Genomic DNA, 223,316 nt, shown 5'->3' with positions numbered 1-223,316 from the left:
CGTCTCGGGGGTGACGATGACCACCGGGGTGTGCGCCCAGTAGGCCGCGGCGATGCCGGTCACGGCGTTGGAGATGCCGGGGCCGTTCTGGCCGATCACCGTGCCGTGGCGGCCGGAGACGCGAGCATAGCCGTCGGCCATGTGCGCCGCGCCCTGCTCGTGGACCACCGGGATCAGGCGGATGCCGGCCGGGGCGAAGATGTCCATGGCGTCCATGAAGGCCGAGCCCATGATGCCGAACATGTCGGTCACCCCGTTGGCGACCAGGGTCTCCACGAAGGCCTCCGAGGGCGTCATCGTCTGCTTGCCTTTCACGACCTGGCGGGTGTCTGCGGTGTTATCGGTGCTCATGGGAACCTCCACGGGAGCGCTGGGTGTCGGATCTGGCGTTCGTGCGCCATATCGTTATTTTCTGATACCGAGTCTTTGTTTCTAATACCAAGGGTTCCGATATATGGAACCTGATTAAAACGTAGCGCTCCGCCGGCGGCTCGTCAACGAAATTCCATAAAACGGTACAAATTGATTTCTTTTCAGGAACAAATTACCTTTGAGGCCAAAGGGAGAGCCGATATGACGACCAAATCCGAGATGAGCCGCCTCGAGGGCGATACGCCGGCACAGCGCCTGCTGGCCCTGCTAGAGGTGATCGCGGGGAAGGACCAGTTCTTCACGCTCCAGAGCATGGTCGAGGAGACCGGCCTGCCCAAGCCCACCCTGCACCGCATGCTCCAGCAGCTCGAGACCTCGGGGATGCTGCAGCGCGAGGCCGATGGGCGCCACTACAGCAAGGGCAGCCGCCTGCGCCGCCTGGCCGAGTCGCTGCTGCTCAACGACACCGTGCATGGGGCCCGGCACGCGGTGCTGCGCAAGCTGGTCGACGACGTCGGCGAGAGCTGCAACATCACCGCGCTCTCCGGCGGCGAGGTGCTCTATCTCGATCGCGTGGAGACCTCGGCGCCGCTGCGCTTCTATCTGCACCCCGGCTCCCGGGTGCCGGTGCACTGCTCGGCCAGCGGCAAGCTCTTCCTCGCCCAGATGGCGCCCGCCCAGCGTCGGCGGCTGCTCAACGAGCTGACGCTGGAGGGCTTCACGCGCAACACCCTCGTCAACCCTGAGGCCCTCGAGGCCGAGATCGAGACCGTGGGGCGCCAGGGCTTCGCCTTCGACGACGAGGAGTTCCTGCCGGGACTGCTGTGCATCGCGGTGCTGGCGCCCAACCCCGACGGGCCCTCTAACACCGGCCTGGCGATTCAGGCGCCGATCATGCGCATGACCCGCGACAAGGCACTGGAGTGCCTGCCCGCCCTGCAGCGCGCCGCCGAGCAGATCGCCGCCATCAATCGCGAGGCGCTGTCCGACGCCGCCCAGGCCGTCGCCGGCGAGCGCTGAGCCGCCGCCCGTCAGACCGTCGCCGACTGGCCTGAGCGCGTGATTGCGAATATGCTCTGAGGCATACGCAATGGCCCGTACCACAACAGGGAGACCGCAATGGCCGGACTGCTACCCGATGTCGACCCCGATGGACTGCTCGAGTATTCGGTGGTCTATACCGATCGCGCACTGAACCACATGTCAAAGAGCTTCCAGGGCGTGATGCGCGACGTGTCCGCCACGCTGAAGGAGGTTTACCACGCGCACTCGACGGTCATCGTGCCCGGCAGCGGCACCTTCGCCATGGAAGCCGTGGCGCGCCAGTTCGCCAAGGACCGTCGCTGCCTGGTGATCCGCAACGGCTGGTTCAGCTACCGCTGGAGCCAGATCCTGTCGATGGGCAAGATCCCCTCCGACGTCAACGTGCTCAAGGCTCGCCGGGTGGACGAGGACGACGTCACCTCGCCCTTCGCGCCGCCGCCCATCGAGGACGTGGTCGAGGCAATCCGCGAACAGCAGCCGGACATCGTCTTCGCGCCCCACGTCGAGACCTCCTCGGGCATGCTGCTGCCGGACGACTACCTGCAGAAGATCGCCGACGCCATCCACGACCAGGGCGGCCTGCTGGTGCTCGACTGCATCGCCTCCGGCACCCTCTGGGTCGACATGCAGGACGTCGGCGTCGACGTGCTGGTCAGCGCTCCCCAGAAGGGCTGGAGCGGCAGCCCCTGCTGCGGCATGGTCATGCTCTCTCGCCAGGCGCGCGAGATCATCGAGGAGACCACCAGCACCAGCTTCGCCTGCGACCTGAAGAAGTGGCTGTCGATCATGGAGACCTACGAGGGCGGCGGGCACGCCTACCACGCCACCCTGCCCACCGACGGCCTGCGCCAGCTGCGCGACGTGATGAACGAGACCCGGCAGTACGGCTTCGATCGCGTCTACGAGGAGCAGCGCGAGGTCGGCCGCCTGGTGCGCGAGATGCTCGCCAAGCACGGCTACAAGAGCGTGGCCGCGCCGGGCTTCGAGGCGCCGGGCGTGGTGGTCAGCTACGCCGAGGACGAGGCGATCGTCGCCAAGTTCCTCGAGGCCGGCGTTCAGGTCGCCGCCGGCGTGCCGCTGATGTGCGACGAGGGCGATAACTTCCGCACCTTCCGCATCGGCCTGTTCGGCCTCGACAAGCTCCACCACCCGGAGCGCACCCTGGAGAGCCTGGAGACGGCGCTTTCCAAGGTGCACGCCGCCAAGGCGTAGTTTCACGATAGCGTTCGAGACGGCACGCCGCGGCACACAGCGGATGAACTGAAAGACAGCGGGGCGGCCTCTTGGCCGCCCCGCTGGCGTTGGTGTCGAGCTTGCGCGAACTAAGGACGAGCTCGGCGCGGTCGAGGGTCAGACCGCCCCGACGCCTCGCGGGACGAAGCCCAGGTTGTTCTCGATCTCCTTGACGCCGTCGATGTTCTCCGCGGCGACCTGCACGGCCCAGCGCTGCTCCTTGCTCTCGACGAGCCCCCACAGCTGCACCTTGCCATCGGCGACGATGACGTTGAGGCGATCGACCAGCACCCCGGTATTCTCGTCGACCTCCTTGAGGATGGCGTCGCGGATCGCGCGGTCGTCGTCGCCGCCGGCCGGCTGGCGCCCCACGGAGAAACCGCGCAGCAGGTTGGAGCGGCTGACGATGCCCACCAGCTTGCCGTCGCGCACCACCGGCACCCGCTTGATGCGGCGCTTCTCGAGCAGCGAGGCAATATGGTGCAGCGGCTCGTTCTCGCCCACGGTGAGGGGGTTGGGGGTCATGATCTGGCCCGCCTTGCGCCCGTGGGTCTTCACGTAGTCCACGGCGTCGCCGCCGCCGCTGAAGATCCTGAGCCACCAGGAGCGACGCTCGTCCTCCTTCGGCTCGATCCGTGCCATCAGGTCCCCCTCGCTCACGATGCCGAGCACTCGGTCGTCGGCATCGACCACCGGGACGGCGCTGATGCCGTGTTCCAGCAGCAGGCTGGCGATCTCGCCGACATCGCTGTCGGGGGTGACGGTGATCACGTTGGTCGTCATGACATCTGCGGCTTGCATAGGGCGTGTCTCCAGACGATGGGCAGTCGTTGTTCTCGGTGAGTCACCTTTAAAGTTAGCAATCCTTCGAGCGCCCTGCCTTGATACCGGACAGCTTTCCGCGCCCCCTGCAGCCAACACCTCAGGGCCGCGCGGCCGCGCCCGCAGCGAGGCGCTCGGCGCCCTCGCCGTCGCTGATGATCTCGTCGATGTCACCGAGCCCGGCGAAGCGCACCGGGCGGATGACGCCGAGCTTGCTCTCGTCCACCACCAGCAGGCGCCTCGCCGCGGTGGCGATGGCCGCCTGCTTGGGCGCCACCTCGTGGAAGTGGAAACAGGTCAGGCCCTGGCGCTCATGCACGCCCGCGGCGGAGAGGAAGGCCTGGTTGATGCCGAGGCGGCGGATGGCGGCGTCCACCTCGTCGCCAGAGAAGGAGCGCGACGAGCCGTGATAGAGCCCGCCCAGCAGGATCAGGCGCACCCCGGGGAGCAGGCTCACCGCCTCGGCCACGTTGAGGGCATAGGTCACCACGGTCAGCGACTGGTCGCGGGGGAGGCTGGCGGCGAGGGGCATCAGGGTCGTGCCGCAGTCGATGAACAGGGTGTCACCGGGCGCGATGCGCTCGAGCGCCAGCCGGCAAAGGCGGCGCTTGGCCGCGGCGTGGCGATCCTGCTGGGCGGCCAGGTCGTAGACCGGCGCATAGCGCGGATCGTCGCTGCGCACCAGGTGGCCCCCCATCAGCTGCAGCCCGCCCTCGGAGGCGGCCAGGTCGCGGCGGATGGTCATCGGCGAGACGCCGCACAGCACGGCGGCCTCGTGCAGCCGCAGGCTGCCGCCATGGGCGAGGGCCTCACTCAGCCGAGCGAGGCGCCGGGCACTGCGTTCGTTCATCGGCTGCGACTCTCCTGATGCCCCGTGTACAGCGCCGTTTTCAGTCCCGGAAAACGACCTACGATGACTGAAAGATGTTAAAAAAATAACACTGAATGTGATAGTTTTCACTTCACACTCAAGCGTCACATTCACCCGCCTGCCTGCCCTCCAGGCCGCCCCATCGGATAGGTGCCCCATGACCCTCTTCATGAGCGTGGTCGGCATGGTGACCCTGGTCGCCATCGCCCTGCTGTTCTCCTCCGACCGCCGCGCGATTCGCCTGCGTACCGTGCTGGGCGCCTTCGCCATCCAGGCCGGCATCGGCGCCTTCGTGCTCTACGTGCCGGTCGGCCAGGCGGTGCTCGCCACCGTCTCCGATGCCGTCAGCCAGGTGGTGCTCTACGTCAACGACGGCATCGACTTCGTGTTCGGCGGCCTGGCCGACGTCGAGGCCACCGGCTTCGTGTTCGCCATCAAGGTACTGCCGGTAATCATCTTCTTCTCCTCGCTGACCGCCGTGCTCTATTACCTGGGCATCATGCAGTGGATCATCCGCATCCTCGGCGGCGCCCTGCAGAAGGCGCTGGGCACCTCGCGCACCGAGTCGCTCTCCGCCACCGCCAACATCTTCGTCGGCCAGACCGAGGCGCCATTGGTGGTGCGGCCCTTCATCGAGCGCATGACCCCGTCGCAGCTGTTCGCGGTGATGTGCGGCGGGCTCGCCTCGGTGGCGGGCTCGGTGCTGGCCGGCTATGCCGCGCTCGGCATCCCCATGGAGTACCTGGTGGCGGCCTCCTTCATGGCGGCGCCCGGCGGGCTGCTGTTCGCCAAGCTACTGATGCCCGAGACCCAGGAGCCGGAGGACAGCGTCTCCGCCGCGGAGGAGCGCCTCGACGCGGACGAGGACCACCCCAGTAACGTGCTGGACGCCGCCGCGGCCGGCGCCAGCTCCGGCCTGATGCTGGCGGCCAACGTCGGCGCCATGCTGCTCGCCTTCATCGGCCTGATCGCCCTGCTCAACGGCATGCTCGGTGGCATCGGCGGCTGGTTTGGTATGGAGTCGCTGAGCCTGGAGCTGATCCTCGGCTGGCTCTTCTCGCCGCTCGCCTTCCTGCTCGGCGTGCCCTGGGAGGAGGCGACGCTCGCCGGCTCGTTCATCGGCCAGAAGCTGGTGGTCAACGAGTTCGTGGCCTATATCAACCTGGCCCCCTACCTCGAGGGCGAGCAGCTGGTGGCCGCCACCGGGCAGATCATGACGCCCCATACCATGGCGATCCTCTCCTTCGCCCTGTGCGGCTTCGCCAACCTCTCCTCGATCGCTATCCTGCTCGGGGGGCTGGGCAGCATCGCGCCGAGCCGCCGCCACGAGATCGCGCGCTTCGGCCTCAAGGCGGTGCTGGCCGGCACCCTCTCGAACCTGATGTCGGCATCCCTGGCCGGCTTCTTCCTGGCCCTGGCCGCCGCCTGACCGCGCCGTCGTCGGCCCTCTGCGGCGGGCGACGACGGCACTACAACGCCCCCATTTTTCACGCACTCTCTCGCCATACCGGAGCCCCCATGACCGAACTGCAACAGGCCGCACGCCAGGCCCTGGCGCTGATGGACCTCACCAGCCTCAACGACGACGACACCGACGCCACCATCGAGGCTCTGTGCCAGCGCGCCAGGACTCCGGCCGGCACCCCGGCGGCGATCTGCGTTTATCCGGACTTCGTGGTCACCGCACAGCGCGCGCTGAAGGCCCACGGCCTCCAGGGCATCGTCAAGGTGGCCACGGTCACCAACTTCCCCCACGGCGGCGACGACATCATGGCCGCCGCCCGAGCGACCCGCAGCGCCGCGGCGTCTGGCGCCGACGAGGTGGACGTGGTCTTCCCCTGGCGCGCCCTGCTGGCCGGCGACGAGGAGACCGGTCGCGACCTGGTCGCCTTCTGCAAGCAGGCCGCCGGTGACGCCGTGCTCAAGGTGATCCTCGAGACCGGCGAGCTCAAGGACCCGGCGCTGATCCGCCGCGCCAGCGAGCTGGCCCTCGAGGGCGGCGCCGACTTCCTCAAGACCTCCACCGGCAAGGTGGACGTCAACGCCACCCTCGAGGCCGCCGAGGTCATGCTGACCGCGATTCGCGACAGCGGCACCGACGCCGGCTTCAAGGCGGCCGGCGGCGTGCGCACCGTCGAGGACGCCCTGGCCTACCTGAAGCTCGCCGAGCGCCTGATGGGCGTGGCCTGGCTCACCCCGGCGCACTTCCGCTTCGGCGCATCAAGCCTGCTCGACGACCTGCTCGCGACCCTCGAGGTCGATACCGGGAAGGCCGGAGGCGCCTGATGAGCGCGGCCGCCCTGCCCTCTCCGTCGCTACCCCAGGAGCTGATCCGCGCCAAGCGCGACGGCCAGGCGCTCGATCGCGCGGCGATCGATGAGCTGGTCGCCGGCATCACCGACGGCCGGCTCTCCGATGCCCAGGTGGGGGCGCTCGCCATGGCGGTATTCCTCAAGGGCATGACCGCCGACGAGACGGTGGCCCTGACCGAGGCGATCCGCGACTCCGGCGAGGTGCTCGACTGGTCCGGCCTCGACCTCTCGGGGCCGGTGCTCGACAAGCACTCCACCGGCGGGGTGGGCGACCTGGTCTCGCTGGTGCTGGGGCCCTGGATCGCCGCCTGCGGCGGCCACGTGCCGATGGTCTCCGGGCGCGGCCTGGGTCACACCGGCGGCACCCTGGACAAGCTCGAGGCGATCCCGGGCTACTCGGTGAGCCCCGACACCGCCACCTTCCGCCGCCTGGTGCGCGAGGTCGGCGTGGCGATCATCGGCCAGACCGCCGACCTCGCCCCGGCCGACCGTCGCCTCTACGCGGTACGCGACGTCACCGCCACGGTGGAGTCGCTGCCGCTGATCGTGAGCTCGATCCTCGGCAAGAAGCTCGCCTGCGGCCTCGACGGCCTGGTGATGGACGTCAAGGTGGGCAGCGGCGCCTTCATGCCCGGCGCCAACGCCGCCCGGGAACTCGCCGCGACCATCGCCGAGGTGGCGAGTCGCGCCGGCACCCGCACCACGGCGCTGGTCACCGACATGAGCCAGCCGCTGGCGCCCCGCGCCGGCAATGCCCTGGAGGTGCACGAGGCGATCCGCCTGCTGAGCGGCGAGAAGCGCCACGGTCGGCTGCTCGAGGTGACGCGCACCCTGGCCGCCGAGCTGCTGATGGCCGGCCGCCTGGCCGAGTCTCACGAGGCCGCCCTGGCGCGCCTGGACGACACCCTCGCCTCCGGGGCGGCCGCCGAGCGCTTCGCGCGCATGGTGGCGGGGCTAGGCGGGCCGAGCGATCTGCTCGAGCGCCCCGCCGCCCACCTGCCGGAGGCCCCGGTGGTGCGCGCCATCTACGCCGAGCGGCCCGGGCGGGTGCAGGCCATCGACACCCGCGCGCTGGGCCTCGCCGTGGTGAGCCTCGGCGGGGGGCGGCGCACGCCGGGCGCGGCCATCGATCCCGCCGTCGGCCTCTCGCGCATCGCCTCGCTTGACGAGGTCGTCGACGGCGACCGCCCCCTGGCGCTGGTCCATGCCGCCAGCGTGGACGATGCTGAAACGGCCGGGCGACAGCTGCGCGACGCCATGAGCGTCGGCGACGAGCGGGTTGCCCTGCCCCCCCTGACCCACGACGTGATCCGTCGGGAGGTGCCATGAGCCGCGCCATCGTGCTGGTCCTCGACTCCTTCGGCATCGGCGCCACGCCGGATGCCGAACGCTTCGGCGATGCCGGCGCCGACACCCTGGGCCATATCGCCGCCGCCTGCGCCCGGGGGGAGGCCGATCTTGCAGCAGACGCAGACGGCCCGGGCCGCCACGGCCCGCTCGCGCTGCCGAACCTGGCTCGGCTCGGGCTCTTGCATGCCCACCGCGAGAGCACCGGCCGCTGGGCCGAGGGCGTTGCGGCGCCGGCCGAGGTGATCGGCGCCTACGGTCACGCCCGTGAACTCTCCTCGGGCAAGGACACCCCCTCCGGTCACTGGGAGATCGCCGGCGTGCCGGTGCGCTTCGACTGGGGCTATTTCCCGGATCGCGAGCAGAGCTTCCCCGCCGAGCTCATCAACGCCCTGATCGAGGCGGCCGAGCTGCCCGGCGTGCTCGGCGACTGCCACGCCTCCGGCACCGAGATCATCGCCCGGCTCGGCGAGGCGCACGTCGCGAGCGGCAAGCCCATCGTCTATACCTCGGCGGACTCGGTGTTCCAGATCGCCGCCCACGAGGAGGCCTTCGGCCTGGAGCGACTCTATGAGGTGTGCGAGATCGCAAGAGGGCTGCTCGAGCCCTACAACATCGGACGGGTGATCGCGCGCCCGTTTACTGGCGATCGCGAGGCGACCTTCGCCCGCACCGCCAATCGCCGCGACTACAGCGTCGAGCCGCCCGCCCCCACGGTGCTGCAGCGGCTGCATGACGACGGCGGCACGGTGATCGCCATCGGCAAGATCGCCGACATCTACGCCCACTGCGGCATCTCGCAAACGATCAAGGCGAGCGGCCACGACGCCCTGATGGACGCCACACTGGCGGCCATGGATGAGGCCGGCGAGCGCTCGCTGATCATGACCAACTTCGTCGACTTCGACATGCTCTTCGGCCATCGCCGCGACGTGGCCGGCTACGCCGCCGCGCTGGAGGCCTTCGATGCCCGGCTGCCGGAGCTGCTGGCCCGCCTCGAGGACGACGACCTGCTGATCCTCACCGCCGACCACGGCTGCGACCCCACCTGGGCCGGCACCGATCACACCCGCGAGCACATCCCGATGCTGGCCCTCGGCGCCGGGCTCGCCCCCGGCTCGCTGGGTGCGCGGGCGAGCTTCGCCGATATCGGCCAGAGCCTGGCGGCGCACCTGGGCCTGCCGCCCATGGACGACGGCGAGAGCTTTCTTCCCCATGCCGCGAAAAGCTTTCTCCGACCCGCTGACACAGGAGCCGACTGATGGCCACGCCCCATATCAACGCCGAACGCGGCGACTTCGCCGATACCGTGCTGATGCCCGGCGATCCGCTGCGCGCCCGCTACATCGCCGAGACCTTCCTCGAAGAGGTGCGCGAGGTGAACACGGTGCGCCGCATGTCCGGCTACACCGGCACCTACCGGGGCCGGCCGATCTCGGTGATGGGCCACGGCATGGGCATCCCGTCGGTGTCGATCTATGCCAAGGAGCTGATCACCGAGTACGGCGTGACGCGGCTGATCCGGGTCGGCTCCTGCGGCGCGGTGCGCGACGACGTGGCGGTGCGCGACGTGGTGATTGGCCTCGGCGCCTGCACCGATTCCGGCGTCAACCGCACGCGCTTTGCCGGCATGGACTTCGCCGCCACCGCCGACTTCGACCTGACCCGCCACGCGGCGGACGCGGCTGCGGCGCTGGGCGTGCCGGTGAAGGTGGGCAACCTCTTCTCGGCGGATCTCTTCTACGACCCGCGCCCCGAGACCGCCGCGCTGCTCAAGCGCTACGGCATCGTCGGCGTGGAGATGGAGGCCGCCGGCCTCTATGGCGTGGCCGCCGAGTTCGGCGCCCGGGCCGCGACCATCTGCACGGTATCGGATCACATCCTCAAGGGGGAGTCGCTCTCCAGCGAGGCGCGCGCCACCACCTTCGACGAGATGATGGAGATCGCGCTCGACAGCGTGCTGCGCGACGACGCGGCCCGGGAGGATAAGGCATGAGCGGCGAGATCGAGGCGGATATCGTCGGCGAGCTGATCGCCGTGCGCGAGCGCGCCTATGCCCCCTATTCGCACCATCCGGTGGGTGCGCTGGTGATCGGCGAGAGCGGGAGGCGCTACGCCGGCGCCAACGTCGAGGTCGCCCACTACAAGGGACTCTGCGCCGAGGCCTCGGCCATCGCCGCCCTGGTCAGCGCCGGTGAACGCGAGCTGCGCGAGGTCTACGTGATCGGCCCGGGCGAGCACCTCTGCACGCCCTGCGGCGACTGCCGCCAACGCATCCGCGAGTTCGCGACCCCCGAGACCCGCATCCGGGTGGTCGACGCCCGCGGCCGGCTGCTGCGCGACTACAGCATGGAGGCGCTGCTGCCGGACTCCTTCGGTCCCGAGAACCTGAAGCTCTAACACCTGAAGCGCTAGCACCAGTGTCTCGACGCCTGTACCCAGGCTCGAATGGCTGACGCACATCACCCGAACGAGCCGCGACCGATGCACCACTCAGACGCGGCTCGTTCGGGGGTGGCTCACTTAGCCTCTTCCTCGGGCCCCTCCTCGTGCACCAGCTCCACATCGACGATCTTCGAGCGGCTCATGACGATCTTCCAGCGCTGCAGCAGCGGCGTGCCGTTGCCCTCCACCTCGCGAATCACCAGGTTGATCAGGTGGCGCTTCTCCACCGGCTCGCGCACCACCTGCCCCTTCTCCTCGAGGCGATAGACGTGGTGGCTGCCCTTGCTCATCAGCCGCGCCAACGGCGACAGATCCAGGGTCAGCGTCTCGCGAGTGCGGTCGTAGCCGCTGAGAAAGCGCGTCGGCGACATCCGTGAGCTTGAGCGGTAGTGCAGCACCACCTCCTCGCGCTGGGCCATGTTGCGCTTGCGCACCCGGCGGATCTCCTCGTCGAGGCGCGGATAGCGCTGATAGTCGAACCACTCGAGCTGGCGCCCCAGCACGGCGTTGCTGTTTGCATCCAGGTACTGGCGTCGCCACTTGGGTCGCCCGCGGCGCAGCAGGCGCCAGAGGGTCACGCGCAGGTCGTCCTTGAACACCTCGCGCAGCGCGTAGAGCACCGCCAGGGCCAGCACGAACAGCGCGGTGATGTCGCCCAGCGCCGCGCGCGCCTCCAAGAGGCCCAGGGTGACGAAGACCATCACCACCGCCGTGGCCAGGCCCTTCACGGCCTTCTCCTCGCCGCCGCCGAGCTCCTGGCTGCGCTGCTTGAGGGTCACGGGATACTCGATCAGCCGGCGCAGCAGGCGCATCTTGTTGGACATCCGCGTCGGGTCGCGGGTGACCCGCTCGGCGTTGTACTCGCGCGCCCGGCGATGCTCGTCCTCCCCCCGGCAGACCCCCAGCAGGCGCTGGCGAATCTCGCGATAGTCGTTGCCCCGCGGCAGGTGGGCGATCAGCTCCAGCAGCCGCTGCTCGGTGAACCAGGAGAGGTAGTTGTCGATGTTGGCGTAGTAGCGATGCAGGCTCTCGTCGCTCGGCTCCTGGCGGCGCAGGCGACGCAGGATGCCGCTGGAGAGCTCGAGGGTCTCCTCGAGCTGCTCGCGCAGCCGCCCGGCCTGGGCGACCTCCTCCTCCGCGGCGTTCGACCGGGGAGCCTCCTCGGGCACCTCGGCCTTGTCGCCGACACGCTTCTCGGCCTTGCGCGTGCGCCGCGCCTGATCGAGCAGCGTCTGGGTCGAGCGCTCGAGCGCCACCACATACTGGTAGGCGTAGAGGCTCAGCCCCAGGCGATACTGGTCGGCGTCGAGGCGCTTGCCCGCCAGGCGGCTCATCACCAGCGGCAACCGGTGACGATCGCTGTAGTAGGTGCGCTTGACGTGGATCGAGCCGTGGTAGAACGCCTCTTCCGAGAGCACATGGGCATTGAGGCCGAGCTCGGCCGGCACGAAGAGATAGACATCGAGCCGGTGCGAGCTCTCCTCGCGCAGCACCCGGGAGATGCGCAGGTTCAGGCTGTCGCGGCGCTCGACCGAGACCTCATGGGTCGCCACGCCGGCTTACCCCGGATCCGGGGCGGCGCCCCGGGCGCTGGTGTCTCTGCCCGGGTCGGCGGCCCCCGCCTCGCCGGGCCGGCGGCCGCTGGCGTCGCGGCCCTCGGCGCCCTCGCCGGTGCCGTCCAGGCGACCGCCGCCCTGGCCCTCCATGCTGACGCTGAGCCGCGGCACGCCGAGATCGACCGACAGGGCCTCCATGCGCTGCTTGAGCAGCAGGTTGTAGGCGCGGGCCACGTCCCACTGCATCTCCGGCCCGGTGCGAAAGCGCATCCGCAGGATGGCGCAGCCGTCCTCGAAGCTGTCGATGCCCTGCATCTCCAGGGGCGACCAGATGTGGTGGCGCATCATCGGGTCCTTGCGCAGCTGCTGGGCCGTCTCCTGGATCAGCGTGGTCGCGTCATCGATCTTCATGTCGTAGGGGATGCGGATGCGCATCAAGGCGATGCCGAACTGGCGCGACATGTTATGGATCGACTCGATGCGGCTGAAGGTGATGATGTGCACGATGCCGTCCAGATCGCGCAGGCGCACGGTGCGCAGGGTCAGCCCTTCGACGGTGCCCATGTGGCCGTTGATCTTGACGAAGTCGTCCACCGCCAGCGAATCCTCGATGAGGATGAAGATGCCGGTGATCAGGTCCTGCACCAGGGTCTGGGCACCGAAACCGATGGCCAGGCCGATCACACCGGCACCGGCCAGCAGCGGCGTGACGTTCACGCCGAGATTGGCCAGGCCGACGATGGCGGCGATGATCACGATGGTGGCGAAGATGATGTTGCGGATCATCGGCGTGATCGTCTGCGCCCGCGCCAGGTTGACCCGCCGCCCGCGGGCGCGGGCCGGGCTGGTCAGGGCGCGCTGGATGGCGGTGTCGGCGAAGATCCAGGTCAGCCAGGCCAGCAGCAGGGTGAAGCCGATCGCCAGCAGCGCCTGGCCGATGCGCACGCTGGCCACGCCCTGCTGGCCGATACCGATCAGCGAGGCGCCCCACACCTGCAGCGAGAGCTCGGCGAAGGCGATCCAGGCCAGCACGTGGGCGAGCGCGTAGCCGAAGCGCTCCAGGCGCCGGCGGTAGTCGCTCAGGCGGCGCTGCTTGGAACGGCGCTGCCCATGGCGACGGATCAGGCCGGTCACCACCAGGGTCAGCACCAGCAGCGAGGCCGAGATGATCGAGCGCGCCAGCGCCGTGCCCACGTCGCCCACGGTGATGAAGATGGCCAGCAGCGAGCCGCCCACCAGCAGCATGGCCGGCACGTGCCACAGGCCGCCGACCAGCCGCATCACCTCGCCGATGGTGCCGCGGTCGCGGCGCAGGGCGTAGGGGCGGTTGCGGATCAGGTGCTGGATGGGGCGCTTGAAGCGGACGATGAAGCGCGCGCTGATCATCGCCGCCAGCATGTTGGACAGGATCGACATCAGGCTGGCCAGGTCGGTGCCGATGATGCCGGAGAGCCGCGCCGAGTTGAAGGCGTCGCCCAGCGCGATCAGGGCGCCGATGACGAACAGCGTGCGCAGGCTCTGGTGCTGCAGGATCTGCACCGCCGTGAAGCGATGGCCGCTGGTGAACACCGAGATCACCGTCTCCACCACCACCGACAGGGTGCGACCGCACAGCGCCACATAGGCGGTGACCAGGGTCGCGGTGCGCCCGGCGCTCGGCGGCACCAGCTGGGCGATGCCCAGCACCAGCAGAAAGGCCAGCGTCCAGGGCAGCATGCGGCGCAGGAAGTGGATCACCAGCAGCCCGCCGCGGGGCTCCCGGGGCAGGTCCAGGGGCCAGCCGCGGCGCCGGGCCAGCTGCCGCCCGAGGGCGATCAGGATCACCAGCAGGCCGGCCCAGATCGCCAGCAGCACGGCGAACTCGATGACGAAGCGCAACAGCTCGGCATTGCCGGTCTGGACCACCAGGTCGACCAGGTCGTTCCAGCCCTGGCGCAGCTGGCTGCGCCACTCGTCCACCGGCGAGTGGCCGGACTCGGCCTGCTCGCCAAGTTCGGTGATGGTCTCCGCCAGCGCCCCGAGCAGCCCCTGGGGGCGAGTCAGCCCACCCTCCTCGGCGGCCGCGACGTGGGCTTGCTGGAGCTGGCGCAGGTTCTCGAGCAGCGCCTGGCGCTGGGCGTCGTTCTCCAGGGTGCCGATCACCTCGTCAAGCGAGGCCTGGAAGGCCTCGGGGTCGTGGGTGCCCGCCTGCTCGCCGCCGTTGGCCAGGCCGGACAGCGGCAAGGTCTGGGCCGACGAGACTGCCGGAAGCAGCAGCACCGACAGCAGCAGCCAGACCAGCAGGCCGCGAAAGACAACAAACATCCGGTGCGCTACAGGCAAGATTCCCTCTCCACTCGCATAGGAACGCGACAGGCGTCGCGTCCGTGATTCTTGAGGCAGTATGTTAGGCTGCCGACAACATGCCCTACAGGATGCCGACATGACGCCGCAACCGCCACCCGAACCCCGCAATGCCGACGGCGAGACGCGTCGCGTCGGGGTGGAGATCGAGTTCGCCGGCCTGCCCCCGCAGCGCACCGCCGAGCTGGTGCAGTCGCTGTTCGGCGGCGACATCGAGGTATTGAGCCCCCATCGGCTCAAGGTCACGGGCGGTCGCTGGGGGGATTTCGGCATCGAACTCGACACCCAGTATGCCCACCCCGATCAGGAGGTGATGGCCGCCGAGGACGCCATCGACAGCGAGTGGGCGCGCATGCGTCGCGACTTCCACTCCCGCACCCGCGAGTTGATCGGCGACATGGTGACCGGCCTGGTGCCCACCGAGATCGTCTGTCCGCCGGTGCCCTGGGACGAGCTGGGCGAGCTGGACGCGCTGTTCGAGGCGCTGCGCCAGCACGGCGCCAAGGGCAGCGACGCCAGCCTGCTCTACGGCTTCGGCCTGCACCTCAACCCCGAGGTGCCGAGCCTCGAGGTCGAGAGCCTGCTGGCCTACTTGCGCGCCTATATGCTCACCGCCGTCTGGCTGCGCGAGCAGATCCACGTCGACATCACCCGGGAGGTGCTGCCGCATGCCAACCCCTTCCCCCGCGCCTACGCCCTCAAGATCCTCGACCCGGACTACGCCCCGGATCTCGAGACGCTGATCGCCGACTACCTGGCGGACAACCCGACCCGCAACCGGGAACTGGACATGCTGCCGCTGTTCGCCCATCTCGCGCCCGACTATCCCCATGAGCTGCTGCAGAATCGGCTGGTCAAGGCGCGGCCGACCCTCCACTACCGCCTGCCCAACGCCCAGCTCTCCGAGCCGGACTGGGGGGCCGTCACCGAGTGGAACCGCTGGCTCGAGGTCGAGCGGCTGGCCGACACCCCCGAGACCCTGGCCGAGCGCAGCGCCCAGTTTCTCGCCCGCCATCGCCCGTCGGCGCCCCGCCGACTGCTGATTCGCCTGCGTCGCTGGATCTCCGCCCGATGAGTCACTCGCCACGCCCACTGATCGGTATCACCACCTCCGACGCCAAGAGCCGGATCGCCTGGTGGTTCGACTGGTTCGCCGTGTGGCGCCACGGCGGCCGGCCGCAGCGACTGTCGCCCTCGCGCCCCGTCCCCGAGCACCTCGATGGCCTGATCATCGGCGGCGGCGACGACATCCAGGCCCACCTCTACGACGACGAGGTGCGCCTGGACGTGCGCGTCGACCCGCAGCGTGATGAGCTCGAGCTCGAGCTGCTGGAGCGCTTCATCCCCCAGGGCACGCCGACGCTCGGGATCTGCCGCGGCGCCCAGCTGATCAACGTGCACCTGGGCGGCACCCTCGACCCGGACATCTACACCACCCACGAGGGACTCAAGCGCCGCCGTACCGTGCTGCCGCGCAAGACCGTGGACATCGTCGCCGACAGCCAGCTCTACCGCATCCTCGAGGTCACCTGGTGTCGCATCAACAGCCTCCACCACCAGGCGGTGCAGAAGACCGGCCGCGGCATCGAGATCGTCGCCCGGGACCGCGACGGCCTGGTGCAGGGCATCGAGTCCCGCGAGCACGACTTCCTGATCGGCGTGCAGTGGCACCCCGAGTGGCTGATCTTCAACCGTCCCCAGCAGCGCCTGATCCGCGCCCTGGTGGACGCCGCCCGCCGCCACCGGGACTGAGCCCAGCCGGCACCCGCTCCGCGCCCCCGCACTCGTCCATACGCGCCAAACGCAAGAGGGCCGCCCGAAGGCGGCCCTCTTGCTTGCGCTTACCACCTGTTCACCACTTCGCCATCGCGCCGCTGACACCAGCCGTGGCGATAGGCTCCTCGACCCGCGCTCAGCCTTCGAGCTTGGCGTCCAAGGTGATCTCGGCGTTGAAAAGCTTCGAGACGGGGCACCCTTCCTTGGCCTTGTCGGCCGAATCCTGGAAGGCCGCCTCGTCGGCGCCCGGGATCTTCGCTACGGTGTCGAGGTGGATGGCGGAGATGGCAAAACCGCCCTCTACCTCCTCCAGGGAGACCTTGGCCTCGGTGGCGATGCGCTCGGCGGTCATGCCGACCTCGCCCAGGATCAGCGACAGGGCCATGGAGTAACAGCTCGCATGAGCGGCGCCGATCAGCTCCTCTGGGTTGGAGCCGGCCTCGCCCTCGAAGCGCTTGGCGAAGCTGTAGGGGACGTCCTGGAGCGCGCCGCTCTGGGTGGACACCGTCCCCTTGCCGTCCTTGAGGCCGCCCTGCCAGACGGCGCTACCGGATTTCTTGATGCTCATGTCGACTCCTACTCGTTGTAAGGGATTCGGTCAGGCAAGCCACTACACCATAGACCCGCAGGGCCGCCCGTGGCCACACCGCACGATTGCATCGTCGACGGCGTGCCACCAGAATAAATGGAAAATACTTCCAAGAACAGGAGATCCCATGTCGAGTACGCCTTACGTCACCCTCGCGGCGACCGCCCACGAGCCCGCCGTCACGCTGCCGGCCATCGGCCAGGGCACCTGGTTCATGGGCGAGGGGCTGGCCCCGCGCCGCGACGAGGTGCACGCCCTGCAGCATGGCCTGGAGTGCGGCCTGCGCCTGATCGATACCGCCGAGATGTACGGCGACGGCGGCGCCGAAGAGGTAGTGGGCGAGGCCCTCAAGGGGCGCCGCGACCAGGCCTTCCTGGTCTCCAAGGTCTACCCCTGGAACGCCGGGCGCGACAGCGCCATCGCCGCCTGCGAGGCGAGCCTTTCGCGCCTGGGCACCGACCACCTCGACCTCTACCTGCTGCACTGGCCCGGCGGCATCCCGCTGGAGGAGACCCTGGAGGCCTTCGAGCGGCTGCGCGAGGCGGGCAAGATCCGCCGCTTCGGGGTCTCGAACTTCGACGTCGAGGAGATGGCCACGCTCACCGGCCTGCCCGGCGGCGACGCCTGCGCGATAAACCAGGTGCTCTACCACCTGGGCTCGCGGGGCATCGAGCACTCGCTGCTGCCCTGGCAGCGCAAGCACGGCATTCCCACCATGGCCTACTGCCCGCTGGCCCAGGCCGGCAGCCTGCGCCGCGACCTGCTCGCTCATCCAGAGGTGACGGACATCGCCGCGGCGCTCGGCATCACCCCGGTCCAGCTGCTGCTGGCCTGGGCGATCCGCCCCGCCCGCGGCCAGGGCGGCGACGCCGCCCGCGACGTGATCGCCATTCCCAAGGCCACCGGCCTCGACCACGTGGCCCAGAACGCCGCTGCGCTGGGCGTCAAGCTGGACGAGGCGAGCCTCGCGCGCCTCGACGCCGCCTTCCCGGCACCGCACCGCAAGACGCCGCTGGATATCGTCTAGTAGCGGCCCTGCCTGGCGGCAGGCGGAGGGAGGAGCCTAGCCGCGCAGCTTGGCCAGCGCCTCGGCAAGCGCCTCATGGCCCAGCTCGCGCATCGCCTCGACGTTGCGCGCGGGGATGCCCGCAGGATCGGGATGATGCTCGAGCGCCCGCTCCAGGCCCGCCTCGCGCAGCAGGTGCCACATCGGATAGGGCGAGCGGTTGGTGAAGTTGGCGGGATCGTCCGGCTCGGCGTCGGCGAAGACGTAGTCCGGGTGGAAGCTCGCCAGCTGGAAGGTGCCCTCATAGCCCTGATCGGCCAGCAGCGCCTCGGCAATCTCCAGCAGGTCGAGATAGTCGTCGAAGTCCTCGAGCCCCTCGGTGAGCACCAGCAGGGTCGTCTCTACCTCGGGGGTCGCCTCCAGGTGGCGGCACTCGTCGAACAGCGCCAGCAGCGCCGCCTCGCGGTCGCGGGCCGGCACCGCCACGGTGCGGATGCTGTTGCGGGCCACCTCGCGGCCGGCGAAGGGGCAGACGTCACGGGCGACCACGAAGGTCTCCACCCAGGCGCGGGTGGCCGCGAGGGGATCGGGGCGAGAGGCGGTCATGGGCGCTCATCCAGGCTGGAAAGGGGCCGCCATGGTCCGCCGCCCGGCCGCCGTTGGCAAGCCGCTGTGCCACGACGCAGTGATAAGCCGAGGACAGGTCGAAGAGAGGGTCCTACGCCATGGGTGAGGAGGATTCCTCCGAACGGGCTGGCCATGGATGGCCAGCACCGGCCCTGCAAGCGGAGCAGGACGCGAGAGCGCAGCAGGGCGTCGGTAGCGCCCAGGGATGGGTTCACAGCGCCCTCTCGATGGTCCGACACTTCGGGACCTGTCGGCGGCTGACCGGGCTCCTCTTGTCATTCACCTTTCTTGAAGTCACGCCGCGAGGCGAGCCGATCGGCCAGCCGCGTAGGTTCCGGCAGCTTGGTGCGCCCAAGGCAGGCCACCACCCAGTCGAGCGCCGTGTGAAGCGACACCCGATGCCCCGGCGAGACGAAGATCGGCTTCACCTTCGCCCGCGAGCGCAGCACCGCGCCGATCGTCTCGTCCTCCGGGCCATCCACCAGCGGCACCCAGTCGCCCCGCGCGGGGCCAGGCTCGTCGTGACGGCCGCAGAGCCGCGTCTTGGCCACGCCGATGGTCGGCAGGTCGAGCCACAGCCCCAGGTGACTGGCCACCCCGATCCGCCGCGGATGGGCGATGCCCTGGCCGTCGACCATGGCGAGCTGCGGTCGGGTGGTGAGCTTCTCGAAGGCGCCGAGCGCCGCCGGCACCTCGCGAAACGAGAGCAGCCCCGGCACGTAGGGCATGCGGGTCGGCTCGCGATGCACCACCCGCTCCACCACCGTGAAGGCGCCCTCGGCCTCCGGCGGCCAGGCCAGCACCACCACCGCCGCCCGGGTGATCGCGCCATCCTGCTCGAAGCCGATGTCCACGCCGGCGAGGTGGCGCACCGTGTCGAGACGATCCTCGCGCTCCACGCGCCCCGCCAGTCGCTTCTGCAGGGCGATGGCCTCCTTCGGGGCGAGGTTCCAGTCGTGCAAGGCGGTATCGGGCATCGGGGCTCCCTGAAGTGACGGCGTCGCTCGGGTTAGACTACGGCTTTTGCCGCGTGACGGACCACCGGGGAGCCGACCTTGAGACTGATCCACACCGCCGACTGGCACCTGGGCCAGAGCTTCCACGGCCAGGAGCGCCACGTCGAGCATCGCGCCTTCCTTAACTGGCTGCTCGACACCCTGGTCGAGCGCAACGCCGACGCCCTGCTGGTGGCCGGCGACATCTTCGACGTGGTCAATCCGTCGCTGGCCGCCCAGGCGCTGCTCTACGACTTCATCGTCGACGCCCACCGGCGCCTGCCGGGCCTCGAGATCGTGCTGATCGCCGGCAACCACGACAGCGGCAACCGCATCGAGCTGCCCGCCCCACTGATGCGAAGGCTCAACACCCACGCCCTCGGCCGGGTCTACTGGCAGGACGACGGCGACCTCGACGCCGAGCGGTTGCTGGTGCCGCTCACCGACGCCGAGGGCGCGACCCGCGCCTGGTGCCTGGCGCTGCCCTTCCTGCGCCCCGCCGAGGTGACCGGCACCGGCGTGCGCGCCGACGAGGACGACGACGCGCCCAACGACTACGTCGCCGGCATCAACCGCGTGCACACCCGGCTGATCGAGGCCGCCCGCGCCCGGCGCGAGCCCGGCCAGGCGCTGGTGGCGATGAGCCACGCCCACCTGCACGGCGCCGCCGTCTCCGAGGCCAGCGAGCGGCCCATCGTGATCGGCGGCGAGGAGTCGATCTCCGCCGCCCTCTTCCCGGACGACATCGCCTACGTGGCGCTCGGTCACCTGCACCGCGCCCAGCAGGTCGGCGAGGCGCGGATTCGCTACAGCGGCAGCCCCCTGCCGCTGGACTTCAGCGAGGTCAGCTATCCCCACCAGGTGGTGGAGGTGATGCTCGAGGGCGAGGCGCTGGCGAATACGGAGGCCATCCCCGTGCCCCGCCCGGTGGCCATGCACCGCGTCGGACCCGCGCCGCTGGAGCAGGTGCTGGCCGAGCTCGCGGCGCTCGAGGACGATCCCGAACTGTCAGGCGCTCGGGGGCGGGAGCGTTCACGAGATACCTGGCCCTGGCTGGAGGTGCGCGTCACGCTCGAGGCCCCGATCCCCGACCTGCGCGCCCGGGTGGAGGCGGCGCTCGAGGGCAAGGCGCTGCGCCTGCTGCGCCTCGAGCGCCGCCTGCCCCGGGTCGAGGGCGAGGACGCCCCGGCGCGCATCGACCTGGAGAGCCTCGGCCCGCGCAAGCTCTTCGAGCGCACCTGGGCCGACCGCTGGGGAGAGCCGCCGGAGGCGGACGTGCTCGCCGACTTCGACCGGCTCTGCCAGGACGTGCTCGACGCCGACGAGGAGGTGACGTCATGAGAATCCTCGCCCTGCGCCTGGAGAACCTGGCCTCGCTGCCCGGCCCCCTCGAGCTCGACTTCACCACCGCGCCGCTGAACGATGCCGGGCTCTTCGCCATCACCGGCCCCACCGGCGCCGGCAAGAGCACCCTGCTCGATGCGCTCTGCCTGGCGCTCTACGGCGGCACGCCGCGGCTTCGCCAGGCCCCGGCCCGCGACAGCCAGGTCGACGACACCCCGGACTCCACCCTGACCACCAGCGACCCCCGCACCCTGCTGCGCCGTGGCACGGCGAGCGGCTACGCCGAGGTGGACTTCGTCGGCCGCGACGGGCGACGCTACCGCGCCCGCTGGGCGGTGCGCCGCGCCCGGGAGAAGGTCGGCGGCAAGCTGCAGAAGGCCGAGCAGTCGCTGCGCGACCTCGACGACGACCGCCTGCTGACCACCCAGAAGCGCGAGTTCGAACGCCTGCTGCCGGAGCGCCTGGGGCTCACCTTCGACCAGTTCACCCGCGCCGTGCTGCTCGCCCAGAGCGAGTTCGCCGCCTTCCTCCAGGCCGACGACAACGAGCGCAGCGACCTGCTCGAGCGCCTCACCGGCACCGCCGAGTACTCGGCGATCTCCAGGGCCGCCTACCAGCGCGCGAGCGCCGCCAGGAAGGCCGTCGAAGCCCTGGAGGCCAGGCTCGCCGACGACCGGCCCGCCGACGCCGAGGCTCGCGCCGAACTGGAGCAGGCGGCCGAGGCTACTCAGCGAGCGCTCACTGACCTGCAGAGCCAGGCGGCATCGCTCCAGGCCCGGCGCCGCTGGCACGACGACGATGCCAAGCTGCACGAGGCATATCGCCAGGGCGTGACCCAACAGCAGAGCGCCGAGGCCGAATGGCAGGCGCTGGCCGAGGCGCGCGCCGACCGCGAGTGGCGCCGGCTGATCGCCCCGCAGCGCCATGCGCTGGCCCGCCGGGCCGCCCTGCCCGACGAGATCGCCGCCCTGGAGGTGAGCCACGCCGAGACGAGGCGAGCGCTCACCAACGCCGAGCGCGAGCAGGCCGAGGCCCGCGAGGCCTTTGATGCCCGCGAGCGCGCCCTGGCCGAGGCCTCCGCGGCGCGCCGCGAGGCCGAGCCCGCCCTGCGCGAGGCCCGGGAGGAGGCCCAGCGCCTCGCCACTCAGGAGAAGCAGCTCGCCGACCTGGAGGCGGCCCGCACCCGGCAGCAGGCCGAGGCCACGCGGCTGGCCCGGGAGCACCGCACGGCCAGCGAGGCCCAGCAGGCGCGGCAGCGACAGCGCGATGACTGGCAGGCGACCCTCCAGCGGTTGGTGGGCACTCACCCTCGTCTCGACGACGCTCGCCAGGCCGCTCAGCAGATCCACGACCAGGCAGCCCATCGCCACCTGGCGCTGGGCGAGCTCGCCAGCCGCTGGCAGGAGCTCGGTCGCGCGGAGCAGGCCCTCGCCCAGCTCACCCGCCGGCTCGGCGACGACGAAACCCGCAAGAACCACTTGCTGACCGAGGGCCAGAACGCCCGCCAAGCCCTGGACCGCGCCCAGGCCCACCTCGACAGCGTCAGCGCACTGATCGATCGCAGCCGCGCCGTGCGCAGCGAGAGCGTAGCGCGGCTGCGCGAGGCCCTCGTCGAGGGCGAGCCCTGCCCCGTGTGCGGCGGCCACGATCACCCCTGGCGGCAGCACCCGCCGGCCACGCCGGAGGCCGCCCAGCTCGAGGCCCAGGAGGCGGAGGAAGCCCGCCAGCTCGACGCGGCCCGCGAGGCGCGCGACGCGGCTCAGCGGCAGCGCGACGAGCTTTTCGGCGAGTACCGCGCCGTGGAGGCCGCCCTCGCCCGCCACCGGCAGGATCGCGAGGCGGCCGAGCGGCAGCGCCACGCCGCCCAGGAGGCCCTGGAGGCACATCCGCTGCAACAAGAGCTCGCCGCCATCGAGGCGAGCGAGCGGAAGGAATGGCTCGATGCCGAGCGCGAGGCGAGCGAGACCCGCCGCCGCGAGGCGCGAGAGCGCCTGGACGAGCTGGCCCGGGCCGAGGCCGAGCTGGCCCCGCTGGAGCAGGCGCTGCAGGAGGGCCATGTCGCCCTGGCGCGCCTGGAGGCCGAGAAGCAGCACGCCGACACGGCGCTGGCCGACCTGGACGAGCGGCTGCCGCCGCTGCGCGACGAGCGCGAGCGGCTTTCCCGTGGGCTCGCCGCCCGGCTCGGCGATCACGCCTCGCCGGACGCCTGGCAGCAGCACCTCGACGCCCGCCAGGAGCAGGCCCGCCAGGCCCGCGACGCCGCCCAGGCACGCTGGCACGCCGCCCAGCAGGAGCAGCAACGCCTCGCCCAGCGGGTCGAACACGAGGCCGAGCGGCTCGAGGGGCTGCGCCGTGAGCGCGATACCCTCGCCCGCGAGCTCACCGACTGGCGAGCGGCGAACCCCGAGCTGACCGACGCCACCCTCACCCGGCTGCTTGCCCAGACCGAGGAGGCGGCCCGCAACGAGGAGCGCCAGATCGAGGCCGCCGACCAGGCCCGCCAGCGCGCCGCCGCTACCCTCGCCGAGCGGCGCGACGCCCTGCTGCGCCACCGCCGCGACCAGGGCCTGATCGAGGAGATCGAGGAAGCGAGTCGCGAAGAGGAGCGCGACGAGGCGCTGCTCGGTGACGCCGTGGCCGAGGCACTGCGCCGCCGCCGGGAGGCACTGGAGGAGGCCGAGGCCGAGCTGACCCCGCGCCTGGAGGAGGCCCAGCGGGCCCGCGACGAGGCCGCCTTCGCCCTGAGTGACGACGATCGGCGCCGCGAGCGGCGCAAGGCCGGCCAGACAGAGCTCGAGACCGCCCAGGCCGAGTTCCGCCGCTGGGGCCAGATCAACGAGCTGATCGGCTCCGCCGACGGCAAGGCCTTCCGGCGCATCGCCCAGGCCTACAACCTGGAGCAGCTACTGGAGCACGCCAACGCCCACCTGAGTGGGCTCTCCCGCCGCTACCGGCTGGTGCGCGGCGGCAGCCCCCTGGGCCTGCTGGTGGTGGATGTCGACATGGGCGACGAGCGCCGCTCGGTGCACTCGCTCTCCGGCGGCGAGACCTTCCTGGTCTCCCTCGCCCTGGCGCTGGGGCTCGCCTCCATGGCCTCCGGCGAGCTCACCATCGAGTCGCTGTTCATCGACGAGGGCTTCGGCAGCCTCGACCCACAATCCCTGGCGCTCGCCATGGAGGCGCTGGACGGCCTGCAGGCCCTGGGCCGCCGCGTCGGCGTGATCTCCCACGTGCAGGAGATGCACGAGCGCATCCCTGTGCAGATCCAGGTGGAGCCGCTGGGCAACGGCACCAGCCGGGCGAAGCTGGTCAGTCAGTAAGGGGAGAGAAACGGCTCGCTGACGTGGATGAATGCCTCGTCAGCGAGCCGGTATTTCTACTTCGAGCCGTCCGCCGTCGGCCACAAGCGAACATCATGTGAAGCTTCCCACCTAGGGTTCCCAGATTCACCGCGGCTGTTTCCGACCGACCACACCAGAAGATCCACATCGCCGATGGCTACGCATTCCAACGTTCAGTTCGGCTGCTGCGGCCTCACATCGGCAAGAAAATAGAGACCAAGCCAGGACCGAATGTTGCGCGTATAAGCCGAGGGCGCTACGACCTTTAACTTACCGCTATCACGGGCGTTGTTTATGGACAGGTCGCCCAACCATACCTCGGTCATGGTGCGTAGATCGGTGGTGATATTGACGTCCACGTCGACACAAGGATTGTCGATGCATAGATCGACGTCTTGACCGTTCACCTTGATCCACCAATGGTTGTATCTCTGCAGATCGGTATAGTGAAAATGGATGATGGTCCGGCCTCCGGGCAGTTTTTCCGGATCAATTCTCGATTGGACATTGTTCATCAGCAGCTGAACGTCCAGTTCATCGTCAGTCATCTGTCCGCGCGCCCAGCGCATTCCCCATTCGGCGATCTGGATGATAATAGGGTAAAGCTCACGACCAGCCTCGGTAAGCTGGTATTCCTGGCTTCGCTGATCAGGCACGCACCGCCGGATTATGAGCCCAGCTTCTTGCAGGGTGTGCAGACGCTTGTTCAATACGGTGGGGGATATCTTGCTCAATCCCTTCTGCAACTGACTGAAACGCGTCGCCCCAAGCAATAACTCTCTCAGGATCAGCAACGTCCACTTTTCCCCGAGTATTTCAGCTGCTTTGGCAACTGGACAAAACTGTCCGTATTTCAGCATGTTGTATCCCCATCGGCATCACTACGCAATACGTAGTCGATTACTACACATCACGCAGTATCTGCCATATCGGTCTGCTCCTACCTTCTGGATAGCCTAGCGCGAGGCTAAATCCCAACGAAAACGTCGCGAATGTGGAGATCAGACCATGACCATTCAAGCACAGCAGATCGAGGAATCACGGGGCAGTGAAGCCATCGCGGCCTTGAAGGCCCGGCAGAAGGCTACTTGGGAGGATGGGGATTACGCCCACTTTGCCAAGTATATGGAACAAGGCGCCATCGATATCGTTTCCAACTGGCACCTTACACCCGGACAGCGTCTCCTGGATGTTGCCTGCGGGAGCGGTCAGTCGGCACTGCCTGCTGCGCGTCTGGGGCTCAAGGTGACAGGCGTCGATATCGCTCAAAATCTTGTCGACTGTGCCAATCAGCGAGCGCGTGATGAAGGGCTGGATGCACGCTTCGATCAGGGAGATGCTGAGAAACTTCCCTTCGAAGAGGCCTCGTTCGACTCAGTCATCAGCATGATTGGTGCCATGTTCGCACCACGACCCGATCGGGTTACCAGCGAGTTTGCGCGGGTACTGCGTCCTGGCGGCACACTTTACATGTGCAACTGGACGCCCAGAAGCATGCCCGCGCAGCTGTTCCAGGCAGTAGCCAAGCGTGTACCGCCACCTCCGGGAGCGATATCCCCGGTATTGTGGGGAGATGAGTCCACCGCAAGGCAAAGGCTGACGGAACATTTCACCAACGTTAAGTTCCGGCGAAAACTTTATCCCAAGTGGCACTTCCCATTTTCAATCGATGAACTGGTGATGCTGTTCCATACCACCTTCGGCCCTGTAAAGAGAGCGTTCGAAGCCGTTGACGAGGCAGGGCAGCAGGCTCTATCGAGAGATCTGGCTGAAATCTATCGAACCTATAGCCTGCCAGCTGGTGAGGGTGGCCTCACCCTACAAGGTGAATACCTCGAAGTAATCGCCACACGACGTTAATGGTTTCCGATCAACATAAGGAGCGCATCATGGCACTTTTACCGAAAACACTCCGCTTTTGGCTGTTCGATACCCTATCGCTCAGGACCGTGCGCTACGTAGAGGCGGTTCCGCGCCACAAGGCGAGAGGGCTCGTCGCAGAAGTCTACGACATGATCACTGACGATTTTTTCATCAACGGCTCACTCACTAGCCGCTCCAAGGTGCCATTGCTTCTAGCGGCGATCTGGAGTGCCGGACGGGAAACCGCCTTGGTTGACGACCATCTCGATCGCACCACCAAGGAAGCGATGACCGCCACGCTATCCAGCATCAACGATTGCCCCTATTGCGGTGACATGCTGGTGAGCCTGGTGCATGCAGGCGACCGCCACGATGATGCCAGGCAGATTCTCAGCGAACGGGAGGATCAAATCACAGATCCCTTGCTCAGAGAACGCTTGCTGTGGGTACGAGCGGTTGCCACACCCGGCGCAGAGCCGCCCACGAGCGTCCCTTTTAACGACGATGAGTTGCCTGAAGCGATCGGGGCGCTGATGGCGTTGAGTGATATTAATCGCTTCAGCCATATCGTCATGGATGGTTCGCCGGTCAAAGCGCCCTGGAGCCTGGATGCTATCAAAGCGGCTGCACTATGGCTCTTCGGTGGCGAGCTGCGTGCGACACACACTTCCCCGCTCCAGCCGGGGCGAAGTCTGACTCTCTTGCCCCCCGCCGAACTGCCGGCCGACATGCACTGGGCGGCCTCCCACCCGCGTATCGCCCGAACACTCGCCCAATGGGCCGCTGCCGTGGAGCAACAGGCGCAGGGGGTGGTACCTGCGGAGACGCAGCAACTGGTTCATGCAAGGCTGAAAGGTTGGCAGAACGAAGCAATGCCCATCAGTCGTTACTGGGTGGAGGCTGAAACCGAAGGACTGGAAGGCGAAGCCCGAGACATCGGCCGTTTCGCACTGCTGGTGGCCAAGGCCTCATACCAGCTGGACGACGAGATCATCGAGACCATACTGGGCGACAAGCGTGATGATGAACGCTTCATTCGCATTCTGGCTTGGTCCACCTTCACAGCAGCGCGCCATTTTGCCAATCGCATTGCCGGCCTTTCAACGACACAGGCAACGGCTAGACAAGTTGCTTAGTGCAGGTGACCCTTCCCATCACACTGGAGATCATCGAAGGAAATAAAAAAGTAGACCTGGCGAGTTCCGGGTGCATGGTCCATCGATCATTGCACCCGGCTCGCAAAGAGATTCACTGAATCAGGAAAGGTCCTAGAAAGGTGATGGCATAAGACAATGAAAGCTGACTCCATTTACCTAGTGATTTTATCAAGGACAAACCAACATGCGAACATTACCGGACAGACCTCTTTCGGCCAGAATCAGACGTATAGAAGAAGCTTATGTAACGCCGCCATAAACGGCGCAAGCTTGCGAGCGTCGGGCGACCGTAGGGAGCGAATTTGATGGCTTTTTTATATACCATTTTCAAGATCAACTACCAAGTCTAAACATAGCGACTTATAGCTTTGGATGGTTTTTGGCGAAATACTTATTGAGTAGTATTTTAGCAGCGCCAAGGAAAGTGATGAAAAATACAGCCAAAACCAGTCATCATCAGGTAAATTTACGTCTTTTACGGTCGCTAGCCAGCGCCCATGAACAGGTGGGTGGCTTTCTGAACCGGCAAAACGGTCTTTTCCTGTTGCAAATAATATAAATGCGGATGCAAGGGCAACCCCCATCATTCGCTTCCTTATAACTTCATCCTCGGGATAACCACTCGACTCGGCGTACTGACGAATTTCAGATATCATCATTTCCTTAGCAAACTCATCACACCTATACTCTTCGATCCTAGGATCTTCAGGCGCATCACCTTCTGCAGAAAATATTACGTGTTTTAACTCATGCAAGAATACATATGCTGTTGCCATACATGTTAAATCAAAAACGGCGGCACGCTCAGCATCTTCGGGCCTTCCACTCTCTGGCTCCGGTATGTCTGAGGGCCAACTAAAGTCATCTTCATGAAATACTGAATTTAAATCTTTTACGGCATCTACTATTTTTTTGAATTTTTCATCTTCTTCTGCTTGACCAGGCATCCTGTTAACTTCATCAATTTCGAGCGTTTTATTCAAAGATTTAAGCAATACAATTAGTGAAGAATAACAATGCAGTGCCTGCATTCCCGCGTAGCCGAAAAGCCACATTTGGCGCGTTGACCTACTTGTGTATTGAATCGCAGAGAACCCGCCCGCATCTAAATTGAATCCTTCACGATCTGCGATCAATCTAAACTTATGATCATACTTCTGTGTAATAGCCTCAATATCTGTAGCTCTCTCAGGAACCACTCCATCAAATAATTTACGAACAATACTTGTGGCTTCCACCATTCCTCCTTTGGCATATAACGCTTTTTCTAAGCGGCGCGCAGTAGCAACGCTGCGGAGCATCTCACGGATGGTCGCAGGCCCGGAGTACGCTTGAGCAATTTAACTTAATAGTTGCGCATGCTTTCAATTTTAGCCTTCTTTCTATCCATGCTTTCTTTTCCGAAGTTTTCAAGCCTAAGCTTAAGAAAACCCTCAGGATTCATTTTACAGTGGTAGTGATGGTGTTCTTTAAGCTGCTTTTCTTTCTCTTTCTCGAGCTCTTTCGGCGATTTATGTTTTACGCCCCACAATTCAAGGCCTTTTCTTGCTGCCATGTACAAGCTATAGGCGAAAGCCAAAAAAGATACAACAGGACTCGCCCAGCCAAAATATGCAATTAATGCTGGAATTACACAAAGCCAGAAGATCAGGGCCATGCGTAATGTTTTTATGCCTCTTGCCTGGAGGCGAAGCTCGTTTTCAACCTGAGCACTTGTTTTAAATGGTAATTCTGAGTATATTTCAGCTAGTCTATCTTTAGATAGGTCAATATTTGGCTTATCGCCTTCTGGATAGTCTCCCCAGCAGTGATAAATTCCGCTTTTTCTCGGGTAGCCTAGCAAGTAATTTTCACCAGCTAAATCTTTTGTTGTCAACTTGATGTCGGTCAGGTTCTTTACTAAAACCATCAACGGTGCTGGGTACCTTTCAATCCAGTGTTTCAGCTCCGCCTCAGCAATCTCCTTAGTTTTCTCTACTAACTCAGGGGTGTATATATTAATAGTTAGCAGGGAAAACTCTTGGTCAGTAAAAACTGGCGAATAGTGTACATAGTATCCCTTTCTTTTTTCTTCAATATCTTCGTACCGAACCCAGTCTTTAATCACGAAGTCTTTGCCTCAAGTGAAAATAAAAGGTATTAGGTGGAGCGCTCTGATATTGAATGAGCGCGCCGTCACGTTCAACAATGTTATGCTGCGCACCGTTTTCAACATAACATACTTAAACTCGAAATATTAAGTATACCTTGGCAGTATAAAACTGATCACAGTTCCGGCTGTATAACACCGATGAGCGTGCTCGCTGCCTTATCCGGTGTGACCGCTTTGGGTCGATAGCTGACATAAAATCTCCCTCCCCTATACCTGCCGAAAGACCAGAAACTGCTGCGCGCATTTCCTACAGGTTCCGGTGTAATCCTGGCCATCCTTGGATACGCGCACGCTCTTCCAGCCGCAGGCGGGGCATGGCTGCTTCATCGAGGTGTTGGTGCTGCAGCGGCCGCATTTCACGTAGTAGCCGTACTGGCCGTACATGCCGGTGAGATGACGTGCCTCTCCGCACTGCTTGCAGGCCAGCAGGCTCTGGGGTTGTGCGGTGTGCTCGGTATGAAAGGAGACATTTTCCGGCGCTGGGGCAGCCGAATAGTGCGGTTCGGGCTCAGCAACGGGGGTGGCCGGTTCTGGTGTGGCGGTTGCGCTATCGCTGCCGGCCGGGGCAGTGCTCACCTGTGCGTAATGCTCGAGCAGGAAGCTGCCGATATTGTCGAGCTCCCCCGCGAAGAACCCGGCCCGCCCCTTGAGAAAGCCTACCTTCAAGTTGCCGACGAGTTCCTTCACCTTGCTGGCCACGAACTCGGTTTTCACAACCCTGTTCGCTACGTCCTTTGGCATCTTGTCGCGATGCAGGATGGCGGTGCTGGAAATGGCGCAGAGCGTGCGCCACTCGCGATGGGCCACTTGCGTCTGGATACCCAGCAGCTTGCCGAGAAAATGTTCAACATTATCGCTCAGCAGCGCCTTGAGTATGTCCAGTTGAAGCTCACCCTGGCGGATCGGCGACGGCATCCCCATCCAGTTGCCCTGGTAGCTGCGTGACCACTCGCCGGCAGCATTGACCGTGACCTCACCGACGATGCTCTTGGACTCGACGATGATGAAGCCGTAGGGGTGGAGGATCAGGTGGTCGATCTGCGCCCGCTCGCCGTGGTGCTCGAGACGCAGGTCGTTGATGACGTGGATCTGCTTGTGCTCGCCGAACTCGCGGCGCAGCTGGAAGGCGACGTCCTGCTCCTGCTTGTGGCCGTAGAAGGCGCGCTCGTCGCCGCCACGGCCCTCCCCGTTCGGGGAGGCATCCTTTTCCTTAAGGATCATGGGCTTGTCCCTGCATGTCGGCCCGATTGGCGGGCCATCGCTGACGCTTTGCAACATTTCGTTACCCGTCAGCCTGACACCAAAGCGGCCTGAGGGCCAGCCATGCGAAAGTCGCGAGGGGGCGAGACGCCGGGACTCGACGCTCCTTCAAGACCGTCAGGGCCTGCTCGCTCTCTCGGCCTGCACGGAGAGGTGACCGGGGGGCCGCCGGCCATGACGTTGGCGCTGATGTCATGCCTCACACCAGCAGCAGAATTGAGAGGGTAGCGACCGAGTTCACCAACCGCATGCAATGGCGATCTGTTTTTCCTGATGGGCATCACGTGCCCATCAGCTGGGCCTCGGTCAGGTTGGTTGTCCTGTTCTCGAAGGCATAGAACGATGGCTTCCTGTCGACACAGGATTGCTGCCTGAAGGTGAAAGCCGCCTGATGCTCGAAGAGCCCCACGGGAATGAAATGGGTATGGGTATCCTTCAGGCGGAAAAACAGATGACTACCACATACGTTACAGAAACCGCGCTCCGCCCATTCTGAAGATGGGTAAACCGAAATGTTTTTCTCGCCGTCGAAAGCGACGTCACTCCCACAGCGACTGACCATCAATGGCCCGCCTCCCCATGTCCTGCACATCCCGCAATGGCAGGCCTCGATGCCCTTGCGGGCGTTATTTGCGGTGAATGTCACTGCGCCGCAGAGACAGGCCCCTTTTCCTTCGAAGGTTTCCATCGCCAACTCCTCAGGTTGTTAACAAGGGGGAACCACATGGCCGGCGCTGGACGTCACGCTCGAAGGCCCCGTTGAACTGCACGCCGCCGGCTATCTCGTCTCAGTATGAAAGATTCCGCGCAAATGGGCTGACGCCAGAGCGGCCTGAGGGCCAGGCATGCAGAGGTCGCAGGGGTAAGACGGGGCGGGCTTCCCGGTGAGGTCAGCCCGCGAGGAAAGGCGTCAGACGGCTCGGCGGCCGCTGGGATCGAGGATCTCCCGGGCCATCTCCCGGCCCTGGGAGGTGAGGCGCAGGGCCTCGCCCTCGCGCACGATCAGCCGCTGGTCGCTGCTTCGCTGCACCACCCGGGCGGCCTTGGCGGCGTCCCAGCGCAGGTGGTCGCGCAGGGCGCGGATGACGTTCTCCTCGCCCTGCTCCGGCTCCCCTTCGTGGTTATAGAGGTGCACGGCGAGGGTGCGGATCTCGTTGTGGCGGCGCTGGCCGCGGCGGCGCAGCAGCTGGGCGACCAGGCCATAGCGCGGCCCGGCGAGGAAGGCCAGCATCAGGAAGGCGCCGGTCATCACCGCCATCATGCCGCCGATCGAGACGTCCCAGGCCACCGCCAGGGCGTAGCCGCTGACGCTCGAGCCGATGGAGACGGCGATGCCGTAGAGGAACATCAGCCACAGCCGGTCGGTGAGCAGGTAGGCCGTCGAGGGCGGCACGATGACGAAGGCGACGAAGAGCACCGCCCCCACCGCGTCGAAGGCCGCCACGGCGGTGCCGCTGGTCAGCAGCAGCAGCGCGTAAAACAGCAGCCCCGGCGCCAGGCCGAGGGCCTTGGCCAGCGCCTCGTCGAAGGTGGCGAGCTTGAGCTCCTTGAAGAACAGCACCACGAAGGCGGCGTTGAGCAGGGTCATGGCGCCCATGGAGAGCAGCGAGCGCGGCACCCGGTAGTCGCCGAGGGTCACGGTATCGAGCCACACGAAGCCGATCTCGCCGAGCAGCACGGTGTGGGTGTCGATGTGCACGTCCCGGGCGTAGAGGTTGAGCAGCAGCACGCCGATCGAGAACAGCACGGGGAAGACCAGGCCGATGGCGGCGTCCTTCTTGACCCGTCGGGTGCTGACCAGCAGCTCGGTGAGAAACACCGTGAGCACGCCGGCCAGGGCGGCGCCGAGGATCTGCACGGGCCCGCTCTGCTGATGGGTGATCAGCCAAACGATGACGATACCAAAGACGATGGAGTGGCCGATGGCGTCGGAGAGCATGCTGGTGCCGCGCAGCACCAGGAAGGTGCCCACCAGGGTGGAGGCGATGCCCACCAGGGCGCCCACCAGCATGATCTGCAGGGCCACGTTGTCGAGCAGGGCGGTGAGCATCAGGCGTCCTCCCGGCCGAGGGCGTCGAGCACACGCTCGGCCTCGTCGATGCCCGCCGAGGTCAGCACCCAGCGCCGGGCCGGCCCGGGCTCGCCGGGCGGCGAGGCCTGCCATTCGACGAGGCCCCGGCGCTCGAGCTGGCTCAGCACGGCGCGGGTGCGCAGGCCGTGGTAGGTGTCGAGCATGCCCTGCTCCGAGCGATAGACCGGGTCGGCGTGGTGCACGGCGAGCCGGTAGAGGGTGGTCAGCACCTGCTGGTAGCGCAGCCGGCGCCGCGCGCGAACCCGGCGCAGCGCCTCCCAGAGGAAGCCGCGCTCCGGCGCCAGGGTCAGCGACACCAGCACCACGCTGGAGACGCTCAGGATGATCAGCGGCCCGGTGGCAAGCCCCCGGGAGAGCGCGCTTAACAGCGCGCCGAAGATGCCGCCGGCCACGCCGATCAGCGCGGCCAGCAGCACCATGTCCTCGAGGCGGCGGCTCCACTGGCGGGCGGCCACCGCCGGGGCAATGATCATCGCCGCCATCAGCACCACCCCGACCATCTGCAGCCCGACCACCACGGCCAGCGCCACCATCACCGTGAGCAGCACCTCGAGCCAGGCCACCGGCATGCCCAGGGAGGTGGCGAACTCAGGGTCGAAGGAGACCAGCTTGAACTCCTTCCACAGTGCCGCGACCAGCGCGAGGGCCACGGCGGTGATGCCGCCCATGATCCACAGGTCGGAGCGCAGGGTCGCCGCCGCCTGGCCGAACAGGAAGGCATCGAGGCCGCCCTGGGAGGCGTTGTTCATGCCTTGGATGTGGGTCAGCAGCACCACGCCCATGGCGAAGAAGACGCTCAGGGTGATGCCGAGGCCGGCGTCGGTCTTGAGCCGGCTCATGCGGGTCAGCAGCAGCATCACCAGCGCGGCCAGCGCGCCGGTGGCCAGCGCCCCGAGCAGGATGCTGCCGATCTCCCGGGTGCCGGCGATGATGAAGCCCAGGCAGACCCCGGGCAGCGCGGCATGGGACATGGTGTCGCCGAGCAGGCTTTGCTGGCGTAGCACCGCGAAGGTGCCCAGCACCCCACTGACGAGCCCCAGCAGGGCCGCCCCGGCGACGACGTTCTGGATGGTGTAGTCGGAGAGCAGCTCGACGACGCTCATCCGGCCCGCTCCGCGGCCTCGGCGGCCGCCTCCCCGGAGCGGAAGGTATCCTGGTCGAGCAGGGCGATCTGGCCGCCGTAGGCCTGACGCAGGTGATCGGCGGTATAGACCTCGGCGACCGGCCCCTGGGCGATGACCCGCACGTTGAGGATCAGCAGCCAGTCGAAGTAGCTACGCACCGTTTGCAGGTCGTGGTGCACCACGATCACCGTCTTGCCCTCGTCGCGCAGGCGGCGAAGGATGTCGACGATGGCGCGTTCGGTGGTGGCGTCGACCCCGGCCATGGGCTCGTCGAGGAAGTAGACGTCGGCCTTCTGCACCAGCGCCCGGGCCAGGAACACCCGCTGCTGCTGGCCGCCGGAGAGCTGGCTGATCTGGCGCTTGGCGAGGTCGGCCATGCCGACCAGCTCCAGCGCCGCCATCGCCTCGTCGCGCTCGCGACGCCCCGGGCGACGCAGCCAGCCCAGCCGGCCGTAGAGCCCCATGGTCACCACATCCAGCGCGGTGGTGGGGAAGTCCCAGTCGACGCTCGAGCGCTGCGGCACGTAGCCGACCCGGCGACGCTGCGCCTTGTAGGGGCGGCCGTGCAGGGTGACGTGCCCCGCCACCGTGGGCACCAGCCCCAGCACGCTCTTGATCAGGGTGCTCTTGCCGGCGCCGTTGGGGCCGATGATGGCGGCCATCACCCCGGGCGGTACGTCGAAGTCGATGTCCCACAGCACCGGCTTGCTGTGGTAGCTGACGGTCAGGTCCTCGACGTGCAGGGCCAGATCCGGTTCGTGTAGCGACATGGGACACTCCTGTGGTGGGCGGCCGTCGGGGGAATCAGGACGCGGGGATGTCCCAGCGTTCGGCCCAGGCCTCGAGGGGGGCGGGCAGCGGGGCCAGCTCGCCGCCGAGGGCCTCGACGATATGCCGGGTATTGGCGTGGAGCATGCCGATGTAGGTGCCGCCGGCGGTGCCCGCCTCACCCATGGCGTCCGAATAGAGCTGGCCGCCGATCTCGACCTCGTGACCCTGGTCGCGGGCGGCATCGATCACCGCCTGGACGGTGCGCGGATTGATGGTGCTCTCGATGAACACCGCGGGCACCTCGCGCTCGATCACCACCTGGGTCATGCGGCGGATATCCGCCACCCCGGTCTCGGTCTCGGTGCTGATGCCCTGGATGCCGGCCACTTCGATGCCGTAGGCGCGGCCGTAGTAGTTGAAGGCGTCGTGGGCGGTGACCATGATGCGCTGCGCCTCAGGAATCGTCGCGATGCTCTGCTCGATCCAGCCGTGCAGCGCCTCGAGCTGGGTGTCGTAGGCGTCGGCGTTGGCCTGGATGGCCGCCTCGCAGTCGGGGCGCGCCTCGACGAAGGCCTCGGCGAGAGTGGGAATGATCTGCGCCCACAGCGAGACGTCCATCCACAGGTGCGGATCGATGCCGTAGACGTCCTGCACGGTGATCAGGCTCGCCGTGTCGATGGAGGATGGCGCCACCGCCACGGTCGGGGTGATCTCGGCGAAGCGTGCCAGCACGTTGCCGAGCTGACCCTCCAAGGAGTAGCCGGAGTAGAAGATCTGCTCGGCCTGCTGCAGGGTCGCCACGTCCCTGGCGCTCGCCTGGTAGAGGTGGGGATCGACTCCGGGACCCATGATCGCCGAGACGTCGGCGCACTCGCCGCCCACCTCGCTTGCCACGTCGGCGATCATGCCGATGGTGGTCACGGTGGTCACCGGCGGCTCGGCCGCCATCGTCTGGCCGCTCAGCGCCAGCGGCGCCAGCGGCGCCAGCAGGCCAAGTGTGCTCTTCCAGCGTGTCATATGCCCTTCCCCATCAACGTGGCCAGAGTGCGGTAATCGATCAAGTATAGCCTTTGCTATACGACAGGGTAACGCGGGAGTGCCTCCCCCGCCCAGCATGCCGTCGGCAGGCTCGTTGTCATTCCGTCCGGCAGGCGTCGCGCGGTGCGGCCCGAGGCGGCGTCGCGGTCGTTCAGCCCTCGTCGAGAAAGCGCTCGAGGGCGGCCAGGGTCTCGCCGCTGACGTGATGCTCGATGCCCTCGGCATCGAGGCGCGCGGTCTCGGCGCTCACCCCCAGCTTGCGCAGGCAGGCCTCGACGAGATGGTGGCGCCGCCGGCTCTCGGCGGCGAGGCGCTCCCCGGCCTCGGTCATGGAGATCCCCCGGTAGGGCCGCTTGACGATCAGCCCTTCCTCCGCCAGGCGCTTGAGCATCTTGGCCACGGTGGGCTGGGCGACGCCGAGGCGACGCGCGATATCGATCTGGCGGGCCTCGCCGCTGTCGGCGATCAGGTCCGAGATCAGCTCGACGTAGTCCTCCGCCAGCTCGGTGCGCCGCGCATCGCGCGCCTTGCGAAAGCCCTGCACGTGGCTATCCGGCTCGATGAGTCGCCCATGGCGAGGCTTAAGCGCTGATGTCATCGGATCCTGACCTGAGATAAGGAGCTGGCGGGAGAAGAGTGGGGGCGTGATGTCCTCATGATGCCTGGTGGCAGCGAGATTGCAATTTCGGCGGCGCGGGCGCCTCGCCCACAGCGGGCACCGGTTCACTCGCCAGGCACGCCCCATCATGCAGAATAAACCACTGCCTAATGAGCTTATATGCAGGCCATCTTTCTGCACTGCAGTGACACTCTGGTATGCTTATTGCTTGTGAGATCACGCGGGCCTACCCGGCCCGAGGGATCACGGCGCCCTACCCTGGCGCCGACCAAACGAGGAGCAACCCGATGTCATCCGATCCGGTTACCCTGATGGTGGCACGCCGCGTGGCCCGCGGCCGCTACCGCGACTTCAGCGCCTGGCTCGAGGAGGGCCGCGAGCTCGCCTGCGACTTCACCGGCTACCTGGGCTCCGGCGTGCTGGCCCCGCCGCCCGGCGAGGACGAGTACCAGATCATCTTCCGCTTCCGCGACGCCGAGACCCTGGCCGCCTGGGAGCACTCCGCCTCGCGCCGCGCCTGGCTGGCCCGCGGCGAGGGGCTCTTCGAGGCGCCCCACGAGCACCGCGCCACCGGCCTGGAGGGCTGGTTCCAGGACGCCACCGGCCAGGCGCCGCCGCGCTGGAAACAGGCGATCGCCATCTGGCTGGCCTTCTTCCCGGTCTCGCTGGTGTTCCAGGCGCTGTTCGGCGAGGTGCTCGCCCCCCTGCCGCTGCTGCCGAGGGTGCTGATCGGCACCCTGATGCTCACCCCGGTGATGGTCTTCATGTTCATCCCCCTCTCCATGCGCCTTCTGGGGCCGTGGCTGCGCGGCGAGCTCACACCCTTGGCGCTGTTCCGCCGCCGCCTGCACCAGCGCAGGGCATAAGCGCAGGGCATAAGCGAAAGCCATGCGATAGGATGTGACGCTGTTTCACCGTCGAGGGGTAGAACACCTTGCGTCACGATCCGCTGCTGTCACTCAGCCAGTATCACCCCGTGGTGATCGAGGGCATGGGCAGCCACGACAGGCGCGACCCCGATGCGGTCGCCGCCACCGTAGCTCGGCGGCTGCGCTCGCACTGGGCCCGGCGGCGCCTGGACAAGCCGGCGCTGATCGTGACGCAGGGCGATCCCCTGGAGGCCCGTGGCATCTCGGCCATCACCCCAAGGGTGGCCTGCGAGTTCCATCTGGCCCGGGGCCTGGTCTGTCTGGATGAGGAAATCGCCGATTACCATGCGCCCAACGCGGATCGCGACAACGTGACGGTGGAGCTGCGCTATTCCCAGCTCGCACGGGTATTGAACGCGCGCCAGCCCGACGCGATGACGCGGCTCGAGGCGGCCGTGGATCGCGACATCACGCGCAAGAACCAGCGCCGCCACGTCCTCGGCAAGGTCCCCCTGAAGGACTACTTTCGCGACTTTGCCCTGCTGCAGGAGGTCACCAAGGCCGGCTGCCGGCAGCTCTGCGGCGGCCTCACCGTGGCGCACACGGCAAGCGAGATCCACGAGTTTTCCGTGACCAGCTTCTACACCGTGGGCGTGGCGCTCGGCTGGGTCGAGCCCGACGACATGGTCGCGTATCCTTCCTGAGCGGCCCGCACCGCGCCGACGGCCCCTGACTCGACAGACGCTCGAGCCGACAAAGGCCCACGCGGGCAGTCGTAATTCAAAGGCATTGGCCATTCAGAGAAGGACCATGATCGGATGAGCGCTGAACAACATCGCATAGTGCTGCTGGACGGGGGCATGGGACAGGAGCTCAGGCGTCGCAGCGATCGACCCGCCACGCCGCTGTGGTCGGCGCAGGTCATGCTGGACGAACCTCAGCTCGTCGCCGCGGTGCACCGCGACTTCATCGACGCCGGCGCCCGGATCATCACCACCAACAACTACAGTGCGACGCCGCAGCGCCTGGCCCGCGACGGCGACCCCGCGCTGTTCGCGCCGCTGCAGGCCGCCGCGCTGGACGCCGCTCGCCAGGCCCGGGAGCAGAGCGGCCAGGCGGTGCGCATCGCCGGCTGCCTGCCGCCGCTGGTGGCGAGCTATCACCCCGAGGTAGTGCCGGATGATGCCACCTGCCTGCGCGACTATCGCCGCCTGGTGCAGGCCCAGGCCGACGGGGTCGACCTCTTTATCTGCGAGACCATGACGCTGACCCGGGAGGCGCTGGCCGCAACCCGCGCGGCGGTAGAGCACGGCGCCCCGGTGTGGGTCGGCTTCACGGTGGACGACAGCGACGGCATGCACCTGCGTTCCGGTGAGCCGCTGGCCGAGGCCGCCCGAGCGGTGGTGGAAGCCGGTGCAGAGGCGGTGCTGGTCAACTGCTCGGTTCCCGAGGCGGTCACCACCGCCATGGCGGCGCTGGCCGATCTCGGCGTGCCCTTCGGCGGCTACGCCAACGGCTTCACGGCGGCGGCGGATCTCGCGCCCGGCGGCACGGTCGAGGGATTGGAGACCCGCGAGGACCTGGATCCCGCGGGCTATGCCGAACATGCCTGTCGCTGGGTCGAGCAGGGCGCGACCATCGTCGGCGGCTGCTGCGAGGTCAGCCCGGCGCATATCGCCGCCCTGGCCGAGCGCCTCACCGCCGAGGGCTATCGCCTGGTCTCCGCCTGAGGGCGAGAGGCCGACCCGGGCCGGCCGTGATAGGCTCGGGGCCACTATCCATGTGAGGAGCGCGCCATGACCGCCGCCGAGCTACTCGATCGCCTGGTGGGCTTTGCCACCGTCTCCCGGGACTCGAACCTGGACCTGATCGCCTTCGTGGAGGGCTATCTGGACGAGCACGGCGTGGAGCACTGGCGCGTCGAGAGCGACGATGGCCGCAAGGCCAACCTGCTGGCGCGCATCGGGCCCAATGTGGCGGGCGGCGTGGTGCTCTCCGGTCATACCGACGTGGTGCCGGTGGATGGCCAGCCCTGGTCCAGCGATCCCTTCACGCTGACCGACAAGGGCGACGGCCGCCTCTATGGCCGCGGCACCTGCGACATGAAGGGCTTCATCGCCTGCGCGCTGGCCGAGGTGCCGCGCTGGGTGGGCCTCGAGCTCGAAACGCCGATCTGGCTGGCCCTCTCCTACGACGAGGAGGTGGGCTGCATCGGCGCCCCACGGATGATCGAGCGGCTGCTCGCCGATCACCCCCGCCCGGCGGCGGTGATCGTCGGCGAGCCGACGATGATGCATCCAGTGGTGGCCCACAAGGGCGCCACCAACCTGCGCACCACCGTCACCGGCCGCGCCTCCCACTCCAGCCAGGTCAACCAGGGGGTCTCGGCGATCCACGTGGCCGCGCGCCTGGTGACCCGCATCGAGGACGTGATGGCGGAGCTCAAGGCCGAGGGGCGCGTCGACGAGGCCTTCAACGTCGTGCACTCGAGCCTGCACGTGGGCAAGATCCAGGGCGGCACGGCGATCAACATCATGGCGCGGGAGTGCACCTTCGAGTGGGAGATCCGTCACCTGCCGAGCGACCGCTTCGAGGAGCTGCTGGGGCGCGTCAACGCCACCGCCACCGAGCTCGAGGCCGAGATGCGAAAACGCGCGCCGGAGGCCGGCATCGTCACCGAGGCGCTCAACACCACGGTGCCGGCGCTGGCCGACGACAACAACGCCGAGGTACTAGCGCTCTGCCGCGAGCTGCTCGACGAGCGCCCCGCCGGCGCCGTGGCCTACGCCACCGAGGCCGGCCAGTTCCAGCGCGAGGGGCTGCCCACGGTGATCTGCGGCCCGGGCAGCATCGGCCAGGCCCACCAGCCCGACGAGTACCTCGACATCGAACAGCTCGAGGCGGGCGCGCACTTCATGGCGGCACTGGGCGAGCGGCTTCAACGAAAGTAGAATGCCGGCTTCCTGCCCTCGTCTGGAGCCCCCATGCCGCGCCTGATGATCGTCAAGACCGGTGACAGCTTCGCCGACGTGGTCCGCGACCACGGCGACTTCGAAGACTTCTTTCTCACCGCCCTGGCCCCGATGGCCGAGGCGGACGACGAGCTTACCCTGACGGTCCACGATGCCCGCACCGAGGGCGTCCCGCCGCTGCCGGCGGCCGAGGACGGCGTGCTGATCACCGGCTCCCACGCCATGGTCAGCGAGGCCGAACCCTGGAGCGAGGCGCTCAAGCCCTGGCTCGTCGAGGCCCGCGCCCGCGGCGTCGCCATGCTCGGCGTCTGCTATGGCCACCAGCTGATGGCGGCGGCCTTCGGCGGCGAGAGCGGCTACCACCCGGGCGGCCGCGAGGTCGGCACCCGGCGGCTGCGCCTGACCACGGCCGGGCGCGCCGATCCGCTGCTCGGCACCCTGCCGACGGCCTTTCCGGCCCAGCTGACCCACTCCCAGTCGGTGCTCACCGCCCCGCCGGGCGCCGAGGTGCTGGCCGACAACGGCCACGACCCCTTCCAGGCGCTGCGTTACGGGCCGCGACAGTGGAGCGTGCAGTTCCACCCGGAGTTCAGCGCCGAGGTGATGCGGGCCTATCTCGCCCACCAGCATGAGGTCCTCGCCGCCCAGGGCGAGGAGCCCGAGGCGCTGCTGGCCGCGGTCGCGCCCACCCCCGAGGCCGGCGGCCTGCTGGCCCGCTTCGCCGAGCAACTCGCCCGCACGCCCACCCTCGCCTAAGCCCAGACACGCTGCGCTCGGGCAAGAGCGCGCCTCGAAAAAAGCCTCGGACATAAAAGCGCCCCCGCACCGAACGGTGCGGGGGCGCTTCGCTGTCATGGCAGCCGGCCTAGCGGCACGGGGCTAGCGGCAAGGGGCTAGCGGCGTGAGACCTCGGCCACCTCGCCGGCTGTCTCGTCCTCCAGGGCCTGCTGCTGGATGCGCCCGATGTCCGGGGCCCCGCCGGCGGCCTTGCGACGCTGGCGATGCAGGTCGCGCAGGGAACTGACCATCATGGTCACGACGATGATGCCGCCGCCGATCAGCGCCAGGTCAGTAGGCACCTCGCCGACCCACCACCACACCAGCAGCGAGCCGAGCAGGGTCTCCAGCAGCAGCACCAGGCTGACCTCGGCGCCGGGCAGGTAGCGAGCCCCGGTCTGGATCAGGAAGTAGGCGGCCGGCAGGAACAGCGCCATGATCGCCAACAGCGGCACGTCCTCGGCGGGCGGCAGGGTCGCGCCGCCGAACAGGGCGGCCGGCAGCAGCATCGCCAGGCAGCCCAGCGGCAGGATCACCGTGGTGTCGATGCCGCGGCGACGCTCACCCTTCTGGGCGCTGGCCACGGTGGTGTTGATGGCGATGGAGATCGGCACGAACAGCGCCACGCCCAGCCCCAGCAGGCTGCCTTGCCCCACCTCGCCGGCGGCCATCAGGCTGGCCCCGCCGACGCAGATGGCGATCACCACCCAGGTCTGGCGGCGCAGGCGCTGCCTGAAGAACACCAGGCCGATCAGCCCGGCCACCAAAGGCGCCAGGTTCATCATCACCAGCACGTTACCCGCCGAGGTGAAGCGGTTAGCGATGACAAAGGCCCAGCCGCTGGCGGCGAAGGCCAGCGGACACCACCAGGCGGCGGGCCCGCAGGCGCGGATCGCCTCGGGCAGGCGATGACCATAGCGCAGCAGGGCGATCATCAGCAGCACGATGCCCAGCAGCAGGCCACGCCAGAACAGGAAAGTGACCGGCGATACACCGGTCCCCTTGACCAGCAGGGCATCCGGCGAGAGCAGCAGCACCCCGGTCATGGTGATCAGGTAGCCCCGCAGCCGGAACGGCAAGCGCTTCCACATGCTCGTATCATTCCTCTTTCGATCTCATTAACGACAAGCAGGCCGGGGGGATCCCCGGCCTGCCATGGTCACGGACGTCGGCCGTCCCGGAGCTTCACCCCGGGCGGCGACGCTTTCCGGGCTCAGGCCCGTTCGCGACGCTTCACCGGTGCCTCGTCGTCACGACGACGGCGCGGAGCACGCTCCGGTGCGCCCTTGTCCTCGCTGATCTCCAGCGGACGACCGGCGACGCGGGCCCGGGCCATCTTGGCCAGGATGCTCTCCGGCAGCGAGCTCGGCAGCTCGACCACCGAGAAGGCGGTGCGGATATCGATGCGACCGATCCGGTTGCCCTCGATGCCGCCTTCGTTGGCCAGGGCGCCGACCAGCTGACCCGGCTTGACGCCGTCCTGGTGACCCACGGCGACGCGGTAGCGGGTCATGCCCTCGCGCGGCGCGCTGTCGCGACGCTTCGGCTTGGCATCACGCGCGTTGCGGTCGTTGTTGCGCTCGGCGCGGGGCGCCTGCAGGCGACCGATGGGCGCCTCGTCGGCACGTGCCATGCGCGAGAAGGCGCAGGCCAGCTCGATGGGATCGTGTCCCTCTTCGACCAGGCGCTCGATCAGCGCACGCTGCTCGTCTGCACCGGCGGTCAGGGCGGCGACCACGCGCTGGTGGAACATCTCGTCGCGATGGGCGCGAATGGCGGCCTCGTCGGGCAGCGGCATCTCGCTCATCTTCTGGCCGGTGGCCTGCTCGAGCCAGCCCACCTTGCGGCCTTCGCGGAAGCCGACGAAGGTTATCGCAATCCCGGTACGACCGGCACGGCCGGTACGACCGATGCGGTGGGTGTAGGCCTCGGCGTCCTGCGGCAGATCGTAGTTGATGACGTGGGTGATGCGCGGCACGTCGAGGCCGCGGGCGGCCACGTCGGTGGCAATCAGCACGTCGACCTTGCCGCGCTTGAGGCGCTGGATGGTGCGCTCACGCAGGCTCTGGTCCAGGTCACCGGACAGGCTGGCGACGCTCATGCCGCGGGCGGAGAGCTGCTCCATCAGGGTGGTGCAGGCGGCACGGGTACGCACGAAGACGATCGCGCCGTCGACGGGCTCGACCTCGAGGATGCGCGCCAGCGCCTCCTGCTTGGCCCCGCCGTCGACCCGCACCATGCGCTGGTCGATGCTGGCCGCGGTGCCGACCTTGGCCTCGATGGCCACCTTGACCGGATCGACGAGATAGCGATTGACGATGCGCTCGATCTCGGTCGGCAGGGTCGCGGAGAAGAAGACCCGCTGGGCGTTCTTGGGGGTATCGGCGACCACGCGCTTGACGTCATCGATGAAGCCCATGCGCAGCATTTCGTCGGCTTCGTCGAGCACCAGCGCGGAGAGGCCGTCGAGCTTGAGGCTGCCACGATCCAGGTGATCGATGATGCGACCCGGGGTGCCGACCACGACCTGGGCGCCACGGCGCAGGGCGGAGAGCTGCTCGCGATATTCCTGACCACCACACAGGGTGGCGACTTCCAGGCCCTTGAGGTTCTGACCGTACTTGCTGAAGGAGGCGGCCACCTGCTGAGCCAGTTCCCGCGTCGGGGCCATCACCAGCACCTGGGGCTCACGACGCGTCAGTTCGAGACGAGAGAGCAGCGGCAGGGCGAAGGCAGCGGTCTTGCCGGTGCCGGTCTGGGCCTGGCCCAGCATGTCGCGGCCTTCCAGCAGCGCGGGAATGGTCTGCGCCTGGATCGGCGACGGGACCGTGTAACCCTGGGATTCAACAGCAGTAAGAACGGCAGGCAGCAGGGCCAGTTCGCCGAAGGTCGGCGAGACGACAGAAGTCGAGGTCATGAATCACACCTTGGTAGGCCGGCATCGCCGGCAAATAACAACAGTGGCGCCCCTGACGCGGTCAAGTCATCAAGGCACCCTGCCAACCGTCGGCCCGAAGGCGGCGGAGCAGAGCGTAACATCGGAGTCGGGGACGCCGGTCGCACCTGGCATTCGGCCCATGCCATCGCAATCGATGGCCGCATGAGCCGCTGTGGCGACCGTTGGCGCCGATCTCGCCCGTGTGGCGGATCTCGGTGGCGCTCCATCTACACAATTCGAACGCGTGAGGCGCAGCTCTAGTGGCTGGGCTTCCCGCTTCGGCGCTTGCCTCTCCGCTAAGGAGGAGGTCGCGTCGTCATGATGGTGGGGTCAACACATGCGAGGAGCGCGCATGCTACCATCGTCGCGGTGACCTGGCCAGCCTTATTCGTTCCCCCCTTCAGGAGCCCTTCATGCCGAGCCTCTGGGTCGATGCCGACGCCTGCCCCCGGGTGGCGCGCGAGATCATCGTCCGCGCCGCCGAACGCACCGCCACACCGACCTGGTTCGTGGCCAACCACGCCGTGCCGCTGCCGCCCTCGAAGTGGGTCAGGGGCCTCGCGGTGAGCCAGGGCTTCGACGCCGCCGATAACGAGATCGTCGAGCGCCTCGTCAAGGGCGATCTGCTGATCACCTCGGACCTGCCGCTGGCCTTGGAGGCCATCGAGCGCGGCGCAAGGGTGATGACCACCCGCGGCGAGGCGCTGGACGCCAACAACATCCGCGCGCGGGTGCAGATGAGGGACTTCATGGAGACCCTGCGCGCCAGCGGCGAGCATACCGGCGGACCCAGCGGCTATTCCGACGCCGACCGTCGCGAGTTCGCCAACGCCCTGGATCGCTGGCTGGCCAAGAATCCCTGACAATGACGCATCTGCACCGGGTGCAGATGCGACTGAACCAGGACAGGCATGGAGACCCTTCGCGCCAGCGGCGAGCACACCGGCGGACCCGGCGGCTATTCCGACGCCGACCGTCGCGAGTTCGCCAACGCCCTGGATCGCTGGCTGGCCAAGAATCCCTGACAATGACACATCTGCACCGGGTGCAGATGCGACTGACACCAGGACAGGCATGGACACCCTTCGCGCCAGCGGCGAGCACACCGGCGGACCCGGCGGCTATTCCGACGCCAACCGTCGCGAGTTCGCCAACGCCCTGGATCTCTGGCTGGCGAGGCAGAAGGAACGGCAACGCCCCCGCCGTGGCCCCGGGGACGGCGCGAAGCAGAGGTCTTTTTCCAGGGATGGAAAAAGTAGCGCCCAGGGAAGGGTTCACAGCGCCTCCGCGCAGAGCCGTCGACGGCGACACACCCCACCGCTCGCTTGCCCCAGCCTCACGAGCGAACCCGCCCCAAATCGGTCCTTATGCCTTCTCGCGGATGCCCTGCCCCGGCAGGCGCTCGCGATCATGGGGCCGTTCCAACTCCAGGAGCGGGCCGGCGGGCACGATGCGGGTCGGGTTGATGTGCTCATGGCTCTCGTAGTAGTGGCGCTTGATGTGGTCGAAGTCCACCGTCTCCTTGATGCCCGGCCACTGGTAGAGCTCGCGCAGGTAGTTCGCGAGGTTCGGGTAGTCCTCGATGCGCCGCAGGTTGCACTTGAAGTGGCCGTGATAGACGGCATCGAAGCGCACCAGGGTGGTGAACAGGCGGATATCGGCCTCGGTCAGCCACTCGCCCGCCAGGTAGCGGCATTCGGCTAGGCGCGCCTCGAGCCGGTCGAGGGCAGAGAACAGCGCCATCACGTGCTTCTCGTAGACCTCCTGCTCGGTGGCGAAGCCCGACTTGTAGACGCCGTTGTTGACGTGCTCATAGACGTCGGCGTTGACGGCATCGATGGTCTCGCGCAGGTCGGCCGGATAGAGGTCCAGCCGGTTGCCGGTGAGGCCGTCGAAGGCCCCGTCGAGCATGCGAAGCAGGTCGGCCGACTCATTATTGACGATGCGGCCCTGCTGCTTGTCCCACAGGGCCGGCACGGTCACCCGGCCGGTGTAGTGCGGGTCGGTGAGGGTGTAGAGCTCACGATGGTAGTCGACGCCGTTGACGGCATCACCGCTGGAGCCCTCATCGCGGTGGTAACTCCAGCCCTGATCGAGCATCAGCGGGCTGGTGTGAGAGACGCCGATCAGTTCATCCAGGCCCTTGAGACGGCGCATGATCAGCGCGCGATGCGCCCAGGGACAGGCCAGGGACACATAGAGGTGGTAGCGCCCCGCCTCGGCTGGCAGCCCGGGCTGACCCTGAGGCCCCGGGGAGCCGTCGGGGGTGATCCAATCGCGCAGCTTCGCCGATTCCCGCACGAACTCCCCGCCGTGCTTCTTGGTGTCGTACCACTGGTCATGCCACTGTCCGTCGATCAAGAGTCCCATCTCGGCCTCCTCGGTTCTGAAAAGTTGCTACCAGCTTAAGACCAGAAAATCGAAGCTCAAGCGCACTTTTTCCGCCCAATCATTCGATTTTTTCAGGCTTCAGTCCTGGGCGCACAGGCCTGGACGGCCTCCTGCAGGTGGCGGGCCATGGCGCGGGTGGCCGGCCCGGCGCGATCCTGGTCACGGTGGATCAGCTGGATCGGCACCTCGCGCCTGCCGCCCGCCGCCAGCGGCAACGGCGCCAGGCGTCCCGCCTGCAGGGCCTCGGCGATGCGCGTCTCGGGCACCCAGGCGAAGCCGAGATTGCGCTCGAGCATGTCGATGGAGGTGTCGAGGTGACTCACCGTCCAGCGCTGCTCGGCCTTCAGCCAGCCGGCATCCAGCGACTGGCGCAGGGCGGAATCGCGCACCACGAGTTGCCGGTGCTGCTCCAGGTCACGCAAGTCCAGCACCCGCCCCAGGCGATGCAGTGCGTGATCGGGGTGGGATACGGCGATGAAGGCGACGGTCACCAGCGGCTCGCCCAGGAAGCCCTTGGCGGCGAGGCCCGAGATCAGCAGGTCGGCATGGCCGTCCTGGAGCATCTCGAGGCCCCCGTTGAGCACCGTCTCGTGCAGCTGCACCCGCACGTGGGGATAGGATTCGGAGAAGGCCTCCAGCGCTCGGGCCAGGGCATCCGGGGGAAAGATCTGGTCGATGGCCAGCACGATCTCCGCCTCCAGGCCCTCGGCCAGCCGAGTCGCAACGTCCTCCAGGGAGTGAGCGTTCTCGAGCAGCTGGCGGGCGCGGCGCAGCAGCATCTCGCCGGCCTCGGTCAGCCGCACCTGACGCCCCACGGGCTCCAGCACCCTCACGCCGAGCTGCTGCTCCAGCTTGTGCACCGCATGGTTGAGGGTCGAGGGACTCTTGTGGATGGCCTCGGCGGCGCGCGCGAAGCCGCCATGGTCGACCACGGCGGCCAGCATCTGCCATTGGGCCAGGGTGACACGCGACATTTCGATTTCCTCGAATATCAGTAGCGAAATATTGCGCTTAATCTTCGAAAAAACCGACCTAAAATGCCAGTAGTGATCCTGCGAATTATAGAGAGGAACCCATGGCCCCCACCCCGACGATCCGGCAGGTAGCTCGCCTGCTGAACACCCAACCGAGCCAGGACGGCGACGGCGTCAAGATCCAGCGCCTGCACGATTTCGGCGGAGGCCTGGATCCCTTCCTGATGCTCGACGAGCTGGCCTCTGACCAGCCGGATGACTATATCGGCGGGTTCCCGCCTCATCCCCACCGGGGCATCCAGACGCTGACCTACGTGATCAACGGGGGCCTGACCCACGAGGACCATCTCGGCCACTCGAGCACGATCCATCCGGGCGATGCCCAGTGGATGCACACCGGCCGCGGCATCATCCACTCCGAGATGCCGCTGACCGATCACCGGGGGCTCCACGCCTTCCAGCTGTGGCTGAACCTGGCGGCCAAGGACAAGCTCAGCGAGGCGACCTATCGGGACGTGCGCGCCGACGAGATGCCGGGGCTTTCGGGCAAGGATGCCTGCCTGACGGCCCTGGGCGGGCACTGGCAGACGCTGGCCGGTGACAGCGTCGCGGGCCCCCTGTCGCAGTTGGCCGGCCAGGGGGGTGTCGCTCATGCCAGGCTGGACGCCGGCGGCGAACTTGCGCTGGTGAATCACGCCACCACGCTGCTGGTCTATGTATTTGCAGGCAGCCTGGAGGTCGGCGGCACCCGCGTCGAAAAGGGACAGCTTGCCCGCCTGGGCGGCGGGGAAGCGCTCAGGCTGACCAGCGCCGAAGGCGGGCAGGCCCTGCTGCTGGCCGGCGAACCGCACGGCGAGCCGATTGCCCACTATGGCCCCTTCGTGATGAACCGGCAGGACGAGCTGGAACAGGCGCTCAGGGACTACCGCGACGGCACCCTCACCGATTGATCGTCCCGCGCGGGTTGAAAATCCCCGCATCGAGCTATTCAATACGCGAAGACAACGGCGTTCGCCCCCGATGCTCGCTTGATGACCGTCGTCCTGGCGCCTCAAGCGGGCATATCTGTATACCTATACAGACTAGGCATCTCATGCATCATAGAGTATGGTTCTAAGGCCATTTTTTTGTTTCCTTCTTCAACTGTCACGGCCTTTTTCCCATGATGCGAATTCTTCATTCGCTACCCCGCACCCATAAGCTGCTGCTGTTACCCGTTGCCACCATGGTGACCGTGCTGGGAGCCCAGAAGGTCCTCACTACCTTCGAAGATGTTCAGCGTGATCGACAGACGCTCGACACCGTTCTCGTTCCTCTCGATGCCGATGCCAGCCCGGGCCTGCCCTCTCTCGACACCAAGCGAGACGCGGTGAGCGGTGCCCTGGCGAAGGCCAACCAGGCACTCGACGCCACGCGCGGCCACGTGCCGATCTCCGCACTGACCGCCTCGGAAGTCGTCGACATCGACTTCATAGATGCCGCGCGGGCCAATCGGTCAGAGTCCGGGGTCCCCGCAACGCTGGCCATGCCCGCCCAGAACGATGCCTCGCCCCGAACCGGCCAGGCGCCGAGCGAGGGCGACACGGTTCGCCTCGACGAGGGGGCCCAGCACATGGCGATGGTCATCGGGACCATCGCCGCCGGCATGCTCGAGCTAGAGGACGGCATGGTGGCCGATGCCACCTCCTACGAGGACGTCACCGAGGATGAGCTCGCGCTGTTCGACGAGGGCCCGATCGTTCTCGACCAGGAGATCGTCGCCAACGAGCCCTTCGTCCCGCAGTGGCAGACCTACACCGTGCAGAGTGGCGACACCTTCGCCATCATGGCCCAGCAGCACCTCGAGATGGGCTACAGCGAGGTCATGGCCCTGCTCGACACCCTGCCCGAGCCGCGCCTGCTGACCCACTGGCGCGTCGGTGACCATTTCGAGTACCAGCTGGACGAACAGGGCGACCTGCTCGCCCTGCGGATGATGAAGAACGCCCGCGATGGCTATCTGGTCGAGCGCCAGCAGGACGACTTCGAGGTCGCCACCATCGAGCGCGCCGGAGAGGCCACTCAGCGCCTCTTCGCCGGCACCATCAGCGGCAGCTTCGCACGCTCGGCCAAGGCGACCGGCCTGACCAGCGCCGAGGTCTCGGAGCTCTCGCGGGTGCTGGAGAAGAAACTCGACTTTCGCCGCGACACCCGTCGCGGCGATCGCTTCCAGGTGCTGGTGGAATCCGACATCATCGACGGCAAGAGCCTCGATCCGCGCGTGCTGGCGGTGGAGTACGCCGGCGCGCGCATGAACCTCACCGTGGTGCGCAACGGTGAGGACAATCGCTTCTATACCCCCGAGGGCGAAAGCCTCGACCCGGCCTTCAACCGCTACCCCTTCGAGGGTCGCTACCGGCTGAGCTCGCACTTCAACCCCAACCGCCACCACCCGGTCACCGGTCGCATCAGCCCCCACAAGGGCACCGACTTCGCCATGCCGATCGGCACCACCGTCCGCGCGCCCGCCAACGGCCGCGTCGAGAAGGTCGGCAACCACCCGGCGGCGGGACGCTACGTGGTGATCCGCCACGACAACGGCTACAAGACCCGCTACCTGCACCTCTCCAAGCCGATGGTCAGCAACGGTCAGCGCGTCACCATGGGCGAGCGCATCGCCCTCTCCGGCAACACCGGGCGCAGCACCGGACCGCACCTGCACTACGAGGTCCTGGTCAACAACAGCCAGGTGAACGCCATGAAGGTCTCGCTGCCGGAGAACCAGAGCCTGCAGGGTGATCGCCTGGTGGCCTTCCAGCGTCAGGCGAAGCCGATGCTGGCGGCCCTGGAGAGCGGCCAGACCGGCAGCGTGGTGGCCAGCACCGAGCAGCCCGCCACCGATGACGACGAAGGCTGATCGCGCCTCGCGTTCCGCAACCACCTTCGGCACCCCACGGCGCCCCGCTCCTTGCGGGGCGCCGTCGTTTCGGGCCCGGTTCAGGCCAGGATCATCAGCACGCAGGCCGCGGTCAGAAGCCCCATCAGCGCATTGAAGGTCCGCCAGTGGCGCCGGGTCGTCATCAGCCGGCCGACGGCCACGCCGAACCCGGCCCAGAGGGCGATCGACGGCAGGTTGGTCATGCCCATCACCGCGATCACCACCACCGCCGAGGCCACGAAGGCATCGCCGGAGAGGGTAAAGGAGGCGATTCCCGAGATCGCCATCACCCACGCCTTGGGGTTGGCGAACTGGAAGGCGGCGGCCTGCCAGAAGGTCAGCGGCCGCACCTTCTCATCGACGCTTCGCTGGTTTGGCGGCGGCGCGGTGGCGATCCGGTAGGCCAGCCACAGCAGGTAGACGCTGCCAATCAGCTTGAGCCCCTGCTGCAGCGGCGGCCACTGCTCGAACAGGGCGCCGAGCCCCAGCGCCACGGCCCCCATCAGCCCCATCACGCCGATCGAGATGCCGAACATATGCGGCAGGGTGCGCAGGAAGCCGAAATTGGCCCCCGAGGCGGTCAGCATCATGTTGTTGGGGCCGGGCGTGGCGGACATGCTGATCGCGAACAGCATCATCGGGCCCACCAGGGCGAGCAGCTCGGGCAGCGGGAGGGTCATGGGGACTCCTTTCGTGCGGGCATCGCCTCGGACCAAAGCGAGTGCCGACTATTGTAGGGGTACAATTTCGCGCAAGCTACCTGACAGGATCGACAATTGCGCGCACAATCTCAGTATGCGCGGCCCGCTTCGCCGATCAAGGACGGCTTTGTCACCCCGACATTGTCTGCTCCCGAATCCGCCCGACCGCCCTGATTCGCACCGAGAGGATCGCCCGCCCGGCACCCTTTCACCCTTGCCCGATGGAGAGTCGCCGTATGGACATCCAGGCCCAGGCCCGCGCTCGCTGCCGGTGGCTGCCCGACCTCGAGGGTGCCGACACCCCGCGCTACCAGGCGCTGGTCGATCAACTGGCCGCCGATATCGCCGCCGGCACCCTCGCCCCCGGCGAGCGCCTGCCGCCTCAGCGCCTGCTGGCCGATGCGCTCAAGGTGACTGTGGGCACCATCACCCGCGCCTATCGCGAGGCCGAGCGCCGCGGCCTGGTCGAGGCCCGGGTCGGCAGCGGCACCCGGGTACGTTCGCCGTCGGCGGAGGCGCCTCGCTTCCACCACCTTTCCCGGGCGGAAGAGGGCAGCATCGACCTGTCGCTCAGCGTGCCGATTCCCCATCCCTGGCGGGCTGAGCAGCTCGCCGGCGTACTGTCGCGCTTGAGCCAGTCTGCGCAGGCCATCGAGTCCGCCCTGGCCTATCCGCCCGAGCAGGGCAGTCCGGCCAGCCGCGAGGCGCTGGCCGGCTGGCTGACCCGCCAGGGGCTGCCGCTGTCGGCCGAGGAGCTGATCCTCACCGCCGGCGGCCAGCACGCCGACTTCCTGGCCCTGCAGGCGCTGGTGCAGCCCGGCGAGGCCGTGGCCTCGGCGGCCCTCACCTACCCCGGCATGATCGCCACCGGCCGCCAGCTGGGCTTGAAGCACGTGGCGGTGCCAATGGATGCCGAGGGCATCCAGCCCGAGTCGCTGGAGCGCCTGTGCCAGCAGCAGCGCATCCGCCTGCTCTACCTGATGCCCGAGCACAACAACCCCACCGGCGCGCGGATGGGCGAGGCGCGGCGCCACGCCCTCGTCGAGGTCGCCAGGCGCCACGACCTGCTGCTGCTGGAAGACGGCGTGCAGTTCGTGACCGCCGCGACCCGCGGCACGCCCTTCTACCGCCTGGCCCCGGAGCGCGCGCTCTACATCTTCAGCGTCTCCAAGCTGCTCGCCGGAGGGCTGCGCCTGGGCGCCCTGCGGGCCCCCGCCAACCTGATGTCGCGCCTGACCGCCGCCCTGCGGGCCCAGTGCTGGGCGATGCCGGAGCTGATGACTCGCGCCGCCGTCGACTGGCTGACCAGCGCCGAGGCCACGACCCTGATCGAATGGCAGTGGCAGGAGGTGGCCGCGCGCCAGCGACTGCTCGCCGAGCGCCTCAAAGGCCATGAGATCGTCGCTCATCCCTGCGGCTTCCACGCCTGGCTGCGCCTGCCCGAGCCCTGGCGAGCGGTGGACGTGGTAGCCCGCGCCGCGGAACGCGGCGTCACCCTGCTCGGCGCCGACCCCTTCTGCGTGGGCAGCCAGCCCGCCCCCCAGGCGGTGCGCCTCTGCGTGACGCCGCCCGCCGAGCGTGCCCGGCTCGACGAGGGCCTGACCCGGCTGGCCGCGCTGCTCGAGGAAGAGCCCCGGCGAGTCTCGCCGCTGGTCTGACGCCCCCATTCCCTTCACTGCCAGGAGCCACGCGCTTGTCCTCTCCTCACGCTCACGCCCCTTCCGCGCCGCGCCCCGGCGGCATGCTCGCCAGCTTCATCGGCGTCTTTCGCTATAGCCGCCGCGCCCTGGCGCTGGTCTGGCAGACCTCTCGCCCGCTGACCCTGGGGCTCGCGCTCTGCACCCTGGTCGCCGGCGTGTTGCCGGCGGTGGCGGCCTGGATCGGCCAGCTGATCGTCGATGCCGTGGTCGCGGCGATGGCGGTGCATCGCGACACCGGTCGCGTCGAGTGGTGGGGGGTGCTGCGCTACGTGCTGGCGGAAGCCGGGGTGATCGCCACGATCGCCCTGGCCCAGCGCGGCCTCGCCGGCCAGCAGTCGCTGCTGCGCGCCCTGCTCGGCCAGAAGGTCAACGTGATGATCCTCGAGAAGGCCGGCACCCTGTCACTCGAGCAGTTCGAGGACTCCGAGTTCTACGACAAGCTGACTCGCGCCCGCCGCGAGGCCTCGACGCGCCCGCTGGGCCTGGTCAACAAGACCTTCGGCCTCGCCCAGAACGCCATCTCGCTGGCCAGCTTCGGCGTGCTGCTGGTGCAGTTCTCGCCCTGGGCGATACTCGTGCTGGTGATCGGCGCCCTGCCGGTGTTCGTCTCGGAGGCCAAGTTCTCGGGGGATGCCTTCCGGCTGTTCCGCTGGCGCTCGCCGCAGACGCGCATGCAGATGTACCTGGAGACGGTGCTGGCCCGCGAGGACAGCATCAAGGAGGTCAAGCTGTTCGGCCTGGAGCCGCTGCTGCTGGACCGCTACCGGACGATCTTCGACACCCTCTACGGCGAGGATCGGCGCCTGACCATCCGCCGCGAGACCTGGGGCTTCCTGCTCGGCCTGCTCGGCACCCTCGCCTTCTACGGCGCCTACGCCTGGGTGGTGATCGAGACGGTGACCGGCGCGCTGACCCTGGGCGAGATGACCATGTACCTGATGGTCTTCAAGCAGGGCCAGGCGGCACTCTCGGCGAGCCTCACGGCGATCGGCGGCATGTACGAGGACAACCTCTACCTGTCGAACCTCTACGAGTACCTCGAGCAGCCGGTGCCGGCGGAGCGCGGCACCCTGACCGAGGGCGCGCAGCCGGGCGACGGCATCCGCTTCGAGGCGGTGAGCTTCACCTATCCGGGCAGCGCGACGCCGGCCCTTGCGGGGATCTCGCTGCACCTGCAACCGGGACGTAGCCTCGCCCTGGTCGGAGCCAACGGCTCAGGCAAGACCACCCTGATCAAGCTGCTGACGCGCCTCTACGAGCCGACCGGGGGGCGCATCCTGCTCGACGGCAGCGACCTGCGCGACTGGGAGGTCCAGACCCTGCGCCGGCGCATCGGGGTGATCTTTCAGGACTTCGTGCGCTACCAGATGAAGGTGGGCGAGAACCTCGGCGCCGGGGACGTCGAGGCCTTCACCGACGAGGCGCGCTGGCAGGCGGCGGCGCGACGCGGCCTGGCCGATGACTTCATCGCCGAGATGCCGGGCGGCTACCACACCCAGCTGGGACGCTGGTTCAAGGGCGGCCAGGAGCTCTCCGGCGGCCAGTGGCAGAAGATTGCCCTGTCGCGGGCCCACATGCGCGAGGGCGCCGACATCCTGGTGCTCGACGAGCCCACCGCGGCCATGGACGCCGCGGCGGAGGCCGCCGTCTATGCCGACTTTCGCGAGCACAGCCGCGACCGCATGACCATCCTGATCTCCCACCGTTTCTCGACGGTGCGGGCCGCCGACTGGATCCTCGTGATCGATAACGGCGAGATCCTCGAGCAGGGCGATCACCCGAGCCTGATGGCCGCCAACGGTCGCTACGCGAGGCTGTTTCGCCTGCAGGCAAAGGGCTACGAGTGACCGGTAGCGCAGGGTGAACGACAGGCAAGAGCCCCTGGATACGACCTAGCCGGCCGGGAGCGCATCCAGGGCCGCGAGCAGCGCCGAATCGCGCTGGTAGATATCGGGGCGAAAGACCAGCTGTCCCGCCTCGTCCGGGTGCACCGTCCAGTAGTGCAGGATGACCGGCACGGGGCGTTCGAGGTGGACGTTGCGGGTCCGCCCGGCGGCGACCAGGGTGGACACCTGAGCCGCGGTGCCGGTGTCATCGAAGAGGTACTGGGCGAGCTCGAGCACGCCCTGCACGCGGATGCAGCCTGAGCTGAAGGCTCGCTGTTCCCGGGCGAAGAGCGCCTGCGCCGGGGTGTCGTGCAGGTAGACCAGGTGATCGTTGGGGAAGCGCAGCACCACCCGCCCCAGGGCGTTCTGGGGACCGGCGCGCTGGCGCAGGATGACGTTGCCGGGCCGCCACCAGTTGACGTCTCTCGGGTCGAGGCGTCGCCCGGACGGACTTAACACCATCAGATCCTGCTGCCACAGGTAACCGAGGTTGCGGCGCACCCTGGGCAGCACGTCTTCGCGCAGGATGGTCGGCGGCACCGTCCAGGTGGGGTTGATCGTCAGGTGGGTGATCCGTGAGCGCAGCGAGGGGGTACGGCGATAGGGCCGCCCCACCACGATGCGCGAGCGCCAGACGCCGCCGTCGGGGCGGTAGTAGCGAATCCGGTAGCCGGCGATGTCCACCAGCACGAAGGAGTCCGGCAGGCCATGGAGCAGCCAGCGAGCGCGCTCCAGGTTGACGCGGATCTGATCGATGCGGGTCGCCACGGGGACGTTCAGGGCTTCTCGGGTCGCGGGCCCGACGATACCGTCCACCTCCAGCAAGTGACGCTGCTGGAAGCGCTCCACCGCCGCTACCAGACGCTCATCGTAGCGGCGCGGATCGGTGACTTGAGAAGCAGGTGCATCGGAGACCCTCGCCATCACCTCGAGCTCGCCCAGGATCGCCAGGCGCTCACGCAGCAGCGGCACATCGTCATGGAGCTCCCCCGGGCGCAGCGACCGCGGGCGGGGAGGCATCATCGGCCAGCCACCCTGTCGCGCGATATGACGATAGCGCGCGAGGCTCGCCCGCAGGCGTTCGTAAGGGGCGACGGAGGGGCGCGCCGCGGCGAAGGCCTGCTCGAAACGACGGGCGTCCACCGCCTGTGAGATCGCCGCGAGATCGAGTGGGGGCGCCTCGATGGGCACCTCCCAGCCCGGATCGATGCGATAGGGATCCACCTTGCCGCGCTGAAGATGACGCAGGGCCGTCAGCAGGGTTTGACTGGTCTGCAGGTCGAAGCGCGCTTGCGCCGCCGGGGGGCTCTGCTCGGCGAGCGCCTGACGATGGGCGGCCACCAGGGTGTCCGGCCGATAGTCCTGCGGGCTCAGGCCATCGGCGTCCAGGGTGCGCAGAGCGTTGGCGAGGGCGGCCACGGTGGCGGCCTCCTGCCAGGCAGGCCGTCCATCGCGTGCCGCGTAGAACGCCCGCAGGGTCAGCTCCTGCTCAGCCAGTCGCTCGGCGAGGAGATCGTCCAGAGAGGGCTTGCCTTCCTCGGCCAGCGCCGAGGCGGCGGGCGACAGCGTCATCGCCGCCGCGAGAATCAGCGGCTTCCATCCGGTTGCCCAGGGCATGGCGACCTCCTCAAGGTTGATGTCGTTGGCTGGTTCGTTATTATGCACATCGTCATCATAGTGTCTGATATCGAGCCGCAGGGAAGCCGCTTGTCCGTTCGCGTGATCGCCCCTCCGTCCCGGAATGGACGTCGAGCAGGCCGCGCACCCCACCCGACAGGTTTCCCGAATGCCGATGAATGCCCCGAGCCGATGGCTGCCCGGCGCGGCCCTTTGCAGCGCCTTGCTGCTTGGCGCCCTACCCTCCCTGGCCAGCGACGACTTCCTGACCCAGGCCGACACGCCCGACACCCTGCACCAATCATCCCTCGACCAGACCCTGCAGCGGCTGGCCCCCGGCGCCGATACCCGGGTGATGCGTCTGGCGGCGCGAGCGCTATCCTGCGCCGACCCGGACGCCGAGCGACTGGCGGTGATCGATTTCTCGCTGCCCTCGACCGAGCCTCGCCTCTGGGTCTTCGACCTGAAAAATCAGCAGTTGTTGTTTAAGGAGCTGGTCTCTCACGGCCAGGGATCGGGCAATGCCGTGGCTCAAAGCTTCTCCAACGTCCCCGAGAGTCACCAGTCCAGCATCGGGCTGTTTCGCACCATGAACAGCTACCGGGGCAGCAACGGCTACTCCCTGCGTCTCGAGGGACTGGAGCCCGGCGTCAACGACCTGGCCTACGAGCGCGCCATCGTCATCCACGGCGCCGACTACGTCAGCGAGGACTTCATCGAGCAGACCGGCCGGCTCGGTCGCAGCCACGGCTGCCCGGCGGTTCGCGAGGAAGTGGCGACCCCGCTGATCGACAGCATCAAGGAAGATCAGTATCTCTTCACCTACTACCCGGATCCCGAGTGGCTGGCGAACTCGAACTTCTTCCGCTGCGACCGGAACGAGGCGCCCCTGGCCATGAACTAAGGACCTGCCCAGCCCCGGCGACGACCACTGAGGGAGCATGCCGCGCGCCGGGATTGCGCAGACGACGGTGACTGCGCCATTCTGCAATCTGGCGATTCATTAGCACAGGAGAGGACGATGAAGCATCGTGTATTACTGATCACCGGGGCCTCGAGCGGCATCGGCGCCGCCACGGCCCGCGCCGCCGCGCGTGAGAACTACAAGCTGGTGCTGGCGGCCCGTTCCCGAGACAAGCTGAACGCTCTGGCCGAGGAGCTGGGTCAGGAAAACGTCCTCGCTATCGGCTGTGACGTCACCTCCATGGACGACCAGCAGGCCATGGTCGAGCAGGCGCTGGAACGCTTTGGCCGGATCGATGCGGTGTTCGCCAACGCGGGGCGCGGCGGCTCGCCGGGCGGTTTCAGCGGCGCCGACCACGAGGCCTGGCGCGACATGATCCTGACCAACATCTATGGAGTGGGCCTGACCCTGCAGGCGACCCTGCCGGCGTTGAGGCACAGCCGCGGCCAGGTATTGCTCACGGGATCGGCCGCCGGCCGGGCCACCATTCCCGGCTCCATGTACAGCGCCACCAAATGGGCGGTCACCGGCATCGGCTACAACCTGCGTGAGGAGCTGCGCGGCAGCGGTATCCGAGTGACGCTGATCGAGCCCGGCATGGTCAACACCCCCTTCTTCGACGAGCCTCCGGAACACGCCATGGAAGACCGCGATATCGCCAACGCGGTGATCTACGCACTCAACCAACCGGCCCATGTGGATGTCAACGAGATCCTCATCCGCCCCACTCCCCCCGTGGAATAAGCCCTCCCCCTTCCCACCGTCCCCGATGCACTCCATCGCGGCCTGGCATCGCCCGCCAGGTCCTGCGCCACGGATGGCGGCTATCTCCCTGACAGGGCTTCAGCATGCGCGGCCTGTAAGGACACATCGGCATCCATACCGCGACAGGATCGATCGACGAGCGGCTTGATAGGGAGGCGCCGAGACGCTGGCTCGATGAGTCCACTCAGAAGCATTGATGATGCCTTCGCCTACCCAGGCACCGTTCCCACCTTTCCTACCACCCACAAGTACCAATTTCATGATGCACCTGGCCAGGCGCATTATCTCCCCTCGTCAGTCAGCCTTTCCCAATCCCATGAAAAACCACCATTTTCCGCTTGCATACCGGATAATTCAGGGAAAACGACGTCCGACAACGCTTTGTAACATGCCTTTACAATAATGTGAGAGCCGCCAACACTGGGAACGGCAGGCATCGGACAGTGATCGCCATGCCATCAATGCACCGCTATCCGCTCCCTTCCGCCAAGGGGGCATAAATGCCCACGTTCTGGACGGACATGGGCAACACATATTATGACAAGCGGGATAAGACCCGTGGCTATCAGCAGGCTCCGCAGGGCCCTGATCACCATCAACAATGGTTGCCAGCAACCATAAGGACAACTGATGATGGAGTCATCGCGGCAGATCATGGCAATCGGCAATCACTCGGCCTTGCAGGCCACCATAGAGGAGCTTTCTCACTACGACTGGTCAGTTTTTCAACCCGACAGCTTCCATGAAGCCCTGTCGATCATCGGCAAACATGATTGCAGGATTGGACTGGCCTTCCTCGAAGAAGACACCGCATCGCTCCCGCTCGAAATGGAAAAAGCCTCCGAACTCACGGCGCTTCACTGGGTAGTACTTGTCGAGGATGTCGATCGGTTGAGTGACAAGGCTCGCGACCTGATATACAGCTACTGCTTCGCCTATCGCGCTGCCCCCCTGGACTCCCGCAGCGTCAACGTGCTCCTCGAGGGTGCGCTGGGCATGGCCAAGCTTCAAGATCGCTACGATGCCTACCGAGAAGGCCATCAGAATCATGACTTGCGCATGGTTGGCGATACGCCGGTCATGCAGCACCTCTACCGCACCATTCACAAGGTGGCCTCCGTCGATGCCCCCGTACTGATTACCGGAGAGTCCGGAACGGGCAAGGAGCTCACTGCGCGAGCCATTCATGAGCTATCGTCTCGCCGTCAAGGGCCATTCAACGTCGTCAACTGCGGAGCACTTCCCGCAGGACTCATCCAGTCGGAGCTCTTCGGCCACGAGAAAGGCGCCTTCACCGGTGCCAGCCAACGAAAGACTGGCATCATAGAGAATTCACAGGACGGCACTCTTTTCCTGGATGAAATTGGTGACCTTCCCCTAGATATGCAGGTCAACCTTCTGAGATTTCTGGAAACCCTGACGGTGTTTCGTGTCGGCGGGCTAAAGGAGATCCCCGTAGATGTCAGAGTCCTGGCGGCCACCCATGTCGACCTCGAAAAGGCCGTCGAGAAAGGAGAGTTCAGAGAGGATCTCTTCCATCGCCTCAACGTCCTGCAAGTGCAAACCCCCGCCCTCAGGGAGCACCCGGAGGATATCGAACCGCTGGCCAACTTCTTCTTTCGCCGGTTCTCTTCCGACAAGCCAGTGAAGGTACGGGGTTTCAGCCATGAGAGCCTGGTGGTGATGCGACAGCATCGATGGCCGGGGAATATACGCGAAATGGTGAACAGGGTAAGACGCTCCATGATCATGTGCGAGCATCGCCTGATCAGCCCAACCGACCTGGGGCTGGAACGGCGCAATGGTCATTCCCGCGACACCGACACCCTGCAGCAGGTCCGCGACACGGCGGAATGCGAGGCGATCAAGGCCGCGCTGGTACGCAACAAGCACAAGGTCTTGCACGCGGCCAGGGAGCTGAGCATCTCACGGGTCACCCTCTACCGGTTACTCGAGAAGCATGGCATCGACAGAAACGGTAGCTCGGACGAGACAACGCCGGACTTTCCATCGACATCCAAGACCATTCAACTAACCTGAACATGAACCAGGACGGGGCGTCGCCGGCCCACGCAGCCTCGCCCTTGGGGAACAGTTTGATGCAAATGGGGATTATTGCGTGCCTTATCACGCTACTGGTGGGGCGCGGGACAAGCAACAAGAACAGGAAGGAAGCCATGAGCTCAGGAACCACGACCATCCGCTATGCTGCTGGCCTTATCACAGTGTTTGGCTGCCTGCCGGCCCTTGCTCAGGAAGCGGCACAGGACGCGACACAAGGAGCGCGACAGGAAGCGATACAGAACCTTCGGGGTAAACCCGTGGGTCAGGAGCCCGAACCTCAGGATGAGCGACCGCAGATTGGGGCTATCGCCGAGTACGGCGGGGTGCTCACCCCCAAGGGGCGGCTCATCCTGGAACCCGAATTCCAGTACTCCCACGAAAGCATCAACCGCATGACCTTCGAAGGGGTCAGCGTGCTCAGCACCCTGCTGATCGGGGTGTTCACGGCCCAGGACGTCGATCGCGACAACTACACCGCCTCTTTGACCGGCCGCCTGGGCTTCACTGATCGCCTGGAACTCGAGATGAAGGTGCCCTACGTCTACCGGGACGAGAACGAAAGGGTCAACGTCCCGATCGAGGAGAGCGAAGATGACGTCTTCAGCATCGACAGAGAGCTTTCCGGCGACAGCCTGGGCGATATTGAGCTGGCGGCCCACTATCAGCTGAACCGCGGCCAGAACGGCATGCCCTTCTTCATCGGCAACCTGCGCTACAAGACCACCACCGGCAATGGCCCCTTCGATATCGACCGCGACAGCTCCGGGAACCCACTGGAACTGTCTACCGGCACCGGATTCCACTCGATCGAACCCAGCATCACCATGCTGCTGCCCTCGGCCCCGGCGGTCTACTTCGCCAACTTGGGCTATGTCTTCCACCTGGAGGACAACGTAGACCAGAACCTATCCGGTGATGATGATGGTAGCCCAGTCAATGTCATTGTCGGCGACGTCGATCCTGGCGATGCCGTTCGCCTCAGCTTCGGCATGGCGTATGCCATCAATCCGCGCACCTCCTTCACCCTGGGCTACAAGAACGACTTCATCGGCAAGACCAAGACCGAATACGTCAATACGGATAACGGCAGCACCACCCAGGTAGAGTCACAGACGCTGAACGTCGGCTCCCTGCTGCTGGGCTGGAATTACTCGCTTAACCCAGATGTCAATATCAACCTGGGCCTCGAGCTCGGCATCACCGAGGATGCCCCGGACACCACCTTGACCCTGCGCATGCCCATCGGCATGAACGTCTTCTAGGCTGACACGCGCGGGGAGTATCAACGTACGGAAGGGTAATAATAGATATCACAACAATGAGGCTGCCCGTAAGGGGCAGCCTCATTGTTGTTCGCCCTATGGCTGGATGCGAGAACGAGGGAACAATCCGTGTCAGCGCAGGATGCCGGAGAAGGAATCCACGATCGCGGCCCGTTTCCTGGCGGCATCCAAGGCGCCCATGTTGTTGAGCCGAACATTGATATCGATCCGCTGCTGGATGTCTCGGCCCGAAGCGTTGCTGACCACGCTGCTGATAATGGCATTACGGGTGATATTATGCAGCGCGGAAGTAAAGCCCTTGGCATCGTTCAAGGCAATACCCGAAAAGTCGGCCAGGCCCGTCAGATTCACACCACCGGGTGTCACGTCGGTCACCGAGATCCCACCGTTACCCACCTGCATGGCGGCCCCGGCAGGGTCACTGAAGGTCTGCGAGACGATATTGGCGCCCGCCCGGGTGAAGTTCACGACGGAGATCATCTCGACGCGGTTGTCGATCAGCGTCTGGAGACGAGCCCCGAAGTCCACATCAATCCCACCAAGGTTGAAGCCGGCGCGCATCTGACCCATGTCCTCAGCCGCAATCACGGTGCCGCGGTAAAAACCGTCCCGGGCTCCGCGCGATCGCGATACCTCGGCATAGAGCCTGTCTGCGTCCTGGACCAAGGCAGGATCACGATACTGATGGGAGACCGCCGCAAACGCCGCTGCTGGCGCCCCTGGAGAAAGCGTAGCCGCCTGGGAGGCAGCCGCCAGAAATAGCGCAGTCGCACAGGCCCAACCAAGCCGGCATACTTTCGTTTGTCTAAAAGCCCGAGAGTTCATCGTGTCATCTCCTCATTACCTACCCAACTCGTTGTAAGCGGGCAAGGTCAGCAGGCTGGCACCGACGCTCGAGCGGTTCACGCCCCTGGCGAGCGGAGAATCGGGGCGCACGGCCCAGTCTTGGTCATTATTGAAATGCTGGCGGGCCAACTCGATCTCGGCCCGGGCACCGAGTACCGTCCCGTTCCACAAATTCTCGAAGTGCTCTCGAGGCACTACCAGGGTGCCGGCGGCAGGATCCCCCACCAGGATATTGTCGGAATCGATCCCCTTGACGACGACGAAATGCTTGTAGCCCCCGGTGTTTACCATGGTAATGGCAGGAACACCGATGTTAATGAAGTCGTCGAGCGCAATTCGAAAGCCATCGGCATTGAGTCCACGGCCATCCAGGTAGCGCTTCATGTCCAGCATGGAAAACCCATAACGCTGGATCTTCTCGGCATCCCCGGCGCGAATCATGGTCTCGAAGACCTCGGCCTCAGTGGTGTCACGCTGATAGTGGTAGGTCAACAAGGTAGCCACGGCGGCCGAACCGCAACTGAAGTCGTACTCTTGCCTGATCACCCTGTCCCAGCCCTTTTCCTGCAAGCTCTTGGCCTCTACCTGGAAGTTGCCAAATCGATTGGCGATGGTGACCTGGCCGGCGATGACTTCCATGCTGCCCGCGATGAGCAGCAGTGATGCCATGCCACAGCAAAGGCTCCGATACACGTTCATGGCGAATCATCTCTTGGTGGGTGCGTTGTGTGACGGACATCCATCGCGTTAGTCAGCGATGAACACACTGATACCCACCGCGTTGTTGATGGAGTTCCCACTACCGGTCACGGCGCTGAAGATACCGGTGCCGCTATAGCTACCCAACGCTTCCGGCGCGAAGGTGATATTCCCCGATACCATGTTTCCCCCGATATCGAAGGAGGTGTCGTTCACCGACGCCTTCATCTTCTGGACACTCTTCACCGTGTTGATATTAACGATCCTCTGCCCTTCCCGGGCCCTGGCCTGATCCATGGCGGTGAGATCCAGCTGCTCCATGGCCGCGAAGCCCCCTGTCAGGCTCTCACTAACGTCCCCACCGAACCCGGCGACTTCTTGGTACAGGGTCGTGCTGGTCTCCGCCTGGCTGTTCGACGCGCCCACCATCAGCAGCGCCGCAAGGAGGAATGACACCCTCGCCGTGTGGCGATAACGGCCCCTGCCGGAACATGAACTGGCTGTCGTGCTCTTCATTGCGTAAATCATGGCGTGAACTCCCGAACTCCAATCCATAGGGACGCTTCATCAAGGAGCCAGTGGAGTAGTCTCCACCGGCTCCCGATTCTTGCGTCGTATCAGCGCATCATGCGCTCCGGATCAGTTGCCGATGCTCACGTTGCTGTGAGCCGCCACGTTGGTACCGGACAGCTGGGAGTTGTAGAGGCCGGTGGACACGTTCATGTTGTTGATGCCACCGAACACGCCGCCACCCACGGACACATTGGCCGCGCCGGTGGCCAGGCTTGCTGCCCCACCGTTGCCGCCGTTACCGCCGGCACCGCCGTTGCCGGCAAAGGCATAGGCATCACCCGTAGTGGCACTACCGCCGCCACCGCCGCCGCCGTTGCCATTGCCGCCGTTGCCGGCCACCGCGCCGGCCGAACCGCTACCGGTGCCGTCGCCGCCGGCACCGGCGCCATTGCCGGTACCGCTGCCGCTACCGCTGCCGCTACCGCCGGTACCGGCCGTCGCCCCGGAAGAAGCCCCGGCCGAGGAGCCGGCAGACTGGGAACCACCCGCACCGCCGGGAGCGAGGAAGCCGCCTGCGCCGCCATCGCCGCTCTGGTCGTTGTCGGCATTGGAGCCGGCGAGCGCGCCGCTACCGGCATCAGCACTACCCCCGACGCCAAGTCCGACGCCGAGGCCGGTACCGGTACCGGTACCGTCACCGCCGGCCCCGGCCCCGAGGCCCAGCGCCCCGGCATCGCCGCCGTCACCGCCATCTCCATCTCCGCCACTACCGCCGACACCCAGACCGACGTTGAGGGAGAATGCCCCTCCGCCAGCGCCCCCGGTAGCTCCGGCAGCACCTGCACCACCAATGATAGTGATGGGGGATCCGGTAACGGTTGAGGTCATATCCTGGCGAGAAATAACACTAGTGGAAGTGTTGTAGGACTCGCTCATCGCCCAGGCGTCACCGCCACGGCCGGTTGAACCTCCCATTCCGCCTGCTCCATACCCGGCAGCCGAACCACCTGTGCCTGCACCACCGGTACCACCGTCACCACCACCGGCGCCGCCGCCGAAGAGCCCGCCGGAGTTATCATCACCCCCGTCGGCACTGCCACCGGTACCACCGCCCGCAAAGCCCAGACCGAATCCGGCTCCACCATTGGCACTACCGCTACTGCCGCCGGTAGCGGTTGCCGTTGAGTCCACATCCTGATCTACATCATCGGCATAACCGGCACTCGGATTCGCGTGCGCCGTGGAAATAGCCATCACCAGGGCCAGCAGGGGCGTACCCGCGAGTACAAGATACTTTTTCATGATCATGTCTCCATTTGTTGTGTCTGCTGCAGCCTGCGAACTCGCGCCATCGTCCTCATCACGCAGTGCCTGGACCCTTGAATGACGCTTCCCGCTCGCAGTCGTAAAGACAGGAGCAGGAAACATGCCAACGCCGTCTCGCCATAGATGTAAGCAACTGTAAGAGTAAGAAATTTATAACTCTCGGGGACTTCCGAGACGATGGGGATATCCAGCGGCCCATTTGTAGCCGAACCGTGAGTGCTCCATACACTGAACACTGGGGCGGGCGAGTTGCCGGAATACGCTTTTATTCTTTTTCAGAACAATCGGTTAACGACGTTCTGCAAAGTGACTCGAGAACGTTACAGTGCGAGCGGACCACCATCTCGGGCGATACGTGTCGCCGCCAGGGTCGACCGGGAAGACGGCGCTGCATCGGTGGAAGGGTGGAGAAAGGTGGGGTAAGTCGGTAGAGAGTGGGCAAACTGGCCGCTTTCCCCTCTCCACCTTTATGCTGAGCGTGACACCAGGCAGTCGCGTGCCGGCTCGCCGGCCGATGGAGAGGACATGAGCGAAAGAAAACGCATCGATCTGGCCCTGCAGGGGGGTGGTGCCCATGGCGCCTTCACCTGGGGCGTCATGGACCGCCTGCTCGAGGATGAGCGCATCGAGATCGAGGGCATCAGCGGCACCAGTGCCGGGGCCATGAACGGCGTGGTGATGGCCGACGCCCTGACCCGCGGTGACGAGGCGACCGCCCGCCTGGCGCTGCGCGACTTCTGGCGCGCGGTGAGCCGAGCGGGCATGACCAGCCCCGTTCGCCGGACCCCGCTGGACGTGATGACCGGCAACTGGAGCCTCGACCACTCTCCCGGATACATCGCCCTGGACTTGATGAGCCGGCTGGTCTCGCCCTATCACTTCAATCCCTTCAATCTCAATCCGCTGCGCGACATCGTCGCCGAGCGCGTCGATTTCGACCGGGTGCGCGCCTGCGACAACCTCAAGCTCTTCGTTACCGCCACCAACGTGAGAAGCGGCAAGCAGCGGATCTTTTCCCGGGAAGAGATGAGCCTCGATGCGGTGATGGCCTCGGCCTGCCTGCCCACCGTCTTCCAGGCCGTGGAGATCGATGGCGAGGCCTACTGGGACGGCGGCTACATGGGTAACCCCTCGTTGTCGCCCCTGCTGCACGACTGCACAGCGGGAGACATCCTGATGGTGCAGATCACCCCCATGCATCGTCAGGAACTGCCCACCAGCGCTGCGGACATCCTCAACCGGCTCAACGAGATCACCTTCAATGCCGCCCTGATCAAGGAGGTGCGCATGATCGCGATGCTGCAGAAGCTGCTCGGCGAGCATGACATCGACATCGGCTGCTATCGCGATGCCAGGCTTCACCACCTCAGCGGCGACGAGCCGCTCTCGCATCTCTCGGTGTCCAGCAAGCTCAACGCCGAGTGGGCCTTCCTGTGCCATCTGCACGACCTGGGACGCGCGACCACCGAGGCCTGGCTGGTCGATCACTTCGAGGCGTTGGGCAAGCACTCCACGCTGGATATGGAGCGCATCTTCCAGGAGGTCGAATCCGCTCGCTGAGCCAGCGTTGATGGCGCATCATGATATTGCATTGCAGCATCGACGAACGACGTCCATGCTCGAACCAGGCAGGTAATTACAAGTAAGTACCGATAAGGCCGGTACTTGGCAGGTCAGTACCTCGCCAGCTCCCACTATCACCAGGCCACCAGGAGGTGACACGACAGACATCGAGCGGGACGACAGCGCTTGCGCTCATGTCATTTCCCTGACATCGCGCGCCGGCAGTGTCGACACCATGACACCAGGAGAACTGCGCCGATGGTACGCATCGACAAGAAGGCCACCCGGCTCTACGTGCTGGACACCAATGTCCTGATCCACGACCCCGCCGCCCTCTACCAGTTCGACGAGCACGAGGTCGTCATCCCCATGACCGTGCTCGAGGAGCTCGACAAGCACAAGAACGGCATCCGCGAGATCGCCCGCACCGCCCGCCAAGTCAGCCGCACCCTCTCGGACCTCACCGCCAGCGTCGATATCGACCAGATTCGCGACGGCATTCCCATCCCTCGACTCGTCGGTCCCGAGGGTCGACTGCGCCTGCTCTGCTACAACGACCTGAGGCCGCTGGACCCGCTAGAGGAGAGCCCCGACAACCGGATTCTGGCCGAAACCTGCCGACTGCGCGACGAGCGACCGGATGCCTCGGTGATCCTCGTCACCAAGGACATCAACCTGCGGGTCAAGGCAGCGGCCCTCGAGGTGCCGGTCGAGGACTACCTCACCGATCGCGCCTTCGACGACAGCGACGCCATGATCGAGGGCGCGCGGATCTATCCCGATGCCGGCCACGACGGCAGCGGGCTGTGGGACAGCCTCGAGGTAGATGTGAAGGTCGAGCGCCAGGATCACCGCGTCGTCTATCGCCTCGCCGGCGACATGCCTCGCGAGTGGCACCTGGGGATGCTGGTGTCCGACAGCGACGAGGGCGCCAGCTTCGAAGCCATCGTGCGCGAGGTGGGACCGAAGCATGCCAACCTGGAGCTGCTGACCAACTATCGCCATGGCGCCAGCGTCTGGGGCGTTCATGCCCACGACAGCCGGCAGAACTTCACCCTCAACCTGCTGATGGACGAGGAGATCGACCTGGTCACCATCGCCGGCAGTGCCGGCACCGGCAAGACCTTCATGACGCTGGCCGCCGCCTTCCAGCAGACCCTGGACAGCAAGCGCTTCGAGCGCATCGTCTTCACCCGGGCGCCGATCTCCATGAGCGAGGACATCGGCTTCCTGCCCGGCACCGAGGAGGAGAAGATGTCGCCCTGGATGGGCGCCTTCCACGACAACATGGACAACCTGCTGCGCGACGAGCACGACGGCAGCAGCACCTGGAACCAGGAGGCCACCCGCCAGCTGCTGGGCTCGCGGGTGCAGATTCGTGCGCCCGGCTTCATGCGTGGACGCACGCTCAACCACACCTTCCTGATCATCGACGAGGCCCAGAACTTCACGCCCAAGCAGCTCAAGTCGCTGATCACCCGGGCCGGACGCAATACCAAGATCGTCTGCCTGGGCAACGTCGGGCAGATCGACACTCCCTACCTCACCGCCAACACCTGCGGCATGGCCGCAGTGGTCCAGCACTTCCGCGACTGGCCCCACGCCGGCCACGTCACCCTGAAGAGCGTCGAGCGCTCGCGCCTGGCCCTGGCCGGCGAGGAGCTTCTCTAGAAGGGTCTGCGTAAAAGGCACCGCTTTATTTAACCGCTCTATTTAAAAGGACCGCTCCAAAACACGAAGGGCCGGCGCCTCATGGCCCGGCCCTTCCTCATAGTCGCCTCTCGAAGACTCGTCTCGCGGTGGCCCGTCAGGCTCCGCGGTTGACCGCCTTCTCGATCAAGGCCTCGCTCTCGCTGCAGGGCCCCTTTCTCAGCACGGACTGCGCCTCGTGCCACAGGCAGACGAAACGATGACAGGAGGAGCAGTGCACCTGATCATCGGGGTTCTTGACGCTGGAGACTCGCATCAGATGACTGCCGCAACTCGGACAGGCGACAGGAAGGCGAAAGTCTTCCGACAGGGACATGGCATGACTCCTCGGGTTGCAAGTGCAGGTGATCCCCATCCTGCCGATCTAAGCGGCGTTTCTCCAGCCTTTCGGCTTGCGATCAGCAGGCGTGCACCCGGGGTTCGGGATAGCCCGGCGCCGAAACGAGGCGATTACGGCCCTCGTGTTTGGCGCTGTAGAGCGCGCTGTCGGCCTGGGAGAGCGCGAGCTCGAGGCTCCCCTGCGGTGGCATCAGCGCCAGGCCCAGGCTGACCGTCACGTCCAGGATCTCACCCTGCACGTCGAGCTCGATCGCCTCCACCGCGACGCGCAGGCGCTCCAGCACCCCCCAGGCTGCCTCTGGCGAGGTATCCACCAGCATGACGGCAAACTCCTCGCCGCCGATGCGCGCAAAGAGATCGTAGGGACGCAGGCAGTCGCGACAGGTCGTGGCGAACGCCTGCAGGACCAGGTCGCCGGCGGCATGGCCATGAGTATCGTTGAGGCACTTGAAATGGTCGATATCGAGCATGGCCAGGGGTACCGCCCGCCCATGACGCGCGGCGAGGGCCCGCACGGCCTCGCCATAGTCGAAGAAGGCGCGACGGTTGAGCACCCCAGTGAGCATGTCGGTGCTGACCAGCTTCTGGGTGCGCTGCTCTTCTTCCTTGCGCGCCGTGATATCCAGCAGCACGCCGTCCCACAGGGTGTCGCCGTCGCGCTGCCGACGGGGCACGGCCCGCCCCTCAATCCAGCGGACGTGATCGGCGAATTCGAGGCGAAACTCCAGCGCCAGGGGCGACAAGCTGACGGCCGACTGTGCCAGGGAGGTGCTGAGCCGTTGACGATCGTCGCCGTGGACCCTCGCCAGCAGCGCCTCGGCGCTATCCATCACGGTCTGCGACGATAGGCCCGCGAGGGCCTGAAGCCCGGCACTCAGGTAGCGGAACTCGAGATCGCCCCGCGCCGACTGGCGAAGCTGGAAGACCACGCCGGGGAGCCGGTCGAGCGTCCCCTGCAAGGATTCGAGCCGGGCATGATCGTGCAGGGCGCCCTGATGCAGTTCGGTGATGTCGTAGAGGGTCACCAGCAGGCGCAGAGGTTCTCCCGGGCCCCTCTCCAGTGGCTGGAAGACGCCCTGCTGATGGAGGGTCTGCCCATCGGCCCGGCGGCACAGCAGCACCCCTCGCCAGGGCGAACGACGTGCCACGCTGCACGCCAGGGCCCGGCCGATATCGCCGTGCAATGGGTCCACGTCCAGGCAGGTGATGCGACGACCGAGCATCGTGTGGGCCGGGTGACCGCTGTAGCGCTCGAAGCCGGGATTGACGCCCAGAATGACGCCGTCGACATCGACGAGCATCGCCACGCCCGGGAAACCCTCCAGTAGCGACGAGGCCAGCGATGCCTGCTGCCTCCGGGACGAGGCCCAGTGCCGCCAGTAATCCCTGATGCGTGCCATACCCCCCGTCCCGGGATTTCCCACGTCGATCATGAAGGATCTCCTGCCCCGCGTACCTCTCACACCTTAGCCCAGGATGGTAGGGGGCACATGCCCGATGCCCGACGAGCGGCAGGATCTCGGGGCCTTGGATGGCCGGCATGAGGTCGGCCAGCGAGCCCCCCGCCGACACACCGAAGCCAGGCGAGGCGAGGCCTCAGGCGGCGAGCCAGAGCCCCAGGTTGAGAAGCGAGAGGCTCGCCAACAGAAGCGCGACGTTGAGGCCCAGCAGCGGCAACAACCCCGTGCGCTCACCGGCGTCCACGTCGCTCGGCAGTTGCCAGAGGCCCTGGATGAGTCGAAATGCCGCAGGCGCGGCCAGCCACATCAGCCAGGTCTCGGCGGGCAGCCAGCCCGCGGCCCAGGCCAGCGGGATCACCAGGAAGGCGCCAAGCACCAGCACCGCCACCAGGCGTGCCGCCCGCCGGGCGCCCAGCATGATGGCCAGATGGAAGCGACCGACCTCACGGTCGGGCTCGATGTCCGGCAGCTGGTTGGCCAGCAGCAGGGCACTGACCATCAGGGTCGGCACCGCCGAGACGACCAGCGCCGTGGAGGAGAAGCCGCCGGTGAGGGCATGGTTCGCCCCGACCACCATCAGGGTGCCGAAGCCCACCCCCGGCGCCATCAGGCAGAGCCAGGGCCGGCGGGTCAGCCAGCCGGTGTAGGCCACCACCAGCGCCACGCCGAGCAGGCCGTAGGCGAGCAGCGCGGGACCCGCGCGCCACAGGCACCAGGCGCCGATGACCACGACCCCGGCCAGGCAGGCGAGCGCGGCACGATGCACCGCCCGGGCCGCCTCGGGATGCGCCGGCAGCGCGCCGCTGCCGCCGGAGAAGGACGTGCGCCGGGTGGTGGCATCCAGGCCGCTCGCGAAGTCGTGGTGCTCGTTGAACAGGTTCACCGCGGCGTGGGCCAGCAGCGCGGCGAGCAGCACCAGCAGGATCGCGCCACCCTCCGGCGCCCGGCCGTCGAGCCAGGCGCTGGTCACCGCGAGCCCCGCGCAGAGCGGCGCCAGCACCAGGAAATTGGGACGCGCGCATCGCCAGCAGACGCGCAGGACGCCCACCGGGGAGGCGGGCACCGTCACGCGAGCGTCACGACCGGGCACGGCCACCCGTTCAGCGCGCCAGTCGCTCGCCCAGCCAGCGGCCGATATCGCCGATCTGCTGCGGGCAGAGCGCGTGGGCCATGGGGTAGCGGCGGTAGTGTGCCGGATAGCCGAGCGAGAGCACGCGATCGTACCCGGCCTTGCCCAGCGACTCGGGTACCACCGGGTCGAAGCTGCCGTGATGGACCTCGATGGGCAGCGCGTGGTTGGCCTCGGCGAGCGTCACGCTGTCGGCCGTGGCGAAGTAGGTGGAGAGCGCCAGCAGGCCGCCCAGCGGCGCCTCGAACGAGAGCGCCGCCTGATAGGCCACCGCGCCCCCCTGGGAGAAGCCCGCCAGGATGATCCGGCGGCTGTCGATACCGTGCTCGATCTGCTCGCGCAGCATGGCCTGGATACGCTCGGCGGAGACCAGCAGCTGGGCCTCGTCGATCTGACGGTCGAGGCTCATCTCCTTGATGTCGTACCAGGCCGGCATGGTCATGCCGCCGTTGACGGTCACCGGGAGGCGCGGCGCATGGGGCAGGATGAAGCGCACCGCGGCCTCGTCGGGCAGGGGCAGCGCCGGCACCAGCGGCTCGAAGTCGCGGCCATCGGCGCCCAGGCCGTGCAGGATGATGACGCAGGCATCGGCCGGCTGGCCGTTTCTCGGCTCGATGATCAGTTCGCCGGGATGGTTCATTAAGTCGCCTCCAGGGCCGTAAATCGGGTCGGTCGAAGGACGACACCCTACCGCAAACGCCGCCCGGCGGCGAGCGCGCTCAGAAGGGCCAGAACAGCGGTATCAGGGTCAGGGCCACCAGGGCGATGAGCAGGTTCAAGGGGCCGCCGAGGCGCAGGAAGTCACCGAGGCGATAGCCCCCGGGCCCATGCACCATCAGGTTGGTCTGGTAGCCGATCGGCGTCAGGAAGCTCGCCGAGGCGGCGAACATCACCGCCACCACGAAGGGCATCGGACTCACACCGAGGCTCTCGGCACCCGCCATGACCACCGGGAAGGTGATCACCACGGCCGCGTTGTTGGTGACCAGCTCGGTGAGCAGGGCCACCAGCAGGTAGCTCCCTACCAGTAGCAGCCAGGGATTGCCGTCGGCCAGTTCAAGCGCCAGACCGGCCAGCGTGGCCGCGGCGCCCGAACTCTCCAGGGCCGCCCCGAGGCCGAAGGACGCGGCGATGGTCAACAGCACCTGGGTGTCGAGTCCGCGCCGCGCCGCGCCGACCGTGCAGCAGCCGGTGGCCAGCGCCAGCAGCGCCCCGAGCATGGCGGCCTTCATCATGCTCATCACCCCGAGGGTGGCCAGCGCCACCACCCCCGCCAGGATGGCCCAGGCCAGCCAGGCCTTCTCGTGGACCGGGCGCGCGGCGCCGTTGACCTTGCTGATCAGCAGGAAGTCCCGAGACTGGCGATGCCGCTCGATGAAGGGCGGGCGCGCCTCCAGCAGCAGCACGTCCGCGGGCTGCAGGCGGATCTGGCCGAGGTTTCCGGCGACCCGCTCGCCGCCGCGGCAGACCGCCAGCACCGCGGCGCCATAGAGAGTGCGGAAGTGGCCATCGCGAATGCGTCGGCCGATGAACTGGCACTGGCCGGAGACCACCGCCTCCACCAGGCGACGCTCCTTGAAGTCCTTCTCGAGGCTCGAGGCGCCCTGGCGGGTCGGCACGAGCCCGCGAATCTGCTGCAGTTCCACGGCCCCCTCGCTGGTCCCGGCGAACACCAGCCGGTCGCCGCCCTTGAGGTGCTCGCCGGGCCCCACCACGCTGACGACGTTGCCGTCGCGCTCGATCTCGACCAGGAACAGCGCCTGCAGGTGGCGCAGGCCGGCCTCCTCGACGGTGCGATCCACCAGCGGGCCATCGGGCGCCACCTCCATCTCGATAGTGAACTCGCGGGGATTGTCGAAGGCCGACTCGGCCCCCCGCCGCGCCGGCAGCAGGCGCGGCCCCAGCAGCAGCAGATAGAGCAGCCCCACCAGAGCCACCGGCACGCCGACCCAGGCGATGTCGAAGAGGCCCATGGCCAGGGAGGGATCGCGATCGACCAGCAGGCCGTGGACGACCAGGTTGGTGCTGGTCCCGAACAGGGTGATGGTGCCGCCGAGGATCGAGGCGAAACTGAGCGGCATCAGCAGGCGATGCGCCGGCACGCCGATGCGTCGACTCCAGCTCAGCACCGCCGGGATGAAGGTCGCCACGACCGGCGTATTGTTGAGCAGGGCGCTGAGCGAGGCGACCGGCAGCAGCAGGCGCAGCAGCGCCCTGCCCTCGCGGCGGGGACGCCCCAGCACGTGGCGGATGATCAGGTCGATGCCACCGGTCTCACGAATGCTGGTCACCAGCACGTACATGAAGGCAACGGTAAACAGGCCCGTGCTCGAGAAGCCCGCCAGCGCCTGCACCGGTTCGATCACGCCAAGGGTAAGCAGCAGGATCACCGCGCCGAGCAGCACGATGTCGGGACCGACGCGCGAGAAGGCCATCAGCGGGAAGACGGCGATGACGATGGCAAGGGAGAGCCAGGCATCCAGCGGCATGGAGGAGATCCGGTCGCGACAGAACGAAGCCCATTGTGAACGCCGCCGGTTATTCTAAAAAGTTATTTTTAGAAATCTAGAAATACTTATTTGGAATATAAACCTGAAAGGCTCACACGCAAAAAGGCCCGCGAAAGCGGGCCTTTTTCCGACTGCCGTGAGGCAGTCACATCAAGATCGGTCGACGTTTAGCCGATGACCTGGATGTTGGAAGCTTGGAGGCCTTTCTTGCCCTGGGTGACGTCGAAGGAGACCTTCTGACCGTCTTGCAGGGACTTGAAGCCTTCTGCCTTGATCTCGGAGAAGTGCGCGAACAGGTCGTCGCCGTTGTCGTCCGGAGAAATGAAGCCGAAGCCTTTAGTGTCGTTGAACCACTTGACGGTACCAGTAGCCATGATCGAATTCCTCGAATAGCGTTAGATTGTGCCGGGAAATACCCGAGTTGCAGTGGGTAAAACAAGAAACTTTCACCGGGAAATCGACGCTATGAGCTTTCGATGACCGCTTGGACGTTCCAATTGCTAACCAACTGCACGCATAGTGCTCCCTCCCCGAGGGCAGGTCAAACCTTATTTTCGTCGCGTGACGAGAAAGTGAGAGGAAAGTGATGCAAGGATGACAGGGCCGAGATGACCGTCGGCCCTGCCCCGAGCGGTAGAGGCATCAGGAGGACGCGAGAATCCAGGCCGCGGCCTTCTCGGCGATCATCAGCGTCGGCGAGTTGGTGTTGCCGCTGGTGATGGTCGGCATGATGCTGGCATCGACGACCCTCAGCCCCCGCACCCCCCTGACGCGCAGGCGGGAGTCGACGACCGCCATGGGGTCGTCGTCGCGCCCCATCTTCGCGGTGCCAACCGGGTGGAAGATGGTGGTGCCGATGTCGCCGGCCAGCCGCGCCAGGTCGTCGTCGCTCTGGTACTGCACGCCGGGCTTGAACTCCTCGGGCTGGTACTTGGTGAACGCCGGCTGCTCGGCGATGCGACGCGTGACGCGCAGCGAGTCGGCGGCCACCTGACGATCCTCCGGCGTGCTCAGGTAGTGAGGCGCGATGGCCGGTGCCTGGCGAGGATCGCGACTCTTGATGCGCACCGTGCCCCGGCTGGTCGGATTGAGATTGCACACGCTCGCCGTGATCGCCGAGAAGTCGTGCAGCGGCTGGCCGAAGGCCTCCAGGCTCAGCGGCTGGACGTGGTACTCGATATTGGGATGCGCATAGGCCTCGGAGCTGCGCGTGAAAGCACACAGCTGGGAGGGCGCCATGCTCATCGGCCCGGAGCGCTTGAGGGCATACTCCAGGCCGATCTTGGCCTTGCCGACCAGCGAGTTGGCCATGGTGTTGAGCGTCTTGGCCCCCGTGAGCTTGTAGACCGAGCGGATCTGCAGGTGATCCTGAAGGTTCTCGCCCACCCCGGGGAGCTCGACCACCACCGGGATGTCATGCTCGGCCAGCAGATCGGCCGGGCCTATCCCCGAGAGCTGCAGCAGCTGCGGCGAGCCGATGGCGCCGGCCGCCAGGATCACCTCGCGGCGGGCGCTCGCCGTGACGACCTCGCCGTCCCGTTCGACCGCGACGCCGCAGCAGCGCGGCTCGCTCCCCCGCCCCTTGGCGAACTCGAGCCCTCGCACCAGGGTGGAGTGCCACAGGGTCAGGTTGTCGCGCTTCTCAGCGCCGCGCAGGAAGGCCTTGGCGGTATTCCAGCGCCAGCCCGCGCGCTGGTTGACCTCGAAGTAGTCGACCCCCTCGTTGTCGCCGCGGTTGAAGTCGCGGGTGCGCGGGATACCGGCTTCCACGGCGGCGGTGGCGAAGTCGTCCAGCACCTGCCAGCTCAGACGCTGCTTCTCGACGCGCCACTCACCGCCATGGCCGTGGAAGTCACGATGGGAGGCATCGGCATCGCCCCCGTCGTCCAGGCGATAGTGATCCTCATGCTTCATGAAGTCAGGAAGGCAGCGCTCCCAGCGCCAGTCGTCATCGCCGGTGAGTTCGGCCCAGCCGTCGTAGTCGCGGGCCTGGCCCCGCATGTAGAGCATGCCGTTGATGCTGGAGCAGCCCCCGAGCGTCTTGCCGCGCGGATAGATCAGGGAACGGCCGTTCAGCCCCTGGTCGGGCTCGGTGCGAAACCGCCAGTCGGTGCGCGGGTTGTCGATGCAGTAGAGATAGCCTACCGGAATGTGGATCCAGTGGTAGTTATCGCGCCCCCCCGCCTCGATCAGCAGCACCCGATTGGCCGGGTCGGCGCTCAGGCGGTTGGCGAGCAGGCAGCCGGCGGTGCCGGCGCCCACCACGATGTAGTCGAATGCTTGGTTGTCTTGAAATTGTTCAGCCATGAGTGCTCTCGAGTCATAACCGACAAGAGGCTAACCCGTCGACCGCGTTGCGAGAGGGCGCTGTGAACCCCTCCTTGGGCGGTACCGATGCCATCTCTGGCATAGGACCCCCTCTTCACGCTATCACCGGCGCCTCTCGACGGAGCGAAAGGGTCGGACCTACTTGGCCGTCGGCATCGCGAATTCGGCGCCGTGCTCGATGGAGCTCGACCAGCGCTGCATGATCGACTTCTGCTTGGTGTAGAAGCGCACACCCTCCTCGCCGTAGGCGTGGGTGTCACCGAACATCGAGCGCTTCCAGCCGCCGAAGCCGTGCCAGGCCATGGGCACCGGAATCGGCACGTTGATGCCCACCATGCCCACCTGGATGCGACGGCCGAACTCGCGGGCCACGCTGCCACTCTCGGTAAAGCAGCTCGCCCCGTTGCCAAACTCATGGTCGTCGATCAGCTGGATGGCGGTGGCGATGTCGGGCACCCGCACGCAGACCAGCACCGGCCCGAAGATCTCTTCCTGGTAGATGGTCATCTCGGGGGTGACGTGATCGAACAGGGTGCCGCCCATCCAGAAGCCCTCGGCGCAGCCGTCGCCGGTCACGGCAGCGTCGAAGTCGCGTCCGTCGACCACCAGCTCGGCGTCCTCTTCCACGCCCTTCTCGATGTAGCCGGTGATGCGCCGGTGAGCATGGGCCGTGACGATGGGTCCCATCTCGGCGTCGAGCGCCAGGCCGTTCTTGATCGTCAGCGCCTTCGCCTGCTCGGCCAGGCGCGGCACGAGCTTGTCGGCCACGTCACCTACCAGCACCGCCACGCTGATCGCCATGCAACGCTCGCCGGCGGAGCCGTAGGCCGCACCGATCAGGGCGTCGACGGCCTTGTCGAGGTTGGCGTCGGGCATCACCACCATGTGGTTCTTGGCGCCGCCGAGGGCCTGGATGCGCTTGCCGTGGCGCGCGCCCCGCTCATAGATCAGGTTGGCGATCGGCGTCGAGCCGACGAACGACAGCGCCCTGACGTCGGGGTGGTCGAGCAGCGCCTCCACCGAATCCTTGTCGCCCTGCACCACGTTGAACACGCCAGCCGGCAGCCCGGCCTGCTGGAACAGGTCCGCCATCAGCAGCGAGGCACTGGGATCCAGCGGGCTGGGCTTCAAGATGAAGGTATTGCCGGCGGCGATGGCCAGCGGGAACATCCACATCGGCACCATGGCCGGGAAATTGAACGGGGTAATACCGGCCACCACCCCCAGCGGCTGGCGCGTCGTCCAGTTGTCGATGCCGGTGCTGACCTGCTCGGTGTAGTCGCCCTTGAGCAGCTGCGGAATGCCGCAGGCGAACTCGACGATGTCGATGCCACGGGCCACCTCGCCCTGGGCGTCGGTGAATACCTTGCCATGCTCCCGGGTGATCGCCTCGGCCAGCTCGTCCTTGTGGGCGTTGAGCAGTTCGAGAAACTTGAACAGCACTCGCGCGCGGCGGATCGGCGGGACCTCGGCCCAGGCCGGGAAGGCGGCCTTGGCGGCGGCCACGGCGCTGTCTACATCGGCGTGGGAGGCCAGGGCGACTCGGCCGGTCACCCGGCCGGTGGCCGGATTGAAGACGTCCTGGGCCTGACCGGACTCGCCGGCGAAGCGTTGACCGTTGATGTAGTGCTGGATCGGCTGGGGGCTCATGGGGGCCTCGATGTCGTGGTGATTCGGGGACGCTGGCGCGACGCATCACGGCGCAGAGTGGCCGCGATGCCATGACTGCCACGATGCGACCTGCCGTCATCGCGATCAATTGAGTAATGGCCCACCCGGGTATAAGTTCGGCTGATATCACCCGGACGAGGATGCTCCCATGCAGGACCTCCCGACCCTGCGCGCCTTCGTGACCGTGGCCCAGGAAGGCAGCGTCTCGCGGGCCGCCGAGCGGTTGAACCTGACCCAGCCGGCGGTCAGCCTCAAGCTCAAGCTGTTTCAGGAGGGCCTGGGCCTCACGCTGTTCCAGCGACACCCCAAGGGGCTGTCGCTGACCGACGATGGCCGAGCCCTGGTCCCCGCCGCCGAGAAGGCGCTGGCGGCCGTGGCCGCCTTCGAGCAGAGTGCGCTCACCCTGCACAGCACCCTGCGTGGCCGACTGAAGATCGGCACCATCGTGGACCCGGAATTCGTGCGCCTGGGCGCCTTCCTGCACCGCCTGGTGGAGCGGGCGCCGCAGCTCGAGACGGAGCTGCAACACGGCATGAGCGGGACGGTGCTGGAGTGGGTGCGCCGCGGGGAGCTCGACGTGGGCTTCTTCCTGGCCGCTCCCGGTGAAGGCCCTCAGGCGGCGGAGATCGCCCATCGCGAGCTAACCCACTTTCACTATCACGTGATCGCCCCGGCCGGCTGGGGACCTCGCCTGGCGGGAGCCGACTGGGCCGGCCTGGCCGCACTACCGTGGATCACCACGCCGCCCGACTCCGTGCATCATCGCCTGCTCCACGGCGTGCTCGACCCGCTGGGCGTGGCGCCGCGGGGCGTGGCCCAGGTGGATCAGGAGGCCTGCATGCTGGACCTGGTGCGCGCCGGGGTGGGGCTCAGCCTGGCGCGGGACGCCCTGGCCATGACGGAGCACCAGGAACGCGGCTTGACGGTCGCCGAAGGCGTGCGCCTGCCCTGCGCACTGAGCTTCATCTGGCGCCGTGACCGGGGCGAAGAGGCGATGATCGCCGAGGCGCTCGAGGTGCTCGCCCGCGTCTGGGGAAGCATCACATGAATGCCGCATGAACGCGGCGTTCAGGCTGCTGCAAGGCGAGGAGGCGTAAGACGGATCACGTACCCACCATGAAGGAGTGATCCCGATGAACTGGCTCGATACCGACCACCGCTACGGTCCCCTCTCCCGCGCCCTCCACTGGTCGATGGCCCTGCTGGTGCTGCTGATGCTGGTCAGCGACTGGTGGATGGAGGGCTTCGAGGGCCTCGGCGAAGCCGCCGCGATGACCCTGCACCAGAGCATCGGCGTGACGCTGCTGGCCCTGCTCGCCCTCCGCCTGGCCTGGCGCGCCGTCAACTGCGGCCGCCCGACCCCGCCCGCCCACTGGCGCCTGGCGGCACGCCTCGGCCATCTCTTCCTCTATGCCCTGCTGCTGCTGATTCCGCTGAGCGGCCTGCTGGCGGCCTGGGGCAGCGGCGAGGGCGTGACCCTCTTCGGCGCACCGCTTATCGCGGCGGGTGCCGAGATCGAATGGCTCGAGGAGGCCTTCGAGGAGACCCACGAGGTGCTCGCCAACCTGCTGTGGTTCGTGATCGTCGGCCATGTGCTCGCCGCGCTGGCTCACCAGTGGTGGCTCGGGGAACGCAGCCTGCAGCGCATGAGCTGAACCATCCCCACACGAAAGGGCCCGGCGCGAGGCTTCGCGCCGGGCCCTCTTCATGATGGACTCCCTGACGGACAGGGGCCTCGCCGGGACGAGGCCCCAGCGACAGACTCAGTCGCGTTCCATCTCGCGCATGTCGCGCTCGCCCTGGCGACTCCTGACCTCGAGCTCGCGCCCCTCACCATCGCGACCCTCGACCTCGACGCGGCCGTCACGGTCGACCTCGATCTCCTCGAACTCAGCCAGCCCCTCGGCCACCGCGACCTCCATGGCCAGACGGACGTCGTCCTCGCTCATCCCCCAGGCGCCCCCCTCGCGACGCTTGCGCTCTTCCTCGAGGGACTCGCCGCTCTGAAGCGACAGACGCATCTCGGCCTGCCACTCGTCATCGAGCCAGCCCTCGATCTCCACGCTCTCGGCGTTCTCCACCTCGATCTCGCGGAAGTGGGTGAAGCCGAAGGCGCTGGCCTTGGCCAGGACGTCGTCGAGGCGCTCCGCGGCCAGGCGATGGTCCTCTGCCTGGGCCAGAGTGGCAGCGGCCATCAGGCTGGCCAGGGTAGCGATCAGGATCATCTTGCGTTTCATGGGTGCCGCTCCGTTGTACCGGCACCGACCTTGCCACGAGGTGACGAGGCCATTCATGCTGCATTAATGTTCGGCCTGGCACGCTGTGGCCATGATGACGCGACACCTGCTCTTGCTCTTGCTCCTGCGCCGGCTGGTACCGGCCGCCCTTCTCGTCCTGTTGGCCGCCTCGCCCGTGCCGGCGGATGAACACTGGCACGACCTCCAGGAGGCGGTGCGCGAAGGGAAGATCGTGCCGCTGCCCGAGATCCTCGACTGGCTGGAGGCGCGCTACGCAGGCCAGGTGCTGGAGGTGGAGCTCGAGCGCGACGATGGCCGGAGCGTCTACGAGGTCGAGATGCTCGGCCCCCAGGGCCAGGTGGTGGAATTCGAGTTCGATGCCGCCAGTGGCGAGTTGATCGGCATGGAGGGCGTCAACATCAACGGCATGCGGCGTGAAGGACGCGAGCAATGAAGGTGCTGCTGGTGGAGGATGACCGGGCGCTGGCCGAGGCGCTCGCCGAGGCCCTGGGGGACGCCGGCGTGCTGCTGGAGACCGCCACCACCGGCGGCGAGGCGGACTTCCTGGTGCGCACCGAGGCCTACGACGCGGTGATTCTCGACCTGGGCCTGCCCGACGGCGACGGCAGCCGCTGGCTCGCCCAGTGGCGCGAGGACGCCATCGACACGCCGGTGCTGGTGCTCACGGCCCGCACCCGCTGGGCCGACAAGGCCGCCGGCTTCTCGGCCGGCGCCGACGACTACGTCACCAAGCCCTTCGAGACCGCCGAGGTGCTGTTTCGGCTGCGCGCCCTGGTGCGGCGCAGCCATGGCCATGCCCACCCGGTGCTGAAGGTGGGCGAGCTCTCCTTCGACACCCACGTCGGCAACGTCACCCTGGCCGGTCGCCCGGTGAGCCTGACCGCCCAGGAGTCGCGGCTGCTGGCCTACCTGGCCCACGCCGCGCCGCGCGTGGTAAGCCGCAGCGAGCTCGCCGAGCACGTCTACGATCGCGATCACGAGCCGGACTCCAACGTCATCGACGTCCAGATCAGCCGGCTGCGCCGGAAACTCGGTGCCGCCCGCATCCAGACCCACCGGGGCCAGGGGTATCGCCTGGTCGCAGGCGATGAGACACCATGAGGCGAGTGCGCCAGCTGTCGCTGGCCAGTCGCCTGCTGCTGGCCTCCCTGCTGACCCTCACGATCGCCCTGCCGCTGGCCGGCGTGGGCCTGTCCCAGCACTTCCGCACCACCGCCACGAACGCCTTCGACGAGCGCCTGGACGCCCTGCTCAATGTGGTCGTCGCCGGCCTCGCCTGGGAGCCGACCGAGCAGCGACTGATCCATGAACGCTCGCTGGGCGACCCGCGCTTCGAGCGAGTCTTCTCCGGCTGGTACTGGCAGATCAGCGACGGCGACGAGCGGGTGCTGACCTCCCGCTCGCTGTGGGACCAGCGGCTGCCGGTTCGCCATCATCAGGAGGTGGTGATCCGTGACCTGGCAGGCCCACGCGGCATGCCGCTGCGCGTGATCGAACGAGACATCCGCCTGGCGCCGCTGGACGGCCCCCTGCACGTCAGCGTGGCCGTCTCGCGGGCCACGCTGGATGCGGAACTCGCCCGCTTCACCCGGCTGGTCACGCTCTTCCTGGTCGGCCTGGGCGTCCTGCTGCTGGCCACCCTGGCCCTCCAGGTGCGCTGGGGTCTGGCCCCGCTACGCCGGCTTCAGGCCGACCTTCAGCAGGTGGAGAATGGCGACGTTGAACGCCTCGATACTCGCCTGTCGCCGGAACTCGCGCGCCTGGCGCGGGCCATGAACGGGGTACTGGACCGCGATCGACGACTGATGGCGCATGCCCGTCATGCCGCCGGCAACCTGGCGCATGCGCTGAAGACCCCGGTGAGCGTGCTGACCACCCTGGCCGACGGGATCGAGGAGCCGCGACGCACGCGCATCCGTGACGAGCTGACGCGCATCGATGCGGCCGTCAATCACCACCTGGCCCGCGCCTCGGCCACCGGGGACGCTGCCCTGGCCCCCCGGGTCGTCGCCGGCGAGGTGCTGGCACCCATCTTGGCGGGGCTCGGCCGCCTGGCCGAGCGGCGCGGCATCGCCCTGCATCACCGCCTGCCGGCCGAGATGCGCGTGCGCATGGAGGCCCAGGACCTGCAGGAGCTGATCGGCAACCTGCTGGATAACGCCCTGCGGTGGGCCGAGGGCCGGGTCGAGCTGCGCGGCGACGGCGATGCCGAGGGAAGCTGGCTGGAGATCGAGGACGACGGGCCCGGCATGGACGAAGCCCAGCGCCAGGCCGCCCTGGCCCGCGGTGCCCGGCTCGACGAGCAGCACCCGGGCAGCGGCTTGGGCCTGGCCATCGTGGCCGACCTGGTGAAGCTCAATGGCGGCCGGCTGGAACTCGCGCGCTCGCGCCTGGGCGGCCTGGCGGTTCGCGTCTGGCTGCCCGACCGCCCCTTCCAGCCCGCCGAGTGACGCGGCATGCGTGATTCAGTCGCGAGGCTCCCCGTCCACGGCGGGCTCGTCGACGCAGTGGTGGCGGCTCTCCAGCTGGACGGTGGCGTGGTGCAGGCCGTAGCGCTCCACCAGCAGGGCGCGGATCGCCACCAGGGTGGCCTGGCGATCCGCGCCCTCCTCGAGCGCCGCATGCAGCGAGACCAGGTGGCGCCCCGGCGTCAGCGACCAGACATGCACGTGATGCACGTTACAGACCGCCTCGAGCTGCTCGGGAATCTCGCGGCGCAGCGTTGATGGATCGACGCCCTCCGGCGCGCCCTCCAGCAGGATATGCCCGGACTCCCGGGTCAGCTTCCAGGCGCTGCGCAGGATCAGCAGCGCCACCAGCACCGAGAGCAGCGGATCGATGGGCATCCAGCCGGTGGCGAGTATCACCAGGGCCGCGACGATCGCCGCCACCGAGCCCAGCAGGTCCCCCAGCACGTGCAGGGCGGCCCCGCGGATATTGAGGTTATCGCGGTCGCCGAAGTGCAGGATGGCGAACACCATCACGTTGACCAAAAGCCCCAGGGCGGCGATCGCCAGCATGGTGCTGCCCATGACCTCCACCGGCGAGAGCAACCGGCGAATCGCCTCGATGAGGATCCACGCCACGATGGCGATCAGCGTCAGGCCGTTGACGAAGGCGGCGAGGATCTGCACCCGGTGGTAACCGAAGCTGCGCTTCTCGTCGGCAGGCCGGCGGCTGATGCGCGCGGCGAACCAGGCAAGCGCGAGGGCCGCGGTGTCGGTGAGCATGTGGCCGGCATCGGCCAGCAGGGCCAGCGAGCCGGAGAGGATGCCCCCGACCACTTCGGCGACCATGAAGCCGCCGGTCAGCAGGATCGCCCAGAACAGCCGACGCTGGCTGTCGTGCCCGGCATGATGTGAATGGTGATGGTGGTGATGGTGGTGATGGTGGTGATCGTGTGCCATGTGCCCTCCCTTGCCAGGCCCCCAGCATAGCGCAACGGGGGCCGGCGAAACGGCCCCTACCGCGCGCCGCCCGGCGTCGCGCCGATCCCGTCTTCTCTCAGGCGAGCGTCAGCCGATGAGGGGGGCTGCGAGCAGTCCACCGGCCAGCCAGGCCAGGGAGAGCGCCACCATGGCCTGCAGCACGCGATCGCCCAGGGAGGCACCACCGCCCCCGTGATCATGATGGTGATGACCGCCGGCCTGGCGCCCCCGCCACCACAGAAAGACCAGCGCCGCCGAGGCGACCAGGAAGAGCAGGTTTAGGACGAAGCCGTAGTTGAACGCGAAGAAGTCGCGCTCGGTGATCGCCCCCGAGCCGCTCCCCTGGGGCAGCCAGCCGAGCAGGTCCATGCCGACGTGCAGCAGCAGCGCCGTCACCACCAGGGTGCTGAGCAGCAGCGCCAGGATGTAGAGCGCCATGCGCCAGCCGTAGTAGGTGGCGTTGATGCGCAGCACCGGCAACACCACCAGGTCGGAGAAGATGAAGGCCATCACCCCGGCGAAGCTCACGCCGTTGTCGAAGAGCACGGCGGCCAGCGGAATGTTGCCCATGGAGCCGATGAAGGTGAAGAAGGCCGCCAGCGGGCCGACCAGCGCCTGCGCCAGCAGGGCGAGAAAGCCCGGGTCGTCGTCGCCGGCGCCGAGGAACAGGGCCTGGAAGAAGCTCTCCGGCACGAAGGCGGCGATCACGCCGGCCACGGTGAAGCCGATCAGCACGTCCTTCCAGACCATCTGCCACTCCATGACGTAGGTCTGGCCGATCCGGCGCCAGCCCTCGCGGCTCTTCAGCGTCTGCCGCCAGTCCGGCACCTGCTCCTCGTCGTGCTCGTCGTCGCCCTCCAGGCGTTCCCGCACCCGCGCGATCAGGGCCTCGGGACGGGTCAGGCGGATGAAGGCCCAGGCCAGCAGGATCAACAGGATGCCACCGGCGTACTCGCCGACCACGAAGGGCCAGCCCAGGAAGATCGCGATCACGAACCCGAGCTCCACCACCAGGTTGGTGGAGGCCAGCATGAAGGCCAGGGAGGGCGCCAGGCCGGCGCCCTTCTGGAAGAGCGTGCGGGTGGTCGCCAGGGCGGCGAAGCTGCAGGAGCTGGAGATGAAACCGAAGACGCTGGCCAGCAGCATGCTGCGCGGGCCGTCCGTGCCCATGGCTCGCTGCATGCGCTGCCGGGTCACCAGCACCTGGATCAGGCTACTGATCAGATAGCCCAGGGCGAAGGCCCAGAGCGCCATCCAGAAGAAGCCCAGGCTGGTGAGGGCCGCTTCGTGCCATAGCGAGAGAAAGTGCGCCGTCATCCGCGCCTCCTTTGACGGTCATCGAAAAGGCGGACCGGGTGACCCCGGCCCGCCATGGATGACGGCTAAGGCTAGCACCCTGGGGCGGCCCAAGGGTCAAGTCGGCGGCGCCCAGGGCTGCGACGGAAAAGGCGCTTAGCCCGCCGCGCCAGGAAAGTCACATCACCGACACGCCGATCAGCCACTGATGCAGGTAGAGGGCGAACACGACATAGGCCGCCAGGCCGATCGCCACGGTCGCGACGCTGCCGACCACGCTCGGGGCAGCGATCTGTGGCCGCGGGCGACGACGGGCCGCGCGGAAGTCGAACACCGCCCACAGCAGGAAGGCGCCAAAGAGCACGATATCGCCCAGCCGGCCGTTGGCCAGCAGGTGGGCGAAGGCCCACAGCTTCACCGCCAGGATCATCGGATGGCCGAGCTTCGCCTTGAGGTGGTTGCGCGGCACGTAGGCCGCCACCAGCAGCACGAAGGCAGGTATCATGAACAGCGAGACGGCATGGCGAAGGCCCAGCGGCGGCTGCCAGACCCACACCGGATCCAGTCGCGTCTGGCCGTAGCCCCAGATCGCCAGTGCCAGGCCGATGATCGAGACCACCGAGTAGGCCGCCTTCCAGGGCAGCTCGCCCATGCGCTGGATCTGGGCGCTTCGCCAGTCGTCCGCCAGGATGCGCACCGAGTGCGCACCGAGAAAGATCAACAGGCCGAGCAGCATCACGGTCATGGTCAGGGTCTCCATCAGGGGAAAGGGGGCAAGGTGGAACCTCACCGCCGCCAGCCTAGTCGGTTGACTCGACCGCGACCAGTGCCATCGGCCGCCACGGCTCATTGATGCAAAGGACTGCCATGTCTCGCGACACCGCTCCCCTGCCCGAGGTCCTCGCCGGGCCCATCCTGCGCCGCCTGAGTGCGCAGCGCCTGGTGATCTGGCTGGTGGGCTCACGCCCCCTCGCACCGAGCCTGATGCTGCACCCGGTCGGGCATACGCCGCGCCGGCTGGTGTTGAACGATTCGCGCTTGAGGCGGCTGCCGCTGGGTCGCCACGCCTTTCTGCACCTGATCGACGTCACCCTGGAGACGCCGCTGCCGCGCGGCGTGCGCATCGACTACGACCTGAAACTCCCCGGCGAGGCGGGCGCGACCGGCATCGCCGACTGGGCGCCCCACCTGCTGCACGAAGGCGCGGCGCATCCCTGCTTCGTGCTCGCCGAGCGCCACGGCCGGCTGCTCCACGGCTCATGCCGACGCCCCCACCACAAGGGCCCGGACGGCCTGGTGCGCGCCGACGCCTGGCTCGCCGAGCGCCGCGAGGCCCCCGAGGCCTGGCCGGCCTGGCTGCTGATGACCGGCGACCAGATCTACGCCGACGACGTGGCCGGTCCGATGCTGGTGGCCATCCACGCCCTGATCCGTCGCCTGGGTCTCGTCGACGAGGCCCTGGAGGGCGCCACCGTGGCCGACAGCCAGGCGCTCTACGACGACCCCGCCAGCTACTATCGCCGCGAGGAACTGCTGCCGGAGGCCGAGAGCAGCGAGAAGGTGCGCAAGGGCTTCTTCGGCGGGGCGCGCAAGCCAGTGTTCACCTCGGCCAACGCCCACAATCACCTGATGAGTTTCGCCGAGGTGATCGCCATGTACCTGCTGGCCTGGTCGCCGACCCCGTGGCGCCTGGTGGGGATGGAGGCGCCGGCGCTGGACGAGGCCCACGCCGAACGCTTTCGCGCCGAGAAGGCGGTGATCGAGCGCTTCGCCGCGGGCCTGCCCGCCGCCGCCCGGGTGATGGCCCATCTGCCCTCGCTGATGATCTTCGATGACCACGACATCACCGACGACTGGAACCTCACCGCGGACTGGGAAAGCACCGCCTACGGCCACCCCTTCTCGCGGCGGATCATCGGCAACGCCCTGCTCGCCTACCTGCTCTGCCAGGGCTGGGGCAACGACCCGGACCGCCTGGCCGCACCCCTCGACGACGCCGCCGCGCTGCTTGAGCGCGCCGCCGACCAGGAGGGCTGGCTGCCCGCCGGAGAGCAGGACGCCGTCCTCGAGCGGCTGCTGCGCTTCCAGGGCTGGGAGGTCGAGGTCGAAGGCGACCCGAAGCTCGTGATCCTCGACACCCGCACCCGACGCTGGCGCAGCGAGCGCAGCCCCACCCGCCCCTCCGGACTGATGGACTGGGAGGCGCTCTCGGAGCTGCAGCAGAACGTGCTGGGGGCGCAGTCGGTGGTGATCGTCTCGCCGGCGCCGATGTTCGGCGTCAAGCTGATCGAGACCATCCAGCGGCTCTTCACCCTGGCCGGCCGGCCGCTGCTGGTCGACGCCGAGAACTGGATGGCCCACCGCGGCGCGGCGAGCGTGATGATGAACATCTTCCGCCACTCCCGCACCCCGGGCCACTACGTGATCCTCTCCGGCGACGTGCACTACTCCTTCGCCTACGACATCCACATCCGCCACCGCCGCGAGGGGCCCAGGCTCTGGCAGATCACCTCCAGCGGGGTCAAGAACGCCTTCCCCGACACCCTGCTCGACTGGTTCGACCGCTTGAACCGCTGGCTCTATGCGCCGCGCTCGCCGCTCAACTGGCTCACCAAGCGGCGGCGCATGGTGATCTCGCCGCGGGATCCCGACCGCGCCAAGGCCGGCGAAAGGCTCTGGAACGGCAGCGGCATCGGCCTGGTGGCGCTCGATGACCAGGGCCGCCCCAGCGACATCCGCCAGCTCGATGCCCGCGGCTTCGACGTCAGCTTTCCCGAACCGGACCAGCGCTCGCCGCGCGACTGAGCCCGCCCGCTCTGGTCCTTCACCGCGCGATACGCCGGGCACTAAATTAAAATTAACGAGTGCATGAGCCGGTGTGCCCTGCGATGCTGTCGACTGACTTGTCGTCGTATAAAAGGAGCGCGCGGTGAAGGACGAGAGCGTACTGCTGGACGACCAGCTGGCCGTGCAGGAATTGATCGCCCGCGATACGCCCCTAGAAACCACCCTGGCGGCCATCGCGGGGGTGGTCGGTCGCCAGCTCGGCGACGCCCAGATCTCGATCATGATGTTCGACCCTGCAACGCACACCCTCGACATGGTGGCGGGCGAGGGCTTCTCGGCGGCCTTCCGACAGGCCGCGCAGCGTGTGCCGATCGATGCGCCGGCCGGTACCTGCGGGGCGGCCGCCGTGACGCGCCGGATCGCGATCACCGAGCACATCTCGACCGACTCACGCTGGCAGGGCCTGCAGGCGCTGGCGCGCGACGAGGGGCTGGCCGCCTGCTGGTCGGTACCGATGATCTCGGCCAGGGGCGACCTACTGGGCACTTTCGCGACCTATTACCCCACGCCCCGGGCGCCCAGCGAGGGCGAAAAGGCGCGGGTGCGTCGGGCCGCCGGCCTGGTGGCCCTGGCCATCGAGCGCCACCGTGATCGCCAGGCCCGCCTCGAGGTGGAGCAGCGCTTTCGCTCGCTGTTCACCCAGCACCCCGATGCGGTGTTCGAATTCGACCTCGACGGCCGGTTTCTCAGCTGCAACGCCTCGGCCACGCGGATCACCGGCTTCAGCGAGGCGTGGCTCAAGGGGCAGCCCTATGATCGCTTCGTCGCCGCGGAGGAGTTGCCGGCCATCGACGCCGCCTTCGCGCGGGTCTGCAAGGGAGAGACCCAGCAGCACGTCTACAACAGCACCGATGCCGAGGGGCGGGCCTATACCCTGGAGGTCACCAACCTGCCCATCGTCGTCGATGACCGGGTGGTCGGCGTCTATGGCGTGGGGCGCGACATCACGCAACGTCGCCAGCAGGAGCAGCAGCTGCGCCTGCTGGCCCGCGGCATCGATGCCAGCCGCAATGGCGTCATCATGGCGGATGTCAATCTGCCGGACATGCCGCTGGTGTTCGTCAACGAGACCTTCCTGGGCCTCACCGGCTACGCGCGTGACGAGGTCCTGGGCCGCAACTGCCGCTTCCTTCAGGGACCGGATACCGACCCTGTGACGGTGGCACGGCTGCGCCTGGCCGCGGCCGAACGCAGCGAGATCCAGGTGACGCTGCGCAACTATCGCAAGGACGGCTCGGCGTTCTGGAACCACCTCTACCTGGGGCCGGTCCTCGACGACGAGGGCCACTGCACCCATATCATCGGCATCCAGCAGGATGTCTCGCGGGTTCGAGAGTACGAGGACCGCCTCGCCCACCAGGCCAGCCACGATTCGCTCACCGGGCTACCCAACCGCCAGCAGTTCGTCTCGCGCCTGGCCCAGCATTTTCGACGCGCCTGCCGGGAGGACGGCTTCCTCGCCCTGCTCTACATCGACCTGGACGACTTCAAGCCGGTCAACGATGGCCTCGGGCATCACGTCGGCGACCGGCTGCTGGAACAGGTGGCCCATCGTCTCACCGCCCTGCTCGGCCAGGGGGACATCGCCTCGCGACTGGGCAGCGACGAGTTCGCCCTGCTGTTGACGGGCGTCGAGTGCGAGCGGGACGTGCTGGCGAGGGCCGAGGCGATCCTCTCCTCGCTGTCACGCCCCTTCGAACTCGAGGGGCACCGCCTGCATATCAGCGCCAGCATCGGCATCGCCTCGAGCCGGGAACCCCCGGGCCACGCCGCGGAACTGCTCCAGTACGCCGACCTCGCCATGCAGGAGGCCAAGCAGCAGGGCCGCAACACCTGGCAGTGGTATGGCGACGAGGCCTCGAGCCTGATGAGCGAGCACGTCGAGATGCGTCTCGAACTCCAGGAGGCGATCCGCGAGGGGCAATTCCTGCTGCATTATCAGCCCATCGTCGACACGCGCACCGGCGAAGTGCGCAGCGTCGAGGCGCTGGTGCGCTGGCAGCATCCCGAGAAGGGCATGATCTCGCCGGGACTGTTCATCCCGCTGGCCGAGCAGACGGGACAGATCGTCGCCATCGGGCGCTGGGTGCTGCAGCGAGCCTGCCAGGACATGGCCCGCCTGCACGCCGAGGGCGGGCCGGCGCTGCCGGTGGCGGTCAACATCTCGCCTCTGCAGTTCCGGCGGGCCGGCTTCCTCGCCCAGGTCGAGCAGGTCCTCGAGACCACGGGCTGGCCGGCCGAGCGGCTGGAGCTCGAGGTGACCGAGGGGGTGCTGATGTCCGGCACCGACCGGGCCATCGAGGTGCTGCATGCCCTGCGCCGACGCGGCGTGCAGGTGGCGATCGACGACTTCGGCAGCGGCTTCTCGAGCCTTCGCTACCTGCGCCAGCTGCCGATCAGCAAGGTCAAGCTCGACCGCAGCTTCATCCACGACATCACCCACAACGGCGACAATGCCGCCATCGTCCAGGGGGTGATCACCATGGCCCATCACCTGGGCCTGAAGGTGGTGGCCGAGGGCATCGAGGCCCCGGAACAGCAGCGCGACCTCATGGGCCGCGACTGCGACCTGCTACAGGGCTTCCTGTTCTCTCGCCCCGTGCCGCTCGATCGACTGGCAGGGCTGCCGACGCACCTGCCAGCCCCGAGGGCGTGATCTGCCGCTCCGACGGCGGCGGTTCAGCCGCTCCAATGACAGCGGTTCAGCCGCTCCAATGACAGCGGTTCAGCCGCTCCGATGACAGCGGTTCAGCCGCTCCGGCGGCGCCAGAGCGCCAGGCCGCCGGCCATGACCAGCCAGGTCATGGCCGCGGCGACTGTATCGTCGAGCACGATGCCGATGCCGCCGGGCAGCGATTCAGCCATGCTCACCGGCGCCGGCTTGGTGATATCGAATCCCCGATAGATCACGTAGGCCCCGGCCAGGGCCGCGGGGTGGCGAGCCGCGGACAGGCCGAGCACCGTCACCGGAAAGGCGACGATCTCGTCGAGCACGATGCGCCCGTCGTCCTTGATACCCAGCGCGGTCGCGGCCTGATGGCAGACCGGCATGGCCGCCACCAGCAGCGCCGCCGTGAGGCCGAGCTGCACCCGCCGCGTGCGACCCGAGAGCCACCAGGCGAGCGGCAGCCCCAGCAGCGAGCCGACCGTGCCCGGCGCCCAGGGCGAGAGCCCCAGGCCAAGCCCCGTCGAGAGGGCCATCAATAGCGTCTCCATCCCTGCTCCCTGTCTCTGAACGACTGCATCGAACGACATGCGCCAGACGGCCTGCGCCGAACGCTCGACACCTTACCCCCGGCTCGCATCGCCGTCGACGCCGGCTGGCGCCTCGGCCATCGGACTTCGACAAGCGCCGCCCGGCAACGCATCATGGAGCGTTCATCCACCGGACCCTGCGCGCACCGCCCATGAGCCACGACACCACGGCACGCAATCGACGCATGACCCACTTCGACGGCCACGACGCGCTCTGGCTGTTCGGCTACGGCTCGCTGATCTGGAAGGCCGACTTCCCCTTCCTCGAGCGGCGCCGGGCCCATATCCACGACTGGGTGCGACGCTTCTGGCAGGGCTCCCACGACCATCGCGGCACCCCGAAGGCCCCCGGCCGGGTGGCCACCCTGGTGCGCGAGCCGGGGGCCATCTGCCACGGCATGGCCTATCGCATCGCCCCCGAGGTGCTGGGCCCACTGGATATCCGCGAGAAGAACGGCTACCTGCGCGAGCTGACCCGGCTGCACTTCGACGATGGTGGCCAGCCGGCGGGCGCCGAGGGGCTGGTGTACCTCGCCACCGAAGACAACGCCGCCTTCCTCGGCGACGCCCCGCTCGACACCATCGCCGCGCAGATCGCCGCCGCCCACGGCCCCAGTGGCCCCAATCGTGACTACCTGGTCCACCTGGCCCGGGCCCTGCGCGAACTCGGTGTGGACGACCCCCACGTGTTCGCGCTGGCAGCGCGCCTGCCCCACCCGGCAGGCGCCGACTGTCCCCACGACCCCCATCAATAACAAGGAGAAGATCCTCCCATGAGCGTGACCCTCGACGACATCCGCCAGGCCGCCGCCCGCCTCGAGGGCAGCGTGGAGCATACCCCCTGCCTGCGCTCCGCGACCCTCTCCCGGCTCACCGGCTGCGAGGTCTACATCAAGTTCGAGAACCATCAGTTCACCGCCTCCTTCAAGGAGCGCGGCGCTTTGAACCACCTGCTCTCGCTGACACCGGAGGAGCGCGCCCGGGGCGTGATCGCCATGTCCGCCGGCAACCACGCCCAGGCGGTCGCCTACCACGCCGCCCGGCTGGGCATTCACGCCACCATCGTCATGCCCCGCCATACCCCCAACCTCAAGGTGCGCAACACCCGCGACTTCGGCGCCGAGGTGCACCTCGAGGGCAATGGCGTCGACGAGGCCGGCGCCTACGCCCAGCGCCTCGCCGAGGAGCGCCACCTGGTCTTCGTGCACCCCTACGACGATGAGCGGGTCATCGCCGGCCAGGGCACCATCGCCCCGGAGATGCTCGAGGCGGTACCCGACCTGGACTGCCTGGTGATCCCCATCGGCGGCGGCGGGCTGATCAGCGGCAACGCCGTGGCGGCCAAGGCCCTGAAGCCCGACATCGAGGTGATCGGGGTGCAGACCCAGCGCTTCCCGGCCATGCAGCAGGCGCTGGCCGGTGAGGAGGTCCACTGCGGCCTGGCCACCCTGGCCGAGGGCATCGCCGTGAAGCAGCCCGGCAAGCTGACCCTGGAGATCGTCCGCGAGCTGGTCAGCGACATCGTGCTGGTGGACGAGCCTGAGATCGAGCGCGCCATCCTGATGCTGCTGGAGATCGAGAAGAGCGTGGCCGAGGGCGCCGGCGCCGCGGGGCTCGCCGCCCTGCTCAGCGATCCCGAGCGCTTTCGCGGCCGCAAGGTGGGGCTGGTGCTGTGCGGTGGCAACATCGACATGCTGGCGCTCTCCTCGGTGATCCAGCGCGGCCTGGTGCGCTCCAACCGGATCGTGAGGGTGCGGGTCGGCATCCCCGACGTGCCCGGCTCGCTGGCCGAGCTGACTCAGCTGCTCGCCGAGCAGCGCGCCAACGTCATCCAGATCGCCCACCAGCGCACCTTCACCGACCTCTCGCTGCGCGCCACCGAGGTGGAAGCCACCCTGGAGACGCTGGGCAGCGACCACACCCGCGAGGTGATCGCCGCGCTGCGCGTCGAGGGCTACGACCCGGTGCTGCCCGCCAACGAGGTGCACCCGGACGAGCGCTGGGCCACCGACCCCGAGGGCCATCACTGAGATGACCACCCTGGCGATCTACGTCGCCGCCGCCCTGGCCGAGATCGCCGGCTGCTTCAGCGTCTGGGCCTGGTGGCGGCTGGACAAGTCGGCCCTGTGGCTGCTGCCGGGGCTCGCCAGCCTGGCGCTCTTCGCCTGGCTGCTGAGCCTCTCCGGGGCCGACTACGCCGGGCGCGCCTACGCCGCCTACGGCGGGGTCTACATCGCCACCTCGCTGGCCTGGCTATGGCTGGTCGAGCAGCGCCTGCCCGACCGCTGGGACCTGATCGGCGCGGGCCTGTGTGTGATGGGCGCCGGCATCATCCTGTTCGGGCCACGGCCCGCGGCGGGGTGACCTTCGGCACGGGGCGATCTCTGGCCCAGGGCGATCTCTGGCAGAGCTTCGACGGCAGGCGTACCCTATGAGCATTCGTTACCCTCCCATCCCATCACCTCAACCAAAGGAAGCGTGATGAGCAGCAAGATCAACGTGTCAGCCCCCCTGGTCATCCTGCATGGCGACGAGATGGCGCAGGTGGCCTTCGAGCGCATCCTCGAGACCTTCGTGACCTCCCGGCTGGACGTCGACCTCGTGGAGATCGACCTGACCGCAGAGAACCGCCTCGTCACCAACGGTCAGGCGGTGATCGATGCCATCGAGGCCCTCAAGCAGTACGGCGTGGGCGTGAAGAACGCGGGCATGACCGTGAACCGCTCCCAGCTCGGCGAGCTGCTGGCCGCCCACCCCGAGCTCGATGGCACCACCCTGCATCCGCTGGCCACCAAGTCGCCCAACGGCGCCATCCGCAAGGGCATCGGCGGCAACATCACCCGCGAGGACATCCAGTTCCGCAACCTCGAATTCAACACGCCCGAGTGGGTCGGCCGCGATATCGAGGTAGAGACCATGGACGGCGGCGGCATCAAGGACAGCTTCAACGAGCTCTCCAGCGCCACCGGCATCGTCAAGCTGCTGTTCGTGGGTGAAAGCGGCGACCCGGTGGAGCTGCACCGCCGTGAGGTGAAGAAGGGCGATCCCTGGCTGCTCGCCACCAACGAGATCGACCAGGTCAAGGCCTGGGCCCACCGCTTCTTTCAGCGCGCCGTCGACGAGAAGCGCGACATCTACCTGGGCCTGAAGGACACCGTGATCGCCGGCTACGACGGCGTGATGCGGGCCGCCATCGAGGAGATCTACCGCGATCACTACCAGGCGCAGGTCGAGGCGCTGGGGCTCGCCTATCACTACGAGCTGATCGACGCCCAGGCCGCGCGCCTCGTTGCCAACCCGCCCGAGCGGGCGCTGTGGGGCGTGCCGGACAACAACACCGGCCGCAAGCTCTACAAGCTGGTCGAGCAGCTCAAGATCCACGGCATTCCCAAGCGCAAGGCCCACGTCTCGCTGTCGCGGATGAGCGCTGGCGGCGGCGATCAGTACGGCAGCTACAACGCGCCCGCGCTGGAGGACGGCATCCTCAAGGTGGTGGTCGACGGCGAGGAGAAGCACGCGCGCCACGTCAAGCGCGGCGACCCCATCCTGCTGATGTCCAACGACCACGAGGCCATCAGGGACTGGGTCTTCCAGGTGTTCCGCGACGCCTCGCGCAAGGACAAGGAGGTCTACTTCGGCCTCAAGCGCGAGTACATGGAGTACGACGACGTCTTCAGCACCGCGATCACCGACGTGCGCCGCGAGCTGGCGAAAGCCGACACGCCGCCCCCGTCGTTCATGATCATGCGGCCCTCGCGGCAGCTCATCAAGATGATCACCGATCCGCCCCGTAACGCCCTCTACCCGGCGCAGAACCTCGACGGCGATATCTTCTCGGACATCTCCGCGGCACTCGGCGGCAGCCTGGCCACCGCCAGCTCGATCATCGAGAGCAAGAACGGCACCATGCTCTTCGAGGCGCCCCACGGCACCGCCCACGACCTCTACCTGAAGTACCTGGAGAGCGACGGCCGCGAGGCACACTTCAACTCCTCGGCGCTGATCTTCGCCGTGGCCAACGCCCTGGAGACTCTGGGCGAGCGCGAGGCCAACGCGGCCCTGGTCGACTACGCCACCGGCCTCAAGGCTGCGCTGATCGACACCGTCGCCGATGGCATCATCACTGGCGACCTCAAGGGCAAGACCACCGATCCGGCCGCCGAGACCCTCGTCGACATGCAGGGCTTCCTGGATGCCGTGGCCGAGCGGCTTCCCGCCTGACGCGCTCCCCCTGATGCGCTCTCCATAGCGCCCCCGCGACCTCGCCCGCTCGGGCGGGGTCGCATCACCTCCTGGCTCCTGCTTACCGCCTCCTGACTCCTGCCTACCGCCTCCTGCCTTCTGCGTTCTGCTTTCTACCTGCTATCTATCTACTTGCTGTCCTATCCACCTCCGGCCTCCCGGGCCTCGGGCTCGCGCCGCTCCACGCCGTGCCTTGCCGCGCCATGGCGATGAGACCCAGCCCTTTCGGCCACCGCCGATCGTCGCCTGAACAGTGGTACTGACTGAATTCTCTCGCTTAATCAGATAATTCGCCCATCCCGGCGATAATTGCTGCTAGAATCGCGCGCGCCACGCAGACGCCCCCTGTCTCGGCTACCCGCCTGGGGCGGCTCGCGCGGCGCGTCGCTGCGCTTATCGGCGCCGCCGACGCGACCGTTCGAGCCGTCCCGGCAGGGAGGCGTCTGTCCGCCCATTACAATTCCCGAGAGATCCTCCATGATCGCCACCCTGCAAACCCTCGGCCGCCCGCTGATGCGACTGGGGCTGATCCCCCAGATCGCCATCGGCATCGTCTGCGGCATTCTGCTCGCCATCCTCTCGCCAGAGACGGCCCAATCGGTCTCGCTGCTGGGCCAGCTGTTCATCTCCGCCCTGAAGGCGGTCGCCCCGATCCTGGTGTTCGTCCTGGTGGCTGCGGCCATCGCCAGCCACCAGAAGGGGCAGCCGACCCACATCCGCTCGGTGTTGGTGCTCTACGTGATCGGCACCCTGGTCGCCGCCCTGGTGGCCGTGGCGGCGAGCTTCGCGTTCCCCACCACCCTGGCGCTGGATCGCCCCGAGGTCAGCGGCAACCCGCCCGGTGACATCATCGAGATCCTCCAGAACCTGCTGCTCAACGCCGTTGCCAACCCAGTCACGGCGATCATGGAAGGCAACTTCATCGCCATCCTGGCGTGGGCCATCGGCCTTGGCATCATGCTGCGCCAGGCGAGCGACGCCACCCGCACGATGCTCGGCGACCTGTCCGACGCCGTCTCCAACATCGTGCGCCTGGTGATCCGCTTCGCCCCGCTGGGCATCTTCGGCCTGGTCGCCAACACCCTGGCGGAATCGGGAATGAGCGCCCTGCTCGACTATGGCCACCTGCTGGCGGTGATCGTCGGCTGCATGCTGTTCGTCGCCCTGGTCACCAACCCGCTGATCGTCTACTGGCAGACCCGCCAGAACCCCTATCCGCTGGTCTTCACCTGCCTGCGCGGCAGCGCCATCACCGCCTTCTTCACGCGCAGCTCGGCGGCCAACATCCCGGTCAACCTGGAACTGTGCAAGCGCCTGAAGCTGCACGCCGACACCTACGCCATCTCGATCCCGCTGGGCGCGACGGTCAACATGTGCGGCGCGGCGATCACCATCACCGTGATCACGCTCTCCGCCGCTCATACCCTGGGCATCGGCGTCGACTTCCCCACCGCCCTGCTGCTGTGTGTCGTCTCGGCGCTGGCCGCCTGCGGTGTCTCCGGCGTGGCCGGCGGCTCGCTGCTGCTGATTCCCATGGCCAGCAACCTGTTCGGCATCTCCACCGACGTGGCCATGCAGGTGGTGGCGATCGGCTTCGTGATCAGCGTGGTGCAGGACTCCACCGAGACGGCGCTGAACTCCTCCACCGACGTGCTGTTCACCGCGGCCGCCTGCCGCCGCGAGGAGAACGCCCAGGCCTGATCGACAAAGGCCTGATAGATAGTGAAACGCCTGCTGGATAAAACGCCGCGGCCCCGTGCTCATCACGGGGCCGCGCGCCATCGGCGGACTGGCCCGTCGATACCCCGCCCCAGCGGCGTCCTGCCGCGCTCCGGCTGTCGAAGTAATGAGTTTTACCATCCCTTGACAGCTCTCAATATTAATCAACGAATCATTATTAAGAATGATAAAGTTGAGGCAGAATCACGACTGAAGATAGACAGCGTCGGCGTCATTTAAGATAGTAAGGGCCTGTAGATACATTTCGTAACCGGTGTCGCGTGATCGGAGACCGGCACGCCGCCCACGACCGAACAGGAAGCGCTGACGCCATGCTCTCCCTCCTGCCCGCCTGCCGCCGCGTCAACCGCTCCCTCGCGCGCGCTCTGTTGCATCCCCTTCTGGGGCTGTCGCTGCTGCTGGCCATGAGCGCCCACGCCGCGGACGACGTCGCCCCGCACGCCCCGGTCCTGACCCTCACCCAGGGGAGCGACAGCCAAGGGTTCTCGCTCACGGCGATCGAGGCCACCGACGACCTGCATCACGTCCAGATGCAGCACCCCGAGGGACCCGAGGGCCGCTTCTCCGGCGTCTGGCTGAACGCCTTCCTGACGGCGAACGGCCTGGAAGACGCGCGACGCGTGCGTTTCATCGCCGACGATGGCTACACCACCTTCCTCACCCTGGCCCAGCGGCAGGAGAAGGCCTACCTGCTGGCAACGCGGCTCGACGGCGAGCCGATCGGGGTGGACCGGCTCGGCCCGCTGATGCTGGTGGTCCCCGAGGACGCCGAGGCCGTGATGGAAGGCAGCATGCCGATGAACCGTTGGATCTGGGCGCTCGAGGAAATCAGCGCGAGATGACGAACGCCCCGATCAGGGCCCTGCGCCGTCGTCTGCTGCTGGCCTTCGGCCTGCTCGCCTCGGTATGCGCGGTGGCGATCGTCTACTACGCCGCCCAGGCACGACAGCACGTCGGGGCCGACTACACCGCCATGGTCGCCGATGTGGTCCGCTCCCAGGAGGATCCCGCGCGCCTGCTCACGGCCTTGACGCGCCTGGAGAACGAGCACCCGGATCACCGGATCCATCAGGAGGAGCTCGGTGAGCTGCTGCTGCGCATCCCCCGGCGTATCGAGAACATCCGGATCCAGGTCCTGCGCAGCGACCTCGATCGGCGCGACTATGCGCCGCTGCTGGAGGAGCTGAGCCACGTCGAGACGCGCCTCGAGGCCCTGCTGGGCCAGTTCGTGCAGGTCCAGCGCGACGGCCTCGACGAGCGGGAGATCGAGCGGCTGCGCGAGCTCGGCCTGGAGATCGAAGGGGGGCTGGCCTGGAGCTACAGCGAGCTCAATCATCTCGTGCAACAGGCCTCGGCCGACCAGCGCCAGACCATGGGGTGGCTCACCCTGGCGGTGGTGTCGCTGCTGGTGATGGTGGTGCTCGCCGTCGGCGCGGTGATGCTGATGATGCTGCGCCTGCAGCGCCAGCGGGACGCGATGCGCCATCAGAGCCATACCGACGTGCTGACCGGGCTCTTCAACCGGCGGCGCCTGCAGGAGGTAGCCGAGCAGGAGTTTGCCCGCCGCCAACGTCACGACGCACCGCTAAGCCTCATGCTGCTGGACCTGGACCACTTCAAGCGCGTCAACGACGCCTACGGCCACCCGGTCGGCGACGAGGTGCTCACCTCCTTCGCCGAGACCCTCCAGCGCCAGGTGCGTCGCCTGGATACCGTGGCCCGCATGGGCGGCGAGGAGTTCGCGGTGTTGCTGCCGAACACCGATGGCCGGGCCGCGCGGCAGCTCGCCGAACGGATCCTCGGCGCCACCCGCGCCATGCCGCTGCCGGAGGAGGCCGGAGACCATCGGCTCACCGTCAGCATCGGCGTGAGCGAGGCCCGGCAAGGCGACAGCTTCGAACACCTCTATACCCGCGCCGACCGTCGCCTCTATGGCGCCAAGGAAGCCGGCAGGGATCGCGTGGTCAGCAGCGAAGCGCTGCCGAAAGTGGCCAATAGCGGCGCGCCCCTCGACGATGATGAGCTCGACAAGCTGCAGCAGCGTAACGCGCGATAGGCAACGCCGACTCGCGCCGTTTCCCTTCGATCACCTCGCTCGTCCCTTCCGCTACCCCCGCGCGCGTCGTTAACTCCGCTGCTCCCTTCGCCTCCTCTATCACCCCTCTTATCGCCCCGCTGCCGACGGGGCTGTCAGGGGGAGTCTAAAAATCAGTACACGATCCATCTTTCATTAGCGCAGGGGTCTTCACAATACTCGGATGGGTACGGTGCTGATAAAGCATAACTACAACTCCATCCGTAAAAAGGACGATTCATGCCCCTCTCAAGCCTGCTCGACTGGCGCCTGCATGCGCTGGTCGTCGTGACCGCCCTGCTTTCCGAATTCATCGGCATCCAGCGTCTTCCGCTGGGCCCCGGCACCCTGCTGCTGCTGCCGCTTTTCTATGCGTTCATCCTCGGCGTGCTGCTCAATCCCAACGTGACGCGGACCGCCGGGAGGTTCGTGCCGTCCCGGGTCAGCCACGCTGCCGGGCCGCTGATCCTGCTGTCGATCATGCCGTTCATCGCCCGCTTCGGCTCGACCATCGGCCCGGCCATCGAGGACCTGATTGACGCCGGTCCCGCGCTGATCCTGCAGGAGCTGGGCAATCTCGGCACCATGCTGATCGCCATGCCGTTGGCCGTGCTGGTGTTCAAGATGGGCCGCGAGGCCATCGGCGCCACCTACTCCATCGCCCGCGAGCCCAATATCGCCGTCATCTCCGACAAGTACGGCCTCAAGGGCCCGGAGGGCGTCGGCGTCATGGGCACCTACGTGGTCGGCACCATGTTCGGCACCCTGTGGTTCGCGCTGATGGCGGGCTACCTGACGTCGCTGGAGATCTTCGACCCGCGCGCCCTGGCCATGGCCTGCGGCGTGGGCAGCGGCAGCATGGTCGCCGCCTGCTCGGCGGCCATCGCCGGCACCCTGCCCGAGATGAAGGACGAGCTGCTGGCCTTCGCCGGCGCCAGCAACCTGATGACCTACGCCACGGGGCTTTACCTGTCGCTGTTCATCGCCCTGCCCGTCGCCGAGAAGCTCTACACCCTGCTGACCGCCGGCAAGCGCCAGGCCAAGCCCGCGGGCGCCCAGGTCACCGGCGGCCTCAGCGCCGACGACGCGCCGAGCGATGCCCCGCAAGAGGAGCGCCCGGAGAGCAACCTGCCGAAGACCGCCCTGGCCATGGCCGCGGCCTGTGTGGTGGGCTGGGTGGCCAACACCGTCAACGGTACCGACCTGATCACCGCCCTGCCGGGCATGCTGATCCTCTACGCCATGACCATGCTGGGCCTGGTGATCACGCGCTTCGCGCCCTTCTACCTGCCGGGCGTGGCCTGGGTGTCGCTGGTCAGCATCGTGATGACGCTGCCCTGGTTCCCGGGCAACGCCTGGCTGACCGAGCAGCTCAGCGCGGTGAACTTCCTGGCCATCGTGACCCCGGTGCTGGCCTACGCCGGCCTGGCGCTCAGCCCGCGTGAGCTCGTCATGTTCCGCAAGGCCGGCTGGAAGCTCGTGATCATCGCGATGCTGGTCTTCACCGGTACCTTCCTCGCCTCCGCCCTGATTGCCGACCTGCTGCTGTGAGCCCGACCATGACCGACAACGCGATATCCGCCCCCGACGTCGACACCCTGCGTGCCTGGCGCCACGACTTCCACCAGCACCCGGAGACCGCCTTCGAGGAGCATCGCACCAGCCGGCGCATCGCCGAGATCCTCACCGAGGCGGGCATTGAGTTCATCACCGGGCTGGGCGGCGGCACCGGCATCGTCGCCACCCTTCAAGGACGGCGCGGACCGGGGCGCAGCATCGGCCTGCGCGCCGACATCGACGCCCTGGACGTCACCGAGCTGAGCGACGCCGCCCACGCCTCCACCACCCCCGGCAAGATGCATGCGTGTGGCCATGATGGCCACACCACCATGCTGCTCGGCGCCGCCTGCCAGCTGGCTCGCGACCCCGACTTCGCCGGCCGCGTCCACTTCATCTTCCAGCCCGCGGAAGAGAGCGAGGGCGGCGGCCGGGTGATGGTCGAAGAGGGGCTCTTCGAGCGCTTCCCCATGGAAGCCGTCTACGGCGTGCACAACTGGCCGGGGCTCGCCATCGGCGAGGCGGCAGTGCACGACACCGCGGTGATGGCGGCCTTCGACGTCTTCACCCTCACCCTGCAAGGCAAGGGGTGTCATGCCGCCATGCCGCACCTGGGCACCGATGCGATCCTCGCCGCCTGCCAGCTGGTGTCGCAGCTGCAGGGGCTGATCAGCCGCGAGACGCCGGCCCACCAGACCGCGGTGCTGAGCGTGACCCAGTTCCACGCCGGCGACGCCTTCAACGTCATTCCCGAGACGGTCGAGCTGCGCGGCACCCTGCGCTGCTTCGACGAGCCGCTGCGCGCGCACCTGCAGCAGCGCTTCCACGAGGCCGTCGAGTCCCTGGCCCAGTTCCACGGCCTGAGCGCAAATCTCGACTATCAGCCCCGCTACCCGGCGACCATCAACGTGCCCGAGCATGCCGAGCGCTGCGCCGAGATCCTCGACTCGCTGCCCGGCATCACCCAGGTACATCGCGACCTGCCGCCGAGCATGGCCTCCGAGGATTTCGCCTTCATGCTCAACGCCCGCCCCGGCGCCTACATCTGGCTCGGCAACGGCGAGGAGAGCGCGGCTCTGCACAACCCGCACTACGACTTCGACGACCGGCTGACGCCGATCGGCGTGGATTACTGGGTGCAGCTGGTGCAGCACCTGCTCGGCGATCGTCCAGCACCCTGATCCCCGCCGCTCCTCGACCGAGCGACACCGCCACTTCAAGCAAGCCCACCCGTCCGGACGCCTCGCGTCCGGCACGGTTGGACGCCCCTGCGCGCCTGAACACGCCTGGCCATTCGTCCATCACCTCACCGCCATCACCTATCTCTCCGACTTACAACGACAAGGAGTGCACCTTGACCACGACCATCACCGTCATCGGACTCGGCAACATGGGCCGCGGCATGGCCCTGACCCTGCATCGCGCCGGTTTCACCGTGCAGGGCAGCGACATCGACGCCGCCGCCCGCCAGCGCCTCGCCGACGAGGGCGTCACCACCCTGGCGCCCGAGGCCCTGGGCGCCAGCGATATCTACCTGCTGTCGCTGCCCACCTCCGCCCATGTCGAGCGCGTGCTGAAGGAATCGCCGGGGCTGCTCGCCCTCGCCCCCGCGGGCAGCGTGATCATGGATACCTCAACGAGCGATCCCGGCGTGACCCGCCGACTCGCGGCAGAGGTCGAGGCCAAGGGCCTCGAATGGCTCGACGCCCCGGTGAGCGGCGGCCCGGCCGGCGCCATCAGCGGCCAGCTCGGCATGCTGCTGGGCGGCAGCGCCGCCACCGTGGCCCGCCTTCAGCCCGTGCTCGACGCCCTCTCGGCAAAGGCCACCCACGTCGGCGGTCCCGGCAGCGGCCACGTGGTCAAGCTCGCCAACAACTACCTGTGCGCCGCGCACCTGCTGACCACCGCCGAGGCCGTGGCCATGGCGAGCCGCGCCGGCGTCGACCCCGAAGCCTGCCTGCAGGGCCTGAACAGCGGCTCCGGGCGCAGCGCCGTCAGCGAGGTCAATTTCCCGCGCTGGATCCTCTCCGAGACCTTCGACTCGGGCTTCACCATGGGCCTGATGCGCAAGGACCTGCGCCTGGCCCGCCAGACCGCCGGCGATCTCGAGATGCCCGAGGGGCTGCTGGGCGCGGTGGTCGAGGCCTGGCACGCCGACGCCGAGAGCCTGCCCGACGGCGAGGACTTCAACGCCATCACCCGCTCGCTGCTCGACGCCGCTCACCGCTACGCCGCCACCGACCAGCCGTCCGCGACCACCGCCCCTTCCGAGGAGTCCTCATCATGAGTAATGCCCTGACCCAGCGCGCCCGTGAGGCCATCGCCCAGCATCTCGACGCCTTCGGCATCGATCCCGCCGCCCCGGCCAGCAACTGGATCGCCGGCCGCCTGATCGCGGGCGACGGCGAGACCATCACCCTGATCGATCCCGTCACCGGCGCGCCGCTGCTGAGCTACCGGGACGCCGGCGCGGCCCTGGTCGAGCAGGCGATCGAGGCGGCCGCGGCGGCCCAGGTCGAGTGGATGGCGCTCACCGCCAGCGAGCGCGGCCGCCGCCTGCAGGGCGCCGCCCGCGGCCTCGAGGGCCACGAGGAGGCCCTCGCCCGGCTCGAGAGCCTGATCGCCGGCAAGCCGGTGGGCGACTGCCGCGGCGAAGTTGCCAAGGTGCGCGAGATGTTCGAGTACTACGCCGGCTGGTGCGACAAGCAGCACGGCGAGGTGATCGACGTGCCCACCACCCACCTCAACTACGTGCAGCGCATCCCCTACGGCGTGGTCGGCCAGATCACCCCGTGGAACGCGCCGATGTTCACCTGCGGCTGGCAGCTCGCCCCGGCGCTCGCCGCGGGCAACGCGGCGGTGCTCAAGCCCTCGGAGCTGACCCCGCTGACCTCGGCGCTGATCGCCATGCTGGTCGAGCGCGGCGGTCGGCTGCCGGCGGGCCTGATCGGCATCGTCAACGGCCTGGGCCACACCACCGGCCAGGCGCTGACCGCTCACCCGCGCATCGCCAAGCTGGTGTTCGTCGGCTCCCCTGAGACCGGGCGGCGCATCGCCGAGGCCGGCGCCCAGCGCCTGGTGCCCAGCGTGCTGGAGCTGGGCGGCAAGTCGGCCAATATCGTGTTCGACGATGCCTCCCTCGAGGACGCGGTCAGCGGCGCCCAGGCCGCCATCTTCGCCGGGGCGGGACAGAGCTGCGTGGCGGGCTCGCGCCTGCTGCTCCAGGAGAGCCTGCTGCCCGCGTTCACCGAGCGCCTGGCCCGCGCCGCCGAGGCGATCGCCGTCGGCCTGCCCACCGATGACGCCACGCGCATGGGGCCGCTGCAGAACGCCGCCCAGTATCGGCGGGTTCACGCGCTGATCGACGAGGCCCTCGCCCAGGGCGCCACCCTGCTGACCGGCGGCAAGGCCCCGGCCGGCCTGCCGGAGGAGACCGCCGACGGCTACTTCCTGGCGCCGACCATCCTCACCGACGTCACCCCGGAGATGACCATCGCCAACGAGGAAGTGTTCGGCCCGGTGCTGGTGGTGATGACCTTCCGCGACGAGCAGGAGGCAGTGGCGCTGGCCAACGCCACCCGCTTCGGCCTGGCCGGCGCGGTATGGAGCCGCGACACCGCCAAGGCGCTGCGCATCGCCCACCAGCTGCGCGCCGGCACCGTCTGGGTCAACAGCTACAAGACCATCAACGTGATGTCGCCCTTCGGCGGGCTCGGCGAGAGCGGCTATGGTCGCTCCAGCGGCCTCGACGGCCTGCGCGAATACACCCTGCCGCGCAGCGTCTGGGTGGAGACCGCCGCCCACGCCACCGCCGCCATGGGCTACGGCGACGGTCAGACCGTCAAGGCGGGCGCCTGATGAGCTTCGGCATCGATCATCCGCTGATCGCCGTGCATGACCTTGCCGCCAGCGCCGAACAGGCGCGGCGGCTCGGCTTTCACGTGCAGCCACGTCATCAGCACCCCTGGGGTACCGATAACCATCTGCTGTTCTTCCCGCGCAACTTCATCGAGCTGATCGGTATCGGTCGCCCGGAACGGCTCGGCTATCGCGACGACAACGGCTTCGCCTTCGGCCAGCAGATCGCCGAGCGTCTGACCCTCGGCGAAGGCATCGCCATGGTGGCCATCGACAGCGAGGAGATGACCCGCGACCACCAGACGCTGGAGGCGCGGGGCGCCACGCCGCTAGCGCCGATCGTCTTTCGCCGCCTCGCCCACCTGCCGGACGGACGCGATGAGGAGGTGGGGGTCGCCCTGACCATCGTGCATCGGCCAGAAGCCCCGCTGCTGACCCAGTTCCTGTGCCAGCAACTGCGCCCCGAGCTCTTTCGCACCGCGACGACCCGCGAGCCTCACCCCAACACCGCCCGGGAGATCAACTCGCTGTGGTACGTCAGCGCCGACCCCGAGCGCGACGTCCACGCGCTGCGCGCCATTCATGGCGAGCAGAGCGTCAGTAGGTGCCAGGGGGGCTACTGCATCGAGACGGAAAAAGGCAACGCCTATCTACTGACGCCCGCGTCCATCGAGGAGCGTTTCCCGCTGCTGGGCGGCCTCGAGCCCGAGCCGACTCGCGCGGTGGCGCTGAGCCTCGCCTGCGCGTCGCTGGCCTCGGCCGAGGCCCACTGGGCCGCCCACGGGATCGCCTGGCAGCCGATCTCACCGGAGATCTGCGACATCGCTCCAACGGTGCTGGGCGGGACCCTGCTGCGCTTCGAGGAACACGCGGTGACCTAGGGCGACGGCGATCTCGTCGAGGCGCGCCGCTACACCGCCGGCGAGGACCTGGCCCTGAACGTCAAGACGGACCGCCTCGACCCCGCCTTCATGTACTCAACCGCCCCGATCGGGGCGGTTTTTTGGTTCGTGACCACCGCCGATGAGGCGTGAGCCCGCCTAGGCGTCGAGGGTGACGTCATCGCAGCGGAAGGCGCGCATCCAGTGCTGAAGGTGGCGCAGCAGCTGCAGCCCCGCCCGGGGCATGCGCCGGCCGACCCGCGTGACCATGTGGGCGTTGGCCTGGGTGAAGTGCTGGCCCAGCACGTCGCGGGCCACCAGCGAGCCCTCTTCAAGCTCGCGGGCGGCGGCGAAGCGCGGCAGCAGGGTCGCGCAGAGCCCGGCCCGCGCCGAGTGCTTGAGCACCTCCAGCGAGCCGGTCTGGATGCCGACCGTCAGCGGTTGATGGGCCTCGCGAAAGGCCAGGTCCACCAGCTCGCGCACCCCGTGGCCGGGATGCCACAGCGCCAGAGGGTGGTCGGCCAGCGCGGCCAGCGTGAGCGGATCGCTCCCCGACTCGGCCAGCGGATGATGCGGCGCCATCAGCAGCACCAGCGGCTGGCGGGTCGACTGCCAGAAGCGCAGGTGCGGATGCACCTGCTCGTGATACATCAGGCCGATATGCGCCTCGTCGTTGACCACCGCCTCGATGATCTCCCGGGTGCTGCCGGTATCGATCTTCAGGCGAATGCCGCGATGGCTCTCGGTGAACTCGCGCAGCGGATGGCCGATCAGGTCGCCGACGAAGCCCTCCCCCACGTAGAGCGTGATCTGCCCCGTTTCCAGGCGCTGGTAGGCGTCCAGGGCATCACTGAAGTGGCGATCCAGGCGGGTGCGCCGATGGCAGTAATCGAGCAGCAGCTCCCCTTCTGGCGTGGGACAGACGCCGTCGCGACGACGCTCCAGCAGCGTGGCGTCCACCGCGGTCTCGAGCAGCGCGATCTGGCGACTCACCGCCGAGGGCGCGATGGCAAGCCGCGACGCCGCGGCGCGGATCGAGCCCGTCTCGACGGTCAGCTGGAAATAGATCAGGCGCTGATGGGGAATTTCCATGGCGGGCGGGTGCTTATGACGGACGGGAAGCCCCAAGCCTACCAGCCGCCCCACGGGGGCGGTAGCAGGTCGCCTCAACGAGGGCTCGGTCTCAGCAGCGCCGCTCGAACCGCCCGGCACGGGCAACGCTCTCCCCGAGGCCTCCGGCCGCGGCCAGGAAGATAGTTGACAGGCGAACGTTCTCTAGATAGAACGTTCGATAAAAGGAACAACGAGATCGCCTGTCATGGATACCCCCTCCCTCAGCACCCTGGGGCAGCACCTGCAGACCCTGCGCAAGGCCCGAGGCTGGTCGCTGTCGCAGCTGGCCGCCGCCGCCGGCATCGCCAAGTCGAACCTGTCACGCCTCGAGCAGGGCAACGGCAACCCCACCCTGGACACCATCTGGCGGCTGGCGGTGCAGCTGAAGGTGCCCTTCGGCACCCTGGTCGCCCCCATCGCCGTGCCCCTCGGCGAGGACGGCGTGGAGGTGCGCCTGATCGATCAGGGCAAGGACAGCCCCCAGGTCGATGCCTACTGGATGCGCTGCGCGCCCTTCACGACCCGGGTCGCCGAGCCGCATACTCCCGGCGCCCGGGAGTCCCTGACCCTGATCAGCGGCCACCTCGAGGCCGGGCCGGAGGGCGACACCCGCCAGCTCGCCGCCGGCGATACCCTGACCTTCGCCGCCGACCGCGCGCACTGCTACCGCACCGGCGACGACTGGGCCACCCTGCTGGTCAGCGTGGTCTACCACGGGGAGGTGCCGCGATGAGCCAGCAGGCCGTCTCCTCGTCTCCGCGCCCCTGGCTGACCGGCATGCGCGAGGCGATCCCCCTGCTCGGCGGCTACGTGCCGGTGGCCATCTCCTTCGGGCTGGTCGCCATCCAGGCGGGCTTCACTGCCCAGGAGGCGGTGCTGATCTCGGCCCTCGTCTATGCGGGCGCCTCGCAGTTCCTGTTCGTCGGCATGGCCGCCGCCGGCTCGCCACTGTGGCTGGTGGTGGTCATGACGCTGCTGATCAACGTGCGCCACGTGGTCTATGCCCCCAACCTGGCGCCCTGGCTAACGGCGAGCCGCGCCTGGCCCTGGCTGATGCACGCCCTCACCGACCAGGTCTTCGCCCTGGCGCACACCCGCCTGCCGCAGCTGCCGGAAGCGCAGCGACTCGGCTGGTTCACCGGCGCCGCCCTGTTCGCCTGGGCAAGCTGGATCGCCGGCACCGCCCTGGGCGCCCTCGCCGGCGAGGAGCTGATGGCACGTTGGCCGCTGCTCGGCGAGATCATGCCTTTCGCCCTGCCGGCCCTCTTTCTCGTGCTGGTGGTGCCCCGCTTCACCTCACGGCGCTGGAGCCTGGCCCTGAGCCTGACCATCCTGAGCGCCCTCACCCTGACCGTAACGGGCTTCACCAACCTGGCGATTCCCCTCGCTGCCGCCTGCGGGGCGCTGTGCTTCCAGGCCGTGAAGTGCCGCCCCGCCGCGAAAGGAGCCCGCCATGAGTAGCGCCATGTGGATCGCCGTGATCGCCTCGGCCGTCGGTACCCTGCTGATGCGCCTGCTGCCGATGCTGTGGATGCGGCGTCGCCTGAAGCGGCTCGACCACGACGACGGCATCGACGCCATGCCCCAGTGGCTCGGCATCCTGGGACCGCTGATGATCGCCGCCGTGCTCGGCACCTCGCTGATGCCAAAGGCGCCGGACGCCGTCTCCTGGCTCGCGACCGGGATCGGCGTGCTCGCGACGCTGGCCGTGTGGTGGCGCACGCGTACCCTCGGCTGGCCGGTCGCCGCCGGCGTGGCGGCCTTCGGCGCCGTGGTGGTGCTGGCCAGCTGGGTATTTTAAGAGGGGTAATAAAAGGCGACGTGATTGCCAAATGGCATGGTGGGTCCAGTAGGTCTCAAACCAGCGAACAAGGGATTATGAGTTAGGCCCAAGACATGCCATTGTTTTCCAACACCAGCAACATCAATGACTTAAAACTCACTAACACGCCTATACCGACCTTCATGTGTCTATGGCGTCGACAGCATGTAGACACCGTTGCAAAACGCCAAGAAAAGGATCAACTCACTGCATTTATAACAAAATAACTCGATTCGTATTTTTCAATAACGCGATCCCTTTCCTCTTCTACATCTTCTTTTTTTATTTCTACTCCGTTACCTACAGCTATTTTTCTCTCAAGAAAAACATCATCAACAACAAGCTTATATCCTCCGCCTTCTTCAGGCTCAATCTCTCCTACAGCAACCACAAAAATCCCAACAATATAATTACCCAACGGGGATGTCACAAAGAAAACGCATGCCACAGGAGCATCAGGCTTCTCAGATCCAGAAAAACCTTCCAGACTTTCAAAGCTAACACCTAGCCCACTCTTATCTCCATTAACAATCCTGTCAATTGTTCTAACATACCCCTCTTGCTCAACTACATTTTTCGGAGTAATCATAGCACTATCAGAAATACTAAAATAGTCCACCAACCTTAGACAGCACTCCAAAGTTATCAAATCATCTTCACTTTCAAAAACCTTATTATTTTTACCAATTCTAAACGACCCAGAGCTCTCTCCATCAAGAACGAACTCTATAAAAAGATCACCATCAGAGGTAGTTAACAGCTTCATTAACATGACAGCATCACGAAGCTCTTTAACCCTATAACTCTTTTCCTCAGAAAAAGAAAAACTACAATTTGCACGATTAGCAAAAGGGTTCATTTTTATATCAAAAAAAACTACCTTTCAGGCGTATCGCCTTATAGCTATCTGGCACCCCCGGATTAAACGGCGACTTGTAAAGAGATGCTCTGAAAGAGAGTCCTGGCGAAAGCTTGCTTTCTTTAAAAATTAATATGCACTCTCCATCAGGTTCAACAGACAAGCTTAAAAAACCACGATCTTCATTTGTAAAAGGCTGCTTTGCCGGAATCCCGAAACGTTCTTCAAAACCTATGACATTTGATATTTCAACTTGATCTCTTAACCCAAGAGACATCTCCACAAGTGAATTTAGATCTTCACCACAATTTGCTTTGAAAGTTAGCTTTCCAGCCCCACTTTCATACCCACAGGTTTTTAGGTGCATCAACTTTTTTTCTACATAATCGTCGAGCCTTCCGGACACACAGCTTAAAATTTCTTTTTTTAAGCTTCTCCCGTTAGCAAACTCCATTTTATTTTGCTCACCATACTTTACAGTCATGGTAGTTTCGTTCAATTTTTTTACTTCCTCACCCTGCTCAATCTCGTGCAGCCTTTTCAAAACCCTAGAAACAAGCTCTTCGTCAAAGTGAACGAGATAAGCAGATTCAGCTTCATCATCTTCATCGTATTCGATAAAAACAATAAAAGCTGGCTTAGGATCTGTTGCGAGCCTCTTCAAATTAGAAAGCTCGATACTGAGTTTTCTGCGTCTGCTTTTGGTGGACTTAACTTGAACTTTACACTGAATGGGCGAGGTATGAATATCACGTATAGCAAGGGAACTTTCAAGTGGAAACTCAACGATAAAATCCCAACCCGTTTTATCAACAAAAGCTACATTTACTGCCAAATCGGCTTGATGGCACCACTTTTTAAAGTCAGCTTCGCCCACATTCCCTAAATCACTCATCCCTTAACTCCTCAAAACTACTAAAAAAGCAGACCACAGGATTATCATGTCAATACTTGTCTACCATCCTTAAGCCAGGCCTCTTTATTATAACTTTAACGATGCCTTAGCGACTAACTGGCATCCATCCCTGGCTGCTTCTACTTCCCTACATGAAGCTCTGCTTCGTATCTATCCCATTTTTCTCTAGCCTGTCTTTCAAAGCCAAAGACTCAAGCCTTATCTGTTCAGCCTTCGCCAGATTGTAGCTTTTCTCAGCACTTCTTATTTTCACATCCTCTTCAAACCAATCCCTTCGAGAGATTACGTATACGTATGAGCACCACCCAAAAAATATAAAAAAGGCGAGGATCAAAGCCCCCGCCATTAGCTCAAAGTAAAACATCGCGTTATAGAATTCTTGAAGTTCACGCATTTTGCCATCCTCCCTGGCACCACCTATCCACAGCCTTCCTGGCTAGTCGGCATCCGTCCCTATCTCTTTGAACGTCTTCCGCATACATTAAGGCTCAGTTGCTATAAAGCCCCATCATAACTAGTACTTTCTTTGTCATCTCAAATGGCCAAAACAGTATATTGGCATTTAGATTCAAGACAATCATGACAAACCAGAACGTAAAGAACCCCCCTGAAAAAAACGAAAGAAGAAGCTTCCATTGCTGCTTATTCACATCAGGGTGCACCTGGCCTGGCTTTCCAACTCCCGTGCGCCTCAATTCCTTGGGCCGGGAGTAGGTATCACTCTTATCGAACTTGTTTTCCCGACGCTTCCGGTCTTCCCAGTAGTACTCTCGATCTTCCATCCCCATCACGACTCCCTCCGTGTTGTCCCTGCGATGCTCAAGGCCGACCTCCTATCCCTGGAGCCTGCCGCCCTGGTACCACCTCGCCGCTGCTTTTCCAGCTAGTCGGTATCCGTCCCTGTCTGCTTGAGCGTCTTCTCGCTTTCATCTCCTGGCTTATGCCATTCGCAGCAAAAGCTCGAGGCGGATACTCGGAATCAGAACAAAGCATTAGGAAAATCTTGAGAATAGCAGGCACGGCAGGGGTTGCAATGCGGGCAGCACGAATTCTCCCGGCGAGGCGGGATCAGGAAGGAGAGGTAATGCGAAGTGGTGGGCCCAGCAGGGCTCGAACCTGCGACCAAGGGATTATGAGTCCCCTGCTCTAACCAACTGAGCTATAGGCCCTTTCCGGAAGCGCCGAGCGACGCAGCCGTATGATAGCGAAAGCCGATGGGCGAGGCCAGCGCCGAGGGCGATATCGCCCTCGGCGCGACGCATCCGCGATCGGCTCAGCCGCCGACCAACTTCAGAATGGTGTAGGGGGCCTCGCAGGCGTGGCGCTCGTCGCGCTCGTCCACGCTGCCGAGCCCGAAGTGGCGGTCGTTATCGTAGGCGACGAACAGGCGATCGTGATCGAGCACGGCGAGGCCCTCGGCCTTGTGCTCGAATTCCAGCGGCGTGCCCTCCGGAGTGGTCACCAGCCGCGGGGTCTCGCCGGCGCGGAACTCCGCGAGGCTCAGCTCCCAAAGATAGCCGCCGATGTGCTCTTCGCCCGCGTGCTCGGTCTCGAAGCTGGTCAGCAGGTAGAGCCGGGCATGGTAGGGGTCGTATTCGAGGCTCGAGAGGCCGCATTCGAAGCGCACCCCTTCATGGTGGCCCGGATCGAAGGCGAAGAACTCGCGCATCTCGTCGAGGAACTCGAGGTTGCCGCTCTCGCTGATCCGGTAGTGCGCGCCCACCACCCGGCTGACGTAGGCGAAGTCGTCATGGGCGTTGCCCTGCTCGCGAATGCCGAACAGCAGCAGGCCGTCGCCGCCCTCGCCGGGGATCGCCGCGAGTCCCTCGATCTTGTAGTAGGGAAAGCCGATGGCGCCGCTGAGCTTGCCGCGCAGCTCCAACGAGCCCTCCACGCCGTCGCGGGGGTCGGGATCCACCACCTGCACCTTGTCCGGCTCGCCCAGCGGCCAGATCAGCAGGTGGTTGTAGTCGTTCAACGCATGGCTCGCGTCGTCGATGCGATCAAAGCCGGTGGTGGCCAGCACGTTGCGGCCGTCGGCGGTGAGGGCGAAGTCCTCGTACTTCTCGGCCTGCTTGATCAGCGGTTGGGTGAAGTAGTCGAGGCGGGTGTCGTCGGGGCCCCTGTCGTAGATCGGCAGGGCGAAGCAGGCGGAGCGCGCCTCGCCGGGAATCGGCTTGTCGCTGGCCATCAGCAGGCGCTTGCCATCGAAGGCCACCGCCGAGACCTCGGCGTTCACCAGCCGGCCCTTCTCGTCGCGCAGGCCCGCGGGAAAGCAGTGGATGGTGCCCTGCTGGCGTATGCTCGCCTTGATCATGAGAACGCCTCCTCTCGAAGATGTGGTCATCACCCTAAATGTGCACACGCCCACCGCGATAGGGCGCGGGCCGTAACAGTCCGTTACCGCACAGCGGTGAACCCGCACGGCTCCGCTCCGCACAAAGGGACGCGGCGTCACGGCACGCCGCCGAATCTGGCTAAGCTACATAGCGATCCCGTAGCACCGGCCCTGTGGCAGCGACCCGGCTTCCAGGAGAGTGCTGCCAACGGCCTGTTAGAGAAGCCTGTAACAAGGAGAGAACACATGATTCACGGAAAGCCCCTGCATCACGCCACCCGTACCGCCACCCTCGGCGCCCTGCTCGCCGGCAGCCTGGCGCTATCCGCCGGCGCCATGGCCGCTCCCCAGGGCCTCTACTCCACCGATGAACTGCTCGATGCCGACGTCTACGCCGCCGGCAGCAGCGCCCAGGTCGGCGAGGTCCAGGACATCCTGCTCGACAACGACATGACCGTGCGCGCCCTGGTCATCGACACCGGCACCCTGCTCGACCTCAAGGGGGAGCAGCAGTTCGTGATCGAGGCCGGCAAGTTCACCGTCGAGACGCGAAACGGCCACGACCTCGAGGAGATCGAGTACCGGGTGAACGTCGAGTTGAGCGAGGCAGAGCTCGCCGAGCAGCCGGCCTACACCAACGACTGGTGGCAGAACGCCCGCGAGGGCGCCCAGAAGGCCTGGGAGCGGACCAAGGAGGGCGCCGCCAGCGCCTGGGAGAGCACCCAGGAAGGCGCCTCCCGCGCCCTGGATCGCATCGGCCAGGCGTTGGAAGACGTCGGCAAGAAGACCCAGGACGCCGCCAACCAATAGCGCCCCTCTCGATGAACCGCCCTTCTCGATGAGCTGAGGCCCCGTCCCGGACCGGGCCTCTTAGGTCGGCGCCAAGCCGGCCGCCTCCCCTTGCCGCGCCGGAAGCGCCTCCCCGCCCTGGCGAACCGAACCTCGCAGGCGTCGTTGAGCGCGATCCGTTCTGGCTGTTCTTCGATAGTGCCGTCTACGCTCACAGGGCTGGCATTTCGATCCTTGACCCTGCGCGTCGCACGCGCCGTTGGCGTCGCCGCAGGGCCTCTATTCTGATGCGGTTCTCGAGCCCTGCGTGACGCCCGATCGCGACGTCACGTCTCCATGTGCTGTGGTGAAGAGCTATGGAAGAGCCGTGGCGACGATCTATAGCTACGACCTGTCGCGCCGCCCTTTTGTGAAGCGCGGGGCGTTCCCCGGGTGTGCGGCGAGTCAGCCTTTGCTAAGATGGCCGCTTTTAATTAGCTTGCTATCTATAACAACCAGCTGGCACGACCATCCCTCACCACGATCTTCGGCGCGTCAGGAGCAGACATGGGCCTTCGGGAAATCGCTCTGGGCGGCATCTATCTCTCTCCCCTGCTGGGCTATGCCCTGCTGGGATTCCTGGTCGCGCTGATCCTGCGTGCCCTGCTGTATCGGCTGCCGGGCACTTCACGCCCATGGTTCGAGGCCTGGTTCGATACCGCCCTGTTCGTGATCTGCACCGCCGCCATCGCCTACCTCGCCGCCTTCACCGACGGAACGCTCTGATATGCACACACTGCTTCGCAGCCTCGTGACCCTGGCCGTCGTGGCCGCGGCCATCGCCGCCGGCCTGTGGCTCTGGCACTACTACCTGTATACCCCCTGGACCCGGGACGGCCGCGTGCGGGCCGAGGTGATCACCATCGCCCCGGACGTCGCCGGGCGCGTCGACACCCTGGCGATCACCGACAACCAGCGGGTCGAGGCGGGCGATACGCTGTTTGGCATCGACCCGACCCGCTATCGGGCGGCCGTGGATACCCACGAGGCGGTGGTGGCACAGCGCCAGGCAGAGCTCGAGCTGAGCCGACACGAGGCCTCGCGACGCAACCGCTTGAGCCGGCAGGCCATCAGCGCCGAGCGCCGGGAGTCGTCGCGCATCGACAACCGCGTGGCCGCCGCCTCCCTGGCCCAGGCGCAGGCTGAGCTCGAGCGCGCCCGCATCGACCTGGCGCGCACCACGGTCAGGGCCCCCGCCGCGGGCCACGTGCTCAACCTTCAGCTGGCCGAGGGCAACTACGTCAACGCGGGCTCGCCGGTGATGGCGCTGGTCGAGGCCGACTCGTTCTATGTCACCGGCTATTTCGAGGAGACCAAGATCGACGCGATCCGCGTGGGCGAGCCTGCCCGCATCACGCTGATGAGCGGCAATACCGAGCTTGCCGGGCGGGTCGACAGCATCGGCCGCGCCATCGCCGACACCAACACCGACCCCAACGCCCAGCTTCTGCCCCGGGTTCAGCCCAGCTTCAGCTGGGTGCGCCTCGCCCAGCGCATTCCGGTGCGCATCGCCCTGGACGACATCCCCGAGGGCATCATCCTGAGCGCCGGCATGACGGCCACGGTGCGCATCCTCGAGCCCGCGAAGTAGGCGCGCATGTCGCCCTGGGTCGAGGCCTACCTGACGCCGTCCGCGGCGTCGCTCAAGTTCGCCACCAAGGCGAGCCTGGCGATGCTGATGGCGCTCTATCTAGCGCTGTGGTTCGACCTGGAGCGCCCCTACTGGGCGCTGATCTCGGCCGCCTTCCTGCAGATTCGCCCGATGAGCGGCATGGTGATCGAGAAGGGCCTGAGCCAGCTCGGCGGCACCCTGGTCGGCTGCCTGGTGGGCGTGGCGATCATGGGGCTGTTCGGCCAGGCCCCGCTGCCGGCGCTGATCCTGCTGACGCTGTGGATCATGCTCTGCACCTACGCGAGCTCGCTGCGGCGCGGCAATGCCGCCTATGGCTGCATCATGGGCGCCGTCACCGCGATGCTGATCGTGGTGATCGGCGCCAGCCAGCCCGGCAGCATCTTCCCCATCGCCGTGGCTCGGCTGTCGGAACTGGCCCTGGGGGCGCTCTGCGCCACCCTGGTCAGCTCGCTGCTGTGGCCCATCAAGGTGCGCGACCATCTGGCCGAACAGGCCGACCGCGTCGTCAACCAGGCCTTCCGGCATGCGGCCCAGCGCCTCGCGAACAGCGCCGATCTCGCTGCGCTGCAGGAGAGCCTGACCGCGAGCCTCGCGCCGCTGACCCAGCTGGAGGCGGACAGCCAGGCCGCCCGCTTCGAGGGCCCGGAGGGCCCCGGCCGCATTCGCGCCAGCCACGTGCTGACCCGCCGCACCCTGCACCTGGTGGCGCGGCTTCACGCCCTGCAGCAGCTCCTTGAGCACGCGGAAACGCCGCTGGACCCGCGGCTACACCAGCTGGCCGCCGAGCTTGCCGACGGCTTTCGTGAGGCGGCCGAGGCGTCGGGCGTGGCCCCGGCGCGCAGCCGCCTGCAGGCGCTGCGCCGACGGGCCATGGTCGAAGGAGGAGAGGCCGACGAGGACGAAGCCGCCTCGCCGCTTGAGCAGCGCGTCATGCACGGCCTGCGCGAGATCCTCGGCCATGCCCTGGTCATGCTCGACGCCCGCGAGGCGATCGCCCACCCCATCGACCGGCGCCTGCGCGCCGCCCCCCTGGCCTGGCATCGCGACCGGCTGGCCGCCGCGCTGAATGCCCTGCGCGCCGGTGCCGTGTTCGTGACCCTCGCCGCCTTCTGGATCGCTAGCGGCTGGGACAACGGCCAGGTGGCGATGCTGATGGGCACCCTGGGCTCGGCCTTCTTCGCCAGCCGCGACGACCCCGCTGCGGCCTCGCTGACCTTCGCCAAGGGCATGCTGGCGGCGGTGCCCTGTGCCTTCCTGTTCGGTCACGTGCTGCTGGCTCAGGCCAGCGGCTTCCCGCTGCTGGTACTGCTCTTGCTTCCGCCGCTGTTTCTGGGCCTGCTCGGCGCCGCCGATCCGCGACTGATGGGCTACTGCCTCGCCTTCACCATCGGCAACATCCTGCTGACCATGCCCGGCAACGGCATGGATTTCTCCTTCGACGGTTTCCTCAATCGCGCCATCGCCGTGCTGGTCGGGCTGGGCACGGTGGTCGCGGGGTTCCGCATGATTCCCGCCCTCGGCCCCGGGCTTCGCAGGCGGCGGCTGGTCGGCGCCATCGCCCGCGACCTGCGCGCCCTGCCCGCCTCGACGATCCACGAGGCGGAGGGTCGCTTCATCGGCCACATGGCCGATCGCCTGCTGCACCTGGCGCGCCACGACGACACCCTGCCCGAGGAACGGCGCCATCTCTTCGCGCTGGGCCTGACCGGGCTGGACGTCGGCTACGCCTGCCTGCAGCTGCGACGCCGGCTCGACGACCTGCAGGGCGCGCCGATCGCCCGCGCGCGCCGGGGCTTCTTCGCCGCCCTGGCGGACGCTTTCGCCGACAGCGCCCGGGGGCGCACGCCCATCGACGTGCGGCGCACCGGCGACGCCCTGGTGGCGGCCCTCGAGGATCAGCAGGCCCTGAGCGCCCACCATCGCCTGATGATCGCCGGCCTGGTGGAACGCCTCGACCTGGCGCTGGCGCGACAGGCCGAGCGGGCTCGCGCCACGGTCCCCGCTGCCCCCGCGTCCATGAACGTGACCGGGAACGGGACCACCGCCGATCACGATCCCGAGAACGATAACGAGAACCAGAGCGCGACCGAGCCGCCCAGGCCCGCCTGAGCGCGGTCGGCGGTGTCGCCAGGAACCCGCCAGGCCGCGCGCAGTCCTTAGTGTTCGTGGAAGGTCCTGGCCTGTCCGTGGAACGTCCGGGATCGCCATCACCGAGGGAACACCGCATGTCGCCATCACGCCAGTCACTGACCATCGCCCTGCTCGCGGGCGCCCTGCTCGCCGCTGCGGCGACCGCGGCGGAGGTGATCGCGCCGCGCCTTGTTACCGAACACCATGACCTGCGCCTGGAACGTCTCGCCTCGGGGCTCGAGCATCCCTGGGCGGCGGCCGAGCTGCCGAGCGGAGAATGGCTGGTCACCGAGCGCCCGGGGCGCCTCGTGCGCATCGACGCGGACGGCCGCGTGACGCGCGTTACCGGCGTCCCCAAGGTCGCCTCCGGCAGCCAGGGCGGGCTCCTGGATGTCGTCCTGCACCCGGACTTTGGCCGGGGTGAGGGTGAAGGCCAGGGCCAAGGCGAGGGCCGCGACTGGGTCTATCTCACCTGGAGTCAGGCGGGCCAGGGCGGCCACGCCACCACCCTCTCCCGCGGGCGACTCGAGGGCGACGCCCTGGTGGCGCTGGAGACGCTCTTCACCCAGAACCGCTTCGCCCCGACGCGCCACCACTACGGCTCGCGCCTGGCCTGGCGCGCGGACGGCACCCTGCTGATGAGCGTCGGCGAGCGCGGTAGCCCGCCAAGCGCCCAGGACGGCGGCGACCATACCGGCAGCGTCGTGCGCCTCACCGAGGACGGCGGCGTGCCGGCGGACAACCCCTTCATCGATAATGAGGCCGTCCTCGACGAGATCTTCACCCTGGGCCACCGCAACCCCCAGGGCATGACCGTGGCGGCGGACGGCACCGCCTGGAGCACCGAACACGGCCCGCGCACCGGCGACGAGCTCAACCGCCTGGTGGCCGGCGAGAACTACGGCTGGCCGCTGGTCAGCCGCGGCAACGACTATGCCACCAACCGGCCCATCGGCGTCGACAGCGCGCCGGGCATGCGCGACCCCGTCCACGTCTTCGCCGGCCGCTTCGCCCCGTCGGGCCTGGCCGAGGTGACAGGCGATGCCTTCCCCGCCTGGCGCGGCGACCTGCTGGCCGGGGGGCTGCGCAGCGAGCGGCTGGTGCGCCTGTCCCTGGATGGCGACAGCGTGGTCGAGCGCGAGGTGATCCTCGAGGGGCAGATCGGCCGCATCCGCGATGTGCGCCTGGCCCGCGACGGCACCCTCACCCTGCTCACCGACAGCGCCGATGGCGGCCTGTATCGGCTGGTGCCCGCCGCTGCCGACTGACGGCGCCGTCTTCACGACACGCCCCGCCCCCTGGAACGCCCGCCGTTGACGGCTCGGCCGGGGTTACCCCGGCCGCATCGAGCGCCGGCATGCGACCAAAGTGGCGCCAGCCGTCGAACACATACCGTAGATTTTTTTGCTAGGCTCAAGGGCTTCCTTCCGCCCGTTTTGGCACCGCCAAGGCTAATGTTACTTAGCCTGGCACGGGTTTTTATTTGAATGGTCATTCAAATACCGCTAGGGTAGATCGCACTTCTTCGTCACCTGATGCCGCGGTCAACGGTACCGCATCGCACAGTTACGTCTTAATTTTGCGTCACTTCACTCGACCCTTCGGCCCCTCCCGCCGAACCGACGGGAAACCGAAATAAGGCAGAGCCAATGAACGAGAATCGAAACGTCAAGATTCGGGTGCGCAACCTGAGCAAGGTCTTCGGCAGTCAGCCCAAGAAGGCCCTCGAAATGCGCGACCAGGGACACAAGCGTCCCGAGATCCTCGACAAGACCGGCCAGACCCTGGGCCTGTCGAACATCGACTTCGATGTCTACGAGGGTGAACTCCTGGTGATCATGGGGCTGTCCGGGTCCGGCAAGTCGACCCTGATTCGCTGCCTCAACCGCCTGATCGAGCCCACCGAGGGCGAGATCGTCATCGACGGCGAGGACATCCCTCAGCTGGATGACAAGGCGCTGCTCGAGTGCCGGCGTCGGCACTTCTCCATGGTGTTCCAGAACTTCGCCCTCTTCCCGCATCGCACGGTGCAGCAGAACGCCGAATTCGGCCTCGAGATCCGCGGCGTCGATCCGACCGAGCGGGCCGATATTGCCGAGAAGGCGCTGAAGCAGGTGGGCCTCGAAGGTTGGGCGGACGCCTACCCCAACCAGCTCTCGGGCGGCATGCAGCAGCGCGTGGGCCTGGCCCGGGCACTGGCCAACGACTCCACCGTGCTGCTGATGGACGAGGCCTTCTCGGCCCTCGACCCGCTGATCCGCGGCGACATGCAGCAGGAGCTGCTCGAGCTGCAGCACCGCATGCAGAAGACCACGGTGTTCATCACCCACGACCTGGACGAGGCGCTGAACATCGGCGATCGCATCATCCTGCTCAAGGATGGCGAGATCGTGCAGATCGGCACGCCGGAGGAGATCCTCACCAACCCGGCCGACGAGTACGTCAAGCGCTTCATCGAGGGCGTCGACATGTCGAAGATCCTCACCGCCGAGCACGCCATGCGTCCGGTACGGGCCACCGCCCGCGAGGACGACGGCCCGCGCACCACGCTGCGCAAGATGAGCGAGCACGGCCTGGATTCGATCTATGTCACCAGCCGCGACCGCACCCTGATGGGTCTGGTGGAGGTCGATGCCCTCGAGCAGGCCGCCAAGGAGGGCAAGGACCACATCCGCGACGTGATGACCCATGACTTCCGTAGCGTCGGTCCCGAGGAACCGCTGCACAACCTCTTCGCCATGTTCAGCGAGCGGAGCTTCCCCATCGCCGTGGTGGATGCCGAGAAGCGGCTGCAGGGCGTGGTGGTCAAGGGCGCCGTCCTCGATGAACTGGCACAGGCAGGAGACAAGTAATGGCTATCGAAATCCCGAGCATCCCGCTGGGTCAGTGGATCGAGGGCGGTCTCGACTGGCTGACCACTGAATATTCCGGCGTGACCCGCGCCATCTCGCGGGTCACCCAGACCGGTATCGACGGGCTCAACGACGCCCTGTTCTGGCTGCCGCCCTGGGCGCTGCTGCTGATCATCGTCGGCCTGTGCTGGTGGGTGGCCAGCCATCGCCTGGCCATCGGCGCGGCGCTGGGCATGGCGCTGATCTGGAACCTGGACCTCTGGGACCCGATGATCGAGACCCTGACCCTGGTGGTGATCGCCACCCTGGTCGCGGTGGCCATCGCCATGCCGGTGGGCATCGCCGCGGCGCTCTCCGAACGGCTCTATCGGACGATCATGCCGGTGCTGGACTTCATGCAGACCATGCCCGCGTTCGTCTACCTGATCCCGGCGATCCCGTTCTTCGGCATCGGCTCGGTGTCGGCGATCTTCGCCACGGTGATCTTCTCCATGCCGCCGGCGATCCGCTTCACCACCCTCGGCATCCGCCAGGTGCCCAAGGACCTGATCGAGGCGGCCGACGCCTACGGCGCCACCCGCAGCCAGAAGCTGTTCAAGGTCCAGCTGCCGCTGTCGCTGCCCACGTTGATGGCCGGCATCAACCAGACCATCATGCTGGCCCTCTCCATGGTGGTGATCGCCGCCATGATCGGCGCCGACGGCCTGGGCAGCGAAGTGTGGCGCGCCATCCAGCGCCTGCGTCCGGGCGACGGCTTCGAGGCCGGCATCGCCGTGGTGATCCTGGCCATGCTGCTCGACCGCGTGACCCAGTCGCTGCGCAAGGGCCGTAAGTCATAAGCAAGGGCCGTAAGTCATAAGGCTGACGCCAAAACCTAATACCTATGTAGTAGAGGCGCGGCCTTGAAACGTTCGGGGTGGCGCCTCAGGTTGACAAGTTACACGCTCGAAAGAAGGACAATAGATGACTCAGCAACCGCTTAGCCGCCGTATCCGTGCCGCCAGCCTCGCCCTGATCGCCGGGACCGGCCTCGCCGCCGGCACCGCCCAGGCCGAGGAGAAGGGTACGGTGCACCTCGCCTACGTCGAATGGTCCTCCACCGTGGCCTCCACCAACGTTATGCGCGCCGTGCTGGAACAGGCCGGCTTCGAGGTGGACGTCTCCTCGCTCTCAGCCGCCGCCATGTGGCAGTCCGTCGCCACCGGCGATACCGACGCCCTGCTGGCCGGCTGGCTGCCGACCACCCACGAGGACTACTACGCGCGCCTCGAGGACAAGCTGGTCAACACCGGCGTGAACCTGGACGGCACCAAGCTCGGCCTGGTCGTGCCGGCCGATAGCGACGTCGAGTCCATCGCCGATCTGAACCAGCATGCCGACGCCTTCGATGACACCATCACCGGCATCGACCCGGGCGCCGGCATCATGCGCCTGACCGAAAACGTCGTCGACGCCTATGACCTGGAACTGGACCTGCAGAGCGGCAGCGGTGCCACCATGACCGCAGCCCTGGACAGCGCCCTCAAGAACGATGAAAACATCGTGGTCACCAGCTGGACGCCGCACTGGATGTTCGCGCGTTGGGACCTCAAGTATCTCGAGGATCCCAAGGGCGTCTACGGCGGCGCCGAGCAGATCCACACCATCACCCGCCAGGGGCTCGAGGAGGAGATGCCGGAGGCCTACGCCATCCTGGACGCCTTCGAATGGACCGCCGAGGACATGGGCGAGGTCATGCTCATGAACCAGGAGCCCGACACCGACCCCTACGAGAACGCCAAGCAGTGGGTCGCCGAGAACCAGGACCTGGTGAAGGAGTGGCTGCCGGCACAAAGCTGAGGGGCCAGCGCGCCGTCACCGCGGTGACGTGTGACGCGTGAAGAGACAAGGGGAGAGTCCGACAGGGCTCTCCCTTTTCTATGGGAGTGAGGGGCTATGGGACTGACGAACGATGGCGCTGACGGGCGACAGGGCCTTCGCGCCGCACATGGCGACGACCGCCCGGCGGTGGCCCACGGTTATCAGATTCAGGACTCTTGATTAAAATGCCCTATTGGACGCGCAATTTGTCGCGATTCGCATACGCTTAATGCGCTAATGGTGTAGGGTGTGCGCCGATTGACGGCAAGATACGTTGAAAGCGACGTATGCCCAAACACCCTTGACCGTCCACACTTGACGTGGCAACAGCCGACCCCATCAGAAGGAGCGCAGACATGTTCAAGAAGATCATGGTGCCAGTCGATCTGGCCCACCTCGATGTGATCGAGCCATCACTGAAGATCGTCGCCGACCAGGCGAAGCACTACGACGCGGAGGTCTGTTACGTCGGCGTCACCGCCACCACCCCCGGTTCCGTGGCCCGCACTCCGGAAGAGTACACTCAGAAGCTCGAGGCCTTCGCCCAGGAGCGCGCCAAGGTCCACGGCCAGCCGGTCAGCACCCACACCATCGTCAGCCCCGATCCCATCGCCGATCTCGACGACGATCTCATCGAGGCCATCGACAAGGTAGGCGCCGATCTGGTGGTCATGCCGACCCACCCGCCCAAGCATGTGGATGTGATCATGCCCTCCCATGGCGGCAAGGTGGCGACGCACACCAAGGCCTCGGTGTTCCTGGTGCGCCCGGGGGCCGGCGAGTAACCCCGTCGAGACATGAACCTACACCCATCGATAACCGCAAGGGAGACGTCTAGTGGCTAAGCAACCCAACGACGGTAAACCCAAGGTGCCGGAGGACACCGGCACCGAGGGGATTCCGGCGCCCGAGGGCGCGGCCAATCTGATCGATACCGATTACGTCATCGGCCAGGACAACATCACCGCCTCCCCCCTGGGGATCGACGTGGACCTGCACGGCAAGGTCTTCCTCTTCTCCTCGCTGGTGATTCTGTTCTTCGTGATCGCGACGCTGGCCCTCCAGGACCAGATGGAACCGATCTTCAACAGCATGTTCAGCTTCCTGACCACCAACCTGAGCTGGGTCTTCCTGCTGGGCGCCAACGTCTTCGTGATCCTGGCGATCGTGTTGATCTTCACGCCGATGGCCAGGGTGCGCATCGGCGGCGCCAACGCCACGCCCGACTTCAGCTATCTGGGCTGGTTCGCGATGCTGTTTGCCGCGGGCATGGGCATCGGGCTGATGTTCTACGGTGTGTCGGAGCCGCTGACGCACTTCGGCACCGCCATGGGCGGCACCTCCGTCGAGAACGGCGTGCGCACCGACTGGGCGCCGCTGGGCGCCGCCGCAGGCGACCAGGCCGCCGCCATCGACCTCTCCATGGCCGCCACCATCTTCCACTGGGGTCTGCACCCCTGGGGCGCCTACGCCATCGTCGGCCTGTCACTGGCGATCTTCGCCTACAACAAGGGTCTGCCGCTGACCATGCGCTCGATCTTCTACCCGATCCTCGGGGAGCGCGTGTGGGGCTGGCCGGGCCATGTGATCGACATCCTGGCGGTCTTCGCCACCCTGTTCGGCCTGACCACCTCGCTGGGGCTCGGCGCTACCCAGGCGTCCGCGGGTCTGAACTACCTGTTCGGCATTCCCGATACCAACACCACCCTGATCCTGCTGATCATGGGCATCACCGTGATCGCGCTGGGCTCGATCATGCTGGGTGTCGACAAGGGCGTGCAGCGCCTGTCGCAGATCAACATGGCGCTGGCCTTCCTGCTGCTGGCCTTCGTCATCGCCGTCGGCCCGACGCTGATGATCGCCGTCGGCGTGTTCGATAACCTGCTGGGCTACGTGAAGAACCTGCCGGGGCTCTCGATGCCCTTCGGGCGTGAGGATGCCAACTTCAGCCAGGGCTGGACCGCCTTCTACTGGGCCTGGTGGATCGCCTGGTCGCCCTTTGTCGGCATGTTCATCGCCCGCGTCAGCCGCGGACGCACCGTGCGCGAGTTCCTGATCGCCGTGCTGCTGGTGCCGTCGATGGCCTCGGTGGTGTGGATGACCGCCTTTGGCACCACGGCCATCGACCAGGTGGTCAACCAGGGCATCACCAAGGTGCAGGATGCCGCCCTGGAGCTGCAGCTGTTCACCATGCTCGAGACCCTGCCGCTGACCTCCATCACCTCCTTCGTCGGGATCGTGCTGGTGATCGTGTTCTTCGTGACCTCCTCCGACTCCGGCTCGCTGGTGATCGACTCGATCACCGCTGGCGGCAAGGTCGATGCGCCCAAGCCGCAGCGCATCTTCTGGGCGCTGATCGAGGGGGCGCTGGCCATCGCGCTGCTGCTTGGCGGCGGCCTCGGCGCCCTGCAGACGGCCGCCCTGACCACCGGCCTGCCCTTCACCATCGTGCTGCTGGTAGGCTGCTATGCGATCGTCAAGGGCCTGATGAGCGAGCCGCGCAGCACCTAACGGCCAGCTTCATCCCGGCGCACGGCACCCTGCCCGCTGCGTCGACAAGCCACGAAGAAGGCGGCCCGCGGGCCGCCTTCTTCGTGTCTGCTCCTGTGGTTCGCCGCTGCCGTCGCGCTGCGGGGCGCGGCTAGCTCCACAGCTCGCCCACCGGCGTCCCGGGGCCGAAGTGCGTGGCCACCTGCGCCTGCAGCAGCTCGGCGGTGGCCAGGGCATCGACCAGGGCATGGTGGCCCGAGTAGACCGGCAGCCCGTAGCGCTCGCGGCTGTCGTAGAGGCGGATGGAGGCCGGCGGCCGGCCGATCCAGCGCTTGAAGCGCGCCAGCAGCGACTGCCGGTGCCGGCGCGCCTCCAACGACATGGTGTCGATGACCGGGAACATCAGCCCCTCTCCGCGGCGTGTCTTCACGGCGGCATCCAGGAACGGACGCTCGATATGCCGATAGTGCACCACCACCAGGCGGCCCGCGATGGCCTCGAGGAGCTCCTCGAGAATATCGTCGAGGTCGGGGGCGCCCACGATGTCCGAGTGGGTGATGTGGTGAAAGGTCACCGACTTGGCGTTCAGCGGCCGGCGCGGCCTCAGCACCCAGTAGCGCCGCTCGGCGAGCCGGATGCGCCCCAGGGTGAAGGGCACCAGGCCGATGCTGACGATGGCATGGCGCCGCTCGTCGAGCCCGGTGGTCTCCATGTCCAGGGCGACCATGGGGGCCTCGGCGATGGGCGTGTCCGGCCCGGGCGTCCCGGCAGCGAAGCAGCGCGCCAGCAGCGGATCGCGGGCGAGCTCGGCGCGCTTCGCCAGGTACTCGGGCCAGCCCGGGGCCGGTAGTTTCCTGCGTCGGGGAAGGCGCATCTCAGCGCGACCGCGACGGCATGGGATAGCGGAACTTGAGGAACTTCTGGGCGTTGCTCAGCACCTGGAAGGCATCCTTGAGGTTGTGGCGCTCGGTGTCGGAGACGTCCTCCGGCTCGATATTGTTGTCCGGCTCCTGCTCGTGCTGCAGGTCGATCGTCTGGTGGCGAATCCGCGACATGCTCAGGAACTCGAGGGCATAGCGCAGCCGGTCGCTGACCCCGGGGGCCAGCAGCTGGGTGCGGTCTATGTCATCCAGGCGCTTGAAGCTGTTCTGGGCCCGCGAGCCACAGGCCAGGGCGTGGACGCGAATCAGGTCGACCATCGGTGCGGTGCCCCGGCGCTTGAGGTTGATGGAGTTGTTGTGCTTGCCGTCCTTCTCCATCACGAAGGTGCGGAAGAAGCCCAGCGGCGGGGTGCGATTGAGCGCGTTACGCGCCATGGCCGCCAGAAAGCGCGGATGCTTCGGCGCCTGCTCGGCGACCAGGTCCTGGAGCTGCTCGACGAGCGGGTTCTCTCCGAAGACGGTATCGAGGTCGAAGAAGATCGAGCTATGCAGCAGACGCTCCGGGGTGGGCTCCTGGATCCAGTCGCGAAAGTAGCCCTTCCAGACCGCGAGCGGCTGACGCCAGTGCGGGTTGGTGGCCATGATGTCGCCCTTGCAGTATTCGTAGCCGCAGGCGGCCAGACCGTCGCTCAGGCGCGTCGCCAGGGCCAGGAAGTAGTCGTCGTGACGAGCGGGGTCGAAGTCGTCGGAGAGCACCAGGGCGTTGTCCTGGTCGGTGACGATGGACTGCTCGTTGCGTGCCATGGAGCCCAGCGCCATCAGGCAGTAGGGCACCGGCGGCGGCCCCAGCTCCTCCTCGGCCAGCTCCAGCAGGCGCCGCGACAGGCTGCGCCCGATGGTGGAGAGCGCGCTGCCGATCATGCGCGAATCGGCGCCCTCCTCGACCATGCGCACGAAGGCCGCGTTGACGTCGGGCGTCAGCCGGGCGAGCCCTTCGCTGCTGGACTGGTGGAAGATGTTGCTGACCAGGTAGAGGCTCGACTGGGTCTCGTAGCGGATGATGTCGGAGAGGTGGACGATGCCGACCGGCGAGCGGCGGTGCATCACCGGCAGGTGGTGGATGTTGTTACGCAGCATGCAGAGCATGGCCTCGTGCACCGACTCGTCGGACTGCACGGCGATCAGCTTGTGGGCGATCACCTCCCCCACCGGGGTGTCGGCGGGGCGGCCCTCGGCCACCACGCGAGTGCGAAAGTCGCTGTCGGTGAGGATGCCTTTGACCTGCCAGGCGCGCCCCTCGCTGTCGCGGAAGGTGTAACGGGGGTTGTCGCTGGGCTCATCGAGCACCAGCACCGCCGAGGCCTGGTAGTCGCTGATCAGCCGGGCGGCCTCCTGGACGGTCGTGGTGGCCTCCACCATCACCGGGTAGCGCGACACCAGCTTGCGCACCCGGGTGATCATCATGTCGTTCTGCTTCTTGTGCTCCTCCACGGTCGACTCGAGCCGCGGGCGCTCCACCTCGACGAAGTCGGCGAAGTGCTCGTCCGCCTCGCAGAGCTGGAAGAAGATCGCCTCGGGAATGAAGTAGATCAGGCTGTCTTCCATGGCCTTGGCGGGGAAACGGGTGCGGCGGTTTCGCAGCAGGCTGAAGTGACCGAAGATGTCGCCCTCGCCCAGGCGATTGTAAAGCTCGCCGCCACGGCGGTAGACCTCCACCGCCCCGCTGCGGATGTAGCAGAAGTCGTGGACCTCCTGGTCGAGGGTCAAGATATCGCTGCCGGCCTTGAAGTAGGCCACCTCGACCTGGCCGGCCATCTCGTCGAGCAGGTCGTCGGAGATGCCATCGAAGGGCGGGAAGCGCCCCATGTGCTGGCGGATTTCCAGCAGTTCCACATCCATGTCCATGACTCCGAGCGGTGGGCAGACAACTAGTCTGGAATGACCCGCCGGCGCTGTAAAGCCGGCGCACCCGGCGAGCAGGGGCCTCGCGCGCGCAAGCACCCGCTGACGTCGGGGCTCGGTGGTGGGGGCAACACGACGAGGGCCGCCCCGTGCATCACGGGGCGGCCCTCTTTCAGCGCTATCGCTCAGCGCGATCGCAAGGCGTGTGTTACGAGGCCTGGTCGGTGCCGGCACCGCCAGCCTTGGCCATCTCCTGCACGCGCTGCATCAGCTCGGGATCCTGCTGGATCGCCTGGCCGATGGCGTTGAAGGTATTCACCTCGAGGCCGCTGTCCTGCACGGCCTTGACCATCTCGTCGTTGGCTTCCTGGCGAACCGTCTGCTTGGCCTCGTCACCTTCCGCCGACTGCAGCTGCTTGGTGTACTCCTGAGAGATCACGGCGATCTCCTTGGAAGCATCGGCGAACTGCTGGAGCTGAGCGTCGGAGAAGTCCTGTGCCGGGGCCGTCGCCTGCGACTGGTCGGCGCCGTTCGCGGCAGTGTCCTGCTGGGCCTGTGCCTGGGTGGCGGCAAGGCCGAGAGAGAGCAGCGCGGCCGAGAACAGTGCGGTCATCCGTTGCATGAATACCTCCTGAGGATCTTGTGTGTGCCCCCGCTGAGACGAGTGATCGTCCATAGGGTTCAGGTTTGTCGTGTAACGGTTTGAAAAGCGGCGCTCCCCGAGGGGAGCGCCGCATATTGTGGCAGCCGACGACCCCTCGGGTCGACTCGATCAGCCATAGGCCAGGTTGGGCAGCCAGGTGACCAGCGCCGGGAACATTATGACCAGCAGCAGGCCCACCGCCTGGATGCCCAGGAACGGGAAGGAAGACTTGAAGATCTGCCCCATGGTGATGTGCGGCGGGCACACCCCCTTGATGTAGAACAGCGCATAGCCGAACGGCGGGCTGAGGAAGGACATCTGCATGTTCACCAGGTAGATGACGCCGAACCACAGCGAGACATCGGCCGGGTCGACCCCGGGCAGGCCAAACACGCCGGTGAAGCTCAGTCCCTGGATCAGGGGCACGAAGATCGGCACGGCCAGCAGCAGGATGCCGACCCAGTCGAGGAACATGCCCAGCGCCACCAGCAGCACCATCATCAGGGCCAGCACCGCATAGGGACCGAGGCCTGCGCCGGAGATCAGGTCCTGCACGAACTGCTGACCGCCCTGCAGGATGTAGAAGCCGACGAAGATGCTGGCGCCGAAGATGATCCACATCACCATCGCCGAGGCCACCAGGGTGGTCATGCAGGCGGCATGCAGGTTCGGCCAGGTCAGGCGACGATGCATGGCGGCCACGATCAGGGAACCGAAGGTGCCGATGCCGGCCGCCTCCACGGGCGTCGCGATGCCGGTGAAGATGATGCCGAGCACCAGGACCACCAGGATGATCGGCGCCAGCATGTTGCGCAGCAGACGCAGCTTCTCCTTCATGTCGACCCGGTCCTCGACCGGCATCGGAGGCGCCATCTTGACGTTCAGCGTGCCGCGCAGCCAGCAGTAGAAGCCGTACATGAAGGCCAGCAGCAGGCCGGGAATCAGCGAGCCGAGGTAGAGCTCACCCACCGACTGCTGGGCGATGACGCCGTAGATGATCGCCAGGATCGACGGCGGGATCAGGATGCCCAGGGTACCGCCTGCCATGATCGAGCCGATGGCGATCTCCGGGTCGTAGTTGCGCTTGAGCATCGCCGGCAGGGCGATCAGGCCCATGGTCACCACCGCGGCGCCGATGACGCCGACCATGGCGGCCAGCAGGGTGGAGGCGATGACGGTGGCGATGGCCAGGCCCGCCTTGAGGCCGCCCATCCACTTGTAGACGACATCGAACAGCTCCTCGATGATGCCGGCCTTCTCCAGCACCGAGGCCATGAAGATGAACAGCGGGATGGCCGAGAGCTGGTAGTTGGTCATCATCGGGAAGATGCGCGACGGCATCAGGTTCAGCATGGCCTGGTCGCCCACCAGGTAGAGGAAGACCACGCCGAGGCCACCGGTGACGAAGGCCAGCGGCAGGCCCGCCACCAGCACCACCATCAGCGAGCCGAACATCACCAGCGTCAGGGCGCCGATGCCGACGGAGCCGAGGCTGTTCTCGATGCTTCCGGCCAGGCTGTCGTAGTCGGTCACCGCGACGTTGACCATCTCGAAGATCGTCCAGGCCGCCAGCAAGACGGCGATGGTCAGCAGCCCACGGGCAAAGTTTCGGGCGCCCTCGTGGAGGCGCCAGTGATGGCACAACGACTGGAAGTCGCGGACCAGCTGGCCGAAGCCCTGGAACAGCAGCAGCAGGGCCCCGAAGAAGAGCATGAACTTGACCGGGTAGAACTGGATGGCCCACTCGGTGAAGGAGGTCTCGTTGGCGTAGCTGGAGCCGAAGAAGTAAGCATCGCTCACGGACTGGGAGAAGAACTTCCAGCCGGTGACCATCAGCGCGACGGTGAAGATGAAGAAGAACACCGAGGTGGTCAGGTCCAGCGCCGCCCTGTTCAGGGGCCTGGCACGCTGATACAGGATGTCCACGCGGACATGACCGCCCTCGCGCAGGGCATAGGCCCCCGCGATCAGGTACTGCATGCCGAACATCAGGGTCATGGACTCATGCACCCAGTTGGTCGGCGAGTTGAAGGCGTAGCGGACCAGCACCTCGTAGGCGAAGGCGAAGGGAGCGATCAGTGCCCAGTAGGCCACGTAGCGGCCGGAGAACCCGGAAATGCGGTCGACGATGGCAGTGAACAGGTTGCCGGGAGGCTGGTAGCCAATCTCGACCTCCTCGCCGGCGGGCACCTCGGCGGTGTCACCGCCGTCGATGTGACCTCCTCGCCGGAAGCTGCGGTCGACGAAGAACATCACCACCAGCGGCAGCAACAGCAGCACCGACCAGTAGAGCCAGTGCGGCAGCACGAAATCTATCTCAAAATTCATGGATACTCCTCCGCGACACCATCACCTCCCGGCGATGGCAACGGAACATCGAGTCGACGGGATGCGGGATCAGTAGTGGTCACTCTACCCAAGCCGGGTGCTGCGGCCCGCAGGCAACAGCACCCGGCATGGTGGAGCAGGTCAGGTTACAGGTTGAGCTCGTAGTCCTTGATGTCTTCCGGTGTGATCAGCGCCACCGCCGGGTCCATCATGGTGTCGAGGTGAGCCTTGAAGAGCCGCGCGGCGTCAGGATCCTTGTTGGCCCACTTGAACCACAGCGGCACGGCGACCTCGCGGAAGCGGTCGGCATCGTTCTCGGTGAGGTGGATGATCTCGACGCCCTTCTCGCGGTACTTCGGCCAGGCCTCGGCGTTGGCCTTCTGGATCGCCGCGTAGTGCTCGCGGGAGTAGGCGGCCACCAGGTCGTGCATGAGGTCCTGGGTCTGGGTCGACATGCGCTCGAACACGCGGCGGTTGACCGAGATGTCCATCAGGTCGACGGCCTGGTGCAGGCAGGGCGTGGAGGGCGGGCCCATGATGATGTAGTCCGCGACCTGCCAGAAGCCCAGCTCGTAGTTGTTGGCTGCACCGGTGTAGTCGGCCGCGTCGATGGTGCCCTTCTCCAGGGCCGGATAGACCTCGGAGCCCGGCAGCAGGGTGGTACGCGCGCCGGCGGCGGCGAAGGTCTCGGCCACGATCCCGCCCGGCATGCGAAGCTTGACGCCCTTGAAGTCGTCGAAGCTGCGCAGCGGCTTCTTGGAGTGGATCAGGTTCATGTCGTGGTGGACATAGCCCAGCAGTTCCTGACCCTGCTTGCGGTACAGGTCCTTGGCGAGGTCGAAGCCGCCGTAGGCGCCGAACATGATGTCCCACTGGTGGGGCAGCGACAGGCCCATCGGGTAGGCGGTCAGGAACACGCCGGCCGGCATCTTGCCGGGCCAGTAGACGGTGAACCAGTTCTGGCCGTCGAGCACGCCGTTGCGCACGGCATCGGCGACCTCGAAGGCACCGGCCACGGCACCCGCCGGGAAGGGCTCGATGGTCACCTCGCCGCTGGTGGCCTCGCCCACGCCCGCGGCCCACTTCTCGAAGATGCGATAGCCGGGGGTGCCCGGCGGCCAGGATGACTGCATGCGAATGTTGATACCTGACTGGGCCTGGACGTTGCCGATCCAGGGGGCGGCGACGGCGGCGGCGGAGCCGACCGCGGCGGCCTTCAGGAAGTTGCGGCGATTGGGGGTCTTGAACGCGTCCTTGACGCCCTGGCTGTCGACGGAGGAGGAAGATGACGGCTGCTTGTCGTCCTGCATGGCATGGACTCCTGATTGGGTGGCCCGCTCATACCAGCGAGCGTCGGCCGGATCTTGTTGTTGTCGTCCCTGGGCCTTCGAGGGGCGGCCGGCGATCCGTGGATCGTCCGGCAGGCCGGTCTCACCGTCCCGGTGGACCTTGAGGATAGACCTGATGCGTCTTGAGAAGAGGACGCTGATATGAAAACGTCTTCCCTCGCGAAAGCTAGCGAAACGGCCGCTCATAGCCAATACGGCAATTCAACGCAACCCGACCGGTTTTACTGGTCAGACCAGCGGTCAATAAGGGGCAATCACCTGTTGGCACTGGTAAAACTCTGGTCTGACCAATTTGCCGGCGGCGCGAGGCCTACGACCAAAGCACGAGCCCTACGGTTGGCGTCCCGCGCCCTGGCCCGGGATGATGCTCACTCCCGCTCACCCTCATCACCACCACCCCGGACGATCTTTCATGACATCGGAACGTCACCGCCAGGCAGCGCTGGCTGCCATGCCCATCCTCTTCGTGGCGCTGTGGAGCACGGGCTTCATCGGCGCCAAGTTCGGCCTGCCCCACGCCGAGCCCTTCACCTTCCTGTTCGTGCGCTGCGTGCTGACCCTGATGCTGCTGGTGCCGCTGATCCTGCTGATGCGGGCCGACTGGCCGCGGGGGCCACGGCTGTGGGGCCACATCGCGATCTCGGGGCTGCTGGTGCACGGCGCCTACCTGGGGGGCGTCTTCTACGGCATCTACCAGGGCATGCCGGCGGGCCTGACGGCCCTGCTGGTGGGACTCCAGCCGCTGCTCACCGCGGCGCTGGCCGGCCCGCTGTTGAACGAGCGGCTGGGCAAGGTGCAGTGGCTGGGGCTGGTGATGGGCCTGGTCGGCATCGCCCTGGTGCTGGGCGGCAAGCTCGACCCGGGCGAGACGCTGTTCCAGGGCTTCGGCATCGGCGCCCTGGCCAGCGTCCTGGTGGCGCTGGCGGGCATCTCGCTGGGCACGCTCTACCAGAAGCGCTACTGCACCGGCATGCCACTGCTCTCCGGTACCGTGGTGCAGTACCTGGCCACCAGCGCGCTGGTGGGGCTTGGCGCGCTGCTGTTCGAGACGCGGGAGATCGAGTGGACCCCGACCTTCATGCTGACCCTGGGCTGGCTGGTACTGGTGCTGTCGATCAGCGCCATCCTGCTGTTGATGGCGCTGATTCGACGCGGCGAGGCCTCGCGGGTGGCGAGCCTCTTCTACCTGGTGCCGCCGGTGACCGCCCTGGAGGCGTGGTGGCTGTTCGACGAGCGCCTGCCGCCGCTGTCGCTTATCGGCATGGCCATCGCCATCGCCGGGGTGGTGCTGGTGGTGCGGGGACGCCGCTAGGGAGGCGCCCCGCGGCCGGGGAGATCAGTACTCCACCACCACGTCACCCACCGGCTTGCTGCAGCAGGAAAGGATATAGCCCTCGGCGACGTCATCGTCGGTGATGCCGCCGTTGTGGTCCATCTCGACCTGTCCGGAACGCAGCGGGACTCGGCAGGTGCCGCAGATGCCCATGCCACAGGCCTTGGGGATGTGCAGCCCCAGCTTGGCGGCGGCGGTGTGGACCGTCTCGCCAGGCTGGATACGCACGCTCTTGCCGGAGCTGCTGAACTCGACGCTGAGCATGTCGGCGGCGTCGAGTTCATCGGCCGCGGCCTCGGCCTGTTCGACGTGCTCGATCACCTCCTCCTGGACATCCAGCGGCGTGGCACCGAAGGACTCCTCATGGTAGCGGCTCATGTCGAAGCCGTTTTCCTTGAGCAGGTGCTTCACCGCATTCATGTAAGGCGTCGGGCCGCAGCAGAAGATCTCGCGGTCCATGAAGTCCGGCGCCATCAGCTCCAGCATCGGCTGGCTGAGATAGCCCCGGAAGCCCGACCAGGCCTCCCCCAGCTCGTCGCTGCGCTCGCAGACGATATGCAGCTTGAACTCGGGAATCCGCGAGAAGATGTGGTCCAGCTCGCGATGGAAGATCACGTCCCGGGGCGTGCGGGCACTGTGCACGAACTCCACGTTCACGGCGGCGTTGGTATCGAACAGCCAGCGCATCATCGACATCAGCGGCGTGATACCGACCCCCCCGGAGAGCATCAGCACCTTCTCGGCGGGATAGTCGATGATGTTGAAGTTGCCCACCGGGCCGTGCACCGCCAGTTCGTCGTTGACCTTGAGGTTGTCATGCAGCCAGTTGGAGACCTGGCCGCCCGGCATGCGCTTGACGGTGATCGAGAAACTGTAGGGCACCGACGGCGAACTGGAGATGGTGTAGGAGCGCATGATCGGCTGGCCGTCGATCTCCAGCTCCAGGGTCACGAACTGTCCCGGCTTGAAGAAGAACATGACCGGCTGCTCGGCCATGAAGCAGAAGGTACGGGTATCCGGGGTCTCCAGGATCACCTTGACGCAACGCACCAGGTGACGACCGTTGGTCCAGGTCTGGGTAGTGACGGGGTTCAGGAAGCTCATTGTCATGTTCTTGTCGCCTGGGCTGCAGCATGAAGGTCTCCGACCGCGGTGCCACCGCCTGCCGTTGAACGAATTCTGCGCACCCCCGCCGCCTGCCACTTGCCTGTCTGCGACATGGGCATACCCACCAGGTCCAGCCCCGGCACTTTTCGTTGCCCCCTCGTCGCTTCTGCATCATACCGCGTCGTCAGCAGACAACCGCCCCGGGGGGCGCTGTTACACACTCGCCTCACCCGCCACGGCTCTCCCGATGGGCGGTCCCGTACTCGGCAGTATCGAACAATTCCAACGCCGCCGCGGCGGCCCTGCAAGAGGATGTGCCTTCATGGACCCGCTGTCTTCCGCTCGTCTGGATGATCCCCTGACCCCGGCCCGCGAGGCCACGGTGGAAATGCTGCAGCAGCGTCGTCGCCACTACTCGCTGCCCCAGCCCTTTTACAATGACGAGCGGCTGTTCCACCTGGACATGCAGGAGATCTTCGAGAAGGAGTGGCTGTTCGCCGGCATGACCTGCGAGATCCCCGCCAAGGGCAACTTCATCACCCTCGAGGTGGGCGACAACCCGGTGGTGATCGTGCGCGGCAACGATGGTGAGGTGCACGCCTTCCACAACGTCTGCCGGCACCGCGGTTCACGGCTGTGCGTCACCGACAAGGGCAAGGTGGCCAAGCTGGTCTGCCCCTACCACCAGTGGACCTACGAGCTGGACGGCCGCCTGCTGTTCGCCGGCGCCGACATGGGCCAGGAGTTCGATCTCGCTGCCCACGGCCTCAAGCCGGTTCACGTGCGTACCGGCGGCGGCTTCATCTTCGTCAGCCTGGCCGACGAGGCCCCGGAGATCGACGGCTTGCTCGAGACGCTGGATCACTACCTGGCCCCCTACGACATGGCGAACCTCAAGGTCGCCGTGGAGTCCAGCATCGTCGAGCAGGCCAACTGGAAGCTGGTGATCGAGAACAACCGCGAGTGCTACCACTGCAACGGCGCCCACCCGGAACTGCTCAACTCCCTGCAGGAGTTCGACGACACCGACGACCCCCGCGCCACCCCGGCCTACAAGGCGCTGGTCGCGCGCAAGCAGGCCGACTGGGAAGCCCAGGGCGTGCCCTTCACCCTCACCCGCCTCGAGCGTCGCAACCGCCTGACCCGCACCCCGCTGCTGGACGGCGCGGTGTCGATGACCATGGACGGCAAGCAGGCCTGCCGGAAGCTGCTGGGCAACCTCGAGAGCGCCGATCTGGGCTCGCTGCGCATCCTGCACCTGCCCAACTCCTGGAACCACTTCATGGGCGACCATGCCGTGGTGTTCCGAGTCATGCCCCTCGGCCCCCAGCGGACCGTGGTGACCACCAAGTGGCTGGTCCACAAGGACGCCGTGGAAGGGGTCGATTATGATCCCGACCGGATGCGCAGGGTGTGGGACGCCACCAATGACCAGGACCGGCGCCTCGCCGAAGAGAATCAGCGCGGCATCAACTCCAAGGGCTACGAGCCGGGCCCCTACTCCGAGACCTTCGAGTTCGGCGTCATCGACTTCATCGACTGGTACAGCGAGCGCATGCTGGAGAACCTGGGCCACACCGCGCCGCAGCTGCGCCTCGCCCAGGGCTGAGTCGCCGTCCGCTCCCACGCAAAAGGCCCCGCCATTGAACTGCACCCCGAAAGTTGGACCCGAGCCGCCCCGCCCGCGGGGCGGGCGGGGCCGGGCGGAACCTAAGCTCAGCGCAGGCCGGGCAGCAGGAAGCGCTCGATCGCGGCGCGCACCGACGGCAGCATGACATCGGTGCGCGCCATCAGCTCGCGCACCAGGTCCTGCAGGCCCGGCACCCCGACCTCCATGTGCTTGAGCCGCGCCATGCGCGCACAGGTCTCGGGACAGGCCCCCTCCGGGATGCGGATGCCCAGGGCGACCAGCCGGTCGCGGAAGTCATCCCCATCGATGAGGTCGACGATCATCATGGTGGTCTCCTCTCTTGTCCGTGCCGCCTTCAGATCAGCGCCTCGACCGCCGCCGGCGCCAGCCGGCAGGCGGCATACTTGAACTCGGGAATCTTGCCGTAGGGGTCCAGCGCCGGGTTGGTCAGCACGTTGGCCGCCGCCTCGGCGTAGCAGAAGGGCACGAACACCATGCCCTCCGCCATCCCCGGATCGACGCGAGTCCGGAGCGTGATCTCGCCCCGCCGGGTGGTGATGCTCACCGACTCGCCGGGGGCGAGACCGAGACGCCGCAGCTCGCCCGGGGCCAGGCTCGCCACGGCCTCGGGTTCCAGGTCATCGAGGACCCGGGCACGCCGCGTCATCGACCCGGTATGCCAGTGCTCGAGCTGGCGACCGGTGGTCAGCACGGTGGGGTAATCGCGGTCGACCGGCTCGTCCGGGGGCAGCGGCAGGGTCGGCGAGAACTTCGCCTTCCCCGAGGCCGTGGGGAAGGCCTCGCTGAACACCACGTCGGCCCCCGGGGCGTCGTCCGCCGGACAGGGGTAGGTCACCGACTGCTCGCGCTCGAGGCGTTCCCAGGTGATGTGATCGAGGGACGGCATGCCGCGCGTCATCTCGGCGAAGACCGCCCGAGGATGGTCGTAGTCCCAGGCCAGGCCGAAGCGCCGGGCGATCTCCTGGATGATCCACCAGTCGGGCCTGGCCTCGCCGGGCAAGGGCATGGCCTGTCGACCCAGCTGCACCTGACGGTTGGTGTTGGTCACGCTGCCGTCCTTCTCCGGCCAGGCCGAGGCCGGCAGGATGACGTCGGCGAACTGGGCCGTCTCGGTGACGAAGAGATCCTGCACCACCAGGTGCTCGAGACGGGCCAGCGAGGCCCGGGCATGTGCCAGGTCCGGGTCGGACATGGCCGGGTTCTCGCCGAGGATGTACATCCCCTTGATGGTGCCTGCGGCGATGGCGTCCATGATCTCGACCACGGTGAGGCCCGGCCGCTCCTCCAGCGAGGTAGCCCACAACTCCTCGAAGGCGGCGCGCACCTGGGCGTCGCCCACCGGCTGGTAGTCCGGCAGGACCATCGGGATCATGCCCGCATCCGAGGCACCCTGGACGTTGTTCTGGCCACGCAGCGGGTGAAGCCCGGTGCCGGGCCGGCCGGTGTGGCCGCAGGCCAGGGCCAGGGAGATCAGGCAGCGGGCGTTGTCGGTGCCATGGACGTGCTGGGAGATGCCCATGCCCCAGAAGATCATGGCGCGCTCGGCGTTGGCATATTCCCGGGCCACCTCGCGGATCGCCTCGGCGGGCACGCCGCAGCTCTCTGCCATGGCCTCAGGCGTCAGGTCGCGGACGTGCTCCTTGAGCGCCTCGAAGCCTTCGGTGTGCTCGCGGATGTAGGCCTCGTCATAGAGCTCCTCGGTCACGATCACGTTGAGCATGGCATTGAATAGCGCCACGTCGGCCCCCGGGGTGAAGCGCAGGGTCTGGTGGGCATAGGCACCCAGCGCCTGGCCCCGGGGATCGATGATGATGATCCGGGTCCCCTGCTTGGCGGCCTGCTTGAAGAAGGTCGCCGCCACCGGATGGTTCACCGCCGGGTTGCAGCCGGTGAGGATCACCACGTCGGCCTCGAGGGCCTGCATGAAGGAGGCGGTCACGGCGCCGGAGCCGATGCACTCCATCAGCGCGGCCACCGAACTGGCGTGGCACAGCCGGGTGCAGTGATCGACGTGGTTGGAGCCGAAGCCGGTGCGCACCAGCTTCTGGAACAGCCAGGCCTCCTCGTTGGAGCACTTGGCGCTGCCGAAGCCGGCGAGGGCGTCGGGGCCATGGGCCGCCTTCAGGTCGACGAGCCCCTTGGCCGCCAGATCCAGGGCCTCGTCCCAGCTCGCCTCGCGGAAGTGAGTGGTCCGAGCGGCCGGATCGAAGGCCGGGTCGAGCCCCTTGGGCACCCCGGGCTTGCGGATCAGCGGGGTGGTCAGCCGCGAGGGATGGCGCGGGTAGTCGAAGCCGAAGCGCCCCTTGACGCACAGCCGGTTGTGGTTGGAGGGCCCGTCACGGCCGGAGACGTGCAGGATCTCCTCGTCCTTGATGTGGTAGGTGAGCTGACAGCCCACCCCACAGTAGGGACACACCGAATCGACCTGGCGGTCGGCAGCAGCTGAGTCGCCGCGCCCCACCTCGTCAACCAGGGTGGCCGGCATCAGGGCGCCCGTGGGGCAGGCCTGGACACACTCGCCGCAGGCCACACAGGTGCTGTCGCCCATGGGGTCGTCGAAATCGAAGACGATCTTCGACGCCGCCCCACGGTTTGCCAGGCCGATGACGTCGTTGACCTGGACCTCGCGACAGGCCCGCACGCAGAGGTTGCACTCGATGCAGGCATCGAGATTGACGGCCATCGCCGAGTGGGAGCGGTCATGCACCGGCGAGGCGGCCCGGTCGGGGACGTGATGGACGGTGGGCGCCTCACGCTCCTCCCGCCGCGGCAGCCACTGGCGCACGGCGTCGACATCGATGGCAAGCTGGTCGGCCATGTCCCAGAAGTGGCTCGAGCGGTCGGGACCGGCCTCGCGGTCCGGCTGGTCGGCGACCAGCAGCTCCATCACGCCCTCCCGGGCGGTGCGGGCCCGCTCCGAGGAGGCACTCTTGACCACCATGCCGGGACGCGCCTCGCGCAGGCAGCTGGCGGCCAGGGCGCGCTCGCCCTCGACCTCCACCATGCAGGCCCGGCAATTGCCGTCGGCCCGGTAGCCGTAGGCGTCCTTGAAGCACAGGTGCGGGATGGTCTCGCCGGCCCGCTTGGCCACCTGCCAGAGGGTCTCCCCGGGCTGGGCGCTGACGTCCACGCCGTCCAGGGTCAGGGTAAAGCTTTCGTTAACGCCTTGGTGGGTCGTCATGGTGTCTCTCCCTACCCTTTCACGATCACGTTCTGCGCAGCGAGCTCGTCGCGGAAGTCCCGGAGCAGTCCCAGCACCGGGTTCGGCGCGGCCTGACCGAGGCCGCAGATCGAGGCGTCCATCATCACCCGGGAGAGCCGCTCGAGGTCCGCGGCCTGCCAGGTGTCACCCTCGAGCAGGGTCAGCATCTTCTCGGTGCCCACCCGGCAGGGCGTGCACTGGCCGCAGGACTCGTCGGCGAAGAAGGCCAGCAGGTTGGTGGCGGCGGCGCGCAGGTCGTCCTGGTCGGAGAGCACGATGATGGCCGCCGAGCCGATGAAGCAGCCCTCGGCCTGCAAGGTATCGAAGTCGAGGGGAATATCCGCCTTGGAGGCCGGCAGGATGCCGCCGGAGGCGCCGCCGGGCAGGTAGGCGGCCAGGGTGTGGCCCTCGGGCATGCCGTCGCAGTACTCCTCGATCAGCTCGCCCAGGGTGATGCCCGCCGGGGCCAGGTGGACGCCGGGGCGCTTGACCCGGCCGGAGACCGAGAGGCTGCGCAGCCCCTTGCGCCCGTGGCGTCCCTGGTCGGCGAACCAGGCCGCGCCGCGGGCCCAGATCGTCGGGATCCAGTAGACGGTCTCGACATTGTTGACCAGGGTCGGGCGGTCGAAGAGCCCGCGCTGGGCGACGAAGGGCGGACGATGCCGGGGCTTGCCCGGCTTGCCCTCCAGCGATTCGATCATCGCCGACTCCTCGCCGCAGATGTAGGCCCCGGCGCCGCGGCGCATCACGATGTAGCCCGGTGCGACCAGGCCGGCGGCCTCCAGCTCGGCGATCGCCTCGTGGAGCACCCGGTGCAGGCCGGGATACTCGTCGCGCAGGTAGAGGTAGAGCGCCTCGGCCTCCACCGCCCAGGCGCTGACCAGGGCGCCCTCCAGGAAACGATGGGGCTCGCGCTCCAGGTAGTGGCGGTCCTTGAAGGTGCCGGGCTCGCCCTCGTCGGCATTGATCGCGCAGTAGCGCGGCCCCGCCTCGGCGCGCACGAAGTGCCACTTCTTGAAGGTCGGGAAGCCGGCGCCGCCCAGGCCGCGCAGGTTGGCGGCCTCCAGGGTCTGCATCAGGCGCTCCACGCTCACCTTGCCGGCCCGGCAGTCGGCCAGCAGGCGATAGCCGCCGGCCTCCCGGTAGGCCTCGATCCGCTGCCAGAGGATCGCCTCGGGATGGAAGTGGCCGGTATCCACCACCGCCTCCACCGCCTCCTGGGTGGCGTGGCTGACATGGCGATGACCCACCTCGACCACCGGGGCCACATCGCAGCGGCCCATGCAGGGCGCTCGCAGCACGCGGACCCGCGCCGGGTCGGCGCCGGCCTCGAGGGCGTCCTGGAGGCTGGCGGCGCCGGCCAGCTGGCAGGACAGCGAGTCGCAGACGCGCACGGTGATCGCCGGCGGCGGGGCCTGGTCGTCGTGGACCACATCGAAGTGAGCATAGAAGGTGGCGGTCTCGTAGACCGCCGCCATCGGCAGGTTCATGTAGGCGGCCAAGGCGCGCAGGTCGGCCAGCGAGAGGTGCCCGCGGGCGTCCTGGAGCACATGCAGGTGCTCGATGAGAAGGTCGCGACGAGCGAGCTCGGGGCGCTCGCGCTCGTCACCCAACAGCCGCCGCAGCGCGTCGAGCGTGGCGGGGTCGAGCTCACGGCCGCGGGGCTTGCCGCGAAAGCGGCGCTTGGGGGTCACGGTCTGGACGGTCATGGGACACTCGTTGTGATCTTTATCGGCATGCTAGTCGCATGTTGGCACCACGCCTCGGGGCTGACAACGCCGGGAGGCGCTACCGGCACCGCCACTGGCATGCCGATGTCGCCATCGGCTAGGCAGGGGCGTGAAAAGGCGACGGCGCCCCCGTGAGGACGCCGTCGCTGGGCCGGGCGGCACGATCAGGCGGCGACGCTGCCGTGCGGGTCGATACCCCCGAATCGGCTCGCCGCGCCGCCCTTTATCAAGCAGCCACGCTGCCGTGGGGGTCGATGACGAATTTCTTGGCCGCCCCGCCGTCGAAGTCGGCGTAGCCCTTGGGCGCCTCGTCCAGGGTGATCATCTGGACGTTGACCGCATCGGCGATGTTGACCTTGCCGAACAGAATCGCCTGCATCAGCGGCCGGTGGTACTTCATCACCGGGCACTGGCCGGTATGGAAGCTGTGGGACTTGGCCCAGCCGAGCCCGAAACGCATGCTCAGCGCCCCCTGCTTGGCCGCCTCGTCGGCCGCGCCCGGGTCCTCGGTCACGTAGAGCCCCGGGATGCCGATCTGGCCGCCGGCGCGGGTCAGCGACATGGCGGAGTTGAGCACTGTCGCCGGCGCCTCCTTGCCGTGGTTGCAGCCGCAGGCGTGAGCCTCGAAGCCGACGCAGTCGACGAAGGCATCGACCTCGCGCTCGCCGAGGATCACCTCGATCCTGTCGGCCATGTCGCCGTCCTGGGTCAGGTCGAGGGTCTCGCAGCCGAAGCTGCGGGCCTGGGCCAGGCGCTCCTCGATCATGTCACCGACGATCACGCAGGCCGCCCCCAGCAGCTGGGCGGACACGGCCGCGGCGAGGCCGACGGGGCCGGCCCCGGCGATGTAGACGGTGGAGCCCGGCCCGACACCGGCGGTGACGCAGCCATGGAAGCCGGTGGGGAAGATGTCCGACAGCAGGGTCAGGTCCTTGATCTTCTCCATGGCCTGGTCGGCGTCCGGGAACTTCAGCAGGTTGAAGTCGGCATAGGGGACCATGACGTACTCGGTCTGGCCGCCGACCCAGCCGCCCATGTCGACGTAGCCGTAAGCGGCGCCGGGACGCGATGGGTTGACGTTGAGGCAGATGCCGGTCCTGCCTTCCTTGCAGTTGCGACAGCGGCCGCAGGCGATGTTGAACGGCACCGAGACCAGGTCGCCCGGGGTGAGGAATTCGACGTCGCGCCCGCACTCGACCACCAGGCCGGTGATCTCGTGGCCCAGGACCAGCCCGGAGGGCGCGGTGGTGCGGCCACGCACCATGTGCTGGTCGCTGCCGCAGATGTTGGTGGTGACGACCTTGAGGATCACGCCGTGCTCGCACTTGCGGTTGCCCAGGGCGAGTTCCGGATAGGCGATGGATTCGACGGCGACCTCTCCCGGGCCCTTGTAGACGACGCCGCGGTTGGCTGTGCTCATGGCTGGCTTCCTTCGATGTTGTTGTTGGGGGCGGGGCTGGGCCGCCGCTCTTCGACGATAGCCCTTTCCCTCGGCCGGAATGTTCCGAACGAGTCATCGCCATGCCAATTCGAGACATCGCAAGCCCCGCGTGGCGGCGACGCCATGGCCCGAGACGCGAAAGCCCCGGCACCAGGCCGGGGCTTTGCGTTGCGAGGCGGGACGCCGAGCGGCTAGCGCAGGACACCCTCCTCCTTGAGCAGCTTGAAGATGGCCTCAGCCCCCTCCTGTGGGGTGACCTCGGTGAGTACCTTCCCGCCCCCACCCTCGGCCTTGGCCGCGGCGGCCTTGAAGCGGTCTCGAGCCGAGGCGGCCTTGACGATCTTCAGGCGCTTGGGCCGCTTGCGCGCCGGCTGGACCTGCCACTGGGCCATGTCGGCGTCGTCCATCACCGGGGCCGCCTGCACCTCCAGGCGACCCCGCCGGGCCGGGCCATAGGCACTCTGGCGCGGGGCCGGCGCCGCCGCGTCGACGGTGACGATGGCCGGCAGGCGCACCTGGAGCCGGCGGCGCTGGCCCCGGGGCAGGGCCTGCAGCAGCGTGGCGACGCCCTCCTTGACCTCTTCCACGGCCGCCAGGCCACTGACCAGTGGCCAGCCCAGGCGCTCGGCGAGCAGGTAGGGCAGCAGGCCCGATCCCTCGCCCTGCTCGGCCCGCTCGCCGGCAATCACCAGCTGCGGCCCCGCCGCCTCGAGGGCCTCGGCCAGGGCGGGCAGCACGTCGGCCCCGGCGGGCTGCTCGAGCAGCGACAGGGAATCGAAGCCCATGCCCAGGTAGCCGCGCAGGGCCGACTCGCTACCCTCGTCGAGGCGGCCGGCATGCAGCAGCTCGACCTCGGCGCCGGTCAGGGTATGCGCCAGCTCCACCCCGCGGGCATCCTGGTCGGCGCGCCGGTCGCGCCCGGTCAGCGGATGGCGTCCCACGGAGACCAGCACGGTCACCGCGAGGGATCCCTCATGATGAGACTCAGGCCGCATTGCGCTTCTCCTCCCTTGACTGCTCCACCAGGGCGACCAGGGCCTCGAGCACCTTGGCCGAGTCACCGATCACCGCCAGGTCGGCGCGCTTGATCATGTCGCAGCCGGGATCCATGTTGATGGCCACCACCCTGTCGCAGGTCTGGATGCCCTGCAGATGCTGGATGGCCCCGCTGATGCCCACCGCCACGTAGACCCGGGCGGTGACCCAGGTGCCGGTGGCCCCGACCTGCCGGTCGCGGGCCATGAAGCCATCGTCCACGGCCACCCGGGATGCCCCCTCCGTGGCCCCGAGCACCTCGGCGGCATGATGGAAGGCCGCCCAGTCACCCACGCCGTTGCCGGCGGAGAGGATGAACTCGGCCTCGGAGAGCGCCACCCCGGCGGGGTCGACCGCCACCTGGCCGAGATCCTGGATGCGCGAGAGCTGGACGGGCAGGGCCTCGGGCAGCGCCAGGGGCTCGGCGACATGGCGCGTCTCGCTGACCGGTTCGGCACACTCGGCCAGGGCCAGCACCAGGCGGGGCATGGCGCGCTGGAAATCCACGGTGCCCGCCGCCCCGCGGGCGGTGCAGCGCCAGCCCAGGGGCGCCTCGCCGTCGGCCTCGAGCTGCCAGACGCCGGTGGCCGGACGCTCGCCGAGCCGGGCCGCCAGGCGCCGGCCGAGATCGGCTCCGCCCAGCTTGGAATCCGGCAGCAGCCAGTGCCGCGGGGTCCAGGCCCGGTCCATGGCGACCAGCGCGCCGAGGCGAGCCTCGGGGGCGAAGCCGTCGACCTCGGGCCCGGTGAGATGCAACAGACGGTCGACACCGGCCCCCTCGAAGTCGTCCTCCTTGTGGTCACCGAAGACCACGGTCAGCACCGCCCCGCGAGCCGCCGGATCGGCATCGGCCAGCTGGCGGGCCAGCCCCAGCAGGTCGCGGTCGTGAGCGGTCAGGCGACCGCCCGCCATGTCCGGCACCACGGCCACCAGGAAGGCCGGCGCCTCGATCTCGACCCGCGGCTTGCGCTCGGCGGCCGAGGCCCGAGCCCCAGCCGTGCGCTGGCCCTGCTGGGCCCCGCTGCGATCGATGCGCTTCACGCCCTTGGGCCCGATGAAGCCGACGGCGTGGGGGTTCCGGCGGATCAGGCCCTGGGGCCCCATCCATTCGCTGACCGCCCTCTCGTCGATACCCTGGCCGGCACTTTCTCCAAGTGCCGCCAGCACCTCGAGGTGTTGGGGATGCAGGCGGTTGCGGGCGATCCACTCCTTGCGGGGATCGCGACGTCGGATGTCGCTCATGACACTACCTCCTCGGCCAGCGGACGGGGCGTCCGCGCCTGATCCTTGCCATGCTTGCCCGCGCCGGCCGGCGGCTCGACCAGGGCGTCGGCCACCAGCTCGGCGATATCGCGGACCTCGGCGGCGCTGTCGACCACGCCCTCCAGCATGGCGGTGCACTGGGGGCAGCCCACGGCCACCAGCTCGGCACCGGTCTCGCGCACGTCACCCATGCGCATGTCCGGGATCCGCTGCTTGCCGGGGATGTCGGTGATCGGGGCGCCGCCACCGCCGCCGCAGCACCGCGAGCGGAAGCCGGACCGCTCCATCTCGGCGACCTGGATCCCCAGGGCGCGCAGGACGTTGCGCGGGGCCTCGAATTCGCCGTTGTAGCGGCCCAGGTAGCAGGGATCGTGATAGGTCACGCTGCCGCCCTTCCAGGGCCGGAAGGCCAGGCGACCCGCCTCATGGAGCTCGGCGATGAAGGTGCTGTGGTGGTAGACCCGGTAGTGCCCCCCCAGCTCGCCGTACTCGTTGCCCAGCACGTGGAAGCTGTGCGGGTCACAGGTGACGATCTGCTGGAAGCGGTACTTGGCCAGGGTGGCGATGTTGCGCCTGGCCAGGCTCTGGAAGGTCGCCTCGTCGCCAAGGCGGCGCGCCACGTCGCCACTGTCACGCTCCTCGTTGCCGAGCACGGCGAAGTCGACGCCGGCGGCGCGCAGCACCTTGACCAGCGACCTCAGGGTGCGCTGGTTGCGCATGTCGTAGGCCCCGTCGCCCAGCCACAGCAGCACGTCGACCTGCTGCAGGTCCGCCATCAGCGGCAGTTCCAGGTCGGCGGCCCAGTGCATCCGCGCACCGGGATCGAAGCCGCCGGGGTTGTCGGTGGCGATCAGGTTGTCGAGCACCTCGGCGCCCTTGTTGGGCGTGTTGCCGTGCTCCAGGGTCAGGAAGCGGCGCATGTCGACGATGGCATCGACGTGCTCGATCATCATCGGGCACTCCTCGACGCAGGCCCGGCAGGTGGTGCAGGACCACAGGGTCTCGGCGTCCACCAGGGCCTGGCCCTCGCGCGCCACGATGGGCCCCTGGGCATGGCCTTCGTGCTCGCCCACCGGCTTGCCGGGATAGGGGCTGCCGGCATAGGCGGCGTCGCTGCCGCCGGCCATGCCGACGACCATGTCCTGGATCAGCTTCTTGGGGTTGAGTGGCTGGCCGGCGGCGAAGGCCGGACAGGCCGCCTCGCAGCGACCGCACTGCACGCAGGCATCGAAGCCTAGCAGCTGGTTCCAGGTGAAGTCGCTAGGCGTCTCGACGCCCAGCGGCGCCTCGGGATCGTCCAGGTCCAGGGCCTTGAGGCCGGTGGAGCGCCCGCTTCCGCCCGTCCTGGTGGAAAAGCGCTCGGCCCGACGGTGGAAGGCCAAATGCAGGGCACCGGCGAAGGCGTGCTTCATGGGCCCGCCCCAGGTCATGCCGAAGAACATCTCGCCCAGGCCCCAGACCAGCACGGCCAAGAGCGCCAGTGCCAGGATCCAGCTACCGAAATCCTGAGGCAGCAGGCCCACCGTGGGCAGGGTGATGGCGAAGACGCTCAGCGAGAAGGCCATCAGGCTCTTGGGCAGGCGCATCCACGGGCCCCTGGAGAGCCGTGATGGCGGGTGGCGGCGCCGACGGGCCACGAAGCAGCTGCCGACGAACATGGTCGCGCTGGCGGCGAGCAGCAGCCAGCCGAGCGCGCCCTCGGCGACCTCAGAGCCCAGGCCCAGCCCGTGCACCAGGATCATCAGCACGGCCGCGGCGACGAAGCCGCCGGCGGTGGCCACGTGGGTGTTGGACATCGCCTTGTCGCGGGCCACCACATGGTGAAGATCCACCAGGTAGCGCCGCGGCATGGCGGCGAGCCCCTTGAGCAGGGAGACCCGGGCGGGACGCCCCTGGCGCCACAGGCGGACACGCCGCCCGGCGCCGATCACCGCCAGCGCCAGGGCGGCGGCGATCAGGATCGGCAGGAGGGTATCGAGCATCTCGGCTCACCTCGCAATCTTGGAATTATTGGACGACCCGGTCATCGCGACCGGGTCGTTGAGGCCGCTTGTGTCGACGCCGCGCTCGGCTAGAAGTCCTTGCAGAGGCGCAGGGCGTCGTAGATCGCCGCATGGGTGTTGCGCGGGGCACTGCAGTCACCGAGCCGGAACAGCAGCGGTCCCTCGCCCTCCTCGCTCAGACACGGCTGGGGCTGGATGGCGTAGAGGGCCTCCAGGTCCACCTGGCCCCTGTTGCGGGAGCGGGGCTTCAGGGCGTAGTAGAGGGCCTCGTCGGGTCGCACGCCGTTCTCCACCACCACCTGGTCGACCACGCGCTCCTCCTGGGTGCCGGTGTACTCGTTCTCGAGTACCGCCACCAGGGAATCGCCCTCCCGGTAGACCTTGTGCAGCATCAGGTCGGAGGTCATGATCACCTCCTTCTTATAGAGGCTGCGGTAGTAGGTCGGGAAGGTGGTACCGCCCACCGCCGCACCCGGCTTGATGTCATCGGTGACGATCTCGACCTTGGCCCCCTTGTCGGCCAGGAAGTCCGCCGCGGACATGCCCGAGAACTCGCAGATGGCGTCGTAGATCAGCACGTTCTTGCCCGGCTCGACCCGGCCGTTGAGGATGTCCCAGGTGCTGACCACCAGGCTCTCCTCGGGATTCTCCGCATAGCCCCACTCGGGATGCTGCTCGAGGTAGGGATGCCCCCCGGTCGCCAGCACCACGATGTCCGGGCGCAGGTCCAGGATGGTGGCCTCGTCGGCCCGGGTGCCCAGGCGCTGGTCGACGCCAAGCCGCGCCAGCTCCAGCTGGTACCAGCGGGTGATACCGGCGATCTGGTCACGCTGGGGCGCCTTCGAGGCCGTGGTGATCTGCCCGCCCAGGCTATCGGCGGCCTCGAACAAGGTGACCGCATGGCCCCGCTCGGCGGCGACCCGTGCCGCCTCCATGCCGCCGGGTCCACCGCCGACCACCACGACCGTGCGCGTCGGCCCCTCGGAAGCCTCGATGATGTGCGGCAGGCCCATGTACTCCCGGGAGGTGGCGGCATTCTGGATGCACAGCACGTCCAGCCCCTGGTACTGGCGGTCGATGCAGTAGTTGGCCCCCACGCACTGCTTGATCTGGTCGACCTGGCCCATCTTGATCTTGGCGATCAGGTGCGGGTCGGCGATGTGCGCCCGGGTCATGCCGACCAGGTCGACGTAGCCGCCCTCGAGAATGCGCTCGGCCTGGTTGGGATCCTTGATGTTCTGGGCGTGGATCACCGGCGCCTTGACCACTTCCTTGATGCCGGCGGCCAGGTGCAGGAAGGGCTCCGGCGGATAGGCCATGTTGGGGATGACGTTGGCCAGGGTGTCATGGGTATCGCAGCCCGAGCCGATCACGCCGAAGAAGTCGACCTGGCCGGTGGCGTCGTAGTAGGCGGCGATCTGCTTCATGTCCTCGTGGGACAGGCCGTCCGGATGGAACTCGTCGCCACAGATGCGCATGCCCACCACGAAGTCGTCGCCGACCTCGGCGCGCACCGCCTTGAGCACCTCCATGCCGAAACGCATGCGATTCTCGAAGCTGCCGCCCCACTGGTCCTCGCGCTTGTTGACCCGCGGGCTCCAGAACTGGTCGATCAGGTGCTGGTGGACGGCGGACAGCTCGACGCCGTCCAGCCCCCCTGCCTTCGCCCGCCGCGCGGCCTGGGCGAAGTCGCCGATGATGCGCCAGATGTCCTCCTCCTCGATGGTCTTGCAGGTCGAGCGGTGGACCGGCTCACGGATCCCCGAGGGCGACACCAGGGTCGACCAGTCGAAGCCGTCCCAGCGCGAGCGGCGCCCCATGTGGGTGATCTGGATCATGATCTTGCCGCCATGCTTGTGCACGGCATCGGCGAGGTTCTGGAAGTGCGGGATGATGCGGTCAGTGGCGAGGTTGACCGAGCTCCACCAGCCCTGGGGGCTGTCGATGGAGACCACCGAGGAGCCGCCGCAGATGGAAAGCCCCACGCCGCCCTTGGCCTTCTCCTCGTAGTACTTGACGTAGCGGTCGGTGGTCATGCCGCCGTCGGTGGCATGCACCTCGGCATGGGCGGTGCTGACCACGCGGTTGCGGATGGTCAGGTTGCCGATCTGGATCGGCTGGAAGATCGCGTCGAATGCCATGGTGATGCCTCCTCAGGCCTGCCCGGTGGTAGTGAGCGCGTCGAGCGGACGGGTCACGAAGATTCCGACGTCGCAGCCTTGCTCGGCGCCGCTCTGGGTCTGTTCGGCGACGGTGCGCAGCTCGCTTCCGCGGGCGGCGAGGATCTGGTCCATGGCGCCGGCGAACCAGCCGGTGAACATGTACTCGACGCGGCGGCCCACCTTGCCCAATTGATAGACGAAGGCGCTATGCTCGAGGCGCACCCGGCAGGTCCCCGCCTCGAGGTCGATGGCCTCGGTCACAAACTTGCCCCAGCCGCGCTGGGACAGGCGCTTCATGTAGTGCTCGAAGACCGCCTCGCCCTCGAGGCCGTGGCATTCGGCCTCCTTCTCGCACCAGTGCCAGGCACTCTTGTAGCCGGCCTGATAGAGGATCTCGGCGTACTTCTCGGCGCCCAGCGCCTCTTCCACGGCCACGTGGTTGTTTATGAAGAAGTGCCGGGGCACGTAGAGCATGGGCAGCGCATCGGTGGTCCAGACGCCGGTCTCGGCATCCACGTCAATGGGCAGTTCGGGGGCCATCTTGGTCACGGTGTCACTCACTCGAATTGTTATTGGAAGCGTGGTCAGAGGGTGGGGCGATCATTCGCCCCAGACGTCGCGCAGCACGCGGACCCAGTTCTCGCCCATGATCTTGCGGACCTGGGCTTCGCTGAAGCCACGGCGCGAGAGCGCCTCGGTGAGGTTCCCGAATTCGCCGATGGTGCGAATGCCCTCGGGATTGATGATCTTGCCGAAGCGCGTCAGGCGACGGGCATAGCCCTTGTCGTGGGTCAGCCACTCGAAGAAGGCCTGGTCGTGGCCCTGGGTGAAGTCGGTGCCGATGCCGATGGCATCCTCGCCGACGATGTTCATCACGTACTCGATGGCCTCGACATAGTCGTCGACGGTGGCATCCACCCCGGCCCGCAGGAAGGGCGTGAACATGGTCACGCCGACGAAGCCGCCATGGTCGGCGATGAACTTGAGTTCCGCGTCGGACTTGTTGCGGGGATGCTCCTTGAGCCCGGAGGGCAGGCAGTGGGAGTAGCAGACCGGCTTCTCGGAGGCCTCGATGACCTCGCGGGAGGTGGTCTCGCCGACATGGGAGAGATCGCACATGATGCCCACGCGGTTCATCTCGGCGACGATCTCATGGCCGAAACCGGACAGGCCGCCGTCACGTTCGTAGCAGCCGGTGCCCACGAGATTCTGGGTGTTGTAGCACATCTGCACGATGCCCACGCCGAGCTTCTTGAAGATCTCGACGTAGCCGATCTGGTCCTCGAAGGCATGGGCATTCTGGAAGCCGTAGATGATCCCGGTCTTGCCCTCCTCCTTGGCCCGAGTGATGTCGGCGGCAGTCCGCACCGGGCGCACCAGGTCGCTGGACTCGGCCATCAGGGCATTGCTCCTGACGATATTGTCGACGGTGGCCTGGAAACCCTCCCAGACCGAGACCGTGCAGTTGGCGGCGGTCAGGCCGCCCCTGCGCATGTCCTCGAACAGCTCGCGGTTCCACTTGGCGATAACGAGGCCATCGATGACGATGGCGTCCTGGTGCAGCTCGGCTGGGGTCATGACGGGGCTCCGGAAGAATGCATGAACTTGCCGGCAGCATATCCCTCGCCCCCCGGGGCTCGGCGCCTGGAAGCGACCGGGAAGATTCCAAAAGCGTCATGGCCGTCGCGATCGCGACATGGCGGAAATCGGCAGGCTCCTAGAGCCGGTCGAGGTAGGCGGGACCGCCCAGGTTGTGCATCTGGCGACGAATCCAGGCGCTGCGGCGCAGCACGTGGTCCCCGGGACGGGAGGCGCTCCAGCCGCGGGGATTGGGCAGGATGGCGGCCAGGCGACTGGCCTGGACCACGCTGAGCTGCGACGCGGAGACTCCGAAGTAGTGGCGGGACGCGGCCTCCAGGCCGAAGACGCCGTCATCCCACTCGGCGATATTGAGGTAGACCTCGAGGATCCGCTCCTTGGGCCAGAGCATCTCGATGAGCAGGGTGAACCAGGCCTCCAGGCCCTTGCGTACCCAGCTGCGGTCGGTCCACAGGAAGAGGTTCTTGGCGGTCTGCTGACTGAGGGTACTGGCGCCGCGCAGGTCACCGCCGTTGAGACTGGCGGTCACGGCACGACGCAACTCGACCAGGTCGAAGCCGTGATGCACGGGGAAGCGCTGGTCCTCGGCGGCGATCACCGCCAGCTTGGCCTGGGGGGACAGCGCATCCCAGGGGCGCCACTCCTGGCGGATATCCAGCGACTCGCCGGCGCGCCAGGCCTCCACCTTGCGCTCGAACATCACCATGGAGCCGCCCAGCGGCACCACCCGAAGCATCAGCACCAGCAGGACCGACAGCCCCACCCAGCCCAGCAGGGCGAGTCCCAGGAAACGCGCCACCCGACGCCCCCAGTTGCGCATCAGGCCTCGCTCATATCATGAGCCGCACACTGGCATAGGTGGGCTCTCCACGAGCCTGGGCCAGGGCGTTCATGGCCGCGGACACCGGCTCGATGACCGGCTCGTAGGAGGCGGACTGCAGCAGGGCCGCCGCCTCCTTGCCCAGGGACACGGGCACCAGGTCCACGCGACTGCTGCCCAGCCGCTCGTCCCGGGGCGGGATGCCGAAGTATTCCCGGTAGCACTTGGAGAAGTGCGGCGTGGAGACGAAGCCGCAGGCCGACGACACCTCGATGATCGACATCGCAGTCTGCTTGAGCAGCTGGCGGGCCCGCGTCAGTCGCAGCTTGAGGTAGTAGCGCGACGGCGAGCAGTGCAGATTCTTCTGGAACAGCCGCTCGAGCTGGCGGCGCGAGACGTTCACGTAGTCGGCCAGCTCGTCGAGGCTGATGGGCTCCTCGAGGTTGGCCTCCATCAGCGCGACGATCTCCAGCAGGCGTGGCTGGGTGGTGCCCAGCACGTGCTTGAGCGGCACCCGCTGTTGATCCTGCTCGTTGCGCACCCGATCGTAGATGAACATCTCGGAGATGCCCGCCGCGAGCTCGCGCCCGTGGTCGCGGCCGATCAGGGTCAGCATCATGTCCAGCGGCGCGGTGCCGCCGGAGGAGGTGGCGCGATCGCGGTCGATGGAGAACAGCCGGGTGGTGAGCGCGACCTTGGGGAAGGCCTCCTGCATGGCGGCCAGGCATTCCCAGTGCACGCTGGCCTCGTAGCCGTCGAGCAGCCCCGCCCGGGCCAGGGCCCAGGTCCCCGTGCAGACCGCGCCCAGGCGACGCGACTGCCGGGCCTGGGACTGCAGCCAGGTGACATACTCGCGCGGGACGCTGCGCTGGGGCCCCACCCCGCCGCAGACGATCACCGTGTCCATCGCCAGCGGCACCGTGGTGCCCGCATCCGGGGTGACCTGGAGACCATCGCTGGCCTTCACCGGGGCGCCATCGAGGCTCAGGGTGAACCAGCGATAGAGCTCGCGGCCGGCCAGCTGGTTGGCCATGCGCAAGGGCTCGATGGCCGAGGCCAGGGAAATGAGGGTGAAGTCGTCCATCAGCAGGAAGCCGATAGTCTGGGGGGCGGCGGCAGTGCGTGAGACCTGGGGAGCGGCTGTCATTCGGGTACTCCAGCGCAAGTATCTTTATGCCCTGTCCGTTTGCCATTGCTCTTCGGAATGAGGGCGTTGGGCATGACGGCCGCGTCAGGTGTCGCTGTCAGGCATGCTCACTGCGAAATGTACCCCGCGTGTCGCTTTCTGGCATGTCAAATTTGCCTATCGCCTGGCCGTTCCCGGTGGACTGCGACAATCATGCCGCTCACGACCATCCGCATGTCGCTCCTGGCTACGCGCCGGCAGGGTAACACGCCGCCCCGCAGGGCGGCATGCTCCCGTCAGCGGGTCGCGTGCAGATGCCTGGCGTGGTAGCGCAGATGCTCCTCGATGAAGGTCGCGATGAAGAAATAGCTGTGGTCGTAGCCGGGCTGGCGGCGCAGGGTCAGCGGGTGGTCGTGCTCGGCGCACACGGCCTCGAGGCGCTCTGGGCAGAGCTGCTCCTCGAGGAAGTCGTCGGCCTCGCCCTGATCGATGAAGAGCGGCTGGCTCGAGGCGCCGCGGGCCACCAGCTCGCAGGCATCGTACTGGGTCCAGAGCCCGCGATCCTCACCCAGGTAGCCGGCGAAGGCCTTCTGCCCCCAGGGGCACTCGCTGGGATTGACGACCGGGGAGAAGGCCGACACCGCCCGATAGTGGCCGGGACGCCGCAGCGCCAGGATCAGCGCGCCGTGCCCGCCCATGGAGTGGCCGCTGATCGATTCGCGGCCGTTGACCGGGAAGTGCTGGCGCACCACCGAGGGCAGTTCCTCGGCCACGTAGTCGTACATGCGGTAGTGCTTCTTCCAGGGCTCGCGGGTGGCGTTGACGTAGAAGCCCGCGCCGCTGCCGAAGTCGTAGCTGTCGTCCTCGCCCGGCAGGTTGGTGCCGCGGGGACTGGTGTCGGGGCAGACGATGGCGATGCCGAGCTCGGCCGCCACCCGATGTGCGCCGGCCTTCTGCATGAAGTTCTCATCGGTGCAGGTCAGCCCGGACAGCCACCACATCAGCGGCACGCGCTCGGTCTCCGCCTGGGGCGGCAGGTAGATGGCGAAGTTCATCTCGCAGTCCAGCGCCCGGGAGCGGTGGCGATAGCGCTTGTGCCAGCCACCGAAGCTCTTGTTGGCCGAGACCAGCTCGAGATGTTCGGTCATGGTCATGAATGTTTCTCCTGAAGGCCGGGGAAACCCCAGCCTAACCTGTCACTCATATAGCAGCGAAGAATCGCTGGTCGTTCAGGTGCTGCCTTTCTCGCGCGTCACCCGGCGTCGGACATGAATCGCCTTCCTCGCGCATCACATGGCACCAGGCGCAGGCTATTCGCGCGGCGCCGGGCGCGTATCAGTTGCGCGACACCGGGCGCATGTTAAAAGTGCAGCACGGTGCGGATGCTCTCGCCCCGATGCAGCAGCTCGAAGGCCTCGTTGATCTTCTCGAAGGGCATGTCGTGGGTGATGAAGTCGTCGATGTTGATCTCGCCCTTCATGTAGCGATCCACGTAGCCCGGAAGCTCGGTGCGTCCCTTGACGCCGCCGAAGGCGGAGCCCTTCCAGACCCGGCCGGTGACCAGCTGGAAAGGCCGCGTGGAGATCTCCTCGCCGGCCCCGGCCACGCCGATGATCACCGACTCGCCCCAGCCCTTGTGGCAGCACTCCAGGGCGGAACGCATGACGTTGACGTTGCCGATGCACTCGAAGGAGTAGTCGACGCCGCCGTCGGTCATCTCGACGATCACCTCCTGGATGCTGGCGGCGTGGTCCTTGGGATTGACGAAGTCGGTGGCGCCGAACTGACGCGCGAGCTCGAACTTCTCCGGATTGACGTCGATGGCGATGATGCGGCTGGCCTTGGCCATCTGCGCGCCCTGGATCACCGCCAGGCCGATGGCGCCCAGGCCGAACACCGCCACCGTAGAGCCCGGCTCGACCTTGGCGGTGTTCATCACCGCGCCGATGCCGGTGGTCACGCCGCAGCCGAGCAGGCAGATCTTGTCCAGCGGCGCCTCCTTGGAGACCACCGCCAGCGACACCTCGGGCAGCACGGTGTACTCGCTGAAGGTCGAGCAGCCCATGTAGTGGTGCAGCGGCTTGCCGTCGAGGGATAAGCGTGAGGTGCCGTCGGGCATCACGCCCTTGCCCTGGGTGGCGCGCACCGAGCTGCACAGGTTGGTCTTGCCGGAGAGGCAGAACTTGCACTGGCCGCACTCGGCGGTATAGAGCGGAATGACGTGGTCGCCGGGGCGCACGCTGGTGACGCCCTCGCCCACCTCCTGCACGATGCCGGCGCCTTCGTGGCCCAGCACCGCCGGGAAGTTGCCTTCCGGGTCGGCGCCGGAGAGGGTAAAGGCGTCGGTGTGACAGACGCTGGTGGCGGCCATCTTGACCAGCACCTCGCCGGCCTTCGGGCCTTCGACGTCGATCTCGACCAGTTCCAGGGGCTTGCCGGCTTCCAGGGCGACCGCAGCGCGAGACTTCATGGCATCTTCCTCGTTCGGTGTGTAATGCATCGGGTTACAGTCTAGGCAATCCGCGCCGCCGGGATAAACTGCATCAAACGCAGAACATTATTGTCACACAGCAACAATCGCATCGACAGGAGGCATCATGCAGCGCTGGGATCGGGTCGAGGCCTTCGTCGAGGTGGTGCGCCTGGGCGCCTTCAAGGCCGCGGCCGAGCGCTTGAAGGTCTCGAGCTCTCACGTCAGCCGGCTGGTCAGCCAGCTCGAGAACCAGCTCGGCACCACCCTGCTCTACCGCACCACGCGGCGCATCCGCCTCACCGAGGCCGGCACCCTCTACTACCAGCACTGCCACCACCTGTTCGACGGCTTCCGCGAGGCCGAGGCCGCGATCAAGGACCTGCAGGCGCGCCCCAGCGGCGTGCTGAGCCTGACCTCGGCCACCACCTTCGGGGAGCGCTTCGTGGCGCCGCTGGTCAACGACTTCCAGTGCCGCCACCCGCAGCTGGGCGTGCGGCTGCAGCTGACCAATCGGCAGGTCGACCTGATCGACGAGGGCTTCGACATCGCCATCCGCATGGGCCATCTCGAGGACTCCTCGATGATCGCCCGCCGGCTCTGCGAGCGGCGCGAGTACGTGGTCGGCTCGCCGGCCTACTTCACCCATCGCCCCCAGCCCCACGCCCTCTCCGAGCTCTCCCATCACCGCTGCCTGGTGGGCTCGCGCGACCACTGGCGCTTCGCCGTGGAGGGGGTGCGCCGCGAGGTGCGCATCGAGGGCCCCTGGGAGAGCAACTCGGGGCCGGCGCTGCTGGATGCCGCGCTCAAGGGCCTGGGGCTTGCCCAGCTGCCGGACTACTACGTGGAGCCCCACCTGGCGAGCGGCGAGCTGATCAGCGTGCTCGACGCCTATCGGCACGACGACAGCGCGGTCTGGGCGGTCACCCCACGCCATCGCCACCGTTCGCCGAAGATCCGCCAGTTCATCGACTTCCTGGTCGAGCACCTCCCCGAGCGGCTGCCGCGGCGGCGCTGAGCCCCGCCGAGGGTTCCCGGAATATCCGTCGCCTTGGCAAAGAGCCGCACCGCTTGTCGCCATAAAGGGGCGCACCGAGCGGTCGGACGACGTGGATCGCCACATGAACGGCGAGAGCAACATCGACGCCCTCCCATCACCCACGGCATGCCCTTCGAGAAGATCCACGAGGCCCTCGAGCTGCTGCATCGGGGTGAGAGCATCCGCAGCGTTCTACACTACTGATGGTGGGACAACCGGCAGGTACCGCCAGGCCCACCACGACTCGGGTGATCGCCATACTGACAAGACCACAAGAGGAGCGGAAGCCCATGAGCCTGATGGATACCTTGAAGCGCTGGTTCGGCGGCCAGGGGGCGAGACCCTCGACAACGCCTCAGCAGGGCCGTGAACGACCCGCGACCACCACGGCGACATCTTCCACAGCAGCCACACCCCCCCAGGGAGCCACCACCATGAGCGAGATCAGCATCCATCCGGCCGTGGATAGCGGTGTGCGTGCCGGGAGCGACAGCTTCAACGGCGGCACCCTGCATTGCCACTGTACCGACAACCCCGTCGAAGTGACCGTCGAGGCGCAGTGCGCCCACAATCATGTGTGCGGCTGCACCAAGTGCTGGAAACCCGAGGGGGCCCTGTTCTCGATGGTCGCCGTGGTACCCCGCGACAACCTCAGCGTTACCGCCAACGAGGACAAGCTGGACGTCGTCGACACCTCGGCCGCCATCCAGCGCCATGCCTGCAAGGAGTGCGGGGTTCACATGTTCGGCCGCATCGAGAATACCGACCACCCCTTCCACGGCCTGGACTTCATCCACACGGAACTCTCCGACGACACCGGCTGGGCGGCGCCGGAGTTCGCCGCCTTCGTCTCCTCGATCATCGAGTCGGGCGCCAATCCGGACCACATGGACAAGGTCCGCGGCCAGCTAAAGGCGTTGGGCCTGGAACCCTACGACTGCCTGTCGCCACCGCTGATGGATGCCATCGCCATCCATACGGCCAAGGCCAAGGGAGTCCTGTGACGTCCTCCACCGCCGGTGCCACCCAGAACGCCATCGGGCGCCCCGTGGGGCGCCCGATGGCGTTCCTGCCGCGACGACCTACTTGAAGTTCTTGCGCACCAGCTTGTCGATCTCGCCGACGATGCCGCTGCGAAAGCTCAGCACGCAGATCACGAAGATCGCACCGAGGATCACGCTGACCCAGTTGCCGATCGGCGACTGCGCCAGCTGCGTCTGCAGGCTGACCACCAGGCCGGCACCCACCACGGGGCCGAACAGCGTGCCCACTCCGCCCAGCAGGGTCATCAGGATCACCTCGCCGGACATGTGCCAGTGGGCGTCGGTCAGCGAGGCCAGCTGGAACACCACCGTCTTGGTGGAACCGGCGAGGCCAGCGAGGCCCGCGGAGATGACGAAGGCCACCAGCTTGTAGGCATCAACGTTGTAGCCCAGCGACACCGCCCGGGGCTCGTTCTCGCGAATCGCCTTGAGCACCTGGCCGAAGGGCGAGTGCACGGTACGCTGGATGATCGCGAAGCCGATCACGAAGATCGCCAGCACGAAGTAGTACATCGGCAGGTTGTCGGAGAGGCTGATCAGCCCGAACAGCTCGCCGCGCGGCACGCCGTGCAGGCCGTCCTCGCCCCCGGTGAAGGGCGCCTGGATGAAGAAGAAGTACACCATCTGCGCCAGCGCCAGGGTCACCATGGCGAAGTAGATGCCCTGGCGACGGATCGACAGCACGCCGAAGAAGGTGCCGAGCACCACCGCCGCCAGGGTACCGATCAGGATGCCGGCCTCCGGCGTCAGGCCCGGGTAGCTCGAGAGCATGATGCCGGTGAAGTAGCCCCCGGTGGCCAGGAAGGCCGCATGGCCGAAGGAGAGCAACCCGGCATAGCCCAGCAGCAGGTTGAAGGCGCAGGCGAAAAGCGCGAAGCACAGCACCTTCATCAGGAACACCGGGTAGATGGCGAGCGGGGCCAGCAGGGCCAGCGCCAGCAGCACCAGGTAGAGCAGGTTGCGCCGCAACCGCGCGCTGCGCTGACGCTGCATGGCGGGGGTCAGGGAGTGGGTCGTAGCCATGGCGTCATGCCTCCTTGCCGAAGAGACCCGAGGGGCGCAGCAGCAGCACCAGGATCATCACCAGGAAGATCACGGTGTTGGCCGCCTCGGGGTAGTAGACCTTGGTGAGGCCCTCGATCAGGCCCATGGCGAGACCGGTGAGGATCGCGCCGAGGATCGACCCCATGCCGCCGATCACCACCACCGCGAAGACCACGATCAAAAGGCTCGAGCCCATGGTCGGCGAGACCGGATAGAGGGGTGCGGCCAGCACCCCGGCGAAGGCGGCCAGCGCCACGCCGAAGCCGTAGGTCAGGGTGATCAGCTGCGGCACGTTCACGCCGAAGGCCTGCATCAGCGCGGGGTTCTCGGTGCCGGCGCGCAGGTAGGCCCCGAGGCGGGTGCGCTCGATGATGAACCAGGTGCCGCCGCAGACCACCAGCGCCGCCACCAGCACCCAGGCGCGATAGGTCGGCAGGAACATGAAGCCGAGGTTCAGGCCGCCCTGGAGCGCCTCGGGGGTGGGATAGCTCGACCCCGAGACCCCGAAGATGTTGATCAGAGTGCCCTCGAAGATCAGCGCCAGGCCGTAGGTGAGCAGCAGCCCGTAGAGATGGTCGAGGTGGGCGATGCGCCTGAGGATCAGCCGCTCGAGCACCGCCCCCAGGGTCCCCACCACCAGCGGCACCAGCAGCAGCGCGGCCCAGTAGTTGATGCCCAGGTACTCCAGGGCCAGCATCGCCGCGAAGGCGCCCAGCATGTACTGGGCTCCGTGGGCAAAGTTGATGATCTTCAACAACCCGAAGATCACCGCCAGCCCCAGGCTCAGCAGGGCATAGAAGGCACCGTTGATCAGGCCCAGCATCAGCTGGCCCATGAACACCGCCAACGGCACCCCGAATATCATCGTCATGTCACGTTCCTCCCGTCAGAGGGGCGGCGGCCGTGGCCGCCGCCCTGCCTCGACCCGCTCAGTTCTGCACCAGCTTGCACTGGCTCTCGGCGAGCGGGCGGTAGGCCTCTTCGGCGGGGATGGTGCTCTTGATCTCGTAGAGGTCCCACTCGCCGGTAGACTCTTCCGGCGACTTCACCTCGGCGAGGTACATGTCGTGGACCATGCGGCCATCCTCGCGGATGCGGCCGTTGCGGGCGAAGAAGTCCTCGACGGGCGTCTCGGCCATCTGGGCGCGGACCGCCTGGCTCTCGTCGGTGCCGGCGGCTTCCACGGCGTTCAGATAGTGCATGGTGCTGGAGTAGACGCCGGCCTGGACCATGGTCGGCATCCGGCCCACGCGCTCGAAGTAGCGCTCGGCCCATTCGCGGGACTGCTCGTCCATGTTCCAGTACCAGCCGGTGGTGAGCAGCAGGCCCTGGGTGGACTCGAGGCCCATGGCGTGGACGTCGTTGAGGAAGATCAGCAGGCCGGCGAGCTGCTGGCCGGATTGCACCAGGCCGAACTGGCTGGCGGTCTTGATGGCGTTGACGGTATCGGAGCCGGCGTTGGCCAGGCCGACGATCTTGGCGCCGGAGCCCTGGGCCTGCAGGATATAGGAGGAGAAGTCGCTGGTCGGGAAGGGATGGCGCACGCCGCCGATGATCTCGCCGCCGTTCTCTTCCACCACCTTGGTCACGTCGGCCTCCAGGGCATGGCCGAAGGCGTAGTCGGCGGTAAGCATGAACCAGGTATCGCCGCCCTGGTCGACGACCGCCTTGGCGGTGCCGTTGGCCAGCGGGTAGGTGTCGTAGACCCAGTGGAGGTGATTCGGCGTGCAGTGCTCGTTGGTGATGCTCGAGGCCGCGGAGCCGGAGATGATCGCGAGGCTTCCCGCCTCCTCCAGCACCTTGCTCACGGCGATGGAGACCGAGGAGGCCACCATGCCGGCGACGAGGTCGACGTTCTCCTGGTCGACCCAGCCGCGCACGGTGTTGGCGCCCACGTCGGCGCTGTTGCGATCATCGGCGCTGAACACCTCGATCGGCACGCCGTTGACCTCGCCGCCGATGTCCTCGACGGCCATCTTCAGCGCCTCGAGGCCGCCGGGACCGGCCAGGTCGCGATAGGTGCCGGACATGTCGGCGAGGTAGCCGATGCGGACCGCGTCGTCGCTCATCTGGGCCTGGGCGGAGCCGGCGACCAGGGTGGCGGCGGCGAGGGCGATGCTGCTGGCGAGCGTCTTTCTGTTGAAGGTCATGATCATCTCCGTGGCCCGGTGGGCCCTTTGTTGTTGTCGATGCGGATGCTTGTCGATACGAGTGCTTGCGGTGCAGAGACCGAGGGCCGGCGGCGCGCCGTCAGACCCCCAGCAGGGTGTTGAGGTGCTCGCGTCGAGCGGGCAGCTCGGCGGCGCTGATCTCCTCGATGATGCGGCCGTGTTCCATCACGAAGTGACGGTCGGCCAGGGGCGCGGCGAAGCGGAAGTTCTGCTCCACCAGCACGATGGTCATGCCGCGCTCCTTGAGCTTGATCAGCACCTCGCCCAGCGCCAGGACGATGACCGGCGCCAGCCCCTCGGTGATCTCGTCGAGCAGCAGCATCCGGGCGCCGGTGCGCAGGATGCGGGCCATGGCCAGCATCTGCTGCTCGCCGCCGGAGAGCCGGGTGCCCTGGCTGCGGCGTCGCTCGTAGAGGTTCGGGAACATGGCATAGATCTCGTCGATCCCCATGCCACCGCTGCGTACCGTGGGCGGCAGCAGCAGGTTCTCCTCGACGTCGAGGCTTGAGAAGATGCCGCGCTCCTCGGGGCAATAGCCCACGCCGAGCCGCGGGATGCGATGCGGCTTCATGTCGAGGGTCTCGGTGCCGTTGATCACGATCGAGCCGGTGCGCCGGCCGACCATGTTCATGATCGACTTGAGGGTGGTGCTGCGCCCGGCGCCGTTGCGCCCCAACAGGGTCACCAGCTCGCCGCGCCTCACGTCGATGTCGACGCCATGCAGGATGTGCGACTCGCCGTAGAAGGCATGCAGGTCGCTGATGCGCAGCATCTCGGCCCCGTCCCGATCCTGGTATTCGCCGAGCGTCTGTGCTGCCTGGCTCATGCGCTGGCCTCCTCTTGTGTCTCGGCATCGCTGCCCATGTAGGCCTCTCGCACCCGCGGGTCGCGGGAGACGCTCTGGTAGTCGCCCTCGGCGAGCACGCTGCCGCGGGCCAGCACGGTGATGCGATCGCACAGGCGGCTGACCACGCTGAGGTTGTGCTCCACCATCAGCACGGTGCGGCCCTTGGCGACCCGCCGGATCAGCTCGACGATGCGGTCGACGTCCTCGGCGCCCATGCCCTGGGTCGGCTCGTCGAGCAGCATCAGCGTGGGATCCAGCGCCAGGGTGGTCGCCACCTCCAGCGCCCGCTTGCGCCCGTAGGGCATCTCCACGGTGAGCACGTCGGCGTACTCCTTGAGGCCGACCTCGTCGAGCAGCTCGATGGCCCGCTCGTTCAAGTGCTCGAGGCTCTTCTCGGACTTCCAGAAGTGAAAGGAGGTGCCGAGGCGGCGCTGCAGCGCCACCCGCACGTTCTCCATGGCGGTCATGTGCGCAAACACCGCCGAGATCTGGAAGGAGCGCACCAGGCCGAGCCGGGCGATCTCGTTGGCCCGCATGTTGGTGATCGGCTTGCCGCGATAGAGGATCTCGCCGCGTGTGGGCGGCAGAAACTTGGTGAGCAGATTGAAGACGGTGGTCTTGCCGGCCCCGTTGGGGCCGATCAGGGCGTGGATGTGCCCCTCCCGGACCCGCAGATTGACGTCGTCCACGGCGGTAAAGCCGCGAAACTCCTTGGTCAACCCGCGAGTTTCCAGTATGAACTCCTGGGTCATGGTGGGTCCTCTCTGGATCGCTGGCGCGATCCGCCGTGGATGCTGTTGTCGTTGTTGTCGGCTGTTGTCGTTGTTGTGGCGGTGCCGGCATCGAGGGCCCGTGATGCCAGATCACGCGACCCCGGAGAACACTCTGCACTTTACGTTAACGTAAGCTAGAGGAGCCGAAGCGGCGGGGCAACAGGAGAACGCCGGAACTCGACCAATGGTGTAGACGCCCGCGCTATCAATAGCTTGCAAACTATGTAAGCCAAAAAAAACGCGATGCCCCCGTCGGGGGCATCGCGCCTGTTCTGCTCGGCGACCCGCCGGGCCGCACCGCTCACGACTTCGTCGCGGATCGAGTCGCCGTCAGCACTCGATGGCGTTGACCGCGAGACCGCCCTTGGAGGTCTCCTTGTACTTATCCTGCATGTCGGCGCCGGTGTCGCGCATGGTGCGGATCGCCTTGTCCAGCGAGATGAAGTGCTCGCCGTCGCCGCGCAGCGCCATCTGGGCGGCGTTGATCGCCTTGACCGAGGCGATGGCGTTGCGCTCGATGCAGGGTACCTGCACCAGCCCGCCGACGGGGTCGCAGGTGAGCCCCAGGTTGTGCTCCAGGCCGATCTCGGCGGCATTCTCCACCTGGCCCGGCGTGCCGCCCAGCACCTCGGTCAGCCCCGCCGCCGCCATGGCGCAGGCCGAGCCCACCTCGCCCTGGCAGCCTACCTCGGCGCCGGAGATGGAGGCGTTCTTCTTGCACAGGATGCCCACCGCGGCGGCGGTCATCAGGAAGTCGACCACGCAGCGCTCGTCGGCCTCGGGCTGAAACTTCATGTAGTAGTGCAGCACCGCCGGGATGATGCCCGCCGCGCCATTGGTGGGCGCGGTGACCATGCGTCCACCGGCGGCGTTCTCCTCGTTGACCGCCAGGGCGAAGACGTTGACCCAGTCCATCGCCGAGAAGGTGGAGGCGATCAGGCTGCGATCGTCGTCCATGGACTCGAGGCGACGGTGCAGGGCGGCGGCGCGGCGCCGGACCTCGAGCCCGCCGGGCAGGATGCCCTCGGCGGCCAACCCCTGATCGACGCAGGCCTGCATGGCCCCCCAGATGCGCCACAGCTCGGCGCGGACCTCGGCCTCGCTGCGCCAGGCCTTCTCGTTCTCCATCATCAGCTCGCTGATGCGCAGACCGTGCAGCCGGCACAGCGCCAGCAGCTCGGCGGCGCTGTTGAAGTCATACGGCAGCGCCGTGGTGTCGGCGTCCAGCTCGCCGCTGGCGGCCTGCGCCTCGTCGATCACGAAGCCGCCGCCCACCGAGTAGAAGACGTTGCGGTAGAGCTCCTCGGCGTGGCCGTGAGCCACCAGGGTCATGGCGTTGGGATGGTAGGGCAGGCTCTCGTCATGCCACTGCAGGTCCCGGGTCCAGCGGAAGGGGATCGCCAGGCGTCCGTCGAGCATCAGCGCCTGAGACTCGAGCAGCTCCTCGATGCACGGCGAGACGATCGCCGGATCGATGTGCTGGGGGCGCTCGCCCATCAGCCCCATGATGATGGCACGATCGGTACCGTGCCCTTTGCCGGTGGCCGAGAGCGAGCCGTGCAGGTGCACCTCGATGCGCGCCACGCGCTCGAGCAGCTCGCGGCGCTTGAGCACCTGCACGAAGTCGTAGGCGGCCTGCATGGGGCCGACGGTATGGGAGCTGGACGGCCCGATGCCGATCTTGAACAGGTCGAAGACGCTGATTGCCATGATGATGCCTCGTGTCTGGGCCGGCGTTCCGGCGTTCCGGCGTTCCGGCGTTCCGGGCCAGCGGCCGCCTGATCGTTCATCAGACAGTTAAACTAAAGCCACTCGACGCCTGCCGATAGATGGCCTCATCATGGCGGCGAACCGACGCCCCGACAATCGAGAATATCTGGCCTACGGTATAGAATGACTAAACCATGAACTCGCATCTCAACGCCCAGACCCATGCCGGACTGAAGGTCTTCGCCGTCAGCGCTCGCCACCTCTCCTTCACCCGGGCGGCCGAGGAGCTGCACGTGACCACCGGCGCGGTGAGCCAGCAGATCAAGCAGCTCGAGCAGCGGCTGGGATTCAAGCTGTTTCGCCGCCGGCCGCGTCGACTGGAGCTGACCGAGGAGGGCCGGCGCCTGGCGGCGGTGGTCGACGAGGCCTATCAGGCGGTGGGGCTGGAGGTGCGGCGGCTGCGCAGCGGCGTGATGAGCGGGGTGATCCGGCTGCGCTCGGTGCCCTCCTTCCTGCAAAACTGGCTGATGCCCCGCCTGCCCCGACTGCAGGCGCGCTTCCCCGACATCGAACTGCACGTCACCGCCGAGGACAGCAGCGTCTCGCTGCGCGACGGCGACTTCGACCTGGCGCTGGACCTGAACGATGGCCACGCCCCCGGACTCGCCATCACGCCGCTGATGGAGGAGCGGATCTTCCCGGTCTGCGCGCCCGCCCTGCTGCGGGGCCGACCGCCCCTGCGCCATCCCGCCGACCTGGCCTGGTACCCGCTGCTGCATGACGTCACGGCCTGGCGGGGCAGCCACGAGCATGCCGAGTGGGAGCGCTACCTCGAGGCCATCGCGGCGCCGCCCCTCAACCTGCGCCGGGGCTATACCTTCAACCGCCACCACCTGACCATGGCGGCGGCCATCGCCGGCATGGGGGTCGCCATCGCCCGCCAGACCCTGATCCGCGGAGAGCTCGGCAGCGGCGCCCTGATCGCGCCCTTCGCCCAGCGCGTGCCGACCGGCATGCGCTACGGCATCGTCCATGCCCCGGGGGCGCTGGACGATCGCCGGGTCGCCGCGGTGCACGACTGGCTCGTCGAGGAGGCCCGGCGCGCCTCCGACGGCACGGAATAGACGCGTCGGAATCGACGCGGCGGAATCGATAGGCAGGCGGGGGCGACCCGAGTATCATATACATTCACCAATGAATGTGATTTGCCCCGAGACGCCCATGCCACGCCACCTCCCCCCCGAAGCGCCCACGCCCATCGACTTTCGCGCCACCAGCCTGCGCGCCCTGCTGTATATTGTCCTGATCGGCCTGCTGATGCAGGGCGTGATGATCGAGGCGCTCGGACTCGAGGGCCAGAAGTTCTCCGAGCGCGGCTTCATCGAGCCCGCCCAGTCGCTGCTGCTCGCCGCCAGCGCCGGCCTGGCACTCTACGTGCGCCTGACGAGCCCGCGGCTGACGCATGTCTCCCTGCTGCTGCTGGCCCTGCCGCTCGCCTCGCTGATTCGCGAGCAGGATGCCTGGCTGGATGCCTGGGTGTTCGATGGCGCCTGGCAGGCGCTGGTCGCACTGGTGGTGCTGCCCATCCTGTTCGTGGTGATCCGCGGCCGCCACGCCTTCGCCCGCGAGTTCGCGCGCTATGCCAACAGCTTCTCATTCGGCCTGTTCGCCGCGGGCTTCCTGACCACCTACGTCTACTCGCGGCTCTTCGGGCGCAGCGAGATGTGGCAGGCGATCCTCGGCGACGCCTACCTGCGCACCTTCAAGGACGCCGCCGAGGAGGTCACCGAGCTGTTCGGCTATACCCTGCTGTTCATCGCCATGATCGAGCTGGTGCTGCTGGTGCGCCGCTGGGGCCGCCTGGCCGCCGACTGAGGCGCGCCTGTGCCGGCCGATCCGGCCCGCACGGCGGCGCCTTCCCATGAGGCTTTCTCGTGCCTCTCCTTGTGACGCCCCCTCTTGACGCCCCGCGTCACCCCCCGAGCAGTTCCCCCATTGACGATGCTCACAAACGACGACGCCCGCAGCCAGGGGCTGCGGGCGTCGTCGTGAGCGAAGGCCGGCGGCTTACTCGTCGAGGAAGGAGCGCAGCGGCTCCGAGCGCGACGGATGGCGCAGCTTGCGCAGCGCCTTGGCCTCGATCTGGCGGATCCGCTCGCGGGTCACGTCGAACTGCTTGCCGACCTCCTCGAGGGTGTGGTCGGTGTTCATGTCGATGCCGAAACGCATCCGCAGCACCTTGGCCTCACGGGCGGTGAGGCCGCCGAGCACGTTACGGGTGGCCTCGATCAGCCCCTCGCCGGTCGCCGAGTCGATGGGCAGCAGGATGGTGCCGTCCTCGATGAAGTCGCCCAGGTGGGAGTCGTCATCGTCGCCGATGGGCGTCTCCATGGAGATCGGCTCCTTGGCGATCTTGAGCACCTTGCGGACCTTGTCCTCGGGCATCTCGAGACGCTCGCCGAGCTCCTCGGGCGTCGGCTCGCGACCCATCTCCTGCAGCATCTGCCGCGACACGCGATTGAGCTTGTTGATGGTCTCGATCATGTGCACCGGGATACGGATGGTGCGGGCCTGGTCGGCGATCGAGCGCGTGATCGCCTGCCGGATCCACCAGGTGGCATAGGTCGAGAACTTGTAGCCGCGACGATATTCGAACTTGTCGACGGCCTTCATCAGGCCGATATTGCCCTCCTGGATCAGGTCCAGGAACTGCAGGCCGCGGTTGGTGTACTTCTTGGCGATCGAGATCACCAGGCGCAGGTTGGCCTCGACCATCTCCTTCTTGGCCCTTCGCGCCTTGGCCTCGCCGATGGAGAGCCGACGGTTGACCTCCTTGATCTCGGTCACCGCCAGCTGAATCATCTCTTCCTCGAAGGCGATCTTGCGCTGGGAGCGCTGGATATCGCCGCGCAGCGGCTCCAGGCGCGCCGCATACTTCGGATTGGCGGCGCCGAACTCGTCGAGCCACTCGAGACGCGATTCGCTGCCCGGGAAGGCCTTGATGAAGGTCTTGCGCGGCACCTTGGCCTTCTTCACGCACAGCTGCATGATGGCCTTTTCCTGGGCGCGCACCTGCTCGACGCTGATGCGCACCTGACCGACCAGGCGCTCGAAGTGCTTGGGCACCAGCTTGATCGGCGAGAAAAGCTGCGCCAGGCGAGCGAGCTCTTCCTGGGCGGGCTTCGCGCTGCGACCGTGGGCCTCGATGGCCGCCTGAGCCGCGGCGTTCTGCTCACGAATCTGTTCGAAGCGGGCGCGGGCCTCCTCGGGATCGGGGCCGCCGACGCTCTCTTCCTCCGCCTCGGCATCCTCGTCGTCCTCGGCATCGCCCTCGGACTCGTCGCGGGGCTCCTCCTCGGGCACTTCCGCTTCCGCGACGCCGGGGATCCCCTCGTCGGGGTCGATGAAGCCCGAGAACAGGTCGGAGAGGCGACCGGGCGCCTCCTCGTCCTGAGTGGCATCGTAGGCGTCGAGAATGGAGTCGACCGCGCCGGGCAGGTAGGCCAGCGCCGACATCACCTCGCGGGTGCCCTCCTCGATCCGCTTGGCAATCTCGATCTCGCCCTCGCGGGTCAGGAGTTCGACGGTGCCCATCTCGCGCATGTACATGCGCACGGGGTCGGTGGTACGACCCACGTCGCTCTCCACCGCGGCGAGCGCGGCGACGGCCTCTTCGGCGGCCGACTCGTCGGTGGAGTGATCCGACATCATCAGGGTATCTTCATCGGGGGCTTCCTCGACGACGCTGATGCCCATGTCATTGATCATGCCGATGATATCTTCCACCTGATCCGGGTCGGCGATATCCTCGGGAAGGTGGTCGTTGACCTCGGCATAGGTCAGGAAGCCCTGTTCCTTGCCGCGCGCGATCAACTCCTTCAGACGTGACTGCTGCTGCGCATTTCCAGCCATAGAAACCCTATCTCGACGAAGAAGAATGAAGCACCTGAAGTACTGAGGCGGTGAAAACTCGATAAGCCGGAAAGTATAGCGGGTAAGGCCGCCTTCCTGCCAGTTCGGTGTATTTGCGCGGTCATTCAGGTGTGTTAGGTTGTGAGGTTGCGCCTTCCAAAGACAGCTTCCTCGTATGTGGTGATGGTGGCAGAAAATTCAACCCCCGCTACCACCGCCGGCGCGATCGCGACCCTGCGCTGCCTCACCCCTTCGGGTCGGCGAGCAGCGTCATCAGTCGCTGCCGATCCTCCTGCGACAGCCGCTCGCCCCTCTGCTGCTTGGACAGCAGGGCATCGACTTCCTCCTGACGCGTCGACCTCAGTCGGTGGCGCTGGAAATGCTCGACCAGCCCGTCCAGCTCGGCGGCTCGCGCCCCGGGGGGAATCAGCAGTTCTCGGCGCGCCAGCGCGGCCAGCCGCTCTCCCTCGGGCGTGCCGTGAAAGTGGGCCAGCAGCACCTGGGCGCTGCGGTAGCGACCCGCCCGCAAGAGCCGCTCGACCTCGCGACACAGCCGCGCCTCCGGGTCCGCCTCGGGGTACCAGTCAGCCGCGTCGGGCAGGCGCTCCACCAGCCGCGGCTCGTGCACCAGCAGCTGCAGGACGCGCCCCATCAGGCTCAGGGCCTGCCTCCCCTTGCCCGGCGCCGGGCGCGCCTCGCGCCCCTCGTCCTCGGGGCGCCACTCGGCCTCCGGCGCCAGGGGCGGCTCGCTCGGCGGCACCTCGACGGGCGCGACCAGCGCCTCGAAGCGCGACTGGTCGACGCCGGTGCGCCGCGAGAGCTCCCCCAGCAGCAGCGACTTCAACACGCCCTCCGGCAGCTTGCCGATGGCCGCGAGCACCTGGCTCGCGAAGCGCTCGCGCGCCTCGATCGTCGCCAGATCGCGCCCCTCGGCCGCGTGATCGAAGAGAAACTCCGACAGCGGGCTGGCGCAGGTGATGCGATCCTCGAAGGCCTCCGGCCCCTCGCGGCGCACCAGGGTATCCGGATCCTCCCCCTCGGGGAGGAACATGAAGCGTGCCTGGCGACCGTCGATCATCTGCGGCAGCACCGTCTCCAGCGCCCGGGTGGCGGCCTGACGGCCGGCGCGATCGCCGTCGAAGCAGAACACCACCTCGCCGACCATGCGGAACAGCCGACTCAGGTGCTCCTCGCTGGTCGAGGTGCCAAGCGTCGCCACGGCGTTGCGGATGCCGAACTGGGCCAGCGCCACCACGTCCATGTAGCCCTCGACGATCACCACCCTCTCGAGCCGCGAATTGGCCTGGCGCGCCTCATAGAGGCCGTAGAGCTCGCGCCCCTTGTGGAACACCGGCGTCTCGGGGGAGTTGAGGTACTTGGGCTTGGCATCGCCCAGCACACGGCCGCCGAAGGCGATGGTGCGCCCGCGAATATCGCGGATCGGGAACATCACCCGGTCGCGGAAGCGGTCGTAGGTGCGCCCGCTGTCCTCGTGATGCACCAGCAGGCCGTACTCGATCTGCACCGCCTCGGCGATGCCGCGCTCGGAGAGGTGGCGCTTGAGCGCTTCCCAACCGGCCGGCGCGCAGCCGATGCCGAAGGTCTGCTGGACCTCCGGCGACAGCCCGCGATCGGCCAGATAGCGGCGGGCCTTCTCGCCCTCCGGCATCTTCAGCCGCTCACGGAAGAAGCTGGCCGACAGCTCCAGCAGGTTGACCCCCTCCTTGCGCTTGCGCTCGCGGGCCTGGGCCCGCGGGTCGTCGGCACCCTCGCGGGGCACCTCCATGCCGAGCCGGCCGGCCAGCTGTTCCACGGCCTCGGGAAAGCGCAGCTTGTCGTACTCCATCAGGAAGCGCAGGGCATTGCCGTGGGCGCCGCAGCCGAAGCAGTGATAGAACTGCTTGTCGGCGCTGACGGTGAACGACGGCGACTTCTCCTGATGGAAGGGGCAGAGCCCGGAGTGGTTGCGACCGGCCTTCTTGAGCTTCACGCGCTCGCCGACCACCTCGACCACGTCGACGCGGGCCAGGAGATCATCGATGAAACGCTGGGGGATCTGACCGGACATGCGGGAAACCTGCGGGAAGCGGGAGGAGGCGACAAAAACAAGCGGCCACCGTTAGGCGGCCGCTTGGCGTCCCTCTTGAGACGGCATGGGCCGGATGCCCTCACCGACTCCAGTACGGATCAATAGAGCCGTTCGAAACGCTTGCGCTCACGCTGAAGCTTCTTGGCATGGCGCTTGACGGCCGCGGCCGCCTTACGCTTGCGCTCTGCGGTCGGCTTCTCGTACTGCTCGCGACGACGCACTTCCGAGAGGACACCGGCCTTTTCACAGGAACGCTTGAAGCGACGCAGCGCGACGTCAAACGGCTCGTTATCACGTACTTTGACAGAAGGCATTAAGCACTCACCTACCTTGGGTAACTTGAGTTCGGTTTGTACGCACACCCGGTGGGGTCCGTCACCACCACGAAACACGCCCCGGAATCGCCAGGCGAACCGGAACGATGCGTGAATACGCGGGGAATGGCCCCTGGGTGCACGACCCAGTCTTGCAGCGGACAGTATTCTAGTCGTCCGACCGAGCTCGTGCAAATCGTTTCCCTGCTGCCGACAGGGGACAAAATGCGTAGAATGCCGCCATCCACGCATTACCGAGCCGATATCATGCGCGTACTGGGCATCGAGACCTCCTGCGACGAGACCGGCGTCGCCCTCTTCGACACCGAGCGCGGCCTCGTCGCCGACGCCCTCTACAGCCAGATCGCCATGCACGCCGAGTACGGTGGCGTGGTGCCGGAACTCGCTTCCCGCGACCACACTCGCCGGCTGCTGCCGCTGATCCAGCAGGTGTTGGACAAGGCCGGTCTGACCCGCGGCGAGCTCGACGCCATCGCCTACACCGCCGGCCCCGGCCTGGTCGGCGCGCTGATGGTCGGCGCCAGCACCGCCCACGGCATGGCCCGGGCGCTGGACATCCCGGTGCTCGGCGTCCACCACATGGAGGGCCACTTGCTGGCCCCCATGCTGGAGGACGAGCCGCCCGGCTTCCCCTTCGTGGCGCTGCTGGTCTCCGGCGGCCACACCCAGCTGGTCGAGGTGCAGGGGCTGGGTCGCTACCGCCTGCTCGGCGAGTCGGTGGACGACGCGGCGGGCGAGGCCTTCGACAAGGCGGCCAAGATGCTCGGGCTCGCTTACCCCGGCGGCCCCCAAGTGGCGCGCCTCGCCGAGCAGGGCGACCCCAAGCGGCTGCGCTTCCCGCGGCCCATGACCGACCGCCCGGGCCTGAACTTCAGCTTCTCGGGGCTCAAGACCCACACCCTGACCGCCATCCGCCAGCTGGAGCGCGCCGGCGAGCTCGACGACCAGGCCCGTGCCGACGTGGCCCGCGCCTTCGAGGAGGCGGTGGTCGACACCCTGGTGATCAAGTGCCGCCGCGCCCTCGACCAGACGGGCCTCAAGCGCCTGGTGGTGGCCGGCGGCGTGAGTGCCAACGTGCGGCTGCGCGAGCGACTGGAGCGCGAATGCGCCAAGCGCGACGCCCGGGCCTACTATCCGCGCGGACGCTTCTGCACCGACAACGGGGCGATGATTGCCTACGTGGGGGCTCAGCGCCTGCTGGCCGGCGAGCACGACGAGACCGGCATCATGAAGGCGGTGCCACGCTGGCCGATGGATGAGCTTCAGGCGCCCGCCAAGGCGTGAAAACCACGATGATCGCGCTCTTTACGGTCCCAGCGCCCAGCGCCTGCTGGCCGGGGAGCATGACGAGACCGGCATCATGAAGGCGGTACCGCGCTGGCCGATGGACGGCCTGGAAGCTCCCGCCGCACGCACGCGGTAAAGGCCGCGCAACAAGACTCGCGACCCCGGGAACGAAACCCTGCCACTTCGCTTGCCGCCTGCACGTCGGGGCACAACATAATCCCTCACGGGTGCCCCTCACTCGACGTCCCTGTCGATTGACGTGCGCGGCTGCGCTCGTTGCCAGCGTCCCCGGGTATATATCGCGTCGTTTCGTTGCCCGGCCTTCCGACATCGGGCACCTTACAGCCCTGACTCCTCACCGCGTCTGAGACGGCGGATATTGAGCGCGTGGCGACCGAGCACCAGCAGCGTGAAGACCATCACCACCCCCACGAACTCCGGCGCCAGCCAGATACTGGCCAGCGGGGCCATGGCGGCGCTCGCCAGCGACGCCACGGCCGCGGTGCGCACCCGCCAGGCCAGCAGGGTCCAGAGCGCGGCGCAGCAGAGCGCCACCCAGGGAGTGAGGACCAGCATCACACCGAACGCGCTGGCCACCCCCTTGCCGCCGCGAAAGCGGTGCCAGGCCGGATAGGCATGCCCCAGTAGCACGCCGAGCCCGACGAGACCCAGCCCCCAGGGCGGCAGGCCGACACCCATGGCGAGCCACAGCACCGGCATGCCCTTGATCACGTCGACGAGCAGGGTAGCCAGGGCGAGGCGCGGGCCGTACAGGCGCAGCACGTTGGAGAAGCCCGGATTGGCTGAGCCGGCGAGTCGCGGATCGCCCACGCCGGCCCATCGACACACCGCGAGGGCGCCGAGCCAGGTGCCGCTGAGATAGCCGATCGCCATCAGCGGCAGGATGAGGTCGAGTGGCGCCTCCACGGGCGGGCTCCTCCGGGGTGATGCCTCGATTCTGCCAGCCAGGGGCCAGGGACGACAGGCCGGCGGCCTGCAGTGTCGCCGGGCAGCGCGCTGGCGTACAATCTGGCGCCTGCAGGCGGACCCTCGCCTATCCTGTCCGCATCAACCAGGTCCGCAACGACCGAGGCCACAACAACCAATGACCGGGGAGCCCCGATGGATCTTGTGCTGATCGACGCGCTCGAGGTGGATACCGTGATCGGCGTCTACGACTGGGAGCGCACCATCACCCAGACGCTGCGCCTCGACCTGGCGCTGGGCACCGATATCCGTCCCGCCGCGGCGGGCGACGACATCGCCCAGACCCTGGACTACGCCGCCATCAGCGAGCGCATCGCCGGCTTCGCCAGGGAGCATCAGTTTGCCCTGGTGGAGACCTTCGCCGAGCGCCTGGCCGAGACCCTGCGCGCCGAGTTCGCCATCGCCTGGCTGCGCCTGACCGTGCGCAAGCCCGGCGCCGTGGCGGCGGCCAGCGCGGTGGGGGTCTCCATCGAGCGCGGCACCCGACCGGGAGACGCCTGATGGCCCGGGTTACCGTCAGCATCGGCAGCAACATCGAACGCGAGCATCACGTCCTGGCCTGCCTCGACGCGCTGGCAGAGACCTTCGGGGCGCTCGATGTCTCGCGGGTCTTCGAGAGCGAGCCGGTGGGCTTCGAGGACGGTCGCAACTTCTACAACCTGGTGGTGGCCTTCGAGAGCGAGCGTTCGGTGGGCGAGCTGCAGGCCTGGTGCAAGCATCTGGAGTTCGCCCACGGCCGGCTCAAGGATGTGCCCAAGTTCAGCCCGCGGACCCTGGACATCGATCTGCTCACCGTGGGCGCGCTCAGCGGCCGCCACGATGGCGTCGAGCTGCCCCGCGGCGAGATCCTGCACCACGCCTTCGTGCTGCAGCCGCTGGCCGAACTGCTGCCCGAGGCGCGCCACCCGCTCACCGGCGAGACCTATCGCGACCACTGGGCCCGCTTCGCGGCCGACGAGCAGCGCCTCTGGCCGGTGGACTTCACTTGGCAGGGGCGCCGCCTCTCCCGTGCGGAGTAGCCTGCGCGGTCATGCCTCGGGGTCGGCGAGCGCCCCCTCGATGGCCTCCCAGCGGCGCCGCGCCAGCTCCTCGCCGAGCTCGCGCCCCTGATAGCCCTCCGCCACCAGCGCCCTGGGCAGGATCTGCACCGCCAGTCGCCAGGCCAGTGCCAGGTCCTCGGCCAGCGCCGGGGCATCCAGGCTCACCAGGCTGATCAACGGCGCCACCCGGTCGCTGCGGCGCCACGCATCGATGCCGTCGAGCCAGCGCATCACCTGGGCCCCGCATAGCCCGTTGGCCGCGACCTGCCGGCAAAGGGCCCGGGTCCGGGCCGCCTGGGTGGCCAGCTCGCGATGCGCCCGCGGCAGGCGCAGCCGCTCGGAGAGCGCCTCACGCGCGTCGTCATCCAGGTGCTCGACCAGGCGCGCCCAGCGCCAGCGTACCTGCGCCTCGGCCTCGATGTCCTCGGGCAGCCGATGCAGGCGCCCCAGCGCCGCGTCGAGGTCCGCATCATCCTCGGCCAGCTCCGGCATCAGCACGGCGAGCGCCCCGCACGCCTCGAGCACCTGGAAGTAGACCTCCGGCCAGGGCTCGGAGAGCGCCTTCTCGGTCTCGGTCCAGACCCGCTCGGCCACCAGGTGCGCAAGCTCGCCGCTCGCCACCAGCGAGCGCATCAGCGCGCGGGTCTCCTCGGCGATGACGAAGCCCAGTCCGGCGTAGCGGGAGAGGAAGCGCGCCGTGCGCAGCACCCGCAGCGGATCCTCGACGAAGGCCGGCGAGACATGACGCAGGCGACGCGCCTCGAGGTCGGCGAGCCCGTCGTAGGGATCGACCAGCGCGCCCTCGGGGGTCTCGGCCATGGCGTTGATGGTCAGGTCGCGCCGCGCCAGGTCCTCCTCCAGCGTGACCTCGGGGCTCGCATGCACGACGAAGCCGGTGTAGCCGTGGCCCGACTTGCGCTCGGTGCGCGCCAGGGCGAACTCCTCGTGGCTCAGCGGATGCAGGAAGACCGGAAAGTCGCGCCCCACCGGCTTGAAGCCGCGGCGCTGCATCTCCTCGGCGGTGGCGCCGACCACCACCCAGTCGGTGTCCTTGACCGGCCAGCCCAGGAGGGCATCGCGCACCGCCCCGCCGACGCGATAGACCTCGAGGCCCTCGAGGTGGCGATCATCGCTCGCGCTCATGGCTCAGCGCTCCACGCGGTCGGGGAGACGGTGCTGCCAGTCGGTGAAGCCGCCATCGAGGCTGTAGACCTCGGCGAAGCCCTGGCCGGCCAGCCAGGCCGCCGCCTGCTGGCTGGAGTGGCCGTGGTAGCAGATCACCACCAGCGGCGCCTGGCGCGGGGCCTCGCTGAGAAAGGCGTCGACGGTGTCGTTACCCAGGCGCTGGCTGCCGGGCACGTGCCCCTGGGCGAAGCTCTGAGGGTCGCGGATATCGACCAGGGTGAGGGGCGCGTCGCCCTCAAGCCAGTCGGCCAGGGACGCGATGTCGAGGTGGCGGAAGGGAGCGGTGGTCATCACGGGCCTCTCGTCGTCGGGGATCGTCTCGGGGGAGTCACTGGCGGCTGGGCACGCTGATGCGCCGACCGCTCTCGAGCTCCAGGGCGGTCAGCCGGCTGCCCCAGACGCAGCCGGTATCCAGCGCCTCGGCGCGCACGCGGCTCTCGGGCGTTTCGCCCTGAAGGGCCGCCCAGTGGCCGAACAGCAGCCAGGGGTCATCCTGGCGGGGGTACTGGAACCAGGGGGCGAAACCGGACGGGGCGCTGTCGAGCCCCTCCTTGGCGGCGAAGTCGAGGCAGCCCTCGGCATCGAGGAAGCGCATGCGGGTGAAGGCGTTGACGATCATCCTCAGCCGCGGGATGCCGTCGAGATCATCGCGCCAGCAGGCCGGCTCGTTGCCGTACATGGCCTCGAGGAAGGCGCCGGCCCCCTCGCCCGCGAGCCGCGCCTCGGCCTCGCCGGCCAGCGCCGCGGCCTTTTCCACCGACCACTGCGGCAGCAGGCCGGCGTGGGTCATGACGGTCTCGCCCTGCGCCGCGGAGGCTCGTCGCACCAGCAGCGGGCGCGTCTGCAGCCAGTCGAGCAGGCGCTCGCGATCCGGGGCGGCGAGGATCGGCGCCAGGGTGTCCTTGCGATTCTCCCGGGCTCCGCCCCGCGCCACCGCCAGCAGGTGCAGATCGTGGTTACCGAGCACGATGCTGGCCGATTCGCCCAGCGCCATCGCCTCGCGCAGGCAGGCGAGCGACCCCGGTCCGCGGTTGACCAGGTCGCCGGCGAGCCACAGCCGGTCGCGGCGCGGGTCGAAATCGAGCCGCTCGAGCAGGGCGACGAACTCCGCGTGGCAACCCTGCAGGTCACCGATGGCATAGGTGGTCATGTCGGCTCCGTTACGGTGCGTGTCACGGGATCTAGTGTACCTGGTTGGGCCCGGCCAGCCGGAAGGGGGTGATCGCCACCTCGAAGGGGCGCTGGCTGGCGGCGTCGACGCAGGTGTAGGCGCCCTCCATCACCCCCACCGGGCCGTCGAGGATCGCCCGACTGGTGTAGCGGAAGGTCTGGCCGGGGCCGATCAGCGGCTGCTGGCCGACCACGCCCTTGCCGCGCACCTCCTGCACCTTGCCGCTGCCCTGGGTGATCTTCCAGTAGCGGGCCATCAGCTGGACGCTGTGATCGGAGGCGTTGTGCACGGTGACGGTGTAGCTGAAGACGAAGCGCTGCTCGCCGGGGGCAGACTCGTCAAGGCGAAAGTCCGGCGCCACGTCGACGCGAATGGCACCCTCGAGCCCCTCGGGAACCGTCAGGGTCATGAGGCCTCTCCTTCCCCGGCCGCGGCCAGGTGGTTGGCGATGCGCACGAACTCCTCGACGTCCAGTGTCTGGGGACGACGGCCGGGGTCGATGCCCAGCGCCTCGAGGGCCGCGGCATCGATGCGCCCCTTGAGGTTGTTGCGCAGCGTCTTGCGCCGCTGGCCGAAGGCCTGGCGCACCAGGTCGAAGAGCAGCGCCTCATCGCTGGCCGGATGGGGCAGGGCCTCGTGGGGCGTGAGGCGCACGATGGCCGAGTCGACCTTGGGGCGAGGCACGAAGGCCTCCGGCGGCACCGTGAACAGGGCATCGACGCGGCAGTGATACTGCGCCATCACCGACAGCCGCCCCCAGTCGGGGCCGCCCGGCGCGGCGGCCAGGCGCTCGACAACCTCCTTCTGCAGCATGAAGTGCATGTCGGCCACGGCCTCGCCGGCCTTTAGGAGGTGGACGATCAGCGGCGTGGAGATGTTGTATGGCAGGTTGCCGACGACGCGCAGCGCCGGGCCGTCGCCACGCAGGGCCTGGAAATCCACCTTCAGGGCGTCGCCCTCGTGGATGATGAAGCCGGGCTTGTCGAAGAACTGCACCCTAAGGCCGGGGATCAGGTCGCGGTCGAGCTCGATCACCTCGAGATGGCCGTCGGCGGCGTCGAGCAGCGGCTCGGTCAGGGCACCCTGGCCGGGGCCGATCTCCACCAGTCGGTCGCCGGGTCGAGGTCCGATGGCACGCACGATGCGCGAGATGACGCCGTAGTCGCGCAGGAAGTTCTGGCCGAAGCGCTTGCGGGCCTGGTGAACCGGGGGGCGGGATGCCATTCGGTGATGTCCTTCTTTCGCTAGGGTCTTGAGCAATTTTCCGTGCACGGAGCTTTTCCGACGACAGGCTTACGAGCAGGCGCTGTGAATACCTCCCTGTACGCTACCGACGCCATCCATGGCGTAGGACCTGCTCTTCAGCCTGTCCCCGGCGCTCATCCAGATCGGCTATACCGCGCGGCGCGCCATCTCGGCGGCCAGCGTCACGGCGACCCGCAGGCTGCCGGGGTCGGCGCGACCGCTGCCGGCGAGGTCCAGCGCGGTGCCGTGATCCACCGAGGTGCGCACCAGCGGCAGCCCCAGGGTGATGTTGGCGGCGCGGCCGAAGCCGGCGTACTTGAGCACGGGGAGGCCCTGGTCATGATACATGGCCAGCACCGCGTCGACGCCCTCGAGGTGGCGCGGGGTGAACAGGGTATCGGCCGGCAGGGGGCCGTCAAGGGTCAGCCCCTCGGCGCGAAGGGCCGTGAGGGCCGGGATGATGACATCCAGCTCCTCGCGCCCCAGGTGGCCGCCCTCCCCCGCATGGGGATTGAGGCCGCAGACGGCGATGCGCGGCGCGTCCACGCCGAACCAGCGCCGCAGGTCGTCATGCAGGATATGCAGCAGGCGGCTGAGCCGCGGCCCGGTGATGGCATCGGCCACCTCGCGCAGCGGCAGGTGGGTGGTGGCCAGCGCCACCCGCAGCGCGGCACCGCCCTGCCCGCTCGCCTCGCGGGCGTGCAGGGCGCTGTCGGTCGCCAGCATCATCACCACCTCGTCGACCCCGCAGGCGTCGCGCAGGTACTCGGTGTGGCCAGTGAAACCGGCATGGCCGGCATCGAGGATCACGCCCTTGTGCAGCGGCGCGGTGACCATGCCCGCCGCCCGGCCGGCATGGCAGGCGGCCAGCGCCACGTCGAGGGTCTCGAGCACGTAGGCGGCATTGGCGACATTGAGCTCGCCGGGACGCGCCGGGGCGCTCAGCGCCACGGACCACACTGGCAGCACGCCACGCCGCGGCGCGGGCGGCGCCTCATCATGGGCGAGCTCGCGGATCTCGACCTCGCGGCCGATCATGGCGGCGCGCTCGGCGAGCAGGGCCGGGTCGCCCACCGCCACCACCCGGGCCGGGGGCACCGAGTCGGCGGCCAGCATCACGGCGAGCTCCGGCCCGATGCCCGCCGGCTCGCCGCAGGTCAGGGCCAGCACGGGCGCATCCGCCGGGGACATCAGCGCGCCTCGAGGCGATCGTCGACGAAGGCGCGGCCGCGGATCTCCTGGATCCACTCTTCCATCTCGGCGTTGACCTTGCGCTGGAACAGCGCCTGGCGCGCCTGGTCGCGGCTGACGCCCTGCTGCTCCACGAAGCGATCCACCTCGCGCTCGGAGAGGTCGACCCGGCTGGCGACCCGGCGCTGCTGCAGCTGGCGCATCAGCAGCTCGCGACGCACCTGGTCGCGCACCACGCCCAGCGACAGGCCGTCGGCCTCGAGCGCATCGGCAAACTGCTCCAGGGTCATGCCGTTGCCTTCGGCGATGGCCCGCACCTGGCGGTTGAGCTCGGTGTCGTCGACGCTCAGGTTGGCCTCGCGCGCCATCTGCAGCTGGATCTCCTCGACGATCATGCGCTCCAGCACCTGCTCGCGCAGGACCGCGTCGGGGGGCGTCGCCTGCCCCCGGCCCTCGAGCTGGCTGCGCACCTGGGCGACACGGTTGTCGAGCTGGCTTGCCATGATGGCGCCCTCGTTGACCACCGCCACAATGCGGTCCAGCGGCTGACGGCCCGCGTAGGCCGACTCCTGGGCTTGCCCCATCAGGGGCAGGCCGGTCAGGCACAGGGCCAGCGCCAGGGTGGCGATACGTCGGCTGCGCATGTCTCTCTTTCCTCTCATCGGTGTCGAATGTCTCACAGGCGGCCCAGGGACGCGCTTCGGTAGCCCGGAACGGCCTGCTGGAAGTAACTGTCGGCCTCGCCGCCGACGCCGCCGAGTCCCTTGAACACGAAGCGCAGGAAGATCCCGCGGTCGGTCTGGTCGTCCTCGATGGTGTTGGCGGTGTCGTTGTCGTCGATCCACTCGCGCCACACCAGCTGCAGACCATAGCAGCAGTCGTTCCACTGGACACCCGCCAGCTGCTCCAGGGCACGGTCGTTGGTGTTGTCGTAGAGCAGCCGACCGATCAAGTCGACCTGCCGGCTGGCCTTCCAGGCGAACGACAGGTCGTACTCCTCGCGGTTGTAGGTCAGCCGGTCCTCATCCTCCTGGGAGGGATCGAAGCCCTGGATCTGCCAGCGATAGCCGAGGTTCAGCACGTGGCCGGCCGGCGCCAGGTACTGCAGGCCCAGCGAGGTGCTCTCGGTGCGCTCCAGATGGTCGTCGTAGAGCCACTGCCAGCGGCTTCGCCAGCGCTCGGTGATCTGCCAGTCCGCCCGGGTGACCAGCGGCGAGCGCTCGCGAGTCGCGCGGTAGTTGGCCTCGAAGTTCGACTCCGAGGGCAGCGTGTCGGGATCGCCCAGCATGTCGATGCTGCGATCCTCCAGGTAATAGGCCTGCCCCAGCCCCACCGAGAGCCGCTCGCGGCCGGTCTCGTCCGCCAGCAGGCGTGACTCGAGACCCAGCGAGACACGGTTCAGATCGCCCACCCGGTCGCTGCCGCTGAAGCGGTAGGGCGACCAGAGCTGATTCCAGGAGAAGGCCCGCTCGGCGGTGTCGAATTCGGGAAAGTCCGTCTGATCCCGCGCCGGCACGTAGGCGTAGTTGACCCGCGGCTCGAGGGTCTGGCGATAGTCGCGCCCGCCGAGGGCGAGTTCGCGCTCGAAGACCAGGCCGCCATCGACGCTTGCCACCGGCACGCTGCGGGTGAGCTCCTCGTCGCGGTCGGTGTCTCGCTCGCCGTAATCCAGCTGGTAGGCGGTGGCGAGCCACTCGACGCGGGGCTCCAGATACCCCCAGCTCTCGTCCATGCGCCAGCCGGTGGCCGGCGCCAGGTGCAGGCGGCTGCCGTTGGCCGCCTCGCGGAGGGGGACCCGCGTCTCATCCACGTCGCGCCAGAAGTAAGTGACATTGGAGCGCCACTGCTGGTAGAAGCCGCTGTCCTGGGACCAGCGGGCGTCGGCGGTCAGGCTCGGCAGGCGATAGAAGGGCTTGTCGCGCTCGAGCAGCGGATCATCGAGCTTCTGGTAGCCCTGGGCCTTGGCCTGCAGCTGCCAGGTGTCGCCGCGATGGTCGATCTGGGCCAGCCGCGACAGGTAGGCGGTATCGCCCTCGCCGAAGTCGCGTCCGAAGTCGTCGAAGTAGCTGCCATCGCTGGCCGCCCCGTAGCGCAGGCGATAGGGCGTGCGGGCATCCAGGCGTCCAGCGTGCCGGTAGTCGAGGTACCAGCGATCCTCACCCTCGTAGCTCGGCGTATCGTCGGGATCGCCGTCGTCGTCGGCCAGGTAGGCGCCCTCGATCTGGCCGCCGTGGTTCTCGAACAGGTAGCGGTACTCGCCGCCCAGCAGCAGGCCGCGATCGCTGATATAGCGCGGCGTGATCGTGGCGTCCTGGTCCGGGGCGATGTTCCAGTAGAAGGGCTGGGCGTAGTCGAGGGAGTCGCCGGAGAGCCCCAGCAGCGGCCACAGGAAGCCGGTCTGGCGGCGCTCATCGAGGGGAAAGCGCACCCAGGGCCAATAGAAGATCGGCACCTTGCCGACCTCCAGCCGGGCGTGCTTCGCGGTGCCGACGCCGCTCTCGCGGTCGAGCAGGATGTCGTTGCCGACCAGGCGCCACAGGTCGCTGCCCGGCTCGCAGGTGGTGAAGCTCGCCTCGGTGAGGCGGTAGCGCTCGCCGTCGAGACGGGCCAGGCGCACGGCGTCACCGCGCAGGCGCTGCTCATGGGCCACGTAGTGAGCCGTGTCGATGCTCGCGGCGTCGCTGTTCAGGGAGAACTCGGCCGAGGCGCCGCGCACCAGCAGGTTGCGGTCGCGCAGCGTCAGCGGCCCCTCGGCGTAGGCGGTCTCGCGGCTGGCGGGCACTCGCACCCGCGGCGATTCGAGCTGGGCGTCACCGCGGCGCAGCAGCACCTCGCCGTCGAGGCGGGTCTCACCGTCTTCGCCCGAGCCGGCCCGGTCGGACTCGCTCGCCACCTTCTCGCCGGGCGGCGGCGGCAGGCGGTAGTCCGGCATCACGTAGCGGCCGCGGCACAGGGCATCCGCCGGGCGCGCCTCGCCCCAGGGCTGCCAGTCGAGCTGGGCCGCCGGCAGCGACTCGGGAGGCGCCGCCGAGAGTGGCCCGCTCACCAGGCCGGCGCCGGCCAGGCCTGTCAGGGCCGTCCATGTCCACGAGTGTCGCTTGCCCATGCTCCACGATGTCCTTGGCGGGGTGAATCGGTATTATACAGGCCGCACCCGGCCTGTGCTGCCGGCGCGAGCCCTGCCATCGCCGACGATGTCGGGAGCTCAGCATGCGGGGCCCCCACGGGGCCGTCAACCGTACCCGCCCCCTCAGAAGGAGCCAGACGACGATGCCCGAGGCCACCGATCCCACGCGAACGCAGCGGCTGCATGCCTGGGCGGCCAGGCGCCACGGACTCCCCCCGGAGGCCGTCGCCCTGCGCTTCGCCGCGGGCGACGCCAGCTTCCGGCGATACTTCCGCCTGCTGCTGCCCGATGGCAGCACCCGCATGCTGATGGACGCCCCGCCCGACCGGGAAGACAGCAGCTCCTTCGTGGCCATCGCCGAGCAGTGGGGAGCGGCCGGACTACCGGTGCCGGCCCTTTACGGCGTGGACCTCGACGCCGGCTTCCTCGAGCTCGACGATCTCGACGACACGCCGCTGCAGGATCTCTTCGCGGGCGACGAAGCCCCGGCCACCCTGGCCTGGCACGAACGCGCGATCGACCTGATTCACGACCTGCAGAATCGCGCTCTCGTGGATGGCCTGCCCGCCTACGACGCCGCGCTGCTGGGCCGCGAGCTGGACCTCTTCCCCGACTGGTGCCTGGGCGAGTGGCTGGGCATCGCCCCGCCGCCGGGCTGGGCGGCCCTGCGCGAGGCGCTGATCGACTCGGCCCTCGAGCAGCCGGTGGTCGCGGTGCATCGCGACTTCGACGCCATGAACCTGATGGTGCAGGACGATGCCCTCTACCTGATCGACTTTCAGGACGCCGTGGCAGGCCCGATCAGCTACGACCTGATCTCGCTGCTGCGCGGGCGCTATTGCCGTTTTTCTCCGGCGCGCTTCGCCGCCTGGACCGAGGCCTTCCGCGTCCGAGCCATCGCCGACGGCCGACTGGCCGAGGACGTCGACGCGGCGACCTTCCTCGCCCGGGTCCAGGCCATGGCCGCCCAGCGCTCGCTCAAGGTGCTCGGCATCTTCTGCCGGCTGACCCTGCGCGACGCTCGTCAGGGCTATCTCGAGCGCCTGCCGCATTTCCTCGCTCACCTGGAGGAGAGCCTCGCCGGCCTGCCCGGCCACGAGGGCTTTCGCGCCTGGCTCGCCGACACCTTCCGCCCGGCGCTCGCGGCGCGCCTGGAGGCCAGCGCATGAAGGCGATGATCCTGGCCGCGGGGCTCGGCACCCGCATGCGCCCGCTCACCGACCACTGCCCCAAGCCGCTCCTCGAGGTGGCCGGCCGGCCGCTGATCGTTCACCACCTCGAGCGACTGCGCGCCGAGGGCATCGAGGAGGTGGTGATCAACGTCAGCTACCGGGCACAACAGATCATCGACGCCCTGGGCGACGGCGCGGCCCATGGCGTGTCCATCGCCTGGAGCCGCGAGGCAACCCCGCTGGAGACCGGCGGCGGCATCCGGCAGGCCTTGGCGCTGCTCGGCGATGCCCCCTTCCTGCTGGTCAACGGCGACATCTGGTCTGACCTGGACCTGTCGGACCTGCCCGGACTGGACGACGACCTGGCCCACCTGGTGCTGGTGGACAACCCCGACCACCACCCCGACGGCGACTTCCACCTGGACACGCGCGGCCGAGTGCACGCCGAGGGGGCGCCGCGCCTCACCTTCGCCGGCGTGAGCCTGCTCGACCCGGCGCTGGTGGCTCCCGAGGCGCCCGGCGCCTTCGGCCTGGCGCCGCTGCTCAGGCGCGCCATGGCCGACGGCCGCGTCGGCGGCACCCACCACCGCGGCGCCTGGGTCGACGTCGGCACGCCGGCGCGGCTGGCCGAGCTCGACCGCCGCCTCCGGGGCTGAGTCGCCGCCCGGCAGCTGCTATGCTGCCGAACCTGCTGTCACCGAACACAACCGAAGGATGCCTGCCCCATGAAAGCCAGCGTGAAATGGACCGACGGACGCCAATTCGTTGCCGAGAGCGGCAGCGGCCACAGCGTGATCATCGACGGCCCGCCCGACCACGGCGGCCGCAACACCGGCGCGCGCCCCATGGAGATGCTGCTGATGGGCATGGGCGGCTGCACCTCCTTCGACATCCTCAACATCCTCGAGAAGGCCCGGGCCGACGTGACCGACTGCGTGGCGAGCCTCGAGGCCGAGCGCAGCGACGAGGTGCCGAGCGTCTTCACCAAGATCCACGTGCACTTCACCATCAGCGGCCGCGGCCTGAAGGAGAAGCAGGTGGCGCGTGCCGTGGAGCTCTCCGCCGAGAAGTACTGCAGCGCCTCCATCATGCTGGTCAAGGGCGGCGTGGAGATCACCCACTCCTTCACCATCGTCGAGGAGTGAGGGCCGGTCGGCACGGCCCAGCCCCGTCACCGGCCGCCACGAAAGACCCCGCCAGGCGAACCTGGCGGGGTCTTTTATGTGCCGATGGCATCGATCCGGCGCTCTCGGCCTAGCGGGAGATCACGCCTAGACGCGATAGACGCTGGCGGTCATCACCTTGGACATTAGCTTCATGCCGAACTTGACCGGCGCGGGGAAGCGGCTGCCCCCCGCCTCCAGGGCGAGCTGGGCGTGGTGAGCCTCGTCGATGGCCATCTGGCGCAGCACGGCCCGGGAGCGATGATCGCTCGCCGGCAGCTTGACCAGGTGCTCCTCCAGGTGATGGCCGACCTGCTCCTCGGTGGCGGCCACGAAGCCGAGGCTCACCTGGTCGCCGACGGCGCCCGCCGCCGCGCCCAGGCCAAAGGAGGCCGCGTAGAACAGCGGATTGAGCAGGCTCGGGCGGTCGTGCAGTTCCTGGAGCCGCTCGTCGCACCAGGCCAGGTGGTCGATCTCCTCCTGGGAGGCCTGCTCCATCTGGCCGCGCACCTCGGGCAGCTTGGCGGTCAGCCCCTGGCCCTGGTAGAGCGCCTGGGCGCACACCTCGCCAGTGTGGTTGATACGCATCAGCCCCGCGGCGTGGCGCCGCTCCTCCGCGCTCATCGGCTCGTCGTGCACCGCCGAGGTCGCCGGCGAGACCCGCGAGGGGGTCGCCGCGTGGGGCACCAAGGTCCTCAGCACGGTATCGAACTGGTGGATCAGGTTGTCGGCACGGGATAGGGAGCGGGTCATCACTGAATCTCTCGAGAATGCACCTGATGCGTCGTACGCCGGGTCACGCGCGGCCTCGGCCGCAGGGCGCCGGCTAGCCAGCCGGCCAGGTAAAGCGACGACCGCCCATCAGGTGCATGTGAATATGATAGACGGTCTGGCCGCCGTGATCGTTGCAGTTCATCACCACCCGATAGCCGTCCTCGGCGAAGCCCTGCTCGGCCGCCAGCCTGGCGGCGGTGTACTGCAGGCGCCCCACCAGCGCCAGATCGCCCTCCTCCTCGATGTCGTTGAGGGTGGCGATGTGCCGCTTGGGCACGATCAGCATGTGGGTCGGCGCCTGGGGATTGATGTCGTTGAAGGCGAGCACGTGATCGTCTTCGAAGACGATGTCGGCGGGAATCTCGCGCTCGATGATCTTGCAGAACAGGCAATCCATGGGCGGTTCTCCTTGCGTGAGGGTCGGTGTCGGCGTCAGCGAAAGCGCCGCTGGGCCAGCAGGTGGCGCACCAGCGGCCCGAGGATCAGCTCCATGGCCAGCGACAGCCGCGAGCCAGGCACCACCAGGGTGTGGGGGCGGCTCATGAAGGCATCCTGAATCATCGCCAGCAGGTAGGGAAAGTCCACCGTCGCGGGATCGCGAAAGCGAATGACCACGAAGGACTCGGCGTCGGTGGGGATATCCTGGACCTCGAAGGGGTTGGAGGTATCCACCGTGGGCACCCGCTGGAAATTGATGTGGGTGCGCGAGAACTGCGGCTGGATGTAGCGCACGTAGTCGTCCATGCGCCCCAGGATGGTGTCGATCACCGCCTCCTGGGAGTAGCCGCGGTGGCGCATGTCGCGGTCGATCTTCTGGATCCACTCCAGGTTCATGGTCGGCGCGACCCCCACCAGCAGGTCGACGTGGCGAGCGATGTCGAGCTCGGCGGTGACTAGCCCCCCGTGAAGGCCCTCGTAGAACAGCAGGTCGGTGCCGCAGGGCAGCGACTGCCATTCGGTGAAGGTGCCGACCTGATAGCCGGCCTCGATCATCTGCTTGTCTTCGGCATGGATATAGTGGCGGTAGGAGCCGTTGCCGTGCTGGCCGTACTCCCGGAACAGCGCCTCGAGCCGGTCGAGCAGGTTGGCCTCCACCGCGAAGTGGGAGAGCTCGTCCTTGCGATCGGGCTCGTCGAGGAGGATCTGCGCCAGCTCCTGGCGGGTATAGCGATGAAAGGCATCGCCGTCGACGTAGGCGGCGTGCACGGCCTCCCGGGCGAACATCCGCTCGAAGGTGCGCTTCACCGTGGTGGTACCGGCCCCGGAGGAGCCGGTGAGGGCGATGATCGGATACTCCCGCGACATCAGCGCGCTCCCGCCAGGGTATCTCGCAGGGCCTCGGGGATCGCCACCGGGCGGCCGCTGTCGGGATCGACCAGCATCAGGTTGATCCGGGCGGTGGCGACCGTGACATCATCGGCCTCGCGCAGGATGCGATGGTAGACGCCGATCGCCTTGCGCGCCGGCGCCGGGATGGCGGTCTCCACCACCAGCGCATCGGGCCAGCGCGCCTCGGCCTGGTACTGCACGGCGAGATCGGCGGCCACGCAGGGGAAGCCGCCGAGATCCCACTCGTGAAGCCCCCGGGAGGCCAGCGCGGCGACGCGCGCCTCGTGCAGCAACGAGATCAGCGCATCGTGGCCCAGATGGCGGCCGTAGTTCATGTCGGTGATGCGCACCGTCAGCGGGTGACGGTGCATCACCTCATCGACGGGGAAGCTCAGTCGGACACGCTCCATGCTCACTCCTGTGCTGGTGGTTCCGGGGCCGCTCGTTCAGGGAGGCTCGTCGTCAGGCGTCGCCGCGCTCCCGGGCGATGGCCCGATGGGCGATATCGCGACGGTAGAGCACCTCGGGCCAGGCGATCTCGGCGACGCCCCGGTAGGCCAGGTCGCGCGCCGCCCCCACGTCGTCACCCAGCGCCGTGACGCAGAGCACCCGGCCGCCGGCGGTGACCACCTGGCCGCCCTGCTCGGCCGTGCCGGCGTGGAAGACCTTGCAGCCGGTGGCCTCGGCGGCGCCGAGCCCGTCGATGGCATCGCCCTTGCGGTAGCTGCCCGGGTAGCCGCCGGCGGCCAGCACCACACCTACCGCGGGACGCGGGTCCCAGTCGCAGGCGAGCCCCGCCAGCTCGCCGCGCGCGCCGGCCAGGCACAGCTCGGCCAGGTCGGAGCGCAGCCGCAGCATGATCGGCTGGGTCTCGGGGTCGCCGAAGCGGCAGTTGTACTCGATCACCTTGGGGTTGCCCTCGGCGTCGATCATCAGGCCGGCGTAGAGGAAGCCGGTGTAGGCGTGACCCTCCTCGGCCATGCCCTGCACCGTGGGGCGGATCACTCGCTCCATGATACGCGCGAAGACGCTGTCGGTGACCACCGGCGCCGGGGAGTAGGCGCCCATGCCGCCGGTGTTGGGGCCGGCATCGCCATCGAAGGCGCGCTTGTGGTCCTGGCTGGTCGCCATGGGCAGGATGGTCTCGCCGTCGACCATGACGATGAAGCTCGCCTCCTCGCCCTCCAGGAACTCCTCGATCACCACCCGGGCGCCGGCATCGCCGAAGGCGTTGGCCTCGAGCATGTCGCGTACCGCCGCCTCGGCTTCCGCGGCGGTCATCGCCACGATCACGCCCTTGCCGGCCGCCAGGCCGTCGGCCTTGATGACGATGGGCGCGCCCTTCTCGGCCAGGTACTCGAGCGCCGGCTCTACCGCGGTGAAGGTGCGATAGTCGGCGGAGGGGATGGCGTGACGGGCCAGGAAGTCCTTGGTGAACGCCTTGGAGCCCTCGAGCTGGGCCGCGCCGGCCGTGGGGCCGAAGATCGCCAGACCCGCCTCGCGGAAGCGGTCGACCACGCCCTCGACCAGCGGCGCCTCGGGGCCGACGATGGTCAGCGCGACGCCCTCGTCCCGGGCGAAGGCCACCAGGCCGTCGAGATCGTCGACGCCGATCGCGACGTTCTTAAGCCCCGGCTCCCGGGCCGTGCCGGCGTTGCCGGGGGCCACGAAGACCGTCTCCACTCGGGGTGACTGGGCGACCTTCCAGGCCAGGGCGTGTTCGCGGCCACCGCCGCCGATGATCAGGACCTTCATCCGCTTGACTACCTCAGAACCGTGCAAGAAACGTCGCGGCATTATGTCAGAAACTGACGCCCGGCGCCTCGCTTACGGCTTGCCCTTGCCCGCATCGTCGTCGCTCGAGGTGCCGCCCTGGTTGATGGTCTTCTGCCAGAACTTCATGTTCTCCTCGGCCATCTCGCGCATCAGCTCCATGGGCGAGTGGCGCATGGCCTGCTGCCACTGATCCTGCATGCGGTGCTGCTGCTCGAGCATCAGCTTGGTGCCCTGCTCGAGATAGCGTGACAGCGGCAGCGGCTGGGCCATGTCGTAGACCCGGATGAACTGCGCCAGCAGGTCGTTGGAGAACACCTGGGCGTCGCCGTCGGCCTGCTCCTGCTCGATGATGATCGACAGCAGGATGGTGCGGGTCAGGTCCTCGCCGCTCTTGGCATCCTCGACCCGGAAGGGCACTTCGTCGATGATCAGGCCGCGCAGATCCTCGAGGGTCACGTAGCGGCTCTGTTCGGTATCATAGAGCCTGCGGTTGGCATACTTGCGAATCACGCGCACGGCGCTGCTCCTTGTTCTGTGAAGGGCGGCTGCCCCCGTAGCGCTATTGTGCACCGCGACACCATCCATGCAAGGCATAGCCCCTATTCAGTCTTTAACGCGGCGAGGCGCCATGAACCTGATCCTGCTTTCCCCCGAGGACGTCGAGAACCACCGCCTGGCCCGGGTTCGTGACCCGCGCCGACTGGCGCACCTGCGCGAGGTCCATCGCGCTCGCCCCGGGGACACCCTGACGCTGGGCATCGCGGGGGGGGCGCTGGGGCGCGGCGAGCTGCTGAGCCTGGACGACGACGAGGCGTGCTTCGACGTCTCCGCGCTGGATCAGCCGCCGCCGCCGGCGCTGCCGGTGCACCTGGTGCTCGCCCTGCCGCGCCCGCGGATGCTGGCTCGCAGCCTGGAGCACGTCACGGCCCTGGGGGTGAAGCAGATCACCCTGCTCAATACCCGCCGCGTGGAGAAGAGCTACTGGCAGTCACCGGAGCTCGAGGACGAGAAGATCCATCGCCACCTGGTGCTGGGCCTGGAGCAGGCCCGCGACACCCGGCTGCCCGAGGTGACCCTGGCCAAGGGCTTTCGCCCCTTCGTCGAGGACCGGCTGCCGGGGCTGCTCAAGAGTCGGCGCGGCCTGGTGGCCCATCCGGGCATGCCTGACGACTGTCCCCGCGGGCTAGACGAGCCGGCGGTGCTGCTGGTGGGGCCGGAGGGCGGCTTCATCCCCTGGGAGGTGGAGCGACTGCTCGAGGCCGGCTGCCAGGGGATTCACCTGGGGCCGCGCATCCTGAGGGTGGAGACCGCCGTCACCGCCCTGCTGGCCCGGCTCTTCTGAGTCGGCGTGCTCTGAATCTCCCCTGAATCCAAGTTCCTAGCAGAATCGCGGCCGAGCCCGTCAGGGGCTCGGCCGCGGGTAGGGGCAACGGCGGCGCTACTCCGCCTCGTCGGGATCGTGAGCGACGAAGGGGGCGTCGTCGCTGCAGTCGGGCTCGATCAGGAAGGTCTCGCTCACGTCGAGCAGACCGAGATGGCCGATGGAGCGGCGCCCGAGCAGCAGCGGGTAGTTCATCTCCTCGCGGTCGCGAAGCCCGAACTGCTCCTCGTAGACGGTATCTCCCAGGCAGACGTTCATCAGTACCACCGGCCGCTCATCGACGCCGCCGGCGCCGCGCACCCGAAGGTCGCGGTATAGCGGCAGCTCCATGCGCTCGGTGAAGGTCTCGCCGCTGGCCTCGTCCTCGAGTTTCAGGCGAAAGCGCACCCAGTCGTCGCCCTCCTTCTCGAACATCTCGATATCGCGGGCGTCCAGCGATGAGGTCAGGGCGCCGCTGTCGAGCTTGGCCTTCACCTCGACGCCCCAGGGCTCCAGGGTCGCCTTCTCGACCCAGCCAAACACGCTGCCGTGGTCGTCACCCGCGAGGGCCGCCGGCGCCGCGCTCGAGAGCAGGGCAGCCAGCAGCAGCGGGCGGTAACGGGTCGCAATCATGATCACCTCCGAAACGAGGCTCAGCGCCGCAGGCGCTCGAGCAGGGTGAGGGTCGCGAAGCCGTCCGGCGTGACGCCGATGGCGCCCTGAAAGGCGCGCAAGCCGCGACGGGTGTTGGGGCCCATGATGCCATCCGGAGCGCCCACCCCGAAGCCGCGCTCGTTGAGCAGGCGCTGCATCTCACGCACCTGGCCGCGGCTCAGCGGCTGCTGCTCCCGGGGCCACGCCTGCACCACGCCCTCGCGGCCGGCGATCTCGTCGGAGAGGGCACCCACCGCCAGGGCGTAGCTGGTGGCGTTGTTGTAGCGCAGGATCGCCCGGAAGTTGCGCCCCACCAGGAAGGCCGGGCCCTTGGCGCCGGCGGGCACGATCACCGAGGCGGCGCTGAAATCGGGCAGCGGCTCGCCGCTCAGGGTGCGTACGCCCTGCTCGGCCCACTCGCCGCTGGACAGCCGATGGGCAAGCTCCGTGCGGGCGTAGTCGAACCCGTCGGGGAGGCGAACCTCGACGCCCCAGGGCTCGCCCGCCTGCCAGCCGGCGCGGTCGAGATAGTGGGCGGTGGAGGCCATCACGTCGGGAATGCTGCCCCAGATATCGCGGCGCCCGTCGCCATCGCCATCCACGGCATAGGCCACGAAGCTCGAGGGAATGAACTGGGTGTGCCCCATGGCGCCGGCCCAGGAGCCGATCATGCGCTCGGGCGAGATATCCCCCGCCTCGAGGATGCGCAGCGCCGCGAGCAGCTCGGTCCGGGCAAAGTCGCTCCGGCGGCCGTCGAAGGCCAGGGTGGCCAGGGCCTCCAGGGTCGAGAAGTCGCCGAAGTTGCCGCCGTAGTTGCTCTCGATGCCCCAGATGGCGACGATCACCTCGGCCGGCACCCCGTAGCGACGCTCCATCTCACGGGCCGTGTCACGGTGCTCGGCCAGGCGCTCTCGTCCGGTGGTGACCCGGGTCGCCGAGACGGCACTGTCCAGGTACTGCCAGATCGGCCGCACGAACTCGGGCTGGGAACGGTCGAGCTCGATCACCCGCGGGCGATAGCGCAGGCCATCCAGCGCCCGCGACAGGGTCGCCTCGGAGATGCCCTCGGCCCGCGCCTCGCGCCGGAAGCGGGATAGCCAGCCCTGGAAGTTTTCCGCGGCGGCCGGCTGGGCGGTCTCGGCGACGGCCACCGTGGTCGCCGCGCCAGGCGACTGTGCTCGGGCCTCGCTGGGCGGGGCCGCCTGACAGCCGGCCAGCAAGGCCAGCAGCAGAGTGGGGGTCAGCATCCGTTTCATCGTCGCTCCTGCAGGGCATGTCCATCAACCGAGCGATCATCGCCCAGAACCGCGCGCCAGGAAAGCCTGATCAGGCGCCGACGAGCCGCCAGATCACGAGGCCATGACAGGCCAGCACCACCAGGGTCAGCAGCGTGCGCAGGGATTGATACCAGTCGGGCAGCTGCGCCCGGCCGTCCCGGGAGCGCTCGTGGAAGCGCACCAGCAGAAAGCCCGCAACCAGCACCCAGGCGCCGGTGAGCGGATGCAGCAGCAGCGCCGGCCAGGCCAGCAGGCTCGGCACCATGGCGAGCAGCATGCGCGCGCGGAACGGCGCCTCGCCGGGGCGCTCCCGGCACATCGCCACGCCCCACTGCACCCCGCCCAGGAAGGAGAGGATCACCGCGGCGTAGGCGAGGAAGGCGCGGATGGCGACGACCTGCCAGGCGATCGGCGCGAGCCAGGCCGCTGCCGTGGTCGCCACGAAGGGAAGCAGGCCGGCCAGGCCCAGCAGCCGAGGCAAGGGGGGCATGGCGATGCGGTTCATGGCGGTTCCTTGTCCGGTGAGAGGTGAGAGAGGCGGTGTCAGCGGTGCCGGGGATCGTGACCGCCCGCGGGCGAGTCGTCTCGCTCGCCCTGGGGCAGCAGCCAGTCGCGCCAGCCCGGCGCCTCCGCCACGGGCGAGGCGAAGCGCGTGGGCGCCACTCGCCAGGGCTGATGCCGGGCCGGGCCGGGCGGCAGCTCGGCGAGCTCGGGCTGCCAGTGGGCGACGTAGTCTCCCGCGGGGTCGTAGTCGCGGGCCTGCTTGAGCACGTTGAACCAGCGATCGCGGGTGTCGCGCCCCACCCCGGCCACGTAGCGCCAGTTGCCCCAGTTGCTGGCCACATCGTAATCGACCAGGCAGGCCTCGAACCAGGCCGCCCCCAGGCGCCAGTCTCCCGCGAGCTCGTGGACCAGGAAGCTCGCCACGTTCTGCCGCGCGCGGTTGGAGAGCCAGCCGGTGGCGGCCAGCTCGCGCATCGCCGCATCCACGAAGGGCACGCCGGTGCGCCCCTCGCACCAGGCGTGAAAGCCGTGGTCCGGCGCCGGCAGGCGACGGTCGCCGTAGAGCGCCGCGCCCTCCTGCCGCGCCGCCCAGTGAAAGTACTCGCGCCACAAGAGCTCGAAGACGACCCAATAGCTCGACTCATTGGCGCCGTGCCGGGCTTCCCAGGCGCGCACCGCATCGCGCACCTGGCGCGCCGACAGGCAGCCGTGGGCCAGACAGGGGGAGAGCCGGGTGGAGAAGTCGGCACCGACCAGGCCATTGCGGGTCTGCTTGTAGCGGGCGATGGCGCCGCTCTGCCACAGGTAGTGATCGAGGCGCGCCAGGCCCGCCGCCTCGCCGCCGGCGAAGGCGAACTCGCCGCGGGCGTCCGGCGCCCAGGCGGCCGCCAGGGCGCACACCTGACCAAGCGGTGGAAAGCCGCGCGGCGCGCCCTCCGGCCAGCCGGGCAGGGTCACCGGCGCCGGGACGGCATCGGGGATCGCCCCGGCGCGCTCGACCCGACGGCGAAATGCCGAGAAGCTCCCCGGCAGCTCGGCGAGCGCCGTGGGCAGGGAGGCCTCGTCGAGCAGCGTGCCGGTGTCGAAGCGGCTCAGCGTCACCTTCTCGCCCAGACGCGCCACGGCCTGCTGCTCCTCCCAGCCGGGATCGGCGCGCACCCGCACCTCGTCGATGGCGTGCTCGTCGACCAGCGCCGCCACCGCCTCGACGGGATCCCCGATGCGCACCAGCAGATCGCTGCCGCGCTTGAGCAGCTCGCCGCGCAGCTCGATCAGGCTCTCCCACAAGAAGCGCAGGCGGGCCGGCCCGATGCGCGGCGCCCCGAGCCCGGGCAGCGGCTCGAGCCAGGCCTCATCCAGCGCGAAGACGCAGAGCAGCGCCTCCGGGGGGGTGGCGAAGGCGAACAGCGGGTTATCGGCCAGGCGCAGGTCATTGCGCAGCCATATCAGGGTCCGGCTCATAGCGCTCGCTCCTGGCGTCGGGCCTCGCGGCGACAGCGTTCGCTGCAATGGCGAACCTCCTCCCAGGCGCGTGCCCACTTGCGTCGCCAGGCGAAGGAACGCGCGCAGTGGGCGCAGACCTTGTGCGGGAGATGCGGCTTGCGGTGCATGGCGGCAGCCTCAAAGGTGGACAGAGTGTTTTAATAGTACAGTATTTGTACAAATAAACACTCCCGGCGGCCACCATGGAGGCGTCGAGGCATTCAACGCGCCCGACGCCCAGGGCTCAGGATCCAACGCTCAGGATCCAACAAGAAGGGGCCGCCCGAAGGCGGCCCCAACAGTCGTCGTTGCGCATCGGACGAGCGCGTATGTCAGGAGGCGTCCGGCTCGTCGGGGAGGCGGCGCTCGCGCTCTTCGGCCGGTGCGCCGCTCTTCAAGTCGCGGGTCAGGGGGTCGAAGTGGGGCTTCAGTTCGTCCTTGACGGTGCCCGCCCAGAGCCGGGCGCCGACGATATAGCCCGCCCGTCCGATCACATGGGCCGCCACCGGGGCGGTCATCATGATGAAGAGGATCACCCCGAAGGCGCGCGCCACCACCGCCACCTCGGCGAAGTGCAGCGCCACCGCCAGCATGATCAGGGCGGTGCCCAGGGTCGCGGCCTTGGTGGTGGCGTGCATGCGGGTGAGCAGGTCGGGCAGGCGCACCACCCCCAGCGCCGCCAGGAACATGAAGAAGGCGCCGGCCAGGATCAGGCCGCCCTCGAGGGTCTCAATCATCGCGGGGTCCTCCACGCTCCAGGAAGCGGGCGAAGCCGATGGCGGCCATGAAGGCCATCAGCGCCATGACGATGGCCACGTCCAACAGGCTCGGCACGTCGGTGGCGATGGCGATCACCCCGATGATGCCGACGAGGATCGACGAGAAGAGCTCCAGGGCCACCACCCGGTCCGGCAGGGTGGGGCCGCGAAACAGGCGCACGAAGGCCAGGCACAGCGCCAGAACCATCACCGCCAGGCTCACAAGGATCACGGGGGACACCGGATCACCTCCTATGTCGAGTGGAAAAGAACCGGCCCTAGTGGAACAGGGCCAGCGCCCGGCGCTCGAGCTCGGCCAGGCTGCGCCTGAGCGCCGGCTCGTCATCCAGGAACATGGCGTGGATGTAGAGCACGCGACGGTCGTCGGAGACGTCGAGGCTGAGGGTGCCCGGCGTCAGCGAGATCAGGTTGGCGACCAGGGCGATCTCGAATTCGGTGGTGGCGCGCAGCGGCATGGCGATCACCCCCGGCTTCATGTACCAGGTCGGGGTGATGATATCGAAGGCGACCTTGAGGTTGGCCATCACCAGCTCCTTGAGGAAGAAACCGACGAAGCGGATCAGCCGCGGCAGGCGCTGGGCATGTCCGGCCAGCGCCGGCACCTGGGGCTGGATCAGCGCCAGCACCAGGTAGCCGAAGAGCAGCCCGGCGAGCAGGTTACGGCCGCTGAAGTCGCCGGTGAGCACGATCCAGGCGAAGCCGAGCATCAGGTTCCAGGCGGCTCCGATCATGGCGCGCCCTCCCCCGCCGTGCCGAGCACGGCCTCGATATAGCGCTCTGGCGCCAGCAGCTGATCGGCCGAGGCCTCGGCCAGGGCATAGATCGGCCCGGCATTGAGGCCGATGAACAGGGTGCAGAGCGCCAGGCCCGCCACCGATGCCGACATCAGCCACATCGCCCGCGGCTCGACCGCCGGCACGGGCTCGCGCTCCTCCTCCGGCGCTGCCTTCCAGAACACCTCGGCCCAGATCTTGATCATCGAGTAGAGGGTGAGCAGCCCCACCAGCAGCGCGATGAAGGTCACCCCATAGGCCTCGGCCTCTATGCCGGCGCGGATCACGATGAACTTGGCGAAGAAGCCCGACAGCGGCGGCATGCCGGCCAGCGACAGCGCCGGGATCAAAAACAGCACGGCAAGCCAGGGGTGGCTGCGATAGAAGCCGCCCAGCGAGGCGAGCTGATAGGTGCCGCGCAGCCGATGGACGATGCCGCTGACCAGGAAGAGGTTCGTCTTCACGATGATGTGGTGAATGATGTAGAAGACCCCGCCGATGATCGCCAGGGGGGTGAACAGCGCCAGCCCGAGGATCATGTAGCCGATCTGGCTGACGATGTGAAACGACAGGATGCGGCGAAACTCGAACTGCGCCGCCGCCCCGAGTACGCCGGAGAGCATGGTGAAGCCGGCCCCCCACAGCAGGATCTCGTGGGTGTAGCCGGGACTGTGGTGGAAGATCAGCGTGAACACCCGGTAGAGCGCATAGACTCCGACCTTGGTCAGCAGGCCGGCGAACAGCGCCGAGACCGCCACCGGCGGGGTGTGGTAGGAGGCCGGCAGCCAGAAGAACAGCGGGAAGGCCGCCGCCTTGATGCCGAAGGCCACCATGAACATCATCGCCAGGACATCGACCATGCCATCGTCCTGAAGCGTCGCCAGGCGCCGGGCGATGTCGGCCATGTTGAGCGTGCCGACCATGCCGTAGAGCAGCCCCACGGCGACCAGGAAGGTCACCGAGGAGACCAGGTTGAGGGTGACGTACTTGATCGCCCCCTCCATCTGTGCCTTCTCGCTGCCCAGGATCAGCAGCGCGAAGGAGGCCACCAGCATCACCTCGAACCAGACGTAGAGGTTGAAGATATCGCCGGTGAGAAAGGCCCCGGCGACCCCGGCCAGCAGCAGGTGCATCAGCGGGAAGTAGCCGTAGGCCTCGTGGCCGCGTCCTACCGTGGCCAGCGAGAAGAGCGCCACGGCGAAGCCGATGATGCCGGTGAGCACCACCATGATCGCGCCCAGCAGGTCGGCCACCAGGCTGATGCCGAAGGGCGCCGACCAGCCGCCCATGTGCATCACCAGGATGCCGTCGCGCTGGACCGTGGCCAGCAGCCACAGGCTGGTCAGCAGCAGGCCGGCGGTACCTGCCACGGCGATGAAGCGCTGCATGCTCCGGGAGCGCCAGAACAGCAGCGACACGGCGCCCGCCAGCAGCGGGATGAGGATAGGCAGCGCGATCTGAGGCATCACGTGTCGGTTTCCCTCATCTTGTCCAGATCATCGGCGCCCACGATCTCCCAGGCGCGGCGCACCAGCACCACGGCGAACGACAGCACCCCGAAGGCGATGACGATGGCCGTGAGCACCAGCGCCTGGGGCAGCGGGTCGGCCACCGGGCCCGCCGGCGCCGAGAGGTCCTCGGGCACCAGCGGCGGGGCGCCGCGCACCATGCCCGCCGTGGCGAAGATCAGCAGGTTGGCGGCGTTGGAGAGCAGCATCAGCCCGATCACCAGCTTGACGATGGAGCGACGCAGCATCATGTAGACGGCGGCGGCGAAGAGCGTGCCGATCGCGACGGCTATCAGGGGTTCCATGGCGCCTCCTCAGTGATCGTCATCGTGCTGGTCGGTCTTGACCAGGGCGGTGATGGCCGTGAGCACCGAGCCCACCACCACCAGGTAGACCCCGATATCGAAGATCAGCACTGTCGAGGCCTTGAAGTCGATGATCGGGATGGTCCACCACTGGGCCGTGAAGAAGGGCTCACCGACCCACCAGGCCGGCAGCGTCGAGCCCACCCCGAGCAGCAGCCCCATGGCGACCAGGTCGCGGGGCGACACCGCGAGCATCCGGTTCAGGGGGCGACGCCCGAAGGCGAAGAGGTAGAGCGCGAAGGCCGCCGCCGCCACCAGGCCGGCGATGAAGCCCCCACCCGGCTCGTCGTGGCCGCGCAGCAGCAGGAACAGCGAGAAGAGCAGCTGCAGCGGCAGCAGCAGCCGCGCCGCGGCGCTGAGAATCAGCGTGCCCGATCTAGCCATCGTCGCTCTCCCTCGGCGGCGCGGGAGGAGCGGCAGCGTGGTCCCGGGCATGGAAGCGCAGCATGGCATAGACCCCGGTGGCCGCCAGCGCCAGCACGAACATCTCGCCCAGGGTATCCAGCGCCCGGAAGTCGACCAGGATGACGTTGACGATGTTGTGGCCGTGACCCAGCGGCTGGCTGTTGGCGACCATGTAGTCCGAGATGCGCGGCAGGCGCTCCCCGGAGAGCACCGAGAGCATCAGCAGGGTGATCAGCCCGCCGGTGAGGACGGCGACGACGAGGTCGCGCAGCCGCTCCAGCGGCGTGGAGAGGGTCGCGAAGTGCGGCAGGCGAAACAGCACCAGCACCAGCAGGATGACCGTCAGGGTCTCCACCAGCAGCTGGGTGATCGCCAGGTCCGGGGCGCTGAACAGCACGAAGGTCAGCGCGATGGAGAAGCCCATGGTGCCCAGCGCCGCCACCGCCGCCAGGCGCGAGCGCATTACGCAGGCCGCCACGGCCCCGGCGACCATCAAGCCCGCGACCACGGCCTCGTGCAGGTAGACATCCAGGGCGACATCGAGCGCGAAGGTGTGGCGGAAGAACAGCGCATGGCCGACCAGGCCGACCAGCACCAGCAGGGTCATGGCCAGGTAGTTACGGATGTGCCCGTTCTGCAGCAGCCGTGTCTGCCAGCCGGCCACGGCCACCATGCCGGCCATCAGCGCCTCATAGCCGGCCTCGGGGCCGCGCGCCATGAGCGGCGCGAGGCACGCCAGCCGCGCCCGCAGGCGATCCCAGTAGCGGTAGGTCAGAAGGCCCAGCGCCAGGCTCAAAAGCGACAGCGCCAGCGGCAGGTTGAACCCGTGCCACAGCGACAGGTGCACGCCGGCCGCGGGCGCGCCGATGCCGGCCAGAGTGGCGGCCACCAGCGGGTCGAGCAGGCCCGGCGCCAGGCCGAAGACGAGCGACAGCGCGGCCAGCAGCGCGGGCCCCGCGAGCATCGCCGACGGTGCCTCGTGGGGCGTCTTCGGGGTCTCGCGCGGGGCGCCGAAGAAGGGACGCATGGCGATGATGATGGCGACGGCCAGGGTCAGGAAGGCGGCCGTGAAGGCAAGCAGCAGAACCAGCGGCCGCCAGGCCTCGGTGGAAAGCACCGAGGCGAGCATCGCCTCCTTGCCGACGAAGCCCAGCAGCGGTGGCAGACCGGCCAGCGACAGGGCCGCGACGCAGGCCACGGCGGCGGTGCGCGGCATCGTACGACGCAGCCCGCCCATGAAGGTGACGTCCTTGGTGCCGGTCCCGTGGTCGAGGATGCCCGCCACCATGAACAGCGCCCCCTTGTAGAGGGAGTGAGCCAGCAGGAAGACCACGAAGGCGGTCAGCGCCTCGGGGGTACCGTGGCCCAGGAGCATGGTCAGGGTGCCCAGCGCCATCACCGTGGAATAGGCCAGCAGCGTCTTGACGTTGGTGTGCTGGATCGCCAGGAAGGCACCGGTGGCCATGGTCACCGCGCCGACCAGCGACAGGGTGGATACCCACAGGTCGGTGCCGCCCAGCGCCGGATGCAGGCGCGCCAGCAGGTAGATGCCCGCCTTGACCATGGTCGCCGAGTGCAGATAGGCCGAGACCGGGGTGGGGGCGGCCATGGCGTTGGGCAGCCAGAAATGGAAGGGAAACTGTGCCGACTTGGTGAAGGCGCCCACCAGCACGCAGAGCAGCAGCGGCGTGTAGAGCGCATGGCCACGCAGCGTCTCGCCGCGCTGCACGAGTTCGGCAAGCGACCAGCTGTCGCCGGCTCCGGCGAGCATGACGAAGCCGGCCAGCAGTGCCAGCCCGCCGCCCACGGTGACGAAGAGCCCCTGCAGGGCCGCCTTGCGGGCCGCGGGATCGGTGTGATTGAAGCCGATCAGCAGGTAGGAGGTGACGCTGGTGAGCTCCCAGAAGACGAAGAGCGTGACCAGGTTGTCGGCGAGCACCAGGCCGAGCATCGACATCATGAAGGCGGTGATCACCACCAGAAAGCGCGGCAGGTCGCGATGGCCGCGCAGATACTCCCCCGAGTAGACCAGCACCAGGGCGCCGATCCCGGTGATCAGCAGGGCGAACAGCCAGGCGAGGCCGTCGATCAGGAAGGTCAGGGTGATGTCGAGCCCCGGGACCCAGGCCCACTCCAGCAGAAGGACCTCGCCGGCGGCGATCGCCGGCCACTGGGCGATCAGCCAGACGGCGATCGCGGCGGGCAGCAGGGCCATGACCTGCGACGTTCGGGCCCCGAACCACTGGTGCAGCAGCGGGGCCAGGCCCGCCATCGCGAAACCTCCCAGCAAGGCAAGTTGCATCGGCCACCCTCCCTGTGACGATGGAACGCGCGACAGCGGCGCGCCCCCTCGATGAGGTCCACCTACTCTAGAGAGACAAAGTGTTGAAAGGCAAGGAGGCAGCGGGGGAATTCGCTTTGCGTTAAAGTGGCAAGGAGCCAAACCATGGGGGGCCTTGACCCAGGGACGGGGAGTGCGATCGTGTGTCGCTTGCCTCATCCTGTTCCCCGGGCGCGTGATTCAGACGCCCTCCCCGTTTCCGAACCCGCGCAGGATGACCGATCGATGACACTGCTGTGGATAGCCCTGCTGCCCCTGCTGGGGGTTCTGGTGCCCGCGTTCACCGCGCAACGCGGGCGACGCTTCTGCTCCCTGGCCACCGCGCTGCTGCCCGCGCTGGCGCTGCTGATGACCCTTGGCCAGCTGCCGACCCTGGCGGCCGGCGAGACGCTGCGCTTCGCCGTCGACTGGGTCCCCACCCTCGGCCTCGAGCTGGCCTTCCGGCTGGACGGCCTGTCGGTGCTGTTCAACCTGCTGATCATGGGCATCGGCCTGCTGATCCTGCTCTATGCGCACTACTACCTGTCGCCGGAGGAGCCCTTTGGTCGCTTCTACGCCTACCTGATCCTGTTCATGGCCTCCATGGTCGGCATCGTGATGGCCGATAACCTGCTGCTGCTGTGGCTTTTCTGGGAGCTGACCAGCCTCTCCTCCTTCCTGCTGATCGGTTTCTGGTCGCACCGAAGCGATGCCCGCAAGGGGGCGCGCATGGCGCTGACCGTGACCGGCGCCGGCGGCCTGGCACTGCTCGCCGGCCTGCTGCTGCTGGGCGACATGGTCGGCAGCTACGACATGCAGGTGGTGCTCGACAGCGGCAGCGCGATCCTCGCCGACCCGCGCTACCCCTGGATGCTGGGGCTGGTGCTGCTCGGCGCCTTCACCAAGTCGGCGCAGTTCCCCTTCCAGTTCTGGCTGCCCCACGCCATGGCCGCCCCCACCCCGGTCTCGGCCTACCTGCACTCGGCGACCATGGTCAAGGCGGGCATCTTCCTGATGGCGCGCCTGCACCCGGCCATCGCCGGCAGCGAGCTGTGGACGGTGGTCGTCTCGCTCATCGGCATGGCGACGCTGCTCTACGGCGCCTGGTTCGCGCTGATGAAGACCGACCTCAAGGGCATCCTGGCCTTCTCCACGGTGAGCCATCTCGGCCTGATCACCGTGCTGCTGGGAATCGGCAGCCCCATGGCGGTGCTCGCCGCCCTCTTCCACATCCTCAACCACGCCACCTTCAAGGCCGCGCTGTTCATGTGCGCGGGGATCATCGACCACGAGACCGGCACCCGTGAGCTCAAGCGGCTCGGCGGGCTCCGGCGCGCCATGCCGGTCACCGCGCTGCTGACCACCCTGGCCGGCGCCGCCATGGCCGGGGTGCCGCTGTTCAACGGTTTCCTCTCCAAGGAGATGTTCTTCACCGAGACCCTGGAGAGCCCGGTACTCGGCGGACTGAGCTGGCTGCTGCCGGTGCTCGCCACCCTGGGCGGCATCCTCTCGGTGGCCTACTCTCTGCGCCTGGTGCATGCGGTGTTCTTCAAGCCGGCCCGTGAGGCGCCGCCGAAGTCGCCCCACGAGCCGCCCTGGCTGATGCGCGCCCCGGTGGTGCTGCTGGTGGTGATCTGCGTTCTGGTGGGCCTCGCCCCGGTGCTGGCCGAGGGCCTGCTGGGCCTGGCGCTGGCGCCGGTGCTCGGCGAGGCGATGAGCTTTCACCTGGCGATCTGGCACGGGGTCAACCTGCCGCTCGCCATGAGCGGGGTGGCGCTGGTCGCCGGCGTGGCATTGTACGCTCGCCATCGCGACCTGCAGCGCTTCCTCAAGGGGTTTCGCCCGGTGGACGCGCGCCTGGTGTTCGAGGGCGCCGTGCAGCGACTCACCGCCCGGGCCGAGACGACGCTGCGCCGCATCGACAACGGCTCCCAGCAGCGCTACGTGGGCCTGCTGCTGCTGGCCTCGCTGGTGGTGGCGGGGCTGGGCCTGTCCGGCATGCCGCTGCTCACCGGCAGCCAGGGCAACCAGCCCGTCGACGGCGTGCTGCTGGTCGGCGCCGGCCTGCTGATCTTCGGCGGCCTCGCCACCGCCGCCACCCACCGCTATCGCCTGATCTCGCTGCTGATGCTCTCGGTGGTGGGGCTGGTGGTGGCGCTGACCTTCGCGCGCTTCTCGGCGCCCGACCTGGCGCTGACCCAGCTGTCGGTGGAGGTGGTGACCATGATCCTGCTGATGCTGGCGCTCTACTTCCTGCCGCAGCACACCTCCCGGGAGACCTCGGCGACCCGCAACGCGCGCGACATCGTGCTGGCCGGCGCCCTGGGCATGGCGGTGGCCAGCCTCAACTATGCGGTGCTGACCCGCGACACCATCAGCCTCTCGAGCTTCTTCCTGGAGAACAGCGTGTCGGGCGGCGGGGGCCACAACGTGGTCAACGTCATCCTCGTCGACTTCCGTGGCTTCGATACCCTGGGCGAGATCACCGTGCTGGCCCTGGCGGGGCTCGCCATCTTCAAGCTGCTGCGGCGCCTGCGCCTGTTCATGCCCCACAGCGACACCGAGGGCCGCCTGTGGTCGCCGGACCGCTACCCGGCGATCCTCACCTCGATCTCCCTGGCCCTGCTGCCGCTGGCGCTGCTGGTCTCGGCATTCATCTTCCTGCGCGGCCACAACATGCCCGGCGGCGGCTTCATCGCCGGCCTGGTCACCGCCGTAGCGATGATCCTGCTCTACATGGCTCGCGGCGTGGAGTGGGCCCAGGAGCGGCTGCAGTTCGAGTACCAGCCGGTGGCCATCGCCGGCGTCGGCATCGCGACCCTGACGGGACTCGGCAGCTGGCTGTTCGGCGAGCCGTTCCTGACCTCGGCCTTCGGGCACTTCCACCTGCCGCTGATCGGCGACTTCGAGCTGGCCACCGCCATGCTCTTCGATCTGGGGGTCTACCTGGCGGTGGTCGGCGCCACCCTGATGATCCTGGCCAACCTGGGCAAGGTCACCACGCCCCATAGCCCGGCCAAGGGGGCCCCGGCCACCGACGAGAACCTGTCCCGTTCCAGCAAGGAGAAACACTGATGGAAAGCCTCTACGCCATCACCACCGGCGTGCTGACCGCCTGCGGGCTCTACCTGACGCTGCGTGGCCGGACCTTCCCGGTCGTCGTCGGGCTGACCCTGCTCTCCTATGCGGTCAACCTCTTCCTTTTCTCCATGGGGGGACTGACGACCGGCGGCGCGGCGATCATCGATGGCCAGTCCCACTTCGCCGACCCCCTGCCCCAGGCGCTGGTGCTGACCGCCATCGTGATCGGCTTCGCCATGACCGCCTTCGTGGTCATCCTCGCCATGCGTGCCCGCAGCGAGCTGGGCAATGACCACGTCGACGGTCGCAAGCGAGAGGAGCCTCACCGGTGATGCAGCACCTGATCGTTCTTCCCGTCGTCCTGCCGCTGGTGGTGGGACTGATCCTGCTGCGCAGCCGACACGGCGCCATGCGCACCCACCGCACGGTGGGCGTCGCCGCCACCGCCCTGCTGGTGGTGGTGGCGATGCTCATGCTGGCCCGGGCGGCCGGCGGCGAGGTCACCTACTACGCGCTGGGCGGCTGGCAGCCGCCCTTCGGCATCGTGCTGGTGCTCGACCGCCTCTCGGCCCTGATGATCATGGTCACCTCGCTGCTGGCGCTGGGCTGCGTGATCTTCGCCTGCGCCGGCGACGACGAGCGCGGCAGCAACTTCCACGGCCTCTTCCAGCTGCAGCTGATGGGCATCAACGGCGCCTTCCTGACCGGCGACCTGTTCAACCTCTTCGTGTTCTTCGAGGTGCTGCTGCTGGCCTCCTACGCGCTGCTGATCCACGGCGGCGGCAAGTCACGGATCCAGTCGGCGGTGCACTACGTGGTGCTCAACCTGGTCGGCTCGTCGCTGTTCCTGATCAGCGTGGGCGTGCTCTACGGCGCCACCGGCACCCTCAACATGGCCGACATGGCCGTGCGCCTCACGGAGCTGCCGGCCGAACGCGCGGGCCTGGTCACCGCGGGCGGCCTGATGCTGCTGGTGGTGTTCGGTCTCAAGGCCGCCATCCTGCCGCTCTACTTCTGGCTGCCGCGGGCCTATGCCGCCGCCCCGGCGCCGGTCGCCGCGCTCTTCGCAATCATGACCAAGGTCGGTATCTACGCCATCCTGCGGGTCTACACGCTGATCTTCGGCGAACAGGCCGGGGTCCTGGAGGCCCTCGAGCGCCCCTGGGTGTGGTGGCTGTCGCTGGCGACGATGGTGGTGGCCGGCATCGGCGTGCTGGCCGCCCGCGACCTGCGCCTGATGGTGGCCTATCTGGTGGTCGTCTCGGTGGGCACCCTGCTGGCCGGCATCGGCATGGGCTCGCCGGAAGCCGTCTCCGCCCTGCTCTTCTACCTGGTGCACAGCACCCTGATCACCGGCGCGCTCTTCCTGCTGGCCGAGATGATCGGCCTGCAGCGGGGCAAGGCGGGCACGCGGCTGGTCAAGGGGCGTCCGCTGCGCGACGGTCGCCTGCTGGCCGGGCTGTTCTTCGTCGGGGCGATCGCCGTGGCCGGCCTGCCGCCGCTGTCGGGCGCCATCGGCAAGGCGCTGCTGATGGATGCCGCCGCGCCCTGGCAGCAGCCGTGGCTGTGGCCGATCCTGCTCGGTACGGGCCTGGCCACGCTGGTCGCCCTCTCGCGCGCCGGCTCGACGCTGTTCTGGCGCAGCCACGACGGCGAACCCAGCGGCGAGGCGCTCTCGCGCTCGCGCTGGCTCGGCGTCGGCGGGCTGCTCGCCGCCTCGCCGCTGCTGGTCGCCCTGGCGGGCCCGGTCAGCGACTATACCCGCGCCACCGCCGACCAGCTGGCCGACCCGGATGTGCTGGTGCGTGCCGTCCTGTCTGATGCCGGAGAGTCCCCATGATCACGCCTCGTCGCTGGCTCCCCCTGCCCCTGCTGTCGATCCTGCTGCTGGTCGTCTGGCTGCTGATGACCCGCAGCATCGCGCCGGGACAGATCCTGCTGGGCGGAGTCCTCGCCCTGATCATCCCGCTGGCCACCTATCGCTTCTGGGACGCCCAGCCCCACGTGGCACGCCCCTGGCTGCTGCTGCGCTTCGTGGCGCGCGTGCTCGGCGACATCCTGATCGCCAACATCCAGGTGGCCTGGCTGATCATCAATCCGCGCCAGCGCATGCGCCCGGCCTTCGTCGAGTATCCGCTGATGCTGGAGGAGCGCTTCACCATCACGCTGCTGGCCAACACCATCAGCCTCACCCCGGGCACGGTCTCGGCCAACATGCGCATGGACGGCAAGTCGCTGCTGATCCATACCCTCGACATGGAGGACGAGGACGCGCTGATCGAGACGATACGCGAGCGCTACGAGCGGCCGTTGAAGGAGATCTACGAATGCTAGACATCGCCCTGAAGATCAGCATCACCCTGATCCTGATCTCCATCCTGCTGAATGTCTATCGCCTGACGGCCGGGCCCGACATGCCCGATCGCATCCTGGCGCTGGACACCATGTACGTGAACTCCATCGCGTTGATCGTGCTGATGGGTCTGTGGCTGAACACCAAGATCTATTTCGAGGCCGCCCTGCTGATCGCCATGCTCGGCTTCATCAGCACGGTGGCGGTCTGCAAGTACATCCTGCGCGGCGACATCATCGAATAGGCCAGCAACGTCGGAGCTACCATGAACTTCTTCGTCATTCTGGAGGGCGTCATCGCCTTCTTCCTGATCGCCGGAGGCATCTTCGCCTTCATCGGCTCGCTGGGCATGGCCCACCTGCGCGACTTCTACATGCGCCTGCACGGGCCGACCAAGGCGACCACCCTGGGGATCGGCTGCATCCTGATCAGCTCGATGCTCTACTTCTCGACCATCCAGGGCGAGCCGATCATCCAGGAGATGCTGATCACCCTGTTCCTGTTCATCACCGCGCCGGTCAGTGCCCACCTGCTGGCCAAGACGGGCCTTCATCTCACCCTCAAGCACGTGCCGAAGACCCGCGGCAAGCCCGTGGAGCTCTACCGCGAGGAGGTCGGCGAGAAGCCCGTCCCGCACCCGGAGCTGTGAGCACGAGCGAAGGCCGGGCGCCTGCGCGGCAGGCGCCCGGCCTTTAGGTTCTGGCCCCTAGACCCAGCCGCCGAGCTCGTTGTCGATCACCGAGAGCAGCGCGGCGATGTGGTCGTCGCGGTCGTTCAGGCAGGGAATGTAAGTGAAGGTCTCGCCGCCGGCGGCGAGGAAGGCGTCGCGGATCTCCTCCTCGATCTCCTCGAGGGTCTCCACGCAGTCGGCCGAGAAGGCCGGCGAGACCACCGCGATGTGCTTCCTGCCCTGGCGGGCCAGCTCGGCGACGTGCTCCACGGTGGCCGGCCCCACCCACTCCTCGGGACCGAACTTCGACTGGAAGGCCGTCTGGATGGCCTCTTCTTCCCAGCCCAGGCGCTCGCGCAGCAGGCGCGTGGTCTTCTGGCACTGGCAGTGGTAGGGGTCGCCCTCCAGCAGGTAGCGCTTGGGCACGCCGTGGTAGGAGGCCACCAGCACCTCCGGGGGGGTCTCGGCGGCCTCATAGGCCTCGCGCACCGAGCTCGCCAGGGCGTCGAGGTAGGCGGGATGCTCGAAGTAGGCCGGCACGGTACGCAGCGACGGCTGCCACTTGAGCTTCATCAGTGTGCGGAAGGCCTGATCGTTGGCGGTGGCCGTGGTCGGCGCGGCGTACTGGGGGTAGAGCGGGAAGAACAGGATCCGCTCGCAGCCCTCGGCCTGCAGGCGGCGCAGCACGCTGTCGGTGGAGGGATTGCCGTAGCGCATGCAGAAGTCCACCACCACCCGGTCGCCGTGGCGCTCGGTCAGCCCTTCGGCCACCTTGCGGGTCTGCTCCCGGGTGATGGTCAGCAGCGGGCTCTCGTTCTTTTCGGTGTTCCAGATGCCGCGATAGGCCTCACCGGACTTGAAGGGCCGGCGCGAGAGGATGATCAGCTGCAGCAGCGGCTGCCACTTCCAGTCCGGGTAGTCGACCACCCGCTTGTCGGAGAGGAACTCGCTCAGGTAGCGGCGCATCGACCAGTAGTCGGTGGCATCCGGCGTGCCCAGGTTGGCCAGCACCACGCCCACCTTGCCCCGCGGCACGGCGGGATGATCGGCGGGCGCATGGGGCGGGCGGTCCGCCCGAGGCTGGTCGTGGTCGGAGGCGGCGAGCGGCGTCTCGGGGGCGGCCATGGGGGTCTTCCTTGTGGTCACACGGGTGAACGGGGTGTCGCTGAGTGCGATGCAGGCTAAAGCCTACCACCGACGGGCGCTATCGCGGAATCGAGTTATACTATAGCGACCATTTGTATAACTTCTGGTCAACTCATGCCCACACCGCTGATCCTGGTCCTCGGCGACCAGCTGAGCCACGACCTCGCGAGCCTCAGGGAGCTGCCGGACGAGGCGATCATCGCCCTGTGCGAGGTCGGCGTCGAGGCGAGCTACGTGCCCCACCACCCCCAGAAGATCGCGCTGATCTTCTCGGCCATGCGCCACTTCGCCGCGGAACTCCGCGAGCGCGGCCTCCGCGTGCATTACAGCGCCCTGGAGGACGCCGACAACGCCCAGGAGCTGATCAGTGAGGCCGAGCGCCTGGCCGCGCACTACGGCTGCGACGAGATCCGCGCCGTGCGTCCCGGCGAGTGGCGGCTATGGCAGGCGATGCGCGAACGGGCCGAAGCCAAACTGCCCTGGCGGCTCGTCGAGGACGATCGCTTCTTCAGCACGCCCGAGGCCTTCGACGCCTGGGCCCGGGGCCGCAAGGCGCCGCGCCTGGAGCACTTCTATCGCCTGCTGCGCCGCCGGACCGGGCTGCTGATGGAGGGCGACGAGCCCGCCGGCGGCCGCTGGAACTTCGATCACGACAACCGCGAGCCCCTGCCCGACGCGATCCACCCGCCCGCACCGCCCGAGCACCGCCACGATGCCACCACCCAGACGGTGCTCGACCTGGTGGCCGAGCGCTTCAATGATCACTTCGGGCGCCTCGCGGGCTTTCACTGGCCGGTGACCCGCCAGCAGGCGCTGGATGAGCTGGCGCACTTCCTCGACCACCGGCTGGCCCAGTTCGGCCGCCTGCAGGACGCCATCAGCGATAGCGAGCCGTTCCTCTACCATTCGCGGCTCGCCGCGGCGCTCAACCTCGGGCTGCTCTCGCCCCGCGAGGTGTGCGAGGCGGTCGAGCGTGAGTACCTCGAGGGGCGCGCGCCGCTGAACGCCGCCGAGGGTTTCATCCGCCAGATACTGGGCTGGCGGGAGTACGTGAGCGGGCTCTACTGGACACGCATGCCCGACTACAAGCGCGGCAACGCCCTGGGCGCCCGCCGCGGCCTGCCAAGCTTCTTCTGGGACGGCGAGACCGAGATGCGCTGCCTGCGTCGCGCCATCGAGATGACCCGCGACCACGCCTATGCCCACCATATCCAGCGGCTGATGGTCACCGGCAACTTCGCGCTGCTCTGCGACGTGGCGCCCGAGGCGCTCTGTGACTGGTACCTCGCCGTTTACGCCGACGCCTGCGAGTGGGTGGAGCTGCCCAACACCCTGGGGATGGTGCTGCACGCCGACGGCGGGCTGATGGGCTCCAAGCCCTACTGCGCCTCGGGCAAGTACATCGATCGCATGTCGGATCACTGCCGGCACTGCCGCTTCGACCCGAAGCGGGTCACGGGCCCCGACGCCTGCCCCTTCAACAGCCTCTACTGGGACTTCCTCGAGCGCCACGCCGAGACCCTGAGTGCCAACCCGCGCATGAAGCTGATCTACGGCAGCCTGTCACGCATGAGCGATGACAAGCGCGCGGCCATGCGTGAGCAGGCCGGCGCCTTCCTCGACCGCCTCGACGCCGCGCCCGCCTATTCCCCCGCCGGCGAACACCGGGCGGGCTATGCCCCCAGCGACGACCATCCTGCCGCCGAGGAGACGACGCCATGACCCGACGCGCCACGCTATCCGCCCGCGCCCCGGTGACCCTCTTCCACGACGGCCACTGCCCGCTATGCCAGCGGGAGGTGGCCTGGCTGGCGCGTCATCCGCGCCGCGAGCGGGTCAGGCTGGTGGATATCCAGGCGGCCGACTTCGACGCCGCGCGCCTCGGCAGCAGCTTCGCGGCGATGATGGGCCGGCTGCACGTCCGCGACGAGGACGGCCGCTGGTACGTGGGCATGGACGCCAGCCGCGCGCTCTATGCGGTGCTGGGCTATCGACGGCTGGTCTGGCTGAGCACCCTGCCGGGAATCGGCGGGGTGATGGATGCGGGGTATCGCTGGTTTGCCCGCCGGCGTCTACGCCTGGGGCGCTGGCTGAAGCGGCGGGGAAAGGGCTGACTTGCTAGGGCCGACTCGGAGAAGCTGGCCCGAGGGGGCGACTCGAGGGCGACTCGACGTACCGGCTCAAGAGGCCAACTCGCAATCGCTGGTTCAGAAGACCAGCGGCATGCGCGAGGTCAGCGGGTCCTGGTAGTGCGTCTCGCGCCCGATGACCTCGTCGTGGGGCACCTGCTGCACCAGGTAGGCACGGTGGATGCCCGCCCGCCGAAGCTCGTTGTAGACGTCCTCCAGCGAGCGAAACAGGATCGGCTTGCCGGCGCGGGTCAGCATGTGGCGGCCGCCCTCCACGTCCTCGAGCTCGACCTGGTAGAAACGGCTGCCGGCGTGGCCGATCACGCGAATCTCGAAATTGTCGTGGTGGGCCACGAAGTCCTTCAATGCCTGGAAATCCATGGGGCCATCCTCCTGATGTCCGGTCGGTGATGTCGGAGTGCACGCTCGGGACAGCCTGAAGCGCCCCGATGACGATCGCGTGTCGCCGATGTTACCTCCCAGTGACCCTGGTCCCCCGGCCGAGGTTCCGGCGCTACTGATATTCGGAGGGATCGATGGCCTTGCCCAGGGAGTTGCGATCGACCCACTTGCCGGCCTTGGTCTCCTTGTAGCGGAACACCACCTTGTCACCGACCTTCACCGGCAGCTCGGAATCCTCGGTCTGATAGCTGTAGGCCTCACCGTCCACCTGCAGGTGGTAGCGATAGAGGTCGGGCATCCCCAGCCACTCCTTGAAGGGACCTTCACGCTCCATCGACTGGAGCTCGCCGCGCCCCTCGAGTTTCGGGATCCGCTGGCGATTGCCGCGTCGAAATCCGCCTGCCATGGTGTCTCCTTCCTGTGTGATTCAAGGGAACGGCATTATACGGGGCCGCCGACGGGACTCAAGGACGCCGTCACTCGCCGAAGGCCTCGCGATAGCTGTCCGGTGCCAGGTCCTCGAAGCGAGTGTACTTGCCGATGAAGGCCATGTGCACCGTGCCGATGGGGCCGTTACGCTGCTTGCCGATGATCACCTCGGCCAGCCCCTGATTGTCGGGGTTATCCGGATTGTAGACCTCGTCGCGATAGACGAAACCGATGATATCGGCGTCCTGCTCGATGGCGCCGGACTCGCGCAGGTCCGACATCACCGGCCGCTTGTTGGGACGCTGCTCCAGGGAGCGGTTAAGCTGGGAGAGCGCCACCACCGGGCAGCCGAACTCCTTGGCCAGCCCCTTGAGCGAGCGGGAGATCTCCGAGATCTCGCCGGTACGGTTCTCCGAGAAGCCCGGGATCTGCATCAGCTGCAGATAGTCGATCATGATCAGCCCCAGGTTGCCCTGCTCACGCACCACGCGGCGGATGCGTGAGCGCATCTCGCTGGGCGAGAGCGCCGCGGTGTCGTCGATGAACAGCTGCTTGTCCTTGAGCAGGTTCACCGCCGAGGTGAGTCGCGGCCAGTCCTCGTCCTCCAGCTGGCCGGTGCGCACCCGGGTCTGGTCGATGCGCCCCAGCGAGGAGAGCATGCGCAGCATCAGCGAATCCGCGGGCATCTCCATGGAGAACACCATCACCGGCTTGTCGCTGGAGATCACCGCGTGCTCGACCAGGTTCATGGCGAAGGTGGTCTTGCCCATGGAGGGACGCCCGGCAATGATCACCAGATCCGAGGGCTGCAGGCCCGAGGTCATCTCGTCGAGGTCGCGAAAGCCGGTCGAGAGCCCGGTCATCTCGCCCTGCATGTTGAACAGCTCGTCGATGCGGTCGACCGCCTTGGTCAACAGCTCGCTCATGCCGATCGGGCCGCCCGACTTGGGCCGCTCCTCACTGATCTGGAAGACCAGCCGCTCGGCCTCGTCGACCAGCTCGTCGGCGGGGCGTCCCTGGGGGCTGAAGGCGCCGTCGGCGATCTGGCTAGCCGCGCGGATCAGCTTACGCAGGGTGGCGCGCTCGCGAACGATATCGGCGTAGGCGCGGATGTTGCTGGCCGAGGGCGTATTGCGCGCCAGCTCGGCGAGGTAGGCCAGGCCCCCCACGGTATCCAGCTGGTCGCGCCCCTCCAGGGCCTCGGAGAGGGTCACCACGTCCAGCGGCCGTCCCGACTCGGCCAGGCTCGCCATGACGTTGAAGACCAGCCGATGCTCGTAGCGATGGAAGTCGTCCGCCACCAGGCGGTCGGCCACGTTGTCCCACGCCTGGTTGTCGAGCATCAGGCCGCCAAGCACCGACTGCTCGGCCTCCACGGAGTGGGGCGGCACCTTGAGGGCGGCGGTTTCCTGATCGAGGGCGAGGGGTTCGTTCATGGTACGCGGACCTTCAGGGGGGACAGGGGCCAACACATTCTACCCGATGGGCGGCGGCGACCCCATGCTCGGGGGCGACCCGTGCGATGCGTCAGCCCCCGAACAAGGAGCGAAAAAAAGGGGCGAGGATTCGCTCCTCGCCCCCCTGGGTCACGGCACGCCCCGGGGCGCGTGCCGCTGGCCATGGCCTTACTCGGCCACCACCACCACACGCACGGTGGCGTCGACTTCGGCGTGCAGGTGCAGGTCGATGTCGTACTCGCCGGTCTGGCGGATCGGACCCTGCGGCATGCGCACTTCGCTCTTGGCAACCTCGAGCCCGGCGCTGGAGATGGCCTCGGCCAGATCACGCGGACCGATGGAACCGAACAGCTTGCCCTCGTCGCCGGCCTTGGAGACCAGAGAGAGCTCGATGTCGTTGAGCTGTTCGGCACGCGCCTCGGCGACGGCCTTGCGCTCGGCGGCCTCGGCCTCGAGCTCGGCACGCTGCGCCTGGAAGGCCTCGATGTTGTCCTTGGTGGCCGGCACGGCCAGGCCATAGGGCACCAGGTAGTTGCGGCCGTAACCGGGCTTGACGGTGACCTGGTCACCCAGACCGCCCAGCTTGCCAATCTTGTCGAGCAGAATGACGTCCATTCTCGTAAACCTCTTGTCAGTGGCTGCGGGCCAGTCGTCCACGGAAATCCGCGAACGTGTCGATGAAGGCCATGAGCAGCACAATGAGAATCATGGGCCAGGTGGTGATCAGCAGCACATAGAAGGCGACCAGCCACAGCCCGTTCATTCCCTTCAATCCGATAAAACCATGCACCAGCGCGATGCCGGCCACCAGCAGCGGCACCCAGGCCAGCATGCCCAGGGCCGGAAGCCCCAGCACGCCGCCAAGCACCCCGAGCATCACCAGCATGGCGAGCTCGCGGGGCAGCAGGCGCAGCGCGTGGAACTCCTCGCGAAACCCGCCCGGGTTGTAGAGCCCGGCCTGCCAGCCGCGCGCCAGGGCCAGGCAGGCCACGGCGGCGAGCAGCACGATCAGCGCGGTCACGCCGCTGATCATCAGGCCGGCCAGATGCTCGGTGTCCATGCCCTGGCGAGAGAGCTCGCCGAGCATCGCCGCGATATCCGGCGATCCCTGGCGCAGCTGCTCCAGCACGAAGGCGGCCCCGCCCGGCGGCAGGAAGATGCCCAGCTGGATCATGCCCGCCCCGGCCAGGGTGCCGGCGATGATCGCCTCACTCCAGCTCAGTCGGGCGCGCAGCACCACCGCCATCAGCGTCACCAGCAGCACGCTGGCGAGCGGGATGACGTCTCCCTGGGTCCACCACAGGCCGGCGGGTACCGCCGCGGCGAGGATCACCGGCAGCGAGGCGGCCATGCCCTGGCGCAGCGTGACCAGGGCCACCACGGCGGCCCCGAGCCAGAACAGCCAGGGAATGGCGGTGCCCGCGGCGGCCCCCAGGGCCGCATAGGGCGTGCCGCGCATCATCCAGCGGGCGACGGGCAACATCACGCGCAGTGCTTACTGGTGGCTGTCGGTGTAGGGCAGCAGCGCCAGGTAGCGTGCCCGCTTGATGGCGGTGGACAGCTGGCGCTGGTAACGGGCCTTGGTCCCGGTGATGCGGCTGGGAACGATCTTGCCGGTCTCGGTGATGTAGGCCTTGAGCGTGTCCAGATCCTTGTAGTCGATCTGCTTCACGCCTTCAGCGGTAAAGCGGCAGAACTTACGGCGACGGAAAAAGCGTGCCATGGGAAGACTCCTTCAGAGGTGCGATGGGTGTGCTCAGGCGGATTCGGTGCTGCGCGGCTTCTCGTCGCGACGGACACGCTTCTCTTCCACCGGCTTCATCATCGGAGAGGCCTCGGTGACGGCTTCCTTGGCGCGAACCACCAGGCTGCGGATGATGGCATCGTTGAAGCGGAAGATGTTCTCGATCTCGTCGAGGGTCTCGCCGCTGCACTCGACGTTCATCAGCACGTAGTGAGCCTTGTGGATCTTGTTGATCGGGTAGGCCAGGTGGCGACGGCCCCAATCTTCGAGGCGATGCACGGTGCCGCCGTTCTCGGTGACGAGGCCGGTGTAGCGCTCGACCATGGCCGGGACCTGCTCGCTCTGGTCCGGGTGGACCATGAAGACGATCTCGTAGTGACGCATGGGATCTCCTTGCGGTTTGGCAGCTTCCACAGTGACGACCTCGGGTCGCTCAGGGGAAGCAAGGAGTGATTGTCAAAAGACAGGAATGCCCGCTCGCAGGACGAGCGGGCGCAGGTATTCTAGTGATAAGTGCAGCGACTGGCAAGGCGCGGGCGATTCAGCCGCGCTTGACCGCGCCCTGGCGCTGGCGCACCGCCTCGAACAAGCAGATGCCGGTGGCCACCGAGACGTTGAGGCTGGAGACGCTACCGGCCATGGGCAGCTTGACCAGGGTGTCGCAGGCCTCGCGGGTCAGCCGTCTCATGCCCTTGCCCTCGGCGCCCATCACCAGGGCCGCGGGGCCGGTGAAGTCGGCCTCATAGAGGCTCGCCTCGGCCTCGCCGGCGGTGCCGGTGATCCATACCCCCAGGTCCTTCATCTTGGCCAGCGTCCGCGCCAGGTTGGTGACCTGGTAGACCGGCATGCTCTCGGCGGCCCCGCAGGCGACCTTGCGCACCGCCGCGTTGAGCGGCGCCGCCTTGTCCTTGGGCACGATGACGCCGTGGACCCCGGCGGCATCGGCGCTGCGCAGGCAGGCGCCGAAGTTGTGCACGTCGGTGACGCCGTCGAGCACCAGCAGCAGCGGCGGCGCCGCGTGGGGCCAGCCCTCGAGCCTGAGCCACAGCGACGCCTCGCCCTCGAAGGCGAGCGGCGTGGCAAAGGCGATGATGCCCTGATGGGAGGCGCCCTGGGCGAGCTGGTCGAGCTCGTCACGGGGACGCGACTGCAGGCGCGCGCCGCCCTGGCGCGCGGCTTCGACCAGCTCGGCCAGGCGAGCGCCGGCGCTGCCCTCCTGCACCCAGACCTCGCGGGGCGTCTCGCCGCGATCGAGCAGCGCCCGCACCGCGTGCACGCCGAACACGGCCTCGAGCCCGCCGGGCGTCGACGGCGCCCGGCGCGGGGCCCCGCGCGACGCGCGTGGCTTCCTGTGCCCTGCCGCCATCAGCCGCGGCCCTTCGACCGCCGCGGGCCACGGCGACGCTTGCCGCCCTTGCCCGCCTTGTCATCGCCGCCCTTATCGGCGCCGCCGCTGCCACGCGGCTTGCGCGGCTGACGCTTGGGACGCGGCTTCTCGTCGGCCAGCTCGAAGTCGATCTTGCGATCGTCCAGGTCGACGCGGGCCACCTGCACCGAGACGCCGTCGCCGAGGCGATAACTCATCCCGCTGCGCTCGCCCTTGAGGCGGTGCTTCTCGGGCTCATAGTGGTAGTAGTCGGAGGGCAGCGAGGTGACGTGCACCAGCCCCTCGACGTACACCTCGTCGAGGCGCACGAAGATGCCGAACTGGGTCACCGAGGCGATGCTGCCGTCGTAGACCTCGCCGAGCTTGTCGGACATGAACTCGCACTTGAGCCAGTCTTCGACGTCGCGGGTGGCGTCGTCGGCGCGGCGCTCGGTCATCGAGCAGTGCTCGCCGAGCTCGAGCATCTGCTCGAAGGTGTAGGGCGACCACTTGCTCGGCGGCTCGACCGCGGCACCCTCGGCGCGCAGCACGGTATTGGTCTGGCGCGGCCCGCGGATCACCGAGCGGATGGCGCGGTGGACCAGCAGGTCCGGATAGCGGCGGATCGGCGAGGTGAAGTGCGCATAGGCCGGATAGGCCAGGCCGAAGTGGCCGTCGTTCTGCGGCGAATAGACGGCCCGGCTCATCGAGCGCAGCATCACGGTCTGGATCACGTCGGCGTCGTCGCGGCCCTTGATGGCCTCGGCCAGGTCGCGATAGTCCTGCGGGCTTGGGTCGTCGCCGCCCGGCAGCGACAGGCCCAGCTCATTGAGGAACAGGCGCAGCTTGTCGAGCCGCTCCGGCGAGGGCTTCTCGTGGATGCGATAGAGCGCCGGCAGGTCATGCTTGTCGAGGAAGCGTGCCGTGGCGACGTTGGCCGCCAGCATGCACTCCTCGATGATCTTGTGGGCGTCGTTGCGGCTGCGCGGCACGATCTTCTCGATCTTGCGCTCGTCGTTGAAGACGATCGCCGTCTCGGTGGTCTCGAAGTCGATGGCCCCGCGCTCCACGCGGGCCTCGCGCAGCAGCCGGTAGAGCGAGTGCAGGTTCTTCAGTGACGGCACCAGCTCGCTGTACTCCTCGCGCAGGGCATCGCCCTGCTCACCCTCGTCGTCGAGGATGGAGGCGACCTTGTTGTAGGTCAGGCGCGCGTGGGACTGGAAGACCGCCTCGTAGAAGCGGTAGCGGCTGATCGCCCCGCTCTGGGAGATGTTCATCTCGCAGACCAGCGCCAGGCGATCGACGGCCGGATTCAGCGAGCAGAGCCCGTTGGAGAGCAGCTCCGGCAGCATCGGCACCACCTGCCCCGGGAAGTAGACCGAGTTGCCGCGGGTGATGGCCTCCTGATCCAGGGCGCTGCCCGGACGCACGTAGTGGGAGACGTCGGCGATGGCCACCAGCAGCTTCCAGCTGCCCGACTTGGTCTTCCAGGCGCAGACGGCGTCGTCGAAGTCCTTGGCGGTCTCGTCATCGATGGTCACCAGCGGCACGTGACGCAGGTCGATGCGGTTCCCCTTGTCCGCCTCGGCGACCTCGGCCGACATGTCGGCGATCTGGTCGTGGACCTCGGGCGGGAACTCGGCGGGAATCTCGTAGCTGCGGATGGCGATGTCGATCTCCATGCCGGGATCCATGCGCTCGCCGAGCACCTCGATCACCTCGCCCACCGGCTGCACCCGGGTGTCGGGCTGCTGAGTGATCTTCGCGGAGATCACCTGGCCATCCTGAGCGCCACCGCAGGCACTATGGGGGATGATGATCTCCTGGGTGATGCGCGAGTTCTCGGGGATCAGCACCCCGAATTCCGGCGTGTTGGCCCGGTAGACGCCGACGATGTCCTGGGTGTTGCGCGCCAGCACCTCGACGATGGTGGCCTCGTCGCGCCCGCGGCGATCGCGGCCGCTGACGCGCACCAGCACGTGGTCGCCGTGGAAGACGCGACGCATCTGGCGGGGCGGCATGACCAGATCCGGTTTCTTGCCGTCGTCGCGCAGCAGGAAGCCGAAGCCGTCACGATGCCCCAGCACCTTGCCCTTGATCAGGTCGAGCTTGTCGATCAGCGCATAGGCGTTGCGCCGGTTGCGCAGCACCTGGCCATCGCGCTCCATCGCCGCCAGGCGACGCCGCACCGCCTCCTGGAGGTCCTCGTCCTCGAGACCCAGCTGCTGGCTCATCGCCTCGTGGGTCATCGGCTTGCCGGCCTCTTCGAGGCGCGCCAACAGGTATTCTCGGCTGGGCGCAGGCTTGTCGTACTTGTGAGCTTCGCGTTTCGCGTGCGGATCGTCGCTGAGCGTCCAGTGGGTCATGCGGAGGGCATCCTTGGCGGCATCGGGAGCAGCGTGATCAAAAGAGCGCCGGGACGGTGTCCGGCGCGTGGCATCTGGCGTTTCGGGTAATTTGTCATGCGCGCAGTATAGCGCTGGCGCCCCCATCACCCAACCATGGCGGCGCCACGAACGCCCGGCCGGCAACAAAAAAACTGGCTTTTTCATCGCCCACCCGCTTGCATCGCCGAACGAATCCGGTACCATACGCCTCGCCTGCCCAGATGGCGGAATTGGTAGACGCGCTAGCTTCAGGTGCTAGTGTCCTTACGGACGTGGAGGTTCAAGTCCTCTTCTGGGCACCATCGATACCCTGTCGATCATCGACCGGATATCCGGGAGTTCGCTCCCACGCTCTTTGTCAGCTCGAGTCATTCGTGTTCGCCCAGGTGGCGGAATTGGTAGACGCGCTAGCTTCAGGTGCTAGTATCCTTACGGATGTGGAGGTTCAAGTCCTCTCCTGGGCACCATCGCTCACTGCGATGCACCCGAACACGACGACAGCATGATGCGCCCAGGTGGCGGAATTGGTAGACGCGCTAGCTTCAGGTGCTAGTATCCTTACGGATGTGGAGGTTCAAGTCCTCTCCTGGGCACCACTACTCGCGTCATGCAGACGAGCCTTACATCGATGCCTTAAAAGGAAACCGCGACACTGGATCGCGGTTTTTTTGTGCCTGCCTTTCTTGTACCTGTCTTTGCTGTGCCACCCCGTCCGGTGCTACGCCGACGCCCTTTCCCTGGATGACCGCCGCCGGGAACGTCGACCGCTCAGAAGCGCCGGGGCAGCCTGGCCAACGCCGCGAGGCCCCAGCCGGCGGTATCGACCGTCATTTAGCGGCCCCGGCCTTCTCCTGCCCCGGCCGACGCCGACATGAGCCTCGGCAGGAGGTCCGGGCCGGTGCGCGCCTGCGCGCTCATTACTGCGCGTTCAGCCCCTCGTGCATCGCATGCAGGAATCGCTCTGCGACCTGCGGGCTCGCCACAAAGGGCGACTGACGCGCAGTGAGCGCCTGCGCCTTCTCGGCGGCGTAGATCACCCGATCCTCCTTGATGGTCGCCAGCACGCCAAGCTCGTTCAGACTCTCGGGATCGACCGCCGTCGGATCGTCGGAAAGAATCACGAAATCCGCCAGCTTGCCCGGTTCGATGGAGCCCTTGTCGTGCTCCTCGAAGTGCTGCCAGGCGGGCCAGATCGTCATGGCCTTGAGCGCCGTCTTCACGTCCACCCGCTGGTCCGGCCCCAGGATGTCGCCGGAGCGCGTGCGTCGGGTGACCGTGGCATCGAGGATCCGCATGCTGTCCGGGAAGGCGACCGGCGCGTCGTGGTGGGAGCCGAACATCATGCCTCGCTCCCGCACCCAGCCGGTGGGAGAGATGTTGTCGCCATTGACGGGGCCGACCGTATGGTCGCGGTGCCAGTCGCCCCAGTAGAAGGTGTGCATCGGGAACAGGGACATGAAGACGCCAAGATCCCGGTAGCTATCCACCTGCTCCTCGCGCAGGAACTGGCCATGGATCAGCACGGGGCGATTGCCCGGGTCGCCATACTCGGCCTGAGCGGTCTCCAGCGCCGCGATCAGCATGTCGGAGGCGCCCTCGCCGTTGGCGTGGGTGATGACCTGGATGCCATTGGCATAGCACCAGTTCACCGCCTCCTGAACCTGTGCCATCGTGACGGCGGCATATCCTGCATAGCCGGGCGGGTAGTCGCCCACCGGGTCGAAGTAAGGCCGGTCGCGAAGCGCGGTAAAGCCCTGCGGCGAGCCGTCGATGGTGAGCTTGCTGCCGCCGACGCGGACACGCCCGGTGTACGCCTTCGAGACATTCGCCTCGATGTAGTCCTTGGCCTCCAACACATCGGGGTAGGCGACGACATCGATCGGGAGCTTGCCGTCGGCGTCAATCGCCTTCAGGGCCTCCACGACCGAGCCGGAGGAGCGGCCATCCTGCGCGGTGGTGTAGCCGTAGCTCGCCCAGAGCTCGCTGCCCGCCACGGCGAAAGCCTCGAGCCCTTCGGGCCCGAGCGTCGACAGCAGGGGCAGGAGCGCGGTGAAGAAGGCATACTCCTCGAGCACTCCATTGGGCTCCCCGTCGGGGCTGCGCCGGATGACCCCGCCCGCCGGGTTTTCGCTCGAGGCGTCGATGCCGACCAGCTCCAGCGCCCTGGAGTTGGCGACCCCGAGATGACCGGACTGATGGACGATGAAGACAGGATACTCGGTCGACACGGCGTCGAGGTCCTCGCGGGTGGGATGACGCAGCTCCGCCAGCTGGGCGTTATCGTAGCCGAAGCCGATGATCATCTGCGCGTCATCGAGGGCCTCGGCATGCGCGTCGGCCCAGCTCCTCAGGGTCGACTGCAGGCTTTCGATGTCGTTCACCTCGCCGTCGGGCGGGGCCAGCAGGTTGGCCGACAGGGCCTGCAGCCCGCCCATCACGACATGGCCATGGCTGTCGACGAAGCCCGGCAGCAGCGTACGCCCCTGCAGATCGAACAGCGTCGTCTCACTGCCACGATAGGACTCCAGCGCCGACAGCTCGCCCACGGCCAGGATGCGCCCGTCCTTGACCGCCACCGCCTCCGCCGTCGGCTGCGCATCGTCGATCGTCAGAATCGGGCCGCCGCTGTAGAGGGTATCGGCGATGGCCGGCGACGGGGACGACGCGTCCTGTGCAACGACCGTGCCGGCGGACAGGGCGACGCCCACCCAGATGGCCGACCGGAAAAGATGATGCCTCATGGCATGTGCGCTCCTGCGAGATGTCACGCAGCTTCCCGATGATGCGACCCTCGAGTGGCGGGCCGAGACATGGCGTGGCGGACTGAAACGGTTCACCGTGGCGAGCCTCGACCGCCACGGCACCTCTCACCAGCTCCCTCTCGCGAGAAGGACCCGCTTCAGATTTAGCGCAAGAAGCGACATCTCGCCATCGCGCGACGCCGTTTGGAGCCCTTGGGCGGACGCCCAGGGGGAGACTAGTCGAAGCGCCCGGGCAGCCTGGCCACCGCCTCGAGGCCCCAGCCGGCGGTGTCGATCCGCCCCTCCAGGGCCTCGGCCGACGCCGGCGTGAGCCGCGGCAGGAAGTCCAGTCCGGTGCGCGCCTCCACCTCGTCGATGCTCACCAGGAAATCGTCCAGCGGCTCGTCGCCCGAGACCCGCTGGGGCATGATGAAGGCCAGCGCCCGGGGCGTCGCCCCCGGCACCACCAGGATCTTGTAGAAGGCCTGGGGCACCTCCACCAGCCCGACGCGATTGAGCACGTTGTCCTGGAAGCGCGCGGGGAAGATCGGCCCGGTGATGACCTGCAGGGTAGAGAAGCGCGGCACGAAGTGATCCATCACCACCTCCTCCAGCCGCTGCCATAGCTGCCGGTTCAGCGCCGGTCGCTGGGGCGACATGTTGCTCATCAGGAAGGTATCACGCTGGGCGCCGCCGCCGTGCACCGCGGCGATGGCGTAGTTGGGCGCGAGATGGCCGCGATCGTAGCCGCTGCCGAAGTAGCTCTCCGGCGAGATTGGCCAGAGCGCTCGCCAGTCGCGGCGAAAGCCGGGGCGCGGCCCGGCAGAGGGATCCTCGACCCGTCGCAGCAGGTAGCTGACCCACAGCGGGTTGACGCGCACGTCGGACCAGCCCACCAGGAAGCCGTCGTTGCGCAGCACGCGATGGAAGGTCAGCGGCGTCAGATCCTGCCAGGTGGTGACGCCCTGCCAGCTCAGCTCGTCACGAAGCTCACGCTCCTGGAGGTGCCAGAGTCCCGTGGCGACCGCCAGGAACAGGGCCGTGATCCCCAAGCGACGCACCCGATGCCGCCAGCGCTGACCAGCGCGCCCCCGTCTTGCTGCCATGTCTGCCCCGTCCCTGTTCGTTCACACCGCGCCCTGGGGCCCTGCGGGCCGCCTGCTCATCACCAGCCCAGCGAGAACATGGTCTCCAGGTCGTGGCGGGAGTGCACCTGCATGGCATTGAGGGTCTCGGTGTCGCGGATGCCCTCGACGGCATTGAGCCGCCCGGTGACCAGCTCCGCCAGGCTCTCGAAGTCGCAGGTCCGCGCGATGGCCACCAGGTCGTAGCGACCGCAGGTGGAGTAGACCTCGCTGATCCCCTCGACCTCGGCCAGCCGCTCGGCCACGGCCTTGACCTGGCCCTTGTCGGCATTGATCAGAATCACGGCATTCTGCATCGCACTTCTCCCTGCTCAAGGCGCTGTCGCGCGCATCATGTTCCGGTCGGCCGAGGGCCACCGCAGCTGGCGCGAGTATAGCAGCGCCGGCGCGGGCGCTGCACCGACGCAGGGCCGACCACCGACCTGCGTCGGCCGCGCGGCGGATTGCCGCACTGGCCCCGCGCGATTCGCGATGCCTCATTCAGTTGACTACCATGGAGCGGACGAACTCCGCCGGCAAACGCCTGTCGGAACAGGGGTGGCGCGACACGCAAGGCCCGACCCGCAAGACTCGGGAAGCAAGACACAGAACAGCCAACGCTCGACATCAGAGCGATAAGAAGCGCGGGCACCAAGCATGCCCCGCCACGATTCGTCCCTACCGTGATGACAAGGAGAGACCATGGCCGACCGCAATCGTCGTGACTTCATGCGTAACAGCCTGCTGGGCCTCGCCGCCCTGCCCCTGGGTGCCGGCATCCTGTCGAAGAGCGCCTTCGCCCAGGACCTGCCCGCCCTGGACCCCAGCGCCGAACAGGCCAAGGCCCTGAACTACGTCAAGGTCGCCAGCGAGGCCAGCGATCACCCCGCCTACGAGGAAGGCGAAGTGTGCGAGAACTGCATGTTCTATCAGGCGGATAGCCAGGGCTGCCAGCTGTTCCCACAGAACAGCGTCGAGCCCGGCGGCTGGTGCCAGTCCTGGACGGCTCAGGCCTGAACGACGTCCCATGCCGATACACAAGACCCGCGCCACGGCGCGGGTCTTTTCGTTTCAGAGCCTTTCACAAGGCCGTTCGTTTCAGGCGATGTTTCCAGGGCTATTCGCTTCGCTCCCGAGCCGCCGCTCGTGCCAGCGCCGCCGCCCGAGCGACGTCACTCGCGCCGCTCCTCTTCGGCCAGGGGCCAGTGATAGCGGCGCACCACCTCGTCGTCTTCCACCGACTCCAGCCTCACCGGGAAGCCCCACAGCTGGTGAAGGTGTCGAATGACCGGATAGACGCTGCGCGCCAGCGGCCGGCGACCGTCCTGAACGTGGCGCAGGGTCAGCGAGCGGTCGCCGCGGATATCCGCCGCGTAGATCTGGATATTGGGTTCGCGCACCGCCAGGGCGTACTGAGTGGCCAGGGAGTCGCGGATGCGCCGATAGCCCCGTTCGTCGTGGATCGCCGCCACCTCCAGCATCTCCTCCTGATCATCGTCGAGCACCATGAACAGCTTGAGGTCGCGCATCACCTTGGGCGAGAGGAACTGCTGGATGAAGGACTCGTCCTTGAAGTTGCGCATCGCGAACTCCAGGGTCTCGCGCCAGTCGCTGCCGGCGGTATCGGGGAACCACTCGCGATCCTCCTGGGTCGGGGCCTCGCAGATGCGCTTGAGGTCGGTGAAGATGGCGAAGCCCAGGGCATAGGGGTTGATGCCGCTGAAGTAGGGGCTGTCGAAGGCCGGCTGCTGGACCACCGAGGTGTGGGACTGCAGGAACTCCAGCATCAGCCCCTCGTCCACCAGCCCCTCCTCATAGAGCCGGTTCATCAGGGTGTAGTGCCAGAAGCAGGCCCAGCCCTCGTTCATCACCTGCGTCTGGCGCTGGGGATAGAAGTACTGGGCCAGCTTGCGCACGATGCGCACGATTTCACGCTGCCATGGGGCCAGCAGCGGCGCGTTCTTCTCGATGAAGTAGAGCAGGTTCTCCTGGGGCTCCGGGGGATAGCGTCCGCCCCCGTGCAGGCCCAGCGGGTCCTCCTCGTCGACCATGCCGGGCAGGGCATCGCCGCGCAGCTGTCCGGGAATGGTCCGCCACAGCATGTTGACCTGGGCCTGGAGGTGCTCCTCGCGCTCCTTCTGGCGGCGCGACTCCTCCGCCGCGGAGACCGGGGAGGGCCGCTTGTAGCGATCGACCCCGTAGTTCTGCAGGGCATGGCAGGCATCCAGCAACTGCTCCACCGCCTCCACGCCGTGGCGCTCCTCACACTCGCTGATGTACTTCCGGGCAAACACCAGGTAATCGACGATGGAGGGGGCATCCGTCCAGGTGCGAAACAGGTAGTTGCCCTTGAAGAAGGAGTTGTGGCCATAGCAGGCGTGCGCCATGACCAGCACCTGCATCATCAGGGTGTTCTCCTCCATCAAGTAGGCGATGCAGGGATCGGAATTGATGACCAGCTCGTAGGCGAGCCCCATCTGGCCGCGGCGATAGGCCTGCTCCACGGCCAGGAACTGCTTGCCGAAGGACCAGTGGTGGTAGCCCACCGGCATGCCCACGCTGGCGTAGGCATCCATCATCTGCTCGGTGGTGATGACCTCGATCTGGTTGGGGTAGGTGTCCAGGCGATACTCGTCGGCCAGGCGAGCGATCTCGTTCTCGAAGGCGTCGAGGATCTCGAAGTTCCAGTCGGAGCCGGTGGCGATGGGCTGACGTCGGGTCATGCTGCCTCCTCAGGCCGCCTCAGAAGGCGACTCGGCGCTTGAACAGCTCACGGAAGACCGGATAGATGTCGCCGGCCTCGACGATCTGGCGCATGGCGAAGCGGGCGTCGTACTCGGCCTCGACGCGCTCATACTCCTCCCACAGCGCCTGGTGGGCATGCGGCGTGATCTCCACGTAGGTGAAGTACTGCAGCCGCGGCATCAGGCGCTCGACCAGCAGCTTGCGACAGGCGACGGAGTCGTCGTCCCAGTTGTCCCCATCCGAGGCCTGCGCCACATAGAGGTTCCACTGCCCGGCGGGATAGCGCGCCTCGATGATCTCGTCGACCAGGGTCAGGGCGCTTGAGACGATGGTGCCGCCGGTCTCCCGGGAGTAGAAGAACTCCTCCTCGTCGACCTCCTTGGCCGCGGTGTGATGGCGCACGAAGACCAGCTCGACCTTCTCGTAGTTGCGCTCCAGGAAGAGGTAGAGCAGCAGGAAGAAGCGCTTGGCGATGTCCTTGTGGGCCTGGGTCATCGAGCCGGAGACGTCCATCACGCAGAACATCACCGCCTTGCTCGACGGCTGTGGCTGATCGATCAGGTTGTTGTAGCGCAGGTCGTAGGTGTCGATGAAGGGCACCGCCTCGAGGCGCTTCTCCAGCCGCTCGATCTCCTCCTTGAGCTCACTGATGCGAGCCGGATTGCGCAGCACCGGATCCTTGCGCTCCTCCTCGGCCAGCGCCTCCGTGGCCTCGCGCAGGGCCCGGCGAATCGGCGCGCGCATGGCGATGCGCCGCGCCTGGGCCTCGCGCATGGAGCGCACGATGTTGATGCGCGCCGGCGTGCCGTCCCGGGTGACCCCCGCCCTCACCTGGCGTACCTCGTCGAGGTCCACCAGGTTCTTGCGCTCCAGGTGGGGCAGCTCAAGGCCGTCGAAGACGAAGTCGAGGAACTCCTCTCGCGACAGGGTGAAGGCAAACTCGTCCACCCCCTCGCCCTGGTTGGAGGCGCCGCCCTCCCCCGCGCCGTCGCCGCCGCCTCCGCCGCCGGGGCGACGCAGCCGATCCCCCTCGACGAACTCCTTGTTGCCGGGGGCGACGATGGCGCGCTTGCCCCCCGGGCCGTGCTGGAAGACCGGCTCGGAGATGTCCCGCGCCGGGATCGAGACCTTCTCGCCCCGCTCCATGTCGGTGATCGAGCGGCGATTCACCGCCTCCTCGACCGACCGCTTGATATGGGTGCGGTAGCGGTCGAGGAAGCGCTGGCGGTTCACCGCGCTCTTGTGCTTGGCATTGGCTCGTCGATCGATGAAATAGGTCATGGCGACCTCCTCGCCTACTGCGACTTGCGCACCCGCAGGTACCACTCGGAGAGCAGTCGTACCTGCTTCTCGGTGTAGCCACGGTCGACCATCCGCGCCACGAAATCCTCGTGCTTCTTCTGGTCCGAGGTCGAGGCCTTGGCATTGAAGGAGATCACCGGCAGGAGCTCCTCGGTGTTGGCGAACATCTTGTGCTCGATCACCCCCCTGAGCTTCTCGTAGGACTGCCAGCTGGGGTTCATGCCGTTGTTCTGGGCCCGGGCCCGCAGCACGAAGTTGACCACCTCGTGACGGAAGTCCTTGGGGTTGGAGATGCCGGCCGGCTTCTCGATCTTCTCCAGCTCCTCGTTCAAGGCCTGACGATCGAGGAATTCGCCGGTCTCGGGATCGCGGTACTCCTGGTCCTGGATCCAGAAGTCGGCATAGGTGACGTAGCGATCGAAGATGTTCTGGCCATACTCGGAGTAGGACTCGAGGTAGGCGGTCTGGATCTCCTTGCCGATGAAGTCGACATAGCGCGGGGCCAGGAACTCCTTGATGAAGCGCAGGTAGCGCTCGAAGGTCTCCCGGGGCAGCTGTTCCTGCTCCAGGCGCTGTTCGAGCACGTAGAGCAGGTGCACCGGGTTGGCCGCCACCTCGTGATTGTCGAAGTTGAACACCTTGGAGAGGATCTTGAAGGCGAAGCGTGTCGACAGCCCCTCCATGCCCTCGTCGACGCCGGCGCTGTCGCGATACTCCTGGATCGACTTGGCCTTGGGATCGGTGTCCTTGAGGTTCTCGCCGTCATAGACCCGCATCTTGGAGTAGATGCTCGAGTTCTCGGGCTCCTTGAGCCGCGAGAGCACCGTGAACTGGGCCAGCATGCGCAGGGTATCCGGGGCGCAGGGCGCCTCATTGAGCGACGAGTGCTCGAGCAGCTTCTTGTAGATATTGATCTCTTCGGTGACCCGCAGGCAGTAGGGCACCTTGACCATGTAGACCCGGTCGAGGAAGGCCTCGTTGTTGCGGTTGTTGCGGAAGGTCTGCCACTCGCTCTCGTTGGAGTGGGCCAGCACCACCCCGTCGAAGGGGATCGCGCCCATGCCCTCGGT

Annotated in this window: 205 protein-coding genes and 4 tRNA genes (1 of these 209 running past the window's edge); 89 read left to right on the top strand and 120 right to left on the bottom strand. The window is 67.5% G+C overall.

The features are described from left to right. The coding region (locus ABE957_RS09245; RefSeq protein ID WP_349758375.1) for a thiamine pyrophosphate-binding protein at positions 1-351 on the bottom strand (351 nt) is incomplete at its 3' end. Positions 352-573: 222 nt separating this feature from the next. Between ABE957_RS09245 and ABE957_RS09240 the strand changes: the two genes are divergently transcribed. Together ABE957_RS09240 and ABE957_RS09235 are read left to right on the top strand one after the other, a co-directional pair. After that, on the top strand, positions 574-1,392 hold the full coding sequence (locus ABE957_RS09240; protein WP_349758374.1) for an IclR family transcriptional regulator: 819 nt from the start codon (positions 574-576) through the stop codon (positions 1,390-1,392). Positions 1,393-1,491: 99 nt separating this feature from the next. Beyond that, positions 1,492-2,628, top strand: coding sequence for an aminotransferase class V-fold PLP-dependent enzyme (locus tag ABE957_RS09235; protein ID WP_349758373.1), 1,137 nt, complete (start codon positions 1,492-1,494; stop codon positions 2,626-2,628). 138 nt (positions 2,629-2,766) lie between these two features. Here ABE957_RS09235 and ABE957_RS09230 read toward each other — a convergent pair whose 3' ends face one another. Together ABE957_RS09230 and ABE957_RS09225 are read right to left on the bottom strand one after the other, a co-directional pair. Continuing rightward, positions 2,767-3,450 (bottom strand): CBS domain-containing protein, encoded by a 684-nt coding sequence (locus ABE957_RS09230; protein WP_349758372.1) that lies wholly within the window; start codon positions 3,448-3,450, stop codon positions 2,767-2,769. Positions 3,451-3,571: 121 nt separating this feature from the next. Further along, entirely contained in the window at positions 3,572-4,321 is a 750-nt protein-coding gene (locus ABE957_RS09225; RefSeq protein WP_349758371.1) for a DeoR/GlpR family DNA-binding transcription regulator, read from the bottom strand. A gap of 178 nt (positions 4,322-4,499) precedes the next feature. Here ABE957_RS09225 and ABE957_RS09220 point away from each other — a divergent pair, with 178 nt between their 5' ends. From ABE957_RS09220 to cdd, 6 genes are all read left to right on the top strand, one after another. Continuing rightward, positions 4,500-5,771 carry a NupC/NupG family nucleoside CNT transporter gene (locus ABE957_RS09220; protein ID WP_349758370.1) on the top strand — a complete coding sequence of 424 codons (1,272 nt, stop codon included), beginning with the start codon at positions 4,500-4,502 and terminating at the stop codon, positions 5,769-5,771. Between the two features lie 89 nt (positions 5,772-5,860). Next, on the top strand, positions 5,861-6,628 hold the full coding sequence (deoC, locus tag ABE957_RS09215; protein WP_349758369.1) for a deoxyribose-phosphate aldolase: 768 nt from the start codon (positions 5,861-5,863) through the stop codon (positions 6,626-6,628). Beyond that, positions 6,628-7,983 (top strand): thymidine phosphorylase, encoded by a 1,356-nt coding sequence (gene deoA / locus ABE957_RS09210; RefSeq protein ID WP_349758368.1) that lies wholly within the window; start codon positions 6,628-6,630, stop codon positions 7,981-7,983. Before deoC ends, deoA begins: the two co-directional genes overlap by 1 nt. Beyond that, positions 7,980-9,263 (top strand): phosphopentomutase, encoded by a 1,284-nt coding sequence (locus ABE957_RS09205; RefSeq protein ID WP_349758367.1) that lies wholly within the window; start codon positions 7,980-7,982, stop codon positions 9,261-9,263. The genes deoA and ABE957_RS09205 overlap by 4 nt, the downstream gene beginning before the upstream one ends. Further along, a complete protein-coding gene (gene deoD, locus ABE957_RS09200) occupies positions 9,263-9,997 on the top strand; it encodes a purine-nucleoside phosphorylase (RefSeq protein ID WP_349758366.1) in 735 nt (244 codons plus the stop codon). The genes ABE957_RS09205 and deoD overlap by 1 nt, the downstream gene beginning before the upstream one ends. Further along, positions 9,994-10,401 carry a cytidine deaminase gene (gene cdd, locus ABE957_RS09195; protein ID WP_349758365.1) on the top strand — a complete coding sequence of 136 codons (408 nt, stop codon included), beginning with the start codon at positions 9,994-9,996 and terminating at the stop codon, positions 10,399-10,401. The genes deoD and cdd overlap by 4 nt, the downstream gene beginning before the upstream one ends. Positions 10,402-10,520: 119 nt before the next feature. On the opposite strand, the gene ABE957_RS09190 is transcribed toward cdd, so the two are convergent. After that, positions 10,521-11,999 (bottom strand): hypothetical protein, encoded by a 1,479-nt coding sequence (locus tag ABE957_RS09190; protein WP_349758364.1) that lies wholly within the window; start codon positions 11,997-11,999, stop codon positions 10,521-10,523. A gap of 6 nt (positions 12,000-12,005) precedes the next feature. Further along, positions 12,006-14,306, bottom strand: a complete 2,301-nt coding sequence (locus tag ABE957_RS09185; protein ID WP_349758381.1) for a mechanosensitive ion channel domain-containing protein — start codon at positions 14,304-14,306, stop codon at positions 12,006-12,008. Between the two features lie 118 nt (positions 14,307-14,424). Between ABE957_RS09185 and ABE957_RS09180 the strand changes: the two genes are divergently transcribed. Both ABE957_RS09180 and ABE957_RS09175 read left to right on the top strand, forming a co-directional pair. After that, positions 14,425-15,420, top strand: coding sequence for an amidoligase family protein (locus ABE957_RS09180; RefSeq protein WP_349758363.1), 996 nt, complete (start codon positions 14,425-14,427; stop codon positions 15,418-15,420). Further along, positions 15,417-16,097 carry a gamma-glutamyl-gamma-aminobutyrate hydrolase family protein gene (locus tag ABE957_RS09175; RefSeq protein WP_349758362.1) on the top strand — a complete coding sequence of 227 codons (681 nt, stop codon included), beginning with the start codon at positions 15,417-15,419 and terminating at the stop codon, positions 16,095-16,097. The genes ABE957_RS09180 and ABE957_RS09175 overlap by 4 nt, the downstream gene beginning before the upstream one ends. Positions 16,098-16,257: 160 nt before the next feature. Here the strand turns inward: ABE957_RS09175 and ABE957_RS09170 are convergent, their stop codons facing one another. Continuing rightward, positions 16,258-16,689, bottom strand: a complete 432-nt coding sequence (locus ABE957_RS09170; protein ID WP_349758361.1) for an OsmC family protein — start codon at positions 16,687-16,689, stop codon at positions 16,258-16,260. A gap of 148 nt (positions 16,690-16,837) precedes the next feature. Here ABE957_RS09170 and ABE957_RS09165 point away from each other — a divergent pair, with 148 nt between their 5' ends. Further along, complete coding sequence (locus ABE957_RS09165; protein ID WP_349758360.1) at positions 16,838-17,737, top strand: aldo/keto reductase; 900 nt, start codon at positions 16,838-16,840, stop codon at positions 17,735-17,737. Between the two features lie 36 nt (positions 17,738-17,773). On the opposite strand, the gene ABE957_RS09160 is transcribed toward ABE957_RS09165, so the two are convergent. Both ABE957_RS09160 and nfi read right to left on the bottom strand, forming a co-directional pair. Then, on the bottom strand, positions 17,774-18,322 hold the full coding sequence (locus ABE957_RS09160) for a DUF1415 domain-containing protein (protein WP_349758359.1): 549 nt from the start codon (positions 18,320-18,322) through the stop codon (positions 17,774-17,776). 296 nt (positions 18,323-18,618) lie between these two features. Beyond that, a complete protein-coding gene (nfi, locus tag ABE957_RS09155) occupies positions 18,619-19,320 on the bottom strand; it encodes a deoxyribonuclease V (protein WP_349758358.1) in 702 nt (233 codons plus the stop codon). A 78-nt stretch (positions 19,321-19,398) separates the two neighbouring features. On the opposite strand from nfi, the gene ABE957_RS09150 reads away from it, so the two are divergent. Beyond that, positions 19,399-20,679, top strand: coding sequence for an exonuclease SbcCD subunit D (locus ABE957_RS09150; RefSeq protein WP_349758357.1), 1,281 nt, complete (start codon positions 19,399-19,401; stop codon positions 20,677-20,679). Next, positions 20,676-24,002 carry an AAA family ATPase gene (locus ABE957_RS09145; protein WP_349758356.1) on the top strand — a complete coding sequence of 1,109 codons (3,327 nt, stop codon included), beginning with the start codon at positions 20,676-20,678 and terminating at the stop codon, positions 24,000-24,002. Before ABE957_RS09150 ends, ABE957_RS09145 begins: the two co-directional genes overlap by 4 nt. Before the next feature lie 194 nt (positions 24,003-24,196). Here the strand turns inward: ABE957_RS09145 and ABE957_RS09140 are convergent, their stop codons facing one another. Beyond that, positions 24,197-24,883 (bottom strand): winged helix-turn-helix transcriptional regulator, encoded by a 687-nt coding sequence (locus ABE957_RS09140; RefSeq protein ID WP_349758355.1) that lies wholly within the window; start codon positions 24,881-24,883, stop codon positions 24,197-24,199. A 148-nt stretch (positions 24,884-25,031) separates the two neighbouring features. On the opposite strand from ABE957_RS09140, the gene ABE957_RS09135 reads away from it, so the two are divergent. Next, positions 25,032-25,883, top strand: a complete 852-nt coding sequence (locus ABE957_RS09135; protein WP_349758353.1) for a class I SAM-dependent methyltransferase — start codon at positions 25,032-25,034, stop codon at positions 25,881-25,883. 29 nt (positions 25,884-25,912) lie between these two features. After that, positions 25,913-27,022, top strand: coding sequence for a carboxymuconolactone decarboxylase family protein (locus tag ABE957_RS09130; protein WP_349758352.1), 1,110 nt, complete (start codon positions 25,913-25,915; stop codon positions 27,020-27,022). Between the two features lie 335 nt (positions 27,023-27,357). Here the strand turns inward: ABE957_RS09130 and ABE957_RS09125 are convergent, their stop codons facing one another. From ABE957_RS09125 to mntR, 9 genes are all read right to left on the bottom strand, one after another. Then, positions 27,358-28,344: a phage exclusion protein Lit family protein gene (locus ABE957_RS09125; protein ID WP_349758351.1), complete on the bottom strand. Its 987-nt coding sequence runs from the start codon at positions 28,342-28,344 to the stop codon at positions 27,358-27,360. A gap of 44 nt (positions 28,345-28,388) precedes the next feature. After that, complete coding sequence (locus ABE957_RS09120; protein ID WP_349758350.1) at positions 28,389-29,150, bottom strand: hypothetical protein; 762 nt, start codon at positions 29,148-29,150, stop codon at positions 28,389-28,391. Between the two features lie 252 nt (positions 29,151-29,402). Next, complete coding sequence (locus tag ABE957_RS09115; RefSeq protein WP_349758349.1) at positions 29,403-30,416, bottom strand: nuclease-related domain-containing protein; 1,014 nt, start codon at positions 30,414-30,416, stop codon at positions 29,403-29,405. 319 nt (positions 30,417-30,735) lie between these two features. Next, positions 30,736-31,143 (bottom strand): GFA family protein, encoded by a 408-nt coding sequence (locus ABE957_RS09110; protein ID WP_349758348.1) that lies wholly within the window; start codon positions 31,141-31,143, stop codon positions 30,736-30,738. A gap of 222 nt (positions 31,144-31,365) precedes the next feature. After that, a complete protein-coding gene (locus tag ABE957_RS09105; RefSeq protein ID WP_349758347.1) occupies positions 31,366-32,505 on the bottom strand; it encodes a metal ABC transporter permease in 1,140 nt (379 codons plus the stop codon). Then, positions 32,505-33,650 carry a metal ABC transporter permease gene (locus tag ABE957_RS09100; RefSeq protein WP_349758346.1) on the bottom strand — a complete coding sequence of 382 codons (1,146 nt, stop codon included), beginning with the start codon at positions 33,648-33,650 and terminating at the stop codon, positions 32,505-32,507. The genes ABE957_RS09105 and ABE957_RS09100 overlap by 1 nt, the downstream gene beginning before the upstream one ends. Continuing rightward, entirely contained in the window at positions 33,647-34,441 is a 795-nt protein-coding gene (locus ABE957_RS09095; protein WP_349758345.1) for a metal ABC transporter ATP-binding protein, read from the bottom strand. The genes ABE957_RS09100 and ABE957_RS09095 overlap by 4 nt, the downstream gene beginning before the upstream one ends. Before the next feature lie 34 nt (positions 34,442-34,475). Continuing rightward, positions 34,476-35,459 carry a metal ABC transporter solute-binding protein, Zn/Mn family gene (locus ABE957_RS09090; RefSeq protein WP_349758344.1) on the bottom strand — a complete coding sequence of 328 codons (984 nt, stop codon included), beginning with the start codon at positions 35,457-35,459 and terminating at the stop codon, positions 34,476-34,478. 172 nt (positions 35,460-35,631) lie between these two features. Beyond that, positions 35,632-36,078, bottom strand: a complete 447-nt coding sequence (gene mntR, locus ABE957_RS09085; RefSeq protein WP_349758343.1) for a manganese-binding transcriptional regulator MntR — start codon at positions 36,076-36,078, stop codon at positions 35,632-35,634. Positions 36,079-36,386: 308 nt separating this feature from the next. Between mntR and ABE957_RS09080 the strand changes: the two genes are divergently transcribed. From ABE957_RS09080 to ABE957_RS09060, 5 genes are all read left to right on the top strand, one after another. Continuing rightward, complete coding sequence (locus ABE957_RS09080; RefSeq protein WP_349758342.1) at positions 36,387-36,965, top strand: antibiotic biosynthesis monooxygenase; 579 nt, start codon at positions 36,387-36,389, stop codon at positions 36,963-36,965. A 68-nt stretch (positions 36,966-37,033) separates the two neighbouring features. Next, the gene (locus ABE957_RS09075) at positions 37,034-37,672 is read left to right on the top strand and encodes a hypothetical protein (protein ID WP_349758341.1); all 639 of its coding nucleotides are present in this window, start codon (positions 37,034-37,036) and stop codon (positions 37,670-37,672) included. 114 nt (positions 37,673-37,786) lie between these two features. Continuing rightward, positions 37,787-38,698: a homocysteine S-methyltransferase family protein gene (locus ABE957_RS09070; protein ID WP_349758340.1), complete on the top strand. Its 912-nt coding sequence runs from the start codon at positions 37,787-37,789 to the stop codon at positions 38,696-38,698. Between the two features lie 66 nt (positions 38,699-38,764). After that, positions 38,765-39,919, top strand: coding sequence for an acetylornithine deacetylase (gene argE / locus ABE957_RS09065; protein WP_349758339.1), 1,155 nt, complete (start codon positions 38,765-38,767; stop codon positions 39,917-39,919). 33 nt (positions 39,920-39,952) lie between these two features. Then, positions 39,953-40,696, top strand: coding sequence for a glutamine amidotransferase (locus tag ABE957_RS09060; RefSeq protein WP_349758338.1), 744 nt, complete (start codon positions 39,953-39,955; stop codon positions 40,694-40,696). 137 nt (positions 40,697-40,833) lie between these two features. Here the strand turns inward: ABE957_RS09060 and ABE957_RS09055 are convergent, their stop codons facing one another. Both ABE957_RS09055 and ABE957_RS09050 read right to left on the bottom strand, forming a co-directional pair. Next, positions 40,834-41,808, bottom strand: a complete 975-nt coding sequence (locus tag ABE957_RS09055; protein ID WP_349758337.1) for a DMT family transporter — start codon at positions 41,806-41,808, stop codon at positions 40,834-40,836. Positions 41,809-41,930: 122 nt separating this feature from the next. Continuing rightward, positions 41,931-43,634 carry a DEAD/DEAH box helicase gene (locus ABE957_RS09050; RefSeq protein ID WP_349758336.1) on the bottom strand — a complete coding sequence of 568 codons (1,704 nt, stop codon included), beginning with the start codon at positions 43,632-43,634 and terminating at the stop codon, positions 41,931-41,933. A 434-nt stretch (positions 43,635-44,068) separates the two neighbouring features. Between ABE957_RS09050 and ABE957_RS09045 the strand changes: the two genes are divergently transcribed. Together ABE957_RS09045 and ABE957_RS09040 are read left to right on the top strand one after the other, a co-directional pair. After that, positions 44,069-44,518, top strand: a complete 450-nt coding sequence (locus ABE957_RS09045; protein WP_349758335.1) for a YaiI/YqxD family protein — start codon at positions 44,069-44,071, stop codon at positions 44,516-44,518. A gap of 48 nt (positions 44,519-44,566) precedes the next feature. Continuing rightward, a complete protein-coding gene (locus tag ABE957_RS09040) occupies positions 44,567-44,680 on the top strand; it encodes a DUF188 domain-containing protein (protein WP_432765412.1) in 114 nt (37 codons plus the stop codon). Positions 44,681-45,020: 340 nt separating this feature from the next. On the opposite strand, the gene ABE957_RS09035 is transcribed toward ABE957_RS09040, so the two are convergent. Beyond that, entirely contained in the window at positions 45,021-46,025 is a 1,005-nt protein-coding gene (locus ABE957_RS09035; protein WP_349758334.1) for a glutathione S-transferase family protein, read from the bottom strand. A 92-nt stretch (positions 46,026-46,117) separates the two neighbouring features. Beyond that, positions 46,118-47,020 carry a LysR family transcriptional regulator gene (locus tag ABE957_RS09030; protein WP_349758333.1) on the bottom strand — a complete coding sequence of 301 codons (903 nt, stop codon included), beginning with the start codon at positions 47,018-47,020 and terminating at the stop codon, positions 46,118-46,120. A gap of 101 nt (positions 47,021-47,121) precedes the next feature. On the opposite strand from ABE957_RS09030, the gene ABE957_RS09025 reads away from it, so the two are divergent. Together ABE957_RS09025 and ABE957_RS09020 are read left to right on the top strand one after the other, a co-directional pair. After that, positions 47,122-47,970 carry a pirin family protein gene (locus ABE957_RS09025; RefSeq protein ID WP_349758332.1) on the top strand — a complete coding sequence of 283 codons (849 nt, stop codon included), beginning with the start codon at positions 47,122-47,124 and terminating at the stop codon, positions 47,968-47,970. A 212-nt stretch (positions 47,971-48,182) separates the two neighbouring features. Beyond that, positions 48,183-49,916, top strand: a complete 1,734-nt coding sequence (locus tag ABE957_RS09020) for a peptidoglycan DD-metalloendopeptidase family protein (RefSeq protein WP_349758331.1) — start codon at positions 48,183-48,185, stop codon at positions 49,914-49,916. A gap of 80 nt (positions 49,917-49,996) precedes the next feature. On the opposite strand, the gene ABE957_RS09015 is transcribed toward ABE957_RS09020, so the two are convergent. After that, the gene (locus ABE957_RS09015) at positions 49,997-50,617 is read right to left on the bottom strand and encodes a LysE family translocator (RefSeq protein WP_349758330.1); all 621 of its coding nucleotides are present in this window, start codon (positions 50,615-50,617) and stop codon (positions 49,997-49,999) included. A gap of 257 nt (positions 50,618-50,874) precedes the next feature. On the opposite strand from ABE957_RS09015, the gene ABE957_RS09010 reads away from it, so the two are divergent. Together ABE957_RS09010 and ABE957_RS09005 are read left to right on the top strand one after the other, a co-directional pair. After that, the gene (locus ABE957_RS09010) at positions 50,875-52,296 is read left to right on the top strand and encodes an aminotransferase-like domain-containing protein (protein ID WP_349758329.1); all 1,422 of its coding nucleotides are present in this window, start codon (positions 50,875-50,877) and stop codon (positions 52,294-52,296) included. Between the two features lie 83 nt (positions 52,297-52,379). After that, the gene (locus tag ABE957_RS09005) at positions 52,380-54,185 is read left to right on the top strand and encodes an ABC transporter ATP-binding protein (RefSeq protein WP_349758380.1); all 1,806 of its coding nucleotides are present in this window, start codon (positions 52,380-52,382) and stop codon (positions 54,183-54,185) included. 45 nt (positions 54,186-54,230) lie between these two features. Here the strand turns inward: ABE957_RS09005 and ABE957_RS09000 are convergent, their stop codons facing one another. Beyond that, positions 54,231-55,841: a L,D-transpeptidase family protein gene (locus tag ABE957_RS09000; protein ID WP_349758328.1), complete on the bottom strand. Its 1,611-nt coding sequence runs from the start codon at positions 55,839-55,841 to the stop codon at positions 54,231-54,233. Between the two features lie 169 nt (positions 55,842-56,010). Here ABE957_RS09000 and ABE957_RS08995 point away from each other — a divergent pair, with 169 nt between their 5' ends. From ABE957_RS08995 to ABE957_RS08980, 4 genes are all read left to right on the top strand, one after another. Continuing rightward, on the top strand, positions 56,011-56,745 hold the full coding sequence (locus ABE957_RS08995; RefSeq protein ID WP_349758327.1) for a murein L,D-transpeptidase catalytic domain family protein: 735 nt from the start codon (positions 56,011-56,013) through the stop codon (positions 56,743-56,745). Between the two features lie 117 nt (positions 56,746-56,862). Then, a complete protein-coding gene (locus ABE957_RS08990; protein ID WP_349758326.1) occupies positions 56,863-57,549 on the top strand; it encodes an SDR family oxidoreductase in 687 nt (228 codons plus the stop codon). 651 nt (positions 57,550-58,200) lie between these two features. Next, complete coding sequence (locus ABE957_RS08985; protein ID WP_349758325.1) at positions 58,201-59,610, top strand: sigma-54 interaction domain-containing protein; 1,410 nt, start codon at positions 58,201-58,203, stop codon at positions 59,608-59,610. Positions 59,611-59,747: 137 nt separating this feature from the next. Next, entirely contained in the window at positions 59,748-60,896 is a 1,149-nt protein-coding gene (locus ABE957_RS08980; RefSeq protein ID WP_349758324.1) for a transporter, read from the top strand. Positions 60,897-61,028: 132 nt separating this feature from the next. Here the strand turns inward: ABE957_RS08980 and ABE957_RS08975 are convergent, their stop codons facing one another. From ABE957_RS08975 to ABE957_RS08960, 4 genes are all read right to left on the bottom strand, one after another. Further along, entirely contained in the window at positions 61,029-61,478 is a 450-nt protein-coding gene (locus tag ABE957_RS08975; RefSeq protein WP_349758323.1) for a hypothetical protein, read from the bottom strand. Between the two features lie 279 nt (positions 61,479-61,757). After that, complete coding sequence (locus ABE957_RS08970) at positions 61,758-62,432, bottom strand: C39 family peptidase (RefSeq protein ID WP_349758322.1); 675 nt, start codon at positions 62,430-62,432, stop codon at positions 61,758-61,760. A gap of 78 nt (positions 62,433-62,510) precedes the next feature. Continuing rightward, positions 62,511-62,990, bottom strand: coding sequence for a hypothetical protein (locus tag ABE957_RS08965; RefSeq protein ID WP_349758321.1), 480 nt, complete (start codon positions 62,988-62,990; stop codon positions 62,511-62,513). A gap of 111 nt (positions 62,991-63,101) precedes the next feature. Continuing rightward, positions 63,102-64,277, bottom strand: coding sequence for a hypothetical protein (locus tag ABE957_RS08960; RefSeq protein ID WP_349758320.1), 1,176 nt, complete (start codon positions 64,275-64,277; stop codon positions 63,102-63,104). A 549-nt stretch (positions 64,278-64,826) separates the two neighbouring features. On the opposite strand from ABE957_RS08960, the gene ABE957_RS08955 reads away from it, so the two are divergent. Both ABE957_RS08955 and ABE957_RS08950 read left to right on the top strand, forming a co-directional pair. Beyond that, on the top strand, positions 64,827-65,861 hold the full coding sequence (locus ABE957_RS08955) for a patatin-like phospholipase family protein (RefSeq protein ID WP_349758319.1): 1,035 nt from the start codon (positions 64,827-64,829) through the stop codon (positions 65,859-65,861). A 261-nt stretch (positions 65,862-66,122) separates the two neighbouring features. Next, positions 66,123-67,535, top strand: a complete 1,413-nt coding sequence (locus ABE957_RS08950; RefSeq protein ID WP_349758318.1) for a PhoH family protein — start codon at positions 66,123-66,125, stop codon at positions 67,533-67,535. A gap of 136 nt (positions 67,536-67,671) precedes the next feature. Here the strand turns inward: ABE957_RS08950 and ABE957_RS08945 are convergent, their stop codons facing one another. From ABE957_RS08945 to ABE957_RS08910, 8 genes are all read right to left on the bottom strand, one after another. Further along, the gene (locus ABE957_RS08945; RefSeq protein WP_349758317.1) at positions 67,672-67,890 is read right to left on the bottom strand and encodes a hypothetical protein; all 219 of its coding nucleotides are present in this window, start codon (positions 67,888-67,890) and stop codon (positions 67,672-67,674) included. An 82-nt stretch (positions 67,891-67,972) separates the two neighbouring features. Continuing rightward, positions 67,973-69,313 (bottom strand): sensor domain-containing diguanylate cyclase, encoded by a 1,341-nt coding sequence (locus tag ABE957_RS08940; protein WP_349758316.1) that lies wholly within the window; start codon positions 69,311-69,313, stop codon positions 67,973-67,975. Between the two features lie 196 nt (positions 69,314-69,509). Beyond that, positions 69,510-70,463 carry a prenyltransferase gene (locus ABE957_RS08935; RefSeq protein ID WP_349758315.1) on the bottom strand — a complete coding sequence of 318 codons (954 nt, stop codon included), beginning with the start codon at positions 70,461-70,463 and terminating at the stop codon, positions 69,510-69,512. A gap of 10 nt (positions 70,464-70,473) precedes the next feature. After that, positions 70,474-71,142: an alpha/beta hydrolase gene (locus ABE957_RS08930; RefSeq protein WP_349758314.1), complete on the bottom strand. Its 669-nt coding sequence runs from the start codon at positions 71,140-71,142 to the stop codon at positions 70,474-70,476. A 79-nt stretch (positions 71,143-71,221) separates the two neighbouring features. Further along, positions 71,222-72,991: an SLC13 family permease gene (locus ABE957_RS08925; protein ID WP_349758313.1), complete on the bottom strand. Its 1,770-nt coding sequence runs from the start codon at positions 72,989-72,991 to the stop codon at positions 71,222-71,224. A 188-nt stretch (positions 72,992-73,179) separates the two neighbouring features. After that, on the bottom strand, positions 73,180-73,386 hold the full coding sequence (locus tag ABE957_RS08920) for a cold-shock protein (protein ID WP_040185674.1): 207 nt from the start codon (positions 73,384-73,386) through the stop codon (positions 73,180-73,182). Between the two features lie 268 nt (positions 73,387-73,654). After that, positions 73,655-75,319 (bottom strand): GMC family oxidoreductase, encoded by a 1,665-nt coding sequence (locus ABE957_RS08915; RefSeq protein ID WP_349758312.1) that lies wholly within the window; start codon positions 75,317-75,319, stop codon positions 73,655-73,657. Positions 75,320-75,478: 159 nt separating this feature from the next. Further along, a complete protein-coding gene (locus ABE957_RS08910; RefSeq protein ID WP_349758311.1) occupies positions 75,479-76,990 on the bottom strand; it encodes a CoA-acylating methylmalonate-semialdehyde dehydrogenase in 1,512 nt (503 codons plus the stop codon). Between the two features lie 169 nt (positions 76,991-77,159). On the opposite strand from ABE957_RS08910, the gene ABE957_RS08905 reads away from it, so the two are divergent. Both ABE957_RS08905 and ABE957_RS08900 read left to right on the top strand, forming a co-directional pair. Beyond that, the gene (locus ABE957_RS08905) at positions 77,160-78,059 is read left to right on the top strand and encodes a LysR family transcriptional regulator (RefSeq protein WP_349758310.1); all 900 of its coding nucleotides are present in this window, start codon (positions 77,160-77,162) and stop codon (positions 78,057-78,059) included. 85 nt (positions 78,060-78,144) lie between these two features. Continuing rightward, complete coding sequence (locus ABE957_RS08900) at positions 78,145-78,666, top strand: cytochrome b (RefSeq protein ID WP_349758309.1); 522 nt, start codon at positions 78,145-78,147, stop codon at positions 78,664-78,666. Positions 78,667-78,774: 108 nt separating this feature from the next. Here the strand turns inward: ABE957_RS08900 and ABE957_RS08895 are convergent, their stop codons facing one another. Beyond that, complete coding sequence (locus ABE957_RS08895; protein WP_349758308.1) at positions 78,775-79,248, bottom strand: PepSY domain-containing protein; 474 nt, start codon at positions 79,246-79,248, stop codon at positions 78,775-78,777. A 91-nt stretch (positions 79,249-79,339) separates the two neighbouring features. On the opposite strand from ABE957_RS08895, the gene ABE957_RS08890 reads away from it, so the two are divergent. From ABE957_RS08890 to ABE957_RS08880, 3 genes are read left to right on the top strand one after another with little or no spacing between them, the layout of a single operon-like run. Beyond that, the gene (locus ABE957_RS08890; protein ID WP_432765411.1) at positions 79,340-79,702 is read left to right on the top strand and encodes a PepSY domain-containing protein; all 363 of its coding nucleotides are present in this window, start codon (positions 79,340-79,342) and stop codon (positions 79,700-79,702) included. Beyond that, on the top strand, positions 79,699-80,370 hold the full coding sequence (locus tag ABE957_RS08885) for a response regulator transcription factor (protein ID WP_349758307.1): 672 nt from the start codon (positions 79,699-79,701) through the stop codon (positions 80,368-80,370). Before ABE957_RS08890 ends, ABE957_RS08885 begins: the two co-directional genes overlap by 4 nt. Then, positions 80,367-81,719, top strand: coding sequence for a sensor histidine kinase (locus tag ABE957_RS08880; RefSeq protein ID WP_349758306.1), 1,353 nt, complete (start codon positions 80,367-80,369; stop codon positions 81,717-81,719). The genes ABE957_RS08885 and ABE957_RS08880 overlap by 4 nt, the downstream gene beginning before the upstream one ends. 15 nt (positions 81,720-81,734) lie before the next feature. On the opposite strand, the gene ABE957_RS08875 is transcribed toward ABE957_RS08880, so the two are convergent. From ABE957_RS08875 to ABE957_RS08865, 3 genes are all read right to left on the bottom strand, one after another. Next, positions 81,735-82,676 (bottom strand): cation diffusion facilitator family transporter, encoded by a 942-nt coding sequence (locus ABE957_RS08875; protein WP_349758305.1) that lies wholly within the window; start codon positions 82,674-82,676, stop codon positions 81,735-81,737. A 108-nt stretch (positions 82,677-82,784) separates the two neighbouring features. Then, positions 82,785-84,014, bottom strand: a complete 1,230-nt coding sequence (locus ABE957_RS08870) for a permease (RefSeq protein WP_349758304.1) — start codon at positions 84,012-84,014, stop codon at positions 82,785-82,787. 157 nt (positions 84,015-84,171) lie between these two features. Next, on the bottom strand, positions 84,172-84,738 hold the full coding sequence (locus ABE957_RS08865; RefSeq protein WP_349758303.1) for an NnrU family protein: 567 nt from the start codon (positions 84,736-84,738) through the stop codon (positions 84,172-84,174). A gap of 122 nt (positions 84,739-84,860) precedes the next feature. Here ABE957_RS08865 and ABE957_RS08860 point away from each other — a divergent pair, with 122 nt between their 5' ends. Both ABE957_RS08860 and ABE957_RS08855 read left to right on the top strand, forming a co-directional pair. After that, entirely contained in the window at positions 84,861-86,798 is a 1,938-nt protein-coding gene (locus ABE957_RS08860) for an alkaline phosphatase family protein (protein WP_349758302.1), read from the top strand. 124 nt (positions 86,799-86,922) lie between these two features. Then, positions 86,923-89,496, top strand: a complete 2,574-nt coding sequence (locus ABE957_RS08855; protein WP_349758301.1) for an EAL domain-containing protein — start codon at positions 86,923-86,925, stop codon at positions 89,494-89,496. A 92-nt stretch (positions 89,497-89,588) separates the two neighbouring features. On the opposite strand, the gene ABE957_RS08850 is transcribed toward ABE957_RS08855, so the two are convergent. Continuing rightward, entirely contained in the window at positions 89,589-90,056 is a 468-nt protein-coding gene (locus ABE957_RS08850; protein ID WP_349758300.1) for a phosphatidylglycerophosphatase A family protein, read from the bottom strand. Between the two features lie 191 nt (positions 90,057-90,247). On the opposite strand from ABE957_RS08850, the gene ABE957_RS08845 reads away from it, so the two are divergent. The 12 genes from ABE957_RS08845 to ABE957_RS08790 all read left to right on the top strand — a co-directional run bounded on the left by ABE957_RS08845 (position 90,248) and on the right by ABE957_RS08790 (position 104,447). Continuing rightward, the gene (locus tag ABE957_RS08845; protein WP_349758299.1) at positions 90,248-90,850 is read left to right on the top strand and encodes a gamma-glutamylcyclotransferase; all 603 of its coding nucleotides are present in this window, start codon (positions 90,248-90,250) and stop codon (positions 90,848-90,850) included. 18 nt (positions 90,851-90,868) lie between these two features. Next, positions 90,869-92,125 (top strand): threonine ammonia-lyase, encoded by a 1,257-nt coding sequence (locus ABE957_RS08840; RefSeq protein WP_349758298.1) that lies wholly within the window; start codon positions 90,869-90,871, stop codon positions 92,123-92,125. Between the two features lies 1 nt (position 92,126). After that, positions 92,127-92,459 (top strand): YnfA family protein, encoded by a 333-nt coding sequence (locus ABE957_RS08835; RefSeq protein WP_349758297.1) that lies wholly within the window; start codon positions 92,127-92,129, stop codon positions 92,457-92,459. Between the two features lie 117 nt (positions 92,460-92,576). Continuing rightward, complete coding sequence (locus ABE957_RS08830; protein WP_349758296.1) at positions 92,577-94,316, top strand: isocitrate/isopropylmalate family dehydrogenase; 1,740 nt, start codon at positions 92,577-92,579, stop codon at positions 94,314-94,316. A 498-nt stretch (positions 94,317-94,814) separates the two neighbouring features. Beyond that, positions 94,815-96,038, top strand: coding sequence for a serine/threonine transporter SstT (gene sstT / locus ABE957_RS08825; RefSeq protein WP_349758295.1), 1,224 nt, complete (start codon positions 94,815-94,817; stop codon positions 96,036-96,038). A gap of 350 nt (positions 96,039-96,388) precedes the next feature. Beyond that, entirely contained in the window at positions 96,389-96,919 is a 531-nt protein-coding gene (locus ABE957_RS08820; RefSeq protein WP_349758294.1) for a molybdopterin-dependent oxidoreductase, read from the top strand. Further along, positions 96,916-98,133: a GGDEF domain-containing protein gene (locus ABE957_RS08815; protein WP_349758293.1), complete on the top strand. Its 1,218-nt coding sequence runs from the start codon at positions 96,916-96,918 to the stop codon at positions 98,131-98,133. Before ABE957_RS08820 ends, ABE957_RS08815 begins: the two co-directional genes overlap by 4 nt. 258 nt (positions 98,134-98,391) lie before the next feature. Further along, positions 98,392-99,702, top strand: coding sequence for a DUF3100 domain-containing protein (locus ABE957_RS08810; RefSeq protein WP_349758292.1), 1,311 nt, complete (start codon positions 98,392-98,394; stop codon positions 99,700-99,702). An 8-nt stretch (positions 99,703-99,710) separates the two neighbouring features. Continuing rightward, positions 99,711-100,889 (top strand): M20 aminoacylase family protein, encoded by a 1,179-nt coding sequence (locus ABE957_RS08805; RefSeq protein WP_349758291.1) that lies wholly within the window; start codon positions 99,711-99,713, stop codon positions 100,887-100,889. Between the two features lie 173 nt (positions 100,890-101,062). Beyond that, positions 101,063-101,995, top strand: a complete 933-nt coding sequence (locus ABE957_RS08800; protein WP_349758290.1) for an NAD(P)-dependent oxidoreductase — start codon at positions 101,063-101,065, stop codon at positions 101,993-101,995. Then, positions 101,992-103,566, top strand: coding sequence for an aldehyde dehydrogenase family protein (locus ABE957_RS08795; protein ID WP_349758289.1), 1,575 nt, complete (start codon positions 101,992-101,994; stop codon positions 103,564-103,566). Before ABE957_RS08800 ends, ABE957_RS08795 begins: the two co-directional genes overlap by 4 nt. Further along, on the top strand, positions 103,566-104,447 hold the full coding sequence (locus ABE957_RS08790) for a VOC family protein (protein WP_349758288.1): 882 nt from the start codon (positions 103,566-103,568) through the stop codon (positions 104,445-104,447). Before ABE957_RS08795 ends, ABE957_RS08790 begins: the two co-directional genes overlap by 1 nt. 159 nt (positions 104,448-104,606) lie before the next feature. Here the strand turns inward: ABE957_RS08790 and ABE957_RS08785 are convergent, their stop codons facing one another. Next, positions 104,607-105,539 (bottom strand): LysR family transcriptional regulator, encoded by a 933-nt coding sequence (locus ABE957_RS08785; protein ID WP_349758287.1) that lies wholly within the window; start codon positions 105,537-105,539, stop codon positions 104,607-104,609. 226 nt (positions 105,540-105,765) lie between these two features. On the opposite strand from ABE957_RS08785, the gene ABE957_RS08780 reads away from it, so the two are divergent. The 3 genes from ABE957_RS08780 to ABE957_RS08770 are packed head-to-tail and all read left to right on the top strand — an operon-like array spanning position 105,766 to position 107,361. Continuing rightward, complete coding sequence (locus ABE957_RS08780; RefSeq protein ID WP_349758286.1) at positions 105,766-106,293, top strand: helix-turn-helix domain-containing protein; 528 nt, start codon at positions 105,766-105,768, stop codon at positions 106,291-106,293. Continuing rightward, a complete protein-coding gene (locus ABE957_RS08775; protein WP_349758285.1) occupies positions 106,290-107,021 on the top strand; it encodes an AzlC family ABC transporter permease in 732 nt (243 codons plus the stop codon). Before ABE957_RS08780 ends, ABE957_RS08775 begins: the two co-directional genes overlap by 4 nt. Beyond that, positions 107,014-107,361: an AzlD domain-containing protein gene (locus ABE957_RS08770; RefSeq protein ID WP_349758284.1), complete on the top strand. Its 348-nt coding sequence runs from the start codon at positions 107,014-107,016 to the stop codon at positions 107,359-107,361. Before ABE957_RS08775 ends, ABE957_RS08770 begins: the two co-directional genes overlap by 8 nt. A 220-nt stretch (positions 107,362-107,581) precedes the next feature. On the opposite strand, the gene ABE957_RS08765 is transcribed toward ABE957_RS08770, so the two are convergent. From ABE957_RS08765 to ABE957_RS08740, 6 genes are all read right to left on the bottom strand, one after another. Then, the gene (locus tag ABE957_RS08765; protein ID WP_349758283.1) at positions 107,582-108,241 is read right to left on the bottom strand and encodes a hypothetical protein; all 660 of its coding nucleotides are present in this window, start codon (positions 108,239-108,241) and stop codon (positions 107,582-107,584) included. A gap of 7 nt (positions 108,242-108,248) precedes the next feature. Next, the gene (locus ABE957_RS08760) at positions 108,249-109,136 is read right to left on the bottom strand and encodes a hypothetical protein (protein ID WP_349758282.1); all 888 of its coding nucleotides are present in this window, start codon (positions 109,134-109,136) and stop codon (positions 108,249-108,251) included. A gap of 148 nt (positions 109,137-109,284) precedes the next feature. Further along, positions 109,285-109,551 (bottom strand): hypothetical protein, encoded by a 267-nt coding sequence (locus ABE957_RS08755; RefSeq protein ID WP_349758281.1) that lies wholly within the window; start codon positions 109,549-109,551, stop codon positions 109,285-109,287. 94 nt (positions 109,552-109,645) lie between these two features. Next, complete coding sequence (locus ABE957_RS08750; RefSeq protein ID WP_349758280.1) at positions 109,646-109,945, bottom strand: hypothetical protein; 300 nt, start codon at positions 109,943-109,945, stop codon at positions 109,646-109,648. Between the two features lie 304 nt (positions 109,946-110,249). Further along, positions 110,250-110,326: transfer RNA gene (locus tag ABE957_RS08745), tRNA-Ile, on the bottom strand. Between the two features lie 104 nt (positions 110,327-110,430). After that, entirely contained in the window at positions 110,431-111,474 is a 1,044-nt protein-coding gene (locus ABE957_RS08740; protein ID WP_349758279.1) for a hypothetical protein, read from the bottom strand. 267 nt (positions 111,475-111,741) lie between these two features. On the opposite strand from ABE957_RS08740, the gene ABE957_RS08735 reads away from it, so the two are divergent. From ABE957_RS08735 to ABE957_RS08690, 10 genes are all read left to right on the top strand, one after another. Further along, on the top strand, positions 111,742-112,305 hold the full coding sequence (locus ABE957_RS08735; protein WP_349758278.1) for a PRC-barrel domain containing protein: 564 nt from the start codon (positions 111,742-111,744) through the stop codon (positions 112,303-112,305). Between the two features lie 525 nt (positions 112,306-112,830). Continuing rightward, positions 112,831-113,049, top strand: coding sequence for a DUF1656 domain-containing protein (locus tag ABE957_RS08730; protein ID WP_349758277.1), 219 nt, complete (start codon positions 112,831-112,833; stop codon positions 113,047-113,049). Between the two features lies 1 nt (position 113,050). Beyond that, a complete protein-coding gene (locus ABE957_RS08725) occupies positions 113,051-113,914 on the top strand; it encodes an efflux RND transporter periplasmic adaptor subunit (RefSeq protein ID WP_349758276.1) in 864 nt (287 codons plus the stop codon). Between the two features lie 6 nt (positions 113,915-113,920). Next, entirely contained in the window at positions 113,921-116,065 is a 2,145-nt protein-coding gene (locus tag ABE957_RS08720; protein ID WP_349758275.1) for an FUSC family protein, read from the top strand. 116 nt (positions 116,066-116,181) lie between these two features. Next, positions 116,182-117,354 (top strand): PQQ-dependent sugar dehydrogenase, encoded by a 1,173-nt coding sequence (locus ABE957_RS08715; RefSeq protein WP_349758274.1) that lies wholly within the window; start codon positions 116,182-116,184, stop codon positions 117,352-117,354. A gap of 381 nt (positions 117,355-117,735) precedes the next feature. Then, entirely contained in the window at positions 117,736-118,938 is a 1,203-nt protein-coding gene (locus ABE957_RS08710; protein WP_349758273.1) for a quaternary amine ABC transporter ATP-binding protein, read from the top strand. 5 nt (positions 118,939-118,943) lie between these two features. After that, positions 118,944-119,777: an ABC transporter permease gene (locus ABE957_RS08705; protein WP_349758378.1), complete on the top strand. Its 834-nt coding sequence runs from the start codon at positions 118,944-118,946 to the stop codon at positions 119,775-119,777. A gap of 124 nt (positions 119,778-119,901) precedes the next feature. Beyond that, complete coding sequence (locus ABE957_RS08700) at positions 119,902-120,777, top strand: glycine betaine ABC transporter substrate-binding protein (protein WP_349758272.1); 876 nt, start codon at positions 119,902-119,904, stop codon at positions 120,775-120,777. Positions 120,778-121,154: 377 nt separating this feature from the next. Continuing rightward, the gene (locus tag ABE957_RS08695; RefSeq protein WP_349758271.1) at positions 121,155-121,583 is read left to right on the top strand and encodes a universal stress protein; all 429 of its coding nucleotides are present in this window, start codon (positions 121,155-121,157) and stop codon (positions 121,581-121,583) included. A gap of 52 nt (positions 121,584-121,635) precedes the next feature. Next, positions 121,636-123,309: a BCCT family transporter gene (locus ABE957_RS08690; RefSeq protein ID WP_349758270.1), complete on the top strand. Its 1,674-nt coding sequence runs from the start codon at positions 121,636-121,638 to the stop codon at positions 123,307-123,309. Positions 123,310-123,439: 130 nt separating this feature from the next. Here ABE957_RS08690 and ABE957_RS08685 read toward each other — a convergent pair whose 3' ends face one another. From ABE957_RS08685 to dctP, 5 genes are all read right to left on the bottom strand, one after another. Continuing rightward, positions 123,440-124,162, bottom strand: a complete 723-nt coding sequence (locus ABE957_RS08685; protein WP_349758269.1) for a 3'-5' exonuclease — start codon at positions 124,160-124,162, stop codon at positions 123,440-123,442. A 1-nt stretch (position 124,163) separates the two neighbouring features. Beyond that, positions 124,164-126,068: a DUF294 nucleotidyltransferase-like domain-containing protein gene (locus ABE957_RS08680; RefSeq protein WP_349758268.1), complete on the bottom strand. Its 1,905-nt coding sequence runs from the start codon at positions 126,066-126,068 to the stop codon at positions 124,164-124,166. Positions 126,069-126,279: 211 nt separating this feature from the next. Further along, positions 126,280-126,693 (bottom strand): DUF4168 domain-containing protein, encoded by a 414-nt coding sequence (locus tag ABE957_RS08675; protein WP_349758267.1) that lies wholly within the window; start codon positions 126,691-126,693, stop codon positions 126,280-126,282. A gap of 150 nt (positions 126,694-126,843) precedes the next feature. After that, positions 126,844-129,042: a TRAP transporter large permease subunit gene (locus tag ABE957_RS08670; protein WP_349758266.1), complete on the bottom strand. Its 2,199-nt coding sequence runs from the start codon at positions 129,040-129,042 to the stop codon at positions 126,844-126,846. A gap of 146 nt (positions 129,043-129,188) precedes the next feature. Further along, on the bottom strand, positions 129,189-130,352 hold the full coding sequence (gene dctP, locus ABE957_RS08665; protein ID WP_349758265.1) for a TRAP transporter substrate-binding protein DctP: 1,164 nt from the start codon (positions 130,350-130,352) through the stop codon (positions 129,189-129,191). Between the two features lie 451 nt (positions 130,353-130,803). Between dctP and ABE957_RS08660 the strand changes: the two genes are divergently transcribed. Then, a complete protein-coding gene (locus ABE957_RS08660; protein WP_349758264.1) occupies positions 130,804-131,703 on the top strand; it encodes a DMT family transporter in 900 nt (299 codons plus the stop codon). A gap of 24 nt (positions 131,704-131,727) precedes the next feature. Here ABE957_RS08660 and gbcB read toward each other — a convergent pair whose 3' ends face one another. Beyond that, positions 131,728-132,834 carry a glycine betaine monooxygenase reductase subunit gene (gbcB, locus tag ABE957_RS08655; protein ID WP_349758263.1) on the bottom strand — a complete coding sequence of 369 codons (1,107 nt, stop codon included), beginning with the start codon at positions 132,832-132,834 and terminating at the stop codon, positions 131,728-131,730. Positions 132,835-133,153: 319 nt separating this feature from the next. Between gbcB and gbca the strand changes: the two genes are divergently transcribed. Next, positions 133,154-134,440 carry a glycine betaine monooxygenase oxygenase subunit gene (gbca, locus tag ABE957_RS08650; RefSeq protein ID WP_349758262.1) on the top strand — a complete coding sequence of 429 codons (1,287 nt, stop codon included), beginning with the start codon at positions 133,154-133,156 and terminating at the stop codon, positions 134,438-134,440. A gap of 107 nt (positions 134,441-134,547) precedes the next feature. On the opposite strand, the gene ABE957_RS08645 is transcribed toward gbca, so the two are convergent. From ABE957_RS08645 to ABE957_RS08580, 14 genes are all read right to left on the bottom strand, one after another. Further along, positions 134,548-134,787, bottom strand: a complete 240-nt coding sequence (locus tag ABE957_RS08645) for a hypothetical protein (protein WP_349758261.1) — start codon at positions 134,785-134,787, stop codon at positions 134,548-134,550. A gap of 29 nt (positions 134,788-134,816) precedes the next feature. Beyond that, positions 134,817-137,663: a formate dehydrogenase subunit alpha gene (gene fdhF, locus ABE957_RS08640; RefSeq protein ID WP_349758260.1), complete on the bottom strand. Its 2,847-nt coding sequence runs from the start codon at positions 137,661-137,663 to the stop codon at positions 134,817-134,819. 11 nt (positions 137,664-137,674) lie between these two features. After that, positions 137,675-139,393 carry an NADH-ubiquinone oxidoreductase-F iron-sulfur binding region domain-containing protein gene (locus tag ABE957_RS08635; RefSeq protein ID WP_349758259.1) on the bottom strand — a complete coding sequence of 573 codons (1,719 nt, stop codon included), beginning with the start codon at positions 139,391-139,393 and terminating at the stop codon, positions 137,675-137,677. A 247-nt stretch (positions 139,394-139,640) separates the two neighbouring features. Further along, entirely contained in the window at positions 139,641-140,834 is a 1,194-nt protein-coding gene (gene fdhA, locus ABE957_RS08630; protein WP_349758258.1) for a formaldehyde dehydrogenase, glutathione-independent, read from the bottom strand. 212 nt (positions 140,835-141,046) lie between these two features. After that, the gene (gene etfB / locus ABE957_RS08625) at positions 141,047-141,850 is read right to left on the bottom strand and encodes an electron transfer flavoprotein subunit beta (RefSeq protein WP_349758257.1); all 804 of its coding nucleotides are present in this window, start codon (positions 141,848-141,850) and stop codon (positions 141,047-141,049) included. Beyond that, positions 141,840-143,132, bottom strand: coding sequence for an electron transfer flavoprotein subunit alpha (gene etfA, locus ABE957_RS08620; protein WP_349758256.1), 1,293 nt, complete (start codon positions 143,130-143,132; stop codon positions 141,840-141,842). Before etfA ends, etfB begins: the two co-directional genes overlap by 11 nt. Next, positions 143,129-145,135 carry a (Fe-S)-binding protein gene (locus ABE957_RS08615; protein ID WP_349758255.1) on the bottom strand — a complete coding sequence of 669 codons (2,007 nt, stop codon included), beginning with the start codon at positions 145,133-145,135 and terminating at the stop codon, positions 143,129-143,131. The genes etfA and ABE957_RS08615 overlap by 4 nt, the downstream gene beginning before the upstream one ends. 89 nt (positions 145,136-145,224) lie before the next feature. Further along, the gene (gene dgcA / locus ABE957_RS08610; RefSeq protein ID WP_349758254.1) at positions 145,225-147,297 is read right to left on the bottom strand and encodes a dimethylglycine demethylation protein DgcA; all 2,073 of its coding nucleotides are present in this window, start codon (positions 147,295-147,297) and stop codon (positions 145,225-145,227) included. 12 nt (positions 147,298-147,309) lie between these two features. Next, the gene (locus tag ABE957_RS08605; RefSeq protein WP_349758253.1) at positions 147,310-147,867 is read right to left on the bottom strand and encodes a DUF5943 domain-containing protein; all 558 of its coding nucleotides are present in this window, start codon (positions 147,865-147,867) and stop codon (positions 147,310-147,312) included. Positions 147,868-147,918: 51 nt separating this feature from the next. Then, positions 147,919-148,896: a dipeptidase gene (locus ABE957_RS08600; protein ID WP_349758252.1), complete on the bottom strand. Its 978-nt coding sequence runs from the start codon at positions 148,894-148,896 to the stop codon at positions 147,919-147,921. A 139-nt stretch (positions 148,897-149,035) separates the two neighbouring features. Continuing rightward, on the bottom strand, positions 149,036-149,737 hold the full coding sequence (gene mtgA, locus ABE957_RS08595) for a monofunctional biosynthetic peptidoglycan transglycosylase (protein ID WP_349758251.1): 702 nt from the start codon (positions 149,735-149,737) through the stop codon (positions 149,036-149,038). 10 nt (positions 149,738-149,747) lie between these two features. After that, positions 149,748-150,884, bottom strand: coding sequence for a choline metabolism transcriptional regulator GbdR (gbdR, locus tag ABE957_RS08590; protein WP_349758250.1), 1,137 nt, complete (start codon positions 150,882-150,884; stop codon positions 149,748-149,750). A gap of 275 nt (positions 150,885-151,159) precedes the next feature. Beyond that, a complete protein-coding gene (gene fghA / locus ABE957_RS08585; RefSeq protein ID WP_349758249.1) occupies positions 151,160-152,017 on the bottom strand; it encodes an S-formylglutathione hydrolase in 858 nt (285 codons plus the stop codon). Positions 152,018-152,223: 206 nt separating this feature from the next. After that, complete coding sequence (locus ABE957_RS08580) at positions 152,224-153,333, bottom strand: S-(hydroxymethyl)glutathione dehydrogenase/class III alcohol dehydrogenase (RefSeq protein WP_349758248.1); 1,110 nt, start codon at positions 153,331-153,333, stop codon at positions 152,224-152,226. Between the two features lie 127 nt (positions 153,334-153,460). Here ABE957_RS08580 and ABE957_RS08575 point away from each other — a divergent pair, with 127 nt between their 5' ends. Both ABE957_RS08575 and gfa read left to right on the top strand, forming a co-directional pair. After that, entirely contained in the window at positions 153,461-154,351 is an 891-nt protein-coding gene (locus tag ABE957_RS08575) for a LysR family transcriptional regulator (protein ID WP_349758247.1), read from the top strand. A gap of 455 nt (positions 154,352-154,806) precedes the next feature. Further along, on the top strand, positions 154,807-155,376 hold the full coding sequence (gene gfa / locus ABE957_RS08570; RefSeq protein WP_349758246.1) for an S-(hydroxymethyl)glutathione synthase: 570 nt from the start codon (positions 154,807-154,809) through the stop codon (positions 155,374-155,376). A 78-nt stretch (positions 155,377-155,454) separates the two neighbouring features. Here the strand turns inward: gfa and ABE957_RS08565 are convergent, their stop codons facing one another. The 6 genes from ABE957_RS08565 to ABE957_RS08540 form a co-directional block, all read right to left on the bottom strand. Continuing rightward, complete coding sequence (locus ABE957_RS08565; RefSeq protein WP_349758245.1) at positions 155,455-156,438, bottom strand: branched-chain amino acid ABC transporter permease; 984 nt, start codon at positions 156,436-156,438, stop codon at positions 155,455-155,457. Between the two features lie 4 nt (positions 156,439-156,442). After that, a complete protein-coding gene (locus tag ABE957_RS08560) occupies positions 156,443-157,330 on the bottom strand; it encodes a branched-chain amino acid ABC transporter permease (protein ID WP_349758244.1) in 888 nt (295 codons plus the stop codon). A 58-nt stretch (positions 157,331-157,388) separates the two neighbouring features. Next, positions 157,389-158,609 carry an ABC transporter substrate-binding protein gene (locus tag ABE957_RS08555; RefSeq protein WP_349758243.1) on the bottom strand — a complete coding sequence of 407 codons (1,221 nt, stop codon included), beginning with the start codon at positions 158,607-158,609 and terminating at the stop codon, positions 157,389-157,391. A gap of 100 nt (positions 158,610-158,709) precedes the next feature. After that, a complete protein-coding gene (locus ABE957_RS08550; RefSeq protein ID WP_349758242.1) occupies positions 158,710-159,456 on the bottom strand; it encodes an ABC transporter ATP-binding protein in 747 nt (248 codons plus the stop codon). Next, positions 159,453-160,229, bottom strand: coding sequence for an ABC transporter ATP-binding protein (locus ABE957_RS08545; RefSeq protein ID WP_349758241.1), 777 nt, complete (start codon positions 160,227-160,229; stop codon positions 159,453-159,455). The genes ABE957_RS08550 and ABE957_RS08545 overlap by 4 nt, the downstream gene beginning before the upstream one ends. A 351-nt stretch (positions 160,230-160,580) precedes the next feature. Next, positions 160,581-161,960 carry an L-serine ammonia-lyase gene (locus ABE957_RS08540; protein WP_349758240.1) on the bottom strand — a complete coding sequence of 460 codons (1,380 nt, stop codon included), beginning with the start codon at positions 161,958-161,960 and terminating at the stop codon, positions 160,581-160,583. 194 nt (positions 161,961-162,154) lie between these two features. Between ABE957_RS08540 and ABE957_RS08535 the strand changes: the two genes are divergently transcribed. Together ABE957_RS08535 and ABE957_RS08530 are read left to right on the top strand one after the other, a co-directional pair. Next, positions 162,155-163,084: a LysR substrate-binding domain-containing protein gene (locus ABE957_RS08535; RefSeq protein WP_349758239.1), complete on the top strand. Its 930-nt coding sequence runs from the start codon at positions 162,155-162,157 to the stop codon at positions 163,082-163,084. A gap of 97 nt (positions 163,085-163,181) precedes the next feature. Continuing rightward, on the top strand, positions 163,182-163,835 hold the full coding sequence (locus ABE957_RS08530; protein ID WP_349758238.1) for a hypothetical protein: 654 nt from the start codon (positions 163,182-163,184) through the stop codon (positions 163,833-163,835). Positions 163,836-164,027: 192 nt separating this feature from the next. Here ABE957_RS08530 and rpoD read toward each other — a convergent pair whose 3' ends face one another. The 3 genes from rpoD to rpsU form a co-directional block, all read right to left on the bottom strand. Then, on the bottom strand, positions 164,028-165,872 hold the full coding sequence (gene rpoD / locus ABE957_RS08525) for an RNA polymerase sigma factor RpoD (protein WP_349758237.1): 1,845 nt from the start codon (positions 165,870-165,872) through the stop codon (positions 164,028-164,030). 244 nt (positions 165,873-166,116) lie between these two features. Then, positions 166,117-167,940, bottom strand: coding sequence for a DNA primase (dnaG, locus tag ABE957_RS08520; RefSeq protein WP_349758236.1), 1,824 nt, complete (start codon positions 167,938-167,940; stop codon positions 166,117-166,119). 119 nt (positions 167,941-168,059) lie between these two features. Continuing rightward, positions 168,060-168,275: a 30S ribosomal protein S21 gene (gene rpsU, locus ABE957_RS08515; RefSeq protein ID WP_013333229.1), complete on the bottom strand. Its 216-nt coding sequence runs from the start codon at positions 168,273-168,275 to the stop codon at positions 168,060-168,062. A 267-nt stretch (positions 168,276-168,542) separates the two neighbouring features. Here rpsU and tsaD point away from each other — a divergent pair, with 267 nt between their 5' ends. Further along, positions 168,543-169,580, top strand: a complete 1,038-nt coding sequence (gene tsaD, locus ABE957_RS08510; protein ID WP_349758235.1) for a tRNA (adenosine(37)-N6)-threonylcarbamoyltransferase complex transferase subunit TsaD — start codon at positions 168,543-168,545, stop codon at positions 169,578-169,580. A 342-nt stretch (positions 169,581-169,922) separates the two neighbouring features. On the opposite strand, the gene plsY is transcribed toward tsaD, so the two are convergent. Then, entirely contained in the window at positions 169,923-170,510 is a 588-nt protein-coding gene (gene plsY / locus ABE957_RS08505) for a glycerol-3-phosphate 1-O-acyltransferase PlsY (RefSeq protein ID WP_432765410.1), read from the bottom strand. Between the two features lie 195 nt (positions 170,511-170,705). Here plsY and folB point away from each other — a divergent pair, with 195 nt between their 5' ends. After that, positions 170,706-171,071 (top strand): dihydroneopterin aldolase, encoded by a 366-nt coding sequence (gene folB, locus ABE957_RS08500; RefSeq protein ID WP_349758234.1) that lies wholly within the window; start codon positions 170,706-170,708, stop codon positions 171,069-171,071. Beyond that, positions 171,071-171,589, top strand: a complete 519-nt coding sequence (gene folK, locus ABE957_RS08495; RefSeq protein WP_349758233.1) for a 2-amino-4-hydroxy-6-hydroxymethyldihydropteridine diphosphokinase — start codon at positions 171,071-171,073, stop codon at positions 171,587-171,589. The genes folB and folK overlap by 1 nt, the downstream gene beginning before the upstream one ends. Positions 171,590-171,598: 9 nt before the next feature. On the opposite strand, the gene ABE957_RS08490 is transcribed toward folK, so the two are convergent. From ABE957_RS08490 to ABE957_RS08455, 8 genes are all read right to left on the bottom strand, one after another. Next, positions 171,599-172,753, bottom strand: a complete 1,155-nt coding sequence (locus ABE957_RS08490) for a tRNA nucleotidyltransferase/poly(A) polymerase-related protein (protein WP_349758232.1) — start codon at positions 172,751-172,753, stop codon at positions 171,599-171,601. 3 nt (positions 172,754-172,756) lie between these two features. Beyond that, on the bottom strand, positions 172,757-173,086 hold the full coding sequence (gene glpE / locus ABE957_RS08485) for a thiosulfate sulfurtransferase GlpE (RefSeq protein WP_349758231.1): 330 nt from the start codon (positions 173,084-173,086) through the stop codon (positions 172,757-172,759). A 37-nt stretch (positions 173,087-173,123) separates the two neighbouring features. Next, the gene (locus tag ABE957_RS08480) at positions 173,124-173,945 is read right to left on the bottom strand and encodes a symmetrical bis(5'-nucleosyl)-tetraphosphatase (protein WP_349758230.1); all 822 of its coding nucleotides are present in this window, start codon (positions 173,943-173,945) and stop codon (positions 173,124-173,126) included. Positions 173,946-173,976: 31 nt separating this feature from the next. After that, positions 173,977-174,375 carry a Co2+/Mg2+ efflux protein ApaG gene (gene apaG, locus ABE957_RS08475; protein ID WP_349758229.1) on the bottom strand — a complete coding sequence of 133 codons (399 nt, stop codon included), beginning with the start codon at positions 174,373-174,375 and terminating at the stop codon, positions 173,977-173,979. Further along, positions 174,372-175,190, bottom strand: coding sequence for a 16S rRNA (adenine(1518)-N(6)/adenine(1519)-N(6))-dimethyltransferase RsmA (gene rsmA, locus ABE957_RS08470; RefSeq protein WP_349758228.1), 819 nt, complete (start codon positions 175,188-175,190; stop codon positions 174,372-174,374). Before rsmA ends, apaG begins: the two co-directional genes overlap by 4 nt. Positions 175,191-175,358: 168 nt before the next feature. Further along, complete coding sequence (gene pdxA / locus ABE957_RS08465) at positions 175,359-176,402, bottom strand: 4-hydroxythreonine-4-phosphate dehydrogenase PdxA (RefSeq protein ID WP_349758227.1); 1,044 nt, start codon at positions 176,400-176,402, stop codon at positions 175,359-175,361. After that, on the bottom strand, positions 176,402-177,046 hold the full coding sequence (locus ABE957_RS08460) for a SurA N-terminal domain-containing protein (RefSeq protein ID WP_349758226.1): 645 nt from the start codon (positions 177,044-177,046) through the stop codon (positions 176,402-176,404). Before ABE957_RS08460 ends, pdxA begins: the two co-directional genes overlap by 1 nt. Positions 177,047-177,078: 32 nt before the next feature. Further along, complete coding sequence (locus ABE957_RS08455; RefSeq protein ID WP_349758225.1) at positions 177,079-179,508, bottom strand: LPS-assembly protein LptD; 2,430 nt, start codon at positions 179,506-179,508, stop codon at positions 177,079-177,081. A 164-nt stretch (positions 179,509-179,672) separates the two neighbouring features. On the opposite strand from ABE957_RS08455, the gene ABE957_RS08450 reads away from it, so the two are divergent. From ABE957_RS08450 to ABE957_RS08440, 3 genes are all read left to right on the top strand, one after another. Then, the gene (locus ABE957_RS08450) at positions 179,673-180,698 is read left to right on the top strand and encodes an aminoglycoside phosphotransferase family protein (protein WP_349758224.1); all 1,026 of its coding nucleotides are present in this window, start codon (positions 179,673-179,675) and stop codon (positions 180,696-180,698) included. Next, positions 180,695-181,357: an N-acetylmuramate alpha-1-phosphate uridylyltransferase MurU gene (murU, locus tag ABE957_RS08445; RefSeq protein ID WP_349758223.1), complete on the top strand. Its 663-nt coding sequence runs from the start codon at positions 180,695-180,697 to the stop codon at positions 181,355-181,357. The genes ABE957_RS08450 and murU overlap by 4 nt, the downstream gene beginning before the upstream one ends. A gap of 69 nt (positions 181,358-181,426) precedes the next feature. Then, positions 181,427-181,846 (top strand): OsmC family protein, encoded by a 420-nt coding sequence (locus ABE957_RS08440; RefSeq protein ID WP_349758222.1) that lies wholly within the window; start codon positions 181,427-181,429, stop codon positions 181,844-181,846. Positions 181,847-181,972: 126 nt separating this feature from the next. Here the strand turns inward: ABE957_RS08440 and coq7 are convergent, their stop codons facing one another. The 6 genes from coq7 to phaR form a co-directional block, all read right to left on the bottom strand. Continuing rightward, positions 181,973-182,617, bottom strand: a complete 645-nt coding sequence (coq7, locus tag ABE957_RS08435) for a 2-polyprenyl-3-methyl-6-methoxy-1,4-benzoquinone monooxygenase (protein WP_349758221.1) — start codon at positions 182,615-182,617, stop codon at positions 181,973-181,975. Positions 182,618-182,690: 73 nt separating this feature from the next. After that, a complete protein-coding gene (locus ABE957_RS08430) occupies positions 182,691-183,035 on the bottom strand; it encodes a histidine triad nucleotide-binding protein (RefSeq protein ID WP_349758220.1) in 345 nt (114 codons plus the stop codon). Positions 183,036-183,070: 35 nt separating this feature from the next. Further along, complete coding sequence (locus tag ABE957_RS08425) at positions 183,071-183,943, bottom strand: phosphoribulokinase (protein WP_349758219.1); 873 nt, start codon at positions 183,941-183,943, stop codon at positions 183,071-183,073. Then, positions 183,943-184,377: an acyl-CoA thioesterase gene (locus tag ABE957_RS08420; RefSeq protein ID WP_349758218.1), complete on the bottom strand. Its 435-nt coding sequence runs from the start codon at positions 184,375-184,377 to the stop codon at positions 183,943-183,945. Before ABE957_RS08420 ends, ABE957_RS08425 begins: the two co-directional genes overlap by 1 nt. Before the next feature lie 52 nt (positions 184,378-184,429). Next, a complete protein-coding gene (gene purD, locus ABE957_RS08415; RefSeq protein WP_349758217.1) occupies positions 184,430-185,722 on the bottom strand; it encodes a phosphoribosylamine--glycine ligase in 1,293 nt (430 codons plus the stop codon). Positions 185,723-185,794: 72 nt separating this feature from the next. Further along, on the bottom strand, positions 185,795-186,259 hold the full coding sequence (gene phaR / locus ABE957_RS08410; protein ID WP_349758216.1) for a polyhydroxyalkanoate synthesis repressor PhaR: 465 nt from the start codon (positions 186,257-186,259) through the stop codon (positions 185,795-185,797). A 112-nt stretch (positions 186,260-186,371) separates the two neighbouring features. On the opposite strand from phaR, the gene ABE957_RS08405 reads away from it, so the two are divergent. Continuing rightward, positions 186,372-187,085 carry a 16S rRNA (uracil(1498)-N(3))-methyltransferase gene (locus ABE957_RS08405; protein ID WP_349758215.1) on the top strand — a complete coding sequence of 238 codons (714 nt, stop codon included), beginning with the start codon at positions 186,372-186,374 and terminating at the stop codon, positions 187,083-187,085. Between the two features lie 96 nt (positions 187,086-187,181). Here the strand turns inward: ABE957_RS08405 and rloA3 are convergent, their stop codons facing one another. The 12 genes from rloA3 to ABE957_RS08345 form a co-directional block, all read right to left on the bottom strand. Beyond that, on the bottom strand, positions 187,182-187,736 hold the full coding sequence (gene rloA3 / locus ABE957_RS08400) for a retropepsin-like aspartic peptidase RloA3 (protein WP_349758214.1): 555 nt from the start codon (positions 187,734-187,736) through the stop codon (positions 187,182-187,184). Between the two features lie 20 nt (positions 187,737-187,756). Further along, a complete protein-coding gene (locus tag ABE957_RS08395) occupies positions 187,757-189,013 on the bottom strand; it encodes a lytic murein transglycosylase (protein ID WP_349758213.1) in 1,257 nt (418 codons plus the stop codon). A 70-nt stretch (positions 189,014-189,083) separates the two neighbouring features. Then, the gene (locus ABE957_RS08390; RefSeq protein ID WP_349758212.1) at positions 189,084-189,539 is read right to left on the bottom strand and encodes a DUF3429 domain-containing protein; all 456 of its coding nucleotides are present in this window, start codon (positions 189,537-189,539) and stop codon (positions 189,084-189,086) included. Between the two features lie 38 nt (positions 189,540-189,577). Next, positions 189,578-190,999, bottom strand: a complete 1,422-nt coding sequence (locus ABE957_RS08385; protein WP_349758211.1) for a DASH family cryptochrome — start codon at positions 190,997-190,999, stop codon at positions 189,578-189,580. Then, a complete protein-coding gene (locus ABE957_RS08380) occupies positions 190,996-191,148 on the bottom strand; it encodes a DUF2256 domain-containing protein (RefSeq protein WP_349758210.1) in 153 nt (50 codons plus the stop codon). Before ABE957_RS08380 ends, ABE957_RS08385 begins: the two co-directional genes overlap by 4 nt. Before the next feature lie 204 nt (positions 191,149-191,352). Beyond that, complete coding sequence (gene mnhG / locus ABE957_RS08375; RefSeq protein ID WP_349758209.1) at positions 191,353-191,757, bottom strand: monovalent cation/H(+) antiporter subunit G; 405 nt, start codon at positions 191,755-191,757, stop codon at positions 191,353-191,355. After that, the gene (locus ABE957_RS08370; RefSeq protein ID WP_089847496.1) at positions 191,750-192,019 is read right to left on the bottom strand and encodes a monovalent cation/H+ antiporter complex subunit F; all 270 of its coding nucleotides are present in this window, start codon (positions 192,017-192,019) and stop codon (positions 191,750-191,752) included. Before ABE957_RS08370 ends, mnhG begins: the two co-directional genes overlap by 8 nt. Positions 192,020-192,056: 37 nt before the next feature. Then, positions 192,057-192,530 (bottom strand): Na+/H+ antiporter subunit E, encoded by a 474-nt coding sequence (locus ABE957_RS08365; protein ID WP_349758208.1) that lies wholly within the window; start codon positions 192,528-192,530, stop codon positions 192,057-192,059. Further along, the gene (locus ABE957_RS08360; RefSeq protein WP_349758207.1) at positions 192,527-194,041 is read right to left on the bottom strand and encodes a Na+/H+ antiporter subunit D; all 1,515 of its coding nucleotides are present in this window, start codon (positions 194,039-194,041) and stop codon (positions 192,527-192,529) included. Before ABE957_RS08360 ends, ABE957_RS08365 begins: the two co-directional genes overlap by 4 nt. Further along, positions 194,038-194,385, bottom strand: a complete 348-nt coding sequence (locus ABE957_RS08355) for a Na+/H+ antiporter subunit C (protein WP_349758206.1) — start codon at positions 194,383-194,385, stop codon at positions 194,038-194,040. The genes ABE957_RS08360 and ABE957_RS08355 overlap by 4 nt, the downstream gene beginning before the upstream one ends. Before the next feature lie 9 nt (positions 194,386-194,394). Beyond that, a complete protein-coding gene (locus ABE957_RS08350) occupies positions 194,395-194,829 on the bottom strand; it encodes a Na+/H+ antiporter subunit B (protein WP_349758205.1) in 435 nt (144 codons plus the stop codon). Beyond that, on the bottom strand, positions 194,822-197,152 hold the full coding sequence (locus ABE957_RS08345) for a putative monovalent cation/H+ antiporter subunit A (protein WP_349758204.1): 2,331 nt from the start codon (positions 197,150-197,152) through the stop codon (positions 194,822-194,824). Before ABE957_RS08345 ends, ABE957_RS08350 begins: the two co-directional genes overlap by 8 nt. Positions 197,153-197,416: 264 nt before the next feature. Between ABE957_RS08345 and ABE957_RS08340 the strand changes: the two genes are divergently transcribed. Genes ABE957_RS08340 through ABE957_RS08315 form a run of 6 tightly spaced genes read left to right on the top strand, consistent with a single transcriptional unit; the run spans position 197,417 to position 203,253 of the window. Then, positions 197,417-200,245 carry a monovalent cation/H+ antiporter subunit A gene (locus ABE957_RS08340; protein WP_349758203.1) on the top strand — a complete coding sequence of 943 codons (2,829 nt, stop codon included), beginning with the start codon at positions 197,417-197,419 and terminating at the stop codon, positions 200,243-200,245. Further along, a complete protein-coding gene (locus ABE957_RS08335) occupies positions 200,245-200,583 on the top strand; it encodes a Na+/H+ antiporter subunit C (RefSeq protein WP_089847482.1) in 339 nt (112 codons plus the stop codon). The genes ABE957_RS08340 and ABE957_RS08335 overlap by 1 nt, the downstream gene beginning before the upstream one ends. Continuing rightward, positions 200,580-202,091, top strand: coding sequence for a monovalent cation/H+ antiporter subunit D (locus ABE957_RS08330; RefSeq protein ID WP_349758202.1), 1,512 nt, complete (start codon positions 200,580-200,582; stop codon positions 202,089-202,091). Before ABE957_RS08335 ends, ABE957_RS08330 begins: the two co-directional genes overlap by 4 nt. Further along, complete coding sequence (locus ABE957_RS08325; protein WP_349758201.1) at positions 202,088-202,585, top strand: Na+/H+ antiporter subunit E; 498 nt, start codon at positions 202,088-202,090, stop codon at positions 202,583-202,585. The genes ABE957_RS08330 and ABE957_RS08325 overlap by 4 nt, the downstream gene beginning before the upstream one ends. Then, entirely contained in the window at positions 202,579-202,848 is a 270-nt protein-coding gene (locus ABE957_RS08320) for a K+/H+ antiporter subunit F (protein ID WP_349758200.1), read from the top strand. The genes ABE957_RS08325 and ABE957_RS08320 overlap by 7 nt, the downstream gene beginning before the upstream one ends. A 21-nt stretch (positions 202,849-202,869) precedes the next feature. Beyond that, a complete protein-coding gene (locus ABE957_RS08315; RefSeq protein ID WP_349758199.1) occupies positions 202,870-203,253 on the top strand; it encodes a Na+/H+ antiporter subunit G in 384 nt (127 codons plus the stop codon). Between the two features lie 57 nt (positions 203,254-203,310). Here ABE957_RS08315 and hemH read toward each other — a convergent pair whose 3' ends face one another. Then, positions 203,311-204,399 carry a ferrochelatase gene (gene hemH / locus ABE957_RS08310; protein WP_349758198.1) on the bottom strand — a complete coding sequence of 363 codons (1,089 nt, stop codon included), beginning with the start codon at positions 204,397-204,399 and terminating at the stop codon, positions 203,311-203,313. 135 nt (positions 204,400-204,534) lie between these two features. On the opposite strand from hemH, the gene ABE957_RS08305 reads away from it, so the two are divergent. Continuing rightward, positions 204,535-206,142: a cryptochrome/photolyase family protein gene (locus ABE957_RS08305; protein ID WP_349758197.1), complete on the top strand. Its 1,608-nt coding sequence runs from the start codon at positions 204,535-204,537 to the stop codon at positions 206,140-206,142. After that, positions 206,139-206,534, top strand: a complete 396-nt coding sequence (locus tag ABE957_RS08300) for a thiol-disulfide oxidoreductase DCC family protein (RefSeq protein ID WP_349758196.1) — start codon at positions 206,139-206,141, stop codon at positions 206,532-206,534. Before ABE957_RS08305 ends, ABE957_RS08300 begins: the two co-directional genes overlap by 4 nt. A gap of 93 nt (positions 206,535-206,627) precedes the next feature. Here the strand turns inward: ABE957_RS08300 and ABE957_RS08295 are convergent, their stop codons facing one another. From ABE957_RS08295 to rnr, 9 genes are all read right to left on the bottom strand, one after another. Further along, positions 206,628-206,930 (bottom strand): DUF6482 family protein, encoded by a 303-nt coding sequence (locus ABE957_RS08295; protein ID WP_349758195.1) that lies wholly within the window; start codon positions 206,928-206,930, stop codon positions 206,628-206,630. 133 nt (positions 206,931-207,063) lie between these two features. Beyond that, positions 207,064-207,357 (bottom strand): hypothetical protein, encoded by a 294-nt coding sequence (locus tag ABE957_RS08290; RefSeq protein ID WP_349758194.1) that lies wholly within the window; start codon positions 207,355-207,357, stop codon positions 207,064-207,066. A 70-nt stretch (positions 207,358-207,427) separates the two neighbouring features. Further along, entirely contained in the window at positions 207,428-208,816 is a 1,389-nt protein-coding gene (gene dnaB, locus ABE957_RS08285; RefSeq protein WP_349758193.1) for a replicative DNA helicase, read from the bottom strand. 189 nt (positions 208,817-209,005) lie between these two features. Further along, positions 209,006-209,452, bottom strand: a complete 447-nt coding sequence (gene rplI / locus ABE957_RS08280; RefSeq protein WP_349758192.1) for a 50S ribosomal protein L9 — start codon at positions 209,450-209,452, stop codon at positions 209,006-209,008. Between the two features lie 16 nt (positions 209,453-209,468). Continuing rightward, on the bottom strand, positions 209,469-210,320 hold the full coding sequence (locus tag ABE957_RS08275) for a YybS family protein (RefSeq protein WP_349758191.1): 852 nt from the start codon (positions 210,318-210,320) through the stop codon (positions 209,469-209,471). 12 nt (positions 210,321-210,332) lie between these two features. Next, a complete protein-coding gene (rpsR, locus tag ABE957_RS08270; protein ID WP_016853668.1) occupies positions 210,333-210,560 on the bottom strand; it encodes a 30S ribosomal protein S18 in 228 nt (75 codons plus the stop codon). Positions 210,561-210,593: 33 nt separating this feature from the next. Continuing rightward, positions 210,594-210,965: a 30S ribosomal protein S6 gene (rpsF, locus tag ABE957_RS08265; protein WP_040185479.1), complete on the bottom strand. Its 372-nt coding sequence runs from the start codon at positions 210,963-210,965 to the stop codon at positions 210,594-210,596. A 157-nt stretch (positions 210,966-211,122) separates the two neighbouring features. Continuing rightward, on the bottom strand, positions 211,123-211,947 hold the full coding sequence (gene rlmB, locus ABE957_RS08260) for a 23S rRNA (guanosine(2251)-2'-O)-methyltransferase RlmB (protein WP_349758190.1): 825 nt from the start codon (positions 211,945-211,947) through the stop codon (positions 211,123-211,125). Further along, entirely contained in the window at positions 211,947-214,313 is a 2,367-nt protein-coding gene (gene rnr, locus ABE957_RS08255) for a ribonuclease R (protein WP_349758189.1), read from the bottom strand. The genes rlmB and rnr overlap by 1 nt, the downstream gene beginning before the upstream one ends. 236 nt (positions 214,314-214,549) lie before the next feature. Between rnr and ABE957_RS08250 the strand changes: the two genes are divergently transcribed. The 3 genes from ABE957_RS08250 (at position 214,550) to ABE957_RS08240 (ending at position 214,930) form a co-directional block, all read left to right on the top strand. Next, a tRNA-Leu gene (locus tag ABE957_RS08250) sits at positions 214,550-214,636 on the top strand. Positions 214,637-214,714: 78 nt separating this feature from the next. Then, a tRNA-Leu gene (locus ABE957_RS08245) sits at positions 214,715-214,801 on the top strand. A gap of 42 nt (positions 214,802-214,843) precedes the next feature. Then, a tRNA-Leu gene (locus tag ABE957_RS08240) sits at positions 214,844-214,930 on the top strand. A gap of 321 nt (positions 214,931-215,251) precedes the next feature. Here the strand turns inward: ABE957_RS08240 and ABE957_RS08235 are convergent. From ABE957_RS08235 to ABE957_RS08225, 3 genes are all read right to left on the bottom strand, one after another. Next, entirely contained in the window at positions 215,252-217,042 is a 1,791-nt protein-coding gene (locus ABE957_RS08235) for an amidohydrolase (RefSeq protein ID WP_349758188.1), read from the bottom strand. A 269-nt stretch (positions 217,043-217,311) separates the two neighbouring features. Then, positions 217,312-218,181 (bottom strand): DNA/RNA non-specific endonuclease, encoded by an 870-nt coding sequence (locus ABE957_RS08230; RefSeq protein ID WP_349758187.1) that lies wholly within the window; start codon positions 218,179-218,181, stop codon positions 217,312-217,314. Between the two features lie 59 nt (positions 218,182-218,240). Then, a complete protein-coding gene (locus tag ABE957_RS08225) occupies positions 218,241-218,516 on the bottom strand; it encodes an Lrp/AsnC family transcriptional regulator (protein ID WP_349758186.1) in 276 nt (91 codons plus the stop codon). 385 nt (positions 218,517-218,901) lie between these two features. On the opposite strand from ABE957_RS08225, the gene ABE957_RS08220 reads away from it, so the two are divergent. Beyond that, positions 218,902-219,216 (top strand): high-potential iron-sulfur protein, encoded by a 315-nt coding sequence (locus tag ABE957_RS08220; protein WP_349758185.1) that lies wholly within the window; start codon positions 218,902-218,904, stop codon positions 219,214-219,216. Between the two features lie 155 nt (positions 219,217-219,371). Here ABE957_RS08220 and ABE957_RS08215 read toward each other — a convergent pair whose 3' ends face one another. The 3 genes in view from ABE957_RS08215 to ABE957_RS08205 are tightly spaced (at most 19 nt apart) and all read right to left on the bottom strand, a layout consistent with a single transcriptional unit that may run on beyond the window. Next, a complete protein-coding gene (locus ABE957_RS08215; RefSeq protein WP_349758184.1) occupies positions 219,372-220,922 on the bottom strand; it encodes a SpoVR family protein in 1,551 nt (516 codons plus the stop codon). A gap of 19 nt (positions 220,923-220,941) precedes the next feature. Beyond that, positions 220,942-222,225: a YeaH/YhbH family protein gene (locus tag ABE957_RS08210; protein ID WP_349758183.1), complete on the bottom strand. Its 1,284-nt coding sequence runs from the start codon at positions 222,223-222,225 to the stop codon at positions 220,942-220,944. Between the two features lie 14 nt (positions 222,226-222,239). Beyond that, a protein-coding gene (locus tag ABE957_RS08205) for a PrkA family serine protein kinase (RefSeq protein WP_349758182.1) crosses the window boundary here: on the bottom strand, positions 222,240-223,316 show its 3' portion. The gene runs 846 nt beyond the window's last position; 1,077 of the gene's 1,923 nt are visible here — the last part of the coding sequence; its start codon lies beyond the right edge, outside the window; its stop codon occupies positions 222,240-222,242.

The sequence above is a fragment of the Halomonas pelophila genome (assembly GCF_040196315.1).
GTDB classification, from domain to species: Bacteria; Pseudomonadota; Gammaproteobacteria; order Pseudomonadales; family Halomonadaceae; genus Halomonas; species Halomonas pelophila.
The sequence above is the reverse complement of the archived record's forward strand: the minus strand, read 5'-3'. Positions and strand labels throughout refer to the sequence as shown.

What these genes read in the sequence shown, in the direction of transcription:
- ABE957_RS09185 (WP_349758381.1), bottom strand. Translation starts at nt 14,306, where the DNA reads ATGTTTGTTGTCTTTCGCGGCCTGCTGGTCTGGCTGCTGCTGTCGGTG.
- ABE957_RS09240 (WP_349758374.1), top strand. Translation starts at nt 574, where the DNA reads ATGACGACCAAATCCGAGATGAGCCGCCTCGAGGGCGATACGCCGGCA.
- ABE957_RS08685 (WP_349758269.1), bottom strand. Translation starts at nt 124,162, where the DNA reads ATGCGCCTTCCCCGACGCAGGAAACTACCGGCCCCGGGCTGGCCCGAG.
- cdd (WP_349758365.1), top strand. Translation starts at nt 9,994, where the DNA reads ATGAGCGGCGAGATCGAGGCGGATATCGTCGGCGAGCTGATCGCCGTG.
- ABE957_RS08875 (WP_349758305.1), bottom strand. Translation starts at nt 82,676, where the DNA reads ATGGCACACGATCACCACCATCACCACCATCACCACCATCACCATTCA.
- ABE957_RS09045 (WP_349758335.1), top strand. Translation starts at nt 44,069, where the DNA reads ATGCCGAGCCTCTGGGTCGATGCCGACGCCTGCCCCCGGGTGGCGCGC.
- ABE957_RS08720 (WP_349758275.1), top strand. Translation starts at nt 113,921, where the DNA reads ATGTCGCCCTGGGTCGAGGCCTACCTGACGCCGTCCGCGGCGTCGCTC.
- ABE957_RS08830 (WP_349758296.1), top strand. Translation starts at nt 92,577, where the DNA reads ATGAGCAGCAAGATCAACGTGTCAGCCCCCCTGGTCATCCTGCATGGC.
- gbca (WP_349758262.1), top strand. Translation starts at nt 133,154, where the DNA reads ATGGACCCGCTGTCTTCCGCTCGTCTGGATGATCCCCTGACCCCGGCC.
- ABE957_RS08615 (WP_349758255.1), bottom strand. Translation starts at nt 145,135, where the DNA reads ATGCTCGATACCCTCCTGCCGATCCTGATCGCCGCCGCCCTGGCGCTG.
- ABE957_RS08880 (WP_349758306.1), top strand. Translation starts at nt 80,367, where the DNA reads ATGAGGCGAGTGCGCCAGCTGTCGCTGGCCAGTCGCCTGCTGCTGGCC.
- ABE957_RS08440 (WP_349758222.1), top strand. Translation starts at nt 181,427, where the DNA reads ATGAAAGCCAGCGTGAAATGGACCGACGGACGCCAATTCGTTGCCGAG.
- ABE957_RS08775 (WP_349758285.1), top strand. Translation starts at nt 106,290, where the DNA reads ATGAGCCAGCAGGCCGTCTCCTCGTCTCCGCGCCCCTGGCTGACCGGC.
- ABE957_RS08535 (WP_349758239.1), top strand. Translation starts at nt 162,155, where the DNA reads ATGAACTCGCATCTCAACGCCCAGACCCATGCCGGACTGAAGGTCTTC.
- hemH (WP_349758198.1), bottom strand. Translation starts at nt 204,399, where the DNA reads ATGGCCGCCCCCGAGACGCCGCTCGCCGCCTCCGACCACGACCAGCCT.
- ABE957_RS08940 (WP_349758316.1), bottom strand. Translation starts at nt 69,313, where the DNA reads ATGGCACGCATCAGGGATTACTGGCGGCACTGGGCCTCGTCCCGGAGG.
- ABE957_RS08210 (WP_349758183.1), bottom strand. Translation starts at nt 222,225, where the DNA reads ATGACCTATTTCATCGATCGACGAGCCAATGCCAAGCACAAGAGCGCG.
- ABE957_RS09080 (WP_349758342.1), top strand. Translation starts at nt 36,387, where the DNA reads ATGTCATCCGATCCGGTTACCCTGATGGTGGCACGCCGCGTGGCCCGC.
- ABE957_RS09110 (WP_349758348.1), bottom strand. Translation starts at nt 31,143, where the DNA reads ATGGAAACCTTCGAAGGAAAAGGGGCCTGTCTCTGCGGCGCAGTGACA.
- glpE (WP_349758231.1), bottom strand. Translation starts at nt 173,086, where the DNA reads ATGACCACCGCTCCCTTCCGCCACCTCGACATCGCGTCCCTGGCCGAC.
- ABE957_RS08670 (WP_349758266.1), bottom strand. Translation starts at nt 129,042, where the DNA reads ATGAATTTTGAGATAGATTTCGTGCTGCCGCACTGGCTCTACTGGTCG.
- ABE957_RS08915 (WP_349758312.1), bottom strand. Translation starts at nt 75,319, where the DNA reads ATGGCTGAACAATTTCAAGACAACCAAGCATTCGACTACATCGTGGTG.
- gbcB (WP_349758263.1), bottom strand. Translation starts at nt 132,834, where the DNA reads ATGACAATGAGCTTCCTGAACCCCGTCACTACCCAGACCTGGACCAAC.
- folB (WP_349758234.1), top strand. Translation starts at nt 170,706, where the DNA reads ATGGATCTTGTGCTGATCGACGCGCTCGAGGTGGATACCGTGATCGGC.
- rpsR (WP_016853668.1), bottom strand. Translation starts at nt 210,560, where the DNA reads ATGGCACGCTTTTTCCGTCGCCGTAAGTTCTGCCGCTTTACCGCTGAA.
- ABE957_RS08545 (WP_349758241.1), bottom strand. Translation starts at nt 160,229, where the DNA reads ATGACCCAGGAGTTCATACTGGAAACTCGCGGGTTGACCAAGGAGTTT.
- fghA (WP_349758249.1), bottom strand. Translation starts at nt 152,017, where the DNA reads ATGACCATGACCGAACATCTCGAGCTGGTCTCGGCCAACAAGAGCTTC.
- ABE957_RS08900 (WP_349758309.1), top strand. Translation starts at nt 78,145, where the DNA reads ATGAACTGGCTCGATACCGACCACCGCTACGGTCCCCTCTCCCGCGCC.
- ABE957_RS08540 (WP_349758240.1), bottom strand. Translation starts at nt 161,960, where the DNA reads ATGGCAATCAGCGTCTTCGACCTGTTCAAGATCGGCATCGGGCCGTCC.
- ABE957_RS08600 (WP_349758252.1), bottom strand. Translation starts at nt 148,896, where the DNA reads ATGACCCCAGCCGAGCTGCACCAGGACGCCATCGTCATCGATGGCCTC.
- ABE957_RS08565 (WP_349758245.1), bottom strand. Translation starts at nt 156,438, where the DNA reads ATGGCTACGACCCACTCCCTGACCCCCGCCATGCAGCGTCAGCGCAGC.
- ABE957_RS08895 (WP_349758308.1), bottom strand. Translation starts at nt 79,248, where the DNA reads ATGAAACGCAAGATGATCCTGATCGCTACCCTGGCCAGCCTGATGGCC.
- ABE957_RS08715 (WP_349758274.1), top strand. Translation starts at nt 116,182, where the DNA reads ATGTCGCCATCACGCCAGTCACTGACCATCGCCCTGCTCGCGGGCGCC.
- ABE957_RS08790 (WP_349758288.1), top strand. Translation starts at nt 103,566, where the DNA reads ATGAGCTTCGGCATCGATCATCCGCTGATCGCCGTGCATGACCTTGCC.
- ABE957_RS08345 (WP_349758204.1), bottom strand. Translation starts at nt 197,152, where the DNA reads ATGCAACTTGCCTTGCTGGGAGGTTTCGCGATGGCGGGCCTGGCCCCG.
- ABE957_RS08805 (WP_349758291.1), top strand. Translation starts at nt 99,711, where the DNA reads ATGACCGACAACGCGATATCCGCCCCCGACGTCGACACCCTGCGTGCC.
- ABE957_RS08430 (WP_349758220.1), bottom strand. Translation starts at nt 183,035, where the DNA reads ATGGATTGCCTGTTCTGCAAGATCATCGAGCGCGAGATTCCCGCCGAC.
- ABE957_RS08910 (WP_349758311.1), bottom strand. Translation starts at nt 76,990, where the DNA reads ATGAGCCCCCAGCCGATCCAGCACTACATCAACGGTCAACGCTTCGCC.
- ABE957_RS08380 (WP_349758210.1), bottom strand. Translation starts at nt 191,148, where the DNA reads ATGCACCGCAAGCCGCATCTCCCGCACAAGGTCTGCGCCCACTGCGCG.
- ABE957_RS08765 (WP_349758283.1), bottom strand. Translation starts at nt 108,241, where the DNA reads ATGAACCCTTTTGCTAATCGTGCAAATTGTAGTTTTTCTTTTTCTGAG.
- ABE957_RS08230 (WP_349758187.1), bottom strand. Translation starts at nt 218,181, where the DNA reads ATGGCAGCAAGACGGGGGCGCGCTGGTCAGCGCTGGCGGCATCGGGTG.
- ABE957_RS09145 (WP_349758356.1), top strand. Translation starts at nt 20,676, where the DNA reads ATGAGAATCCTCGCCCTGCGCCTGGAGAACCTGGCCTCGCTGCCCGGC.
- ABE957_RS08890 (WP_432765411.1), top strand. Translation starts at nt 79,340, where the DNA reads ATGATGACGCGACACCTGCTCTTGCTCTTGCTCCTGCGCCGGCTGGTA.
- ABE957_RS08480 (WP_349758230.1), bottom strand. Translation starts at nt 173,945, where the DNA reads ATGACCACCTATGCCATCGGTGACCTGCAGGGTTGCCACGCGGAGTTC.
- ABE957_RS08865 (WP_349758303.1), bottom strand. Translation starts at nt 84,738, where the DNA reads ATGACCGTGATGCTGCTCGGCCTGTTGATCTTTCTCGGTGCGCACTCG.
- ABE957_RS08305 (WP_349758197.1), top strand. Translation starts at nt 204,535, where the DNA reads ATGCCCACACCGCTGATCCTGGTCCTCGGCGACCAGCTGAGCCACGAC.
- ABE957_RS08960 (WP_349758320.1), bottom strand. Translation starts at nt 64,277, where the DNA reads ATGAAAAAGTATCTTGTACTCGCGGGTACGCCCCTGCTGGCCCTGGTG.
- ABE957_RS08460 (WP_349758226.1), bottom strand. Translation starts at nt 177,046, where the DNA reads ATGCGCAGCCGACGTATCGCCACCCTGGCGCTGGCCCTGTGCCTGACC.
- ABE957_RS09030 (WP_349758333.1), bottom strand. Translation starts at nt 47,020, where the DNA reads ATGTCGCGTGTCACCCTGGCCCAATGGCAGATGCTGGCCGCCGTGGTC.
- ABE957_RS08845 (WP_349758299.1), top strand. Translation starts at nt 90,248, where the DNA reads ATGAGCCACGACACCACGGCACGCAATCGACGCATGACCCACTTCGAC.
- rsmA (WP_349758228.1), bottom strand. Translation starts at nt 175,190, where the DNA reads ATGGCATCCCGCCCCCCGGTTCACCAGGCCCGCAAGCGCTTCGGCCAG.
- ABE957_RS09035 (WP_349758334.1), bottom strand. Translation starts at nt 46,025, where the DNA reads ATGGGACTCTTGATCGACGGACAGTGGCATGACCAGTGGTACGACACC.
- murU (WP_349758223.1), top strand. Translation starts at nt 180,695, where the DNA reads ATGAAGGCGATGATCCTGGCCGCGGGGCTCGGCACCCGCATGCGCCCG.
- ABE957_RS08795 (WP_349758289.1), top strand. Translation starts at nt 101,992, where the DNA reads ATGAGTAATGCCCTGACCCAGCGCGCCCGTGAGGCCATCGCCCAGCAT.
- ABE957_RS08450 (WP_349758224.1), top strand. Translation starts at nt 179,673, where the DNA reads ATGCCCGAGGCCACCGATCCCACGCGAACGCAGCGGCTGCATGCCTGG.
- ABE957_RS08750 (WP_349758280.1), bottom strand. Translation starts at nt 109,945, where the DNA reads ATGGGGATGGAAGATCGAGAGTACTACTGGGAAGACCGGAAGCGTCGG.
- ABE957_RS08950 (WP_349758318.1), top strand. Translation starts at nt 66,123, where the DNA reads ATGGTACGCATCGACAAGAAGGCCACCCGGCTCTACGTGCTGGACACC.
- ABE957_RS09170 (WP_349758361.1), bottom strand. Translation starts at nt 16,689, where the DNA reads ATGAGCATCAAGAAATCCGGTAGCGCCGTCTGGCAGGGCGGCCTCAAG.
- ABE957_RS08925 (WP_349758313.1), bottom strand. Translation starts at nt 72,991, where the DNA reads ATGCCGCTGGATGCCTGGCTCTCCCTTGCCATCGTCATCGCCGTCTTC.
- ABE957_RS08810 (WP_349758292.1), top strand. Translation starts at nt 98,392, where the DNA reads ATGCCCCTCTCAAGCCTGCTCGACTGGCGCCTGCATGCGCTGGTCGTC.
- ABE957_RS08275 (WP_349758191.1), bottom strand. Translation starts at nt 210,320, where the DNA reads ATGTTGCCCGTCGCCCGCTGGATGATGCGCGGCACGCCCTATGCGGCC.
- ABE957_RS08680 (WP_349758268.1), bottom strand. Translation starts at nt 126,068, where the DNA reads ATGGATGTGGAACTGCTGGAAATCCGCCAGCACATGGGGCGCTTCCCG.
- ABE957_RS08580 (WP_349758248.1), bottom strand. Translation starts at nt 153,333, where the DNA reads ATGAAGTCTCGCGCTGCGGTCGCCCTGGAAGCCGGCAAGCCCCTGGAA.
- ABE957_RS09105 (WP_349758347.1), bottom strand. Translation starts at nt 32,505, where the DNA reads ATGCTCACCGCCCTGCTCGACAACGTGGCCCTGCAGATCATGCTGGTG.
- rpoD (WP_349758237.1), bottom strand. Translation starts at nt 165,872, where the DNA reads ATGGCTGGAAATGCGCAGCAGCAGTCACGTCTGAAGGAGTTGATCGCG.
- ABE957_RS08455 (WP_349758225.1), bottom strand. Translation starts at nt 179,508, where the DNA reads ATGGGCAAGCGACACTCGTGGACATGGACGGCCCTGACAGGCCTGGCC.
- dnaB (WP_349758193.1), bottom strand. Translation starts at nt 208,816, where the DNA reads ATGAACGAACCCCTCGCCCTCGATCAGGAAACCGCCGCCCTCAAGGTG.
- ABE957_RS09000 (WP_349758328.1), bottom strand. Translation starts at nt 55,841, where the DNA reads ATGCCCTGGGCAACCGGATGGAAGCCGCTGATTCTCGCGGCGGCGATG.
- ABE957_RS09015 (WP_349758330.1), bottom strand. Translation starts at nt 50,617, where the DNA reads ATGACCCTCCCGCTGCCCGAGCTGCTCGCCCTGGTGGGCCCGATGATG.
- etfA (WP_349758256.1), bottom strand. Translation starts at nt 143,132, where the DNA reads ATGAGCGACATCCGACGTCGCGATCCCCGCAAGGAGTGGATCGCCCGC.
- gbdR (WP_349758250.1), bottom strand. Translation starts at nt 150,884, where the DNA reads ATGACAGCCGCTCCCCAGGTCTCACGCACTGCCGCCGCCCCCCAGACT.
- ABE957_RS08760 (WP_349758282.1), bottom strand. Translation starts at nt 109,136, where the DNA reads ATGAGTGATTTAGGGAATGTGGGCGAAGCTGACTTTAAAAAGTGGTGC.
- ABE957_RS09020 (WP_349758331.1), top strand. Translation starts at nt 48,183, where the DNA reads ATGATGCGAATTCTTCATTCGCTACCCCGCACCCATAAGCTGCTGCTG.
- ABE957_RS09175 (WP_349758362.1), top strand. Translation starts at nt 15,417, where the DNA reads ATGAGTCACTCGCCACGCCCACTGATCGGTATCACCACCTCCGACGCC.
- ABE957_RS08970 (WP_349758322.1), bottom strand. Translation starts at nt 62,432, where the DNA reads ATGGCATCACTGCTGCTCATCGCGGGCAGCATGGAAGTCATCGCCGGC.
- ABE957_RS09070 (WP_349758340.1), top strand. Translation starts at nt 37,787, where the DNA reads ATGAGCGCTGAACAACATCGCATAGTGCTGCTGGACGGGGGCATGGGA.
- ABE957_RS08220 (WP_349758185.1), top strand. Translation starts at nt 218,902, where the DNA reads ATGGCCGACCGCAATCGTCGTGACTTCATGCGTAACAGCCTGCTGGGC.
- ABE957_RS09090 (WP_349758344.1), bottom strand. Translation starts at nt 35,459, where the DNA reads ATGACACGCTGGAAGAGCACACTTGGCCTGCTGGCGCCGCTGGCGCCG.
- ABE957_RS08985 (WP_349758325.1), top strand. Translation starts at nt 58,201, where the DNA reads ATGATGGAGTCATCGCGGCAGATCATGGCAATCGGCAATCACTCGGCC.
- ABE957_RS08955 (WP_349758319.1), top strand. Translation starts at nt 64,827, where the DNA reads ATGAGCGAAAGAAAACGCATCGATCTGGCCCTGCAGGGGGGTGGTGCC.
- deoD (WP_349758366.1), top strand. Translation starts at nt 9,263, where the DNA reads ATGGCCACGCCCCATATCAACGCCGAACGCGGCGACTTCGCCGATACC.
- ABE957_RS09225 (WP_349758371.1), bottom strand. Translation starts at nt 4,321, where the DNA reads ATGAACGAACGCAGTGCCCGGCGCCTCGCTCGGCTGAGTGAGGCCCTC.
- ABE957_RS09125 (WP_349758351.1), bottom strand. Translation starts at nt 28,344, where the DNA reads ATGCTCCGCAGCGTTGCTACTGCGCGCCGCTTAGAAAAAGCGTTATAT.
- ABE957_RS08770 (WP_349758284.1), top strand. Translation starts at nt 107,014, where the DNA reads ATGAGTAGCGCCATGTGGATCGCCGTGATCGCCTCGGCCGTCGGTACC.
- ABE957_RS09005 (WP_349758380.1), top strand. Translation starts at nt 52,380, where the DNA reads ATGCTCGCCAGCTTCATCGGCGTCTTTCGCTATAGCCGCCGCGCCCTG.
- ABE957_RS08390 (WP_349758212.1), bottom strand. Translation starts at nt 189,539, where the DNA reads ATGAACCGCATCGCCATGCCCCCCTTGCCTCGGCTGCTGGGCCTGGCC.
- ABE957_RS09025 (WP_349758332.1), top strand. Translation starts at nt 47,122, where the DNA reads ATGGCCCCCACCCCGACGATCCGGCAGGTAGCTCGCCTGCTGAACACC.
- deoC (WP_349758369.1), top strand. Translation starts at nt 5,861, where the DNA reads ATGACCGAACTGCAACAGGCCGCACGCCAGGCCCTGGCGCTGATGGAC.
- ABE957_RS09135 (WP_349758353.1), top strand. Translation starts at nt 25,032, where the DNA reads ATGACCATTCAAGCACAGCAGATCGAGGAATCACGGGGCAGTGAAGCC.
- ABE957_RS08905 (WP_349758310.1), top strand. Translation starts at nt 77,160, where the DNA reads ATGCAGGACCTCCCGACCCTGCGCGCCTTCGTGACCGTGGCCCAGGAA.
- ABE957_RS08980 (WP_349758324.1), top strand. Translation starts at nt 59,748, where the DNA reads ATGAGCTCAGGAACCACGACCATCCGCTATGCTGCTGGCCTTATCACA.
- ABE957_RS08675 (WP_349758267.1), bottom strand. Translation starts at nt 126,693, where the DNA reads ATGCAACGGATGACCGCACTGTTCTCGGCCGCGCTGCTCTCTCTCGGC.
- ABE957_RS08355 (WP_349758206.1), bottom strand. Translation starts at nt 194,385, where the DNA reads ATGGAACCCCTGATAGCCGTCGCGATCGGCACGCTCTTCGCCGCCGCC.
- ABE957_RS08555 (WP_349758243.1), bottom strand. Translation starts at nt 158,609, where the DNA reads ATGACCTTCAACAGAAAGACGCTCGCCAGCAGCATCGCCCTCGCCGCC.
- ABE957_RS08870 (WP_349758304.1), bottom strand. Translation starts at nt 84,014, where the DNA reads ATGACGGCGCACTTTCTCTCGCTATGGCACGAAGCGGCCCTCACCAGC.
- ABE957_RS09140 (WP_349758355.1), bottom strand. Translation starts at nt 24,883, where the DNA reads ATGCTGAAATACGGACAGTTTTGTCCAGTTGCCAAAGCAGCTGAAATA.
- ABE957_RS08560 (WP_349758244.1), bottom strand. Translation starts at nt 157,330, where the DNA reads ATGACGATGATATTCGGGGTGCCGTTGGCGGTGTTCATGGGCCAGCTG.
- rnr (WP_349758189.1), bottom strand. Translation starts at nt 214,313, where the DNA reads ATGACCCACTGGACGCTCAGCGACGATCCGCACGCGAAACGCGAAGCT.
- ABE957_RS08645 (WP_349758261.1), bottom strand. Translation starts at nt 134,787, where the DNA reads ATGATGATCGTCGACCTCATCGATGGGGATGACTTCCGCGACCGGCTG.
- pdxA (WP_349758227.1), bottom strand. Translation starts at nt 176,402, where the DNA reads ATGTCCCCGGCGGATGCGCCCGTGCTGGCCCTGACCTGCGGCGAGCCG.
- ABE957_RS09235 (WP_349758373.1), top strand. Translation starts at nt 1,492, where the DNA reads ATGGCCGGACTGCTACCCGATGTCGACCCCGATGGACTGCTCGAGTAT.
- ABE957_RS08290 (WP_349758194.1), bottom strand. Translation starts at nt 207,357, where the DNA reads ATGGCAGGCGGATTTCGACGCGGCAATCGCCAGCGGATCCCGAAACTC.
- sstT (WP_349758295.1), top strand. Translation starts at nt 94,815, where the DNA reads ATGATCGCCACCCTGCAAACCCTCGGCCGCCCGCTGATGCGACTGGGG.
- ABE957_RS08780 (WP_349758286.1), top strand. Translation starts at nt 105,766, where the DNA reads ATGGATACCCCCTCCCTCAGCACCCTGGGGCAGCACCTGCAGACCCTG.
- ABE957_RS08530 (WP_349758238.1), top strand. Translation starts at nt 163,182, where the DNA reads ATGCCACGCCACCTCCCCCCCGAAGCGCCCACGCCCATCGACTTTCGC.
- ABE957_RS09100 (WP_349758346.1), bottom strand. Translation starts at nt 33,650, where the DNA reads ATGAGCGTCGTCGAGCTGCTCTCCGACTACACCATCCAGAACGTCGTC.
- ABE957_RS08425 (WP_349758219.1), bottom strand. Translation starts at nt 183,943, where the DNA reads ATGTCGCGGGAGTATCCGATCATCGCCCTCACCGGCTCCTCCGGGGCC.
- ABE957_RS09050 (WP_349758336.1), bottom strand. Translation starts at nt 43,634, where the DNA reads ATGACCTCGACTTCTGTCGTCTCGCCGACCTTCGGCGAACTGGCCCTG.
- ABE957_RS08945 (WP_349758317.1), bottom strand. Translation starts at nt 67,890, where the DNA reads ATGTCCCTGTCGGAAGACTTTCGCCTTCCTGTCGCCTGTCCGAGTTGC.
- ABE957_RS08315 (WP_349758199.1), top strand. Translation starts at nt 202,870, where the DNA reads ATGAACTTCTTCGTCATTCTGGAGGGCGTCATCGCCTTCTTCCTGATC.
- ABE957_RS08295 (WP_349758195.1), bottom strand. Translation starts at nt 206,930, where the DNA reads ATGGATTTCCAGGCATTGAAGGACTTCGTGGCCCACCACGACAATTTC.
- ABE957_RS08730 (WP_349758277.1), top strand. Translation starts at nt 112,831, where the DNA reads ATGGGCCTTCGGGAAATCGCTCTGGGCGGCATCTATCTCTCTCCCCTG.
- ABE957_RS09165 (WP_349758360.1), top strand. Translation starts at nt 16,838, where the DNA reads ATGTCGAGTACGCCTTACGTCACCCTCGCGGCGACCGCCCACGAGCCC.
- ABE957_RS08725 (WP_349758276.1), top strand. Translation starts at nt 113,051, where the DNA reads ATGCACACACTGCTTCGCAGCCTCGTGACCCTGGCCGTCGTGGCCGCG.
- ABE957_RS09205 (WP_349758367.1), top strand. Translation starts at nt 7,980, where the DNA reads ATGAGCCGCGCCATCGTGCTGGTCCTCGACTCCTTCGGCATCGGCGCC.
- rloA3 (WP_349758214.1), bottom strand. Translation starts at nt 187,736, where the DNA reads ATGATTGCGACCCGTTACCGCCCGCTGCTGCTGGCTGCCCTGCTCTCG.
- ABE957_RS08840 (WP_349758298.1), top strand. Translation starts at nt 90,869, where the DNA reads ATGAGCGTGACCCTCGACGACATCCGCCAGGCCGCCGCCCGCCTCGAG.
- ABE957_RS09055 (WP_349758337.1), bottom strand. Translation starts at nt 41,808, where the DNA reads ATGTGGAAGCGCTTGCCGTTCCGGCTGCGGGGCTACCTGATCACCATG.
- ABE957_RS08395 (WP_349758213.1), bottom strand. Translation starts at nt 189,013, where the DNA reads ATGAAACGGATGCTGACCCCCACTCTGCTGCTGGCCTTGCTGGCCGGC.
- deoA (WP_349758368.1), top strand. Translation starts at nt 6,628, where the DNA reads ATGAGCGCGGCCGCCCTGCCCTCTCCGTCGCTACCCCAGGAGCTGATC.
- mtgA (WP_349758251.1), bottom strand. Translation starts at nt 149,737, where the DNA reads ATGCGCAACTGGGGGCGTCGGGTGGCGCGTTTCCTGGGACTCGCCCTG.
- ABE957_RS08405 (WP_349758215.1), top strand. Translation starts at nt 186,372, where the DNA reads ATGAACCTGATCCTGCTTTCCCCCGAGGACGTCGAGAACCACCGCCTG.
- ABE957_RS08850 (WP_349758300.1), bottom strand. Translation starts at nt 90,056, where the DNA reads ATGGAGACGCTATTGATGGCCCTCTCGACGGGGCTTGGCCTGGGGCTC.
- nfi (WP_349758358.1), bottom strand. Translation starts at nt 19,320, where the DNA reads ATGCCCGATACCGCCTTGCACGACTGGAACCTCGCCCCGAAGGAGGCC.
- ABE957_RS08550 (WP_349758242.1), bottom strand. Translation starts at nt 159,456, where the DNA reads ATGAGCCAGGCAGCACAGACGCTCGGCGAATACCAGGATCGGGACGGG.
- ABE957_RS08920 (WP_040185674.1), bottom strand. Translation starts at nt 73,386, where the DNA reads ATGGCTACTGGTACCGTCAAGTGGTTCAACGACACTAAAGGCTTCGGC.
- ABE957_RS08995 (WP_349758327.1), top strand. Translation starts at nt 56,011, where the DNA reads ATGCCGATGAATGCCCCGAGCCGATGGCTGCCCGGCGCGGCCCTTTGC.
- ABE957_RS08635 (WP_349758259.1), bottom strand. Translation starts at nt 139,393, where the DNA reads ATGACCGTCCAGACCGTGACCCCCAAGCGCCGCTTTCGCGGCAAGCCC.
- gfa (WP_349758246.1), top strand. Translation starts at nt 154,807, where the DNA reads ATGAGCGAGATCAGCATCCATCCGGCCGTGGATAGCGGTGTGCGTGCC.
- coq7 (WP_349758221.1), bottom strand. Translation starts at nt 182,617, where the DNA reads ATGACCCGCTCCCTATCCCGTGCCGACAACCTGATCCACCAGTTCGAT.
- dgcA (WP_349758254.1), bottom strand. Translation starts at nt 147,297, where the DNA reads ATGGCATTCGACGCGATCTTCCAGCCGATCCAGATCGGCAACCTGACC.
- ABE957_RS08835 (WP_349758297.1), top strand. Translation starts at nt 92,127, where the DNA reads ATGACCACCCTGGCGATCTACGTCGCCGCCGCCCTGGCCGAGATCGCC.
- ABE957_RS08350 (WP_349758205.1), bottom strand. Translation starts at nt 194,829, where the DNA reads ATGGCTAGATCGGGCACGCTGATTCTCAGCGCCGCGGCGCGGCTGCTG.
- ABE957_RS08695 (WP_349758271.1), top strand. Translation starts at nt 121,155, where the DNA reads ATGTTCAAGAAGATCATGGTGCCAGTCGATCTGGCCCACCTCGATGTG.
- rpsU (WP_013333229.1), bottom strand. Translation starts at nt 168,275, where the DNA reads ATGCCTTCTGTCAAAGTACGTGATAACGAGCCGTTTGACGTCGCGCTG.
- ABE957_RS08820 (WP_349758294.1), top strand. Translation starts at nt 96,389, where the DNA reads ATGCTCTCCCTCCTGCCCGCCTGCCGCCGCGTCAACCGCTCCCTCGCG.
- mnhG (WP_349758209.1), bottom strand. Translation starts at nt 191,757, where the DNA reads ATGATTGAGACCCTCGAGGGCGGCCTGATCCTGGCCGGCGCCTTCTTC.
- ABE957_RS09180 (WP_349758363.1), top strand. Translation starts at nt 14,425, where the DNA reads ATGACGCCGCAACCGCCACCCGAACCCCGCAATGCCGACGGCGAGACG.
- ABE957_RS08225 (WP_349758186.1), bottom strand. Translation starts at nt 218,516, where the DNA reads ATGCAGAATGCCGTGATTCTGATCAATGCCGACAAGGGCCAGGTCAAG.
- ABE957_RS09230 (WP_349758372.1), bottom strand. Translation starts at nt 3,450, where the DNA reads ATGCAAGCCGCAGATGTCATGACGACCAACGTGATCACCGTCACCCCC.
- ABE957_RS09220 (WP_349758370.1), top strand. Translation starts at nt 4,500, where the DNA reads ATGACCCTCTTCATGAGCGTGGTCGGCATGGTGACCCTGGTCGCCATC.
- ABE957_RS08325 (WP_349758201.1), top strand. Translation starts at nt 202,088, where the DNA reads ATGATCACGCCTCGTCGCTGGCTCCCCCTGCCCCTGCTGTCGATCCTG.
- ABE957_RS08860 (WP_349758302.1), top strand. Translation starts at nt 84,861, where the DNA reads ATGTCTCGCGACACCGCTCCCCTGCCCGAGGTCCTCGCCGGGCCCATC.
- fdhF (WP_349758260.1), bottom strand. Translation starts at nt 137,663, where the DNA reads ATGACGACCCACCAAGGCGTTAACGAAAGCTTTACCCTGACCCTGGAC.
- ABE957_RS08490 (WP_349758232.1), bottom strand. Translation starts at nt 172,753, where the DNA reads ATGAGCGCGAGCGATGATCGCCACCTCGAGGGCCTCGAGGTCTATCGC.
- dnaG (WP_349758236.1), bottom strand. Translation starts at nt 167,940, where the DNA reads ATGTCCGGTCAGATCCCCCAGCGTTTCATCGATGATCTCCTGGCCCGC.
- ABE957_RS09060 (WP_349758338.1), top strand. Translation starts at nt 39,953, where the DNA reads ATGCCGCGCCTGATGATCGTCAAGACCGGTGACAGCTTCGCCGACGTG.
- ABE957_RS09040 (WP_432765412.1), top strand. Translation starts at nt 44,567, where the DNA reads ATGGAGACCCTTCGCGCCAGCGGCGAGCACACCGGCGGACCCGGCGGC.
- dctP (WP_349758265.1), bottom strand. Translation starts at nt 130,352, where the DNA reads ATGCAGGACGACAAGCAGCCGTCATCTTCCTCCTCCGTCGACAGCCAG.
- ABE957_RS08340 (WP_349758203.1), top strand. Translation starts at nt 197,417, where the DNA reads ATGACACTGCTGTGGATAGCCCTGCTGCCCCTGCTGGGGGTTCTGGTG.
- ABE957_RS09115 (WP_349758349.1), bottom strand. Translation starts at nt 30,416, where the DNA reads ATGATCCTTAAGGAAAAGGATGCCTCCCCGAACGGGGAGGGCCGTGGC.
- argE (WP_349758339.1), top strand. Translation starts at nt 38,765, where the DNA reads ATGACCGCCGCCGAGCTACTCGATCGCCTGGTGGGCTTTGCCACCGTC.
- folK (WP_349758233.1), top strand. Translation starts at nt 171,071, where the DNA reads ATGGCCCGGGTTACCGTCAGCATCGGCAGCAACATCGAACGCGAGCAT.
- rplI (WP_349758192.1), bottom strand. Translation starts at nt 209,452, where the DNA reads ATGGACGTCATTCTGCTCGACAAGATTGGCAAGCTGGGCGGTCTGGGT.
- rpsF (WP_040185479.1), bottom strand. Translation starts at nt 210,965, where the DNA reads ATGCGTCACTACGAGATCGTCTTCATGGTCCACCCGGACCAGAGCGAG.
- ABE957_RS08930 (WP_349758314.1), bottom strand. Translation starts at nt 71,142, where the DNA reads ATGAACCATCCCGGCGAACTGATCATCGAGCCGAGAAACGGCCAGCCG.
- ABE957_RS08735 (WP_349758278.1), top strand. Translation starts at nt 111,742, where the DNA reads ATGATTCACGGAAAGCCCCTGCATCACGCCACCCGTACCGCCACCCTC.
- ABE957_RS08885 (WP_349758307.1), top strand. Translation starts at nt 79,699, where the DNA reads ATGAAGGTGCTGCTGGTGGAGGATGACCGGGCGCTGGCCGAGGCGCTC.
- ABE957_RS08740 (WP_349758279.1), bottom strand. Translation starts at nt 111,474, where the DNA reads ATGATCAAGGCGAGCATACGCCAGCAGGGCACCATCCACTGCTTTCCC.
- ABE957_RS08385 (WP_349758211.1), bottom strand. Translation starts at nt 190,999, where the DNA reads ATGAGCCGGACCCTGATATGGCTGCGCAATGACCTGCGCCTGGCCGAT.
- apaG (WP_349758229.1), bottom strand. Translation starts at nt 174,375, where the DNA reads ATGACCCTGACGGTTCCCGAGGGGCTCGAGGGTGCCATTCGCGTCGAC.
- ABE957_RS08320 (WP_349758200.1), top strand. Translation starts at nt 202,579, where the DNA reads ATGCTAGACATCGCCCTGAAGATCAGCATCACCCTGATCCTGATCTCC.
- etfB (WP_349758257.1), bottom strand. Translation starts at nt 141,850, where the DNA reads ATGCGGCCTGAGTCTCATCATGAGGGATCCCTCGCGGTGACCGTGCTG.
- tsaD (WP_349758235.1), top strand. Translation starts at nt 168,543, where the DNA reads ATGCGCGTACTGGGCATCGAGACCTCCTGCGACGAGACCGGCGTCGCC.
- ABE957_RS08815 (WP_349758293.1), top strand. Translation starts at nt 96,916, where the DNA reads ATGACGAACGCCCCGATCAGGGCCCTGCGCCGTCGTCTGCTGCTGGCC.
- fdhA (WP_349758258.1), bottom strand. Translation starts at nt 140,834, where the DNA reads ATGAGCACAGCCAACCGCGGCGTCGTCTACAAGGGCCCGGGAGAGGTC.
- ABE957_RS08965 (WP_349758321.1), bottom strand. Translation starts at nt 62,990, where the DNA reads ATGATTTACGCAATGAAGAGCACGACAGCCAGTTCATGTTCCGGCAGG.
- ABE957_RS09010 (WP_349758329.1), top strand. Translation starts at nt 50,875, where the DNA reads ATGGACATCCAGGCCCAGGCCCGCGCTCGCTGCCGGTGGCTGCCCGAC.
- ABE957_RS08300 (WP_349758196.1), top strand. Translation starts at nt 206,139, where the DNA reads ATGACCCGACGCGCCACGCTATCCGCCCGCGCCCCGGTGACCCTCTTC.
- ABE957_RS08215 (WP_349758184.1), bottom strand. Translation starts at nt 220,922, where the DNA reads ATGACCCGACGTCAGCCCATCGCCACCGGCTCCGACTGGAACTTCGAG.
- ABE957_RS08365 (WP_349758208.1), bottom strand. Translation starts at nt 192,530, where the DNA reads ATGATCGGAGCCGCCTGGAACCTGATGCTCGGCTTCGCCTGGATCGTG.
- ABE957_RS08420 (WP_349758218.1), bottom strand. Translation starts at nt 184,377, where the DNA reads ATGGAGCGTGTCCGACTGAGCTTCCCCGTCGATGAGGTGATGCACCGT.
- ABE957_RS09160 (WP_349758359.1), bottom strand. Translation starts at nt 18,322, where the DNA reads ATGACCGCCTCTCGCCCCGATCCCCTCGCGGCCACCCGCGCCTGGGTG.
- purD (WP_349758217.1), bottom strand. Translation starts at nt 185,722, where the DNA reads ATGAAGGTCCTGATCATCGGCGGCGGTGGCCGCGAACACGCCCTGGCC.
- rlmB (WP_349758190.1), bottom strand. Translation starts at nt 211,947, where the DNA reads ATGGCGGCAGGGCACAGGAAGCCACGCGCGTCGCGCGGGGCCCCGCGC.
- ABE957_RS08785 (WP_349758287.1), bottom strand. Translation starts at nt 105,539, where the DNA reads ATGGAAATTCCCCATCAGCGCCTGATCTATTTCCAGCTGACCGTCGAG.
- ABE957_RS08660 (WP_349758264.1), top strand. Translation starts at nt 130,804, where the DNA reads ATGACATCGGAACGTCACCGCCAGGCAGCGCTGGCTGCCATGCCCATC.
- ABE957_RS08700 (WP_349758272.1), top strand. Translation starts at nt 119,902, where the DNA reads ATGACTCAGCAACCGCTTAGCCGCCGTATCCGTGCCGCCAGCCTCGCC.
- mntR (WP_349758343.1), bottom strand. Translation starts at nt 36,078, where the DNA reads ATGACATCAGCGCTTAAGCCTCGCCATGGGCGACTCATCGAGCCGGAT.
- ABE957_RS09095 (WP_349758345.1), bottom strand. Translation starts at nt 34,441, where the DNA reads ATGTCGCTACACGAACCGGATCTGGCCCTGCACGTCGAGGACCTGACC.
- ABE957_RS08755 (WP_349758281.1), bottom strand. Translation starts at nt 109,551, where the DNA reads ATGCGTGAACTTCAAGAATTCTATAACGCGATGTTTTACTTTGAGCTA.
- ABE957_RS08575 (WP_349758247.1), top strand. Translation starts at nt 153,461, where the DNA reads ATGCAGCGCTGGGATCGGGTCGAGGCCTTCGTCGAGGTGGTGCGCCTG.
- ABE957_RS08710 (WP_349758273.1), top strand. Translation starts at nt 117,736, where the DNA reads ATGAACGAGAATCGAAACGTCAAGATTCGGGTGCGCAACCTGAGCAAG.
- ABE957_RS08975 (WP_349758323.1), bottom strand. Translation starts at nt 61,478, where the DNA reads ATGCGCGCCGGCTTCAACCTTGGTGGGATTGATGTGGACTTCGGGGCT.
- ABE957_RS09130 (WP_349758352.1), top strand. Translation starts at nt 25,913, where the DNA reads ATGGCACTTTTACCGAAAACACTCCGCTTTTGGCTGTTCGATACCCTA.
- ABE957_RS08335 (WP_089847482.1), top strand. Translation starts at nt 200,245, where the DNA reads ATGGAAAGCCTCTACGCCATCACCACCGGCGTGCTGACCGCCTGCGGG.
- ABE957_RS08990 (WP_349758326.1), top strand. Translation starts at nt 56,863, where the DNA reads ATGAAGCATCGTGTATTACTGATCACCGGGGCCTCGAGCGGCATCGGC.